This window comes from Acinetobacter silvestris, from assembly GCF_002135235.1.
In the GTDB taxonomy this organism is placed as follows: domain Bacteria; phylum Pseudomonadota; class Gammaproteobacteria; order Pseudomonadales; family Moraxellaceae; genus Acinetobacter; species Acinetobacter silvestris.
In genome coordinates this window covers 115,343-315,568 of record NZ_NEGB01000004.1, presented here as the reverse complement: position 1 = coordinate 315,568, position 200,226 = coordinate 115,343, and the positions used below count along the sequence as shown (strand labels likewise).

The 200,226-nt window shown below is 37.5% G+C and carries 170 protein-coding genes, 12 tRNA genes and 2 pseudogenes (1 of these 184 running past the window's edge); 103 read left to right on the top strand and 81 right to left on the bottom strand.

Features of this window, described 5'->3' with window-relative positions; all coding sequences use genetic code 11:
• Together B9T28_RS14885 and B9T28_RS09215 are read left to right on the top strand one after the other, a co-directional pair.
• Positions 1–482 (top strand): hypothetical protein (locus B9T28_RS14885; protein ID WP_213032972.1); only part of this gene is annotated, 482 nt, incomplete at its 5' end.
• 73 nt (positions 483–555) lie between these two features.
• The gene (locus tag B9T28_RS09215) at positions 556–1,284 is read left to right on the top strand and encodes a cold shock domain-containing protein (protein WP_086203679.1); all 729 of its coding nucleotides are present in this window, start codon (positions 556–558) and stop codon (positions 1,282–1,284) included.
• A gap of 51 nt (positions 1,285–1,335) precedes the next feature.
• Here the strand turns inward: B9T28_RS09215 and gigC are convergent, their stop codons facing one another.
• On the bottom strand, positions 1,336–2,220 hold the full coding sequence (gigC, locus tag B9T28_RS09210) for a LysR family transcriptional regulator GigC (RefSeq protein ID WP_086203678.1): 885 nt from the start codon (positions 2,218–2,220) through the stop codon (positions 1,336–1,338).
• An 85-nt stretch (positions 2,221–2,305) separates the two neighbouring features.
• On the opposite strand from gigC, the gene B9T28_RS09205 reads away from it, so the two are divergent.
• Positions 2,306–3,067: a ferredoxin--NADP reductase gene (locus B9T28_RS09205; RefSeq protein WP_086203677.1), complete on the top strand. Its 762-nt coding sequence runs from the start codon at positions 2,306–2,308 to the stop codon at positions 3,065–3,067.
• Between the two features lie 77 nt (positions 3,068–3,144).
• On the opposite strand, the gene B9T28_RS09200 is transcribed toward B9T28_RS09205, so the two are convergent.
• Entirely contained in the window at positions 3,145–3,567 is a 423-nt protein-coding gene (locus tag B9T28_RS09200) for a hypothetical protein (RefSeq protein ID WP_086203676.1), read from the bottom strand.
• A gap of 161 nt (positions 3,568–3,728) precedes the next feature.
• Between B9T28_RS09200 and B9T28_RS14880 the strand changes: the two genes are divergently transcribed.
• The 4 genes from B9T28_RS14880 to B9T28_RS14870 all read left to right on the top strand — a co-directional run bounded on the left by B9T28_RS14880 (position 3,729) and on the right by B9T28_RS14870 (position 6,336).
• Positions 3,729–3,872 carry a hypothetical protein gene (locus B9T28_RS14880; protein WP_171263489.1) on the top strand — a complete coding sequence of 48 codons (144 nt, stop codon included), beginning with the start codon at positions 3,729–3,731 and terminating at the stop codon, positions 3,870–3,872.
• Positions 3,873–4,175: 303 nt separating this feature from the next.
• The gene (locus B9T28_RS09195; protein ID WP_086203675.1) at positions 4,176–5,723 is read left to right on the top strand and encodes a mechanosensitive ion channel; all 1,548 of its coding nucleotides are present in this window, start codon (positions 4,176–4,178) and stop codon (positions 5,721–5,723) included.
• Between the two features lie 85 nt (positions 5,724–5,808).
• Positions 5,809–5,976: a hypothetical protein gene (locus B9T28_RS14875; RefSeq protein ID WP_171263488.1), complete on the top strand. Its 168-nt coding sequence runs from the start codon at positions 5,809–5,811 to the stop codon at positions 5,974–5,976.
• Between the two features lie 195 nt (positions 5,977–6,171).
• The gene (locus tag B9T28_RS14870) at positions 6,172–6,336 is read left to right on the top strand and encodes a hypothetical protein (protein ID WP_171263487.1); all 165 of its coding nucleotides are present in this window, start codon (positions 6,172–6,174) and stop codon (positions 6,334–6,336) included.
• An 8-nt stretch (positions 6,337–6,344) separates the two neighbouring features.
• On the opposite strand, the gene B9T28_RS09190 is transcribed toward B9T28_RS14870, so the two are convergent.
• From B9T28_RS09190 to B9T28_RS09175, 4 genes are all read right to left on the bottom strand, one after another.
• Positions 6,345–7,544 carry a BaiN/RdsA family NAD(P)/FAD-dependent oxidoreductase gene (locus B9T28_RS09190; protein WP_086203674.1) on the bottom strand — a complete coding sequence of 400 codons (1,200 nt, stop codon included), beginning with the start codon at positions 7,542–7,544 and terminating at the stop codon, positions 6,345–6,347.
• Positions 7,545–7,604: 60 nt separating this feature from the next.
• Positions 7,605–8,480 carry a 1-aminocyclopropane-1-carboxylate deaminase/D-cysteine desulfhydrase gene (locus B9T28_RS09185; RefSeq protein ID WP_086203673.1) on the bottom strand — a complete coding sequence of 292 codons (876 nt, stop codon included), beginning with the start codon at positions 8,478–8,480 and terminating at the stop codon, positions 7,605–7,607.
• A gap of 127 nt (positions 8,481–8,607) precedes the next feature.
• Entirely contained in the window at positions 8,608–9,738 is a 1,131-nt protein-coding gene (locus B9T28_RS09180; RefSeq protein WP_086203672.1) for an HlyD family secretion protein, read from the bottom strand.
• A gap of 63 nt (positions 9,739–9,801) precedes the next feature.
• On the bottom strand, positions 9,802–11,451 hold the full coding sequence (locus tag B9T28_RS09175) for an MFS transporter (protein WP_086203671.1): 1,650 nt from the start codon (positions 11,449–11,451) through the stop codon (positions 9,802–9,804).
• Positions 11,452–11,829: 378 nt separating this feature from the next.
• Here B9T28_RS09175 and B9T28_RS09170 point away from each other — a divergent pair, with 378 nt between their 5' ends.
• The 3 genes from B9T28_RS09170 (at position 11,830) to B9T28_RS09160 (ending at position 14,124) form a co-directional block, all read left to right on the top strand.
• Complete coding sequence (locus tag B9T28_RS09170; RefSeq protein WP_086203670.1) at positions 11,830–12,009, top strand: NF038215 family lipoprotein; 180 nt, start codon at positions 11,830–11,832, stop codon at positions 12,007–12,009.
• A gap of 100 nt (positions 12,010–12,109) precedes the next feature.
• The gene (locus B9T28_RS09165; protein ID WP_086203669.1) at positions 12,110–12,733 is read left to right on the top strand and encodes a LysE family translocator; all 624 of its coding nucleotides are present in this window, start codon (positions 12,110–12,112) and stop codon (positions 12,731–12,733) included.
• 416 nt (positions 12,734–13,149) lie between these two features.
• Positions 13,150–14,124, top strand: a complete 975-nt coding sequence (locus B9T28_RS09160) for a GGDEF domain-containing protein (protein ID WP_086203668.1) — start codon at positions 13,150–13,152, stop codon at positions 14,122–14,124.
• Positions 14,125–14,259: 135 nt separating this feature from the next.
• On the opposite strand, the gene B9T28_RS09155 is transcribed toward B9T28_RS09160, so the two are convergent.
• From B9T28_RS09155 to metG, 3 genes are all read right to left on the bottom strand, one after another.
• Positions 14,260–15,228 (bottom strand): MBL fold metallo-hydrolase, encoded by a 969-nt coding sequence (locus B9T28_RS09155; RefSeq protein ID WP_086203667.1) that lies wholly within the window; start codon positions 15,226–15,228, stop codon positions 14,260–14,262.
• Between the two features lie 328 nt (positions 15,229–15,556).
• A complete protein-coding gene (locus tag B9T28_RS09150; protein WP_171263486.1) occupies positions 15,557–16,438 on the bottom strand; it encodes an HNH endonuclease in 882 nt (293 codons plus the stop codon).
• A 110-nt stretch (positions 16,439–16,548) separates the two neighbouring features.
• Positions 16,549–18,609, bottom strand: coding sequence for a methionine--tRNA ligase (gene metG, locus B9T28_RS09145; RefSeq protein ID WP_086203665.1), 2,061 nt, complete (start codon positions 18,607–18,609; stop codon positions 16,549–16,551).
• Positions 18,610–18,789: 180 nt separating this feature from the next.
• On the opposite strand from metG, the gene B9T28_RS09140 reads away from it, so the two are divergent.
• Positions 18,790–19,590, top strand: coding sequence for a hypothetical protein (locus B9T28_RS09140; protein WP_086203664.1), 801 nt, complete (start codon positions 18,790–18,792; stop codon positions 19,588–19,590).
• Positions 19,591–19,629: 39 nt separating this feature from the next.
• A complete protein-coding gene (locus B9T28_RS09135; protein ID WP_086203663.1) occupies positions 19,630–19,935 on the top strand; it encodes a putative quinol monooxygenase in 306 nt (101 codons plus the stop codon).
• Between the two features lie 2 nt (positions 19,936–19,937).
• On the opposite strand, the gene B9T28_RS09130 is transcribed toward B9T28_RS09135, so the two are convergent.
• Positions 19,938–20,156, bottom strand: a complete 219-nt coding sequence (locus tag B9T28_RS09130; protein WP_086203662.1) for a DUF6500 family protein — start codon at positions 20,154–20,156, stop codon at positions 19,938–19,940.
• 206 nt (positions 20,157–20,362) lie between these two features.
• Here B9T28_RS09130 and B9T28_RS09125 point away from each other — a divergent pair, with 206 nt between their 5' ends.
• The gene (locus B9T28_RS09125) at positions 20,363–20,773 is read left to right on the top strand and encodes a hypothetical protein (protein ID WP_086203661.1); all 411 of its coding nucleotides are present in this window, start codon (positions 20,363–20,365) and stop codon (positions 20,771–20,773) included.
• A gap of 239 nt (positions 20,774–21,012) precedes the next feature.
• Here the strand turns inward: B9T28_RS09125 and B9T28_RS09120 are convergent, their stop codons facing one another.
• The gene (locus tag B9T28_RS09120) at positions 21,013–21,312 is read right to left on the bottom strand and encodes a hypothetical protein (protein ID WP_086203660.1); all 300 of its coding nucleotides are present in this window, start codon (positions 21,310–21,312) and stop codon (positions 21,013–21,015) included.
• Between the two features lie 473 nt (positions 21,313–21,785).
• Here B9T28_RS09120 and apbC point away from each other — a divergent pair, with 473 nt between their 5' ends.
• A complete protein-coding gene (gene apbC, locus B9T28_RS09115) occupies positions 21,786–23,060 on the top strand; it encodes an iron-sulfur cluster carrier protein ApbC (protein WP_086203659.1) in 1,275 nt (424 codons plus the stop codon).
• A gap of 101 nt (positions 23,061–23,161) precedes the next feature.
• Here the strand turns inward: apbC and B9T28_RS09110 are convergent, their stop codons facing one another.
• Positions 23,162–23,704 carry a DUF2062 domain-containing protein gene (locus tag B9T28_RS09110; RefSeq protein ID WP_086203658.1) on the bottom strand — a complete coding sequence of 181 codons (543 nt, stop codon included), beginning with the start codon at positions 23,702–23,704 and terminating at the stop codon, positions 23,162–23,164.
• Between the two features lie 357 nt (positions 23,705–24,061).
• Between B9T28_RS09110 and B9T28_RS09105 the strand changes: the two genes are divergently transcribed.
• The 8 genes from B9T28_RS09105 to B9T28_RS09070 all read left to right on the top strand — a co-directional run bounded on the left by B9T28_RS09105 (position 24,062) and on the right by B9T28_RS09070 (position 35,570).
• Positions 24,062–24,655 (top strand): LysE family translocator, encoded by a 594-nt coding sequence (locus B9T28_RS09105; protein ID WP_086203657.1) that lies wholly within the window; start codon positions 24,062–24,064, stop codon positions 24,653–24,655.
• Positions 24,656–24,798: 143 nt separating this feature from the next.
• Positions 24,799–25,368, top strand: coding sequence for a dCTP deaminase (dcd, locus tag B9T28_RS09100; RefSeq protein ID WP_086203656.1), 570 nt, complete (start codon positions 24,799–24,801; stop codon positions 25,366–25,368).
• 363 nt (positions 25,369–25,731) lie between these two features.
• Positions 25,732–27,141, top strand: coding sequence for a hypothetical protein (locus B9T28_RS09095; protein WP_086203655.1), 1,410 nt, complete (start codon positions 25,732–25,734; stop codon positions 27,139–27,141).
• A gap of 229 nt (positions 27,142–27,370) precedes the next feature.
• Complete coding sequence (locus tag B9T28_RS09090; protein ID WP_086203654.1) at positions 27,371–28,807, top strand: hypothetical protein; 1,437 nt, start codon at positions 27,371–27,373, stop codon at positions 28,805–28,807.
• Positions 28,808–29,101: 294 nt separating this feature from the next.
• Positions 29,102–31,288, top strand: coding sequence for a hypothetical protein (locus B9T28_RS09085; protein WP_086203653.1), 2,187 nt, complete (start codon positions 29,102–29,104; stop codon positions 31,286–31,288).
• A gap of 14 nt (positions 31,289–31,302) precedes the next feature.
• Entirely contained in the window at positions 31,303–32,031 is a 729-nt protein-coding gene (locus B9T28_RS09080; protein ID WP_086203652.1) for a hypothetical protein, read from the top strand.
• A 30-nt stretch (positions 32,032–32,061) separates the two neighbouring features.
• A complete protein-coding gene (locus tag B9T28_RS09075) occupies positions 32,062–34,509 on the top strand; it encodes a DUF6160 family protein (RefSeq protein ID WP_086203651.1) in 2,448 nt (815 codons plus the stop codon).
• Between the two features lie 116 nt (positions 34,510–34,625).
• Complete coding sequence (locus B9T28_RS09070) at positions 34,626–35,570, top strand: DUF6160 family protein (protein ID WP_086203650.1); 945 nt, start codon at positions 34,626–34,628, stop codon at positions 35,568–35,570.
• A 61-nt stretch (positions 35,571–35,631) separates the two neighbouring features.
• On the opposite strand, the gene B9T28_RS09065 is transcribed toward B9T28_RS09070, so the two are convergent.
• Together B9T28_RS09065 and B9T28_RS09060 are read right to left on the bottom strand one after the other, a co-directional pair.
• On the bottom strand, positions 35,632–37,347 hold the full coding sequence (locus tag B9T28_RS09065) for a proline--tRNA ligase (RefSeq protein ID WP_086203649.1): 1,716 nt from the start codon (positions 37,345–37,347) through the stop codon (positions 35,632–35,634).
• A gap of 608 nt (positions 37,348–37,955) precedes the next feature.
• Positions 37,956–38,582 carry a hypothetical protein gene (locus tag B9T28_RS09060; RefSeq protein WP_252053575.1) on the bottom strand — a complete coding sequence of 209 codons (627 nt, stop codon included), beginning with the start codon at positions 38,580–38,582 and terminating at the stop codon, positions 37,956–37,958.
• 270 nt (positions 38,583–38,852) lie between these two features.
• On the opposite strand from B9T28_RS09060, the gene pilG reads away from it, so the two are divergent.
• The 6 genes from pilG to B9T28_RS09030 all read left to right on the top strand — a co-directional run bounded on the left by pilG (position 38,853) and on the right by B9T28_RS09030 (position 47,487).
• Positions 38,853–39,236, top strand: coding sequence for a twitching motility response regulator PilG (gene pilG / locus B9T28_RS09055; protein WP_086203648.1), 384 nt, complete (start codon positions 38,853–38,855; stop codon positions 39,234–39,236).
• A gap of 22 nt (positions 39,237–39,258) precedes the next feature.
• Positions 39,259–39,627 (top strand): response regulator, encoded by a 369-nt coding sequence (locus B9T28_RS09050; RefSeq protein ID WP_086203647.1) that lies wholly within the window; start codon positions 39,259–39,261, stop codon positions 39,625–39,627.
• A gap of 3 nt (positions 39,628–39,630) precedes the next feature.
• The gene (locus B9T28_RS09045; RefSeq protein ID WP_086203646.1) at positions 39,631–40,167 is read left to right on the top strand and encodes a chemotaxis protein CheW; all 537 of its coding nucleotides are present in this window, start codon (positions 39,631–39,633) and stop codon (positions 40,165–40,167) included.
• Positions 40,168–40,211: 44 nt separating this feature from the next.
• Positions 40,212–42,284, top strand: a complete 2,073-nt coding sequence (locus B9T28_RS09040; protein ID WP_086203645.1) for a methyl-accepting chemotaxis protein — start codon at positions 40,212–40,214, stop codon at positions 42,282–42,284.
• Positions 42,285–42,438: 154 nt separating this feature from the next.
• Positions 42,439–47,016 (top strand): Hpt domain-containing protein, encoded by a 4,578-nt coding sequence (locus B9T28_RS09035; protein WP_086203644.1) that lies wholly within the window; start codon positions 42,439–42,441, stop codon positions 47,014–47,016.
• A 9-nt stretch (positions 47,017–47,025) separates the two neighbouring features.
• Positions 47,026–47,487, top strand: a complete 462-nt coding sequence (locus B9T28_RS09030; RefSeq protein ID WP_086203643.1) for a hypothetical protein — start codon at positions 47,026–47,028, stop codon at positions 47,485–47,487.
• A gap of 55 nt (positions 47,488–47,542) precedes the next feature.
• Here B9T28_RS09030 and dapE read toward each other — a convergent pair whose 3' ends face one another.
• The 3 genes from dapE to B9T28_RS09015 form a co-directional block, all read right to left on the bottom strand.
• On the bottom strand, positions 47,543–48,679 hold the full coding sequence (gene dapE / locus B9T28_RS09025; RefSeq protein WP_086203642.1) for a succinyl-diaminopimelate desuccinylase: 1,137 nt from the start codon (positions 48,677–48,679) through the stop codon (positions 47,543–47,545).
• Positions 48,680–48,816: 137 nt separating this feature from the next.
• Positions 48,817–48,960, bottom strand: coding sequence for an entericidin A/B family lipoprotein (locus B9T28_RS09020; protein WP_171263485.1), 144 nt, complete (start codon positions 48,958–48,960; stop codon positions 48,817–48,819).
• Between the two features lie 121 nt (positions 48,961–49,081).
• Positions 49,082–49,924 (bottom strand): DUF1853 family protein, encoded by an 843-nt coding sequence (locus B9T28_RS09015; RefSeq protein ID WP_086203640.1) that lies wholly within the window; start codon positions 49,922–49,924, stop codon positions 49,082–49,084.
• 105 nt (positions 49,925–50,029) lie between these two features.
• On the opposite strand from B9T28_RS09015, the gene B9T28_RS09010 reads away from it, so the two are divergent.
• From B9T28_RS09010 to B9T28_RS08965, 10 genes are all read left to right on the top strand, one after another.
• Positions 50,030–50,422 carry a YbaN family protein gene (locus tag B9T28_RS09010; protein ID WP_086203639.1) on the top strand — a complete coding sequence of 131 codons (393 nt, stop codon included), beginning with the start codon at positions 50,030–50,032 and terminating at the stop codon, positions 50,420–50,422.
• 448 nt (positions 50,423–50,870) lie between these two features.
• Positions 50,871–50,946, top strand: a tRNA-Val gene (locus tag B9T28_RS09005).
• A gap of 23 nt (positions 50,947–50,969) precedes the next feature.
• Positions 50,970–51,046 (top strand) — tRNA-Asp (locus tag B9T28_RS09000).
• Positions 51,047–51,092: 46 nt separating this feature from the next.
• Positions 51,093–51,169, top strand: a tRNA-Asp gene (locus tag B9T28_RS08995).
• Positions 51,170–51,189: 20 nt separating this feature from the next.
• A tRNA-Val gene (locus tag B9T28_RS08990) sits at positions 51,190–51,265 on the top strand.
• Between the two features lie 42 nt (positions 51,266–51,307).
• Positions 51,308–51,384: transfer RNA gene (locus B9T28_RS08985), tRNA-Asp, on the top strand.
• A 94-nt stretch (positions 51,385–51,478) separates the two neighbouring features.
• Positions 51,479–51,554: transfer RNA gene (locus B9T28_RS08980), tRNA-Val, on the top strand.
• Between the two features lie 42 nt (positions 51,555–51,596).
• A tRNA-Asp gene (locus tag B9T28_RS08975) sits at positions 51,597–51,673 on the top strand.
• A gap of 145 nt (positions 51,674–51,818) precedes the next feature.
• A tRNA-Val gene (locus tag B9T28_RS08970) sits at positions 51,819–51,894 on the top strand.
• A gap of 78 nt (positions 51,895–51,972) precedes the next feature.
• The gene (locus B9T28_RS08965; protein ID WP_086203638.1) at positions 51,973–52,449 is read left to right on the top strand and encodes a DUF2750 domain-containing protein; all 477 of its coding nucleotides are present in this window, start codon (positions 51,973–51,975) and stop codon (positions 52,447–52,449) included.
• Here B9T28_RS08965 and B9T28_RS08960 read toward each other — a convergent pair.
• From B9T28_RS08960 to yccS, 4 genes are all read right to left on the bottom strand, one after another.
• The gene (locus tag B9T28_RS08960; RefSeq protein ID WP_086203637.1) at positions 52,446–53,231 is read right to left on the bottom strand and encodes a YdcF family protein; all 786 of its coding nucleotides are present in this window, start codon (positions 53,229–53,231) and stop codon (positions 52,446–52,448) included. The genes B9T28_RS08965 and B9T28_RS08960 overlap by 4 nt on opposite strands.
• A gap of 131 nt (positions 53,232–53,362) precedes the next feature.
• On the bottom strand, positions 53,363–55,963 hold the full coding sequence (locus B9T28_RS08955) for a PepSY domain-containing protein (protein ID WP_086203636.1): 2,601 nt from the start codon (positions 55,961–55,963) through the stop codon (positions 53,363–53,365).
• Positions 55,964–56,116: 153 nt separating this feature from the next.
• Positions 56,117–56,677, bottom strand: a complete 561-nt coding sequence (locus B9T28_RS08950; protein ID WP_086203694.1) for a YcxB family protein — start codon at positions 56,675–56,677, stop codon at positions 56,117–56,119.
• A gap of 94 nt (positions 56,678–56,771) precedes the next feature.
• Positions 56,772–58,946, bottom strand: a complete 2,175-nt coding sequence (gene yccS / locus B9T28_RS08945) for a YccS family putative transporter (RefSeq protein ID WP_086203635.1) — start codon at positions 58,944–58,946, stop codon at positions 56,772–56,774.
• A 140-nt stretch (positions 58,947–59,086) separates the two neighbouring features.
• On the opposite strand from yccS, the gene B9T28_RS08940 reads away from it, so the two are divergent.
• The 15 genes from B9T28_RS08940 (at position 59,087) to B9T28_RS08870 (ending at position 76,864) form a co-directional block, all read left to right on the top strand.
• Positions 59,087–60,301, top strand: a complete 1,215-nt coding sequence (locus B9T28_RS08940) for a multidrug effflux MFS transporter (RefSeq protein ID WP_086203634.1) — start codon at positions 59,087–59,089, stop codon at positions 60,299–60,301.
• A gap of 799 nt (positions 60,302–61,100) precedes the next feature.
• The gene (locus B9T28_RS08935) at positions 61,101–62,342 is read left to right on the top strand and encodes a DcaP family trimeric outer membrane transporter (RefSeq protein ID WP_086203633.1); all 1,242 of its coding nucleotides are present in this window, start codon (positions 61,101–61,103) and stop codon (positions 62,340–62,342) included.
• A gap of 602 nt (positions 62,343–62,944) precedes the next feature.
• On the top strand, positions 62,945–64,183 hold the full coding sequence (gene gltS, locus B9T28_RS08930) for a sodium/glutamate symporter (RefSeq protein ID WP_086203632.1): 1,239 nt from the start codon (positions 62,945–62,947) through the stop codon (positions 64,181–64,183).
• A 556-nt stretch (positions 64,184–64,739) separates the two neighbouring features.
• The gene (locus tag B9T28_RS08925) at positions 64,740–65,711 is read left to right on the top strand and encodes a patatin-like phospholipase family protein (RefSeq protein ID WP_086203693.1); all 972 of its coding nucleotides are present in this window, start codon (positions 64,740–64,742) and stop codon (positions 65,709–65,711) included.
• 341 nt (positions 65,712–66,052) lie between these two features.
• Entirely contained in the window at positions 66,053–66,574 is a 522-nt protein-coding gene (locus B9T28_RS08920; protein WP_086203631.1) for an acyl-CoA thioesterase, read from the top strand.
• Positions 66,575–66,771: 197 nt separating this feature from the next.
• A complete protein-coding gene (locus B9T28_RS08915) occupies positions 66,772–67,773 on the top strand; it encodes a CobW family GTP-binding protein (protein WP_086203630.1) in 1,002 nt (333 codons plus the stop codon).
• 82 nt (positions 67,774–67,855) lie between these two features.
• Positions 67,856–68,386, top strand: a complete 531-nt coding sequence (locus tag B9T28_RS08910; protein ID WP_086203629.1) for a YaeQ family protein — start codon at positions 67,856–67,858, stop codon at positions 68,384–68,386.
• Positions 68,387–68,484: 98 nt separating this feature from the next.
• Positions 68,485–69,108, top strand: a complete 624-nt coding sequence (locus tag B9T28_RS08905) for an MgtC/SapB family protein (protein WP_086203628.1) — start codon at positions 68,485–68,487, stop codon at positions 69,106–69,108.
• A 44-nt stretch (positions 69,109–69,152) separates the two neighbouring features.
• Positions 69,153–70,364: a DUF2252 family protein gene (locus B9T28_RS08900; protein ID WP_086203627.1), complete on the top strand. Its 1,212-nt coding sequence runs from the start codon at positions 69,153–69,155 to the stop codon at positions 70,362–70,364.
• A gap of 44 nt (positions 70,365–70,408) precedes the next feature.
• Positions 70,409–70,747, top strand: coding sequence for an FKBP-type peptidyl-prolyl cis-trans isomerase (locus tag B9T28_RS08895; protein ID WP_086203626.1), 339 nt, complete (start codon positions 70,409–70,411; stop codon positions 70,745–70,747).
• A gap of 378 nt (positions 70,748–71,125) precedes the next feature.
• Positions 71,126–73,123, top strand: a complete 1,998-nt coding sequence (pgaB, locus tag B9T28_RS08890) for a poly-beta-1,6-N-acetyl-D-glucosamine N-deacetylase PgaB (protein WP_086203625.1) — start codon at positions 71,126–71,128, stop codon at positions 73,121–73,123.
• 11 nt (positions 73,124–73,134) lie between these two features.
• Positions 73,135–74,403: a poly-beta-1,6-N-acetyl-D-glucosamine synthase gene (pgaC, locus tag B9T28_RS08885; RefSeq protein ID WP_086203624.1), complete on the top strand. Its 1,269-nt coding sequence runs from the start codon at positions 73,135–73,137 to the stop codon at positions 74,401–74,403.
• A gap of 20 nt (positions 74,404–74,423) precedes the next feature.
• Positions 74,424–74,837, top strand: coding sequence for a poly-beta-1,6-N-acetyl-D-glucosamine biosynthesis protein PgaD (gene pgaD, locus B9T28_RS08880; protein WP_086203623.1), 414 nt, complete (start codon positions 74,424–74,426; stop codon positions 74,835–74,837).
• A 107-nt stretch (positions 74,838–74,944) separates the two neighbouring features.
• Positions 74,945–76,075 carry an acyltransferase family protein gene (locus B9T28_RS08875; RefSeq protein WP_086203622.1) on the top strand — a complete coding sequence of 377 codons (1,131 nt, stop codon included), beginning with the start codon at positions 74,945–74,947 and terminating at the stop codon, positions 76,073–76,075.
• 324 nt (positions 76,076–76,399) lie between these two features.
• Positions 76,400–76,864 (top strand): hypothetical protein, encoded by a 465-nt coding sequence (locus tag B9T28_RS08870; protein WP_252053573.1) that lies wholly within the window; start codon positions 76,400–76,402, stop codon positions 76,862–76,864.
• A gap of 118 nt (positions 76,865–76,982) precedes the next feature.
• On the opposite strand, the gene B9T28_RS08865 is transcribed toward B9T28_RS08870, so the two are convergent.
• Both B9T28_RS08865 and B9T28_RS08860 read right to left on the bottom strand, forming a co-directional pair.
• Positions 76,983–77,825: an alpha/beta hydrolase family protein gene (locus tag B9T28_RS08865; protein ID WP_086203621.1), complete on the bottom strand. Its 843-nt coding sequence runs from the start codon at positions 77,823–77,825 to the stop codon at positions 76,983–76,985.
• Positions 77,826–77,941: 116 nt separating this feature from the next.
• On the bottom strand, positions 77,942–78,754 hold the full coding sequence (locus B9T28_RS08860) for a crotonase/enoyl-CoA hydratase family protein (protein ID WP_086203691.1): 813 nt from the start codon (positions 78,752–78,754) through the stop codon (positions 77,942–77,944).
• Positions 78,755–79,140: 386 nt separating this feature from the next.
• Between B9T28_RS08860 and B9T28_RS08855 the strand changes: the two genes are divergently transcribed.
• From B9T28_RS08855 to B9T28_RS08845, 3 genes are all read left to right on the top strand, one after another.
• A complete protein-coding gene (locus B9T28_RS08855; protein WP_086203620.1) occupies positions 79,141–80,175 on the top strand; it encodes an urea transporter in 1,035 nt (344 codons plus the stop codon).
• Positions 80,176–80,438: 263 nt separating this feature from the next.
• Positions 80,439–81,023 carry a nicotinamide riboside transporter PnuC gene (gene pnuC, locus B9T28_RS08850; RefSeq protein ID WP_086203619.1) on the top strand — a complete coding sequence of 195 codons (585 nt, stop codon included), beginning with the start codon at positions 80,439–80,441 and terminating at the stop codon, positions 81,021–81,023.
• Between the two features lie 23 nt (positions 81,024–81,046).
• Complete coding sequence (locus B9T28_RS08845; protein ID WP_086203618.1) at positions 81,047–81,334, top strand: hypothetical protein; 288 nt, start codon at positions 81,047–81,049, stop codon at positions 81,332–81,334.
• Between the two features lie 20 nt (positions 81,335–81,354).
• On the opposite strand, the gene B9T28_RS15025 is transcribed toward B9T28_RS08845, so the two are convergent.
• Positions 81,355–81,558 (bottom strand): amino acid transport protein, encoded by a 204-nt coding sequence (locus B9T28_RS15025; protein ID WP_086203617.1) that lies wholly within the window; start codon positions 81,556–81,558, stop codon positions 81,355–81,357.
• 90 nt (positions 81,559–81,648) lie between these two features.
• The gene (locus tag B9T28_RS08835) at positions 81,649–82,233 is read right to left on the bottom strand and encodes a DedA family protein (RefSeq protein ID WP_086203616.1); all 585 of its coding nucleotides are present in this window, start codon (positions 82,231–82,233) and stop codon (positions 81,649–81,651) included.
• Positions 82,234–82,396: 163 nt separating this feature from the next.
• Between B9T28_RS08835 and def the strand changes: the two genes are divergently transcribed.
• Together def and B9T28_RS08825 are read left to right on the top strand one after the other, a co-directional pair.
• Entirely contained in the window at positions 82,397–82,876 is a 480-nt protein-coding gene (gene def / locus B9T28_RS08830) for a peptide deformylase (protein ID WP_086203615.1), read from the top strand.
• 33 nt (positions 82,877–82,909) lie between these two features.
• A pseudogene (locus tag B9T28_RS08825) lies at positions 82,910–83,269 on the top strand (endonuclease domain-containing protein); the annotation flags it as partial.
• Between the two features lie 37 nt (positions 83,270–83,306).
• On the opposite strand, the gene B9T28_RS08820 reads toward B9T28_RS08825, so the two are convergent.
• Both B9T28_RS08820 and metH read right to left on the bottom strand, forming a co-directional pair.
• Positions 83,307–84,191 carry an FRG domain-containing protein gene (locus B9T28_RS08820; protein WP_086203613.1) on the bottom strand — a complete coding sequence of 295 codons (885 nt, stop codon included), beginning with the start codon at positions 84,189–84,191 and terminating at the stop codon, positions 83,307–83,309.
• Positions 84,192–84,412: 221 nt separating this feature from the next.
• Entirely contained in the window at positions 84,413–88,102 is a 3,690-nt protein-coding gene (metH, locus tag B9T28_RS08815) for a methionine synthase (RefSeq protein WP_086203612.1), read from the bottom strand.
• Positions 88,103–88,571: 469 nt separating this feature from the next.
• Here metH and B9T28_RS08810 point away from each other — a divergent pair, with 469 nt between their 5' ends.
• The gene (locus B9T28_RS08810) at positions 88,572–90,194 is read left to right on the top strand and encodes an inorganic phosphate transporter (RefSeq protein WP_086203611.1); all 1,623 of its coding nucleotides are present in this window, start codon (positions 88,572–88,574) and stop codon (positions 90,192–90,194) included.
• Positions 90,195–90,547: 353 nt separating this feature from the next.
• Positions 90,548–91,153: an HAD family hydrolase gene (locus B9T28_RS08805; RefSeq protein WP_086203610.1), complete on the top strand. Its 606-nt coding sequence runs from the start codon at positions 90,548–90,550 to the stop codon at positions 91,151–91,153.
• Between the two features lie 355 nt (positions 91,154–91,508).
• On the opposite strand, the gene B9T28_RS08800 is transcribed toward B9T28_RS08805, so the two are convergent.
• The 6 genes from B9T28_RS08800 to B9T28_RS08775 form a co-directional block, all read right to left on the bottom strand.
• On the bottom strand, positions 91,509–94,634 hold the full coding sequence (locus B9T28_RS08800; RefSeq protein ID WP_171263484.1) for a DEAD/DEAH box helicase: 3,126 nt from the start codon (positions 94,632–94,634) through the stop codon (positions 91,509–91,511).
• Complete coding sequence (locus B9T28_RS08795) at positions 94,624–95,442, bottom strand: Hachiman antiphage defense system protein HamA (RefSeq protein ID WP_086203608.1); 819 nt, start codon at positions 95,440–95,442, stop codon at positions 94,624–94,626. The genes B9T28_RS08800 and B9T28_RS08795 overlap by 11 nt, the downstream gene beginning before the upstream one ends.
• A 51-nt stretch (positions 95,443–95,493) precedes the next feature.
• The gene (locus tag B9T28_RS08790) at positions 95,494–98,967 is read right to left on the bottom strand and encodes a DEAD/DEAH box helicase family protein (protein ID WP_086203607.1); all 3,474 of its coding nucleotides are present in this window, start codon (positions 98,965–98,967) and stop codon (positions 95,494–95,496) included.
• A gap of 19 nt (positions 98,968–98,986) precedes the next feature.
• Positions 98,987–100,162, bottom strand: coding sequence for a restriction endonuclease subunit S (locus B9T28_RS08785; RefSeq protein ID WP_086203606.1), 1,176 nt, complete (start codon positions 100,160–100,162; stop codon positions 98,987–98,989).
• Positions 100,159–101,640: a type I restriction-modification system subunit M gene (locus tag B9T28_RS08780; protein ID WP_086203605.1), complete on the bottom strand. Its 1,482-nt coding sequence runs from the start codon at positions 101,638–101,640 to the stop codon at positions 100,159–100,161. Before B9T28_RS08780 ends, B9T28_RS08785 begins: the two co-directional genes overlap by 4 nt.
• Positions 101,641–101,741: 101 nt before the next feature.
• Positions 101,742–101,948 carry a helix-turn-helix domain-containing protein gene (locus tag B9T28_RS08775; protein WP_086203604.1) on the bottom strand — a complete coding sequence of 69 codons (207 nt, stop codon included), beginning with the start codon at positions 101,946–101,948 and terminating at the stop codon, positions 101,742–101,744.
• Positions 101,949–102,041: 93 nt separating this feature from the next.
• On the opposite strand from B9T28_RS08775, the gene B9T28_RS08770 reads away from it, so the two are divergent.
• The 5 genes from B9T28_RS08770 (at position 102,042) to gmtX (ending at position 107,749) form a co-directional block, all read left to right on the top strand.
• Complete coding sequence (locus B9T28_RS08770; RefSeq protein WP_086203603.1) at positions 102,042–102,521, top strand: hypothetical protein; 480 nt, start codon at positions 102,042–102,044, stop codon at positions 102,519–102,521.
• 119 nt (positions 102,522–102,640) lie between these two features.
• Positions 102,641–102,823 carry a DNA-binding protein gene (locus B9T28_RS08765; RefSeq protein WP_086203602.1) on the top strand — a complete coding sequence of 61 codons (183 nt, stop codon included), beginning with the start codon at positions 102,641–102,643 and terminating at the stop codon, positions 102,821–102,823.
• A 180-nt stretch (positions 102,824–103,003) separates the two neighbouring features.
• Positions 103,004–104,476 (top strand): gamma-mobile-trio recombinase GmtY, encoded by a 1,473-nt coding sequence (gmtY, locus tag B9T28_RS08760; RefSeq protein WP_086203601.1) that lies wholly within the window; start codon positions 103,004–103,006, stop codon positions 104,474–104,476.
• Positions 104,473–107,088, top strand: coding sequence for a gamma-mobile-trio integrase GmtZ (gmtZ, locus tag B9T28_RS08755; RefSeq protein WP_086203600.1), 2,616 nt, complete (start codon positions 104,473–104,475; stop codon positions 107,086–107,088). The genes gmtY and gmtZ overlap by 4 nt, the downstream gene beginning before the upstream one ends.
• The gene (gmtX, locus tag B9T28_RS08750; protein ID WP_252053571.1) at positions 107,078–107,749 is read left to right on the top strand and encodes a gamma-mobile-trio protein GmtX; all 672 of its coding nucleotides are present in this window, start codon (positions 107,078–107,080) and stop codon (positions 107,747–107,749) included. The genes gmtZ and gmtX overlap by 11 nt, the downstream gene beginning before the upstream one ends.
• A gap of 189 nt (positions 107,750–107,938) precedes the next feature.
• Here gmtX and B9T28_RS08745 read toward each other — a convergent pair whose 3' ends face one another.
• The 4 genes from B9T28_RS08745 to B9T28_RS08730 form a co-directional block, all read right to left on the bottom strand.
• Entirely contained in the window at positions 107,939–109,489 is a 1,551-nt protein-coding gene (locus B9T28_RS08745) for a hypothetical protein (RefSeq protein ID WP_086203598.1), read from the bottom strand.
• 238 nt (positions 109,490–109,727) lie between these two features.
• Positions 109,728–110,711 carry a formylglycine-generating enzyme family protein gene (locus B9T28_RS08740; protein WP_086203597.1) on the bottom strand — a complete coding sequence of 328 codons (984 nt, stop codon included), beginning with the start codon at positions 110,709–110,711 and terminating at the stop codon, positions 109,728–109,730.
• The gene (locus B9T28_RS08735; protein WP_086203596.1) at positions 110,708–112,384 is read right to left on the bottom strand and encodes an arylsulfatase; all 1,677 of its coding nucleotides are present in this window, start codon (positions 112,382–112,384) and stop codon (positions 110,708–110,710) included. The genes B9T28_RS08740 and B9T28_RS08735 overlap by 4 nt, the downstream gene beginning before the upstream one ends.
• 196 nt (positions 112,385–112,580) lie before the next feature.
• Positions 112,581–113,201: a rhomboid family intramembrane serine protease gene (locus B9T28_RS08730; protein WP_086203595.1), complete on the bottom strand. Its 621-nt coding sequence runs from the start codon at positions 113,199–113,201 to the stop codon at positions 112,581–112,583.
• 156 nt (positions 113,202–113,357) lie between these two features.
• Here B9T28_RS08730 and nfuA point away from each other — a divergent pair, with 156 nt between their 5' ends.
• Positions 113,358–113,996, top strand: coding sequence for a Fe-S biogenesis protein NfuA (gene nfuA / locus B9T28_RS08725; protein ID WP_086203594.1), 639 nt, complete (start codon positions 113,358–113,360; stop codon positions 113,994–113,996).
• Between the two features lie 253 nt (positions 113,997–114,249).
• On the opposite strand, the gene B9T28_RS08720 is transcribed toward nfuA, so the two are convergent.
• Together B9T28_RS08720 and B9T28_RS08715 are read right to left on the bottom strand one after the other, a co-directional pair.
• Positions 114,250–115,251 carry a hypothetical protein gene (locus B9T28_RS08720; RefSeq protein WP_086203593.1) on the bottom strand — a complete coding sequence of 334 codons (1,002 nt, stop codon included), beginning with the start codon at positions 115,249–115,251 and terminating at the stop codon, positions 114,250–114,252.
• Positions 115,252–115,260: 9 nt separating this feature from the next.
• Positions 115,261–116,295, bottom strand: a complete 1,035-nt coding sequence (locus tag B9T28_RS08715) for an alpha/beta fold hydrolase (RefSeq protein ID WP_086203592.1) — start codon at positions 116,293–116,295, stop codon at positions 115,261–115,263.
• Between the two features lie 323 nt (positions 116,296–116,618).
• Here B9T28_RS08715 and B9T28_RS08705 point away from each other — a divergent pair, with 323 nt between their 5' ends.
• Positions 116,619–117,233: a carbonic anhydrase gene (locus B9T28_RS08705; protein WP_086203590.1), complete on the top strand. Its 615-nt coding sequence runs from the start codon at positions 116,619–116,621 to the stop codon at positions 117,231–117,233.
• Between the two features lie 164 nt (positions 117,234–117,397).
• On the opposite strand, the gene B9T28_RS08700 is transcribed toward B9T28_RS08705, so the two are convergent.
• Positions 117,398–117,976: an arylesterase gene (locus tag B9T28_RS08700; protein WP_252053578.1), complete on the bottom strand. Its 579-nt coding sequence runs from the start codon at positions 117,974–117,976 to the stop codon at positions 117,398–117,400.
• 82 nt (positions 117,977–118,058) lie between these two features.
• Between B9T28_RS08700 and B9T28_RS08695 the strand changes: the two genes are divergently transcribed.
• Positions 118,059–118,796, top strand: a complete 738-nt coding sequence (locus B9T28_RS08695) for an ABC transporter ATP-binding protein (protein WP_086203588.1) — start codon at positions 118,059–118,061, stop codon at positions 118,794–118,796.
• Positions 118,797–118,798: 2 nt separating this feature from the next.
• The gene (locus B9T28_RS08690; RefSeq protein WP_086203690.1) at positions 118,799–121,327 is read left to right on the top strand and encodes an ABC transporter permease; all 2,529 of its coding nucleotides are present in this window, start codon (positions 118,799–118,801) and stop codon (positions 121,325–121,327) included.
• A gap of 60 nt (positions 121,328–121,387) precedes the next feature.
• Here the strand turns inward: B9T28_RS08690 and B9T28_RS08685 are convergent, their stop codons facing one another.
• The gene (locus B9T28_RS08685) at positions 121,388–122,200 is read right to left on the bottom strand and encodes a rhomboid family intramembrane serine protease (RefSeq protein WP_086203587.1); all 813 of its coding nucleotides are present in this window, start codon (positions 122,198–122,200) and stop codon (positions 121,388–121,390) included.
• Positions 122,201–122,275: 75 nt separating this feature from the next.
• On the opposite strand from B9T28_RS08685, the gene mtgA reads away from it, so the two are divergent.
• Together mtgA and ppk1 are read left to right on the top strand one after the other, a co-directional pair.
• Positions 122,276–122,950 (top strand): monofunctional biosynthetic peptidoglycan transglycosylase, encoded by a 675-nt coding sequence (gene mtgA / locus B9T28_RS08680; RefSeq protein ID WP_086203586.1) that lies wholly within the window; start codon positions 122,276–122,278, stop codon positions 122,948–122,950.
• Positions 122,951–123,060: 110 nt separating this feature from the next.
• Positions 123,061–125,142, top strand: a complete 2,082-nt coding sequence (gene ppk1, locus B9T28_RS08675) for a polyphosphate kinase 1 (protein ID WP_086203585.1) — start codon at positions 123,061–123,063, stop codon at positions 125,140–125,142.
• 61 nt (positions 125,143–125,203) lie between these two features.
• Here ppk1 and B9T28_RS08670 read toward each other — a convergent pair whose 3' ends face one another.
• The 6 genes from B9T28_RS08670 to rubA form a co-directional block, all read right to left on the bottom strand.
• Positions 125,204–127,153, bottom strand: coding sequence for a sensor histidine kinase (locus B9T28_RS08670; RefSeq protein ID WP_086203584.1), 1,950 nt, complete (start codon positions 127,151–127,153; stop codon positions 125,204–125,206).
• Positions 127,063–127,743: a LuxR C-terminal-related transcriptional regulator gene (locus B9T28_RS08665; RefSeq protein ID WP_086203689.1), complete on the bottom strand. Its 681-nt coding sequence runs from the start codon at positions 127,741–127,743 to the stop codon at positions 127,063–127,065. The genes B9T28_RS08670 and B9T28_RS08665 overlap by 91 nt, the downstream gene beginning before the upstream one ends.
• A 251-nt stretch (positions 127,744–127,994) precedes the next feature.
• Complete coding sequence (oxyR, locus tag B9T28_RS08660) at positions 127,995–128,900, bottom strand: LysR family transcriptional regulator OxyR (protein WP_086203583.1); 906 nt, start codon at positions 128,898–128,900, stop codon at positions 127,995–127,997.
• A gap of 13 nt (positions 128,901–128,913) precedes the next feature.
• The gene (locus tag B9T28_RS08655) at positions 128,914–129,852 is read right to left on the bottom strand and encodes an alpha/beta fold hydrolase (RefSeq protein WP_086203582.1); all 939 of its coding nucleotides are present in this window, start codon (positions 129,850–129,852) and stop codon (positions 128,914–128,916) included.
• Between the two features lie 54 nt (positions 129,853–129,906).
• On the bottom strand, positions 129,907–131,100 hold the full coding sequence (locus B9T28_RS08650; protein WP_086203581.1) for an NAD(P)/FAD-dependent oxidoreductase: 1,194 nt from the start codon (positions 131,098–131,100) through the stop codon (positions 129,907–129,909).
• Positions 131,101–131,166: 66 nt separating this feature from the next.
• Positions 131,167–131,331, bottom strand: coding sequence for a rubredoxin RubA (gene rubA / locus B9T28_RS08645; RefSeq protein WP_086203580.1), 165 nt, complete (start codon positions 131,329–131,331; stop codon positions 131,167–131,169).
• Between the two features lie 541 nt (positions 131,332–131,872).
• Here rubA and B9T28_RS08640 point away from each other — a divergent pair.
• Positions 131,873–132,418 carry an adenine phosphoribosyltransferase gene (locus tag B9T28_RS08640; protein ID WP_086203579.1) on the top strand — a complete coding sequence of 182 codons (546 nt, stop codon included), beginning with the start codon at positions 131,873–131,875 and terminating at the stop codon, positions 132,416–132,418.
• A gap of 48 nt (positions 132,419–132,466) precedes the next feature.
• On the opposite strand, the gene B9T28_RS08635 is transcribed toward B9T28_RS08640, so the two are convergent.
• A complete protein-coding gene (locus tag B9T28_RS08635; RefSeq protein WP_086203578.1) occupies positions 132,467–132,973 on the bottom strand; it encodes a YqiA/YcfP family alpha/beta fold hydrolase in 507 nt (168 codons plus the stop codon).
• A gap of 528 nt (positions 132,974–133,501) precedes the next feature.
• On the opposite strand from B9T28_RS08635, the gene lysS reads away from it, so the two are divergent.
• Together lysS and B9T28_RS08625 are read left to right on the top strand one after the other, a co-directional pair.
• On the top strand, positions 133,502–135,031 hold the full coding sequence (gene lysS, locus B9T28_RS08630; RefSeq protein WP_086203577.1) for a lysine--tRNA ligase: 1,530 nt from the start codon (positions 133,502–133,504) through the stop codon (positions 135,029–135,031).
• Positions 135,032–135,186: 155 nt separating this feature from the next.
• On the top strand, positions 135,187–136,644 hold the full coding sequence (locus tag B9T28_RS08625; protein WP_086203576.1) for a capsule assembly Wzi family protein: 1,458 nt from the start codon (positions 135,187–135,189) through the stop codon (positions 136,642–136,644).
• A gap of 257 nt (positions 136,645–136,901) precedes the next feature.
• Here the strand turns inward: B9T28_RS08625 and B9T28_RS08620 are convergent, their stop codons facing one another.
• Complete coding sequence (locus B9T28_RS08620; RefSeq protein ID WP_086203575.1) at positions 136,902–137,360, bottom strand: GNAT family N-acetyltransferase; 459 nt, start codon at positions 137,358–137,360, stop codon at positions 136,902–136,904.
• 150 nt (positions 137,361–137,510) lie between these two features.
• On the opposite strand from B9T28_RS08620, the gene cysD reads away from it, so the two are divergent.
• Positions 137,511–138,419: a sulfate adenylyltransferase subunit CysD gene (gene cysD, locus B9T28_RS08615; protein ID WP_171263494.1), complete on the top strand. Its 909-nt coding sequence runs from the start codon at positions 137,511–137,513 to the stop codon at positions 138,417–138,419.
• Positions 138,420–138,463: 44 nt separating this feature from the next.
• Positions 138,464–140,080, top strand: a complete 1,617-nt coding sequence (gene cysN, locus B9T28_RS08610; RefSeq protein WP_086203573.1) for a sulfate adenylyltransferase subunit CysN — start codon at positions 138,464–138,466, stop codon at positions 140,078–140,080.
• Between the two features lie 108 nt (positions 140,081–140,188).
• On the opposite strand, the gene B9T28_RS08605 is transcribed toward cysN, so the two are convergent.
• Positions 140,189–140,482 (bottom strand): hypothetical protein, encoded by a 294-nt coding sequence (locus B9T28_RS08605; RefSeq protein WP_086203572.1) that lies wholly within the window; start codon positions 140,480–140,482, stop codon positions 140,189–140,191.
• 210 nt (positions 140,483–140,692) lie between these two features.
• Here B9T28_RS08605 and B9T28_RS08600 point away from each other — a divergent pair, with 210 nt between their 5' ends.
• Complete coding sequence (locus B9T28_RS08600; protein WP_086203571.1) at positions 140,693–141,685, top strand: NAD(P)H-quinone oxidoreductase; 993 nt, start codon at positions 140,693–140,695, stop codon at positions 141,683–141,685.
• A gap of 280 nt (positions 141,686–141,965) precedes the next feature.
• The gene (locus B9T28_RS08595; RefSeq protein ID WP_086203570.1) at positions 141,966–142,484 is read left to right on the top strand and encodes a hypothetical protein; all 519 of its coding nucleotides are present in this window, start codon (positions 141,966–141,968) and stop codon (positions 142,482–142,484) included.
• 124 nt (positions 142,485–142,608) lie between these two features.
• Here B9T28_RS08595 and tnpC read toward each other — a convergent pair whose 3' ends face one another.
• The 4 genes from tnpC to B9T28_RS08570 form a co-directional block, all read right to left on the bottom strand.
• A complete protein-coding gene (gene tnpC, locus B9T28_RS08590; protein WP_086203569.1) occupies positions 142,609–144,192 on the bottom strand; it encodes an IS66 family transposase in 1,584 nt (527 codons plus the stop codon).
• Positions 144,193–144,266: 74 nt separating this feature from the next.
• Entirely contained in the window at positions 144,267–144,602 is a 336-nt protein-coding gene (gene tnpB, locus B9T28_RS08585; RefSeq protein WP_086203568.1) for an IS66 family insertion sequence element accessory protein TnpB, read from the bottom strand.
• A 340-nt stretch (positions 144,603–144,942) separates the two neighbouring features.
• Positions 144,943–146,268: a polyamine export protein PaeA gene (gene paeA / locus B9T28_RS08575; RefSeq protein WP_086203566.1), complete on the bottom strand. Its 1,326-nt coding sequence runs from the start codon at positions 146,266–146,268 to the stop codon at positions 144,943–144,945.
• Positions 146,269–146,406: 138 nt separating this feature from the next.
• A complete protein-coding gene (locus tag B9T28_RS08570) occupies positions 146,407–147,396 on the bottom strand; it encodes a LysR family transcriptional regulator (RefSeq protein ID WP_086203565.1) in 990 nt (329 codons plus the stop codon).
• A gap of 644 nt (positions 147,397–148,040) precedes the next feature.
• Between B9T28_RS08570 and B9T28_RS08565 the strand changes: the two genes are divergently transcribed.
• Together B9T28_RS08565 and B9T28_RS08560 are read left to right on the top strand one after the other, a co-directional pair.
• Complete coding sequence (locus tag B9T28_RS08565; RefSeq protein WP_086203564.1) at positions 148,041–149,642, top strand: isocitrate lyase; 1,602 nt, start codon at positions 148,041–148,043, stop codon at positions 149,640–149,642.
• A 320-nt stretch (positions 149,643–149,962) separates the two neighbouring features.
• The gene (locus B9T28_RS08560; protein ID WP_086203563.1) at positions 149,963–150,874 is read left to right on the top strand and encodes a polyprenyl synthetase family protein; all 912 of its coding nucleotides are present in this window, start codon (positions 149,963–149,965) and stop codon (positions 150,872–150,874) included.
• Positions 150,875–151,194: 320 nt separating this feature from the next.
• Here B9T28_RS08560 and B9T28_RS08555 read toward each other — a convergent pair whose 3' ends face one another.
• The 4 genes from B9T28_RS08555 to B9T28_RS08540 all read right to left on the bottom strand — a co-directional run bounded on the left by B9T28_RS08555 (position 151,195) and on the right by B9T28_RS08540 (position 154,249).
• Positions 151,195–152,049 (bottom strand): SPFH domain-containing protein, encoded by an 855-nt coding sequence (locus B9T28_RS08555; RefSeq protein ID WP_086203562.1) that lies wholly within the window; start codon positions 152,047–152,049, stop codon positions 151,195–151,197.
• A gap of 23 nt (positions 152,050–152,072) precedes the next feature.
• Complete coding sequence (locus tag B9T28_RS08550) at positions 152,073–152,537, bottom strand: NfeD family protein (protein WP_086203561.1); 465 nt, start codon at positions 152,535–152,537, stop codon at positions 152,073–152,075.
• 108 nt (positions 152,538–152,645) lie between these two features.
• A complete protein-coding gene (locus B9T28_RS08545; protein WP_086203560.1) occupies positions 152,646–153,563 on the bottom strand; it encodes a patatin-like phospholipase family protein in 918 nt (305 codons plus the stop codon).
• 59 nt (positions 153,564–153,622) lie between these two features.
• Positions 153,623–154,249: a lysophospholipid acyltransferase family protein gene (locus tag B9T28_RS08540; RefSeq protein WP_086203559.1), complete on the bottom strand. Its 627-nt coding sequence runs from the start codon at positions 154,247–154,249 to the stop codon at positions 153,623–153,625.
• 146 nt (positions 154,250–154,395) lie between these two features.
• Between B9T28_RS08540 and B9T28_RS08535 the strand changes: the two genes are divergently transcribed.
• Positions 154,396–155,673 (top strand): MFS transporter, encoded by a 1,278-nt coding sequence (locus B9T28_RS08535; RefSeq protein WP_434057129.1) that lies wholly within the window; start codon positions 154,396–154,398, stop codon positions 155,671–155,673.
• A gap of 102 nt (positions 155,674–155,775) precedes the next feature.
• On the opposite strand, the gene B9T28_RS08530 is transcribed toward B9T28_RS08535, so the two are convergent.
• The 7 genes from B9T28_RS08530 to B9T28_RS08500 all read right to left on the bottom strand — a co-directional run bounded on the left by B9T28_RS08530 (position 155,776) and on the right by B9T28_RS08500 (position 163,741).
• On the bottom strand, positions 155,776–156,216 hold the full coding sequence (locus B9T28_RS08530; RefSeq protein WP_086203558.1) for a universal stress protein: 441 nt from the start codon (positions 156,214–156,216) through the stop codon (positions 155,776–155,778).
• Positions 156,217–156,733: 517 nt separating this feature from the next.
• Positions 156,734–157,366, bottom strand: coding sequence for a CatB-related O-acetyltransferase (locus tag B9T28_RS08525; RefSeq protein WP_086203557.1), 633 nt, complete (start codon positions 157,364–157,366; stop codon positions 156,734–156,736).
• A gap of 127 nt (positions 157,367–157,493) precedes the next feature.
• Positions 157,494–157,970: a transcription elongation factor GreA gene (gene greA / locus B9T28_RS08520; RefSeq protein ID WP_086203556.1), complete on the bottom strand. Its 477-nt coding sequence runs from the start codon at positions 157,968–157,970 to the stop codon at positions 157,494–157,496.
• A gap of 94 nt (positions 157,971–158,064) precedes the next feature.
• Positions 158,065–161,295 carry a carbamoyl-phosphate synthase large subunit gene (gene carB, locus B9T28_RS08515; RefSeq protein ID WP_086203555.1) on the bottom strand — a complete coding sequence of 1,077 codons (3,231 nt, stop codon included), beginning with the start codon at positions 161,293–161,295 and terminating at the stop codon, positions 158,065–158,067.
• 13 nt (positions 161,296–161,308) lie between these two features.
• On the bottom strand, positions 161,309–162,448 hold the full coding sequence (gene carA, locus B9T28_RS08510; protein ID WP_086203554.1) for a glutamine-hydrolyzing carbamoyl-phosphate synthase small subunit: 1,140 nt from the start codon (positions 162,446–162,448) through the stop codon (positions 161,309–161,311).
• 393 nt (positions 162,449–162,841) lie between these two features.
• Positions 162,842–163,381 carry a DOMON-like domain-containing protein gene (locus tag B9T28_RS08505; protein ID WP_086203553.1) on the bottom strand — a complete coding sequence of 180 codons (540 nt, stop codon included), beginning with the start codon at positions 163,379–163,381 and terminating at the stop codon, positions 162,842–162,844.
• 36 nt (positions 163,382–163,417) lie between these two features.
• Complete coding sequence (locus B9T28_RS08500) at positions 163,418–163,741, bottom strand: YhbY family RNA-binding protein (protein ID WP_086203552.1); 324 nt, start codon at positions 163,739–163,741, stop codon at positions 163,418–163,420.
• A 199-nt stretch (positions 163,742–163,940) separates the two neighbouring features.
• On the opposite strand from B9T28_RS08500, the gene rlmE reads away from it, so the two are divergent.
• The 5 genes from rlmE to B9T28_RS08475 all read left to right on the top strand — a co-directional run bounded on the left by rlmE (position 163,941) and on the right by B9T28_RS08475 (position 169,765).
• Entirely contained in the window at positions 163,941–164,591 is a 651-nt protein-coding gene (gene rlmE, locus B9T28_RS08495) for a 23S rRNA (uridine(2552)-2'-O)-methyltransferase RlmE (RefSeq protein ID WP_086203551.1), read from the top strand.
• 132 nt (positions 164,592–164,723) lie between these two features.
• On the top strand, positions 164,724–166,622 hold the full coding sequence (ftsH, locus tag B9T28_RS08490) for an ATP-dependent zinc metalloprotease FtsH (protein ID WP_086203550.1): 1,899 nt from the start codon (positions 164,724–164,726) through the stop codon (positions 166,620–166,622).
• Positions 166,623–166,747: 125 nt separating this feature from the next.
• The gene (folP, locus tag B9T28_RS08485) at positions 166,748–167,599 is read left to right on the top strand and encodes a dihydropteroate synthase (protein WP_086203549.1); all 852 of its coding nucleotides are present in this window, start codon (positions 166,748–166,750) and stop codon (positions 167,597–167,599) included.
• Between the two features lie 129 nt (positions 167,600–167,728).
• Entirely contained in the window at positions 167,729–169,345 is a 1,617-nt protein-coding gene (locus B9T28_RS08480; RefSeq protein ID WP_086203548.1) for a vWA domain-containing protein, read from the top strand.
• 105 nt (positions 169,346–169,450) lie between these two features.
• Positions 169,451–169,765 carry a DUF5713 family protein gene (locus tag B9T28_RS08475; RefSeq protein ID WP_086203547.1) on the top strand — a complete coding sequence of 105 codons (315 nt, stop codon included), beginning with the start codon at positions 169,451–169,453 and terminating at the stop codon, positions 169,763–169,765.
• Between the two features lie 25 nt (positions 169,766–169,790).
• Here B9T28_RS08475 and B9T28_RS08470 read toward each other — a convergent pair whose 3' ends face one another.
• From B9T28_RS08470 to B9T28_RS08450, 5 genes are all read right to left on the bottom strand, one after another.
• Complete coding sequence (locus B9T28_RS08470; protein ID WP_086203546.1) at positions 169,791–170,174, bottom strand: hypothetical protein; 384 nt, start codon at positions 170,172–170,174, stop codon at positions 169,791–169,793.
• 95 nt (positions 170,175–170,269) lie between these two features.
• Positions 170,270–170,355: transfer RNA gene (locus tag B9T28_RS08465), tRNA-Leu, on the bottom strand.
• 375 nt (positions 170,356–170,730) lie between these two features.
• Complete coding sequence (locus B9T28_RS08460) at positions 170,731–171,462, bottom strand: hypothetical protein (RefSeq protein ID WP_086203545.1); 732 nt, start codon at positions 171,460–171,462, stop codon at positions 170,731–170,733.
• 119 nt (positions 171,463–171,581) lie between these two features.
• A tRNA-Leu gene (locus tag B9T28_RS08455) sits at positions 171,582–171,667 on the bottom strand.
• Between the two features lie 13 nt (positions 171,668–171,680).
• Positions 171,681–171,754: transfer RNA gene (locus B9T28_RS08450), tRNA-Cys, on the bottom strand.
• Between the two features lie 152 nt (positions 171,755–171,906).
• Here B9T28_RS08450 and folD point away from each other — a divergent pair.
• Positions 171,907–172,755: a bifunctional methylenetetrahydrofolate dehydrogenase/methenyltetrahydrofolate cyclohydrolase FolD gene (folD, locus tag B9T28_RS08445; RefSeq protein ID WP_086203544.1), complete on the top strand. Its 849-nt coding sequence runs from the start codon at positions 171,907–171,909 to the stop codon at positions 172,753–172,755.
• 335 nt (positions 172,756–173,090) lie between these two features.
• Entirely contained in the window at positions 173,091–173,759 is a 669-nt protein-coding gene (locus B9T28_RS08435; protein ID WP_086203543.1) for a class I SAM-dependent methyltransferase, read from the top strand.
• 25 nt (positions 173,760–173,784) lie between these two features.
• On the opposite strand, the gene B9T28_RS08430 is transcribed toward B9T28_RS08435, so the two are convergent.
• Positions 173,785–174,213: a hypothetical protein gene (locus tag B9T28_RS08430; protein WP_086203542.1), complete on the bottom strand. Its 429-nt coding sequence runs from the start codon at positions 174,211–174,213 to the stop codon at positions 173,785–173,787.
• Positions 174,214–174,581: 368 nt separating this feature from the next.
• Here B9T28_RS08430 and B9T28_RS08425 point away from each other — a divergent pair, with 368 nt between their 5' ends.
• Both B9T28_RS08425 and glpD read left to right on the top strand, forming a co-directional pair.
• On the top strand, positions 174,582–175,340 hold the full coding sequence (locus B9T28_RS08425) for a DeoR family transcriptional regulator (protein ID WP_086203541.1): 759 nt from the start codon (positions 174,582–174,584) through the stop codon (positions 175,338–175,340).
• Positions 175,341–175,482: 142 nt separating this feature from the next.
• Positions 175,483–177,009: a glycerol-3-phosphate dehydrogenase gene (gene glpD, locus B9T28_RS08420; protein ID WP_086203540.1), complete on the top strand. Its 1,527-nt coding sequence runs from the start codon at positions 175,483–175,485 to the stop codon at positions 177,007–177,009.
• 70 nt (positions 177,010–177,079) lie between these two features.
• Here the strand turns inward: glpD and B9T28_RS08415 are convergent, their stop codons facing one another.
• Positions 177,080–177,463 (bottom strand): hypothetical protein, encoded by a 384-nt coding sequence (locus B9T28_RS08415; RefSeq protein ID WP_086203539.1) that lies wholly within the window; start codon positions 177,461–177,463, stop codon positions 177,080–177,082.
• A gap of 95 nt (positions 177,464–177,558) precedes the next feature.
• Positions 177,559–179,388 carry a phosphoenolpyruvate carboxykinase (GTP) gene (locus B9T28_RS08410; protein WP_086203538.1) on the bottom strand — a complete coding sequence of 610 codons (1,830 nt, stop codon included), beginning with the start codon at positions 179,386–179,388 and terminating at the stop codon, positions 177,559–177,561.
• A gap of 407 nt (positions 179,389–179,795) precedes the next feature.
• On the opposite strand from B9T28_RS08410, the gene B9T28_RS08405 reads away from it, so the two are divergent.
• The 4 genes from B9T28_RS08405 to groL all read left to right on the top strand — a co-directional run bounded on the left by B9T28_RS08405 (position 179,796) and on the right by groL (position 183,657).
• Positions 179,796–180,734, top strand: coding sequence for a diacylglycerol/lipid kinase family protein (locus tag B9T28_RS08405; protein ID WP_086203537.1), 939 nt, complete (start codon positions 179,796–179,798; stop codon positions 180,732–180,734).
• Positions 180,715–181,485 carry a metallophosphoesterase family protein gene (locus B9T28_RS08400; protein WP_086203536.1) on the top strand — a complete coding sequence of 257 codons (771 nt, stop codon included), beginning with the start codon at positions 180,715–180,717 and terminating at the stop codon, positions 181,483–181,485. The genes B9T28_RS08405 and B9T28_RS08400 overlap by 20 nt, the downstream gene beginning before the upstream one ends.
• Positions 181,486–181,672: 187 nt before the next feature.
• Positions 181,673–181,963, top strand: coding sequence for a co-chaperone GroES (locus B9T28_RS08395; protein WP_086203535.1), 291 nt, complete (start codon positions 181,673–181,675; stop codon positions 181,961–181,963).
• A 59-nt stretch (positions 181,964–182,022) separates the two neighbouring features.
• Positions 182,023–183,657, top strand: coding sequence for a chaperonin GroEL (gene groL, locus B9T28_RS08390; RefSeq protein WP_086203534.1), 1,635 nt, complete (start codon positions 182,023–182,025; stop codon positions 183,655–183,657).
• Positions 183,658–183,722: 65 nt separating this feature from the next.
• Here the strand turns inward: groL and B9T28_RS08385 are convergent, their stop codons facing one another.
• Positions 183,723–184,097 (bottom strand): diacylglycerol kinase, encoded by a 375-nt coding sequence (locus B9T28_RS08385; RefSeq protein ID WP_086203533.1) that lies wholly within the window; start codon positions 184,095–184,097, stop codon positions 183,723–183,725.
• Between the two features lie 608 nt (positions 184,098–184,705).
• On the opposite strand from B9T28_RS08385, the gene B9T28_RS08380 reads away from it, so the two are divergent.
• The 3 genes from B9T28_RS08380 to B9T28_RS08370 all read left to right on the top strand — a co-directional run bounded on the left by B9T28_RS08380 (position 184,706) and on the right by B9T28_RS08370 (position 188,883).
• Positions 184,706–187,804, top strand: coding sequence for a multidrug efflux RND transporter permease subunit (locus B9T28_RS08380; RefSeq protein WP_086203532.1), 3,099 nt, complete (start codon positions 184,706–184,708; stop codon positions 187,802–187,804).
• Positions 187,805–187,910: 106 nt separating this feature from the next.
• On the top strand, positions 187,911–188,492 hold the full coding sequence (locus tag B9T28_RS08375; RefSeq protein ID WP_086203531.1) for a DUF4112 domain-containing protein: 582 nt from the start codon (positions 187,911–187,913) through the stop codon (positions 188,490–188,492).
• Between the two features lie 28 nt (positions 188,493–188,520).
• Positions 188,521–188,883 carry a DUF8817 family protein gene (locus B9T28_RS08370; protein WP_086203530.1) on the top strand — a complete coding sequence of 121 codons (363 nt, stop codon included), beginning with the start codon at positions 188,521–188,523 and terminating at the stop codon, positions 188,881–188,883.
• Positions 188,884–188,938: 55 nt separating this feature from the next.
• Here the strand turns inward: B9T28_RS08370 and htpX are convergent, their stop codons facing one another.
• Both htpX and B9T28_RS08360 read right to left on the bottom strand, forming a co-directional pair.
• Positions 188,939–189,844 carry a protease HtpX gene (htpX, locus tag B9T28_RS08365; protein WP_086203529.1) on the bottom strand — a complete coding sequence of 302 codons (906 nt, stop codon included), beginning with the start codon at positions 189,842–189,844 and terminating at the stop codon, positions 188,939–188,941.
• Between the two features lie 125 nt (positions 189,845–189,969).
• Positions 189,970–190,812: a lytic transglycosylase domain-containing protein gene (locus B9T28_RS08360; protein ID WP_434057128.1), complete on the bottom strand. Its 843-nt coding sequence runs from the start codon at positions 190,810–190,812 to the stop codon at positions 189,970–189,972.
• A 561-nt stretch (positions 190,813–191,373) separates the two neighbouring features.
• On the opposite strand from B9T28_RS08360, the gene ttcA reads away from it, so the two are divergent.
• On the top strand, positions 191,374–192,282 hold the full coding sequence (ttcA, locus tag B9T28_RS08355) for a tRNA 2-thiocytidine(32) synthetase TtcA (protein ID WP_086203527.1): 909 nt from the start codon (positions 191,374–191,376) through the stop codon (positions 192,280–192,282).
• A gap of 221 nt (positions 192,283–192,503) precedes the next feature.
• On the top strand, positions 192,504–192,887 hold the full coding sequence (locus B9T28_RS08350; RefSeq protein ID WP_086203526.1) for an SCP2 sterol-binding domain-containing protein: 384 nt from the start codon (positions 192,504–192,506) through the stop codon (positions 192,885–192,887).
• A gap of 74 nt (positions 192,888–192,961) precedes the next feature.
• On the opposite strand, the gene B9T28_RS08345 is transcribed toward B9T28_RS08350, so the two are convergent.
• The gene (locus tag B9T28_RS08345) at positions 192,962–194,074 is read right to left on the bottom strand and encodes an MltF family protein (RefSeq protein ID WP_086203525.1); all 1,113 of its coding nucleotides are present in this window, start codon (positions 194,072–194,074) and stop codon (positions 192,962–192,964) included.
• Positions 194,075–194,424: 350 nt separating this feature from the next.
• Between B9T28_RS08345 and greB the strand changes: the two genes are divergently transcribed.
• Both greB and B9T28_RS08335 read left to right on the top strand, forming a co-directional pair.
• Positions 194,425–194,919: a transcription elongation factor GreB gene (greB, locus tag B9T28_RS08340; RefSeq protein WP_086203524.1), complete on the top strand. Its 495-nt coding sequence runs from the start codon at positions 194,425–194,427 to the stop codon at positions 194,917–194,919.
• Positions 194,920–195,009: 90 nt separating this feature from the next.
• Positions 195,010–195,099, top strand: a tRNA-Ser gene (locus B9T28_RS08335).
• Between the two features lie 268 nt (positions 195,100–195,367).
• Here the strand turns inward: B9T28_RS08335 and B9T28_RS08330 are convergent.
• The 4 genes and pseudogenes from B9T28_RS08330 to B9T28_RS08315 form a co-directional block, all read right to left on the bottom strand.
• Positions 195,368–195,577 carry a hypothetical protein gene (locus B9T28_RS08330; RefSeq protein WP_086203523.1) on the bottom strand — a complete coding sequence of 70 codons (210 nt, stop codon included), beginning with the start codon at positions 195,575–195,577 and terminating at the stop codon, positions 195,368–195,370.
• Positions 195,578–195,972: 395 nt separating this feature from the next.
• Positions 195,973–196,464: pseudogene (locus B9T28_RS08325) on the bottom strand (IS5 family transposase); the annotation flags it as partial.
• Positions 196,465–196,572: 108 nt separating this feature from the next.
• The gene (locus B9T28_RS08320; protein ID WP_086203687.1) at positions 196,573–197,565 is read right to left on the bottom strand and encodes an ABC transporter substrate-binding protein; all 993 of its coding nucleotides are present in this window, start codon (positions 197,563–197,565) and stop codon (positions 196,573–196,575) included.
• Positions 197,566–197,568: 3 nt separating this feature from the next.
• Positions 197,569–198,156: an ANTAR domain-containing response regulator gene (locus tag B9T28_RS08315; RefSeq protein ID WP_086203686.1), complete on the bottom strand. Its 588-nt coding sequence runs from the start codon at positions 198,154–198,156 to the stop codon at positions 197,569–197,571.
• Between the two features lie 519 nt (positions 198,157–198,675).
• Here B9T28_RS08315 and B9T28_RS08310 point away from each other — a divergent pair.
• Entirely contained in the window at positions 198,676–200,055 is a 1,380-nt protein-coding gene (locus B9T28_RS08310) for an MFS transporter (RefSeq protein ID WP_086203522.1), read from the top strand.
• 35 nt (positions 200,056–200,090) lie between these two features.
• Positions 200,091–200,226: the start of a nitrite reductase large subunit NirB gene (gene nirB, locus B9T28_RS08305; protein WP_086203521.1), read on the top strand. The gene runs 2,411 nt beyond the window's last position; only the first 136 of its 2,547 coding nucleotides appear in the window; its start codon is at positions 200,091–200,093; the stop codon falls past the right edge of the window.

Below are 200,226 nucleotides of genomic sequence, written 5' to 3'. Positions count from 1 at the left end.
AATCTGTGGAATCTGTGGAATCTGTGGAATCTGTGGAATCTGTGGAATCTGTGGAATCTGTGGAATCTGTGGAATCTGTGGAATCTGTGGAATCTGTGGAATCTGTGGAATCTGTGGAATCTGTGGAATCTGTGGAATCTGTGGAATCTGTGGAATCTGTAGGATCTCATGCCATCCAAGCGAACCATATGGTGAGGCAGACATCAAGCAAATGGCAATCAGGGTGGCAAAAATTAACAGTAAAATTCTTTTATCAACCGCGTAAAAAACGGATGATTCAGAAAACCTCAAAAAAAATAGAATTTAATTATCGGTATTTACTGGGTGGGGTCGTGGTCTTATTTATTGTGAATTCTGCTATTTATGCCAACAATCAATATAAAAAATATAAACAAGATCAAGAGGTAAAAGCGAAAATGTATTTTGAAGAACAGAAGCAAAAAAATATAGAGCTCCATAGAGCACAAGGCGGTATTTTGTAATCTAAATCATTGGGCTGAATATTCATCCAATTATTGATTGAAACCATTTTTTTACAGATGGGTAGGGGGTTAAATGTATAACTTTGGCAGTGTTAAAAAATATCAATCTGAAAAAGGTTTTGGATTTATTACACATCAAGATTCAGGCGATGATATTTTTTTTCACATTTCTGACTTTCCAAAACATGGTGGTGAGCCAAGAATTAATGAATCATTAAAGTTTTTCATTGTTGAAGACAATGGGAAATTTAAAGCCAGTCAGATCGTTCGTCTAGAAATCTCAACTTCAGAGCCAGTGAAGTCAAATAAAATTAAAAATTCACAGCAACTGAAGAACAAGAATGGCTCTAGTCATTCTAAATTGCGATATACCATTTTATTATTCTGTTTAATCGCATTTATTGTGGGTTTGAGTTTAGCTTGGAATCAGTATCAACACTATAAAATAGAACAACAGATTAAAGTTCAAACCCTGATGCAACAGCAACAGGAGATTATTGCAATGCAAAGAAAGGCGGTAGGAGAGGTTAAATCAATCGACTTTTCTGAGAAATCCAAGCGCGCGCTGGATACGACTAGAGCTGTTCCTATCCATACGGCAACAGCGATGAATGTTCATACGTCGGATGATCATGTGAATAAGAAGACTGTAACTCAAGCTGAGTTTAGCTGCGATGGTCGACAGCATTGCAGCCAAATGCGTTCTTATGAAGAAGCTTTATTTTTTATCCGCAATTGCCCAAATACCAAAATGGATGGGAATCGAGATGGTATTCCATGTGAGAAACAATTTAGACGATAATGTGTATTAATCAATAAAAAATAAAGCGCTTCAATAGCGCTTTATGATTTCTTAAATGGGGCGATCACAAAATTTCATAAAGGCTTTTAGTCCTGGCCCTTGGTATTTTTGTCGATGTGCGAGCATGAACAATGGACGCGTTAATTGCCAAAAAGGTGTATCGAGAATAACCAATTGTCCCTGTTCGACCAAAGGCGCAATCGCCAGTTTAGAAATACATGACATGCCTAATCCGCCTGCCACGATTTTTAAAATGGCTTCGTTATGCCCTAAAGTTAGACGAATATTGGCATCAGGTAAATCTTTTAATATTGCATTATCAAATACTTCACGAGTACCTGAACCTTCTTCACGCAAAACCCATTCGACATGATGAAAATCATGTGCGGTTAAAGCACGATTAAATTGCGCTAAAGGGTGGTTAGGTGAGCAACACACGGCGAGTTCATCATCACGCCAATGAATACATTGTAATTGTGGTAAATGACAAGAGCCTTCAATTAAAGCTAAATCAAGTTGAAATTGATTCACAGCCTCAATCATTTGACGGGTATTCCCCACTTGCAGTTGTAAATAAGCTTGGGGCTGAATTTTTAAAAAATCAGCCATTAAATCAGGCATTAAATAATCGCTAATGGTCAGTGTTGCACCAATGCGTAAATCGATACTTTGTAATTCACCTTTGGCTGCTTGTTCAAAGGCATCGCAACGACCTAAAATTTCTAGTGCTTGCGGTAATAGAAAGCGTCCTAAATCATTGAGCTGTAGACGTTTACCTAAACGGTCAAATAATGGTGCCCCAAGACCGTCTTCTAAATCTGCCAAAGCCATACTTGCAGCACTTTGAGTTAATCGAACTGCGTCACTTGCCTTAGTAACGGTTCCCTCTTGAGCAACTGCTACAAAAACAGCCAGCTGGCGTAAAGTCATGCGCATGAATATAGCCTTAACATTTAAAAAATATTAATAAATTATGTGGTCATGCTACCATGAGGAGTATCTTTCATGCCACGTAGAAATCATGTCAATTGAAAAATTTAGCGTAGAAAAGGTTTTATCTGTACAGCGTTGGACCAATACTTTATTTAGTTTTACCATGACGCGGCCTGCACATTTTAAGTTCACAGCAGGACAGTTTGCGCGTATTGGATTAAAAGTTGGGGATGAGTTAGTGGTACGAGCATATTCGGTCGTGTCGTCACCTTTTGATGAAATACTAGAGTTCTTTTCTATTGTTGTTCCAGAAGGTGCTTTTACGTCGAATTTGCAACATTTAGAAATAGGCGATGAGCTTTATCTTGAAAAAACAGCGTATGGATTTCTAACGTTGACACGTTATCAATTACCCTTACCACAAGATTTATGGTTGTTGGCAACAGGTACCGGTTTAGCACCTTTTATTTCAATGCTCCAAGATTTTGATACATGGTCTAAATATAAAAATATCAATCTCGTTTATAGTGTGCGCACAGCATCAGAATTGGCGTATTTGCAACGTATTCAAGAGATTGCAGAAAGTTTTGGAGAAGGACATACTGGTTTTAAATTTGTCCCGATTATTACCCGGGATCCTTTAGCAGTATTGCATGATCGCTTACCAGTTTTGATTGAAAATGGCGAATTAGAAAAAGCAGTTGATCTGGAATTTAATCCTGCAACCACGCATGTCATGCTGTGTGGTAATCCACAAATGGTTGATGATACCAAAGCGGCATTAAAAGCCCGGGGTTTAACCATGAACCGTCGTGGAGAAGGAAATATTGCGGTTGAGAATTATTGGTAAGTATTAGACTCTAAAATGAAATTTATAAAAAATCCCGCTTGGATTAAAGCGGGATTTTTTATGTATTTGTGTTGTTATTAATGCACAAACATATCCATGAATTCACGTAACTCTTGAATGGCTGTTTCAGTATCTGTGGTTAACCAAGTGGGTTCAAAGATCCCCATATAATGTTCTAAACGATCTGCTGGTACGACCAAACGAATCGGACAGTCTTCCTCAAGTAAACGCCAAGGAGTAATCGGCACTTCATTATCTAAAAATGCAGTGATATTGCGAATATCAATGATCATGGCATTTACACAATCGGGAAATGGCATGACGGAAAGTTCTTCAGTTCGGCGCCGAAAATATTCTAAATCTGGCCATTTCAGTACAAAACTAGGTTTACTAAATTCAATAACTCCAATCAAGTGTTCATCACGAGTGGTATGTAAAAAACATTGATGTGTGACATCAGTCTCCAGTTCTAAAGAAGCACTTTGCCGCAAGTAAGCCATATCTATAATAGCCGAAAAATGGGGTCAATATTATAGCGCATTTATCAGGCATTCTCATCGATTATAAAAAATATACTCTGAATTAAAATAAATTACACAATGTAACTGAATAGCTTGCTAGTATGAAATTTCACCAATAATAAGATAGGGAGGGAGAAATTATGCAACATGATTTCAATAAACCATCTCATGTAACAACGCCAGAAGAAGTGAAACAAAAGAAACGCTTACCTGTCTATATGCTTATTCTCGTCGGTCTTTTTTTCATTGCATTACTGGTTTACATGCTAGCGGATTGGAAGTAAAGCTCAATCCAAAGAACTGAAGATGAAGATGCATTTATGATTCAAGCTTGAATGTGAATCTAAGTTTTCGTTGAATCATTATTCTGAATAGTCGCTCTAAGTTAAATATTTTAAATAAAAACTCTAGTTCTATTTTTTAAATAGCTAGAGTTTTTTTGCAATCATTTACTTTGAATTTGTTGTATTTATGCAGCAGCGTATTGTACAAAAAATACGCAATAGATACGTTGTAATAGTAATTTATCGTTTCATGAACCACGCACATAATTTTAATGATTATTGATATAAAAAGAGGGAATGAAAATGAATGATTTTTTGACAGGAAGCCCACATAGTGGGCTTGGTGTAATGTATTATTGGGATCAGTTTCACCCGATTATTGCAGCGGTTGTTATATTGTTGGTTGGCTGGATCATTGGTTTAGTAATTGCAGCTGGTATAAAAAAACTACTTCAGAAAGCCAATACCAATCATGCGCTCTCAAACGCAGCAGGGCATGCTGCTACAGAGTCATCTCCAAATTATGAGTCGATTATTGCCAAGTTTGTATTTTGGTTTGTCTTCATTCTCGCGGTTATTGCAGCATTAAATGTTTTGAATATTAATAGTGTGAGTGGCCCATTCAGTAATATGGTTGCACAATTCCTCATTTTTATTCCCAATATTATCGCTGCAATTATTGTCGGTTTTATCGGTTGGATTGTGGCGAGATTAGTTCGTGCGGGCTTAACACGTGTTTTGGCAAAAACACAGTTAGATGAAAAGCTGAGTTCAGAGGTTGGCGTTAGTCCCATTAGTCAGAATATTGCCGAGATTGTGTATTGGCTGATTCTATTGCTATTTCTCCCGATTGTTTTATCTATTTTAGGTTTACAAGGTTTACTGCTTCCTGTTCAGAATATGTTGGGTGCAGCCATTGCCTATATACCCAATATCTTCATTGCTGGCGTTATTGTTTTTGTGGGCTATATTCTGGCAAAAATTGTTCGTGGCATTGTGGAAGGTTTGACCAACAGTCTAGATTTGCAGGCTCAAGCTGAAAAAATGGGTCTATTTAAAAAGAGTAGTTTATCGCATTTACTTGGTTCATTTGTTTTTGCATTGGTGATGATTACCGCTTTAATTATTGCATTTGAAGCTTTAGGTATACAGGCGATTTCTCAACCTGCAACGGCAATGCTTGCAGAAATTATGTACGCGATTCCACATATTATTGCAGCCGGTTTAATCTTAATTGTTGCTTATGTGGTTTCTCGATTTGTCGCAAAACTTGTGGCGGAAGTAATAGCTGGAACAGGTGTTGATGAAATTCCTGCAAAATTGGATGTTCAGCGCTTTTTAGGTGAAACCAAAGTCTCATGCATTATTGGTTACTTGATCGTGTTCTTTACCATGTTATTTGCCGTGTCAGAAGCTGCGAATAGACTTGGTTTTGAACAAGTGAGTGGTTTAATTTCCATGTTCATCCAATTTGGTGCCAATATTTTATTAGGTGCAGTAATTCTGGTGATTGGATTCTGGTTAGCCAATATTGTAGCGAATGTGGTGCAGCGTGGTGAATATCATAGTTCTCAGTGGTTAGGGAACTTAGTTCGTGTGTTAATTATGGGCTTAGTCATTGCAATGGGTTTAAAAGCGATGGGTATTGCTGATTCAATTGTGAATCTCGCATTTGGATTAACCTTAGGTGCTGTGGCTGTCGCATTTGCTCTGGCATTCGGTTTAGGTGGTCGTCAACCTGCTGAACGTGTTTTGACTGATTTAATTGATAAAGCGAAATGTGAGGGTAAAAAAACCAATGCATTAACGCAAATAGATCAGCATACATCAGAGAATAATGACCCGAAATAACCTGTATTTTTTTAAAAAGATCGTTCAGGATTAACTGAACGATCTTTTTTATTTCAGCGTTGAATCAATTGTTAAGGAGAAAATAATGTCAGCAAAACAGCCAAATAAGTTTATTGCTCCAATTGTTATTGCAGGAATTACCGTTGGTTTTTTAGCGAGTGCCTATAAATTTGTGTTTAGTAAGCCTCAGCAGCAGGAAAAGCAACAAAGCGCTGAAACTGAAGAATATCCTCTTCAAATTAATGAGAAATAAAATGCTTTCTTCAATGAAATTTTGATTTTTAAATTTATTCAGGAACGATCACTTTTAAGTTTGTTAAGGAAAAGTTAAAATTAAAGGTGTGGTATAAAGAATATGAAGCGGATTAAATTCTAGCCATTAATGTGCTTTAAATATTAATGGCTTATCCTTGGACGGGTAGAAAATACTAAAAAAGAGGGAGCATTGATGCAACTTATTCAGTTGATAAATAATATCACTAAATATTTGAATGCACTTAATGCTAAAGGTGCTCTAGAAACGTCTGACTCATGTGAAAGAATGAATCAGACGATTACTCGAGTACAGCAAAATTCGTATATCTTCCTATTTAAAACAGATGATTTAGAATAATTTTTTGCTTATACATATTGTGATGCGGCGTGTGCAGAAGCCCACGCCCATTGGAAGTTGTATCCACCTAAATGTCCTGAAACATCGAGAATTTCGCCAATAAAATACAAGCCTTTTTGCTTTTTACTTTCCATGGTTTTAGATGAAACTTCAGTGGTATCTACACCACCTAAAGTCACTTCAGCAGTACGATAACCCTCAGTTCCAGAAGGTTTTACTTCAAAAGTATGTAGACGCTGGGCAATGGCTTCAAGTTTATCATCACTCATATTACCAATAACTGTTTCGGCAACATCAGACCAAATGAGGGTTTGTAATTCAAGCACCACACTTTTAGGTAGGTGATCGACCAGTAAGGTTCTTAGTAAAACTTTAGGTTGTGCAGTTTTTTTCGCTTTAAAGAACTCTTGAAGATCCATAGACGGTAGAAAATTAATTTTAAAGCGTTGCCCTACATCCCAATAATTCGAAAGTTGTAGCGAGCTTGGCCCACTTAAACCACGATGAGTAAACAGTAATGCTTCAGTAAAACTATTTAATTCATTGGATAGGGTCGCTTCGACAGCATTACCACTTAAACGTGTAGTGACTTCTTTAAATTGATCCGAAAAGGTAAACGGAACTAAACCCGCACGTGTTGGATACAGATGGTGTCCGAATTTTTTTGCTATCTCATAACCAATGCCTGAGCCACCTAAAGTCGGAATGGATAAACCACCTGATGCCACGACTACCGATTCTGCTTCAAAATATCCTAGACTGGTTGCAACTTGAAAACGATGATCTGTAATTGCGTTGACCGCTTTAACTTCGCAACTGCATTTAATATCGACTAAGCCAGTTTTGTCACATTCATTCAGTAACATGTTTAAAATTTCTTTTGAACCCTTTAAGGTAAACAATTGACCATGTTTACGTTCTTCATATTCGATGCCGTATTCACAGACTAAACCGATAAAATCCCAGTTGGTATAGCGTGTTAAAGCTGAAATCACAAAATGTGGATTATGTGAAATAAAGTTTTCAGGCTCGACGTACAGATTAGTGAAGTTACATTTTCCACCACCTGACATGAGAATTTTTTTACCAATTTTATTGGCTTTTTCCATGACCAAAACTTTACGCCCACGTTTTGCTGCCAATGCTGCTGCCATTAGGCCAGACGCACCTGCACCTAAAATAATGACATCGTATTGATTTGAAGACATGGCAAACTCATGGGAGATAAAAGCAGGGCATTATAGACAGTTTTGAACTATTTTTCAGGACTATTCACTCGATGGAAGACGGCCTTGTAAGCCGCCTGAATGAATCACTAGAATACGAGAATGTGCAGGAAAATAATTTTTTTGAATTAAATCAAAAATACCATATAGCATTTTGGCAGTGTAAATATGTTCTAGTGGAATGTGATAGGTTGCTTCAAAGTTTTGCATAAAGTGTAAAAGTTCAGGTTGGGTTTTTGCATAACCGCCGAAGCAATAATCATCTAAAATTTTCCAATTTTTCTTTATTGTATTTCGTTCAACTTCGGTTTGTAGAAAAGTTCCTTTTAATGCAGAAAATCCGAGTACAGATTGATGTACTGAGCTTGCATGAATCAGTCCTGAAATTGTGCCACCTGTTCCAACTGCACAGCAAATGACATCGTAATTTTGTCGATCAGCAGCGGTTAAAATTTCTGTACAGCCCTGAATGGCTAAAGTATTACTGCCACCTTCAGGAAGAATGTAACTATTTGGAAAATTTTGATTCAGTTTAGCTAAAAACTCAGTTTGATCTTTTAGTCGATATTGTTCACGTGAAATAAAATCTAGCTGCATACCCAATTGTTGTGCTGTTGAGAGGGTGTGGTTCAATGGTTTATGGATTAACTCGTCACCACGAATAATCCCGATGCTCTTAAAACCAAATTGTTGTGCTGCAAAAGCTGTCGCTGCAATATGGTTAGAATAAGCACCACCAAAGGTGATGATTTGTTTTAGCCCTAATTTTTGTGCTTCTAGTAAATTGTATTTAAGCTTAAAAAATTTATTACCTGAAATATTTGGATGGACTAAGTCTAAACGCTTTATGGTCAAATCTATCGATGAGTTTAGGTTGAGTTTTTGGTAGGGAATGGCATGCGCAATAGAGTCAAACATTCTAGTTTAGTCTTAAATATTCAAGCGTATTGTACTGAAATTTGCAGTGAGTATTACATCACTGGTGTTGTAGTGAACATAAAATTGCTCATCAATTTTATTTCGGTATTTAGACTTTCTACATACTTTAGGAAGTGCTGGTATCCACAGAAGTTACCACAGACATCCCTGGGCGTAATTTTTCCATGCCTTTTTGATTGGGATCAATCGCGATACGTACTGAGATACGTTGCACGACTTTGGTAAAGTTCCCTGTCGTATTATCAGGTTTTAAGACACTAAACTCTGAGCCTGCTGCTGGGGAAATTTCTTCAACTTTTCCTGTAAATTTTTGATGATTCATTGCATCTACTTTAAATGTCGCCTTTTGACCAATCTGCATATTGGCAATTTGAGTTTCCTTAAAATTGGCGATCACCCATGTTTGCTGAGGAATAAGATATAAAAGTTGTGTTCCTGCTGCGACATACTGCCCAACACGAGGGCTAACTTCACCCAGTTGACCATCCATAGGTGCAATAATCACACTATATTCTTGGGTCGTGATGGCCTGATCTAATTGTGCTTTGGCATTGGTCACTTGTGCTTTTAAGCCTGTTTCAGCCACTTGAGCCGTTTTTAACGCTTCCTGTGCAACCAAGACATTGGCCTGTGCTTGTTTAAGTAGTGCAAGATTATTCTGGGTATCTGCTACGGCTTTATCTTGTTCAGTTTTAGACGCTGCGCCACTATTGCCTAATTGTTGATAACGATTGAGTTGTGCTACAGCCAGTTCATAGGCAGCACGTGCTTGATCAACTTTAGCTTGAGCCGCAATAATATCTGCTTTACGTTGTTCGATTAGTTGGCTTTGATTAGATAGGTTATTTTGAGCTTGATCGACACCCGCTTCAGCTTGAATGACTTTTTGATTATAAGTTGTTGCATCAATATGCATTAAAGTTTGCCCTTTTTTAACGCGATCAAAGTCAGTCACCAGTACATCTTTGACATAGCCGTTAATTTGGGAGGATAAAATCGTGGTTTTACCTTTTACATAACTATTGTCTGTCGACTCAATCTGATTATGAAACGGACCAATTCCCCACGCCCATAAAATCACAGTAATACCGATTAATAATACGAAAAACATTAACACTAAGGTTCGCGTAGCGGTAGGAATCAACTTACTTGAAGGTGGAGCAAATATAGTTGTGGCATTGTTTGCTACCTGTACTGTTTCAGATGTATTTTCAGTATTATTTTGATCTTTCGACATGATGTTTTCTCAGTAAATCTTTAATGCTTTAGGTTCATTTTCATTGTTACTATACTGATGCGTTTATGTGGTATTCAGTGTTTGTTGTTTTCGTAGTGCATATTTAGTTTTGGTGATAATAAAGCCACCCCAAAGTAGTAATAACAGCGCAAAGGCACCATTGAGTGCGATTACATCGTTATAAGCACGAACTTGAGCTTCTCTCGTCACAATTTGATTTAAATTACGCAGTGCCTGATTTTTTTCAAGTATAGGGTCTAGCGTATATTGCGCTGTACTGTGTTGGTAAGCCTGTAAACGCTGTGCCACGATGGGATCGGTTTGCGGTAGGTGATTCAGCATTTCTACCCGATAGTTTTGGGTGCGAATTTGTTGGTAGCTGGAAAAAAATGAGCTCCCCAATAAACCACCAAAACTTTGGGTTGCAGAGAATAACACCATAAAAGTGACCATATGGGATGGTCCTTTTTGTAGTGCACTCATCATTCCCGTTAATAGTAATGGCCCAATAAACATGCCACTGGCAAAACCTACGATAAATTGACTATGATAAAAATTAGCAGGACGAACATCACTGGTGAGATGATAATCTAAACCACAAGCAATTAAAATTAAGACTTCTGCAAGAATTAAGTGCCAAATCATCCGTTCGCGAGAGAAGGTCAAGGCACTAAATATAGTACCAGCGACAATCCCTAAAAAAATAATTGTATATAGCGGGACAAATTGATCAGGTCCCATGCCCATAGATTTAAGAAAATTCACGGCGGCATAACTTTGCTCTGACATCAGAAAGCGAATTGCCAGTGCTCCAATAATGAAGCGAATTGTTGAAGAAGCCCCTAGCCATCGGGTCATAATCAGGGGATTCACCCGAAAATGTTCATAGGTTAAGCCCACGATAACCAAGCTAAAGCCAGCAATGAGGATGTAAGCCAGCCATTTGGATTCAAACCACCACAGTATAGGACCTTGACTCAGCACAACACACAGTAGCGCAAAACCCGGTGCCAATAAGGCAAAAGTAAAGAAATCTTGTTTTTCAAAAACGGCTATTCTGATACTGCGAGGGAGTTTTAAAGAAACCACCATGGCGAGACTGCACAGTGCTAGACCTAGCTCAAAAATATACAATACGCTCCAATCATTCGCATTTAAAAGTGTTGGAGAGATGATCCAAGCCAAGGGAATACCCAGTTGTTGCAGACCTAAAGCCAAATAAAGACCCCGTCCAAAATTTTCACGCTTAAAGGCTTGTAAAATGTAATACATACCTAAAGAACTGAGGGGGGCGGCGACTAACCCACTAATAAATCGCACAAACACCATCATTTCATAGGTATGCACAAATAAATGTAAAATTAAAACAATAATAAAGAGGACTAAGCCAATTTCAGAGAAGAGCCTTAACCCATATTGTTGACGTGCCTTAAACAGAATTAAGTTAGAACTTACATTTGCCATCACATAAGCCGCCGGAATCCAAGCCGCTTCACTCGGCGTTAATGCATATTCACCTTGAATCAGGGGAAGGTTTGCAATAATGAAGCCATTGCTTAAGCTCCCAACGATTGCAATAAATAAACCAATAAAGAAGTAGATCAAACGCTTTTGGGTTGAATGTGCAATGAACGCAGGTGAGCCGGGCAAAGTTGGACGTTCTTCTGGGGTCCAATCTGGTATGGGTTCTAGTATACGAGGCGTCTTTTCCATGTTTACCCGACTTCAGTGTTTAGGCATGTGTTAATCAATTGGCAATATAATTTATCAATATTTTTTATTCTGAATTATCTATTACGTTATCCCAGAATATACCCATGAATATGGTCACGTGTTTAAAGGTGGAGTGAATATTAGAGATAATCGTCTGATTGATGAGCAGGTCAATGACAATGCACTGCTGCTAGATATTTAGCATAATTGGATGATCTCAATCAATATTATGTATGTATCACGATTGGGTTTAAATGATCGAGATAAATGTGAATTCGTTAAGCACAACGAGAGTCAAACTTTTAGCGATAAAATATGGGTGATTTTTATACAAAAGTGCTATGCTAAACCTATAAAAATAATGGAAGAGGATATCGAATGAAAATGCTATCCGTATGTTCTTATATCATCATTGCAATGACGATGCTTGGTTGTGAAAGAAGTCCAATGAGTCAAACGAAAGCAGAAGTTCGTTCTATACAAATTGCAGGTGCACCTATTTACGAAAAGGATTATCGCTTAACCGCACGTGAGAATGATATACGTGAAATGGAGTAGCGTTTTTAGCTTTAATTGATAAAGGCTTAAATTATTCGAGCAAAATTTGCTTTGATACCGTAAAATTCAGCAAGATTTTTTATGATTTGAGAATTATAAAGTGGATTCGTTATTGATTTTAGGCCCAATTGCTTTAGCTTTAATGTTAGGGGCAATTAGTCCAGGTCCTACATTTATTTATGTAGCCAAAAACTCAATCGCAATTTCACGTAAACATGGTTTATTTACTGCACTTGGAACAGGCACAGGTGCGGCTTTATTTGGCTTTTTAGCAGTGATGGGTTTACAGGCTGTTTTATTGGCTGTGCCATCAGCTTATTTTGCCTTGAAAATCTGTGGTGGTTTATATTTGTTGTGGCTGGCTTATAAAATTATTAAACATGCCAAAGAACCCATGGACACAGCAGATAGTTCAGTCCAACTGATGAGTTATGCACAGGCTTATCGTTTAGGATTTATTACTCAGCTGAGTAATCCCAAAATTGCGATTGTATTGGCGAGTATTTTTACCGCACTTTTACCGAAAGAAATTCCAACGTATTTCTACGTGGTTTTACCAATGTTGTGTTTCTTTATTGATGCGGGTTGGTATTCACTGGTGGCTGTGGTGTTGTCAGCAGAGAAACCACGCCGTGTATATTTAAAATTTAAAAAAGTGTTTGATCGCGTTGCAGGTGGTGTAATGACCTTACTTGGCTTGAAATTGATTTTTGGAATGAAGTAATTTTTACTGATCATATCTTAAGTTCTGAAGGTTAAAATTTAAGATATGCATCAATAGATAATCATGAACATATTTAAATTATAACCTTCATCATCATGGTCTTAAAAATAGACTACAAAATCTCAAATATTTCGCTATTTTCTTTTAATTACAAAAATGAATGTGGTTACAAAAGAATTAATGTTGATTAAAATATTTGAGGTTAATATTTAATCGTATTTTAAATGTGATTTACTCTGTAAAGATCAAGTCATGATGATTTATTTTGAGCAGATCATTTGGCGAATAATCTTGATTTGAGAAAAATAAAATTTCGGTTGAAAGGATTTTCAACTTTTGATTGAGTCATGGCATGGGAATACGCAGGTTCAAGTGCTAAACCCATAACTCGAACTTCCCATCCAAGGATATATTGTATGCAAAATAGTCCATTTAAAAATAATCAATTATATAACGAAGTGGTTTATAAGACTTTGATTGAATCGACGCTTGCGATTCCATGGAGTATTGACTGGGATAGTAAGCAGTTCAGTTATATTGGCCCACAAATTGAAAAATTGTTGGGTTGGCAACAAGAATCATGGAAAACAGTACAAGATTGGGTTGATCGTATGCATGAATTAGATCGTGAACAAACATTTAATATGTGTGTTGCACAATCGCTTGCTGGTATTGACCATGAAGCAGATTATCGTGCTTTAAAAGCAGATGGCTCATATATTTGGATCCGCGATGTGGTGCATGTGATTCGTAAAGAGAATGGTGAGGTGGATTCTTTAGTGGGCTTTATGTTTGATATTTCTGAACGTAAAAAACAAGAAGAACGGTTAGAAATATTACAGCGTCAGTTGGAAGAATTTTCTTATAAAGATGGTCTGACTGGTATTGCAAATCGCCGTTTATTTGATGAGTTTTTTGCACGTGAATGGCAAAGCGCCATGCGGTTGCAAAAGCCGCTGTCAGTCCTCTTAATTGATCTTGATTATTTTAAACAATATAACGATGGACATGGTCATATTAACGGTGATCAGTGTTTACGTGAGATTGCTCAATTATGGTCGACCTGCTGTAGTCGCCCTCGTGATTTAGTTTCACGTTTTGGTGGTGAAGAGTTTGCGGTTGTGTTGCCAGAAACCAATGCCGAGGCGGCTATTCAAGTTGCTGAAAACTTAATGCAGGCTTTAAAAAATGCCAAATTACCGCATTGTACATCCACAATTTCAGAATTTGTCACTTGTAGTATAGGTGTAAAGACCATTGTTCCAACGGAACAGTGCGATCAAATGAAATTTTTAGAGTTGGTCGATCAGAATTTATATCAAGCGAAGCAACAAGGGCGCAATTGTTATCAAGCTGATGTTATGGATACTTTAGAGGATTTAACTGGATAATTTCTACCCCATAACCACAACCGCCGAGGGATGGTTATGGGGTGTTTTAGAGATAAAAATATTGCGATTTAATTTTAAACAACACTGTACTGATCTAAAAAATTTTAAACTCATAAACATTGTATGAGTCTTAGATTAATCTTTGAAATGCACAGGAATCCATTGATAGCTTTTCCCATCTGCTGAATAAATATGTCCAATCCCCGGGAATGGTAGATGCGGCGCTGCAATGGTTTGTCCACCTTTAGCATATTCAGCAAACTGCTTTAAGCGTGTTTTAACTGCTTTTTTCGGGTCTATATCATAATCAATAGCGGTTTCAGGTTTGTCGAATTGCACAGTATGTGAATGTACGATGTCGCCAATAAACACAATCGTTTCATTCTTGGTTTTGAGCTCATAACTAAAATGTCCCGGCGTATGCCCCGCGGTATTAATGACTTTAAAGCTCTGAACTTGATCGCCTAGTTGATACGTTTTGAAGCGGTTTTTGGCTTGATAGGGCGCAATGGCGTGTTTAATTTTTTCTACAGTACCTAAATAGCCTGCTTGTTTTTCTTTCGGAAGCTTGTCTATTTGTTTAGGACTGAGCCAATAGTTTGCTTCATCGTTCGATACATAAACTGTTGCATTTGGAAAGTTAGCCACGCCATTTTGACTAATGCCACAGACATGGTCTGGATGTAGGTGGGTAAGCAAGATGGTATCGACTTGTTCTGGTTTATAGCCTGATGCTTTTAAGTTACTTAAAACTGAACCTAAATGTGCGCCAAAATAGCTGGCAGCTCCGCTATCAACCAAAACCAGTGAATGACCTGTATTCACTAAAAAGGCATTTATGGAGGTTTGTACACCTTTAGTTTGGTCAGCAGCATATTTCTTTAAAATTTCATGCACTTGTTTTTCTGGAATGTTTTGAAATAGTTTTGGTGACATGAAATTGGTGCCATCTAATAGGGCAGTAATTTGCACATCGCTAGCTTGATATTGGTAATAGCCTGAAACCTGTTTTTGTTGTTGGATTGGGGCAGGTGGGGAAATGGCAAAGGCTGACATACTGATTAAACTGGAGCTAATTAAAGCAGAAGCAAGTAATTTATTCATTTATAAAGTTTTACGAAATTTGTTGAATTGTTTATTTTTTAGCATGTGAGCTAATTTTTTTCATCTAGTTTTTGATGGGTTTTAATGAAGGGGTTTACGAGAAGATCATTTTTAGAGGGTTTGTTTTTGATTGAGAAGAGTAAAAAAAGCCACTGTTCGTTATAAAATACTTCCATGTCCTTTCTAACGAAAGTACTACATATATTTTGTAGGTTATGTAATTGAATAATAACTTTTTATTAAAAATTTATTGTTTTTTATATAAATACGCTTAAAAGAGGTTTTTGCTGAAGTGAAAAAATGAACAATAGCATTATGCATATACGAATTATTCTCCATTAAAAATCTGGGTTCTATGATATTCCATATATTTTTCATGATTTGGAGTTAGGCAAATACGCATTTCTTTTGAAATACTCAGTGCATTCATATGTTCAGATATGACTTTGGAAACCATAATTTTTCCATTTTTATCAAAAGAAATATGACCTTTATCAAATAGCTTATCTAAATTTGGTGTTAGTAATAGGCCATTATAAGGATCTAGTCGTTCCATGTTATCGGCAACTTTCCATGGCTTAATATGAGAAGCGATTAGTATATTAATGAGTGGAAGATCAGTAACACAACAATGATTCCAATATTTAATTAATAAGTTTCTAAATTGCCCTTGCCCAATGCGCGATAAGACCAATTGTTGTTTATCTGTTTCGGTAAGTTTAGGGTCTTGGAGTATTTCATTTTCAAGTTGAGCATTAATATCTTGATGTGACAATTTTAAATTTGTATTTAACTCTTTAAAAATTTCAGCAGCTATTGCCTCATCAATTTTTATGCCATTAGTTTGGGGAGTCCAATTGATTTTTGGAAACCTTTTTTGTAATTCTTCTTCTTTAATAAAGGTAGCTGGACTTAGGTTATTGAATTTTAATTTTACAAAAGAAGTCTTTTTCCCTTGTTTTGTAAGATTTTTATCCCAATGATTACGTTCAAAAAGTTCGGATTCTATTGAACCTATAGCAATTATACCCTTTGGTTGTACGCCTACTCTAACAAGAATAAATTGATCATTAATGCCAATATTGTGCTTACGAGAGCCTGTTCCCCAATCGTTGAATACTTCTTCGTTATTTTGGAGTTGTAATATTTGATTGTTAAGGTTTTTCCAATCCCATCTCTTAGGATTCCAAGTAAATAAATAAGTTGCCATTAGTTTAGCCTTATAAAGTAATATATTAGAAAATAACATAAAAATTAAATATTATTGTTTTAAAAGAAAAGCCCCTACAACGTAGAGGCTTTTCTTTTAACATCTAAATCTTAAGACACTTTATCACCCGCTTTCGCACCAGATTCAGGCGAAATCACCCAAACACCTTCGCCATTACCTGCGGCAAGCACCATACCATTTGAAATACCAAAACGCATTTTACGTGGTGCAAGGTTAGCCACCATGACCACCAGTTTACCTTTAAGGTCTTCAGGCGCATAGAACTCACGAATACCACTAAAGACATTGCGTGGTTCAGCTTCACCGACATTTAAAGTCAATTGAAGCAATTTGTCAGAGCCTTCAACGTGAGCCGCATCTAAAACTTCAGCCACACGAAGGTCAACCTTCATAAAGTCTTCAATGCCAATGATCTCAGCTTCGCCAACTTTAGGTTCAACTTTCGCAGGGGCTGCTTTCTTCTCTTTTTTCTTTTCAACTTTTACAGGTTCAGCCGCAGCAGCTAAAGAGTCTTTAGAAGCATCGACCATTGCAGCAACAGCTTTCGGGTCAACACGCTGCATTAAAGCTTGGAACTGTGCAATTTCATGATTTACTAAAACCGTTTTACCTGAAGCAAAATCAAAGTTTTCAAGTTTTAAGAAGTCTTGAACTTGTGTTGCCAAAGTTGGAAGCACAGGGGACAAGTAAACGGCCAATTGACGGAACAAGTTAATGCCGACAGAACACACATCATGAACTTGTTGTTCTTGACCTTCCTGTTTAGCCAATGCCCACGGTTTTTTCTCATCAATATATTGATTGGCTTTGTCTGCAAGCGCCATAATTTCACGAATGGCCGCAGAGAATTCACGTGCTTCATACGCTTGCGCAATAGAATCACCTGCATCAACAAAGCTTTGCACCAATTCTGGTTCTGCACAGGTTGCAGATAATTTATTATCAAAACTGGTATTAATGAACTTCGCACAACGGCTGGCAATGTTGACCACTTTACCAACCAAGTCTGAATTCACTTTTTGCACGAAATCATCTAAGTTTAAGTCTGAATCTTCAACTTTGTCAGATAATTTAGAGGCAAAGTAATAACGTAAATATTCAGGATTTAAATGCTCTAAATAGGTTTCAGCTTTAATAAACGTACCACGTGATTTTGACATTTTTTGACCGTTTACAGTCAAGAAGCCATTGACGAATAAACCTGATGGCGTACGGTAGTTTGCACCTTCAAGCATTGCAGGCCAGAACAGCGCGTGGAAATACACGATGTCTTTACCGATGAAGTGATAAACCTCATTTTGAGAATCTTTTTTCCAATAGTCGTTAAAGTCTAAATCTGGACGTTTATTTTTAATATAATTTTCAAAACTCGACATATAACCAATTGGCGCATCGACCCAAACGTAGAAATATTTGTTTGGTGCATCTGGAATTTCAAAACCAAAATACGGTGCATCACGGGAAATATCCCAATCGTTCAAGCCATTTTCAAACCATTCATCCAGTTTGTTGGCAATTGAAACAGGTAAACGACCTTCGTCACGTGTCCATTTTTGCAGATATTCAGCAAAATTTGGCAGTTTAAAGAAATAATGATCTGATGATTTTTCTACAGGTGTCGCACCACTTAAGGTTGAACGTGGATTTAACAATTCTGTTGCGTTATAGGTGGTACCGCAAACTTCACAGGCATCACCGTATTGATCTTCTGCTTTACATTTCGGGCATGTGCCTTTAATGAAACGATCTGACAGGAACATGCCTTTTTCAGAATCGAACAATTGCGTGACAGGGCGAACAGCAATGTTGCCTGCTTCACGGTTTTTAATATAAATTTCTTCTGAACGGGCTCTGTTTTCATCACTATTGGTTGAATCATAGTGATCGAAATGCACACCAAAACCATCAAAGTCACGGATATGTTCTTTTTGAACATTGGCAATTTGCGCTTCAGGTGTAATGCCATTGGCTTCGGCACGTAGCATAATTGCAGTACCATGAGCATCATCCGCACATACATAAGTCACGTTATGTCCCATTGCACGCATGGCACGAACCCAAATATCTGCTTGGATATAACCGAGTAAGTGACCCATATGGATAGGGCCATTGGCGTATGGAAGGGCATTGGTGACTAAAATATTTCGCACGGATATAACTCTCTCGTTCGTCGTTATGCAAAGTGTTGCAAGGTCAATGATTTTACCTGAGTTGCTGGGAAGATGCACAAGGGATTCAGTGAATTCTTTTCAAAAGTAGATTTTTGTATATTGCTGATTCAATAACAGGGATAATGTTGAGCTAAAGAGATGCTACAGAGTTAGATACAAATGATTGATGACGATTTCGATGATTTTGAACAACAAGAAGTAACCCGAATTCCGCAACATGAACAGGGTAAACAACTCGGGCAAAGCATTTTAAAAGATGCCGATCAATATCTACAATCAATGTCTGCTGCTGAACATAAACACCTCATTCAGATGTTAAAAGTACTTGCAGCCAATGAGCCTTATTTTGATGTTTTGGCGAATCAGTTAGATCAGCCTGTTGACAGTAAAGTTGCCAATGATGCCTTGAATTTAGTGCATATTTGGAATTTGATTAATCAGCATGAAAGTGATGTCGATTTTAATCTTTTAGATGTCATCAAGACTGACTATTTTCAAGCTGAATTACTTGAAGCTTTTGATGCTCTTGAGATTGGTGAGAATAAAGCTCAACGTCGCTTAGTGATTCAAGAAGCCTTTAAGCTGTATGAGATGCAATGTTTTGCAGGTTGTATTCCGCTTTTATATGCACAATTGGAAGGTTTGTTGACTGATGTCCTGATTGCCAAAGGTTATTTAAAACAGAACCATACCAAATTTATTGATGTCTATAAAATCGTTCCTGGTTTAAAAGGCCACGAAATAAAGAGCTTGTGGCATAAGTCTAAAATTGCCTGTGAGTTGAATGTTTATTTTGCTGAATTAGACGCTTATAAAATGGATAGCAGTTCGACTGTGACCATGACTCGTCATAATATTGTACATGGGACAGATGTCGTACATTTTACCCATGAACGTAGCTTTGTACTGTTTGTTTGGTTATTCTCAGTGATTAGTTTTATGAGTACCTTGAAGTCTTAAGATGATTGGGATATGCCCCTGACTTATAATGGAACCAATATGCTCAAACTTCTCGCAGAAGATTTTATTCAAGTCGATAACATTGATTTGGTTTTGCCTTTGTACCAAGAGCTGGTGGAAAAGACTAAATTAGAGCAAGGTTGTATCGCTTACGATCTTTATCATGATCTGCGAGATCAAGGACATTTTGTCTTTGTTGAAGAGTGGGTTGACCGAGCTGCTCTAGATGCACATGTGCAATCTGAACACTTTCAGCGTCTTGTTCCTCAAATTGATCAATATCAACGCAAAGAGGCTGTTTTTACTCATATGCAAAGCTTTGAAGATCTGCTTAAAAAAGCATAAGCTTACTTTTCTGTTTCAATTAGTTGTTTGATCTTGATTGCTTTCTCAAAATGATCCAGTTGATGGGTCTTAATCCACCATTCAGCAACTTGCATTAACGATTCAGGATCATTATTTTTATTGGCGAAAAAAGCATAAAAAGATAATCCAACATTGTTCCCTTTCTGATTAATTTTTTCATCACATACTTTGAGTATTTTCTCTTTAAGTGCGGTATTCATTCTTCAAGGCCTTAACTTATATAGTTTAATTTATACATTTTTTGTCAATGATCAAAAGATACAACGTTACATTATGTATGGTATTTATTGCAAATTGCAGTTTTAAACCGAAACGGAGCTTGAATTATATATAACTATAGACAGTCTTAACTCAATTCAGAGCTTTTAGATTTTTTAAACGATATTTGAAAAACAGGGGTAATACGATGACAAACGATAGTAAGTTAGATGATTTAAAAAATAAAGCAGTAGAACTTGGTGATGATTTAAAACATAAAGTATCAGACGTGAAACTCGAGGGTGAAAAGGCATTAAACGAGCTGAAAAATGATGTAGAAGCTAAACATGCTGAAGAAAAAGCTGCTGTTGAAGAAAAAATTGATGTTGTAAAAGATAAAGCCGCAGATTTTCAAGATAAAGCTCATGAAAAACTGGAACAATTGAAAACGGAGGCAACGCATAAATTAGAAGAAGCTAAGCTCAAGGCAAATGAACTTAAACATGAAGCTTCTGCAAAGCTTGATGAACTTAAAGTTCAGGCAACTGGGAAATTTGATGAATTAAAGAAAAAAGCAACCGACACCCTTAATAGCTTTAAGTCTAATGATAAAGGCTAATACCTAAGTATCGTATAAAGAAAATATGTGCAACTCAGTAATAAAAAGACTACCGATCAATGGTTTAATTGAGCGGTAGTCTTTTTATTGGTAACTCATATGCCATGACTTTAGGTTAAGCGCGATAATGAGGAAAGAGCTTCACTTAAATGGACTTTTTCGATTGAATTTGTTCTTTTGTCCTAAGTTTATAAATCTTCTTTCACAAAAAATAATACTGATTTGAAATCTTCGCTGATCTAAATGTCTTTATTGATCCATTCAATTTTTTTGACCTGATTATTCACCACTGTTACGGTATAAATGGTATTTTCAATCTGATAAATATAATCCATAGCAGTATAACTATTTTTTCCTTCTTTCCATTCATAAGAACTCATAGAAAGAGGGGATTGATCCATACGGTCGATCAATTTGGTATAACTATCACCAATCGTTACCAACTGACCATTTGCTGTACGTAAAGTATCGGTCTCATTGGCTGCAAACAATAGACTAGAGCATGTTAAAGAAAGAAAAAAAATGAGAATAGATTTCATATTCAATGCCTTGAAATTATAAAAATAGCTGATAAATATCAGGGATTAAGTTTTGACTATAACTTAACTTTGCTTCTTGATTTGTATCTGAAATATTAATAACTCGGGGTATTTCATAATTCATCATTAAAAATAGGGATGACGGTATAATTTATTGGATGATGGTTGCTGTTTGAATTGTATTCCTATTTGGATTAAGTTGATCTTGAAAAAAAAATCATCGACTTGTTGAATGATGACTTTACATGTATTGCCCCGCATGGATTTCGTTATTTACTACAGATGATGATTTTTATGACATCACCGTTGGGCAAGGCTCGACAATGGTCAAGTAATGGATACGGCATTAGAATCTGAGTAAATTACTAGAATTTATCGGTGCATTTAACAAGCTTAATCGAAGTTGACTTAACCTGAGCTCAATTTACAGCTAAACTATAGTTTTAGATGTATTCCATATTTGGAGCAAACTTATGTCATGGCTTTCTTCGCTTAAATCTGTTTTTTCACCCGCGCAGGAGGTGAAAGAGGAAGAAATCCAAAATGTGCTCCAAAGCTATATTTTGCCGAATTCGAAAAATGCATTACAAGATCGTATCAGCCAAATCAATGTTGAAGGTCGAACGCTACAAATTACCATCAATACTCTTCCAGCCGAAGCAGATCAATTACAACAAATTCACGATGATTTGGCTGATGCATTGGAAAAATGTGGTATTCAAGAGTTGAATATGCATGTGATTCAACAGAAGCATAACCAAGGTGATGCTTGTTCGAGTCATGATCATGCTAAAGAAGGGCATAGTTGTTCAACGCAACCTAAAGCTGAAACTAAGCAACAAGCAAATTTACCGCCTGTGATTGATGCTTCTGGCGCGTCTAAGCCTGAGGAAAGCCAAGCGGAAATTGATCCGAATAATCCCCCAATTCAAAAAGCAACACCGCAACAACGTGATGTGCCTAAGCATCCCCGTATTCAAAATGTCATATTGGTCTCATCAGGCAAAGGTGGTGTTGGTAAATCAACGACGACGGTCAATCTTGCTTTGGCTTTACAACAATTAGGTTTGAAAGTTGGCGTACTCGATGCTGATATCTATGGACCGAGCATTCCGACGATGTTGGGCAATCAGGGACGGACACCGATGATTGAGGCAGAAAACTTTGTACCTATAGATGCATATGGCTTGGCAGTTTTATCGATCGGGCATTTAACCGGCGATCATAATACGCCTGTGGCTTGGCGCGGGCCAAAGGCAACAGGTGCATTGATGCAGTTATTTAACCAAACCTTGTGGCCAGAACTTGATGTTTTGGTTATTGATATGCCACCTGGTACTGGCGATATTCAACTGACATTGGCACAACGTATTCCTGTGACAGCAGCAATTATTGTGACCACACCGCAGAATGTCGCACTGATGGATGCAACCAAAGGGATTGAACTATTTAATCGAGTACACATTCCAGTTATGGGTGTGATCGAAAATATGTCGACGCATATTTGCTCAAACTGTGGCCATGAAGAGCAAATTTTTGGTACAGGTGGTGGAGATAAGCTTGCGGAACAATATGACATTCCATTGCTGGGTCGTCTGCCATTGAATGTCCGTATTCGTGAAAATGCGGATGCAGGCAAACCTTCTGTAATTGCTGGGGATGATGCTGCAGAAAGCTATCTAGCGATTGCCAAGAAAGTTATTGATGCTTTGCCTAAGGCCGAAAAAGATCAAAGCCGAATTTTTTAATAGTTTTCATAGAATAGTCAAACCAGCAGCTCACTTTGTTCTTCATATGTGGGCTGTTTTTATATCAATACAGGGAAATCACAGTAAAACTTTATTGAAGTTCATTTACAGTTTTGGCGCATTCTCCATTTCTTAATAATAGACCAGCGCCAATAGATACGAGTGATTGCAAAAAAAAGTACTGCAAAAATAAGTGCTTCAATCAACAAGCCTGTGGCTAAAATTTTCGCTAAACTTAGGTCAATATGACCATGCCCAAAGTTTTTTATCCAATGGGTAATTTGATGAAAAACACCCAGTAACATCTCTTTATTAATCATGTGTACATGATAAATTTTAGAACCAATCCAAAACGCAAAAATAAGAATGGGTACAATGGTCAATGGGTTCATCACCCAAGCCAATAATAAGCCAATGGGTAAGTTGGCTTCAAAAATTAAAACAGTCAATATAATCAGGATACTATGAAGTGGAATAGGTAATATTCCCCAAAATGTACCAATGAACATGGCTTTAGAAATAGATTTACGATTGACATACCAAAGCGTTGGATTTAAGGCTTTATCACCAAAAATCTTCATTATTTTCAAATTATTGACTTGTTCCGGAGACGGAAGCCAAGACCGGAAAAAACGCTTTGCCATAGTTAATATAAGTCTGTTTGACGAAGGTGATGCCATTTTGCCTGATTGGATAGAAAAACGACAGCTTGAATGGTGGGGATCGGATTAATGCCGTGGACATGTGACCCAGTATAAACTTAGAAACTGAAACCAAACTTAAATCATGTAATAGATAAATAATTGATTACATACCATGTTTTAAAGCAAGGGTGACTAAATAGTTCAATATTTTAAAGGTGTTAGTTTTATATGTAACATTTTGAAAAACAATATATTCTATAGGTCATATATTTCTGTAATATGTTGTCTTACAATTATTTTTTGCGAAGTTGAATAAACTGATTTATTGTGCGTTCAATTATATAGTGAGGTCATTTAATGATTTCATGGCTTTTTGTAGGGTTGGTGGTGACGATTTTATTGACACCAGGACCAACCAATACGCTTTTGGCATCTTCCGGTATACAAGTGGGAGTACGCCGTTCTTTAGTCTTAATTCCTGCGGAAGCTTTGGGTTATTTTATTTCAATTACAATTTGGGGCGTCATTATTGGGACGGTTTCAAAGCAATTTCCTATTATTCCAACTATTTTAAAATTGTTTAGTGCCGGTTATATCTTATTTTTAGCATTTAAATTATGGCGAACCGCAACACAGGATGTGGATTTTGATCAGCCGACCATTCAGCCTAAAGAATTATTTATTGCAACGTTAGTAAATCCGAAAGCATTGCTATTTGCTTCAGCAATTTTCCCTGTATTTGTATGGCAAAGTATGGCTGCGTATATCGCGCATATGCTGGCTTTTTTATTACTCATTGTGCCCATTGCATTTTTTTGGACTTATATTGGATCTGCACTTTCTAGTAATAAAGTCAGTTGGTTAAACCAACGTAATATGCAAAGAATGGCATCATTGGTGCTCATTAGTTTTTCTGTTCCTTTGAGTTATTCGGCACTTTTACATCTTTAAGCGCATGCGCAAATTGGCATGTTTCCTCAGGCTGTATTCCTTTCAGACCTGAGTTTTGTTATGACTATACATTTCCTTAAATCTGCTTTTAAGTTAAAGTACAGCGCAATAAATGTTTTTACCTATTTTCAGGATATTTCAAAATGGCTATTAAGTCTGATCGTTGGATTCGCGAGATGAGCGAAAATCACGGCATGATCGAACCATATGCAGCGAATCAAGTTCGTGTGAATGAGCAAGGTGAAAAAATTGTATCTTATGGCGTTTCAAGCTATGGGTATGATGTTCGCTGTGCACGTGAATTTAAAGTATTTACGAATGTTCATTCCGTTATTGTTGATCCTAAAAATTTTGATGAAAACAGTTTTATCAGTATTGAATCAGATGTGTGTATTATTCCACCGAACTCGTTTGCCCTAGCACGTACAATGGAGTATTTCCGTATTCCTCGTAGTGTACTGACTATTTGCTTAGGTAAATCAACTTATGCACGTTGTGGAATTATTGTAAATGTAACTCCACTTGAACCAGAGTGGGAAGGTCATGTGACTTTAGAGTTTTCTAATACCACCAATTTGCCTGCACGTATTTATGCGGGTGAAGGTGTGGCACAAATGTTATTCTTTGAATCTGATGAAGTGTGTGAAACCTCTTATAAAGATCGTGGTGGTAAATATCAAGGTCAAACTGGAGTTACCTTACCCAAGGCTTAGTTTGAACTGTGATGTAAAATATGATGTTAAAAAAGCAAGCCATAGGCTTGCTTTTTTTTGTAGTCTTAACAGGACTTTTAGATGAATATAATCATGTTTTTATAGTTTATTTGGTATGAGGGATTATATGTTTTGGTTTAAAAAACATACAGCCTCTTGTCGGAAAGTATCAAATTGATATATTGTGTTTGATTAATAATGTTAATATTGGTTATTAAATATACATACTCAAATAAATATTATGAGTTAAATTATAATACTGAGTAATGTGAATTATTTGATTGTATGGCTGATCAAATAAGTTAAAAAAATATTGGAAATAATAAAAATATGCTCATTAACTACGGATAGGAGAGAGTATTCATGCTCCAATTAAAATATCTTAATATTGCATTATTAGCACTGAGTACTTTAAGTATGAGTGGTGTATATGCTGGAAGTCTACAGTCAATGACAGATGAGCAGTTGTCTGCAACGACTGGGCAGGCGCTCATGAGTTTAACGTATATTGCACCTACGGATGTGACAAATTTAGAATCACAACGTGCAGGTGGTGATAAAAATATGGGTTTTTATAAATTGGGTTTAGAGGCCAATATAGAAATTAATGCGAATATCAAGAAGTTACAGCTAGGTTGTGGCGGTACAAATGGTGTTGGGGGATGTGACATTGATATTGATAATTTTAGTTTAAGTGGCATTGTAGACGAGACTTCTGATACTAAAGCGAATCGTGAATCACGAGTTGCATCTGATGCGACTTTAACCAATCCATTTCTACAATTTGCAATTAAGAACCCTAATCAAGCATCAACCCGTGAAATTAAAGGAATTCGATTAAGTGCCGAAAATGCACTAGCAATGTTAACATTTGGTACCGAAAACACGAATACACCTAATGGTATTAATGCTATGAGCGGTTATATGAAAATTGCTGCCCAAGGATGTAATGCAAGTATGGCTGCAACAAACCCAGCAGGTTGTGCGGGCATTGCAACGGTTAATGGGCGAAATATGAGTAAGGCTGATACGGGGAAAAATATGACGGGTCGAGTTAACGTCGACTTATTAGGTATAGGCATAAGAAACTATGAAGCCAGTAATTATAATGTTACTTTGGATAAAACTACGGCACCCTTTAGTACCAATGAAACTGTAGTCTATGGTAATAGATTAACTTCTGTTCCTGTAACGGGAACAGCTTATATTCAACCTATGAATTTTTCTCAAAAAGGGTTATCCATTGTGATTAAGGAAGCTATTCTTGGGGCGGACTTGAATATGTCAAAGGATATTACGGGGACGATTCAGGGGCTTCAGGCAGATTTGAGTATGAATGAAAGTTTAGGCTATGTTCATAAAGTCAAAGTAAATAGTCCATTTTCGTTGTCACTGCAAAATGATACGGTATATTGGCCAGGTATGGCTGCGCCTGCATTAAAAGGGTGGTGGATGGCATTTGATGATCCAGTTGATGTGGGAAAATTAACACCTTCAAATAGTTTAGATGTTCCAAATTCGGTTTTAGCGGATGCTATGGGGCCTCAAGGCTGTTCTGATGGTAACGCCTCTGGCATTAACTGTGCTTTGTATAAGCATTATAATGAGGGTGGGGCGATGGCGTATTGTTCTGGTTTATCATGTTTGGGCGGTTCTTTAGCAATAGGAACGGTAAATTTACCCAATACCAAGGTGCCTTTTGCATTAGATCCAATTAAGCTAGCGGGTCAAGATTTTGTGCCGAATTGTTATGGAAGCTTGAAATTTTGCTAATATTTATGTATAAACAATAAAAAAAGGTGGCTTGCGTCACCTTTTTTATTGTTTAAAAAAAAGTAATAACAAGTTATATGATCAAAGATTAAGGTTGGTAATTTGTATAAGATAAAGTCAATGATGTTTTTAATGGATTTAAAACACTCATCACATCTCAATAATTTTTTTAATTAAAAATATATATTGTTATTCTTAATAGGAATGGTACTGGGAAAATAGGGATAAAATGCGTAAAGGAATAATAGCAGCGCTAATTTCAGTTGGCATTATAAGTCAACTGCAGGCGCATACACTGGTTCAACTGAGTGATCAGCAATTATCTGACACTGTGGGACAGGCACTCATGAGCTTGGCTTATCTTGCGCCATCAGATACTGCTAATTTGATGACAAAGTATAGTAATGGTTCAAATATGGGGTTTTATAAGCTCGGTCTTGAAGCTGAGATGGACTTAAATGCTAATATTCGTAATTTGCAATTAGGTTGCGGTGGTGTAAATGGTGCGGGTTCTTGTGATGTCGATATTAAAAATTTATCACTCAGTGGATTGCCTGCTGGTTATAATGCCGCCAGTGGTTCAAGTCCAGATTATGGTTTGACCGATCGTGCCTCAACAAGTGCTAAGTTGACCAATCCCTTTATGGAATTTGCAGTCAAAAATCCAGATAAGGCTGCGACTCGTGAAATTGTTGGATTGCGATTTAGTGCAGAAAAAATTACAGGATTACTTTCTGCAGGTATAGCAAATGGGATGCTTCCTTCGAGTACAGATGGTATCCAGTCTTTAAGTGGTTTTATGCGTATCGCGGCTACAACGGGTGAAGTGGATACATTACCAACTCTTTTTGGTAAGCAGGCAGATCATCAAATTAAGGGCTTGCTTAGTGCTTTAGGAAATGATCGGGAGTTTACCAGTGAACCGGGGAGTTCGGATACTAATGGGGTTACCGTTCCATCGATGAAAGCAGGATTTACAATGCCGGGTTTTCAGGTGAATGGTAGGCGTATGACGAATGCTCATGTAGAGCATGTAAAAGCAACTATTGGGCAAATATCTTTATCTGATGGTCCGAGTAATCAATTAAAAGTTAACTTTGATGCAATAGCGTTAGTAGCTACGAGTTCTAAAATTAAGTTAGCAACAGGTTCTATGATTAAAAACTTGAATATGGATATTACTTTCGATCAAGCTCTAAGTATGTTTCATAATATTCCATTGGTTGGCACGGGGGGGTATTTAAGTCTGCAGCAACAAGCCCTTTTATGGCCTGGGAGTTATGTCGATCCAAGTGATATGGGGGCTAAAAATTTATCTGAGATGTTGCAAACTGACGTTGCTCAGCAGGGGTGGTGGATGTCATTTGCTGAGCCGGTACAACTGGGCTATTTAAAGGCTTCGGATAAAGTTGATGTTTCAAATGTTTTGCCACAAGTTGCGACATTAATGACCAATGAGTTGCTCAAAGAAGAGAATCGCGTATACGTACCTGCAGGGTCGGCATTGGGATCGATATTTGGTATGACATTGACTACACCTCAGCCAATTGTTGTTGATTTAGGTGCTGCAACATTAAAAAATCCTGCAACATTAACACTTTCAAATATCAAATTAGCTAATCAGAACCCTACAGCAAATTGCTATGGTAGTTTGAAGTTCTGTTAATTTTGGTTTTATGGGAAGAGGCGGCTTTTAAGTCGCTTTTTTATTCAGAAGGTGAGGAGGGTGTAGAGCTGGTATATTGCTAAATACAGTGTCATATTGTTTAGGAGTTGGCGTTTATCGGATTTTTATTGTTGTTATTGCTTTTACTTTGCCAACAAAAGAAAAATTACCTATTATGGACAGTGATAAGAATATAAAGACTGGTTGAAATTGAGGGCTAAATTTCGACAGATTGTAGGAATAGTAAATAAAAGATATGGTGCGGAGCGCCGTATAAAAAAAAGGAAGGTCAAGATGACGGCATCCCATTATACGGTGGAATTAAAAAAAACCGTTTTGGCGAGTTTAATTGGTTTATGTCTAAGCCAGCCTTGCTTCGCACTCGAAGCATTGTCGGATGAAAACTTAAGTGATACAACTGGTGAGGGTGTTGCTTTACTTCCGCAAGATGCTTATATGGTCTTTCGCGGTTACGGAGCAAATGAAAGTAAAGCAGAATTGTTTAGTAATCGGAGTAAAGATACAGGCTATATTCACTATCTTCCTACAGGTCCCTTGTCTGATACTGCATTGAATCGTCCAGATGGGCATTCTGTGGGTAAGGCTGATCTTTACTTATATGGTTTAGCATTGTCTAAATCGGATGGTGATAGTAATAGTCGTTTGGCGACAACAGAAGCCGCTGCAAAAATTTCAAGTTGGGGCACAGCGGATAACCCATGGTTATTACAAGTGGGAACAGAGAGTAATGTACCCACATTTACTCCAGATAATGGTGCAGTTAAAAATACAGAGACGGGTTCAGTTCCATATTTTGCTTTAGAAGCTCCTTTATATGGCAGTTCAACAGTAACCAGTACACGTCCAAATCCAATTGCAATTATCGGTACTGATGGCAAGCCTAAAAAAGATGTATATGGAAATGTATTATATCAAAATCAAAAAATTGATCCAAATGGACCAGACACTTCAAGCAATTGGTATCAGGTTGCGGATAAAGTCGATTTTTTAAAGGATATAGAGGGAGCCGATGCCTATAACTTAAAATTAGCAACTTGGGCTGATGCTTTGGTTTTGGATCAAAGTAAGGCTGAAAGTGACCCTAATTTATATTTATTGGGACAGATGGCGGGTACGAGTGATGTAAACCGAGCGAATAGATTGCGTTTACAGGCCATTTGGAATGGATTTAGTATTAATGGCAGTCGTATACAATTATTTCAAACGCTGGGTGGTGCAACCAACACAGGTGGAATGAGTGTTTTCTCTAATAATACGTTGGGTGCATCTGGTGTATTGCGATTTAACAGTGGTGATTCTAGTAATTTACGAGCGAAAATTACTACGCAGACTACTAGAAATCAGTCGGCATGGACGATGATTCATGATGGCTCAACAGTAGATTTCGATAAGGTAACGGGCAAGTCTAGTGGTGCATCATGTAATAATGCAGGAGGTGGTACTCCTAATTATTCAGGTGGTTGTCAATATCAAGTGCGAAAAAGCACAACGACAGATACTTCAAACACGACATGGTCTGCGGCTAGCCCAGAAATAACCAATAAGGTGCTCCGTCTAAGTACGCGTGAAACCTCTGATACCAATAATATATATACCCCAGCCATTAATGGAGGGGGAGCACCAAATTTTGACTCGAGTGAAGGTATATATATTTATAACTTAAACTCTAACTTGGTTTTGGGTACGACGTATCAACCCTTAACTTTAGGTTCGGATGGCAAAAACTTTAGTTTAGAAGTCGCCCGTATCCCAAATAAGGAAACGATCTATAAGAAAATTTATACAGATTATACGGGCTTAGATAAAACCTATTTGGGTTCGACTTGTAATGTGTATCAATGTGGTAGCAGCAGTATTGCTGGTTTTCAGGGGAATAGTGCGACGCATAGTAGTATTACGATTGGTTCTACGGTTTATGATAATAAGTTAAATCAAATTACTGCCTATAATGGTGTAGAAGCGATTGGTATTTCATTTGGAAAATTAGTGGATACCTCAACAGGTGATGTAATCACAGGGGTTTATACAGATATACAATCGCGCTTCCGACAAGCGAAAGTGATAGGAACATGGACTTATAGTTGTAATCTTGTCTGGAGTTGCAGTACTGGAACTGTTAGAGCTTGGGAATATAAAGTGGGAGCAGGTAATCCTGGGAGTTATATAACTCCACCTGGCGCGGCAAATGTTCCATCAAGTTGTACTTATAATTGTACAGGAACAAAGCCTTCCACCGCACAAGATCCAGCAAACAGCAATAGAGATTGGAATGCATCCGGTGCTTTATGGGAAACTGCTTCGGCAGGCGCGTTGGGATTGGTTGGTATGACGCCGAATATTTCAAATATGCCGGGAGTAAAACCTGACGTTGCTCCAAATATACCATCAAATAATTTTGGTTCAGCTGCTATTGATGGCTTATTGATTCAGCATATGAAAATTACAACAAAAGGCTTATAAATAGGGAAAAGATGATGAAAAAAAGTTTGCTTCTTATTTTAACGGGTTTTATGAGTTTTCCTTTAGCTGCTTTAGAACCAATGTCAGATCAAGATTTACAGTTAGTAGAAGGTCAGGCTGGTGCAGATTTGTCTTTGAAGCTGACTTTGAATCAAAAAAATGATGGTAATTTTGATTCTACATTATGTGGAAAACTTGAATTTTGTCGAATTGCTTTGTCTGTAAATAAGCGCTTTGTGACTAAAGGTGTCAATGATAAAGATAACATTTTCTCTGTTGCGGATAGTAATTCAGGTCATAAGTTGTGGTTGGTATTTAAGGGTGTGCAAGGCACAATTGATATTCAAAAATTAAGTTTGGATGGCGTGGATTTAAAATATACCAGTGACTCTGGTGAGTATAAGGGTAAAGAAATTATCAAACCTGCTATTCAGTTAGGTTATACAGCCTCATCACCAATAAAAATACATAATTATGGTTTTAGTGCACTTTCAATAGAGCAAGATACTTTTAATAGTACTGCTGATAATGAAGGCGTTGGAGCAAGTTCTAAAGATTATGGATATACCAAAGCTTCAGTCTACTCGACAGTAACGGATATCGCGAATGGAAAAGTAGGAACTACTTCCGTTTACGATCAGGGTAAGGAAACAGGCTTTACCGGTATGATGATGAATGGAAATTTAGCTTTAAACGGAAAAGTCATGATCTTCAGTTGTGATGGAAGTCATCCACGCTGCTAGTCTGTTTATGGATATGAAAAGGAAAATGTGATGATAAATAAAAAACTAAATCACGGTAAAGGATTTATCTTAAATACATTAACGCTCAGCATGATATTTATGAGTGGCTCTACATATGCTTTAGAGGCATTGGGTGATGGGGAGCTCAGAAATGTAAATGGTCAAGATGGTGTGCATATATCTACAACCTTTAAAGAGGCAAATATTGATACCCTGTATTGGACTGATAATGTGGGGCGAGGTACACCAGGAGCAACAGATTCAAGACTGACGACTATTGCAGACACTGTTAAAATTCAGCAGAGTAATGCTTTAAGTGTTCCTCTAGGCATGGATTATAAAATTAATTTAGGCAGCGAAGGCAATAAGACTGGACTGGATTTTAATTTGGCTGTTGCACCATTATTGCTGACTGCAGATTCATTTCGTATATGTGATGTGACTGGGTATTGTAGTGATAAAATTGGAAATATTGCTGTACAAACCACATCAGACTTAAATGTTGGTCTTAAAACGCGAGATGGTTTATTTAGTAAAACGAGCCAAGCAGAATTGCTTTTAGGGTTGAAAAACGCAAATATTTATTTAGGGCAAACTAACGTTAATAATCAACTCAATCAGCTTATTTTTAAAAACTTTAACTTTAACTTTAATGGTAAAGGTTTTGTATTTGTTGATGAAGTAAGTGGGTTGAAGCTTCAAACGAATAGTTCGGCTGACGCAGGTCTTGGACAGGCTCCAAATGACCAATATGGTTATGTGGATTTTACCCGTGTTGCAGATTCTGCTTCCAATAAAATAGGTTTTAAAAATACAGGAACTTATGGTAACGGTTCTGAAACCACGAATGCAGGTTTAAATCTTGAAATTATGTTGAATAAGGGTGTGAATTCAGTCACTCCTTATGCATTAGATCCTACTACAAATAGTCCTACAGGAGCAGTTGGACTAATTCGCGTGGGAGCAAGTGGTAGGATGATCAACGGTTATCTTCAACTAAGAGGATTGGACTCAACTGGAAGCACTGATCTTTTGGGTAAGGCTGACTCTCCATCTGGAACAACGAATAATAATATTATGGGGAGTTCTGGTATCGCATTTCGTATGAAAGCTGACTTCACCAAAGATAAGGATGCGATGCTGGGTACTGATGGAAAAGCAACGACCTTGGAAATAGGTGGAGCTGGATTAAATACCTATGGTTTTGAATTTGGAAATTTGACCGGATTAAGATCTGGGACTCGTGGAACATTTGATAGTGGTAATATTTATACCAATTTAGTGGATACAAAAACTTTACAATTACCAGAAAATTATAATTTCCAGACTAGCCGTTTTGGTAATAATAGTTATTTGACCACTTTGAATGATTATAAGCAAAATATTCATTTATTATCGACAAATCCCTATGCACTGGTCACGAGTATTCGAGGTGGAGAGTTCCAAGCGATTTCTCGTCGAGGACGTTTTACGACAAGTGCAGGAGTGATTGATCCTACCAACTTATTTACTAAGGATGGGTTGGATAATGAGTGGGGGCTGGCATTACCATTTTATAATTTGAACGCTAATATCGCGATGTATGGAGCAAAAGTAGCAGCAAATACTGCGTATTACTATACGGGCAATGGTGTGAAAAATCAGGTTGCGACCACTGGTGAGACAGCACGTCTTGGTTTTTCAATGGCTATGAGTACTGAGGGGATTGATAAAAATACTAATTATATCAATCAAGGAAATAAGACAACCTCTATTTTAGTGATTGATGGTGGGACTTATACAGACAAGTCTGGGGCAGTACAACCTACAGATTACTATATGGGATTACGTAATGTTGATTTATTGATGAAAGGCACAGGTAATATTGGCGTTGAAAATGGCAGTTTAAATTTAAGTTTAAAAAACATGCTGATTGTTATGGCTGCTGAGGTGGCCGCGGGTTATTTACCAGGTACAACCTATAAATCTTGTGCTTTAGGAATTTCATCCTTTGGATCGGCTTGTTCCAGTAGAAGTAAATCACCAGATAATAACTTTGCTCTAAACGATAATGTATTATTTGGTATGAAACTTCGTTTAGGTGGAGATATGGATCTATCACTTATTCCAAATAGTGAAATTCAAAGTGACGGAACGGGTTCTCGATTGGGTGTGGTTGGTGAGTTAACACTTGCAAGCTCAGGAAATACTATACAAATTAGTGATCCCGTGAATGGTTCAACTTTAGGTTTAGATAATTTAACAGGGAAACTTGGTTTTAATAATGCAATTGTGATTGGTAAAGACAAAGAAAGTGGATTGGGTAAAGTTGGTTTTTATACAGGTTTAATCTTTAACCCTGATCAAAATCCAGCAGGTGTTTTCAGGGCAAGAGACTTAAATCTGTATCCGCCACAAACTGGAGCTGGTGCTCGTTTAGGAGAGCTAGCAATTACCGGGGGGCGTTTAACCAGTGAATTTAATATTATACCGCGCTAAAGCACATTTTATGATATTGCCAGTTTGTCGGTTTTTGATTGGATCAGGGTTTGAAACGCTTTAAACTCATTTTGACAGTCAGTAAAACTAAAAGTATTTTCCTAAGGACTAGGACGATGAAGAAAAAAAATATACTCGGATGTGTATCTTTATTGCTATGCAGTCCGTTATCCATGGCAATGCAGCCTCTGGATGATCAAAGTCTTTCTCAGACAACTGGGCAAGATGGTATTAATTTGGGTATAAACATCAGTAAAATTCAAGTAGACCAAGTCTCAGTCATTGATACCGATGGTTTGACTCCAACACAATATAAAAACAAAGCAGCTCTTGTTCTTGCGGGTTCAACAAATACTCCAATTGATGTGACTTTTTTAGGGGCAAATAATACAAATTCAACGTTTAAAATGGTCATGGATGTAGATGGTGGAGGCGGACATCCGTTTGCAAATATTGCATTAAGTTTTGGCAGTAATATTACTGGAATTAAAGTTTCCCCTTTTGCTATATATCTTGCCGGAGCGAATTCAACCTCTATAAGTGGAACCTCAAAGTCTATTTTTACCGCTGGTGGAACGCTGAATGGTGATGTGACTAAATTATTAACCATTGGTAGTGCATCAAATAATTTTGCAATTAATTTTAATAATACGAATAAACCATCATTTAATATTCAATTGGGTAATGTTCCGCAAAGTCATTTGATTGTGCTAAGTGGAGCAATCCAATCGATTTGTGGTACTGATGATGGCGGTGGATGTCCTATAGCTCTGCTTTCAGGAAATACAGGCGCAACTTTTAATTTACAGTTAAAAGCGACTGATGCAACAAATGGCTTTTTATTAAATGGTTTTTATGCTGGAGTGGAACCTGATGGTTTAGTCTTTGGTAATAATGGTGCCTCCAGTAAGTTCGATGCAGCATTAAATGGTATGACGTTGGGAGCTTTAAACTCATCCAGCACAGATGTCTTTAATGGCTTGAAAAATGGCTCTATGGGAAATATGGGAGCTGTTGGTGCATCAATCACGGATTTAAAAGTAAAAGTAAGTGGATTGTAAGATTAAAGAGAGAATAAAAAATCCCACTTCATGTGGGATTTTTTATTCTTAAAGCAATTGATTATTTTGAGAATTTAGCCATTAACTCAGCTTTAGAAATATTCACAGATTCGGCATCAGTACGGCCTTTATATTCAAATGTACCAGCATCCAAACCTTTTTCACCAATGACAATACGATGTGGAATACCTGTGAGCTCTAAGTCAGAGAACTTAACGCCTGGACGTTCGTTACGATCATCGAGAAGAACATCATAGCCGGCTGCCTGTAATTCTACATACAATGCTTCAGCAGCTTCTACAGTACGAGGGGATTTGTGCGCATTCATTGGCACAATTGCAAGGTCAAAAGGTGCGATCGCAGCAGGCCAGATAATGCCTTTATCATCAAAGTTTTGTTCAATCGCAGATGCAACGACGCGGGTTACCCCAATTCCATAACAGCCCATAGTAACAGTTAATGGTTTTCCATCTTCACCTAAAACTTTGCAACCTAAGGCTTCAGAATACTTTTGACCCAATTGGAAGATATGACCCACTTCAATGCCGCGTTTAATTTGCAGTGTGCCTTTACCATCCGGAGATGGATCTCCTTCAACCACGTTTCGTAAGTCATAAACTTCAGTAAACTTGGCATCACGTTCCCAGTTAATTCCAGTTGCATGCTGATCAATGTGATTAGCTCCTGCAACAAAATCAGAAAGGACTGAAGCTGCACGATCAATGATGACAGTGATGCCTTTCTCTACGAGTCCTTGAGGGCCACAGAAGCCAGCAGTTAAACCATTTTCTTGTAATTGTGCTTCTGTTGCGAACTCTAGTGGTGAGGCAATTAAAGGATGTTTTTCAGCTTTAATTTCATTGAGTTCATGATCACCACGTAGGAATAATGCAACGACAGGGACTTGACCTTTTTCATTGGCAATACCTTGAACCAATAATGCTTTTACCGATTGTGCGGGATCTGTATTTAAAAAGACTGAGACATCAGCAATGGTTTTTTGATTTGGTGTATCGATAATTTTCAGTTCTTGCGTTGCTACTGCACGTTCACCCACCAGAACCGCTTCAGCCATTTCGACGTTAGCTGCGTAATTGGATTCAGTTGAGAATGCGATATCATCTTCGCCACTTGAAGCTAATACGTGAAACTCATGTGAACCTGAACCACCAATAGAGCCAGTATCTGCTTGCACAGGGCGGAAATTTAAACCTAGGCGTGTGAAGATACGGCAATAGGTGTCATACATCACATCATAGGTCTCTTGTAGAGATGCCTGACTCACATGGAATGAGTAGGCATCTTTCATGATGAATTCACGTGAACGCATTACACCAAAACGTGGACGAATTTCGTCACGGAATTTGGTTTGAATTTGGTAGAAATTAATTGGAAGTTGCTTGTAGCTTTTTAATTCGTTACGCGCAAGATCGGTAATCACTTCTTCATGAGTAGGACCCAATACAAAGTCATTGTTATGGCGATCTTTGAAACGTAATAATTCAGGACCATATTGTACATAACGGCCTGATTCTTCCCATAAGCTTGCGGGTTGAGTCACTGGCATGAATACTTCAAGTGAGCCAGAACGATTCATTTCTTCGCGGACAATCGCTTCAACTTTATTTAACACACGTACACCCATTGGCAACCAAGTGTATAAACCTGAAGCCAATTTACGAACCATCCCCGCACGTAGCATGAGTTGATGTGAAATAACTTCAGCATCATTTGGGGTTTCTCTTAACGTAGCAAATAAAAAGCGACTCGCGCGCATGGAAACTATCCTGAAATTTTTAGATTTAAAGAGGGATTATACGTTAAAAAAATCCGCCGAACATTTGATAATGTCGCCTTCTGTTAAATTATCTTATGAAGATGTGATTTTTTGAAATGGTCACGATATGAAATTTTTGAAATCATCCAAAGAGGTGAGGGGAGTCGTAGGGCATAGGGGATGACACAGCCAGTCACGACATGTGTTATGGAAATGCTTTATTTACCGTTTTATATAAATTTAAAGCAAGAAACATACAGCTATGACTAGAGCGCTATTGATCATTCAAATTAGGGTCTAAGCGAGTTACAGACTAGTTATGGTTCTTAAGTAATATAGCTATTGATTAGTTATCTTTTGGATCTGAATGGTATTTTGATTTTCAGCTGATTCTTATCAATGTTGTTTTTTTAAGGCATATGGATTTATTGAGCTTTAACTAAATCTAGTTAAAAGAATTGTGCTTCTCAAGTTTATTTTTTGGAATTTTGAATAGTTTTTTTACATTTAAGTACAAAGCTTATTAATAAGTAGCATGAGCGTCATAAATCTACTGAATTTTTTGTATGTATAACCATATTTTAGCGTAAATTGTATGTGTGAAAAAATTATTCAGACACTTTGAGGCGCTGAATAATGTCGTCGTAATAAGCTTGGGTATTACCATAGCTGATGTGTAAAGATTCAATCGTAGATTTGGTATTGTTAATATTGTCAGCATTGTATTTTATATTATTTTTAAGCTGTGTAGGAACAGGGCTGCCTTTGCGGAAGTACTCCATTTCTTGACGTTTAAAATTAATTCGATCGGCTTGTAATTGCTTGAGTTGATCTTGTTGGAGTGCAATTTGTTTTTTAATACTACCAAATTGTTCATTACGTTTACTTTCAGCAACTTTACTACTGCCATAAGCTCTTTTTAATTTTAGGTCTTGTTCTTTTTGGCGAGCAACAGAGGCTCGAGAGTTAGATTGTTTGACATCTTGTTCAGTATTATAGGCGTGATTACGTTGAATCACCTGCATATTTGATCCTAAAACTTCATAGCCATTACGAATATGTGCTGGCGTCACAGATGTACTAATATTGGCTACACCGTTTTTATCATAATAGCGATACCATTTTTTTTGCACTGCTTCAGCAGCATAAGCTGAACTGGTCAGGGTGTATACTGTAATGATGAAGAGTGGATAAATAAAATATTTTGACGAGGATGCATTTTTTTGATTGAACATTGTTCCCCCAAATACTTTTAAGAGTATTTTTACCTAAATAATAAACACATATTAAGCATTAAAATTAGAGTATGAAATATAAAAATACGAAAATAAAGGGTAAATTATCAAAAAAACTGGTTTTTAAAAGTGCAAATGTAAAAAAACGAGGCGCTAACGAAAAATGTTCATTGATAAAGTTGGTGTATATATGTTAAAAAATAGAGATTAATTGTAAAAAATAAATGAGTTCAGCTCTATCAAATCCAAATTAAGGGGACGGGTCATTAAATGGATGATAAATTTCAAAATCTAAAAGTCATGGTAATTGATGATTCAAAAACGATTCGTCGTACAGCAGAAACTTTATTACAGCGTGAAGGCTGTGAAGTTGTGACTGCTGTTGATGGGTTTGAAGCACTCTCTAAAATTGCAGAAGCGAATCCAGATATTGTTTTTGTCGATATTATGATGCCACGTCTTGATGGTTATCAAACTTGTGCCTTGATTAAAAATTCACAAAATTATCAAAATACACCTGTCATTATGTTGTCAAGTAAAGACGGTTTATTTGATCAAGCAAAAGGAAGAGTGGTTGGGTCAGATGAATATTTGACTAAACCTTTTAGTAAGGACGAGTTATTAAATGCAATTCGTAACCATGTTGGTGCTTAAAACGAATTGATTGGGGAAAAAAATGGCACGTATTCTGATTGTTGATGATTCACCAACAGAGATGTTTAGATTTAAAGAAATTTTAAATAAACATGGATTTGATGTTTTGGAAGCAACTAATGGCGCAGATGGGGTGACTTTAGCGCAAGCTGAACTGCCTGATTTGGTTTTGATGGATGTGGTTATGCCTGGTGTGAATGGTTTTCAGGCAACACGTCAAATTGCTCGCGGTACAGAAACAAAACACATACCTATCATCATTGTGAGTACTAAAGATCAAGATACGGATAGGGTATGGGGAAAAAGACAAGGGGCGAGTGATTACTTAACCAAGCCTATTGATGAGAATCAACTAATTAACGTGATTAAACAATATCTCAGTGCGGGATAACTTATGGCAGCGAATGGATTTATCGAATTACTTCGGTTATCAAAACGTGGCAATAAAAACTACAGTGATGATGAAAGTGAAGTAAACCGATGGTCAGGCATTGCATTCGAAATGATGGGGCAATATTTTATTGCCCCATTAGGTGAAGTTTCCGAAGTGATCTATCCTCCTAAATATACGTCCGTTCCAAATGTACAGGATTGGGTGTGGGGGTTGGCGAATATTCGTGGAAGACTTTTATCTGTCTCCGATTTAGCATGTTTTATTTCAGGGCAAAGAAGTCAATTTTTACCTACTCAGAAAGTCTTATGTATTAGCCACAATGATCATTATGTTGGTTTGATTGTAGACCAGGTTTTAGGGATTCAACATTTTAATAAAAAGAGTTTTTTTTCAGAAAATCAAAATTTAGATGAAAAACTTAATCGTTATTGCCAAGGGCATTTTCATCAGCACAACCATGCTTGGAATGTATTCTTGTTTAGTCGCTTATTAAATGATCCTAAGTATCTGAATGCATCAGAAAAATTTATAAACTAGCTTTGACGCTGAACTTAAAGTTAAGTGTCCCGGGGAGAAGCTGAATGGGCTTTAAACTTAAAAAGAAAAATACAGGTGACGCTACTCAAAAAAGTAGTCCAGTTGTTGTGGCAAAAATAAAATCACGTATTGACCAATTTTCTAAATTGTTCGGTGATAGCGATCAAGCGAAACCATTTATTTTAATGGCGCTCATCAGTTTGATTTTCGCAGTATTCATTTTATTGTACCTGTTCTATAGCGTTCCTCGGAATAATGACTTAACTCGAAGTTTAGGTGAGTTACGTTTGTTATCACAAACTATGTCTCGTCAAGCGACAGAAGTTACATCATCGGTATCTGGTAGCGGTGCAATTCAAGCATTGAAAAAATCACAACAAGAGTTTGCAGATAATCTTAAAGTTGTGAAAGATACACATTCTAATGATAAAAATTTGCAGCAAGTGAATTCGATTTGGTCTAAAGTTTCCGATGATATTACAACTGTAACCTCTCAAGAAAAGGTTATTAATAATTTATATGAAACCAACCTGGCTATTGGTGATGCAATTCCAGGTATGCAGGCGGAATATAACTTAATGGTTGACCAAATGGCACGTGAAAATATGCCAAGTAGTCAGGTGGTTATTGCGAAGAACCAAGTATTTATTGCTGAACGTATTTTACGTTCGATCGGTGCGGTACTCGGTGGTTCAGCTGACTCACAAGCCTCTGCGGATGACTTTAATGCCGATACAGAAACATTTGGTGCTTATTTAAATGCACAGTTAAATGGGAATGCAGAGCTCGGTGTAACACGTATTGATCAACCTGCATTGCGTGAATCACTCGAAAGTATTAAAGATGATTACGATAAAATTTTAAAAGCTGCAGCAAGTTCTTTAGCAGATAACTCGAAACAAATTGTTGAAGTTCGTCAAGCATCATCAGATATTTTTTCACAGTCGGATAAGCTTTTAACAGCTTTAAATCAATTAGAAGTCAATACAGGCTTGAAAACTGTTCTGCCTGCGACACTATTGATTCTCGCATTGGTTGTTTTCTTCTTTAGTGTATTTAAACTTTTGGTATTCCGTAGTTCATCCGATAAAGTTCGTGTAACCCGTTTACAAGATGAATATGACCGTAACCAGAATGCAATTTTACGTTTACTGGATGAGATTGCTGACTTGGCAGATGGTGATTTACGTTCTTATGCGACAGTATCTGAAGACTTTACTGGCGCAATTGCCGATTCGATTAACTTTGCCATTGACCAGTTACGTGACTTGGTTTCACGAATTCATGAAACTTCGCAAGAAGTTGCGCGATATACGCAAGATACACAGAACATTACCAACCAGTTAGCAGAAGCATCTGAACATCAGGCACAAGAAATTGCGGGTGCTTCAACCGCGATTAACGAAATTGCACAGTCGATTGATCACGTATCTGCGAATGCTTCTGAATCAGCTGATGTAGCACTACGTTCGGTACAAATTGCATCGAATGGTGCGGATGTTGTAAATCGTTCAATTGATGGTATGGACACGATTCGTGAACAGATTCAAGAAACCTCTAAACGTATTAAGCGTCTGGGTGAATCTTCTCAAGAAATTGGAAATATTGTATCGCTTATTAATGATATTGCCGATCAAACCAATATCTTGGCATTAAATGCAGCTATTCAGGCCTCTATGGCAGGTGAAGCAGGTCGTGGTTTCGCCGTGGTAGCAGATGAGGTTCAGCGTCTTGCAGAGCGTTCTGCATCAGCAACCAAACAGATTGAAGCACTGGTTAAGACCATTCAAACGGATACCAATGAAGCAGTAATTTCAATGGAACAAACCACTTCTGAGGTTGTACGTGGTGCAAACCTAGCAAAAGATGCTGGAGTTGCTTTGGATGAGATTCAATCTGTATCGGGTAGTTTGGCAAAATTGATTGCTAGTATTTCTGATTCTGCAAAATTGCAGTCTGCTTCAGCAGGTCACATTGCAAGTACGATGACGGTTGTACAAGAGATTACCTCACAAACAACCACTGCGACATTTGATACAGCGCGCTCAGTTTCTGAATTGGCGAATATGGCAGAATCTTTACGTCAATCAGTAACAGACTTTAAACTGCCTGAATAATTGGATTCAACATCTTATGGGGTATGCAATATCCACGGTTATGTGGGTATTGCAAACAATAGGACATTTATTGATTAAGTTAAAATGCTTAAGATAAAAAATGTTAGTAGGTTGTAGTTTCTGTAACAGGAAGCTAAACATAGAAGCCTGAGCTATGAAAGAAATATTAAAACACTTAGTTGAATCGACAGTCTTACCAGAAGATAGTTATCTTGAGCAAGATGCTGAAATTTTAGAAATTTTCATAGAAGAACTTGAAGAGATTTTTGAAAGTTTACAACCGTTATTAAGCCAATGGATACAAGATCCAACTCAAGATGAGGTTTTGCTTAATATTCGTCGCCACTATCATACTTTAAAAGGTTCGGGGCGTATGGTTGGGGCTAAAAGCTCTGGTGAATTGGCTTGGACTGTAGAAGAGGCTCTAAATCGAGTCATTGCGAAAAGTTTAGTCATTTCAGCACCATTACAGAGTTATGTAAATTTAGTTTTTAATACCTATAAGTATAAATTATATAATGATTTTAATAATAATCAGGTACATCAAATTGATTTAAGACCTTTGGTGTTGTTGGGGCAGCAGATTCAAAAAAATGTCAGTATTGAACCGGCTTTAGAAGAGCTCTTGGTTTTATCTACGATGTTAAATGCTGAAAATGTCATCACTGGTTTGGAAAAAGTTGATATTGATGCTCAATCTGCTCCAGCAGCGCCTGTAATAAGTGTTGAGGAAAATGTGGCTGTATCTGCAGCAAGCATTTCAGAAGAGACTTTTGCTCGTGTTTCTGGCGTGGATATCGCACATCATGAAGCGATTGAACCGCGTAATGAGGAGCTGATTTCTGCTGAAACCAATACTTCATTGGCCCAATCTCATCAGGGAGAATACCCCAGTCAAAGATCGGATGAAGGAGATCAATTTCTTACAGAAACTTTGGCAATCTTTGTGGAAGAGTCTGAAGAGCATTTGGCAGCGATAGAGGCATTCTTACAACTAGAACATCATACTCCAGAACAATATAATCGTTTAATTCGGGCTTTACATACCTTGCGTGGCAGTTCCTCTATGGCACATGTCGATGACGTATTTGAGGTGAGTGGTAAAGTTGAACAATTATTTAAAGTTTTAGTGCAAGCAGATACTGAATCAAGTACCAATGAAAATGCACTACTCACGCATTATGCTGAATTTGTACGTGATTATTTACATGTCTTGAAGCAAGATGGCGCGAGTGATATTAAATTACAGAGTATTTATCAAGTATTTAATCGTGCTTGGGATCGTTATGATTTCCAAATCGAACAATTACAAGATCAGGCGAGTGAACACGATTTAATCTCTCAGTTAGTGAGCTTAAATATTGATTATCTGTTAGATGCTGAATTCGAATTTGATAAACGTGCCAAAGTAGATTATCCACATTATTTTGAGCAATTAATTGATCAAACCAGCCAGTTAATCAAGCATACTGAAAATCGTGCTTCACAAGGTATTCATGAATTTAGTCTTGAATTAAAAGCGTGCTATATCGCTGTTTTAGGTACACCTGCATTATTAAATACAGACTATGCATTTGAGTTGTTCTCAAAAGTTCATCAAGAGTTTATTCATTTATTTGATACTTTAGCTTCTGGACAACGTGTAAGTTTAAATGATGATTCAAAGCAAGCTTTAGATGAAATAAGTGCTTATTTACAACAGGATATCGATTCTGTTGAATCAGATTTATCAACAACTATTGAGCCGATGAGTGTTGCTGAAGCAGTGCCAATAGCCGCTTCAGTATTTGATTTGAGTTCAATCACGGCACAAATTTTAGAAGATAAAAAGCAACTCGATTCAACTGAAAGTCATCGTGATTTTGATCTTGAAGTCTTGGACATTTTTATTGAAGAAGCGGATGAGCTGCTCATTAATATTGATCATGATTTAAATACATGGTCGAAAAATCTCTCAGATACGACGGCTTTAAAGAACTTGATGCGCCATTTACACACCTTAAAAGGTGGTGCAAATATGGTGCAGGCGGAACATATCGGTTGGATTGCGCATGAGTTGGAAACAATTTATGAGCGAATGATTAAAAAACAAATGCAAGCCACGCCTGAATTGGTCCAAGTGATTCGGATTGTTCAAGATAATATTGCAGATCGTTTACAGATGATTCATGAGCAACATGTCGATTATCCTGCTCAAAACGTATTATCCATTTTACGTGGTTTAGGTAAGCATCAAGTTGAGGTGACGACCCCTGTTGAGACTTATGCTGCAACGACTGCAACTGCAACTTCTGATCTAGAGCTTGTTGATGATTTGGTCGATGTTGCTGATTTAACACCTGCAGCGTTGATTCTAGAAGGTACAGTAGAAGACGATTCAAATTCTGAAAATGAACCTGATCAGGCTGAGTTGATTGCCAGAGAAACATTCTTCGAAGAAGCTGAAGAACTGCTAGATGATTCAAAGCATATTTTAAGTTTATGGTTTGACCAACGTAATAATCGTAGTTTATTGCTTCAATTACAGCGTATTGCCCACAGTATTAAAGGTGGCGCAAAAATGGTGCGATTAGAGCAAGTTGCGGAAATTGCCTATGAACTTGAAAATGTATTTGAACAATTTGCGGTGCATAATTTCAGCTCGAATGTCTATGATTCACTCTTGGATATGGCATTTAATTGGCTCAAAGATGCCATAAAAGAGCAGAACTATCAGCATTATGATAAGTTGAAAAGCAATTTAGCCAATATCACTTATGTCGATGTCGCTGTTCAGCTACCGAATAAACTGACTCGTGCTGATTTACTCTCCGACTTTAAACCCACTGATTTTGTGGCTGGGGATGGTGTTGAACCACCTTCGATGTTTGGTGAGTGGGGGCAGTCTCATCATGCTGATCAAAATGATGAGATGATTCGTATTTCAGCAGATCTGATTGAAAAAATGATTGATTTGTCTGGTGAAAATGCGATTAACCGCTCGCGTATTGAGATGGATTTAGGGCAGTTTGGTAATACTCTCAGTGATATGGAATTGGCAATTCAACGTCTAGTTGACCAATTACGTCGAATGGAAGGTGAATTAGAATCACAAATTATAGCCAAACATGGTGACTTGAATTCGCGTTATACCGATTTTGACCCATTAGAAATGGACCAATATTCATCATTGAATCAATTGTCTAAATCGCTTGCAGAGTCAGCTTCCGATTTGATTGATTTTAAAACCACGTTATCCGAAAAAATACGCGATACGGAAAGTTTATTATTACAACAGTCACGGATTCAAGCTGAGATTCAAGAAAGCTTAATGCGGACACGTTTGGTTCCATTCTCTCGATTGTTGCCACGTTTACAGCGACTGGTTCGCCAAACCTCAACAACATTGAATAAGCCAACCGAATTACTGGTGAATAATACTGAAGGTGAATTAGACCGGACCATTCTAGAAAAGCTCATTTCTCCATTAGAGCATATGCTGCGAAATGCAATCGACCATGGTATTGAAGATGCATCTGGACGTCAGAATAGTCAGAAATCGAAAACGGGTCGTATTGATCTAAATATTAGCCGTCAAGGTACAGATGTAATTGTGACCTTTACCGACGATGGTAAAGGGATTGATGCTGAGAAAATTAAAGCCAAAGCACTTGAGCAAGGTCTGATTACTGCGGAACAACAACTGACTTCTGATGAAATTTTACAGTTGATTTTCCATCCAGGTTTCAGTACGGCACAACAAGTGACACAGATTTCAGGTCGTGGTGTCGGACTGGATGTGGTGCAAAGCGAAATTAAATTGCTGGGTGGTCAAGTCACCGTTCATTCCGAGCTGGGTAAAGGGTCAACTTTTACCATACAAGTTCCAACGACTGTATCGGTGAGTGATGCATTGATGGTGAAAATTGGTGATCAGCAGTTTGCTGTACCATTGTCACAGATTGATCGAATTGTACGAATTTCACCTACAGCATTGGATGAATACTTTAGTAGTAAGTCTGAATTTTTTGAGATAGATCATCAGTCTTACAAGTTACGTTATCTTGCTGAATTTGTTGCACATCAGCCAGTACCTCGCTTACATGGTATCGCACATTCTTTACCGGTATTGTTGATTAAAGGCAGTATGGGACAAACCATTGCGGTGTTGGTTGATCAGTTGATTGGTTCGCGTTCACAAATTGTTGTTAAACCGATTGGACAGCAGTTCTCTAATATTGGTGTCATTACTGGTGCAACCATTCTCGGTGATGGCCATGTCTGCTTAATTTTAGATGGTCAAAATATTGCACGACAAATTCAAGCCAATCATCGTGTAAAAGATGATGGTGAACATCGTGACAATCAGCGTCATCGTGATCAACGTCGTTTAGTGATGATTGTGGATGACTCGGTTACGGTACGTAAGGTAACGACCCGATTGCTAGAGCGTAATGGTTTTGACGTGATTACGGCTAAAGATGGTGTGGATGCAATTGAGCAACTTGAAAATGTAAAACCAGATTTAATGTTGCTGGATATTGAAATGCCACGTATGGATGGATTTGAAGTCACGAACTTGGTTCGTCATCATGAAGTCCATCGTGAATTGCCAATTATTATGATTACATCTCGTACTGGTGAAAAACATCGTGAGCGTGCTTTTAGTCTCGGTGTAACGAACTATATGGGCAAACCATTCCAAGAATCTGAGTTGTTGGAAAATATTACAGCATTGCTGGAAACAAGGTAGAGAACGGTTATGACTCAACAAAAGATGAGTAACGCGCTTGATCGTGTGAATGCACAAGAATTACAGCATTTAATTACCGTTTCGACTGGTTTTATCGATGCTTATATTATTGCTTGTTCTGGAAAAGAGCCGATGTTATTGCCTCAAAATGTAGTGTTATCTGCATTGGACAGCGCAACTCAAGTGAATACGATAGATTGGCATGAATATACCTTACCTGTATTTAGGGTGAGTGATGCGAATCGAGCTTTAGGCGTTGCTTTGGTGATTGAGGGGGATGAAAAGGAACAGAGATTTGCATTGATGTGCAATGAAATGCCTGAGTCTATTCGTCTCCGTATTTCTGAAGTGGTTGATGATGAACGCGAAGCTTTAGATCAGACGATTCTTCAATATGTTCGAATTGGTAAAGCACTTTATCATGTACCGAATTTATCCCAAATTCAGCTGAGTGTTGGTTTAAGCGCCTAAAGTTGACATAAAAAAGGACGTTTTAAAACGTCCTTTTTTTTATTAAAGTGTAAAATTATTCACTTAGAAGTTGCTCTAAAATTTGTTCGTAAATTTCAGCCAATGGATCTAACTCAGCAATATTCACATGTTCATTGATTTGATGAATAGTTGCATTCAGCACACCTAACTCTAAAACTTGTGCGCCAGTCGGTGCAATAAAACGACCATCTGATGTACCACCACTGGTGGATAATTGAGTTTCAGTCCCTGTCACATTTTTAATGGCTTGTTTGGCTGCATTGACCAGTTCACCTACGGGAGTGAGGAAGGGTAAGCCAGAAAGCGTCCATGCAATGTCATATTCAACTTGATGACGATCTAATATTTCTAGAACACGTGCTTTTAATTGATCAGCCGTTAATTCAGTTGAATAGCGGAAATTGAATGTCACTGTCATCGTCCCTGGTACGACATTGGTTGCTCCAGTACCAGCTTGAATATTCGAAATTTGAAATGAAGTCGCTGGAAAATATTCATTCCCATGATCCCAAACCGTATCACACAGTTCTGCTAAGGCTTTAGATGCAGTATGAATTGGATTGATCGCAAGGTGAGGATAAGCAACATGACCTTGTTTGCCTTTTACTGTTAAAACAGCATTCAGTGAGCCACGACGACCATTTTTAATGATATCACCTAAGGTGTTGGTACTTGATGGTTCGCCAACTAAACACCATGTCATTTTTTCATTACGTGCTTCGAGTGTTTCAACGACTTTTACTGTGCCATTAATGGATGGGCCTTCTTCATCAGAGGTAATTAAAAATGCAATTGAACCTTTATGGTTTGGATGCTTTTTGACAAAACGTTCAGAAGCGACCACCATCGCAGCAAGTGCGGTTTTCATATCAGCACTACCACGACCATAGAGTTTGCCATCACGAATTTCAGGTAAAAACGGATCGGATGACCACGCATCTAAATGACCTGTTGGAACAACATCGGTATGACCTGCGAAGCAGAATACTGGTGACTCAGTGCCACGTCTTGCCCATAAATTATCAACATCTTCAAAACGCATATTTTCAATATTGAAACCTGCTGCTGCTAAACGATCCGCCATAATAGGTTGGCAAGTATGATCGATTGGAGTAACAGATGGCTGACGAAGGAGTTGTAAACTAAGTTCTAACGTTTCCGAGTGGTTCATGTACAAGCATCGATTGATCAAATTGTTGAATATAATAGTTCAAGATATAACTGAAACAAAATCTAAATACGGATTTTATGAATCAGATGATAAAAAGCCTTATCAAATGATAAGGCTTTAAGAAAAGTGTTGAAGAATTACATTTTATTCTCAACTTTTTCAGCAGAATTTGTAACAGCATGACCCGCTTTTGAAACGTCTTTACCCACGCCCTTAAATGTATTACAACCCGTTAAAACAAAAGTCATAATTAAACAAGTTGCTAGTATTTTTTTCATCATCATCTCCATTAGAATTATTCTGATGTCTAGTTAGATTAGTGGCTAAGTTACAACATGAATATTATAGTTTGAATGGTTTACGGTGAATAAATGTACGAATTTGATTGGTTAAATACAATTTTTAAACAGTTAAATAAATAAGCGGGGGTTGACGGTACATATAATGTCGCTGATTTTTTGCTTGGAAATATAAACCGTTAGTCCACCACCGTGGTGGAGCTGAACTTTGGTATAGATCTGGACAAATCCATTCTTGGCGTTGTAAACGATAGAAGTCGGCTCTGATCTGATGTCCCCAAGTGCCCAGACTTCTTGATGTGTTTACCCAATTTGGTTGCATTGGCTGGGTACTGTGTTGGTGAAAAGGCAAGTACAGTTGACCTTTTAAAATAGTAAAACGATGATCTATATGATAATTATGTGCAGATTCAAATTGAAATTGTTTATGGCTAAAATGGTGTAATTTACGATATAAAGTATCACTCCGGTTTAAGCCATACCAATGTTTTAAACTTAAGTCAGCCTCGGCAAGATAAAATTTGAGTGCAACTTCCCAATGCTCAATTTTTTGAGTTTGTTTATTGAATAATAAAAAATCAAGCTCACCCAGTGTATTTTTTCCAGCAATGATTTGAATGCTATGTCCTAATAGGGTGTAGTGATGATATTTTTCATCAGACAGCCAAAACCAGATTAAATGTTCAAAACGTAAACCAAGGCGTGTACTTTTTAACCGAGCTAAAAAATCGAGTAGCACCTGTGGGTTTTGATCTAATTCAAGCAGTCTATTTTGATAACGTGCAAAATGCGCTTGCCAAAAATCATCTGTATGGAGTTGGAAGTTATATTTGAGATCGAGCTCATTGGGTATCGACCGAATAATATTCGGACTGGCAATTGCAAAAGCCAGTTGCCGAACGATAGGGTGTTGATACGCAAACCACGGTTCAAAATAAGATGGCATAGTAAGGAGCTCAAGTATAATCAACAGCAGTGAAATATAATTTCGCGGACAGATTGTGATTGAAAAACATATATACTAACCGAATTCATCTGATTGAGTTGCTGTATGAAAATAATGTTTTGGCGTAGCCTAGTGATCCTTTTTATTATCCTAGGTTTTATTGGTGCTTTATTACCAGGTATGCCGACGACAGTATTTTTAATCTTGGCGGCGTGGGCTGCATCAAAAGGTTGGCCTGAAATGGATGCTTGGCTGATGCAACATCCTCAATATGGAGCAACATTAAGAGCATGGCGAGAAAATGGCACTGTGCCTAGAAAAGCCAAATGGATTGCCAGTCTAATGATGCTGATTAGTGGGATTATCATGTTATTCACCAATGCACCGTTTTGGGTGAAGACTTTTACAGACTTGACGATGCTGAGTGTTGCAATCTGGCTGTGGTTACGTCCTGAACCCAAAACTGTAATATCCTCTCAAGATGACTTTAAAATATAAGTCTTAAAATAGATATTTTTGTGTTAAGTCAATTCAGAAAATATTAGGCTGTTTTAGAAAAAAGTAGATTGAATTAAAACTCAATAAAATTAATTCCTGCACATTTTATAGAATGGTGAAGGGGAGAGTGAAAATATATAAGTACTCAGCTTTTGTACACATTAAGGTGCTTAAGCCTATTTATAGTAAAATTAGCGCGCACTTAATTGAATTCAAGATATAAAATCAGTGTGAATATTATGTTTTTCTCAATTTAATTCGATTTAGGGGAAATGTGATAAAAATAAAAACAACTTAAATAGATAAATAATAAACAAAAAACACCATTTTTAAGCAAAATGATCTATTTTTTAATCACTCAAACTGAAAAACCAGGATTCATGAACAAAAGCGTTTGACAGCCTGCGAAGATTCTCTATAATGCACCACACAAACGATAAAGTCGTAAGGGCGCTTAGCTCAGTTGGTAGAGCGTCTGCCTTACAAGCAGAATGTCGGCGGTTCGATCCCGTCAGCGCCCACCAAGTCTTTACGTTAGGAATTTAGTGCAGCGGTAGTTCAGTTGGTTAGAATATCGGCCTGTCACGCCGAGGGTCGCGGGTTCGAGTCCCGTCCGCTGCGCCACTTAATTCTTAATTCGTTTGTGCCACAATAGCAACATTGTGAAAATGCAGCGGTAGTTCAGTTGGTTAGAATATCGGCCTGTCACGCCGAGGGTCGCGGGTTCGAGTCCCGTCCGCTGCGCCATTTTCCAAGAATGCTTTTGAGGGCGCTTAGCTCAGTTGGTAGAGCGTCTGCCTTACAAGCAGAATGTCGGCGGTTCGATCCCGTCAGCGCCCACCATAGTTTGTTTGAACTTTTTTGTAGCAATACAAAAGCCGTAACGCAGCGGTAGTTCAGTTGGTTAGAATATCGGCCTGTCACGCCGAGGGTCGCGGGTTCGAGTCCCGTCCGCTGCGCCATTTCTCTTAACTCCTGAGGTTAAGGTGATGGGAATAGCATAGATAATGTATTTCATTATTTGTGTATGAAAAATTCAATAGAATTTTTTACTCAGGGCGCTTAGCTCAGTTGGTAGAGCGTCTGCCTTACAAGCAGAATGTCGGCGGTTCGATCCCGTCAGCGCCCACCATAGTTTGTTTGAACTTTTTTGTAGCAATACAAAAGCCGTAACGCAGCGGTAGTTCAGTTGGTTAGAATATCGGCCTGTCACGCCGAGGGTCGCGGGTTCGAGTCCCGTCCGCTGCGCCATTTCTCTAGATGTTTAGTCTTGAGAGTGGATGTGTAAAGAAAGCAATTTTCTTACATTTGAAAGATCTGTTTTGAGAGTTAAGTTGTAGAAAGATATTTTTTTTCTTATACTTAAACAAAGCCAAGCTTTGTTACTCATCATTCAGGGCGCTTAGCTCAGTTGGTAGAGCGTCTGCCTTACAAGCAGAATGTCGGCGGTTCGATCCCGTCAGCGCCCACCATATTCTATTCCTCATATTTCATTTTTATAATTTTCATATAAGATACGATCATTCCTGTTTTTAAGTATATTCAATTACATGAGAAATCCATATCAACGCAAGACTGCGTCGAATGCCCAAAATGGCACTACTTCTGCAAAAGATCAATATATTCAGTTTATTCAAACCATTGTTTCTCAAACAAAGCTTTATGCATTATATGATGAAGGCTGGGCCTTGTGTTCAACCCCATCAGGTCAGCAAACTTTAGCAATTTGGCAAAGTAAAGGCCTTGCACAATTATTGATTAAAGATCAATGGGAACATTATCAGGTTCAAGATGTTGCACTTGAGGCTTTTATTGAAGAAATATTGCCATATATTCGTAAACATAAAACACATTTATCGATTAATTTAACCCCTGAAGGGCAAAATATTTTGGTTTCAGGGGAGAAATTTATTTTAGATTTAAAAACGTATTTGTATCAGCTGTATTTGAAGCAACCTTCATTATTTGAAAATAATAGATTGCCTTTACCTAGAAAGATTCGCTTGAATAATAAATGGCTAGATTAATATTCACCAAGTATGGCACCACTGATATAGGCGAAATACTCTCTCAGCCAAGCGTTATAGCGTGTGGCTAATGGTGTTGGGGCATTGACAGTGATAAAGTCGTGATAGCCTTGTTTTCTGGCAATAGCAGCAGCTCGAAGTGTGTGGAAGTCACTGGTGACGATTGCAATCGGGGCATTTTTGTTGATTTGGTGCTGTACTAAAATTTTTGCACTGTTTTCAAGATTGAGTGCTGTGCTGGTACTTTGGTCTTCTTTGAGAATCCGTGTGGTTGGGATGTGATAATTTTCAGTTAAGTACTGTGCCATGATATCTGCTTCAGTTTTTGTTTCAGCATAATCTAAACCACCACTGACGATGATTATTGCTTGTGGCTGCTGTAATGCAATTTGAGCTGCTGAGTCTAGACGGGCGGCTAAAGTCGGGGAAGCTTTACCTTGTATAATGCCACTGCCTAAGACAATAATAACGGCTACTTTTGAATTGGGATTTATGGATTGGTTATATTGTGTCAAATAAATAAAAAATACTGCTAAGCTCAGTAGCCATGTAATAAATAGCATCCAACCGATTTTCCATATTTTTTTTAATTTTGGATGTTGCGCAATAAAGGCGTTTATTTTGTTAAAAAATACGCTATAGATTAAAAAAAATAAACCGATGGTGAAGGGCAGTAGGGTACCTAAATGAATCTTTTTTTGTAAAATTAGTAATAAGCCATCGAGGAAAAGTATTAATCCTAAAATACAGAGAAGGGCGCGCAGTATTGAATATTTAGTCATGAGTTTCTAGGTTGATCTAATTTTCTTTAGCATAATCAAGTTTTGTCTGATTTATCTGAATAGTTGTCTCACATATAAATAAAAAAACCGAGCCCTACTGCTCGGTTTTTTTATTTTACTCATACTTCCAGTTAATAAACATCTCGGCGATAACGGCCACTTTGACGTAGTTCATCAACTTTTTCCTCACCCAATATTTCAATGAGTGCGAGCTCAACATCCGTGGCCATTCCTTGGATACTACCGCAGACATAAATCACTACATCTTGTTCAATCCATGTTTTAAGTTCGTCAGCCTGTTGGCGTAATTTATGATGCACATAGTTTTTTTCAGCTTGATCACGTGAGAAGGCTAAGTCTAAACGTTTAATCATGTTGGTATTTTGCCAAGCTTGAATGACATCTTTGTAAAAATAGTCATGTGCTTGTTGGCGTTCACCAAATATTAGCCAGTTTTTGGTGTAGTCTAAACGAGTGCGGGCATGTAGTAAGCTCATTAATCCTGCGATACCTGTACCATTACCGATACAAATGATCGGGCGGTTGTCTGTAATCAGATGGAATGACTCATTGGTGCGAATACGTAATAAAACCTTGTCACGTAATTGGAGATGTTGTGTTAACCAGCCAGAGCCAAGTCCAAGGTTGCTATCTTCATCACTATGTTGACGTACAACTAAACGTAAGATTTGTTGTGTTGGGATACTGGCAATTGAGTATTCACGTGAAGCAAGAACAGGAAGTTGCTCCAGTAAATGATCCATATTAGCAAAGGGTTCAACCTCAACCGTTAAATCACGATCCCATAATGTCTGTTGAATGGATTGTTGTAGTGAGTCGACAGGAGTATTGGCTTGAATTTTATGCTTAGCTAAAAAAGCTTGAATTCGCTCAGAACTATTTCCTGGTTGAATTTCAGCAATATCACCCGCCTGCCAACTGACTTCATGTTTGGCTTGTAATTCAATATTAAATGCGGGTGCACCTAAACTATTTGGATTGAGTAACTCTCGTTTGAGTAACTGCCATTGATCAAAAGTTTTTTCAATCGACATGGTTTGTAATTCGAGTTTTGTTACTTTTGCTAAAGCATGGTTCCACTGTTGAATATCTGCATTATTGCCATTATCAACCTCAATGGTACTAAATAAGGCTTGTGCACCATTCTGAGTTAACCAATCCGCAATACGATGTCCAAAACTACAATAGCTCTCTGGATATTCACGCGAACCGAGTGCTAGAACTGCAAAATTTAAATGAGATAAATTCAGTTGGCGATTTAGAAATTTTTTCTCAAAGCTTGATGCTAAATCTGGTGCTTCACCAGTGCCATAAGTACTTGCAACAAAAAGAACTTGTTTGGCTTGTATTAAATCTTCAGCACTCAAGAGTTGAATAGCTTTAACGGTTACAGGTTGATGTGCTTCTTGTAAGCTCGTGGCAGTTCGCCAAGCGAGTTGTTCAGAAACGCCAGTCTGAGATGCATAAGCAATGAGCCAAGGAGTTGCATTAGGATCAGCTTGGAGGCTTGAAGATGTATGTCGTGCAGCTAAAGTCAATTTCTTCTGTTTACGGCGTTTCAGATATAGCATCCAACCCGTAACAAAGAACAATGGCATAGCCAGTGCAGCGAGCATAACTAGAAATTGGAAGATAGGGCCAAAGAAACTGCCACGGTGCACGGGAAGCATGCTGCTCATGATTTTTTCATTGAGCTTTTTATCTTCATATAACTCTAATTTCTCAATCTGAGAGGTTTGATAATTATAGGTGGCTTTGTTTCGTGCACGTTCGTGTTGTGGAATGGCATCGACAAAAGAGACATCCATTTTTCCATCAGCTTTTTTAGGAATAGACAGTGTCAGAGAAGAATAATCACGTCCGACTTGCGCATTAAAACCTGTCCAAGCTTGAGTTAAAGCGAGATTGATTTGCTCAGGCTTTAAACCCTGTTTCGAATTTTCATCTTTCGATTCGTGATTAGGTTTGGCACCGTTATTACTTTGTTTAGATTGATTTTCTTTTCCAACTCGCGGCTTTGCTTGCATTTCAGGTTGTGGTGGTTCTACACCCAAAACTTTAAACATACCATTGCGCCACCAATCATATGACCAATACAGTCCTGTGCAGGCTAACAATAGATAGAAAATAATCACCCATGTGCCAACAACGGCATGTAAGTCCCATAAAAAATTACGACCTTTTAATTTGGGCTTAATCACAAACCATTGTTTAAAAGAATGCTTTTTAGGCCAGCGTAAATATAAACCACTGAGTACAAAGAAAATCAGGATTAATGTGCATGCTCCCGTAATTTGCGCTCCAATTTCACCTACAGTTAAGTTGCGGTGTAATTTTTGCACAAATTGAAAAAACTCTTTGCCTTTCACTTCAGGTAAAATTTCGGCAGTATAAGGATTTAGCATCATGCTATAACCTTTACGCGAACCTTCTTTGACGATATTTATACTGGCAGGTTCTTCTGGGGCTTTAGCGACGGTGATGCTATTAATCTTCATTTCTGGTTGAGTAGTTTGGAAATGTTGATAAATTTCAGCAGGGCTGAGTTGAGGTCTATTTTCAACTTTTACCGTATAGCTTGCAGGATTCATCCATTCTTGGATGGGCTGTTCATAAGAATAAATTGCACCCGTAACTCCCATAATCGAGAGTATGAGTCCTGCTGTTATCCCTAGAAACCAATGTATTTGGAAAAATATTTTCTTGAGCATGGCGGTAAGTGGAGTTAAATTTTTTAGATGGCCGAAATTATAACTGAATATGGCGTAGATAAAATGATTTTGTAGATGATATTTATTCTTATTATCATTTTTATTTAGGGTTTAAAAAACCTCCAATATTGGAGGTTTTTTAAATTATTTGAATTATAAAGTTTTTGCTTCACCCACGCTTTCTTTTAAATGTCTGCGCAGTGTTTCAAAAGAAAAGTTTTTGCTATCCATCCGTTTTGGTAGGATATAGGCACCTTGTTGACCTTTGACTTTGAAGTTAACTAACAAAAAATCAGGGGTGTTGTACCATTCATAAATATCTTTCCAACCGACAACCATCGTACCTTGCTGCATGCCCATTTGCTGGAGCATAGAAATACCATGCGGCTGAATGCCTAAACGAATTCCTTTAATTTCTTGAACAGGGACTTCATTCATTTTGCGTTTTACATACCATTCGATACCAAATTTACGCACGAGAAAATAAATAAGTACAGCGGCTAAGGCAACCCAAAAAATAACGGTTGAATAGTTTTTAATAAAGATGAGACCAAGTAGCGAAAGCGCGACAATTACGCCCATAATCGCCCAAGCTTTGGTACCAATTTTATAATTACTACGTGAAAGCACAAGTTGTGCATTACGTTGTTCAGCTTCTGTCACTTCGTACGGAACAGGTTGTAAGGTATAAGCGTAAATATTCTTGGCAGTCATAGTGTCAGTAGTAAGTGAAATGTAGAACTGAACAGAGTTTAGCATTAAATCTGTTCTATCAGTGAGTATATTGTACCAATTTACAGGGTGAATATTAGAGTGAAGCTAATTCTGTAGATTGGTTATCTCGGTCATGACTTAAACTTTGTTTTAAGGTACTGAATTGTTTCAGAATACTAAACATAAGTGAAAGTTGTTGCAGAACAATCAATGATTTAGATGAATTTTGATCGGATTGATTTAAACGAACTCGAATGGTTTGCAACATATTATGCACGGTGAGATCAGGCATTTCATCTCTTAATAATGCACCTTGAATATCATCTGTGGCTTGATCAAGTAGGGCCAAAACTTCCTGATCGTGAATCTGTTCACGATGTGCACCTAATGCGGCAATATAGCTTAAAAAGGTATGATTTAAACATAAAAATTCAAATGCTAAGCTTTTTTGAGTTGGATCAAAATCGGGTTCAGTCGCCAAGGTGGAAATGAGTGAAGCCACATCAGCATCAGTATTGTGGGCTGCTCTACGGACGATCCGATAATTTAAACTATGATTACGTCCATGATGATATTGGCTCACAATATCTGCTAAATATTTGCATTGCGCTTCCAATGAGCGCTGAATCGTGCGCGGTAAGTGTCTGAATTTCCAGTCTGGGAAGATAAAACTTACCCCAAACCATGCCAGTGCACAGCCAATAATCGTATCCATCATGCGTGGTAGAGCCGCTTCAAAACCTAAACCATCGAGATTAAAGTTGATCAAAGCCATGATGGTGATAAAGGCAGTTGCTTGTGCATATTGCTTACTTCTTAATTCAAAAAAGAGTACGGCACTAATCACTAACATGACCAATTGCCCTTCAATCGACGGAATAAAATAAAGAATGGCATAACCTAAAATAATCCCCCCCAAAGTGCCGACGATTCGTAAACGTAGACGACGTTTGGTGGCGTTAAAATTGGGTTGGCTGACAAATAATGCGGTTAATAGAACCCAATAACCATATTCAATTTTGGTCACTTGAACAAAAACATAACCAATGAATAAAACGATTGATACGCGAATAGCATGTCTAAAAAGAACGGATTCTGGGGTTAGATTCTGCTTAATGCGCGCCACAATATCATCCCAACCTTTTAAGTCATCATCTTTAAGTTGGTTTTCAATATGTTTGGCTTTGTCTCGGTTGATATTACGTAGAGTTTCAACATTACGTAATTGAGCATCAATCGATTTTAAGTTTTGATGTAAAGCGAATAGGGCATTGACCCAAATTTGATCATAATTGGAATCATCTCGCAGTTTTTCTAAGGATTTTCTTAGATTACTAAAGGCATATTCAAAACGACCATTATGTAGATAAGTCGTGCGATGCAGAATACTTTCACCTAAATCCTTACATGCTTTACCTTGTAGCGCTAAAATGCGCTGAAAACGAAACAGGATGTCACTGTGCTCGTACATTTTGGCTAATTTTTGATAATCAATATGCGCTGAATCGGCTCGTTCATGTATGTCTTGCGCGACAAAGTAATATTGTAAGCTGCGACGAGTATCACTTTGTCCACGGTCACCTTTTAAGCGAGTGAGCAAGGCTGTACGCATTTCATTAAAAAGACCGACTAATTTTGCATTTTCCATCGATAAGCTAATCATACTTTGCTGATAGCTCGTTGAGGTCATATCGACATCAAATAAATTCGATTTGGAAAATAGAAAGTCCCCCAGTGCCGAATAGCATTGCGAGAGTTTATCTTGTACTTGGCGCACGGGAAAAAGTAAAAAACTAATGGTTGAAATGAGTCCATACCAAATTGCGCCTGTGACCAATAACATTGGTTGGGCATACCATTGTTCAAACAGATGTACGCCTAACATGGAATAGACAGAAACCACTAAACAGCCATAAGAAATGGTGGCATAGCGTCGACCTAAAGATCCTAATAAGATCAAACCAATACATGAGATAATTAAGCCAATCGCAAACAAGATCGGATAAGGGAACAGGAGCTGAACTGAAGCTGCAGTCACAAAAAATCCGATATAGGTGTAAATCAGATTCATGATTCGTACGGAAAAACGATCATCGATATCACTTAAACCTGCAGCAACCACACCTAATGTTAAAGGAATCGTCATCAGCTGATATCCTAAAAAATAAGGAACAAAAGCTGTGCCTGAAAACGCAATAATCATGCGTAAGTTATACATAAAGGTTGTGTTATAGGTTGCTTTACGAAGCCGAATCAGCCAAGCGTTCAAGGTTGAATCCTTATCAACTGGTGGGATGGAAAATATCAAATGTTCGTGTCGTTAATGTGAAATTTCACCTTTAGATTGCAGAAATAATACTATGGAGCATGTAAACTTGTCTGCATTCGTTATGTTGTAAATTAAATACTATGTCAGAAAAAAGAGTAGAGCAGCAGTATTCTACGGGTTGGATCATGTTGTTGGCACTGTTTACGTCACTTGGGCCACTGTCTATTGATATGTATTTACCCGCTTTGCCACAAATGGCACAAGACTTTGAGGTAAGTACCCCCATGGTTGCGAATACATTGCCTGCTTATTTTTTGGGGCTGGCTGTTGGACAGCTCATTTATGGACCGATTAGTGATCGAATTGGGCGGAAAAAGCCACTTTACTTTGGCATGGCTTTATTTGCTGTGGCCAGTTTATTGTGCTTACTCGCATCTGATGTTTGGTCGTTAATCGCCGCACGTATTTTACAAGCCTTGGGTGGCTGTGTTGGCGTGGTGATGGCTCGAGCTGCAATTCGTGATCGACTGGATATACATCATTCAGCACAAGCTTTTGCTAGTATGATGATTGTTATGGGGATTGCACCTATTCTAGCACCAACCATCGGCGCTTGGATTCTCTATTTTTTTGATTGGTATGCTGTATTTGTTACACTTTTTTTGATTGGTGTGATTTGTTTGTTATGTGTCCATTTTTTCTTTAAAGAAACACTGACCCCAGAAAGACGATTAAAACTGACTTTTAAACAGGTCTTTATTTTATATTCTGCAATTCTCAAAGATAAAAGTTTCAGATTACCGATGATGGCGGGTTGTTTTACTGGTGCAGCTTTATTCTGTTATATCAGTTCAGCATCTGCTATTTTAATGGATCAATATCATTTAAGCCAGCAACAATTTGCCTATGCCTTTGGTTTTAATGCCTCGGGCATTATTCTTTTATCTGCAATGAATAAACGCTTAGCACATAAGTTGACGATCATTCAGCGGTTGAAGCTTGGAGGCTGTATTCAAGTTTTTGGGGCATTAATTATTGTGCTTGCTGGTTTGTTGAATGAAGCTCCATTCGTTATGTTGATGTGTGGTTTATTTTGCACAGTATCTGGGATTGGTTTTACAGGGCCTAATGCAATGGCACTGGCCATGTCTCAACAGGGTGCGCGTGCAGGAACAGCTAGTGCTTTAATGGGGAGTGGGCAATTTGCGTGTGGCTTACTGGGTGGTGTGGTTTTGAATATTTTAGTGTGGAGCGCATTATTAAATATGGGAATTTTAATGTTGCTGTTTACATCAACAGGTTTATTCGTGATTGTTAAATTAGCACAGCAACTTAAAACGCAGAAAATCGCATAACAAATCTCTTTGATTTGCATGCTGCGGCATGATTAGTTCATCTCTATCTTTATTTTAAATGGTATGAGTTGGTGCTAAAACTCAAGCATGAATAATATTTTTATTGCTATAAAACATCTATGTTCATACGAAGATCGAATATGTTGATGCTTGGGTAACAGAGTGAGGCGTGGGTGTATTAAAGAGCCAAAACAATAATAGATGCGTCCATGATTTTATTTTTGTTCATTTGGACTTGGAGTATAACGACTTTGATTTTCTATTATCTGAGCATTCGATAATGCTCCGTAGCGAAATATTCAAATAGCTTTGCTACTTTTTGAGGCGTTTAAGGCGGCGATGTGAGAATCGCACTTTCCTAAGTAATTGCTTCGTCAGTTCAGTTAAATCGGATTAAATATATAAAAAATATGAATATGAATTTTTATTTGAGTGATTTGCACTATATACAATAGTCGTAGGTCAGCTTATCTCCGAAAGAGTTAATATATTTCAACCCATGGATATATAGGGTTTTTAGAAAAGTTAATCTAAAAGTATGATTGATTATTAAACCATTGTCGGTAAAACTGATTTCAATAAAGTTGAGAAGTTGCTAGATTACAGCTGTGTACTTGTACACATTATGTTACTTATTAAGTTTGAAGCTTTCATTGTCGGTTCTTACAAGCATAAAAAGTGTGTTTTTTGGAGTGATTAATTTGCTCATAAAACAAAGTGATTGATTCTTTAAAGTGTTTTAAGCCATGGGGAATCAAACATGCACGGATGCTATATTATAAAATTTTAGGAGTGTTAAATGAGTCTATTTCTAAGCCGGAAGTCTTTTATTCAACAAGGTTTAGCTGTCGCTGTAACTGCAGTGATGATGACTTCGGCGAATGCGGCAACAGATAAAGAAGAAATTCAAAAACTTCGCGAAGAAGTACAAACTTTAAAATTATTAATTCAACAACAGCAAAATGTTCAACAGAAACAACAAATATTAATTGAAGAAGTAAAGTTACAACCTGTACAAGTGAATGTCGCAGCGATTAAGCCATCTTTAGTGTCTAAGGCTGGAGCAAGTGTAAACCTGTATGGTTTTGTCCGTGCAGATGCTGAGTATCAGTTTAAAGGTGGCGATGGTATTTTTAACCGTATTAATGCTGTCGATAATAAAGAGTCGAATGAAGACCGTTTTTACAGTACAGCAGCAACTACGCGCATAGGTTTAGATTTTACTGCACCAGTCACTGATGCTAATGTTGGTGGTAAAATTGAGCTTGATTTCCGTGGTACAGGCGATACAGTACGAATTCGTCATGCTTACTTAAATTATAACAATTGGTTAGTTGGTCAAACCACTTCTTCATTCTTATCGACAGAAACTCAACCAGAAATGCTTGATTTTAATGCACCATTAGGTATTGGTACTTTCCGTACGCCAATGGTTCGTTATAGCGATAAAATTAATGCAAGCACTCAATATTTAGTTGGATTAGAAAAAGGCCGTGCTGACAATCGCTTACCTGTAGCAACAGGTAAAATCAGTCATAAATTTGCGGATAGTTCTGGTTTAGTGACAGCCCGTGCTTTAATTCAAGAAGTACGTGCGCGTGAAGCAGATGATGATACCAAATTTGGTTGGGGCGTTGGTCTAGGTACAAATTATAAATTGTCTGAACAATTGGTATTAAATGCCGATTACTCTCATGTTAAAGGCGATAGTACTTATCTTCTTTATACAGATAATGCATATACCACGAATGCTGCTAAGGATAACATTGAGTTAAATGAATTTAATGCGGTTACTGTCGGTGCAACTTATAAAATTACGCCTAAGTTACGCAGTACTTTAGGTTATGGTGCAATTTTCTATGATGATGCGCCTAAAACTCAAAATGATACCTTACAACAAGGTTGGTTAAACGTGATGTATAACCCAACTAAACCAGTCACTTTTGGTGCTGAATATGTTTATGGTGAGCGTGAGTTAGGTAATGGTGATATCGGTGGTCGTGATAGCCGTTTAGGTGTAATGGCAAAATATGATTTCTAATTAAAGATTAGAAAAAATATTTAAAAACTGAGGCATAGTCCTCAGTTTTTTATGGGTTATTGGATTTAAAAATTAAATAAAAATATAAAAATATATAAATAAAGCGTACTTATGTCCTATTTTGTAAAAAAATGGAGATATTTTTTATAAAATCTGCATAATATCTCCTCTTTTTAGTTTAGCCATTGTTTCCTTCGGTGGTTTGTCGGAGTAGAACACAAATTATTCGGACATACTTTACAATGGTATGTCAGTAAAGGTTACCTAAATTAGGAGCTTATGGTGAGATCATCCCTCATGATTAAGTAATCCTTCTGGTTAAAAGATGAAATGATCCTTTTATCTGAGACGGAAGATGCAAATATCTCTCATTTTGAAATTTTCTTTTCGAGAATATTCAAATGGATCATTTATAAGCACTTGTCCTCAATAAATTCATTTCAATACTCTTAGCAGAGTATTTTTAATTTTTTCATTCCTTTTTGTTGTACAGTTTTCATTTGATTTTAGCTAAGCCTTATTATTGAAATTTTTTATTTGTATCGACAAATAAGACTGTAGAACAAAAACGTATTACACCAAATATTTGATGGATATAAATGATGGAATTTACTTTTAATGCATTCTATACGCTTATAGCTGCGGTTATTGTTTTACTGCTTGGTCGTTTTTTAGTGAATCATATTGATTTTCTAAGACGATACAATATTCCTGAACCTGTAGCAGGTGGTTTGGTTGCTGCAATTTTATCTTTAATTGTTCATAACTTCTGGGGATATAGTATTTCCACAAGTAGTGCATTACAAACCAGTTTTATGTTGATATTTTTTGCTTCAATTGGTTTAAGTGCGAACTTTGCTAAGCTTAAAGAAGGCGGTGTAGGCCTTGTTATATTCTTAGTCTGTGTTGCTTCATTTATTGTGGTACAGAACTTTGTCGGTATTAGTCTGGCAACATTATTGGGTATTGACCCTTTAATTGGCTTAATCGCAGGTTCAATCACCTTGACTGGTGGTCATGGTACCGCAGGTGCTTGGGGGGAAATCTTAGAGAAGCAACACGGTATTCACGGTGCTTTAGCACTGGGTATGGCAAGTGCAACGTTTGGTTTGATTATCGGTGGCATCATTGGTGGGCCATTAGCGAAACTTTTGATTAATCGTTATCAACTGGCACAATCTCATACGCTTGCTCAAGCGGAATCACGTGATTCGCAGTTACATGCTGAAAATGATTCAGCTGAATTTGTTCCTTTTGAATATCCGCATCAAGTTCGTTTAATTACCGCAGATAATGCCATTACCACTTTGGGTATGTTTGCTGCGTGTTTAGCATTTGCAGAATTTATGACGGGTTTCAGTAAGGGAACTTGGTTTGAATTACCGACCTTTGTCTGGACATTAGCTGGTGGGGTTATTCTACGTAATGTATTGGAAAGTGTATTTAAAGTCAGTATTTTTGATCGTGCCATTGATGTATTTGGTAATGCTTCATTATCGCTCTATTTAGCTATGGCACTATTGTCATTACAATTGTGGCAATTGACGGACTTAGCAGGTCCACTTGTGGTGATTTTGGGCGCTCAAACCTTAACGATGGCATTGTATGCAGCATTTGTAACATTCCGAGTGATGGGTAAAAACTATGATGCTGCAGTATTAGCAGCAGGTCATTGTGGTTTTGGTATGGGAGCAACACCGACTGCTGTTGCCAACATGCAAGCGATTACCAATATGTATGGTCCTTCACATAAAGCGTTTTTAATTGTTCCTTTATGTGGTGCATTTTTTGTTGATTTAATTAATGCGACAGTGATTCAGTTTATTCTTAAACTTTTTTAATTAAAACAGTGTTGTTTAAGTTGTAAAAAAAGCCTCAATATTGAATTGGGGCTTTTTTATATTGGGAATACAGTTTTTAAATGAAAATGATCATTAAATTGAGTCAGCATAGCTAGATTATTTTAGGACTTTTAAGCCAATGTTTTATGTGTATTGTAATGTGAGTAAATCATATAAATGAGTAGAATATCAAAGGAATAATAAGAGCTTATAGTGTAAGAAGGTTAGTGTGTTAAAAAGTCGGATTAAAACCGAAACTTCAATATTGTAAATTGTATGCAATCAGAATCATGTATCGGGTAGAAGGTAAAGTAAAGCCGAACGACAATTACCCTCAATAGATAATTAAAAGCCATGCCAGTTTGGTCGCTATGAGGTCTAAGTCAAAGTTGAGACTAAAAATGGCATTAAAAAATTGCCAAAGTGTAATGCTTTTTATTGTGATGAAATTTGAGAAAATATACTCGAAAAATGGCAGTTTAAATAAATACAACAGCAATCTAGAAAAATATATGTTTAGATGCAGCTGAGTTTTTTGGCTGAATTAGTGAGATCGATGCAATTTTTAAAAACATTAATTTTGTTGGGTAGTTTTACCTTGGTTGCTTGTCAGCATAACGTTACACAGACAAAAATGACTCATTTAGCAATGGTGCATGAGGCTGAATCAAAATTAGATCAAAGTTTTTATCAATTTCAACAATCCGCTAAAAAACCTGTTATTGCCTTGGTACTCGGGAGTGGTGGTGCCAGAGGTTATGCTCATATTGGGGTAATTGAAGTCCTCGAAAAATATGGTATTCAACCTGATTTTATTGTGGGAACTAGCGCGGGCAGTATTGTCGGTTCAATCTATGCCAGTGGGAAGTCAGCAGCAGAGTTACATAGCATTGCGATGCAAATGAAAGTTGGTGATGTTCGAGAAATTAATATCGGATTTAAGGGGTTCTTCGATGGTAAAAAGGTCGAAGATTATGTCAATGAGCAAGTGGGGCAGACTTCATTGGAAAAAATGAAAATTCCAATGTATGTGGTGGCAACTGAATTAAAACATGGAAAAAAAGTCATTTTTAATTATGGCAATACTGGACAAGCGGTTCGGGCTTCAGTCTCAATTCCAAGTATGTTTGTTCCAACGAAAATTGCAGGGCAAGAGTACGTCGATGGTGGGCTAGTGAGTCCTGTTCCAGTGAATGTTGCACGAGATTTGGGGGCAGATATTATTATTGCAGTCGATATATTGGCTCAACCGGTTTATACCGAAACCAGTAATGTTTGGGGCTTGTTTAACCAAAACATTAATATTATGCAAAATAGGCTGGCGGCTGAAGAATTGAAAAATGCGGATATTGTCATTCAGCCTGATTTACGTGAGAAAGCGCATATTTTTGATGTTAAAGGCCGTCAAGAGACTATTCAGGCGGGTGTGGATGCAACCTTGCAACGCCTGCAAGATATTAATACGGTCTTAAATAAGAAGAAACAATCAGATCCAATCAGTGAAAGTCCACTCAATGCTTATAACTAGACTTGAGATGTTTTAGTGGTTTAAAAGAGTAGTTTTTAGCTGCTTAGTTCTATTCATTGATTGAAAAAATGATGATTATTCTGCATTTAACTGGATGCGTTGTATCAAAAAGATGAAATGATATAAAATGTGTTTAGAGAATACTATTTTAACTTATGTTCTAGATAGAAAATCCATGGAAATAAGTAGGTTATATTCAAATGATTATATATTTTAAAAATGATAGTGGCATGAATCATCATTTGCATTAATGGGGAATTGCCGAATTAAGCATGTTTTTTATCTGAAAAGATATATAATAATAGCGTTATATCTCCTGTCTTAACCCGAGTCTAAAAACAATGTCTCCATTAGATCAAGTGATCCCAGCCACAGACGACCAGTCTGAATTAAGCATGTCAGTTTTAATGACACCAGACATGGCGAACTTTTCAGGTAATGTACATGGGGGAACTATTCTAAAGCTACTGGATCAAGTTGCATATGCATGTGCAAGTCGTTATTCAGGTAGTTATGTGGTGACACTTTCTGTGGATAAGGTGAATTTTAAAGAGCCGATTCATGTGGGTGAATTGGTGACGTTCCTTGCAAGTGTTAATCATGTGGGGCGTACATCAATGGAAATTGGTATTCGTGTTGAAGCTCAAAATATTCAAAAACGGACAGTTCGTCATACCAACAGTTGTTATTTTACGATGGTTGCGGTCGATGACACTGGAAAACCAAAACAAATTCCAGCATTAAATTTGGATAATGATTGGAAACGTTGTCGTTTTGAAGCTGCTGAACAGCGTAAAGTAGCGCGTTTACAGGATCATCATAATCCATCATGCAGTATTTATAAAAAATCTGCTCAAGGTTAAGTATTGGCTTGAATCAAAAGGTTGCTTTTCAAGTAGCCTTTTTAGTTTTATCTTCGTGAAAATCATTTGCTGAATTGCATTTTACTTTGAGTATAAAAAGAAAATTTTAAATTTAGCTGCTGATTGCACAATCATCATGTCGTTAAAATCTTGAGTTGCCATTTATAATATCCCATTCCTGTTGATGAGTAGATCTTGTGAAGTTAGTCCATTCTAAAGCTGTGAAAACCCATATTATTTCAGGGTTTTTAGGCGCAGGAAAAACCACCTTATTACAGAAATTACTGGCACAAAAACCAGAAGGTGAAACGTGGGCAGTATTAATGAACGAGTTTGGGCAAATTGGGATTGACCAACAACTGTTACCTCAAGGGAACGGTTTTGAGGTTAAAGAATTATTGGGTGGGTGCTTATGTTGTACCAGTCAATTACCCATGCAAATTGCATTATCTCGCTTAATTCAAGAATCAAAACCAGACCGTTTATTTATAGAGCCGACAGGTCTTGGGCATCCAGCACAATTGTTAGAGCAATTGACAGAACCGCATTGGCGCAATCAAATTGACATGCGGGCATTAGTGACGGTAGTGGATGGTTCCAGGTTACATGATACTGAATGGAGTAGTCAAAATCTCTATCAAGATCAGCTTAAAGCGGCACAGATTGTAGTAGTTTCACATGTCAATGAGATGAATAATGCGGATGAAAATGCATTCATTCAATTACAAGATGAGTATCTGGTGTATGTTTCAACTTGGTTGAAAGCGGAGCAGGGTAATATTCTATTAGCATGCATTGATGTTCCTTTTGTCGGTGTTGAACGAAAGCTTCAGCCGCTTATTCAAATCCAAAAAAAACTTTCTACACCAGAAGTACTACCTGAAATTAAGCAACTTCCTTATCATTATGTAGAGACTGCTCAAGGTTATAGTGTAGTTGGATGGAAATTTTCGAAGCGTTGGCAATTTAATTTTTACGATTTGTTGGATTTATTGTGTGAACAGCAAAATTGGTTGCGTATTAAAGGCATATTCAATACCGATCAGGGGTGGATGACCTTTAACTTTAATCCAGAACAATTAAACTATAAATCTGGTGCGGAAAATATTGATAATCGGATTGAAATTATTACTCAAACTCAGCAAGACTGGGAAAATTTTGAAGAGCAACTTTTAAAGTGTCGTATAGATCCGTCCTAAAATACAGCTTAAATCTAGAAATGATTTAAGAAATCAGGCATGAAATCTTATAGACTGAGCGCCATATTTGAGGATATTTTTTATGGCGTTAAAAGCAACAATTTATAAGGCAGATTTGAATATTGCCAATATGGATACTCATCAATATGCGGATTATCAATTGACGATGGCATTGCATCCATCTGAAACGATTGAGCGTTTAATGGTGCGTGTATTGGCCTATGCCCGTTTTGCCGATGAGCGTTTGGAATTTACCAAAGATTTATTTGAAACCGATGAACCCGCTTTATGGGAAAAAGATTTAACGGGTCAATTGGTGAAATGGATTGAAGTCGGTTTACCTGATGAAGATAAAGTCAAAAAAGCCAGTGCACGTTGTAAAGAAGTTGCGGTCATCGTTTATGGTTCAGCAGTTGCTGAATGGTATAAACGGAGTGCGAAACTTAAAACTTTAAAAAATGTACAAGTTTGGCAATTGTCTGAAAAAACCACTGAAGCAATTCAACAATTATGCGAACGAACCATGCAACTGCAATTAAATGTCATGGATGGTGAATGGAGCTTAATTGGTGATCATGCTCAAGCAGAAGTTGAGTGGATACAGTTACAATAATGCTTAAATTATCAATGAAGATGTAAGCCAAAAGGCTTGCATCTTTATGCTTGAATTTCGTATACCTAATAGCATAATAATCAAAATGCTGACTGGTTATGCATCCAGATATTTATCATTTACTGATTGCACTTGCAATCGGTGCCATGATTGGAACTGAGCGCGAATATCGAAGTAAATCTGCGGGTTTACGAACTATGATCATGGTCAGTTTGAGTTCATGTCTGTTTACCATTTTATCTATTAAAATCGGCGTGGAAAATCCAGATCGGTTAGCTGCAAATATCCTCACGGGGCTGGGCTTTTTGGGTGCTGGCGTTATTTTTAAAGATGACAATCGGATTTCAGGTATCACCACAGCCACCACAATTTGGATGGTTGCAGCACTAGGCATGGCTGTTGGAGCAGGCTATGAGTTTCTGAGTTTGTTTGCGACTTTGATTGTCCTGATTGTTTTAATTTTTTTGGTCTATGCTCAAGACAAAATTGATGAATTTCATCAAGCACGTAATTATTTGATTTTATGTGAATATCAACAAGAAACCTTAGATAAATATGAAGAGCTATTTAAACAGCACGATATGAAAATTTTGCGTGGTGTACAAAATAAAACTGAAAAACACATCACTGGGCGTTGGATTTTAATCGGATCAGCGCAGAATCATAAGAAACTTACTCAATATTTACTGGGTGATGATGAAATTAAGGAATTGAGTTTTTAAATTAATGACTATTTAAATGTGATTTTAGGATCAGGAGCGGCAATATGCGTGATGCTTATGAACGTGTGATTCAATTTAATCAAGACCGAGATGCACGATTTTTGCCTTTGAAATATAAACTCATGTCGAGTAGTGCCTTTCGATTTTTTCGAGGATCTTGTCATCTTTTTTACGAAGATTTAGTTCAAAACCAAACTTGGGAAGACCAAACCTTGGCATGGGTTTGTGGTGACTTGCATGTCGAAAATTTTGGTTCTTATAAAAGTACACAAGATGTGGTGTATTTTGATTTAAATGATTTTGATGAAGCGGTATTGGCATATCCTAGTTGGGATATCGTGCGTTTTATCTGTAGTATTTTTCTTGCAGGTAATGAGCTTAACTTACAAGATTATGATCTTAAAAATACGGCTCAAACTTTATTAAATGAATACTTAGATGCCTTAATGCAAGGGAAGGCATTTGCCTTAGAAAAAGAGACCCTAGATGGCATTTTAAAAAAATATATTAAAACAGTGAGTGAACGTGATCCTATAGCGTTTCTAAATGCCCATTCACAAATAGATGAACACAATAAAAGGGTGCTTATTGTTGATCAGAAAAAATATTTTTCAATTGATTCAAAAAAAACTAAACAACAGTTAATTACTCAATTTCAAGACTATTTAAATATTCAGAATGAACAAGGCAATCAGGAGCTGCAAGTCTTAGATGTTACGCAACGGGTTGCGGGAACGGGGAGTATTGGTTTAGCACGTTATGTCTTTTTAGTCGAGAAAATCTCACAAAAACAATTTTATTTGTATGATATAAAACAGGCTCAAGCGGCCTCTTTACCACTCAGTCCAGTTTTAAAAAGCCAACAACCTGCATGGAAAAATGAAGCTGAGCGGATTCAGACCATCCAAAATTATATGGAGTATATTCCTCCAGCCTTATTCTCTCGTTTTAGTTTTCAGGGGCAATGGTATTTGGTTAAAGCCTTACAATCTGAACAAGATAAAATGGATTTTAAACAGTGTATTGAAAAACCGAAAAAGTTTACCGATGCCTGCCACTATATGGCACGTTTAATGGCATATGCACAAATTCGTTCGGCGGGTCGCAAAGGTTCTGTCAATATTGATGAGTTAATTGATTTTGCTGAACATGCGCAAGTTTGGAAAACCCAACTATTAGAATATGCGTATAATTACTATCAACAGGTGTTACGCGATTATGAACATTTCTGTAAAGCCTATGCTTCACAGCAATAGATTGATCCGCAAGCTAAAATGTCATTCAACGCTTAGGTATTCATATGTCAAATGAATTAGAAATTATTGATTTAAAAGTTGGTGAAGGTAAAGAAGCCGTTAAAGGTGCTTTAATTACCACACATTACACGGGTTGGTTAGAAGATGGCACTAAATTTGACTCTTCAGTTGACCGTGGTAATTACTTTGAAACGGTGATTGGTACAGGTCGCGTTATTAAAGGCTGGGATCAAGGGATTATGGGCATGAAAGTAGGGGGAAAACGTAAACTGATTGTTCCTTCACATTTAGCTTATGGTGAACGTAAAATGGGTAAGATCATTCCTGCAAATTCTAACCTGATTTTTGAAATTGAACTATTCGATGTAAAAACGCGCGATTAGTCCTTTTCTAATAAAAAAGCTCTCACTTTGAGGGCTTTTTATTTGTAATTTAATTAGCTCCATTCCCAATAACTGTATTAAAAATAATATCTGCGGTGATATAACGATTTTATAAAATGAAACTAGTCAGTAAATATAATATTTAGATACACATTATAATTGTGTGAATAATGTGGAGAAATCATTGTGTTGGTGTAAGTTATTTAAAATTAATAAAATAATAAGCAATTTTAAGATTGTTTTCAGTTTAAGTATCTATAAACTAGCAATGAAAAGAGATTGGTTCTTGAAGTCATTAAAATGGTTTTCTTACACAAAATATTGATGTTTTGTAATGAACTTTGAATCTGAACAAACAAAGATAATGAGCAAAAATTTATGTTAAGTCATTTTTTTAAACCGGCTTTTATTGCATGTCTTTCAATGTTAACTGCATCTATCAGTATGCTTGCTAAAGCAGAAACAGAGAAAGCGGATACGTCGACGTTAACTATTATTGGTTATCATGAAATTACAGACAAAAAAGATGCTTTAATTCCGCAATATGCGATTACCCCTGCTCTGTTTGAACAGCAAATTAATTCATTACGAAAAAATGGATTTAATTTTGTTAGTGTCGATCAGCTATTAAAAGCCAATCAAGGTAAATATAAATTACCGAATAAGCCAGTATTAATTACTGTTGATGATGGTTATCAATCTTTTTACAAATATGCATACCCTGTGGTCAAAGCCAATAAGGTTCCTGTCGTCTTAGCAGTAGTGGGATCGTGGTTGGAACCTAAAGCCAAGCAAAAAGTCAGCTTTGGCGACGAAATGATTAAGCGTGATGAAATCTTATCATGGTCAGAATTAAAAGAAATGCAGGACAGTGGTTGGGTGGAAATTGGCAGTCATAGCTATAATTTACATCGCGGGATTTTAGGCAATCCGCAAGGGAATTCTCAACCTGCAGCGACCACCCGTTTATATGATCCGGCAACTAAAAGCTATGAAAATGATCAAGCGTATGCCGCCCGCATTTATGCAGATTTAAAGAAAAACAATCAAGTTTTAAAGGCACATGGCATTCGTAGTCCACGTGTGATGGTTTGGCCGTATGGTCGTTATAATTTAGAGACGGTGGCTATTGCGAAAAAATTAGGCATGCCGATCACGGTAACGCTAGATGATGGTGCCGATTTCGTCACGAAACCGCTAGATCATTTAAACCGAATTTTGATTGAAAACACCACTTCGCTGAATGATTTATTGGCGGATATTAAAACCCGTGAAATGGGTTTAAATGATAATAATCGTCCACAAAAAATCATGCATATTGATCTCGATTATATTTATGATAAAGACCCAATCCAGCAAGAAAAAAATCTGGGTTTACTCCTAGATCGTATTCTTGCAATGAAAGTGAATACGGTTTATCTACAAGCATTCTCTGATCCAGATGCAGATGGTTCAGCAGATATGGTGTATTTCCCGAACCGTTATATACCGATGCGTTCAGATTTATTTAATCGTGTAGCTTGGCAAATTCAATCGCGTACACAAGTCACACGCTTATATGCTTGGATGCCTTTGTTGGCATGGGATTTACCTAAAACCAATCCAGTTTCTGATGATGTTGTGGTCACCCAGCAAGCAAAAAATAGCAATGGCCACTTAAATATGGGCTATCATCGCCTAAGTCCTTATTCACCTGAAGCACGCGACGTCATTCAAGGCATTTATGCCGATTTAGGTAAATCAGCGACATTTAATGGTATTCTATTCCATGATGATACTACTTTATCTGATTATGAGGATGCGAGTCCCGAAGCTTTAGCTGCCTATAAAAAAGCAGGCCTATCGACTGATTTAGACGCAGTGCGTAAAGATGATGCAGAGATGCAAAAATGGACAGCATTCAAAACTAAAACCATTGATGATTTTGCGCTACAACTTGCAAATCAATTACGTTTTTACCAACCTTATTTAGTGACTGCACGTAACTTATATGCTCAAGTGGCACTTAATCCATATTCTGAAAATTGGTATTCACAGTCTTTAGAGCAATCGTTAAAACGCTATGATTTTACAGCGATTATGGCAATGCCTTATATGGAGCAAGCACCAGATAAAACTAAATTTTATGCGGATATTGTAAATCGTGTGAAAAAATATCCTCATGGTTTAAAGAAAACAGTATTTGAATTACAAGCATTGAACTGGAGAACCAATCAACCGGTTCCTTCTGCTGAGATGGCTGATACTGTAAAATCATTGTATCAACAAGGTGCGATGCATGTGGCGTATTATCCAGATGACCCGTTCCAAAATCATCCCGATCCAGTGATGATGCGTAAAGCTTTTGATTTACAACCTAATCGTCTAGTGCCATAGAAGTATTAAACATGAAGACTTTCCACAGCGTTTGGCATATTGCATTGAGCTTTGTATTTTTCTATCCCTTGTTTATGTCTTATCTCTGGATGATTGGTGCCCTTATTTTCTATAGAAAGGAACGTAAGGAACCACCTTATCAACAACCTGCCGCTTTGGAAAGTTATCCAATGGTTGCAGTATTGGTGCCCTGTTTTAATGAAAGTGATAATGCAGAAGAAACGATTACTTATGCATTGTCACTGGATTATCCGAACTTTGAAGTGATCGCAATTAATGATGGGAGTTCTGACAATACCGCAGAAGTCTTGGATCAATTGGCTGAAAAGTATGACAAGCTGCGCGTGGTTCATTTGGCGCAAAATCAAGGTAAAGCGATGGCCTTGCAAGCTGGTAGCTTGTTAACTGAAGCAGAATATTTGCTCGGTATTGATGGCGATGCTTTATTAGATCCACATGCAGCTACCTGGATGGTGCGTCACTTTTTAGAAGATGAAACAGTCGCCGCTGTGACAGGTAACCCACGGATTCGGACACGTTCGACTTTATTGGGGCGTATTCAAGTTGGTGAGTTTTCATCGATTGTTGGTATGATAAAACGTGCACAACGCAGCTTTGGGCGCTTATTTACGGTCTCTGGGGTAATTACGGCATTTCGTAAAAGTGCTGTACATGAAGTGGGTTATTGGTCGCCAGATATGCTGACTGAAGACATTGACATCACTTGGAAATTACAACGTGCTGGTTGGGATATTCGTTTTGAACCGAATGCATTGGTTTGGATCTTAATGCCTGAAACCTTGAGCGGGTTGTGGAAGCAGCGTCTACGCTGGGCAATGGGTGGGGCACAGGTACTCATTAAGAATATTGATGTGTTATTTAAACCAAGATTGAATTACTTATGGCCTTTAATGATTGAGCTGATTTTAACTTTAGTTTGGTCTTATTTAATGCTGATCATGGCCATTATTTGGTTGTTACATTTCATCTTGCCTTTAGAGGCGGTCAGTCAAGGTATTAGCTCACCATTTTTGCCTTATGGTAGTGGAATATTATTGGGTGCCACTTGTTTATTTCAGTTTGGTTTAAGCAAATGGATGGATAGTAGGTACGAACCGAATTTATTTAAAAATTATTATTGGATGATTTGGTATCCATTTGTTTTTTGGTTAATCACGATCAGTGCAAGTATAATCGCATTTCCAAAAGTACTGTTACGTGGTGGTGGCAAACGAGCCCGTTGGGTAAGTCCGGACCGCGGCGTTCGCTCACAGGATTGATATTTTTGAGTGATAAAAAAATGAAACCAAGTAACTTGATTATTGATATAAGACGTCAACTGCCATGGCATAAGCGTTATATGTCAAATACTTCAACAGCAATGTTATGGGCAGTGTGGATATTACTATGGCGTCCACTGATGTTGATTGTTGGTGTGATTGGGATACAAAAACCACATTTATTAGATAATTTGTTCTACGCCCTCGGTTTAGGTGTACAACATGGATTGACGACCTTGTTAGCTTGTGCTGTTGCATTGTTGCTCTGGAGTCGGTTTGTCCCATCGAAAACTTTTAAAAAGACAGAGACTAAATCTTTGAATGATTATGTTGAGTATTTTGATTTACCAGAACAAGAAATTATTCAGGGACGTCGTCAAAAGGTGAGTACCGTTTATCATGATGAAAATGGTAAAATAACAGTCATCGAATAATATACTTCCTATAAAAAGTCCCACTGTTGTGGGACTTTTTATTGAGTGTGATTGGTCTAAAAGGGATAGGTAAGTAAAATGGTGTGGATTTTTATGGAAACAGCGTTATGCAAAAAATAAACTCTGCGGAAAGTATTCGCGGTTTAGCGTGTTTGGCTGTGGTTTTTTCACATTTAAGTCTCAGTTTTTTTCCATATTTACATTTTTTTGATCCACATGACCAAGCAAATAATGCATTGATCCATGCGATTCATCATTCACCCTTTGCATTTTGGTATTCAGGGACAGCGGCTGTCTTTGTTTTTTTTGTGTTGAGCGGCTATGTACTGTCTTATGCCATCATGAAAAATCCTGAAAAAATAAAGGATAAAATTAAGAATATGATGGTCAAGCGCTATCCACGCTTGATGATACCCGCCCTGATCTCTTGTTTATGTATTTGGCTGGTATTTCAGTTTGTGCATATAGATAGTCAGCATGCGAATGGTTGGCTTCAGGCTTATGTCACACAAAATTTTACTTTAGAAAAAGCCATTTATGAGGGAACGATTGGTTCTTTTTTCTTTTCTGAAAGTGAAGTTAATTGGGTACTTTGGACCATGACACTTGAGCTTTTGGGTTCATTTGTTTTGTTTTTCTTGATTTATTTATATCAATACAAAAAAAGTTTATTTTTTATCGGATCAATTGTCATTCTTTGCCTTATTTATTATTGGAAAGGTGAGGATTTTAGTTTAGCAATTTCCAGTTTTGTCGTTGGTATCTATTTTTATTTATATGGTCGCCGTCTTTCAATTTATTCAGCATCATTGATGTTGATTTTTGGGTTATATTTAGCCGGTGCGCATAATACCAGTTACTCATATGCTTGGATCTATTCAATTTTAGGCGAAAAAACGTATGAGTATTGCAATTTTCTTGCAGGTATCTTGATTGTCTATAGTATTTTGATGAGTCCAAAACTTTCGACACTATTAGATCATAAATTCTTTGTATGGCTAGGAAAAGTCTCATTTTCGGTGTATTTATTACATTTATTGATGATTTATTTAGTTTGTCTCCCATTGTTGAATGTATTTTTAAATTGGGGATATGCTTATGTGCCATCTGTTATTTTCGCTTCAGGACTATGTATAGTGGTTACTTTGGCTGTTGCAGAGCTATATAGTCGTTATGTTGATCAGTTGGCTATCAATGTCAGTAATCGTTTGGCCAAAATTGTATTAGAGAAAAAGTAAAATAAATGTCATATTTTAGAGAGTTAAACCTTTAGGTTTGTGATGCTGCATGACTTGAAAAATGACTCAAGAACTAAATGGTGATTGTATCGCTGAGAAAAAGTATGACTAAAAGCTGTATAGATCTTTTATTTATGCGATAAAAAAGTCTGAGCGATACAATATATTTAAACAACAATAATGCGCTATAAATTGCAGCGATTAATATCGATGTGAAAAGAATGGAACGCAAATTAAAAAAATATTTTTGCAGCATTATAGTCGAGATTCGGTTAGATCAATTTCGATGATGCTTGGGCTTCTCTATTCGAATGAGGGAATGACATGATGATTAAATTGATGCTTCTCATTTTACTAATGATCACTATTTTTTTATTTTGGCGATTGCTCTTTCAGCCACGAATAAATAGACGATTTAATCCACATTCTACTGCGTTCACCAAACCACTAGATGCTTCTGAGCACGTAAAATTCAGCAAGCCTGAACCGATTGTTGAAAGGGTTAATGAAGAGCAACAAGAACGTTTTGATGTAGTTGCCCAGTTGTTTTTTGAGCAAAAAATTCAGCGAAAAAATATTGAAAATGCAGAGCAGATTCAAGCTAATTTTTTAAATCAAATGCCCGCACCCACGCAAAGCCAAATTGGTGAATTTGATTTTGGCGAATGGTGTATATATTGGACTTATAAAGATCAATCTTTAGAATATTATGTTGGGCGTTATGGCGTGTTTTATACCCATGTAGATCGCTACGGAGTGGAGCATAAGTTTGAGTCTAAGAATACTTAAATATTATTTCATGTGTATAACGGTGTTTAATTTAAATAAGCTTAAACTTTTTCAGTACGCATCATCTATCCACATGAAACGTTGCTTCTCTATTTTAATGTCCAATTCAAATCGACCTTTAAATAAGCTGATCAAATTTTTGTGCAATTTTATCCCAAATTTTTGTCGCATCCTTTCTAAAATATCCCATATGCCCAATGTGTTGCATTCCCACATCTTCAGGTGAAATATTAATGAATTGTTTGGCAGAGCTACTGTAATGCTGCATAAAGCTATAGCGTGAATTGGGTAAAGCCCAATCATCATCTAAGGATGAAACACCAATAATGGGTGTTTTGACTTGAGAAAATTTAAATAGCAGTTCACTACGAAGCTGTGTATCTGCAAAAAAATAAGTGGGATGTTTACACCATTTGCGCCATTCGGAATAAACGCCTTTGGGTAAATCAGCACCCATATTAAATTTGCTCCACGGTAAATAGCCTGTCAGTGCAACCAGAGGTGGAAAGACTATATTCCAAATGATTTTGACTTTAATTTTTTCTTTGGTTGGCATATAACCAGACCAACCTGTACCGGTACCAAAGCTAATCATCATCTTCACGTGTTCGTGATTGGATGTGAGTCCCAATGATTGTCCACCGTAGGAGTGACCAATCATGAACAGTGGGATATCATTTTGTTTAAGATATTGAATTGCACCTGAAACATCGTATTTTCCCCAATCCAAATAGGATATTTCAAAACCTTTTAATTTTTGGGGAGCAGAAGCAGCAACGCCACGATAATCAAAAGTAAGAACTTGATAGCCAAATTGCGTCAAATATTCTGCAAAACGACGATAAAATGCTTGTGGTACACCTGTGGCACAAGCCACTAAAACATTGGCTTTGGGGAGTACGTTAGGTGCATACAAAATGCCTGATAATGCATAACCATCGGTTGCTGGGAACTTAATCAGTTTTTTTTTTCAAAATGCATTTGTGGGTTTAATTGGATATGGGAATGGGGCATGAGGTGATGAGTCATCCAAAATTTTTAGGTGCTATTCATTCGGAATAGTTTGAATTTGTGCTTTTATTTTCCTTTAAAATGAGCCGTACGTCTTTCTAACATGGCTTGGACTCCCTCAGCGGCATCTTCGGAATGGAGTAAAGGATTTAATAGATTTTGTAAGTGACTAAAGGCAACTTCAGGACTGTGTAAAAAAGCTTGATGCGCCGATTTTAAGGTGGCTTGTACTGCAAGTGGCGCAGCACTGGCAATACGTTCAGCCAGTTCGAGCGCACGATCCAAGAGTTGATGTGCTTCGACAACTTCAGTGACTAGATTCATTTCATAAGCATTTTGAGCATGGAACATATCGCCAGTAAGGATATATCTCATGGCTTTGACCCACCCAGCCGCTTGTACAAAGCGTACTGTTGCACCACCAAAAGGTAAAATACCGCGTTGTACTTCAATTTGAGTAAACTGGGTATTTGTACTCGCGATCACAATATCTGAGTTGAGCATTAATTCGATCCCTGCAGTATAGCAATAGCCTTGTACGGCTGTTACCAACGGCTTGGTACGTTGGCGACCGACAGTGCCCCAAGGGTTGACCATCGCATTTGAAAATTGGAATACGCCATCTGCCAGTTTAGGTTGTAATTCAAGCAGGTCTAACCCAGCGGTAAAGTGCTCACCGTGGGCAAGTAGGATGGCACAACGCAGTTCAGGGTTATCTTCATATTCGGTCAGAGCCAAGGAGAGATCATGAATCATATGACTATCAAAAGCATTTCTTTTTTCTGCCCGATTTAAGCCAATTAAAAAAATATGTCCACGAATTTCACGGCTGACTTTTCCTTGGTGTGGATTCTTTTGAACTATATTTTCAGGTGTCATCATTATTCTAATTCCTTTATTGTTCTGAATGTTTTATCTGTTTTACTTGAATCGTGTCAACTGAAAGTTGTGCAATATCTATTGAGGTTTAGAAAAGCAATAGATCAATGTAAAGTTGAGCTTTCAGTCATTTATTTGATGAGTTTTTTGGAAATACTTGAATAGAAGATACTTAATGGTATTCAATTAAATTCAGATAGAGTTGGTACAACGATAATATTGATCTAGGAACCGAACTTATTTTACATACATTGGATATTTTTAACTTTAGTGCTGAGGACTCTTCTATAATCTAGAGATAACAATCTGAAATTTCAGCTTTAAACATAAAAACCGATTTGAATACAGGTCGGCATACATTATTTTTAATATCATGGAGTGTCTATATGAAGCTTGCTCATTTCCGTGCATTTGAGAGTTTATCTCAGCATTTCTCATCAACAGGACTCCTCATCAAAGACCCATCACATCAACAATCATCCTTCTTGATTTTTATCGATGCGGTATTACGCGGTGTTGGGCAGGTGATGCTGCAAAATAATAGTTATACCGGTTTACTCTTTTTGGCAGGCATTTTTTATAATTCAATCGTGCTGGGTTGTGCGGCACTCTTGGGTTCGATTGTGAGTACAGGAACTGCACAGTTATTGGGTGTTGAACGTACCAGTATTCAGGCGGGTTTATTTGGTTTTAATGGGGTATTGGTTGCTATTGCATTATTGTATTTCCTAGAACCCACTGGATTGACTTGGGGCTATGTTGTTCTGGCAACGGCAAGTAGTACGGTTATTATGGCTGCCATGTTAAGCGTCTTGAAAACTTGGAATTTACCGACACTGACAGCCCCTTTTGTTTTGACGACTTTATTGTTTATATTGGCCTGTGCACGTTTTGGTCAATTACATTCAACCGGTGTGCTGCCCACTGCTGGTTTGCCTAAAGCGGCAGCCAGTATTGAAGGTGTTGTGACATTATCTACGCTCATAGAAGGACTGTTTACAGGGATTGCGCAGGTATTTTTCCAAGGTAATCTGATTACAGGACTATTTTTTATTATTGGTTTGTTGATCAGTTCACGAGTTGTATGTATAGCGGCATTGCTTGGATCATTGCTTGGTGCATTAGTTGCTTGGGGAATGGGAGCTGCGGAACCCGCGATTCGAGCAGGTGCTTTTGGTTTTAACAGTGTATTAACTGCAATTGTATTTGGTGGAGGAATTTTTATCATGAATAAATCTACCGCCGTATATGGAATATTGGCAGTTATAGTGACTGCTGTGGTATTTGCAGCTTTATCTGCAACTTTAGAACCCCTAGGCATGCCTGCATTAACATCTGCTTTTATTTTAGTGGTTTGGTTATTTGTGTTAGCCGCACCTTATTTTTCGAATATTCATCTAGTGCAACCTTCAGATCAATAAAGTACTGATTCATAGGTTTGAGATAAAATTAACACTTAGAAAGATTAAGCGATACGCAGATCGGTAAGCTTCATAACAATGAGTCAAAAACTAGCAAGAACTGCTGTTTTTGACTCAATTTGATTGAGCAATGTTGAGCTGCATCGCCCTGACCCATCTTTCAACTGAAATGAATAATGAAGCGGTTTAATGTGTAATTTTACTTGCATTCATTAAGCTTTTTTTCATAATAGCCTCATCCCAAAATCTTAAAAGTTATATTTATGTCTTCGTTAGAAATTGTTGCGGTTTTGATTAGTGTTATTGGCGTTACACTAACGATTAGACGGAACATGTGGTGTTGGTGGTTTAACTTTTTAGCATTTGTTTTATATGCGTATTTATTTTTTACTTTTAAACTTTATGGTGAAACAATTTTACAGTTTTTCTTTATTGTCGTGAATTTTTATGGTTTTTATCATTGGCTTAAAGGAAAACAGCAAGATCATGAAATTCGTATCGAACCGATTGCCATTAAAACTGTTATTTTTCAAATGATTTTAGCTGCGCTAGGCGGCTTGTTATTTGGTTTATCGTTGCATTATTTTACCGATGCTGCTTTACCGATGCTCGATTCACAATTGGCCGCTTTTAGTTTATTAGCAACGTATTGGACTAGTCGCAAACACATTGCTACATGGATTCTGTGGGTGTTTGTGGATATTGTTTATGTGGGCATGTTTATCTATAAAGATTTATATCCAACAGCAGGCTTATATGCAGCCTTTGTTGGATTGGCTGCATATGGCTGGTGGCAGTGGGAACAAGTTAAAAAGAAACAACTGACTGCACAGTTTAAAGGCATTTGAGCAAATTAAATAAGGACATCGTGATGCTGATTGATTTTATTGAATATCAACAACAACAGTTTGATGAGATGGCATCACGAATACTTGCTGAACCCGAAAAATACCTGCAGTTTGATTCAGTTTCTGATTTTTATAAAGCGCAATGGTTAGATGACTTTCCCCAAGGAACCGTATGGATTGCGACTGGTTTAGATGATGGTGCAGAGCAATTTGATGCAATTATTCGCTACAAAAATCATTATCTAGAGATTTATCATGCGCAAAATACAACACTAAAATTTGGCATACAGGACTCGGAAAATATCATGTAGGATAATGATTCACTCTTATTCTACCAACGTACAAAGTAAGGCAATATCGATAGTACAGAACCGATGATCAGCAGTACTGCTGTTTGATCAATGAAATATGGAAAGATGATGAGGATTAACCCACAGACGAAGGGCATTGTTTTTTTTTGCTTTTTTCCATATAGGAAATAGCCTAAGCCTATCGAGCTAAATAACACACCGAGTAACAGAGTAGAGGTGTTCATATCATTTATTTTTTATGAAAGAATCATGATTTTATAGCGAATTAAAATTAAAGCATGCTTAAAAGTGATTTTTTACTTTAGAATCAGGTTTTAAACTTTATTCTTTCTTTTTTGTACACGAATAAAGCCACTATATACGATGCGTAGGATTATAATGCTGCTCATGACAGCGCCAATAATAACAATCTTATGTTGATGTGGCATTAAAAACTTCCAGAATACGTGGAGCCAATGACTGATCTGTAAACCAACACTAACAATGATAAAAGCCCAAATAAAACAGGCGAGTATATTGACTGTAATATAGCGGTATCTAGAGTATTTTTTGATCCCAAAGCTCATGGGAATTGCTGTTCTCAGTCCCCAAGCAAAACGCATCAGTAAAATACTTAATGTCGGATAACGCTCAATTAATTGACTTGCTCGTTGGAATTTTTCATCTAGTTTTGGTCGTTGTTGGATAAAGGCATAGCCATATTTTGCACCAATTTGGTAATACAATTGATCGCCAATAAAGCCACCTAACATGGCTGCGGCAATAAGTAACCAAAAATTGAGCATATGTTGATGTACGGCATATGCACCGAGTAACAAAATGGTTTCACCCTCAAAAAAGGTACCGATAATAATGGCAAAATAACCATAGTGTTGTAAGAGTGATGACCAATCAAGCATAAATAAATTCTTATCAGTAAATGAAGTATATTTTAGTTCAGCATCTTTTTATAAGTTTACAGCATACGGTAATATGCAGAAATTGAGTAATTTTGATGTTTAGTTTATTGAATCAATTAGATCTATTTTGAAATTCTACTGTAGCAGTATTAGGAACTCGTTTATGAGTACGATTTTACCTGTCGCACAACGTGGTGAAGCAATTTTAACTTTAATCGCAGCGCATGTTGCTGAAAGTGAATTTAACAGTACATGGTTAAATGGCTTAGCAGATGCTATGCAAGCCACTATGCTTGAACGTAACGGCGTGGGTATTGCTGCACCGCAAGTGTATGTGTCTAAACGCATCATTATTGTGGCTTCGCGCGCAAACCCGCGTTATCCAGATGCACCTGAAATGGATGCAATTGTCATGGTGAATCCTGAAATTTTAGAAAAGTCTGAGCAAACCATTTTGGGTGAAGAAGGTTGTTTAAGTGTTCCGAATGAACGGGGAGAAGTTGCACGTGCTGAAATGGTTAAAGTTCGTTATTTTACTTTAGAGGGTGAAAAGTTTGAAACTGAATTTCATGGCTTTCCTGCACGGATTGTGCAGCATGAAGTAGATCATTTGGATGGGGTGTTGTTTGTGGAGCGATTATGAAAATGTCTGATTTAGTAATATTAAAAGTCTTTCTATAATAAAAACTTAAAACAACCTGCTCGTGATTTACGCAATAACATGACCGATGCTGAAAAGTTGCTGTGGTCAAAACTTCGTAACAAGCAAATTTTAGGTCTACAGTTTTATCGGCAGAAACCGCTTTTAAATTTCATTGTGGATTTTTACTGTTCTTCTGTAAATTTGGTGATTGAGTGTGATGGCAGTCAGCACTATACAAATGAGGGGTTGGAAGCTGATCGGGTGAGAGATGAGGCTTTGGCTCAGTTGGGGCTGAGAGTGCTGAGATTTGATAATGGGCAGGTTTTGAGAGAGATTGATGGGGTGGTTCAGGTTGTTTATCAATTTATTCAGCAGGAATCCCCCCTTTATTAAGGGGGCTAATGGATTTGTATAAGTCGTTAACAATCATTTAACTACTATATTTTGATTTCAAATAAGATGCGACTTTATCAAGTTCAGGAAAAATACTTGCTTGATTGATACCTAGATCATCTAATTCTTTGAGTAAGTATTTTTTACTTTGAGAGGGGATTATTAGTCGTTTTCCGTTAGGTTTTAATTGGTATCCGATTGGGAGCTTTGTAAGTTCAAGCTTATTCTGACCAACTCCAAATAAGAAAAATGCACCGCTTTGACGAATAATTCTAGGATTATCCAGTTTGGGCTTAACACAAATAACTTTACTCAAATGATCTTTCACAACTAATGGAAGGAAATGAGGTTTTTCATTTTTAATTTGATGAAGTAAAAATTGGAGTTCACTTGTTTGGTTAAATATAGTTAGATCATTTTCATGAGGTATATGAAATGATTGGGGTCTTAAAGCTATATTGGAAATAACAGAAACTGTATCGCTGTCAAAATACTTAATGTCTTTCTTAGGGATATTAAAAATAATTAGTTCACCTGCTGCTAATTTGTCTAAATCGTTAGAGCATGCAAAATATAAAGCAATTAAAGGATTTGAAGTAATATCTAATAATCTGGTAGGTAGATCGTAATGTTGCATTTTTACGAGTACCTCAAGAGTATTTTTACAATCGTTGAAATCTTTTGGGCAAAGAGCTAAAGACTCTTTAATTAAAATATCTTCTTGTTCAATATTCTTATTATTCCGGTAAATACTAGGAATTAATTCGTAACCACAAGCTGAATGTCCTCTAAAGTAACGTTCAGATACATCGTCTTTGGGAACCACAGAAAAAATATTTAAAAGCTGACTAATAGAAGTAATCTCTGCGGAGTCATTTGGTACGGAGTCTATTCGTTCTTTGAAATTCAATACTATATCCATTGTTCATCTTTTAAGGTTTTTAGTTATATGAAATTTATATTGTTTTTTTAATAAATGGAATCCCTCCCAACCTCCCTTTAAAAAAGGAAGGATTACACGAATTCAATACCACCATTAAATTCGTGAGAAGTCCTCCTTATTAAAGGGGGATTTAGGGGGATTAAAATGCTCAATAATAAAAAGTCCTTACCAAGAGGACTTTTTATTTAGATTAAATTCAATCAAGAAACCGAATCATCCAAATTCGGTGCTAACCAACGCTTCGCCTCATCCAAAGTCCAATTTTTACGTTGCGCATAATCATCTAACTGATCTTGAGAGATTTTACCCACGTTAAAATATTCAGATTGCGGATTCGAATAATAGAAACCACTCACGCTTGAAGGTGGCCACATTGCAAAGCTGGTTGTTAACTCAGTACCAATCTTCTCGGTAGAACCTAACCAATTAAATAAAGTCGCTTTTTCCGAATGTTCAGGACAAGCAGGGTAACCTGGTGCAGGACGAATCCCGACATACTTTTCTTTAATCAAATCTTCATTCGATAATTGTTCATTGGCTTGATAGCCCCAGAACTCTTTACGAATACGCTCATGCAAATGCTCTGCAAACGCCTCGGCAAAACGGTCACCTAAAGACTGCGCAAGAATGGCAGAGTAGTCATCACCTTTGGCTTTATACTCATGTGCCATTTCTTCTGCACCAAAAATGGATACTGTGAAACCACCTAAATAATCCTGAGCTTGATCTGCCGTTGCTACAAAATCGGCTAAAGACAAGTTTGGTTTGCCTGTCACTTTGTCAGATTGCTGACGAATATGTTCAAAGGTATGTGTTACTGTTGAACGAGATTCATCACTAAATACAGATACAGAATCCGCAGCTACACGGTTGGCAGGGTAAATACCAAACACTGCACGTGCGTCAAAACGTTTATTCTCAACGATGTCTTTCAACATTTCTTGCGCTTGGTTATATAAGTCAGTCGCAGCTTCGCCAACAATTTCATCTTCTAAAATACGTGGGAATTTGCCTGCCAAACTCCAAGAAATGAAGAATGGTGTCCAGTCAAAATATGGCACTAACGTTTCAAGTGGATAATTGGTTAAAACTTCTGTGCCAATCAGTTTGGGTACAGCGGGAACATTATTCCAATCAATCTTTAAACCATTTTCAATCGACTGTGCATAAGACAATTTTGCAGCTTTCGGTTGCTTGTTGGCAATACGCTCACGAACTTTTTCATATTCTGCACGGGTTTCTGCAACAAATTTCGGCTTCATTTCAGGAGAAAGCAGGGTGGTTGCTACACCGACGGCACGTGAAGCATCCGCCACATAAATCACTGCATCATTCGAATATTGCGGATCAATTTTCACTGCAGTATGTGCTTTAGAGGTTGTTGCACCACCAATCATCAATGGAACATGAAAGCCTTTACGTTGCATTTCTTTGGCAACAAAAACCATTTCATCCAGTGACGGTGTAATTAGACCTGATAAACCAATAATATCGACTTTTTCATCAATAGCGGTTTGTAGGATTTTCTCAGCAGAGACCATGACACCAAGGTCAATAATGTCATAACCATTACAACCCAGTACAACACCGACGATATTTTTACCAATATCGTGTACGTCACCCTTAACGGTTGCCATCAATACTTTACCTTTAGATTGGCTACCCGATTTTTCAGCTTCAATGTACGGGTTTAACCAAGCCACAGCTTGTTTCATCACACGGGCAGATTTCACCACCTGTGGTAAGAACATTTTACCTGAACCGAATAAATCACCAACTACGTTCATGCCGTCCATGAGTGGACCTTCAATCACGTCTAATGGACGTTTTGATTTTAAACGAGCTTCTTCGGTATCGACATCAATAAAGGTAGTAATGCCTTTGACTAAGGCATATTCAAGACGTTTTTCTACAGGTTGTTCACGCCATTCAAGATTTTCAACGGCTTTTTGTGCACCTGCTTGACCACGGTACTGTTCTGCAACTTCAAGCAGTTTTTCAGTGGCGTCTTGACCGCTTTCACCTTGGTTTTGATTTAAGACAACATCTTCTACGGCAGCTTTCAGTTCTTTCGGAATATCATCGTAAATGGCCATCTGCCCAGCATTGACAATACCCATGGTCATGCCTTGCTGAATGGCATGGTACAAGAACACGGAGTGAATCGCTTCACGAACTGGTTCATTGCCACGGAAAGAGAAAGAGACGTTAGACACACCTCCTGAAATCATCGCATTCGGCAGATTTTGTTTAATCCAACCGGTTGCTTCAATGAAATCAACTGCATAGTTATTGTGTTCTTCAATACCGGTTGCAACGGCAAACACGTTCGGGTCAAAAATAATATCTTCAGATGGGTAGCCGACATCATTGACTAAAACATCATAAGAGCGCTTACAGATTTCACGTTTACGTGCGGCTGTATCTGCCTGACCTGTTTCATCAAAGGCCATGACGATAATTGCAGCCCCATATTGACGACATAAACGGGCTTTATGGACAAACTCGTCATAACCTTCTTTTAAGGAAATGGAGTTAACCACGGGTTTACCTTGGACACATTTCAAACCTGCTTCAATGATTTCCCATTTTGAGGAGTCAATCATGATTGGAACACGTGAAATGTCAGGCTCAGAAGCAATCAGATGTAGGAAATGTACCATCGCACCTTGCGAATCGAGCATCCCTTCATCCATGTTGATGTCAATAATTTGCGCGCCACTTTCCACTTGTTGACGTGCCACATCAAGTGCTTCTGCAAAATTTTCTTCACGAATGAGGCGTAAGAATTTTTTTGATCCAGTAACGTTGGTCCGTTCACCTACGTTTACAAACAGTGAATTATCATCAATGTTAAACGGTTCTAAACCACTTAAACGACAGGCTGGTTTAATCTCTGGAATTTGACGTGGTGCAATGTCTTTGACTGCATTGTAAATCGCACGAATATGATCTGGGGTCGTACCACAACAGCCACCGGTAATATTAATTAAACCACTTTCAGCAAATTCTTTAATAAATGCAGCGGTTTCTTCTGGGGTTTCATCATAGCCACCAAACGCATTCGGTAAACCTGCATTAGGGTGTGCAGAAACGAAAGTATTGGCAACATCGGCAATAGTTTTGACATGCGGACGCATAGCATCTGCACCTAAGGCACAGTTAAAACCAATGGAGAGTAAATCGCCGTGACGTACTGAATTCCAAAAGGCTTCTGCGGTTTGACCAGTCAAAGTACGACCTGATGCATCGGTGATGGTGCCTGAAATCATTAATGGCAGTTCACGACCAATCTGCAAGAAGACTTCTTTGACTGCAAAAATTGCTGCTTTACAGTTTAAGGTATCAAACACAGTTTCAATCAGTAGAATGTCTGCACCACCTTCTATTAAGGCATGGGTGGCTTCGATATAGTTTTCTTTGAGTTCATCAAAGGTAATGTTACGAAAAGCGGGGTCATTTACATTTGGTGAAATTGAACAGGTTCGAGAGGTTGGCCCAAGTACACCAGCCACAAAGCGTGGTTTATCTGGGGTTGAATATTTTTCACAAGCTGCTTTAGCAATACGGGCTGCTTCAAAGTTAATCTCATGGACTAAATCTTCCATGTGATAGTCTGACATGGAAACACGAGTACCATTGAAGCTGTTGGTCTCAATAATATCCGCGCCAGCATCTAAATAAGCTTCGTGAATATCTTGAATAATTTGGGGTTGTGTTAAAACTAAAAGGTCATTATTGCCTTTAAGATCAGATGCCCAGTCAGCAAAACGCTCACCACGGTAATCAGCTTCTTCTAATTTATGGCGTTGGATCATAGTACCCATCGCACCATCGATAATTAGAATGCGTTGGGTAAGAAGCTCTTTCAGGGTGGCAAGCGTGGACATAAATAACCCCAATATTGGCAAGATAGGTTGAATTAAATGGATGATATTTTAGCAGATTTAAATACAGTTTTAGTAATAATCAGCTGTATTGCGACAACAAAGTAGAATCTTGGTGGAATTTTAATCGCTGCAGTAGTGGGGTATGAATTTTTTATAGGCTTTCAATATTCATCAATTTGTCATACAACTCGAGCAAAATAGGTCATATTGGTGGTTTGAGCAGCAATTGGATTGAAATATTACAAATATTATTTCAGTTTAAAGTGTCATATTTTGTAAGTGTTGTAGTCTGTTGAAAAGAGCTATATTTTTGTTTTTTATGATTTAATTTAATAAATCTTGGGTGTTTTTTCTTTAATAATGAAGATGAATGGTGATAAATTACGCTTCATCTGAGCTTTGTTTGTCATATAATTGTCATAATTTAATTGAACAATAAGGGGATTTTATTATCCTCTTACCCGTCTGCATGAATTCTAATATTCCTCCCGTTTCAGATTCAACACAAACGTCGACGGCCACAAAGTCGACCAATGTGCATGTGCCAACACCGAAATTTTTTATGCCGGTGTTTTTGACGATCATTATTGCAACACTGATTTATATTGGTGTGCAAGTGAATGCAGACTTGGCACACGTCCCACCTTTAAGTTTATATTCAGTGATTCTTTTAGCGACAGCGTTGTTTATCGCTTTAGGCTTTGAATTCGTTAATGGTTTTCATGATACGGCTAATGCAGTCGCTACAGTCATTTATACCAATGCTTTACCAGCACCTGTTGCCGTGATGTGGGCTGGTTTTTGTAATTTCCTTGGGGTCATGGTTGCCAGTGGAGCAGTCGCTTATGGCATCATTGCATTGCTGCCCGTTGAACTGATTATGAACGTCGGTAGTGGTGCTGGTTTTGCCATGGTATTTGCCATGCTCATTGCTGCTATTCTGTGGAATTTAGGTACTTGGTTTTTAGGTATCCCAGCATCTAGCTCACATACATTGATTGGTTCAATCTTGGGTGTTGGTATCATGAACTACATTCTACATGCATCAAGTGGTGCAAGTGGTGTAGATATGGACCAAGTCACTAAAGTCGGTAAAGCACTATTATTTTCTCCCCTGATTGGTTTTGCCTTTGCTGCTATTGTTTTCTTGATTGTAAAAAAATTATTTAAAAAGCAACTTGAACTCTTTCAACCACCTGAAGGTAATAAACCGCCACCACCATTAATTCGTGCCATTCTAATTTTTACCTGTACAGGTGTTAGTTTTGCGCATGGTTCAAATGATGGGCAGAAAGGTATGGGTTTAATCATGCTGATCTTGATTGGTATTGTGCCTTTGGCTTATTCATTGAATAAAGGTTTGGATCATCAGCATTTACAAACATTTTCACAACTTTCTGCACAAACGGCAATCGTGATGGATGCAAATCGTCCTGATATTGCTGATGCACAAGCACGTGATGTTTTGACTAAATATATTCAGACCAAAGAGCTCAATTCGAATGTTGTGCCAGCGTTGGCAAGTTTGACTGAGCAACTTGGTGAGCGTGTTGGTCAATATGGTGATTTAAAAGCTATTCCAGAAGCAGAAGTATCGTCACTACGTAATGATATGTATTTAAGCACTACTGCATTTAAGCGCTTGGATAAAGCTGAAAAATTACCAGCTATGTCTGCTGATCAGACCAAAGTCGTTAAAGAGTACCGCAAAAGTTTAGACTCATTTTTACAATACATTCCAACTTGGGTAAAAGTTGCTGTTGCACTGGCATTGGGTTTAGGGACCATGGTGGGATGGAAGCGTATTGTGGTGACTGTTGGTGAGCGAATTGGTAAGCATCATATGACTTATGGTCAAGGGATGTCTGCTGAATTGGTTGCGATGTCTACCATTGCTGCGGCGGATGGTTTTGGTATGCCCGTTTCAACGACACATGTGTTAAACAGTGCTGTCGCAGGAACCATGGTTGCCAATAAATCAGGTCTCAATTTTGCGACAGTGAGAACTATTCTTTCGGCATGGATCTTTACTTTACCCGCGACTATTTGTTTGTCAGGCGTTTTATATTGGTTGTTTTTAAAAGTATTTTAAGTTGAATTAAAAATTAAAAACGCTGCAATTGTTATTACTAGTACTTGTAAATATATAAAACATATCAAATAGACTCTCAAGGGAGTCTATTTGGACTCAACTGTAATGTTTTAAATTTGGTTATCTCTAGTTGAAATTATATAAGACATATAAAATTTTTTATGTTTCTTAACCTACCTTGAAATTCAAGATTCCCAACTTATTTTAAAGCTTTTACGATTACCAACGGATTAAGTATTATTTATGTCTAAACCATAAGCTAAAATCGCCAGATTAGATTGCAAATGTGATTGTCTCAAAAATAAGATATCGACTAAACTGACTTCAATTATTACATTCGTTATTAGTCTATTATGAATTCCCCTAAAGTAATTGTTTTTGATGCATTTGGAACGCTTGTACAAATTGGTCAAAGCAAATCCCCATATCGTAAATTAATGAAATGGCTTAAAGAGGATGGTAGAAAACCTAGTTTAAAAGATGCCAATATTATTATGTCTAATGATGTTGATATTGAAGAATTGGCTAAAGTTTTTGGGAAAGAGATCCCAATACAATTATTACAAGAAATAGAAGAGGATATTGATTTTGAACTAAATACAATTGAGCTCTATAAAGATACTATTCCAACACTTCGAAAGCTAAAGAGTCTTGGTTTTCAATTGGCGCTATGTTCAAATTTGGCAAAGCCTTATGGTGATAAACTAAAAGCGATACTTCCAAACTCATTTGATGCAGTTTTTCTAAGTTATGAGGTTGGTGCGATAAAGCCTGAAAGGCATATTTATGAGGTAATACTAAAACAATTCTCCTGTCAAATGTGTGATGTACTCTTTGTTGGTGATCATCCGATTTTAGATGTTGAAGTACCAATTTCTTTAGGTATGTCAGCAAGGTTGATAGAACGAAATAAAAAACAAAATCTCAGTAATATGCTGAATGATCTAATATCTGATTAGAACATCTATTTGTATATATCAGTAATTATCATCCACGAATTCTAATTAAGAGTAGTCCACCGGATTCACTTAAAAGTATGCAATATTATGACTGCATATTCTTATCTAGATGAACACTGAATGGTGCGTAGTAATGAACACTGTTTCTTATTTTACTTAGGCAGTTAGATCTCTTGCATTAGTCAAAACTTAATCAGCTATAACCTTTGATTTATAAGGTATTACGTAAATCAAAAATGATTAAAAACCATATTTACGCAAGTGGTCTTTTATGTATATTTTGTTCTAAACAACAATACTGGTCTATCAAATTAAATTACGGGTCCTTGATTTATTACATATTTATGGATAATAGTTATTCACTTAAAATGGTTGAAAAGTAACTAGGGTAAGATAATAAAACTTTTTTAATGGTATCAGAGTAAATTTGAGTAGCCTTATAGAATTCGTCCTCGAAAAAACCTTCAAATAGCAATTTATCACATAACTCCTGAGCTAAAAACCTGTCAGAGAATCCAAATTCGTAACATGAAATAGACTGTAGATCAGGAAGTCCGTACTTCAAAGATTTTTGAAAAAGTAATAACGACAATGCTTGTTCATTATCGGAAGTAAAATTATCTCCAAATAGGAATAATCCTACTGCTGAAATGATTAGTGAGCCATGAAATCCTAGGGTGTTTTCACAAAAATTATAGATATCATCTTCTTTAACTTTTCTATATTTAGATCCATAAGGTTTTTTTGCACTTTTAGCAATTGAAAAATTTATCAGTTCCTCATAAGACTCCCCATCAATCCATTTTTTTGCTAGGTTTATTGGGAAATGATTGGGAATAGCTAAATGAAGAAATGGATCATCTATTTGTTGCAATAAAATATTCCAAATCATTGTAAGCCAATCAAAATTATTCTTAATATTTATTAATTTATCGTAATTTTCATGTACCCAAGTATAGATAGCTTGAGAACTATCTATTCCTAATAAAGTTTTAGAAAAAATCAAATGATTTTCTTTTATAGGCTCTTTTTCTTCGATAAATTTCGCTAAAGAGGTAAATAAATTAATAATTCTACTCTTTAAAAGGTCATCTGCTAAGTGAAAAGCTAGTGTAGATTCTGAGAGAGTAATAACAGATAGTAAAAAAGTGGAGAAATCTCCATTACCACGATTGGCCATAAGATAACTTTCTATGGCTGTTGTTAGGTTTTTCCTTCGTCTTAAATCATCTAAAAAATATTCAGGGGTTATGTTACTAAATTCTTTAGACTTTGTCTCAGCCCAATCAATACATCGCTTACTGTCTACTAAAAGTAATTCATCTGGAAATTCTAACTCAATAGTTTGAAACCCGATGGTAATTACAATAGGCTGAAAAATACTAAGTAATGAACTTGTTATATTTTCAGTATTTTCGGGATTTAATAAGTTAACTGCGCCATTAAATTTGTAAGATTCTTGATTTTTTTTATCGAAAATAGATGGGTCTGAAAAAATGATTAAACCTTCAGTGTGCATTCCTGAACGTCCAGCACGACCTATTAGATTTTGAAAATCCCTAACTTTAATTTTAGTTCCTGCTTGATAAACGCTAGGAACTATTAGGTATCTAATTGGTAGATTAACACCTTGAGCTAGTGTGGATGTACAGGAAACAAAATTAATAAGATTCTTTTGCATTGCAAATTCAATTGCAAGTCTAAGCCCATTTGGTGTCGTTCCATGATGAAGAAAAACTCCTAATAAAGAAGCTTCACTCAAAATAGATTTTTGTCCAAAATTTCCACAAATTAAAGCATGTAATTTATTAATTTCTTCTAAGTTTGAGAAATCAGCTGGAGGTCTTAATACAAAATCTCTCTTATATATATCAACCATTTTCTTAATTACGATATATGCAGAGTCCTTTCTTCCACTGAAGATGGCAACAGAACCGTTCGGTACAAGTCTGCAACCTAAATAAACTCCAATTTCTGTCGGATCTTCTCTTGAAGGAAATACTCTGGGACTTCTTTCTCCTTTAAAAAGAGTTAAATTTTGTTGCTCTAGTATTCTGGGTAAAAAATAATCATAATTATTGTAATCTTGATTTTCATAAAATATTAGTTGACCACGAATCTCTAACCAACTAGCGAAAGATACTGCTCTGGATGTAGCTAATAAATGTTGGCCATCAACAACCGTTGCATCATTACTTATAAGCCAAGATGCAATATCTTTAGCATTGTTGATTACTGCGGAGATTAATATAGTTTGGGCATCAGGCGGTAGAATTTTTTTAATTTCTGTTAACAATAGTTCATAAGTAATGCCACGACTTCCAGAGTCAAATTGGTGCCCTTCATCATAAATAATAGTACCAATATGATTCGCAATATTACTTTTCTGCCTTAATAAATAAAGCAATTTTTCTGGTGTAAGTACTAGTATGGAATTGGAAATAAACGAATCTGGATTATCAATTATTTCAGCAAATTCAATCATAAAATCTAATTGTAAAACATCTGATAATTCATTAATCCGAACACCATCCCCTTTAAATGCTATTTTTAAAGTTTGAGCAATTTCATGGCATAGTGCCCGAAATGGGGCAACGACAATAGCTAATTTAGTTTTGTAGCTTAAAAAAGAGCTACGTAAAATAATTTCAACAGATTTTGTTTTTCCAGCACTAGTTGGCATTTGAATAACACCAGAACTACCAGAAAAAAGTCCTTGTTCACCAATTTTTAGTTGAGATGGCCACAGTTCTTTTGGAAAATGTGGTTTCTTAATAATATCCTGCCAAACTTCTTTTTGAATATTACTGAATTCAGGTAATGTGTTCCATGAAGAGTATGCTAATCGTAATTTCACAATAGCTATGGTTATATCTGTGTAAAGTAACTCAATTGCTGAACCATTACTATAAACTTTATTTCTTAATTTTATTAACTCTTCATTAATCTCACTAACATTTTCACCATTAAAAAAATGAAATGCTAATAGTTTTGAAATTTTATTTGTATTATTACAATAATATTCATTATCGTGATGTACGTAATTTTTCCAATTTGACTGAAGCAGCCATTTCAGAAAATTTTGTAATGATGATACTGTATAATCTGGTGCATATTCATATAGCCTTTTTGCAATTACTAAACTACTACCGGGTCTTCCAGCTAAATAATATGTTGAAGATGCAATTAATAGTAAATCATAATCAATATTTGAGTTTAATTTTGATTCAATAAAGGCATCAAAAAAACTAGCACTAAATAATAAATTGCTAATAAACCTTTCTGGTAGTTTAGTTGTTGCGTTATCACAAATAAAAGCAACAGCATCTCCTAATATTCCTATAGTTAGAACCAATAGTTCTTCAGGATTACTTTGTTCTGGTATAGATATATGCAAATTTTCAGGGATATCTAATTCGTACATTTTACCTTTTGAACGTGTGATACCAAATAGCCTTTTACTATTAAATTCAGGCTTCATTAGCAGCTCTTTCATATAGTGCATGGACAAATTTCATCAAATTATTACCACGTATAACAATTAGTTGCAGATTAGCTATATTAAGATGTTCATTAACCTTCGTTTCAGTATTAAGAGCAATTTCATCATACGCCATATCAGATAATATAGCTGCTGCTCCTGATAAATAAGTGTAAGGATGGTCGGCTGGATTTTGAAATCTTTGAACGATAAGAACTTGTTCATTTTGCTGTGAACGATTTAATCGTCTTTTAATTGCATTCAAAGTAGCTGCTTGTCGTAGAAAATCTTTTGATGAATCATCAACAGCATTCTGTAATCGATTAGCGTATTTTTTATTAGTCAATTGAGCTTTAACTTCAAATGTAATAAGAGTATCGTTAATTGATTGCTTATTAATATCATCGACTTTGATCCCTAAAATATCTACACCCTTCGCTGACTCATTACGACTTTCTTTCTCTGCAAATTTCCCTCTTGGAACCCAATATTGTAGATTGAACTCTAAAAAATCTGCTACTAATAGCTCTGCAAAATCTCCTGCACGAATGCTAGGACCGGGTGCTAAACTTTTATCTGGAAAAACTAATTGTTCAAGGTAGTCCGCTCTTGATAAACCTGTACCATCACGTAAAATATCTATTTCTTCATCTATGCAGTAACACTGTCTAAAATGTTTTGCCCAGCTTGAAAGATCATCGTTTAAAGGTACCATTAACTCCCAGATTTCAATATTATGACCATCTGAAGTACGAAGCTGGTGAGAACATTTTTTTAAAAATGAAAGATGATCTGGTATTTTTATCATAAAATTTTATACTTTATTTAAATAGTATTATGAAATTGAAAACACATAAAATCATGCCACTGCACTCTGATTAAACGCCTCAACAACCCCAATAATGTTATCTGCATCCTTATCATTAAACACCCCATCAAGCCCCTCATAATGCATTTGACTAAAGGGTGGCTCATACAGTTGGGACGACTGCATTACACCTCGTTTGGTAAGGTGCTCCATTATCATTTCAACAAAACGGATTTGGTTTGCATTGTAGGTTGTGCCGACTAAAAATTTAGAGAAAGCTTCTTTTACAGCAATTGCATCTAAGCCAACTAAAGAGCGTATGAATTGTGGCAAACTAATGGCTGATCCAAAGCATTGTTCAAACTTATCTTTGCTTTCGACTTCCTGTGCATCAAATACGAAGCGCTCAAGTTCAGTCAAATCAGTCGGCGTAAGCTGTAAACCTTTTTTTAATTTAGCAATGGTAATGTGATTTTCATTGGCCTTAATAAAGCTTTCTACACGCTTACGATATTGGGCAATATTCACGCCACTGGCAACAATTGGAATATTGACCTCTGTGGTAGCACCCAATTCATCTTCAAGCATGGTATAGACCACTGTAGACGATGTTTTTTCGATAAGTTTGACCAAGCCCCTGATTTGTTTACGCATCGACTCTAAAATTGGAAGCGTAATATCCACCCAATAATCTTGTGACTGAATCTCTTGGATCAGTGCAAGATGAGGGGCAACCACTGGAATATTAGACTTTGATTCTAGTTGTGAAGCAATTTGAACGACTCGGCTGGCATATGCCTCTAAAGCTTTAGAATTTTTTTCTAATACTGCCAATTCAAGGTTGTAGCAGAGCATATCAAAGAGTTTTGCTTCAATGGTTTCTTTAGGAAGTTCATTCGGTAAACGAGAAATATGTTCTCGCAATGTGCCCATTGCAAGGTCATCAAGGTTTTCCCAAGCTTCAGCCGTTTTGAATCTCTCAACATGCTCAATCTCAGTTTTAACAATGAAGTTATCTTTATTCATTGCCGTGACTTCAGCCCGTAACCCTTCACATAAATCGTTTTGAACGGCATTTAATGCTTGGGCTTGCTGGTCATTGAGCTGATTCTTTTGTTTATAGTCTGGTGCATTCAACAGACTCATAATATTTAAACGTGCTTTAAACAGACGTTGTCCAATTGGTTCTACCGTACTGCCCATTGCACCTTTGGGATTGATTTCAAAATATTCAAAGTTAGAGCAGTAGTCGAAAATATAAAACTCAGATTTATTCGATTCAGGTGCAAATAAGTTTTCACATAATCGAGTACCACGACCAATCATTTGCATGAATTTAACTTTAGAGCGTATTGCTTTAAAGAACACCAAATTCACCACTTCAGGCACATCAATCCCTGTATCGAGCATATCGACAGAAATCGCAATTTGTGGTTCTGCGACATCCTTTTTACTAAAATCATCAATTACGCTTTGCGCGTATTTGGTTGCATGGGTAATGATACGTGCAAATTTTCCATCATATTGCGGATAGCTGAGATTGAATCGATCGGCAATAAATTCCGCATGTTTTTGATTCACCGCAAAGATAATCGTTTTACCCAGTACATCACCACCGTCAACCTTAATGCCATTTTCCATTAAGTGTTTCAGCATTTTGTCTACGGTATCAGTATTAAACAATTGCTTATTGATTTGTGCTGCTGAAACCTCTTCAGGTGCTTCTTGATCACCCCAATCGGTGTTTTCCCAATGTTCTTTTTCTTCGTCTGAAAGTTCACTGTACTTAATGCCTTCACGCATGAATTTTAACGGTACAGAGAAAGCTTTAGGAGGTACAAGGAAACCATCAGCAATGGCTTGATCTAAGTCGTAGTAATGCGTTGGTACACCAGTTTCAAGTCCAAACAAGGCATAGGTATCTCGATCTACTTCATCTCGTGGAGTTGCTGTTAAGCCGACCAATAAGCTGTCAAAGTATTTAAAGATTTCACCGTACTTTTGATACACACTACGGTGAGCTTCATCGACAATAATCAAGTCAAATGTGCCTGTACCATACTTACGCGTACCATCTTCATTGAGCTGATCAATCAAGCCAATCATAGTCTGATAAGTACAGGTATTAATTCGCCCAATTTCACCTTTACTGTCTATTAAATTAAAAACAGATGCACCCGATTTAAAAAACTTAGCAAACTCTCGTGTTGCTTGATTGACTAATGAATTACGGTCGGCAAGGAACAGGACTCGTTGCACCACATTGGCCCGCATCAACACATCCACCAAGGCAATTGCAGTACGGGTTTTACCTGTACCCGTTGCCATAATCAGTAAGCCTGCACGTTTCTTCTGTTGGAATTCGGCAAGTATCGATTTAATGGCAGTAGTTTGATAATAGCGTTCGACCATTGTTTCATTAATCGGGAAACTACTTAAATCAGGGTTATTCTTACGTCTTTCAATCAGGCGTTTCAGTTCAGCCTGTGTATAAAAACCTTGGACTAAACGTGGTGGGCCACCTTGCACATCATTCCAAATATGAGTCTGGTAGCCATTACTATAGAAAATTACAGGGCGTTGTCCTGTGGCTTGTTCTAAGCAGTCCGCATAGAGCTTGGCTTGTTGTTCACCCATCTTCGGGCTGGAGGTGGTACGTTTAGCCTCAACGAGTGCCAGTGGCAAGCCATTGGCATCATAGAGCACGTAATCAACAAAACCTTCGCCCGATGTACTTGGCATACCTGTCACAGGAACTTCAAGTTTGACCGTATTGCCAATGTCCCAACCTGCTTCTTCAAGCATTAGGTCAATGAGATAAGTTCGGGTATCGGCTTCGTTGTAGTCATACGTGTCTAGAACTGCATTATTGGCAACTTTGGCTTGTTCAACTTGTTGACGTTTTAGCGCAAGTTCAGCATCAATATTGGCGAGTAATTTTTCACGCTCTTCTAAGCTTGCAGAAAGTTCAAATAGTTTTTGTTCTTGTTCTTTGAGTGCCTGATGTTTATCTGCAAGCTGCTTTTCAAATATTTCGGTTTGCTTTTGCAGTTGCTCTTTGTCTGCTTTTATTGATTGTTCAGCATTGTCATTTGGAATGAGATTTGGATTAAATAAAATCTGCTGTGAGCGGTCTCTGGTGACTGCGCCATAGGTGCGTTCAAACCAAATGTAGACCATAAACAGTTCGCTGATGGTCTTTACAGCATCTTCTGTTTTGAGGCTATTGAATTTTTTACCGTGTACGGCATTGTTGCCTGCCATACGAATCACATCCATTTTACTCAGAATGTAAGGCGGTATAATTTCTTGGAATTTGGGCTGATTAATTAAGTTATGCAGTGATGCATCAAAGGGTTGAGTGAGTTTTTTATCATATTTATATAGCCAAAATACAAGGCTTTCGAGAGATTGCCTTGCACACATCAATGCCGCTTGAGGGTAAATATAAACAAGCTTTTCAGCCCCTATAGCGGTTTCTGCCAAAGCAGGAAATGCCGATTCCAGAAACTGAAAATTACTCATTTATACACCCTCAAATATTTTATAAATTTCCGCTAAATGCTTTGTTCTGTAATGATTTAAATAAATTGTTAAAATTCACATATTGTTTGTAAAATAAATGTTTATTTATTTCAACCTTTTCAAAGAAATTAGCAAATAATAATTGCTTTTCAATCGGCGGAATATTAATCACCAAACTTTTTACATCTTGCTGATTTATACTTGATTGATTGACAGCATCTTTACGTTTGTTTGCAATTTGATTTAATACAAATTGCTGTTTCAAAAAGAAAAGTAAAAAATATGGATTTAACTTTTTTGTATCGACAGAGAATCTCATCATATTAGACTCAAAAACAGTAGGTTCTTCCAAATTTCTTACCAAAGCCGTTTTACCAATATACTCAGGACTATTTACACGATTAATTACTAAATCAAATTTATTGAGTTGATATTTTTCAATGTCAGATTGCTCAAGTGATAATCTTTTAAATCCTTTATTATCAATGATATCACCACTCTTAAACCCATCAATCCTTACAATAGGTATTCCTTCACCATACATAGTCGCGGGTTTATATAATCCATTTTGAGGACCTATCAAAATAAGTGTATCCAACTCATATTGATTGTAATTATTCGGATTGTTAGAGGGATCACCAAACATATCAATGAACGTGGCTTGTAAAAGTTGATCTAACTTTACAATCGCTTGCTTACGTTTTTGGCGTAGCTCATCCGCTTTATCTAAAATAGATGCAATTCGGCGTTGCTCTTCAAGTGGGGGGAAATTAATTGTCAAATCAGAAAAACGTGATTTATTAACAATAGGGAGAGTAGTAGAAGAAGATGCTTTTTCTAATTGTGGTTTTAAAGTTTGAGCACAATAAAACCCATATTTAGGAAATATTTTATTTTTATCAAAAACTAACCCATTGATTTGCTGATTAAAGCAAACTTCTCTATCTACAATAGTTATTTTACCTAGATTACCAATACAGGAAACCAATACTGTATCTTTAGGTACTCTATATACCTGATCAGCACCTAAATCAGTCAAATATGTCTTCGTTTCACCTAGGATACTTTCATTTAAATCAGCAGGTGAAACAAAAGGAATATTTCCATCGTAATATTCTCTATTTGAAGTTTGAGGTGTCTTTCCAGTTATTACCTTAGCAACGTCTTTTAATTTTGATGTTGTCCATCCCTTCATTTAAGCAACTCCTTAAGCTCATTCATTCCATTCAGAATATCTTGCTCAAGCAGCTCTAAATCCGCCAAAATTTTACTTGGTGCCTCATATTCCACTTGCTCATAGACCACTTCTTTATAACGGTTAATCGACAGGTCATAACCATTGGCAGCAATAGCCGCTTTATCTACCAAGAAACTTTGATCTGTTGCTTTACGCTCATTTTCAGCACTTAAGTTTTTAAAACGTGCAAGAATGTCAGGAATGTTATTATTTTCATGCTTGCTGCTATCTAGCTCATTACGCTTATCATCCAACGAAAAACCATCGGCTTGCATATCATAGAACCAGACTTTATCTGTACCGCCAGACATGGTTTTAGTGAAAATCATAATGGCAGTCGAAACCCCTGCATAAGGCTTAAACACACCTGAAGGCATCGAAATAATAGCTTCTAACTGTTGCTCTTCAACAATTTTTTGACGTAAAGCTTTATGTGCAGTCGATGAGCCAAATAACACACCATCAGGCACAATAATCGCAGCACGGCCACCAGTTTTCAGTAAGCGTAAAAACAACGCTAAAAATAACAATTCAGTCTTTTTCGTTTTAACGATCGCTTGAATATTTTTGGCACAAGCTTCTGCATCCAAACTTCCTGCAAAAGGCGGATTGGCTAAAATCAGGCTGTACTTACTTTCAATATGTGAATGCGCTTCGCTTAAAGAATCACGGTTCTCAATCGATGGGTTTTCTACACCGTGCAACATCATGTTCATTGAACCAATACGAAGCATGGTGCTGTCAAAATCATAACCAAAGAATGTTTCTTCACTAAAACGCTTGGTCGTTTCAGGTGAAGCAAAAATCTCTGAACTATGATGCTCATTTAAATATTCACTAGCAGCCACCAAAAATCCTGCCGTACCACATGCAGGGTCACAAATAGTATCTGTTGGTTTCGGTTGCATTAAATCCACAATCATTTTAATGATATGGCGTGGTGTACGGAACTGACCGTTTTGACCTGCTGATGCAATTTTACCGAGCATATACTCGTAAATATCACCTTTAGTATCTTTATCATCCATCGGCACATCTGCCAATAAATCAACCACCTTGGTTAAAAGTGCAGGCGTTGGAATGGTAAAACGAGCATCTTTCATGTGGTGGCTGTAAGTACTGTTTTCTTCGCTACCAATATTTTTAATAAATGGGAATACTTGTGAACTGACAAGCTCATACAACTGAGTAGGATCACCTAAAGTAATGAATTTAGACCAACGTAAAGCGTCTTGCTCCGCTGTAAAAATTGGATGTTCAATGTCTTGTTTTAAACGGTTGGCTTTTCTTTCTTTGGCAATCTGAATTTCATCTAAGCGACGAATAAATAGCAAAAAAGTCATTTGTTCCATGACTTCTAATGGATTAGAGATACCACCACTCCAAAACGCATTCCAAATATGGTCAATTTTGCTTTTAATTTCGCCTGTAATCACACTGATGACTCTCAAATTTGTTTGAGAGTATTGTGTCGGATTTGAAAAGGGAAAGCTATGCGAAAATAATAAGATGCGACAAGGTTTGGCGTTATAAATAATTATGGTAAAAGGTTTTTTGCATCCATTTCTAAAGCAGTAGCAAGTTCATATAGCTTTTCTATGGTGATATTCACTTCGCCTCGTTCAATTCGCCCTAAATAGCTACGGTCTATGTCGCAGATTAAAGCTAATTTTTCCTGACTTATTTTTTTATTGTGTCTAGCATTGCGTATTAACTGACCAACCACTACAGATAAATCTGACATTTGATTTCATTTGTTCAAATATCAGAACTATCACTATTGGATGCTTATATATCCACGGACTATAATCCTCTTTTTATGTTGGGCCGTTAAGTAGTGAAGAAAAATATTAAATTACCTCTATATGATGAATTCTTAGAAATTTTTGATAACCATCAAATCAATAATTGGCGGGCAAGACACTTTTGGGAAAAGATAAAACTTGAGGACTGCTATAAAACTAAATGGTACAAAAACCAGATGTATACTGGTTTAAAAGTACTTTTAGAGTGTAAGTATTTGGAAGTTGACGATGAAAAATCAACCAAAACCTCATTTAGTTATAAGGAAACTCCTCGTTTAAATGAACTCAGAGATCAACATAAGAAACAAAAACTTGAACGATTTTTTAATACTAAAAAGTTAGAGTTATCAGGTCGAATAAAAGACAAAGAAAATAATATTAATTTTATAAAATCACTATTAGAAGATGATAAAACATTAGAAAAATATTTTATTAGCCATAAAGAAAAATTAGAGAATGATATTAAAAACATTAATTCAAATATTAAATTAATGGATAATATTTTAAATTAAAAACTTTATAATAATAAAAATAACCCAATAAAAACATAATATTAAATTAATGTTTTTCTGCTTGACTCAGCAGGAATGTTTATATATTTTTCATCTAATTTCCTTCAAATTGATCCAATATGGTTAAGTCTATTCAACAAATAAAAAATGAATTTCATTCAAAAGGAATTACATTTTCAGACTGGGCTAAAGAGAATAATTTTTCACCTGAACTTGTTTATAGAGTTTTAAAAATGAATCGGGTTCCAGTGCGTGGGGAAAGCCATAAAATTGCAATTAAACTAGGAATTAAGGAAGAATAAGGATGAAATAAGTTTTTTTAATTTTAAGAAAGCACAAAGGCTCATACCGTGTATGAGCCTTTATGAAAATGTCTATTACTTGGTCGTTCAAGACATTTTTATTCTAAAAGACATTGCTGGATTAAGCAATGTCTAGGGTGCTTTCTGCCTTTTATTTTATATAAAGCTAGAGAGTGTCATATGAGAACTGTCAAAGTAACAGCAAAAATAATACAAAATGACACAGGGGTTTTTATACAGACTCCTGTTTTAATGGATGAAAATAATGAAATCATCCAGCCATTTTTAGATTTTGTTTTAAAATTAAAACGTGACGGAAAGAGCCAATCAACTATTAATAATTCTACTAGAGCTACTCAGCGGCTCTTAGAGTATATGGCTGCAAATCCGAATGGGTTTTCTACACCTCAAACCATGTTTGAAAATTTTAGTAGTTGTTTATATTCAGGTACGATCAGTGAAGAGGGATTAGATCCATCAGGCCTATACTGGTTACCTCACAGCAAGCAAGTTGCTCAAATATATATTTATGCTCTCAGTCAACTAACAGATTGGATGGCTGAGAATCATAAATCCACTTCAATGAATCCATTCATTAAAGCAGATAGTCATACTCAGCGGTTAAATTACGCAGCATGGTTTCGTAAAAACCAAAATGACTTTTTAGGACATATTAAAGATAAACATATAAATTCAACTGTTCGCTATGCACGTAGCATACAAGGTAGAAAACCTTTAGGTAAACAAATTCATGACGCAATAGAATTTCCTGAAAATACTTTTGAAAAATTCTATTTTAGTGGTCTAGGCGGGGCATTAGATTGCCGTGTTGCTCTACGTGATCAACTTATCTTGTTGCTAATGCATGGAGGTGGATTACGTGAGTCAGAAGCACTACATCTCTGGATTGAAGATGTATTAATTGATCCTTTTAACAATAATAGTGTAAAAGTCCGTGTTTATCATCCTGAAGAAGGTCGAGCTCCAAATAAGTGGCGTGGACGATCTAATCAAACAACAAGAGCTGCTTACCTATTAGAAAAGTATGCTTTGACTCCACGAAATCAATTAAGTGGAAAAAAGAATGTTGGGTGGAAGAATCGATTAACAGATAATAAAGATTCATATTTGGAAATACATTGGTTTCCAATTCAATTTGGAGAAATCTTTGCTAAAGCTTGGAATAACTATATGCGATACCTTGTATGTATTGAGCGTAATCATCCATATGCTTTTATTAGTTTTCATAGTCAGCATCTAGGTGAAGCATACACGCTTAATGCATTCCATGATAATTATCGACGCGGTCTGAAGCGTATTGGTTTAGACGTTTCCAAATCTGATGGACTATCTCCTCATTCTCACAGACATGCTTATGGTCGGCGTTTAAGTCGAGCAGGTGTAGAACCAATAATTATCAAAAAATGCTTACATCATTCATCAATAGAATCCCAATTAGTCTATACAACTCCTTCGCTTAAAGAAGTCACAAAAGCTCTAACTGCTGCAACAGAACAACTTTTAAATCCATCAGATTCTAATGAGGAAACATGTACTCCAAGCTGGCAAGTTTTATTACAGCATGGGTTTGATGACATTGACCCATATAACTTATTCGCTGGCAAGAATCCCAAATTTGGAAAACACAAATGAGAATTAAAATAGCCAAACCTGATGGTCGAAAAAGTGATCTTACTTTGCAATGGGTAACTAAAAGATATGGCGAAAAAATGAATGGATGGAGAGAGTTAGCTGAAGAATGGATAAAAAGTCAAGATAGTAGTACAGCAGAGAAACTAAATGCACTAGCTATTTTTCTTGAAAAATATATTATTCATACTGTGCCGTGGTGTGCTGATATATTTATCTTTTTAGCTGGAGATCAAAACGGTTGGAAAGCTTCTAGTCATGATTTTAAATCAGCAATAATTAAAAATTCCAAGCGCAGAGATAATAGAAATACTACAGAAATAATTAACTATATATCTAATTTTATTGATTGGATATTAGATAATCATTTCTTTGAAAATACTGATAAAGGTAGCAAAATCTATCTTTATAAAAATCCACTCGAACAACTAAAAAGCAAGCAAACACTATCTGAAACAGTCCATAGTCCTTTACCCTATCGCTATATTCAACGTCTCAGTGAAATCTTGTGTCCTAAACCATCTGGAAGTTTTTCAAATTGGAGTTGGGCACAAAGTCTGAGTGGAATTAGATCGACTGCGGCAACAGGTTGGTTTGAAGTTGATGAGAATCTTATAGATAAGAATGATGAAGATTGTGTTTGGATACGTGAAATAGTAATGCGTAATAAAAAATCTGTCACAATTTATAAAATGTGGTCACCTGTCGCAGCAATGGTGCTATTCGTCAAATTACAACTACCACTCAGAACATATCAGGTGCGTATGTTAGATACTGGTGAAGCAGATGCTATGCGCTATCAAAATGGTAAATGGATAAAAAATACAAAATATAAATTTGTATTAAATAGTCATTCAAAAGGTATATTTCGACGATTCAAAGATAATGTGACAGGTTTGGATTCAACAGGTTTATATATCAATACGAATAAAACAGCAGATCAAAACAAAGATGAATTCCAAAGAGGCTATGAAATTCCTTGGCAAAATGAATTTCTACTATATTGGCTAGAAAAACTTAGAAATTGGCAAGAAAAATACAATCCCATTGTAGCCCCTACAGATTGTACGACCTTAGAAATCAAACACACAAAAGATTTAAAATCAAATGCTTATCTTTCCAAGATGGGGTATTGCTGTTTTTTAATGCGTGATGCTACATCAAATTGTAGTGAAAATAGGAAAAAGCCAATTCCAGATGCAAGTATTCCTTTGATTTGGTATAAATTATTAGAGAAGTTAGAAAATAACCTCTCAAATTGTGGAGACACACTCCCTAATGGAACACCACTTCAATTAGTTCATCATTACGAAAAAAACTACAAATCTCCAAAAGTAAAAACTAATTATCAACTGCATAGTTTACGAGTATCACTCATTACAAGCTACTTAATAGAAGCTAAATTACCACTTCCAGTTGTTTCTAAACTTTTGGCTGGTCATTCAAGAATTTTAATGACTATATATTATACAAAGTTAACACCTGTTGTCATGCAGGAGAAAATGGCAGAAGCAACAAAAGTACTAGAAAATAATTCTAAAGAAAGTATCCGTATATTTTTAAAAGATGCTGAACTACGGCAAATTGAATCCAAAATGGCCTTCCATGATGACATGTCAATTAAATCAATATTAGTTAATCGCAATCCAATAGGTTGGGAGTTGAGACATCATGGACTCTGTTTAGCTGGAGGTAATAATGTAATGACTGACGAAGTGAAATCTATTGCTGGTTGTTGGAATGGTGGAGAATTAATACAAGATTCCAAAAATTTTTCTAAACGGCTTAATAGTTCTGTTGGTCACAGTAGCGAAAATTGCGTGCGATGCAGATGGTTTATTACCGATGCTAGTTACCTCCCAGCACTCAATGCACATCTCAACTTTATGAGTTATAAAGCCTATAATGCAGCCAATCTAGCAGCAAAGATAGAGGCAGATATAGAGAGTTTCGAAGAGCTAAAATATGAAGCTGAGTTAAAAAATATACCTTTTCTAAAACATAATGAATTACAAAATCTTAATAGACGTCATGAAAAACAATTAGTTGAATCTGATGAGTACACAAAAAATTGGATAGCTACATTCAACCTCATTCGACGCTTAGTTGAAATAGAGCAAAAAAGAAATGAGGATGACCATCATACAAAATTGGTAGCTGTTGGTTCTCAAGAAGATATAAAAATTGGATTTATAGAAACAACATCTGAGCTATTACATCTTTCATTACTTTGTGAAGATGCTGAAATTTACCCCGATTTGCTCGATGATATTAAAAAGACATCAGTAATTCAAAACAGGACACAAAGTTTGAGCCGGATAATGATCCGAAAAGGTTATTTACCTCATTTACTATTACTTGATCAAGATCAGCAATTAATTGCAGCTAACGCTATGATTCGCGCAATGACGAAACAAATTGAATGTACCAATAAACTTGAAAGTTTTCAAAAAACTGTATCGTATTTAGAATTTGATGAATTTTTACAAAATCATGAAGTACTTGAGACTGGAATTAAAACTTTAGAGGAGCATTTAAATACACCTATAAATAGTCTTTCATTAAAGTCTTTAATCAGCAGTATTCAACATGGAGAAGATGAAAGTGAATTATAAAATGCAATCATTTTTGGAAAATCTCAAAAAGGATAAAAGCGGTCATACTCAAGCATCATTAGATAAGCTAAACACTCTACTTGAAAAACGTTTTAACGATTGTGAACAAGATTATTCAATAGCAACAATTGGACGTATATCTACAAAGAATGGTGGAGTGGGTACTGTTAGTATTCGTAATAAAACAGGTAAGCACTATAATCTTTTAATAAAAGAATGGGCAACCTTAGCAGATACCACTACAAAAAAACCTTCCAAGTGTCATTCTCGAAAGAATGAAGTCTCATCAGACATGGAGTTATTAAAGAAACTAGATGATCCAGCGATGAGAGCAGTCTTCGGTCAAATCATTGCTGAAAAGAAAAAGCTCAAAGCAGAGAACCACATTCTCAAACAACAAACAGAAGTGATTGTTGATATGAGGCCAAATCAGGTTTTTTCAGCAGGCCAAGTACAGCAACAAGTCGAAATAATACCATCGTTAACTGGCGTATTGGTCAATAGTGAAATCGAAGCGCTTCGCGATGCTATTGACGAAAATAATCTTCTAAACAGAGGTTGGATAGTTTCTAGACTGGGCTCTATTAAAGACGAAAATGGACGATCATTATTTAAGTCAGGCTTTGTATCTGCAATACAAAAAATATTAGCTGAAATATAAAAAGGCTGGCAATCTGCCAGCCTTTTTTTTATATACTGTTTTTATATGCATATAAAAAACAGACACTAACTAAGATATTGTAAAATAATATAAAATAAAGGATTAACCTGTTTTTATATAAATTTAACTAGATAGAAAACGAACAGCGTTTTTTGTTTTTCAATGATGGCTTTAGGCTATGAATATTGATTAGCTTTTTAATTTACCCAATGCTTTATTGATCGGTAATTTATCTGCTGCAAAACCATAGATGGCAGCGAAAGGTAAAGCTGTACGGGCTAAATAAGGTACACGCCATAATCCACCATGATTGGCGCCTTCCATCATTAACTCCAGTGGATGTTGCATTGGTGTTTCTGGATTAGCGACCGATGCTGGATTGTGTAAGTCATGCACCCATAATGCCGCCATAATGGCATTGGTTGTTTCAGGCTGAAATGCTTCTACATTAAAAAGACCAGCGCCATTAAAAGCAGCCTTAAGTAATGGATTTTTAGTTACAGAATGAGTGGTTGTTGACGGCGCAATATTGATGCTGACATGCTGCCCTTGATGTCTGGCTAAGGTCGCACGCCATTGTTGAATACGCTTTGCTAATGCGTAGTTAGGACCTTGTTCCACTACTAAGCAATCAGCAATACCGTAGGCCTTACCATTGTCTGATGTAATCAATTGCTGATTATTATTTTTAAAGAACTGTTTCATCGAAACGATTGAAATGCCTTTACTAACGACCTTTTCTATTGTTGAGCGATTTTCAAATTTTTGTATAGAGCCTGCAATGACTTCTTCAGGAACCGCATAGACATCTGTCGGGGTACACATATACATTAGCGATGAGTCAGGTTTTTGCTCACTGACATAAGTCATGATGCTGTCCATTGCCATAGACACGCGGACATGTTTTTCGCCATCTAAATAGGCGATTGCAGCTAAATCAAGTTTATTCGGATTTTGAGCAAGCCAATGTGCAATTTCAGGAATGTGCGTGAGTAAATTAATGCCTAACTTGGTTTTAAGTTGATTTATCGGTGTATCCGCATCAACGTGTTCTAAACTTGGTGCATATAAGGTTGCATTACCTGATTTGATCGTGGTTAAAATTTTATTCCAGATTTTTTCATTTGGAAGGTCAATTGCAATAATATTGGCTTTCCAGCGAGATAACCATGTCAAAGGGCCCGCTTCAGATGCTGCACCAAATAACACCATCGTACGATTAGATAAATCAAACCATTCAGGATGGGCATTCATTTCCCGCAAAGCTTGTGCATGACTTGCTTCAATAATGCCAGAATTTTGCCACTTTTGAATTTGATCTAATAATGATTGTCCTTGTAGTTTTTGACCTTGATAAGGCACATACCATTCGGGTTGAGCCTGACTTTCACCAGTAATTTTAACCGTTTGTAGTTGTTGAATGGCGGGGATCGTCATGACATCTTTAAATAAATAACGCTGTCCAGTACGATGAAACTCAAAACTATGTTGGGCTTTATGTAGGCCTTGTTTGGCAATGGTAATTGGATTATTCACTGTACGAATACCATGTGAAACCAATGCTTTAAAGTAGATAGGGTAGTTTTTGCGCCAACTTTTTTCAGTGAGTAATTGCTGTGAAATTTTATGATCGACCAGTGCTAATGCTTCCGCAATAATGTGTTTACCGACATTTGAAGTACTGATTTTGTTGGTATGTGGGTCTAATGGAAAGTGTAAACCATCTAAAGAATTGGGCATATGTTATCTCGCATTTTATTGTTGCATTAATATACAGATGTATACATTATCTATGCCAAGTTAAAATTTGAGTTAGCAATAAGTGACAAAATGCTGAAGAAAAATAAATGCTTTTCAATAACGTTATTGCTAACCAGTAAACTAGTATTGTTTTAAATTTTAGTTCTTGTGGTTCTGATCTTTTTAAAATCCTTTTATCCAGAGAGAATATGCCAAAATATTTATGTCAGATGAGGTTTTAATCTTTAGACATTGTTCTAAATCCAACATGCGATGTGGCTAGATCTAATTCTTGAGGATGACGACTACTTGCTCTAAATCGTGCACAATAATTATTGGCACATAAAAACGAACCGCCTTTAATGACAAATGCTTGCGCCTGCATTTGTTGATGGCGTAAATGTTGATAATCACCCATATGTTGATCATGTGCACCCGTGTAGGGTGATGATGTCCATTCCCAAACATTGCCGATCATGTCGTAAAGTTTGAAAGCGTTGGCAGCAAAGCAGCCGACGGGTGCGACATCTGTAAATTGATCTTGATGGGTATTTTGAAAAGGGAATTCACCTTGCCAATAATTCGCAATCGGATGATGTGATGTATTTTGCGGTTCATCATGCATGGCAACATCATGCTGAGCATTTGCCTTTGCGGCATATTCCCACTCTAGTTCTGATGGTAATTGGTGATTTAACCAGAGTGCATAATGTTCTGCATCATTTTTTGTGACATAACGGACAGGTTCGGCAGGCTGTGGTATTTTTCCATCTTTTCCATACGGAGTTTTCCAGATATAGCCTGATTTTAATTGCCACCATTGCTGAGGATTTTGACGATCTGGGCTAAAAACCGCTGCTTGGTTTTGCTTTTCAGCATCAGTGATATAATGTGTAGCTGCTACAAAGGTTTGAAATTGTGCAATGGTCACTTCAGTTTGATCCATCCAAAAGCCTTGCACAGATCTTTGTTTTTCACCAAAATTAATTTCATCTGAATAGGCCAATTTAGAGCCTAATTCAAATGAACCCGTCGGAATCCAAATCATCCCTGCATGCTTTGCTTTTAACCAATGTTTTGGAAGTCCAGAATATGGTTTGCAATCTTGGATATTACCCAATTTTACTTCATTGGCTTTAGTATTTTCTGGCTGAGAATGTGAAAAGTCACAGCTTGCTAACAGCAAGCTACAACTGATCCATAAGATATTTTTTAATATCATTGTTTGTATTCCAAAACGCCATTATTTTGCGTGTACTTGTTATATACCTCGACCAATTTTCTTATTTGTTCTGGATAGATCTCTGCTAAGTTATTTCTTTCACCTCGATCATCTTTAATATTATAAAGTTCCCATTTACCTGTACCTAAATTGGGATTGGCTTGTAAGGCAATTTTCCAATCACCTTGTTTGGCATATTTATTACCGTGTAATTCATCTGCAAAGCTAAAATCGACCGGACGAATGATTTTACTTTTATTTTCAAGAGTCGCTTTCCATGAATAACCTGTGGGGTTATTAATTTGACGTCCCTTGTATTGATCTTTGGGCACGGCAATATTTGCATATTCAAGCACCGTTGGAAGCACATCCAGTACTGATGTAAATCCATGATATTTAGCTTCTGAACCTTTTTGATGCGGAAGTTTTACTATAGCAGGAGCGGTTGTCGCACCTTCGCCAGCCGTACCTTTCCATAGGTGAAAAGGTGTTGAGCTTACTTCTGCCCAACGCGGGCCAATAAATGTGTATGAGTTGGCTGTACCTAAGCCAGTTAGCGAGTTATCGAGCTGAGCCTCTGGATTGGCACTGCCAGCAGAGCCTTCTGCACCATTATCGGAAACAAAAAAGATTAGGGTGTTTTCATATTGACCACGGGCTTTTAAATGCTGAATAATCCGACCAATGTTGTAATCTAGATTTTCAACCATACCCGCATAAATTTCCATTTTACGAGCTTCAATGGCTTTTTGTTCAGTGGTCAGTTCGTTCCATTTTCCTGATTTAGCCGGTGCATTCTGACTCTCAATAGGAATGGCGGCAGAGAAGTTATTCGGTATGATGCCTAGTTGTTTTTGTTTTGCTAAACGTGCCTCACGAATTGTATCGTAGCCGACATCATAAACCCCTTTGTATCGATCACTAAAGGCTTTCGGAGCCTGTATAGGCCAATGTGGTGCTGTATATGCGGCATAGGCAAAGAAGGGTTGTTTAGAGTCTTTGTCACTGTCTAAATATTGTAATAATTTATCGGTGTAATGATTGGTAGAAAAATAATCATCTGGTAATTTTGCAATTGGAACATCTTGGCCATCTTCGGTATACGTTGCATTACGTTTGTAGCCTGTTGGTGCTTGTTTGTAATGTAAGTCAAAGCCTTGTAGTAATGTAAAGGAATGGTCAAAACCTCGGGCTTTGGCATTGGTTTCAGGGGTTAAGCCGAGATGCCATTTACCACTAATATAAGTTCGATAACCGTTGTCATGTAGTACTTCAGCAAGAGAGAGTGAACGGTTATTTAAATAGCCTTCATAGCCCGTTTGCCCTTTGAGATGTGCAGGTGTCAGTTCAGCCATTGCACCAATTCCAGCTTGATGGTGATCAGTTCCTGAAAGTAGTTGAGAGCGAGTGGGCGAGCACGTTGGTGCAGTATGATAGTCAGTTAAAATTCGACCCTCATTGGTTAATGCATCTAAATTGGGGGTGTGGATTTCACTACCAAAAGCCCCTAAGTCTGAGTAACCTAAATCATCTGCCATAATAAACAGCACATTGGGTTTTTGCTGTTCCGAAACCTGAGTTTTATTTTCTTGATGATCACTATCATTACAGCCCGCTAAATAGAAACTGAAGAGTACGATGGAAATAGAGCTAACTAAATTTTTTCTTTTCATGTAGATGATCTAATTCAAAATTTTGTCTTAGGTTAAAAGATCAATTGTGTATAAAAAAATAATGAATTCAGCATTCTTATGCATTATTTTTACTGAGTATTTATTTGTATATCTGTAGCTGAAAAATGAATAAAAAAAGGAAAAGTTAATTTAAACTTTTCCTTTTAAAGAGATGATTAGTTAAATATATTTTATTTTAAAAAGGCAGTTTGCTCAGTTGCTGTAAGAAATGCGGAAAGATACGCGGTTCAATAATGATCGTCATAATCACCCCATAAGCAGCACCCCAAAGATGCGCACTATGATTGATATTTGAATTGCCACGTTTACCTGACCAGATGCTATATGCGACATATAGAACTGCAAAAATAATGGCAGGAACGGGGATAAAAAATACGAAAATTAACTTCCACGGTTGAAATAGAATATAGGCAAAAAGAACAGCAGAAACCGCACCGGAAGCCCCTAAACTGGCCCAATGTGTATCATTTTTATGTTTTAAATAACTGGGTAAAATCGCAACAATTAAGCCGCCCAAATAGAAAAGAATAAAGCCCATATCAAAAAAGTATTGACGATAAAAACTTTCAATCACGCTACCAAAAAAGAATAAAGTAATCATATTGAAGAGTAAGTGGGTACCATCCGCATGAATAAAGCCATGCGTGATAAATCGATCGTATTGACCACGATCAGTGACAGCTGGTGGCCAAAATATGAGACGATTCATCAACTTTTGGTTAGAGAATGCAATTAAAGAGATGATGACGGTAATAATTATAATACTGACAGTATGATTAAAAGGTAAATCCAGCATAAGGCGCCTTAATAAAAAAGCAAAGATGATGAGACATAATGCCATTATTTAGAATCAAGAATGGACTTTTTTATTAATTCCGACAATTTTAGTTGATTTTTACTCAAACTGCCTCATCTTCAGTTAAAATGGCAAGGTCAGCTTGAGGATAATGATATGTCGACTGAGAACATCAACACTGCAGTTGCAGATGAAATTCCAAATTTATTGATTACACCTACTGCGCAAGAGTATTTATTTGATTTGCTTTCAAAGCAAAATACTCCCGGTATTGCTGTACGTATTTTTGTGGAAAATGCAGGAACACCGCGTGCTGAATGTTGTATGGCATATAGTGCTCCTGAAGAAATTATTCCGACAGATTACAAGCAGGATTATGCTGATTTTGCCGCGTATATTGATGCACCATCTATTCCATATTTAAAAGATGCTGTGATTGATTACAACAAAGATCGTTTTGGTGGTCAGCTTACTTTCCGTGCACCAAATTCGAAAGTGCCACGTGTTGGACCAGATGCATCGATGGAAGAGCGTATTACTTACATCCTTCAAGCAGAAATTAATCCAGGTTTAGCTGGGCATGGTGGTAACTGTGCTTTGGTTGAAGTTTTGGAAGATGAAGAACATGGTTTAACTGCTGTACTTAAGTTTGGTGGTGGTTGCCAAGGTTGTTCGGCAATTGATATGACGTTAAAACAAGGTGTTGAAACCACGTTAAAACAACATATTCCTGAATTAGGTCGTGTGGTCGACCAAACTGACCATAGTCAGGCTGAAGGTGCGTATTTTAAATAAAAGTTTAAAATAACCTTTATCTCTGATGAGCAAAACCTCCTTTTTTAGGAGGTTTTTTTTATAGATATAAGAATAGAATCGCTGAAAGTCGAATGATCTGATGAGTAGGCTATAAATTTGCTGTTGATGTCATAGGCAAAAATTATAAGCAATATGTGATCTCTTTTCTCTCAGCAGTACTGATTCATCAAAACAGCATAAGTTGGCTAATTTATCTTAATTTGACTGTATTGAGATGAATTGAGTGCCTATGTTATTTGAGATCTAAAATGGTGAGAGCCTGATCTGAATAGTAGAATTTTTCTAAATAAATTCGAGCTCTACAACGCAAATGTTCTGAAGCCACCATTTTTTGTAAAATGGGTTCGAGTAAAGTCTGTAATTCATTTTGAATCAAGCTTTCATCAATGTTCAAATCACGTAAGAGTAGATCAAAACTACGTGCTTGATTGTGGACATACCATGCATAAACACCATCATGAACCTGTTTTTTCAAATAATCTGTTTGACGAAGATGTTCCCAAATTTCGTGACCTAGGCCTACCGTTTTAGGCAAGTCATTGACTTCAATATAATTACGCAGACTTGAAAGAGGAACTTTCTTAATTTTATGCCAAAGATTGGCTTGAAAGTGATAGAGCTTATTGTCATCAAACTGGTGATTTAAAACTTGCTCACTGAGTTGGCTGATCTTGACGATATTTTTTTGTAAATAGTGCTTAACCGTATCATCAAGATTGCTATCTGTTACAGTTTCTAAAACAGATTTGCCCATTTTCATAAAGCGACCCACGCCTGGTACTTTTTTGTTCATGACTGAATTATCAATATAGTCTTGAATTGAGTGATGAATCAGTTGGGTCAGCAGGCTAGAAAACGATGAATTATTGACAATCTGTTTAATCAAAGCTTGGCGATGTACACTTTTACTTGCAATGTATAGCGCCATTTTATCAATGGTGGTGACCGGAATAATATCTTCAATTTTAGTTTCATCATTGGCAGGATGAATTAGTACAAAGCGGATATGTTCAGCTATTTGTTCAATTAAAAATTCGCTCGCTGGAGTTTGTAGAATTTGTTTTTGAATCAAATGATTAATTTGCTCAAAGCGCCAGATCTCTTGTAATGTCTGCTTTCTAAACCAATGATAAAAATGAGTGAATTCAGCTTGTATCGTTTCTGGTTGGGAAATTTCTTGATCTATAAATGCCAATTGGGCTTCAATCAGTTGTTCAATTATGGCGTGGCGCATAAAAAATCCTTATTTATTCATATAATGTTCAGAAAGAGAATGATTCTGATGCTGAGTTTTTTCAAGAAAGGATAAATAAGACATTGATACACGTTCAGGCGCTTCTAATATTGGCATATGTCCGACATTGTTTAAAATAATGGGTGTTTCTGGACGTTTTAATAAGCCTTTCAAATCTTGTACCACTTCAATATTGACAATTTGATCCTGTTTTTCCCATAAAATTAAGGTAGGAGCTTCAATTTCTTTAACCATTTTAGCAAAGGAACTTGGGGTGTATAATTTATTTAATTCATTAATTTGATTGATAATTTTTACAGTTTCCGAAGCATGAGAAATTAAGATTTTCTCTTGTTCACGTTTTATCACGCTAGACGTAAAGGGTGGGCTATACATGACTTTTTTAAGGACAAAGTCGAGATCACCCGGTTGTGAAACCAATAATTGTTTTAAATAAATGGGATTTTTTAAGTAGTTGGTATTGTTGTTTTGAAATAGACCACCAGAGCTAATCAAAAACAGGCTTTGGGTATCAAAAGGATATTGCGCAGCATAGAACATGGCAATCGATCCACCTAAAGAATGCCCTGCGATATTGAGTTTATCTTGTATATGAGCTGCTTCTACAAAACGACGTAATTGTTCAGTTACATTGGGAACAGATAGATCAAAATTTGTAGGAACGACTGTACTGCCACTTGAGGGTAAGTCTGGAATAATCACATGATAATAAGGGGTAAGTTGATGGGCAACTTCATTCCACGTGTCACGACTACTGGCTAAACCATGAATCAATAAAATAGTGGGTTTAGTTTTTGATCCACCTTCACTATAAGACCAAATGACATCGCCAATGCGTATTTTCTTGGTGCTTAAGCCTGCCCACGCACGTTCTTCTTGTAATATTTTTTGATAATCGATGTATTCAGCTGTTTCTGTTAAAGCAGAACTTGGGGTACTCCATAACAGTGTAGTTGAAGCAGCCAACACTAACATCGAAGTTGTCAAAGTTTGAAGAACTTTTTGAGTAAGCAAATGAAGCATGCATGATTTTCCTTGGAACGAGGCTGCCATTATATAAAAGCAAAAATATTATTGATCATTTGTTTTCATTGAACATTTGCTCATATTCAAAAGTTGCTGGTTTTTTTGCCAAGTTGAAAAAATATTTTAGCTTGAAATTTTTAATTATGAGAAATAGTGCTGTGAGTTCAAGGGATAAATCTGACCTGATGAATATTTTGAAGTAACGGGTTTGATTTTAAATCAATTAACAAAAATTGTAACAGAGTTTATTTTTGGTCAGTGACATTCGAAAAACACAGTATTAGAATAGCCCAACTCTCCAAATACAATGGAAAAGCATCATGCTAACTGCTCAGGAAGCTTTAGAGCGTTTAAAACAAGGTAATCAACGTTTCGTTAAAGGTGAAACGCAGCATATTAAGTTTTTATCGCATCAACAACGAGCGGAAATGGCAGAAAGTCAGGAACCTTTTGCAATTATCTTAGGTTGTTCAGACTCTCGTGTACCCGCTGAAATGGTCTTTGATCAGGGGTTAGGTGATCTTTTTGTTATTCGTGTTGCGGGCAACATTGTTGCGCCATCACAAGTGGGGAGTGTAGAGTTTGCTGCTGATAGTTTTAGCTGTCCTGTAGTTGTGGTACTTGGGCATACTCATTGTGGTGCAATCAGCTCTACCATTGAAGCACTGCGTAATCCCGAATGCCCACCATCTGCAAACTTAATGTCGATTGTGAATCGTGTCCGTCCATCAGTTGAAATTTTAATGCAGACTGAATTGAAAGATGATTTACAAAAACTGTCGGTACATGCCATTCGTTCGAATGTTTTTGCTTCAGTCAATCAATTACGTCATGGTTCGGCTGTATTAGAAAGCTTAATCGCTAAAGGTCAATTAAAAGTGGTTGGGGCTGAATATTCACTTGAAACAGGTGAAGTAACTTTTTTTGATTTTTAACTCATCTATAAAATAAAGAATCATTAAAAAAAGCCAGTTCAACTTAAAAACTGGCTTTTTTTTATAAATAAACGGAATCTGGTTTGTACTCACTTTTTATTCAATTCTAAGTTGTAAATTCCAGCAATTAAATTGATCAGGTTTAAATGATGAAGCTGAATGTTTTATAAAGTACCTTTGATATAAGGGTATGCATTATTTAAGAGAATTTTTTGAGCCGCAGCATTTGGGTGAATTAAATCTTTTTGGATCAGGTTTGGATGTCCTGCAATACTTTCCATAAAGAAGGGGAGTAGTTTGATCTTATATTTTTGGCTGACCACTTTATAAGTGTTTTCAAATGCAGTGCTATATGCAGTGCCATAATTTGGTGGGATTTTCATTCCAAAAACGAGAACAGTAGCATTGGTTTTTTGCGCGATCTGAATCATCTGAGTCAAATTACTTTGGATCATTTGCGGTGGTTGCCCACGTAAACCATCATTGCCCCCTAACTCAATCACCACAATATTCGGTTGATGGATTTGTAATAGTTTCGGCAAGCGAGCTAAAGCCCCACTGGTGGTTTCACCGCTAACACTGGCATTGATGACCTTATGCTGTTTTGGAAACTGTTGATTTAACCGCTGTTGCAACAGATTGACCCAACTTTGCTGTGGTGTAATACCATAACCAGCGCTCAAACTGTCTCCGACAATCATGATACTTTTTGCAAAACTACTAACAGGAATGAGATAGATCATGCTAAAAAATAAAGCCTGAGCTATTTTGTTTACCGTGTTTAGATTTAACAATTTTTTAGTTTGCATATAGGATTTCTTGACAATGTCTTCGGTTCAGTTTGATGCAACAAGCTCCATCATGCCACAAGTAATTATTTCCGCACAGCAGCTTACGCAAAGTATTCAATTACAGAATAAAACATTAACTATTTTAAATGCATTAGACCTCAATATCTATGCAGGAGAACAAGTGGCGATTACTGGGCGATCAGGCTCGGGTAAGTCAACGCTGTTGGGTCTTTTAGCCACATTAGATCAAGCTGTTTCTGGCAAAATATGGATTTGTGGCGAGGCAATACATGAGTTGAATGAAGAACAACGTGCCTTAGTTCGCTTAAAATATATTGGTTTCGTCTTTCAATCCTTCCAACTCTTGCCACATTTATCTGCTCTCGAAAATGTCATGTTGCCTTTACGCTTACAGCCTAATTTTCACTATGCAACTGCAGAAAAAAAAGCACTGAATCTCTTAGCAAAAGTGGGTTTAGCACGTCAAAGCAGCCAAACACCTAAAGTATTATCTGGTGGTGAACAGCAACGTGTAGCAATTGCAAGAGCACTGATTACTGAACCTAAAATTGTCTTTGCAGATGAACCGACTGGAAATTTAGATGGTCAGACTGCAGCAGAAATTGAACAGTTATTATTTCAGCTTAATCGTGAATTAGGCACCACCTTAGTTCTGGTTACACATGATTCTAAGCTGGCAGAGCAGTGTCAACGACATTTTGAGTTAGTGGGTGGAAAGTTAATTGAACATGCCGCTCAAGGAGTTATTTGATGATCATGGCATTGTTCAAACCTTTGTTTAAACAGAGTTTTAACAGTACAGGAATTTATCTGCTCATCATTGCTTTGAGTTTAGCTATTGGGGCAACGACAGCATTAAAATTTAGTAATGAACAAGTTCAGCAAGCAGTGACCTTGCAGGCTGCGCAAATGCAGGCAGCCGATTTGCAGCTCAGTGATAATTATCCGATTGAAGAAAAATGGCTTAAACAGGCGGATGAACTAAAACTGAAACAATCACACGTGATTATGTTTGGTTCTATGGCTTCGACGCATGACCAATTTGTGATGGTCAATGTTAAAGCCATAGATCAGGCTTTTCCATTGCGTGGCGAGTTGCGTACTTTACCTGAGGCAGTACATATTCAAAGTGGTGAGGTGTGGTTAAGTCAACGAGCCATGGATTTGTTAAAAGCCAAGATCGGAGACAATATTCAAATTGCAGACGGTCATTTTAAAGTGACTGCAAAAATTGCCCATGATTCCAATCAGGAATTAGGTTTTTCAGCATTTTCACCCACCGTCATTATTGCTTTGCAAGATGTTGCAAAAACCAAGGCCATTCAGACAGGAAGTCGGATTGAATATCGCTTATTAATGGCAGGGGATGCAAAAAATGTTGAGACATATGAACAATTTTTTCACGCATTCGAAGATGCTACACAGAAAAAACAGCAAACAGGATTAACAACACGGCAGTCTAATCCAACCGAAGCATCTTCCGGTATTCATTCAACTGAATTTGAAGCAGCAAGCAACTTGAAATTGCGCAATGCCAATGATGGCAATACGCGCTTAATGAAACCTATTGAAAACTTAGATACATTCCTACAATTGGCAAATATTCTGACTATTTTACTGTGTGGAATTGCCATTGCACTTACCAGCCAGCGCTATGTACAGCAGAATCAAGATCATATTGCATTAATGCGTTGCATTGGGGCAAAAAAAGGGCAAATTCTTCACGCATATATCGTTTTATTATTGGCGGTTATTGTTATTGCGATGATATTTGGCAGCGCTCTAGGTTTGGGTTTAGGTTATGTCCTTTTGCAATTTATGTTGCAACTGATTCCAAATTTAGACATGCAGTTTTCAATATTTGCCATGTTACTGGGGCCATTACCGATTGCAATTTTTACCAGTGCAATTGTTTTATTTGGCTTTGTTTTCCCGAGCTTGTGGCAATTATTAAATACCCCACCGATTCGTGTGATTCGACAGCAGGAAAAGTCAGCCCGTTCGATACTTTGGATGATGAGCACGGGTCTGATCAGTTTGATAGTTTTTAGCTTGGTTTTGACGGAGAGTTTGATTTTATCAGCTATGGTAATCGGAGCGGTCATTCTGTTAAGTGGCTTATTATATGGCATGGTATGGCTGATCTTAACCGCTTTAAAAGCACTTAAAAATCAACTTTCCAGTTTTGTACGTGTGCCATCACAAACCGCATTTCAAATTACAGCTTTAGCTTTGGGATTGAGTTTAATTACAGTCCTTACAGTATTGCGAACCGATTTATTAGAGCGTTGGCAACAGCAGTTGCCTGAAGGAACTCCGAATCAATTTATTTATGGTTTACCGCCTTTTGAGGTGGAACAATTTAAGCAGCAATTACAGGCACAGCATTGGCAAAGTACACCGCTTTATCCCAATATTAAAGGGCGCTTATTGGCCAAAAATGGACAAGTATTTTCGCCACAACTGATTGAAAAGAGTAACTCCTTACGCCGTGAATTGAATTTAACCCAGACCAATCAATATCCTGTTGATAATGTAATTGTGCAAGGCAATCCGAAGCTGAAGCAAATTGGTGATGTGTCAATAGAAGCTAAGCTTGCGAAAGAGTTGAATATTAATATTGGTGATCAGTTAACCTTTAGCCTACCAGAAGGACAGTTAAACGCCAAAGTCGTTAATTTTCGTACTGTGGAATGGCAAAGCTTTAGTCCTAATTTTTTCTTTATTTTTGCACCACAAACGCTGGATGAAAATGCCGGAAGTTATCTGGGGAGTTTCTATGTGCCTCCTCAAGAAAAGTCGCATTTGGTGAGTGTGATCCAGCAGTTTAGCAATACGGTATTTATTGATGTCTCATTGATTCTGGATGAAATTAAACGGCTAGTGGATGTGGTCGCACAAATCATTACGGTACTTGCGATTTTAGTAAGTCTTTCAGGATTTTTAGTCTTAATTGCATGTATCAATTTATTATTGGATGAGCGTAAAAGAGAGGTTGCTTTGTTACGTTCATTTGGAAGTTCCAAGCGACAACTCAAAAATATGATGACTGTAGAAATCGGATTTATTGGTTTAATTGCCGGTGTCGTATCATGCTTGTTTGCAGAAGTGATTAGCGCGATTGCAAGTTATCGAATGGGGTTAGAGATCCAGCTGCATTGGGAAATTTGGGTGATTTTACCGATTTTGATGAGTGTGTTATGCGCTGTGATTGGTCGTTATCGACTCAGTTATTTATGTGATATTCCACCTTTACAAAGTTTGAGAGAAATTAACCAATAGCGATAATTGCTTTCTAAGCTCCCATCTTTAAGGATGGGAGTTTGATTCAAAATAAGTGATTTAAAATTTTACTTGGCTACGCATTTGAGTAATGGCTTCTTGCCAGAGTGGCGTAATTGCTTGAACCAGACTGTGGCAATATAAATATACGGCGTAAGTGATCAGTGCACCCAAGATCAGCACGATGATCTGCGCAATGATTCCCTGTCTAAGGCGTTGTAGGACATACCAGGTTAAAGCCAAGAATGCACCCATGAGCATACCGCCAATATGCGCTGCATTATTAATTCCCGTTGCAAAGAAACCAAATGCAAGGTTAATTGCCAATACCGTAATGAGTGATTTTTGATCCAAAATAAAACGCTGATTTGGCGTTGGAGGAAATAATGACAACACGGTCAGTGCTCCACCAAGTCCCATTACGGCTCCAGATGCTCCTGCGGATACGCGTGGTATTAAGCTTGGATCGAAATTTTGTAGTAATTCATAACTATGCCGAATATCTAAATAGCCACTGAGTAAACTACCCATTAGGCCGGCAAGTACGTATAAACCAAGATAATAAACACGACCTAAAGTTTCTTCAGCGACATTTCCAAAGACATAGAGTGCCCACATATTGAACATTAAATGTATTAATCCAAAATGGAAAAACATACTACTCAATAAACGAAATGGTTCCTCTAAAAAGGTTAAAGGTGCATAATCAGCCCCCCAACGTAATGCATCAGCCGTGCTTGGGTCTGTAATATTAACCCCAGTTAAAATTTGCCAAGCAAATAATCCAACGTTGATGGCAATCAGTAGTAGGGTAATTTTTCCACTCATATTTTGTGCTTGTACAAAGGTAGGCGTGTGTTGACGATCAGACATGCGCTCGTTTCTATATTTTTATTGATAAGTTCAGCTTAGCATGAAATTCCAAAATATTCGGAGTAACACACTGACATGAAAGCCTTTATTGTTCGTAGTTTGTTAATCATTGTCAGTATTCTGATTATTATTCAATTATGGATTTTTTCAAGTCTGGTGTATTGGCGGACGCACGCTGTCGAAACCACCATGTTTATGCGTTGGACTTATTTGTCAGACTTTGAACCGATCAAACATCAATGGCGTGATTATGCTGATATTAGTGATAACTTTAAGCATGCCATCGTTGCTGCTGAAGATGCTAAATTTGTCGATCACCATGGCTTTGATTGGGATGGAATTGAAGGTGCATTACAGCGCAATCTAAAAAAAGATAAAGTTGTGGCAGGTGGATCGACCATTTCACAACAATTGGCGAAAAATTTATTCTTTTATAATCGTCGTTCATTGATTCGTAAGGGGCAAGAAACGATTGCTACAACCATGATGGAGCGCATGTGGACCAAACGCCGTATTTTAGAGGTCTATATGAACTCTGTGGAGTTTGGTGATCATATTTATGGTGTTGAAGCGGCAGCACAACATTATTTTGGCAGAAGTGCAAATAAGCTCAATCAGGAGCAGGCCGCATTTTTAGCAGCAATTTTACCTAATCCTAAATATTATCAAGACCATCAAGATGATGCAAAAGTCCAAAGTCGGAAACGAATGATTTTGAAATATATGCGTTATACCCGAATTCCTGATTAACAACATGATTTTAAAAGACAAAAAAAGCACATTTTAATGTGCTTTTTTTATGAAATTGTCACAAATTTGAAGCATACTTATGTAAAGTCTTATAGATGCAGGTCTGTTGTATGAATACCGCAGTAACGAACGATACGCTTCCAGAATATTCTTATAACGAGCGCTATATTAATCGTGAACTTTCAATTTTAGATTTTCATTTACGTGTTTTAGAACAAGCGGTAGATCCTTTACATCCATTACTTGAGCGTTTAAATTTCTTATTAATATTCTCTCGGAATATGGATGAGTTCTTTGAAATCCGCGTTGCTGGGGTAATGGAGCAGCTGACCTTAGGCAATGAGAGTCGTAGTCCAGATGGTTTTACGCCGAAGCAAATTTTAGAAACGATTTCTAAAACTACACATGCTGCAATTGAACGTCAGTATCGAATCTTAAATGATGAAATTTTCCCAAAATTACGTGAAGCAGATATTTGTTTTTTACGCCGTGGTGAATTAACGCCAGCACAATCCGTTTGGATTAAAAAGTATTTTCAAGAGCAAGTTGCTCCAGTATTAACACCAATTAGCCTAGATCCAGCGCATCCATTTCCACGTTTAGTGAATAAAAGTTTAAATTTTATAGTGACTTTAGAGGGTAAAGACGCCTTTGGTCGTCAAATTGATTTAGCTGTGGTACCAGCACCGCGATCTTTACCACGTGTGGTTCGTTTACCTGATGAGTTGACCGGTGGAAAAGAGCATTTTGTGATGTTATCTGCCATTATTCATGAGCATGTATCGGACTTGTTTCCGGGAATGACCGCAACAGGCTGTTATCAATTCCGTGTGACTCGAAATGCTGACTTGGCTTTGAACGAAGATGTTGAAGATCTAGCGAAGGCATTGAAAGGTGAGTTGAGCTCTCGTCGTTTTGGCCGTGCAGTACGTTTGGAAGTGACAGAAAACTGTCCAAAGCATATCTATGAATATTTGTTAAATGAATTCGATTTAGAAGATGAACAACTTTATAAAGTGGATGGTCCAGTTAACCTTGCACGCTTAGTTTCTAATTTTAAGTTGCCACATTTACGCTATGATTCGCATGTTCCTGCTATTCCTAAAGTATTGAAAAAAACTGAAAATATTTTTTCAGCAATGCAGAAACAAGACATTTTACTCCATCATCCATTTGAATCATTTGCACCTGTAATTAATTTACTGCGTGAAGCTGCCCGTGATCCACAAGTATTAGCCATTAAGCAAACTTTGTACCGTAGTGGGGCAGATTCCGAGATTGTACAAGTGCTGGCAGAAGCGGCACGCAATGGTAAGGAAGTCACTGCGGTGATCGAGCTGCGGGCTCGTTTTGATGAAGAGTCAAATATTGCAGTGGCCAATGTACTACAAGAAGCGGGTGCCGTGGTCGTGTATGGCATTGTGGGTTATAAGACGCATGCCAAAATGATTTTGGTGGTTCGTCGTGAAAATAATAAATTGATCCGTTATGTGCATTTGGGTACAGGGAATTACCATGCCACTAATGCTCGAATTTATACCGATTATGGTTTGCTCACCACGGATAAAGAGCTATGTGAAGATGTACATCGAATTTTCCAAGAGCTAACAGGCATGGGGAAAATGGCGAAGCTGAAAAAATTATTGCACGCACCTTTTACTTTACATGCTCAACTGATTGCCTTTATTGATGATGAAATTGCATTAGCAAAAGCAGGCAAGCCAGCTAAAATTATTATTAAAGTGAATGCATTAACAGAAGTTCAATTGATTAATAAACTTTATGAAGCTTCACAAGCAGGTGTGCAAATTGATTTAATTATTCGTTCAATTTGTTGTTTACGTCCTGGTCTACCAAATTTATCTGAAAATATCCGTGTCCGTTCTATTGTAGGGCGTTTCTTAGAACATACACGGGTATATTACTTTGGTAATGGTGGTCATTCACGTATTTATTGTTCGAGTGCAGATTGGATGGATCGTAATTTATTTAATCGCGTGGAAGTCTGTTTCCCGATTGAAGATCCAGCATTGAAAAAACGGATTTACCAACAAGGTTTAATCAATTATTTAAAAGACAATACTCAAGCATGGCTACTTCAAGGTGATGGCACTTGGATTCGACCACAACCGAAAGAGGGTGAGGTATTGTATAATGCCCAGCAAAATTTAATTGAAACAGTGACAGGTTAATTAAAACCTAACGAACCATCAAGACATGCTGATGGTTCGTTAAAATGTATTATGATAAAAATTACGAGCTAATGCAGGCTTTCAAGGTGGTTTTACCTGGAGTAGATTGAATTTCTAGTTGTCCACCAATACGTCCCATTCTAATTTTCATACTTTGCATACCGACACTTAAACCCATTAGTTCATTTGCTTGAACATCAAAACCAACACCATTGTCCTGAATTAAAAGTTCGAGTTGATGTCGCTCAAGATAATGAAGTGTTACCGAAATTTCAGTCGCTTTACTATGTTTTACAATATTGGTGAGCGCTTCTTCTAATACTCGAGATAAGGTTAAACATTGAATTGCTGAGGGTTGATTCATCCAGGATTCTGGCGAACTCCATTGAGAATCAATGTCTAGTTCATCAAAAATTTGAATAAAACGATGACGCAAAGGTGCAAGCCAAATTTGAGGTGTTTCAGGCGTTTTATTGCCGATACTGGAACCGCTATCGATGACTTGTCGTAGATCATTACGCAGGAGCTTGAGTATAGATAAAAACTGCTGATTACTTAGTGGCTGTTTACTTTGATCAACAATAATCATAGAGCGAACGATAGAGCCACCTAATCCATCATGCAGGTCATGCGACAGTTGAATACGTTCTTGTAAGCGTGAATTTTGTAATTCAAGTTGGTGTTGGGTGTTGAGCGAGTAACTTAATTCTTCGGACACTTTTAAAATTTTTATGGCTTGAATTTTATTGAAATTATCAATTTTGTTGATGTTTTTTGCCAAACGCATAGCCAAAATTATCGCAATAAATAACGCTGTAATTGGAGCCGCATAGGGGGTTAAAAAGAAAATAACTTTAGGTTTAAAGAGCAATAAATATAAATCATATAAGCCAACCCATAAATAAATCATTAAGCAAAATGCGAGTAAATAGTACTCAATTTTTTTAGATTTGAAGATGATAAAAGGATAACTTAACGAATTTAAAAAGAAGATGGTCGCACCTGAAAAAAATACAAATGCAAGTGCAGAACCGAGCTGATTAGTTGGTACCAAAAGAAGCAGTACGAGTGAGAATATGGTCAATAATCCATAAAGTTTTTCAATGCGTGGAAACCGTTTTTGTGCAAATCGCCAACAAAAGAGACTAATTGAGATTGAGTAAATCAGTACCATTAGCACATTAATTTTTGCAATAGCCCAAACACTCAGTTGAAATGGTGGTTCCGTAATTAATAAATTGCTTAAAAATATTGCCCAAGTAAAAGAAGCGAGAGCAAACCATCCAAAGCTACTATCAGATCTACGAAATAACCAAATGAAAAGTCCAATCAATCCCAGTGTTGCAGTAAAGATTAAGTTAATAAAATGTAAGGTTCGATGTTGCCAAATTCTTTGTTCATAATATTTAGAAGTTGTAGTCGAATCACCCAGATGAATTTCACCTAAGCCCGAGGATTGAGTTGCAAAACCAACAATTCGGATCAATAAGGTGTTGTGACCTTGCCGAATGGCACTTTGCGGAATATTCAATAATTGAGGCTTATTCCAACTTCGTGAAATAGGTTCGACCAAGGAGTAATCTTTCCAAAGCAGTTCATCGTTGAGATAAACAGCACCAGCCATATTGAGATAATCAATAGCGATAGAGAGCGGAGCCGTATTTTTAGGGCAGTTATAATTCCATTCATATTTATACCAAGCTGTACCCGTATAGCCCTTCCAACGTTTACCCCAATTGTCTGGCAAGGTTACAGGAATCCAACCTGTGTTTGGTGGAACTTCGGGGTTCGATGTCGCTTGCACAACTGAAATTTTTGGATTTTGAACATAACAGTTTTTAGGCTGATCAATGTCTAAGAATTGACTCCCATAGCTCGGTGCAATCTTTAAACAACCGTAAGTAATGAGTAGATAAAGAATTAATGTAATATACCCATTGAACGCGCTGTATTGATTGCTTTTATTCTGCTTGAAACGGATAGTTTTCGGTAAATATATTTGATATGACATTCGACTGTATAACGCGATAAGTTTAAAAAATTGGCAATCTCTCTGTTGCTCATACCTTTTGCCACCAATTCTAATATTTCATGTTCTCGTATAGAAAGTAAATCACTTTCTATTTTATTTTCAATAGTTTGAGCTTCAGTTTGAGTAGCAGTTTCCATTTGTTCTAAAATTTGTCGAGCAATAAAAGGATCTATTGGCGCGCCACCCCGCACAACACTGCGGATAGCCAGTGAAATTTCTAAGTCATCTCGCTCTTTGAGTACATAGCCAGTGGCACCCGCCTTGAGTGCTCCTAAAATGGCATCTTGAGTACTCCATGCTGAGATAACCAATATGGAAATATCGAGATCATTGTGTTTAAACTGCTCAATTAATTCTATTCCATTGCCATCGGGTAAGCCCAAATCAACTAAAGCAAAATTAGGCAGATATTGATTACACTTCAATTTTGCTTCTTGAACACCAGAAGCTAAAATAATTTGATCAAGGGGATAACCTAATTCTACTAGAATATTTTGCAAACGAATTTGAATGAGAGGTTCATCTTCAATAATGACGACCGGCACGGGTAATATGAGTTCATTCACTATGTTTTGTTCCCACAATCTTTTTTAATTATCCAGAGCTACTGTGTCGGAATTCAAACAGAAGTGCTATCCCTATAATTGGGTATTTTTAATCAGTTTAATTTAAGTTATTGTGTAACTAATTTTTTAAATATTTTTGATAGATAGCGGAACTATAATTTGATTACTGCTGCTGAATTAATAATTGAGTGATTATAAAGATCTGGGCATAAAAAAGAGAGGCTTTAGCCTCCCTTTAAATATTACATTAACATTCAATGCAGATTTGCAGTCACTTTTTGCAGAATCTGTAATAACACATCAAACTCACTTTGTAATGGTGTGCTCTTACGTGTTACCAACGAGAGGATACGTGAAGGCGCATTCTCAATTGATTTAATGATAATTTTGTCATTACTCTTGAGCATGTTGGCATGTAAAGCAATTTCAGGAAGTAAGGTAAAACCTAAATCTGAACTGACCATTTCAACCAGTGTCGGTAACGAACTTGCTTTTAAACGATGATCATTTTTACGTTCGCCAATAGGGCACACGCTAAGAGTGTGATCACGTAGACAATGACCTTCTTCTAAAAGCATTAAATGGGATAAGTCTAAATCCTCTAAGCTTTTGGCATGTACTGCATTTTGATCTGCTTTATTACAAACTAAAAATAAATTTTCTTTTGCAATTTCAGCAACTTTTAAGCCACGCGTATCAAAAGGTAAAGCTAAAACGATCATGTCTAAATTACCATGTTCGAGTTTTTCTACAATTTTTTCACTTTGGGCTTCATGCAAATGTAATTGAATTTTTGGTAGTTGCTTATGCACTTCCTCTAACAAACGCGACAAAATAAATGGCGCAATCGTTGGAATAATTCCAAGATGTAAGTCACCAGTTAAAGGCTCACTCATTTCACGACTTAAACGCATTAAGTCTTGTGCATCTGCGAGTAGAACACGAGCTCGTGCAACAACCTGTTCGCCTAAAGGGGTTAAACGTACATTTTGGCGATCACGTTCAACGAGTACGCCACCCAATAAACGCTCAAGTTCCATAATCCCACCCGATAAAGTCGATTGAGTTACGAATGAACGACGCGCTGCTTCAGTAAAGTGCAGCGTCTCAGACAGTGTCACAAGATATGACAGTTGTCTTAGGGATGGTAATGCAGCCATAGTGTCCTGATGTTTATGATTTAAAGTGATGCGTAAATAAACCGCTAAGTTGAGGAATAAAGTGCGGAGGCATATCATGCCCCATTCCTTCAATTAATTCAAATTTAGCGTCTGAAATTGCTTTAGCAACAGCCTTCCCATGACTTGGTAGGAGCAAACGGTCTTTAGAACCATGAACCACAAGGGTTGGTTTTTGGATTTGTTTGTCCAGTTGAAGTAATGAGCCTGTACATAATATGGCTAAAAACTGTTGAAGTACACCAGCAGGATGGTAACTGCGCTGATATAATTTTTGTGCGGTTTGCATAGTTTCCATGTGGTTGACATAACCAGGTGAACCAATATGCTTAAATACCTTTAATGAATGATTGATAATACCTTGTTCATCTCGAGATTCAGGTTTACCAATTAAACTGAACAGTTGTTTAGGAAATGGTGGTGGGAGCAAAGGTTGATTATTACTGGTAAATAATAATCCGATCTTTTCAACTTTCTCAGGGTATTTTGCTGCAAGAATCTGTGAAATCATGCCGCCCATAGATGCACCCAAAATATGGGTTTTTTCTAGACCTAAACGGTCAATCAACAGAGCGACGTCATCGGCCATATCATATAAATTATAGGGCGCACCTTTATTGTCTAAACCTAGTGCAAAACGGCTCATGAGCTTGAAAGCATTTAAGCGTGGACCATTGGTTCTAATTTTTGAAGATAAGCCAATATCTCTATTGTCAAATCGAATAACCCGAAAACCTTGATCAATAAGTGATTTACAAAAAAAATCAGGCCAAAATAGCATTTGAGCACCCAACCCCATAATCAGCAGAATGGTTGGATCCGTTTCTTTTCCGCCAATTTCTACATGCAGTTGGATACCATTGCCTAAGTCGACTTTGGTTTCTTGCATAAAGGATGTATAGGGTGAAATCTGGAATTGCAGTGCGCTATTCATTGTTATTGTCCTAAAAGGATATTTTGCTTGAAAAACATCCTATACATTAAAACCTTAAATTGATGCTGGAATCAAGTCGGGAACAAGTTTTGTTAGAACTAAACGTTGCTTTCCTGCCGTTGCACCCAGTAAGACAAAGCCACGTAAAGTACCTTCTGCATCTATTGCTTTAGATAGCATACCATCTTCAAATTCTTCATTTTCCCAATTCACTTCAACATCAATCGGTGGCGGTAATACTGTGAGAGGAGCAGCAGGTGTTTTGACTGCAACAGGCATAGCAGGGTAATGAACAGTAGTTGTTTGACCGCTCAAAGTTTTTGCTAAAGCACGTGCTTGTTGCATAATTGGCATCACATAAGGTAACAGCATACCATTTACTTCTGCACAATCGCCGAGCGCATAAATATCGGTGTAATTGGTTTCCATTAATGTGTTGGTTATAACGCCACGACTGGTTTGAATGGTTGCCGTTTTTGCCAATTCTAAATTAGGTTGTAGGCCAATTGCCGAAAGTACAACATCAGCCTTGAAAGATTGGCCATTCGCCAAGGTTACTGTATAACCGTGTTCAGCGAGCTTTGTTATTTTTTCAACGGTAGTGCCCAGCGCAAACTGAACTCCCGCATGTTCTAAACCTTCTTGGAAAGCCTGAGCCACATGTGTTGGTAGTAAACGGCCGAGTGGTTGTGAGGCTAAATCAATGATAGTAACTTGATGTCCCGTCTTTTGTAAATCATTGGCAAATTCACAGCCAATTAAACCTGCACCTAAAATGACGACACGTTTATCATCACAATTTTCAGTATTACATTGATCTAAACTATTGCGAAAAGTACGATAATCCATGAGTGAATTGACCACATGGATGTCATCACTGCCATCACCCGCAATCGCAAGGCGAATTGGATTAGCACCAACCGCTAGTATGAGTTTTGAATAGGGCTGTATTGTTGTTTTTCCATCTTTTTCAAGAACCAATTCATGCTGCTCAGCATGTATCGCTTTAACCCAAGTATGATTTTCAATACGCATTGTGAGTTGCGTACTCATTTTTTCAGCATCACCCAGGCCAATCTGATCAGGAACCTTATTTCCAACCAAGGCGTTTGAAAGTGTTGGTTTCGCATAATTTACCGCATCATCAGCACAAATCATGACGAGTTCCTGCTCAGGACTCAATTTACGAAATTCTCTCGCAAGGGTGTATCCCGCCATTCCTGAACCAATGATTACGATCGGGTGCATTATGTACTCCAAAATTTATTAAACTGAATGTAAAAAGACCATGCATCCATGGTCTTTTATTTATTTTTAGATTTCTACCATTTCAAAATCTACTTTTGAAACACCACAGTCTGGACATGTCCAGTCATCTGGAATATCGTCCCATTTAGTTCCTGCGGCGATGCCATCTTGTGGCCAACCTTCTGCTTCATCATAAATCCATCCACAAACGATGCATTGATATTTCTTCATTTAATTCTCCAAACTCTGCGCAGTCATCAGCAAGACTGTCAGAAAATTCCTTCTACTGCATAATGATAGTGATATGATTTTATCATGTACATATTCAAGTAAATTTTTACGCAGTTCTATAGCTAAAGTAAAGTAAATATCAGAGTTTAACTCACTAATCTTAAAGCAGAATGGCTGAAAAGGATAAAAGATGTGTTTAATGGGCTAATTCCCACTTTTTTGTTAGACAATCTTTGTTGTTGAATAAGCATAAAATGATTGAGAGGTACAGTTTTTGAATTGAAAATATTGAATGAAACATATTGAAATAAAAAAACTGAAGCATGATCTTTCATGTTTATACCTAGGTCTAAGTGAATTAGTCGCTTAAATAATTTAAAATTAGCTTTGCTATATGTATACCCAATATTTATTATATAAATGGCCTTAATAAATTCAATTGCTTATGAAGCTTAGGTTTTTGTTCAAGGTTAAGACGCTATTCGCCATGATGTTAATGCGTTAAAATTCACTCAATCTTTATTTTTTACAACTCTCCCAAATTATGAATATGTCTACTGCTTTGTGGTCGAACATCCGTGCTGTCCAAGATTTTCCTAAACCAGGTATTTGTTTTTATGACTTAACCCCTTTGTTTCTGACTCAACTTGAAGCTTTAACAGATGCGTTAGTTGCAAGTTTGCCTGAAGATCAATTGGCAGAAGTGGAAAGTTTTGTCGCTGTTGAAGCACGCGGTTTTATTCTGGCGAGCCTTTTGGCACAACGTACTGGAAAGGGCTTGCTTCTAGTTCGTAAGGCAGGAAAATTACCGCCTCCAGTTGTAGGCGTTGGATATAGTTTGGAATATGGTTTGGATCGTTTAGAAGTGTCTGCTGAAATTGAGCCACAAAAAGTCATTATTGTCGATGATGTCTTGGCTACAGGTGGAACATTAAAAGCCGTTAAACAGCTGATGCATAAATGTGAACATACTGTTTTAGGTGCAAGTATTTTCTTAGATTTACCTGAATTACACGGTGATTTGGGAATGACCGTTTGGTCGGTACTGGATGAATCATCTAAGCCACTTGAAGCTGCTGTTGCTTAAATTGATTTATTTTTAAAACGCTTAAAAGCCTTGTAAATACAAGGTTTTTTATGCTCGAAAAAAAGTTTGTTGCATATATTGGATTAAATGATTCAAATTTTCGGGTTGAGCTAAGCGATGGTGTCCACCTTCATGTGCATCAACTTGCATAAATTGCTCTAATAGTGTGCTGGTTGCATGCATATCTAATATTTCATCACCGAGTTCAATATAGGCCATTTGCGGAATATCGTGTTCTAAATCAATCTCGCTAATAGATTGATAATCATCACGAAAATTTGGATTTAAACTGGGGTTAGCAATAATTGCTGGAATACGATGTAAATGTGACATTTTCAGTGCCCAATATGCACCTAAGCTGTGTCCAATTAGCATTTCAGGTTTGATTTTTTCGATAATCTCATTGTAAAAATTTTCAACGGTTTGATAATTTAAATTGCGATAATCGATATCAATACAAAATTTATTTTTTGCATTAATCGCATGAAATTTTGTGGATTCTTTTGAGGAATCCAAACCATGCAAAAATAGAATTTTAAAAGCGTTTGAGTTCATGGCTATTACATTCACACTGTCTTTAATCACAAAGATAGGAAATAATCGAAACGATATTTTTCCACTATTTCTAATATCCCATGATTGTACGTAGCCCAGTGATTTATAGAACTTAGATTTTGGTCTTAGAGACTTAAGTAATAGGCAGTTCATTTAATTAATTACATTGCAGAATGCAGGATTACTTTAGCAAAAAAGGTATGAAAGTATTAATTCACAGGTAGGGAGTGAAACGCTTGATTTACTTGCTTAAGGTGGAAAATAGATACTAGATAAATTGGATGATTTATTTCGTCTAGTAAGTACGCTTCTCGTTAATATGTATCGTTCAAAATGATGATTGATTATATGAAAGAGCGTTTTGAGGAGTCATTTTTAAGCATATAAATATGAGCTGTTTTAGCATTAGGTTAGCGTTTTTAATCATTTTTAATTTTTTGCATTGATCGTTGTGTGAATGCCATACGCATTATGTTGGATTTCTGCTATTCTATGCGACTTCCATTTTTTACTATAATCGAGGCAGAGATGACGCAACATAACGCTCAATCGACTTCTGAACAACCCATTTCCGAAAACGATTTAATTGCACAGCGTCATGCCAAGTTAAAACAAATTGAAGAGAAGGCCAAACAAACGGGTGTTAGCCCTTGGCCAAATACATTCAAACGTGAGCATTATGCGCAAGATTTGCAAGATCAATTTGCAGATCAATCAAAAGAACAAATTGAAGTAGGTGAACAGGTTCGTGTTAGTGTCGCGGGTCGTGTGATGTTGAACCGTGGTTCATTCATCGTGATTCAAGATATGACAGGTCGTATCCAGCTTTATGTCGCACGTAAAGAATTAGCCCCAGATGTTTTAGAAGCGATTAAAGGCTTAGACCTTGGTGATATTATCGCTGTTGAAGGTTATATTGGTCGTTCGGGCAAAGGCGATTTATATGTGCATATTGAACATTTCGAATTGTTGACGAAATCATTACGCCCGCTTCCAGATAAATTCCATGGTTTAAACGATACTGAAGTTAAATATCGTAAACGTTATTTAGATTTAATTGTGAATGAAGAAACACGTAAAACTTTTGAAATTCGTGCAAAAGTGGTGTCAGGTATTCGTAACTATTTAATCAATGAACGTTTCATGGAAGTTGAAACACCAATGATGCATGTGATTCCAGGTGGTGCATCTGCGCGTCCATTTGAAACGCATCACAATGCATTGGATATGCCTTTATATTTACGTATTGCACCAGAACTTTATTTAAAACGTTTAGTTGTAGGTGGTTTTGAACGTGTTTTTGAAATTAACCGTAACTTCCGTAATGAAGGTGTTTCAACGCGTCATAATCCAGAATTCACCATGATCGAATTCTACCAAGCGTATGCAGATTACAAAGACTTAATGGCTTTGACTGAAAGTATGTTGGAAAAATTAGCCATCGATATTTTAGGTTCGACGGATGTTCCTTATCAAGGTGAAGTGTATAGCTTCAAAGGGCCATACAAAAAAATCTCGATGTTTGACTCAATTTTGGAAAATAATCCAAGCTTTACACCAGAAAACGTTGCTGATCGTGAATTTTTGGCAAAATTCATTCAAGACGAATTGAAAGAGCAAGTTAAACCTGGTTTTGGTTTAGGCCGACTACAAACTATCGTATTTGAAGAAACCGTTGAAACGACATTACGTCAACCGACCTTCATTACGGAATATCCTGCGGAAACTTCACCATTAGCGCGTCGTAATGATGATAATCCACATATCACAGACCGTTTTGAATTCTTCATTGGTGGTCGTGAATTGGCGAATGGCTTCTCGGAGTTGAATGACCCGATTGATCAGGCTGAACGTTTCCAAGCACAAGTGGAAGAAAAAGATGCGGGTGATGATGAAGCAATGCATTATGATGCAGAGTTTGTCGAAGCTTTAGAATATGGTTTACCGCCAACAGCGGGTGAGGGAATTGGGATTGATCGTCTAGTGATGCTATTTGCAGATGCAGCCAGTATCCGTGATGTGATTTTATTCCCACATATGCGCCGCAAAGATGTGTAAAGAAAAGTCATAAGATGACAAATAAAACAGCCACCTCAAATAGGTGGCTGTTTTATTTTAAGATGGAAAATTGTAATAATTCCGTTTCACCATTGAAAAATAGGGTTAAAAAATCTATGGTGGGGCAGAGAAATAAATGAGAGAAAATAAAGCGCATGTTCTTAAAAAAATCACTTTATGCTGCCATATTGGTGACAATGTCTTTACCTGTTTTTGCACAGGGTTTGGTGTTAAATGATCAAAATCTTCGTACAGATTTAAATTGGTTAAATCAACAAGGAGTGATTCAACTCAGCACATCAACTTGGCCAATGAGTGGTGATGAGATTCAGCGTGCTTTATCTCAGGCAAAAATTTTAAATACCACACAACAAAAAGTGATTAATTCTGTTCAAAATGCACTGAAAGCAGATGCTCAAACAGCAAAAATAGGATTGTTTGCAGAGTCAGATCAAAAAAATATCCCACAAAATTTTGGTGATAATCATAAAGCACAATATGTAGGTTCACTTGAGTTGAATGCAAGTGGAGAACATTGGGATGCTAAGCTTCGTATCAATGCTGAAAAAGATCCTCTGATTGATAATGGTCAAGATGTTAATGTTGAAGGCTCATATATTGCGGGAAAACTGTGGAATCAATGGTTGGTGGCAGGCCAAATTCCAACCTATTGGGGCCCTGGACATGATGGGAGCTTAATTCGTGGTGATGCAAGTCGTCCTGTATATGGTTTTACCGCTCAACGTGCTGAACAAAAAGCATTTGAATCGAAGTGGTTATCATGGATTGGGCCTTGGCAATATCAAGCTTTTGCGGGGCAATTGGATGATTATAAAGCCATTCTAGATGCAAAATTACTGGGTTTTAGATTAACTGCACAACCACTGCCATATTTAGAAATCGGTGCATCTCGTATTTTGCAATGGGGTGGAGAAGGGCGTTCTGAAAGTTTAAATTCACTTTGGAATGCTATTAAAGGTAATGATAATTTTGAAAATGGTGCTGAAGATAAGTCAAATCAGATTGCGGGTTTTGATGGACGTTTAAATTTACAACCATTATTAGAAGTCCCTGTAAGCTTATATGGACAATATGTCGGTGAAGATGAAGCTGGTTTATTACCATCGAAAAAAATGTATTTAGCTGGTGTGGACTATTCTTCTAGTTTTAAAACCATGCCATATCAGCTTTATGCAGAGTGGGCAGATACACGAACCAATGGGGATGCAAAAGGTATTTCGTATAATCATTATATTTATACAGATGGTTATTACCAGCATGGTTTCCCGTTAGGACACGCGATGGGGGGTGATGGCCAAATGGTCTCTGTCGGTGGTGATATTCGTTTTGATGTGATGAACCGTTTAAATGGTCGTATTATTTATGCCAAAGTAAATGAGTCGGCTGATCATTTTGGAGATCATCAAATTAATTTAGCTTTTCCCGAAAAAGATAAAATTAAAGCACTTGATTTAACATGGACGCATTATGTCAAACCGACGATTCCATTAAAAATTAATGGTTGGGTGAGTGATTCAGACAAACGAGGCAATGATGCAGGTGCATCGATTGGTGTAGAAATACCTTTGGAAAAAGGCCTTTGGGGATATTAAAATACAGTTTTTAGTAAAATTGATTACCCAAAAGGTTTTAAATTCTACCTGAAAAATATTCAAATAAAATACCTGATTTCAGGGATGTAAAATGTAGTTTTAATCACTTAAAATGTGTTGACTTCTTTAATTGACCTTTTTAAAGAAGTTATTCCTACCTTGCAAAACATAGAAGATGAGGTTGTGCTTTTGTGTATTTTAAAGCTTATCCATTTTGGGTAAGCTTTTTTTCTTTTTATCCAATTGCTAGTATTATTTTAGTCAGCAATTGAGTGTAAGGCTTTTTTATATTGGATAAAGCCAGTCTGGGTTGCGATTCGGTCATACAATCGTTGTGCAGTTTGATTATTTTCATGCGTTAGCCAATATACGCGATCAAACTTGTCTACACAGACAGCATAACTGTGTTCAATTAACTGTCTTGCTAAACCTTGATGACGATAGGCTTCATGTACATATAAATCTTGTAAGTAGCAATATGGGAGCTTGGTCCACATACTCATATGTGAAATCAAGTGAACAAAGCCGACGACTTGATCATCCATGATTATGGCATAGCCAAACATCTCCTTTTGAAAGAGATCTGTAATCCGATGCCAAGATAATTGGGTCTGTTCTGTAGTTAATTCTGATTCATAAAAAGTGAGATAAGCTTGCCATAAGGGCAACCATTGATCAAAAGAAACTTCTGATAAAGCAGTAATTTTTGTCGACATTTATTGATCTTCTATGTTCGGTATATGATGTTTTTATATATGAATATAAAAAAACAAGCAAAAGAAAAGCGTTATAAATCACTATAATGAATATAAATTTTAATATGTGTAATAAGTACACTTTTTTGTGAGCTGGTGCTGTCAATGTCAATAAATGAGGAAAGACTTACTCATCTTAAACAGCTTGAAGCTGAGAGTATTCATATTATCCGTGAAGTGGCTGCCGAATTTGAAAATCCGGTGATGCTATATTCCATTGGTAAAGATTCAGCGGTGATGCTGCATCTTGCGATGAAAGCATTTTATCCTGCAAAACTTCCATTCCCATTATTGCATGTCGATACTGGTTGGAAATTTAAAGACATGATCACATTCCGTGATGAGATGGCGAAAAAACACGGTTTCGATTTAATTGTGCATCAAAATAAAGAAGGCAAAGATGCAGGCATCAATCCTTTCGATCACGGTAGTTCAAAATATACCGACATCATGAAAACTCAAGGCTTAAAACAAGCGTTGGACAAATATGGTTTTGATGCAGCTTTTGGTGGTGCGCGTCGTGACGAAGAAAAATCACGTGCGAAAGAGCGAGTGTATTCGTTCCGTGATTCAAAACACCGTTGGGATCCTAAAAATCAACGTCCTGAACTTTGGAATCTTTACAACGGTAAAGTGAACAAAGGCGAAAGTATTCGTGTGTTCCCATTGTCAAACTGGACTGAGTTGGATATTTGGCAATACATTTATTTGGAAAGTATTCCATTAGTGCCTTTATATTTGGCTGCAGAACGTCCTGTGGTTGAACGTAGCGGTACACTGATCATGGTGGATGATGAACGTATGCCTTTAAAAGAAGGTGAAGTTCCACAAATGAAATCAGTACGTTTCCGTACTTTAGGCTGTTACCCGCTGACAGGTGCAGTTGAATCAACGGCCGATACCTTGCCAGAAATTATCCAAGAAATGTTGCTTGCCACAAGTTCTGAACGTCAAGGTCGTATGATTGACCATGATGAAGCGGGCTCGATGGAAAAGAAAAAGCAAGAAGGCTATTTCTAAGCTTTTAGATAATCGATTTCTAACGAATTTGTGGAGTTTGAGCAATGTCTCATCAATCAGAACTCATTAGCCAAGATATCTTGGGCTATTTAAAACAACATGAAAATAAAGACTTATTACGCTTTTTGACCTGCGGTAACGTCGATGATGGTAAATCCACCTTAATTGGTCGTTTACTTTATGACTCAAAATTAATTTATGAAGATCAATTACAAGCAGTGACTCGTGACTCGAAAAAAGTCGGTACAACGGGCGATGCACCAGATTTGGCGCTCCTTGTTGATGGTTTACAAGCGGAACGCGAACAGGGCATTACCATTGATGTCGCGTATCGTTATTTCTCGACTGAAAAACGTAAGTTCATCATTGCCGATACTCCGGGGCATGAACAATATACCCGTAACATGGCAACCGGTGCATCGACCTGTGACCTTGCGATTATTTTGATTGATGCGCGTTATGGTGTGCAAACGCAAACGCGTCGTCACACTTATATTGCAAGCTTGCTAGGTATTAAGAACATTATTGTTGCGATCAACAAAATGGACTTGGTTGAATTTTCTGAAACGCGTTTCAATGAAATTCAAACTGAATATGCAGGCTTTATTGCGCAATTGGGTAACCGTAAGCCAAACAACATCATCTTTACGCCGATTTCTGCATTGAATGGCGATAACGTGGTGAATGTTTCGGAAAATACGCCATGGTACAAAGGTCAAACCTTGATGGGTTCACTTGAATCTGTGCAAATTAATCGTGATACGGTGCAACGTGATTTCCGTTTCCCTGTGCAATATGTGAATCGTCCGAATCTCGACTTCCGTGGTTTTGCGGGAACGATTGCACTGGGTGAAATTAGTGTCGGTGATAAAATTATCGCTTTGCCATCGGGTAAATCATCAACAGTGAAAGAAATCGTGACTTTTGATGGCAACCTTGAACATGCATTTGCAGGTCAAGCGGTGACATTAACGCTAAATGATGAAATTGACGTATCACGCGGTAATATGTTGATACGTGCAGATCAGGGTGTTCCTGCTATTTCACGTGCTGTAAAAGCGACTGTGGTCTGGATGGCGGATCAACCGCTGGTACTAGGTAAGCTGTATAACATTAAAATTGGTACGCAGACTGTTCCTGCCAAAGTGACGGGCATTAACTACCGTACCAATGTGAACACGCTTGAGCAAATGCAAGTGGATCATCTTGACTTAAATGCGATTGCGAATGTGACGGTTGAATTTGATGCGCCAGTAGTGTTTGACCGTTATCAAGATAGCCGTTATACAGGTTCGTTTATCTTCATTGATCGTTTGAATAACGTAACGATTGGTGCGGGTATGGTGGAAGAATCTGTTGAATGGTCTGCGCATAGCAACCCTGTCACAGCTGAAGACCGTGCAGCACGTTTGGGTCAAAAACCTGCGTCTATTACGGTGTCGAACAAAGCTTTGGAAAATGCTCAAGCACTTGAGAGCTTATTGCTTCAACAAGGTATTGTTGTGATTGCTAAAGCAGATTTAGATGTTACGCAAGTCGCATTGCTTCGTGAAACAGGTATTGCGGTGATTACGACTGTGACTGAAGGTACAGATGTGACATTCACAGTTGAAGCGGTTGAAGAACTTGCTGAAAAAATTGTGGAATTGGTTCGACTTTAAGACTGATCTGATTGAAAAGAAAACCCGCTAAAAGGCGGGTTTTCTAATTTCTTAGATTAGCATTTGAAGTGCATCTTTAAGGTATATCTTTGCTACTTTTTCATCATTTCAATGAATTTTGAAATATTGATCAACCCAAATTCCCAATCGAATCAAAATCAACAATACAGCGAAGTAAATCTGGAAAATACCCGCAAATATCATAATCCAACCGCTATTTTCCAGTATTTTTCGTGCACCAAGCTCAATAATAAAAACAATAATCGCAACGATGATTTCAAAAGTAATCACGGCTTTAAATAACCAAGTCCACGGAAAGTGTAAAACCCACGTGAGAAAAACAATCACTAAACAGGGAGGCGTAAAAAAAATACGACTTTTAAATCCATATCTATTTATCATTTTTTATTGTTGCTATTGCTCTCACAGTAAATTGAATAAAAATAGAAATAAAGCTTTAAGTGCTAAAAACTTTTAAATTGCATTCATTTGAGTATTTCCATGCATGCTGAAAACGTTTAAGACATAAGTCCGACTGGACTTCATTCCTACCTCTATCTATGTTCAAATGAAGATATAAAACATGAATAGTCAATAAATAGGAAAAAGTACATGTCACAAAAAACGATGCAACACGTTATTATTACCGAAGCTGGTGGCCCAGAAAAATTAGCCTATGAAACAGTTGCTATTCCTACTGCGCAAGCAGACGAAGTTTTAGTAAAAGTACATGCCTTTGGTATTAACCGCCCAGACATCTTGCAGCGTCAGGGCTTATACCCAATGCCTAAAGGCGTAACACCTGTACCGGGTTTGGAGGTGGCAGGGGAAGTTGTTGCAGTCGGTGCAAATGTTACTCAGTTTAAAGTGGGCGACAACGTTTGTGGGCTCACCAATGGTGGTGGCTATGCAGAATACTGCGTTGTGCCTGAAAGCCAAACTTTGAATATTCCTGACAATGTCAGTTTTACCCAAGCCGCAGCGATTCCTGAAACCTTCTTTACCGTATGGGCGAACGTATTTCAAATGGGCAAAGCTAAAGCAGGGGAAATAGTACTTGTGCATGGAGGAACCAGTGGGATTGGTACGACTGCGCTGATGTTGTGTAAAGTATTGGGTATTAAAACCTTTGCAACAGTGGGTACAGACGAAAAAGTGGCAGCGATTGCAGATTTAACCACTGCTATTAACTACAAAACTCAAGATTTTGAACAGGTGATCAATGAGAAAACCGATAATGGTGGTGTAGACATTATTTTGGATATGGTGGGTGCGCCATACTTAGAACGTAACTTGAACTTGTTGCGCCGTGATGGTCGTTTAGTCTATATCGCGTTTTTGGGTGGGGCAAAAGCCAAAGAAGTAAAACTCGGTCAAATTATGATGAAACGTTTGACCATTACTGGTTCAACGATGCGAGCGCGTACCACGGCTGAAAAAGCTGAAATAGCTCAAGGCTTAAAAGACACTGTTGTGCCACTTTGGGCAAAAGGTCAATGTCTGCCGATGATCTATAAAACCTTTAAGTTCGACCAAATTGTTGATGCACATATCGCCATGGATATTGGTGATCATGTCGGTAAGATTGTGGTGGAAGTGATCTAATTTTAAATTCATCATCATTTGTCGTTGAATATAAAAAATAAATTCCTCTTTTTAAATGAGGGATTTATTTTTGGATAGCTGACGGCTTTTTATACTGAATTTTTCTCAATTGAAATGTCTTCAATGAGTATTCCAATAAAGTATATTTGGTGATTAAAATTGTGGGTGGATAGATAACTTATCTTATGTTAGATAGGTACAATTCAATCTTTATTTTTGTTCTGTTTTGCTGTGACTTTTATGCGACAATAGCACTTTATATTTTTGTATAAGGACTCCCATGACTGAGCAATCTCCTGAATCTTTAAGTGATATCGAAATTTTAGACATTTTACAGTCCATGAAAGACGATGAGCTTGATGTTGAAGCAAAAGAGATTATCCGTAATGGTGGTAAAGCAGGTCGCCAAGAAGCGCATAAGCAAGCTTTAGTGGCATTACACACAAGCTTCGAAAACAAGTTTGTTGAAGCGGTTGTGCTGGCATTGGGCTTAAATGATGGCCAAGCTAAAAAAATCCGTTATAAAAAAGACCGTATTCGTATTTTGAAAGTACGTGGGATTGATTATCTTGCGATTGATGGTGCAGAAACTGCACAAGTTTTGTCTCAGGTTGCTCAGGCGATTAGTCGTGAAGATGCGATAGTCACTGAAGGTCTACACAACATTTTTCCATTTTGGAAAGAAGGCTGGCCAATGGTGCAGTTTGATAATGCCTATAATATCTTAGCAGAAGATATCTCAATTCATTATCAGGCAACTTTAGATCAACTTATTTCACTGTATGGTAGTAGAAGGTAAGTTTTAAAAAAGCACCGAAAGGTGCTTTTTTATATTTTGGCTATATTTTGAAGATAGCGACTTTCCTGAATGTCGCCAAACATAAGATAAATTGTAAGCGTCCGCTGAACCCCATCGCTATTTTTTAATTCGGTTCAGGTTTCCAGCAGTGTGGCAGTAATTCTTCTATTTGAGTCACTTTATGTGTCGGTAACCTTTTCAGCACATCACTTAAATAAGCATACGGATCCAGTCCATTCAGCTTTGCTGACTGGATTAAAGTCATGATATTGGCAGCTCGTTGACCACTACGCAGCGAGCCAGCAAATAACCAGTTCTTACGTCCCAACGCCCAAGGTCGCATTTGGTTCTCGACCCAGTTATTGCAAATAGGTAGATTGCCATCATCCAGATAGCGGCTTAAGGCTGGCCAACGCTTCAGCGTGTAATGAATAGCCTTGGCGATTGGAGAACTCGACGTCACCGTCAGATAATGTTGGTTGAGCCATTCATACAGTTGTTGCATCACTGGTTGACTATGCTGTTGTCGGTATTCCCGGCGTTGTTCTGCCGTACCATCGATCTTTTTCCTGAGTTCTGCTTCTATAGCATACAGTTTCTGAATCATCACTAATGCCTGTTCAGCGATCTGACTTTTCCCGGTCACATGTAGCTCATGGAATTTACGACGTGCATGTGCCATGCAGCCCACTTCAATGACCCGGCCTGATTTAAAGCGTGCTTTATAACCACTGTAATCATCACAGACCAGATGACCCTGCCAGTCTTTCAGAAACTCTTCAGCATGTTGACCTGAACGACTATCCTGAAAGTCATAGATCACCACCTGAACTAGATTGTACTGTGTCGTGGCATAGGCCCAGACATAACCTTTCTTCGGTTTTTTCTCATTCTCACCCATCCGCATGATGGTGACAGGTGTTTCATCTGCATGAATCACCTGTTGTTGCAGCACAAGCTGTTTTAAGGCATTGGCCAGAGGTTCCAGTTCCACACCGCAGCGGCCAATCCAGTCAGATAAGGTTGATCTGGACAGATCAACACCTGCGCGTAGAAAGATTTGACGTTGACGGTACAGCGGTAAATGATCGGCATATTTCGATACCAGTACATGGCTAAGCAATTCAGGACTGGCAATGCCTTTATCAATCACATAGGCGGGCATCGCTTGCTGAGTCAGGGTGTCACACTGATCACAGACCCATTTGCCACGCACATGCTGTTCCTTATAGAACTGTGCCGGTCTGAAATTCAGTTTCTCGCTGACATCTTCACCGATACGACGCAAGGTGCAGCCACAGCTGCATTGGGTTGATGCAGGTTCATGCTCAATACGGATGGTATGTAGATGATCTGGCAGCAGTCGACGTTTAGGTTTGTTGACTGGGGCTTTCTGTGCAGCTGCATCGGTTTTATCTGCATTCAGCCGTTCCAATTCCAGATCAACCGCTGCGATATCTTCTTCAACTGCCTCATCCCAGAGATGGATTTGTTTTGCGGTTAGATGTTCATTTTTATTGCCGAATTTGTATTTTTTAAACAGAGCAAGTTCATGCTCGTATTTTTGATTGAGAATAGAAAGATGTTGAACTTGAGCATCTAATTTTTGATTTGATTGTGCCAGGGACTGATGTTGCATCGCCAACTGCTGGGTAAATTCCAGCAGTTGTTCATGGGTCAGTTGGCTTAAATCAGGCATCGTATTCATGACCACAGTATGCCTGAGGTCATGAATACGATGAAATAGAACGTTTGGAGAATAGCAGAATGGAGGAGCTTGGTTTAGAGCATCGTCACCACCTGCTGTAATCTGATTCTTTGCCAGGGCAAACCCTGGATCAGTGCCTGTAACTGCTCCGGGCTGATTGCTACGGTTTCACCTTGATGAACTTGAGCCCAGTGGAATTTCCCTTGTTCTAGCCGCCGAGCACACAGCCAGATGCCCAGTCCATCATGTACCAGCACTTTCATGCGATGGCCACGTTTGTTACAGAACAAGTAAGCGCAATGCGGTTTGACATAGCCAAAGGCTCTCAGCACCTGAGCCATGACCGTATCCATCCCTGCACGCATATTCATTGGCTGGGTAGCGAGCCAAATTTCATCGATACGGATCATTGAGTCAAACCCTGAATCAGTACCAGTAATTCAGTGACTGACTCCACTGGCCAGTCGATCTCAATCATCTGATCCCTTACGGAAGCTTGTTCTTCATGTAATGGAATCCTGATATGAGCGACAGCTTTCTTCTCTGGTAAAGGTGGCGGAGGTACTTCTTGTTCAAATGGAGTCGGGTGAAGAATGACGGGAAGGAAGTCGGTCTGTGGAATGGAGGGAATTGTTAATGATGGGACCATTAATTATAATAAAATAGATAAATTGAATTATTAGCTAAAAAAGCCTATCACGAGGATAGGCGAGATCAGTATTTTTATAAGAGTATTTCTACCCAATCATTCTATTCTTCAGGCGTGCTTTGTGGCTCTTCCGGTCTTTCGAGTAATCGGGTCACCAGTAATTGGTCAATTTTAAAATGATCGACATCGACCACTTCAAATTTATAACCACCAAAAATAACGCTATCCGCTGGGCGTGGAATTTTTCTAAGTTGAACCATCATAAAGCCAGCCAGTGTTTCATAGTTTTCTTCATCGGGCATTTCATCAATTTCTAAGGCATGTTTCATATCTTCGATTGGTGTACTACCTTCAATCAACCATGAGTTGTTATCCCGTTTAAAAATTTGTTGATCTGCTTCGATTGGAATAACCCAATCACCCATAACAGTAATCATGATATCCGACAGGGTAATCACACCAACGACTAACGCATATTCATTAATAACGACTGCAAATTTTTCTCTAGTCGAACGGAAACGATCTAACAGTTCGGACAGCGTTAAGCTATCTGGAATGGTCAGAACGGTACGAATGGTATTTTCATTTAGTTGTAGTAAAGACTGATTATTTAAAATACGGACTAAAATATCTTTGGCATCAATATAACCAATGACATCATCAATATTTTCACTACATACTAAAAACTTCGAATACGGATATTCTGCTAATTTTTGACGGATACTGGCTTCAGATTCTTTTAACGTAAAGTAGACCACATTTTCACGGGTCGTCATACTGGATGGAACATTGCGTTCTTCTAGCTCAAATACATTTTCAATGAAGTGATGCTCTTGTTTTTGCAGCACGCCAGCTTGTGCACCTGCATCCATCACCGCTGAAATATCGGCAAAGGTGATGTTGTCATCACGAATGGTATTGACCTTAAATAGTCTAAATAGCATATTCGCAATGGCATTAATGATCCAAGCCAAAGGTTTACAAATGATGATGAAAACCTGAATAGGATTAATCACTGCAACTGCAATTTTTTCAGGTGCAATCATCGCCAAACGTTTTGGCATAAGATCTGCAAATAAAATAAATAATGACGTGACTAAGGTGAAAGAAAGGGCGAAACCAATGCTATCCGTCCAAGGGCCGACATAGAAGCGATCAATAAGTGTCACAAAATAAGGGCGAAAAGCGGCTTCCCCTAGAATACCGCCTAAGATGGCAACAGCATTAAGACCAATTTGGGAGGCTGCAAAAAAATCGGCAGACTGCGCTTGTAGATCTAATACTTTTTGAGCACGATCATCACCAGCTTCCGCTAAGATTTTCAGTTTAACTTTACGTGCACCTGCCAGTGCAATTTCGGTTAAAGATAAAAAACCTGCACCAATAATTAATATGACAATGATCAAGATATTCTGAAAGAGACTCACATTTCACCTGTGGTTTGTCATTATTATGAAAATATTTTTAACACAAAAAGTGTCTAGATAGTGAATAAATCCACTACCTAATTGAGAATTATAAGCTTGAAAGAGGAAGAGCTTAAGACAAATTATAAAAAAATAAGCTTAATATTTAGAAAAATGCGAATTGTTGGTTAAAAATTCACGATTTTCTTCTTCAATCATTTGACGTGCGACATACAGAATGAGCTGACGTAACCAGCGATGAGCAGGGTGATGGTGCAATAATGGACACCAAGCCATCTTTAACTCAAATTCTGGAATATAGAATGGTGGATCTTTAATGAGAAGATTTGGATTATTTGACTGTAAGCGCGCAATACGACTCGGTAGTGTCGCAATTAAATCGACATTGGCAGCCAAAAGCGCCGGCATTTGATAATGACGAGTAAAGACTGAAATCTTACGTTTTTGACCAATACGCTCGAGCGCTTGATCAATCCAGCCCAGTCCAGCTTGTTTATCAGGATTTACGCCAAAGCCAACGCCCATACCTGTTTTAGATACCCAAATATGTTGCGCATCTAAATAGCTTTTTAAATTTAAATTCGCTGCTGCTGGATGTTTATTATTGAGTAGGCAAGAGAAACTGTCGCGCCAGACTAAAACTTGATGGAAACTTTGTGGAATTTCATTGAAACGGTTAATGGCTAAATCAACTTTACCTTGCTCCATGTCGCGGTAGGACACATCGCTTGGCGTTAAAAAGTCGAGGACAACATTGGGGGCTTCTGAGCGTAAGGCTTTGACTAGACGAGGTACTAAAGTCGCCTCTGCATAGTCAGACGTCATAATGCGGAAAACACGGTTTGAGGTATAAGGACGAAATTCGGTACGCGGTTCCAAAATCATCGATAAGTCGGAAAGAGCATCACGAATACGAGGTTGTAATTCTAAAGCACGTTCTGTTGGGGTCATGCCTTCGGAAGAGCGAATCAGAAGCGGATCATTAAACAAATTACGTAAACGACGTAAAATATTACTCATTGCGGGTTGGGTTACCCCCAATTGTTCTGCTGCACGGGTTACATTTTTTTCACGTAGAAGTACATCAAGATAAATGAGTAGGTTTAGATCGACCCGTTCCAGATTCATAAAAAAAATACCGAAGATAAAATCAAGAAATTATAATGATTATGCCATAAGCACTAAGGGTTGTGTAGAAACACGATGAAAAAAACAGCGTAACTATACAAATATAAAGCTAATTTTTTATATAAATGAATAAAGCGAAAAATATCAAAATTTAGATTTTATTGGATTCATTTTCATCTACACCAACATGGATTTTATCTGAGGAAAGATCTACAGATCAGCACTTAAAAGTGATGTCTGTACCTTGTAGCGCAGATTGTTTAGAACAGATCATTAAGCACATAAATAAGTTCGGATAGGGCTATAACGAGTAAAAATAAGACATGAAATCGTGAGGTGAGACTTAAGTCTAACATTGATAAATTAAATGAACTGATGATTCACTATACAATTGTAGTGTGGTTTGATTTTTAATAAATTTTTTAAAAACATATGCTTGTTGATTCTTGAAATGATTATCATACGACTTTAATCTACATATTTTTTAAATAAATACTGAAAATTAACGCAGGCTATTGGATTAATTATTTGACTCCCTCTAAGCTGTATTCATAACAACGAAGTGCTCTAAATCTGAACAAATAAATAGTGAGAAGATTTAGTCCTTCAACTGATGAAATCCTAATATTATTACAGGAAATATCATGACTCAATATCAAACAGCAGTAGATGCAATCCGCGAATTAAAAGCAAAATTCGGTAGCACTTGGCGCGATATTAGCCCAGAAGATGCTGCACGTATGCAAATGCAAAACCAATTCAAAACTGGTTTAGATATTGCTAAATATACCGCTGCAATTATGCGTCGTGATATGGCTGAATATGATGCTGACTCTAGCAAATATACTCAATCTTTAGGTTGCTGGCACGGTTTCATCGCACAACAAAAAATGATTGCGAACAAAAAATACTTCGGTACAACTGACAAGCGTTACATCTACCTTTCTGGTTGGATGGTTGCTGCACTTCGTTCAGAATTCGGTCCACTTCCTGACCAATCTATGCACGAAAAAACTTCAGTACCTGCTTTAATCGAAGAAATCTACACTTTCCTTCGTCAAGCTGATGCGAAAGAATTAAACGATTTATTCCGTGCGCTTAAAAAAGCAAACGAAGCGGGCGATACTGCTAAAGCTGCTGAAATTACTGCTCAAATCGATGGTTTCCAAACTCACGTTGTGCCAATTATTGCGGACATCGATGCTGGCTTTGGTAACGAAGAAGCGACTTATTTACTTGCGAAGAAAATGATCGAAGCGGGTGCTTGTGCACTACAAATCGAAAACCAAGTATCTGATGCGAAACAATGTGGTCACCAAGCTGGTAAAGTAACTGTTCCACACGAAGACTTCATCTCTAAAATCCATGCATTACGTTATGCATTCTTAGAAATGGGTCTTGATGACGGTATCATCGTTGCGCGTACTGACTCTGAAGGCGCTGACTTGACTCAAAAAATCCCAGTGGTTAAAGAGCCAGGCGATATCGCTTCTCAGTATATCGGTTTCTTAGACACAGTTGAAATTGACATTGCAGATGCTCAAGAAGATGAAATCTTGATCAAGCGTGATGGTAAATTACACCGTCCTAAGCGTTTAGCTTCTGGCTTGTACCAGTTCCGTCCTGATACACAAATTGACCGTGTTGTACTTGACTGCGTATCTAGCTTACAAAATGGTGCTGACTTACTTTGGATCGAAACTGCGACGCCAAACGTTGACGAAATAGCTCACATGGTGAACCGTGTGAAAGAAACAATTCCAAATGCGAAGCTTGTTTATAACAACAGCCCATCATTCAACTGGACTTTAAACTTCCGTCAACAGTCTTATGACCGTTTTGTTGCTGAAGGTAAAGACGTTTCTGCTTATGACCGTGCTAAATTGATGAGCGCTGAGTATGACGAAACTGAATTAGCTGCTGATGCTGACGAAAAAGTTCGTACATTCCAAGCGGATGCTTCTCGTGAAGCGGGTGTGTTCCATCACTTGATCACACTTCCGACTTACCACACAGCTGCTCTTTCTACTCATGAGCTTGCTAAAGGTTACTTCGGCGATCAAGGTATGCTTGCTTATGTTGCTGGCGTACAACGTAAAGAAATCCGCGGTACGATTGCATGTGTTAAACACCAAGCAATGGCTGGTTCTGACATCGGTGATGATCACAAAGAAATCTTCGCTGGCGACAATGCATTGAAAGCTGGTGATGACTCTAAAAACACAATGAACCAATTCGGTGGTTAATCCTTCCAATTGATTCAAAAAAAACCCTGCGAAAGCAGGGTTTTTTTATGCAAATGTAAAAATGAAAATTCCTGATTGTTTATGATTCAGGTTGAATCAATTTTAACTGGCTGGCAGAGTGAGTTAACGTAATTTTTTTATGTCGCTAGGTCGTCTCATTAAAATGGAGTAAGCGCTAAATCCAACAGAATTTTAGAATAGGCTCATTATTTAAAAACGTTGTATAAATTAAATAGATGAGAGTTACATCTATTCATTGTAGAATACTAATCATTAATATGGGTGATTCCATACCACCAAGCTGAAAATCCGAGGCAAAAGTGACATCAATTCCTAATGTGAATGCAGAAATTCTGCAACAGGCACAGCAACGTATTCAACAAGACTTAGAAACAGCATTAACAGCTTTTTCTATACCTGAACCGTTAAAAGCCGCTGTTTTTCACACGGTCATGTTAGGTGGTAAGCGTATTCGTCCGGCACTCTGTTATGCGACGGCAAATTTAAGTACTGATCAATCCAATTATGCAGCAGTGCGTCGTGCAGCCGTCGCAATTGAATTAATTCATTGCTATTCACTGGCACATGATGATTTACCTTGTATGGATAATGATTTATTGCGTCGTGGACAACCGACCTGTCATGTTGCTTTTGGGGAAGATACGGCATTACTTGCAGGTGATATTTTACAATCGATGGCTTTTGAGGTTTTAGGGAGTCGTTTGTTTGATCAAGCTATCTCCGTTGCTGCACCGATTGTATTAAAGCAAATGCAGATTTTAGCCACAGCAAGTTCAAAAATGGTTTGTGGTCAGGTACTCGATTTACAAGCAGAAGGTCAGCGGGTAGACCAAGAGCATCTTGAAAAAATTCATCGGAATAAAACTGGCGCACTTATTCAAGCTGCGATTATGATGGCTGCAGTGACGATTTTTGAAGGAACAGATCATGCGATCCCGAAACTACGTCAATATGGTCAAGCCATAGGTTTAGCTTTCCAAGTACAAGATGATATTTTAGATGTCATTTCAGATACAGATGTTTTAGGTAAAACTGCAGGTAAAGATGAGCAAGTAGATAAGTCGACTTATCCTGCGTTAATGGGTATAGAGCAAGCTCAAGTCTATGCACAGGAATTACATGACCAAGCTTTCCAAGCACTGGCTTATTTTGGCGAGAATGCGGCTGACTTAAATCAAATTTCACAATTTTTATTATCACGTAAAAGCTAAGTTTTGAGTAATGACTAAGGGGCTATGCTAGCTCCTTTTTTGTATCTATTTTTTAATCTGTGTATTGCTGATATAGAGTTCATTTTTTCAAAATGTTTAATTCGATCTTGCTCAGTGCTTTGTTTATCAAGCTGAATAGAATAATAGAGCGAATATAAAATAATTAACGTGAGGGGGCAGGGCTGGAGTGTCTATTTGTAAGAAAACAGAGATTAAATACGACAATAGAATAAGGCATTAAGCATAAAAAACAGGCAGTGATTACACATTGCCTGTTTTATAATTTTGATCAATTACTGATTGAATCGGTCAAAATTGCTTTAGTGATTACGACCCATAACACCACGAATCGTATTCATAATATCCGCTGGTAATACCACAGTTTTGGCATTATTTGATTTAGCCATATCTTGCATAGCTTTTACATATTGTTCGCCCAGTAAATATGCGACTGGAACTTCTTTGTCACCGACAGCAGCGGTAATCATTGCAATGGATTTTTGCGATGCTTCTGCCAAAATGACTTGAGCCTCAGCATCACGACGAGAGGCTTCTAAACGACCATCTGCTTCTAAAATTGCCGCTTGTTTTTCACCATCTGCACGGCTAACCGTAGCACGACGTTGACGCTCTGCAGCAGCTTGAGCTTCCATGGCAGATTGCATGGTGCTTGATGGTGTAATATCCTGAATTTCAACTGTTTTTAATGTAATTCCCCAGTCTGAGATATCATCTGATATTGCTGCTTTTAATTTAGCTTTAATATGATCACGTGAAGATAAGGCATCATCTAAGTCCATTTCACCGACAATTGAGCGTAGTGAAGTCTGTATCAAATTTTGAATTGCCCACGTGTAATTTTCAATACCGTAAACCGCTTTTTCAGGCGTGGTCAAATTAATATAAGCGACTGCATTCATGAGTAATACCGCGTTATCTCGGGTAATCACTTCTTGTGATGGAATATCTAATACAATGTCTTTGGTAGTGACTTTATATGCTACTTCATCGACATAAGGGATGACAAAACTTAGGCCAGGAGTCAGTGTAGTATGATATTTTCCTAAGCGCTGTACGATCCATTTATAACCTTGCGGTACAATTCGGACGCCTTTAAAAATGGTCACACCTACAAATAATAATAGTGCTAAAACAACAATTGAACCAAAACCCATTTTTTGTACCTCTTTTCTTTGATTTATAGTGCAGTCGAATGTGGTTGTACCACAAGATCATTACCTAAAATATCAGTCACACGGACGCGATCACCCACTTGTACAGGCGCTAGCGTACGGCAATTCCATTCATCTGAGCCTAATAATGGGATAGGAAAGCGGACACGAATTTGATCATGGGCTAAACCCGTCTGAATGACCATGCCTGTTTGTCCGATGGTCGCCTCACGGGGTAAGCCTGCTTGAGTTTTATCGATAGAGAGTGGCTTAATCCACTTAAACCAAGCAACGGTACAGATGATAGAGAGGATGATCCAACAGATAATTTGCACAGTAAAGCTCATACTGGGAATGAGCCACAGCAGAATACTGACAATGATGGCGGCAATACCAAACCATAATGCCGCAAATGCAGGTAGGATTAATTCAGATAACATGAGCAGAATGCCCAATACAAACCAATGCCACGGTTCAAAAATAAAGTTCATACATCTACTCTTGTCATTATCATTGATATAGAAGACAGGTCATCTATATCAATGTAGCAGATCACAACTCATCTGAATATGAAAACGTGAATTTTCTCATTTTTTGAATTAAAACTTAGCACGCGGGGCTGGTTTAAACGCAGCGGGTGATTTTTTGAAATTATTAATTGCAGTTTGAATCGCAATAATTTTGACTTGAGCGGCTTTTTCACCTTCTAAAACAGCTTGGTTACTGGCTGTTAGATCGAGTGTACCTAAATGTCCAACTTTCGGTTGAATCACGATCGTGGCTTGGCTCAATTCATTTTGAATACTTTGTTGGCCCATAATATTAATGGTTTGATCTAATAATCCCCACATACTTATCGGTTGACTACCTGATGGTCGTGCAGAAATATCAACGGCAATCACGATATCAGCCCCCATATCTTTGGCTGTTTGTACTGGAATTGGGCTAACCAATCCACCATCGACATATTTTGCCTGACCAATACTAGTGGGTACAAAGACGTTGGGAATACTACAAGATGCACGAACGGCTTGTCCGGCATTGCCTTTAATAAAGTCTGCTTTTTTACCTGTTTCTAAACGTGTTGCAACTGCAGCAAAACGAATAGGAAATTTTTCAATAGGCTTATTGGCGACATTGAGATTGACGTAATCTTGCAGTTTTTGTCCCAAGACAAAGCCTTGACTATTTAGGGTTAAATCACGAAGGTCGGATTCTTTTAGTTGCTGAGCAATTTGTTGTAATTGATACGGCGTTTTACCACTGGCATAGATACTGCCGACAAAACTTCCAGCGCTAGTACCCGTTACAATCTTCGGTTTAATTCCGTGAGATTCTAAAACTTTTAACACACCAATATGTGCAAAACCTTTTGCTCCACCACCACCCAAGGCAATTGCAATAATTGGCTCTCGTGCTTTGATGGCTGTTGTTTGAGTCGGTGTTTTGACTGTTTTGTCACATCCAACTAAGGCAAGACCGATCAGGCCTATAAATCCAAGTTGTTTAAATCGCATGTTTGTACATCTTTAAAGCAAAAATATGCGCACATGACAACAGATTGTTGCTTAATTTTCTAGCGTTTTTTCAATAGTTTTTGTAACGGTTTGGCTAAGCGCGCTGAAATTTTTGGAGAAAAATGACCTTTATAATGCGACAAAATTTCAGCTAAATCTTTTTCATAATTTCCAGTAGGTTGCATCACACCTAAGCAACGGATAACTTTTTGGTCATAGTCAAATGCAAACATAACAATCGGAATCTGTGCACCATAAGCAATATGATAAAAGCCACTTTTAATTTTTTCTGCCCTTTTTCGGGTTCCCTCAGGGGCAAGCGCGATCCAAATTTTATCTCTAGAATGGATAATATCGATAACTTGTTGCGTTAAACCATGAGGGGAATCCCGCTGTACCGGAATTACGCCCATCCATTTAAAGAAAGATTTAAATGGAGGTTTAAATAAACTATCTTTACCTAAAATAGTGACTTGAATTCCAATGCCCAACATTGCTAAAAAAGCATAAAAACCATCAAAATATGAAGTATGCGGTGATATGATTGCAACCGCTTTAGGTAGATTTGGAAATTCACCATCAAATCCCCAATCTTGTGCAAGATAGAGATTTTTAAAAAAATGACGACTTGTAGGGCTTCCACGTTGTGGAACTTGGTCGGGTAGAGTGGGGAAGTTCTTTGACATTGTTTTTATAGGGCTACTCAAAAGTTTTAAAAGTTAAATTTTTGCTCAGAATTGATCATAGGCAAAACTTAAATATGGTCTCTATTTCTATATATAACTTTAGATGAGATGTTTTGTAAAGTATGGATGAATAAACATAAATTAAAATGATGATATCAACAGCACCCAAATTATATCTCTTACTCTTTTCTTTATATTGGGCGCAAGGCTTACCTGTGGGCTTTATGACGCATGCATTGCCCGTTATTTTACGTTATCAAGGTGTTTCTTTAGCACAAATTGGTGGTTTTGGTTTGTTAATGGCCCCATGGGCGATAAAAGTTTTATGGGCACCATGGGTTGATCGATGTGGATATAAAAGTATTGGTCATTATCGCAGTTGGATTTTACCAGCACAATTATTGAGTGTCATAATCCTTATTATATTGTCCTTTTTACCGATTCAAGCGCTAAATCAGCCACTGTATCTGGGCATGTTTTTTGTTGCCTTACTCTGTATGAATGGCATAGGTGCTACTCAAGACATTGCTACTGATGGGCTTGCGGTGAGTATCTTAAAAGAAGAACAGCAACATTGGGGCAATATGTTTCAAGTGGTTGGTTCTCGCTTAGGTTTTATCATCGGTGGTGGTGCAATTCTTTGGGCGATGGATTGGCTTACTTGGCAAGCAACATTTTTAATTCTAGCGGGCATTGTTTTAATCAACACCATTCCAATTTGGCTGTATAAAGAACCTGAACACAAACATAGAGAAGAAAAACATAGAGAAGAAAAACCTCTTCAGCGTGTAGACCTGCAATCAATCATTCCGCAAATTAGATCTTATTTAAGATACTTTTTGACCTCAAAAACGATGCTGTGGTGGTTTGTTGTTCTGTGCAGTATCAAACTTACCGATGGCTTATCAGGCCCCATTATTAAACCCTTATTGGTTGATTTAGGTTTGTCATTATCGCAAATTGGAATTTATGTCACCATGTTGGGCGCAGTTGCTGCTTTATTGGGAGCTGGTATTGCAAGTTATCTCCTTAAATATATACAACGTAGCAATGCACTTCTATTATTTTCAATTTTGAAAATAATGAGTTTGTTGGGATTTGTATGGTTGGCACATTTATTTGAAAATAAAGGCATGATTCAACCTTGGTGGATCTATTTAATCAATGCCTGTGAGGATCTATTTTCTGCGATGTTATTGGTGGTGATCTTGACCATCGTTATGCAATATAGTCGTAAAATGCATGCAGCTACGGACTTTACCTTTCAGGTCTCTATTATGGCCATGTTGGGAGGGGTACTGTACACAGTAAGTGGGGTTGCTGGTGATCTTTTGGGTTATCAAGACTATTTAAGCTTGATTGTATTCATTGGGATGGTTTGTTTAGTACCAATGTTCATTTGGAAGCGTAGTGTAAATAGATGACTTTAAGATTCTTAAGATTGGCTCAAACTAAAACAAGCTAATAAATTAGTTTTGTCTTGGTTTGAGCTGATTCGATTGGCTCTCAAATCATGTTTGTTACTTTTATTGTTTGATCACAAGTATTGGGGTTTGGATTTCTGTCATTAGACTTTGTGCCACACTGCCCATAATAAATTTCTTAAATCCGCTTCGACCATGAGAACTAATGACCACTAAATCACTCCCTAACTCTTCAATTGCTTTTGCAATGGTACGTGAAATACTTTCGCCTTCTAGAAGTTTGGTTTCAACGTCTAAACCTTCAGCGGCAAACTTTTCTTTTGCGGTATTTAGGTTTGCCTGAATAAAGTTTCTTGCGCGTTCAATCAGTTGATTGCTGGGACCACTAACCATATATTCTGCTGCAATATAAGGATCAAGGGTCATCACTTGTACAATCGTCACTTTACTATTAAAAATTTTTGCTAATTCTATTACAGGTTTAATCACATTGAGTGAGTTTTCTGAACCGTCAATAGGCACTAGAATATTATGATACGCCATGTGTATTTCTCCTTATTGTTTTTACAAAAAATGCAACGGTATTTTGATAAAGACTCGGACTAATAAAGCTTGTTCTTTGATCATAATCTTTATTTTATACAAATAAAACCCAGTAATTTGCTGTGGATAATATATGTATATTTGTACTTATTGGTAAGGAAACTAACATAGAGTTGATGAATAAATAATCTCTATTGCACTAAAGTTGAGTAAGAACTTTTAAGGTGAAGTTGCGATAAATTAATGCTTTTTTAAAAGCACTAATTACTTTTTATTCGTACTTAAAATAATGTAATACATCGCTATATGGGATTTTTAAAGTCATATTTTGTTTGTTTTTAATCACTTGAATTTTTATTGATATACATGGCTAGTAAGAAAAATTCAGTGCGTTGTGAGTGGAAAAGTTCTATCCGTGATGATTCAAAAATTTAGTCTGGGACTTCAATCTGGCTGTTATGGAAATCGTGCTTACGTTTATATAATTAATAATATGAAACTTGTTGTTTTGTAATAATTAAATAGAGGATTTAAAGTTTTCAAAATATTGAACTAACTTTTCGACATCATCCGTCTGTAATTGTTCACGCATTTTTAAAAACTGCTTTTCATCTAAATTATACAGCTTTAGAGAAAGTAGTTTTTTTATACCTTCCTCGGGAAAACGATATTTAATAATTTTGGCAGGAACACCACCTACCACAGCATAAGGCGGCACATCTTTAGTTACCACAGCACCTGTCGCAACCACAGCACCTTCGCCTAGTGTTACTCCTTGCATAATCATGGCTCGGCTACCAATCCAACAACCATCACCAATAATGGTATCACCAGCAGGGACAAAGCTACGGGTATCGAACGGAAAAGCCGAAATCCAATCAGGGCGATGTAACTGATTTCCACCCATCATAATCACGCATTCTGCGCCAAAACAGACAAAGTTGCCAATATGTAGCTGATCTATCGGTTTTTCAACGGTAGCAGGTTTATCATGTAGATAGCGCACCACACAACGTTCAAAACCTTGATCCCAATAAGCTGAATAATATGAATAATTCCCTTTGATCTGGATGTTGGGGTTCTTCACCGTTTTAGAGATGAATTCGAACTCGCACCAGTGTTTAACAGGGGAATTAATCAATTGATCCATAAAAAAGACAGCAGGAAAGGGTGCTTTATTATAACTGAAAAAGTACTGCTCATTTTAAATGGCGATGTGGATATACTTAAAAAGAAAAACCCCTCAAAAGAGGGGTCTGAAATCGAATCTTTAAATTTTAAAGATATTCAACTTTCACAATTTCGTATTCTACTTCACCTTGAGGTGTTGTAATTTTTGCTTCATCGCCTTCGCTTTTGCCCAAAAGACCACGAGCAATCGGTGAGTTCACAGAAATCTTATTGATCTTAAAGTCAGCTTCATCATCACCAACAATCTTATAAGTTTTTTGTTCTTCATTGTCTAAGTTTTCGATAGTCACTGTCACACCGAAAACCACACGACCATTTTTTTCAAGTGCTTTGACGTCAATTTCTTGAACAGCACCCAATTTACCTTCGATATCTTGGATACGACCTTCGCAGAAGCCTTGTTGCTCGCGAGCAGCATGATATTCCGCATTTTCTTTCAAATCCCCATGTTCACGCGCTTCAGCAATGGCTGCAATAATGCGTGGACGGTCAACAGATTTTAACTGTTGTAATTCTTTCTCTAGGGCAATTTTGCCTTCAGGCGTCATAGGATAACGTTTCATTGTTGTCCCTCACAGTTGTTATGTATTAAAAAATACGGATTAAAAATGAAAAAAATCCCGCCACCGATAGGTGACGGGACTTATCGGAATTTAATTAACCTTTAGTAAGGTCTTGCAAGCGGTATACATCCATTGGCAATTGAATTGCTAAAGCTTGGCATACAGCATCGGCACCATTTAAGGTTGTAGTGTAATACACTTTGCCTTGAAGTGCAGAGCGACGAATCGAGAACGAATCTTGCTGCGCTTGTTTACCTTCAGATGTGTTGATAATGAGGTGAACTTCGCCATTTTTCAAGCGGTCCACAATATTAGGACGACCTTCGGTGACTTTATTCACACGCTCACATTCAATACCAGCCTCTTTGATCACGTTATAAGTACCGCCAGTTGCGATAACTTTAAAGCCAAGATCAGTCAACTGTTTAGCAATACCAACCGCACGTGGCTTATCTGATTCACGGACAGACAAGAATGCATGTTTCACTTCACCTTCGGTTGGCAGACCTGGTAAACGGTCGTTCGAGCCTAACACAGCTTTATAGAACGCTTCACCAAAAGATTTACCAACGCCCATGACTTCGCCTGTAGATTTCATCTCTGGGCCAAGAATAGGGTCAACACCTGGGAATTTGTTGAATGGGAACACTGCTTCTTTTACTGCGAAGTGTGTCGGGATAATTTCTTTAGTAAAGCCTTGAGAGACTAAAGATTGTCCAGCCATACAACGTGCAGCAACTTTGGCTAAAGACTCGCCGATACATTTAGAAACGAATGGCACAGTACGTGATGCACGTGGGTTCACTTCTAAAATGTAAACGTCATTACCTTTTACAGCAAACTGTACGTTCATCAAGCCAATCACGCCAAGCTCTTTTGCCATCGCAACAGTTTGACGACGCATTTCGTCCTGAATCTCATTTGAAAGAGAGTAAGGAGGAATTGAACATGCAGAGTCACCTGAGTGAATACCTGCTTGTTCAATGTGCTGCATGATCCCGCCGATCACCACATCTTTACCGTCAGATACGCAGTCCACATCAACTTCAATGGCATCATCTAAGAAACGGTCAAGTAGTACGGGTGCTTCGTTTGATGCTTGAACCGCATCACGTAAGTAGCGTTTCAGTTCATCGTCATTATAGACGATTTCCATCGCACGACCACCCAGCACGTATGAAGGGCGTACTACAAGTGGATAGCCCACTTTAGATGCTTCAGCCATACCTTCTTCAGCAGATTTTACAATGCTGTTGTTTGGTTGACGAAGTTGCAGACGTTGAATCATTTGTTGGAAACGTTCACGGTCTTCTGCACGGTCAATCGCATCAGGTGATGTACCAATAATTGGCGCACCAGCTTCTTCAAGCGCACGAGCCAATTTCAAAGGTGTTTGACCACCGTACTGTACGATAATACCTTTAGGCTTCTCGATACGTACGATTTCTAACACATCTTCTAGTGTAATTGGTTCGAAGTACAAACGATCTGAAGTGTCATAGTCAGTAGAAACCGTTTCAGGGTTACAGTTGACCATAATGGTTTCATAACCATCTTCACGCATTGCAAGCGCAGCGTGAACACAGCAGTAATCGAATTCAATACCTTGACCAATACGGTTAGGACCACCACCAATCACCATGATTTTATCTTTGGTCGATGGGTTTGCTTCACATTCTTCATCATAAGTTGAATACATGTAAGCTGTATCTGATTCAAACTCAGCAGCACACGTATCAACACGTTTGTACACTGGGTAAACACCCAAGTTCCAACGTTGTTTACGGAATTGTTTTTGTGAAATGCCCATCAAGTTTGCAATACGAAGATCAGACAAACCTTTGCGTTTGAACGAACGGATATTATCTGCATTCAAATCACCGAAGCCCAAAGTTTTAACTTGTTCTTCAGTCTTAACAATGTCTTCAATTTGAATTAAGAACCAACGATCAATATTGGTTGCAGCAAAAATTTCATCTAAACTGAAGCCATGACGGAATGCATCAGCGATATACCAAATACGATCTGGGCCTGGAACTTTAAGCTCTTGTAGGATTTTATCCTTCGCGCCTTCAGCACCCACTTCAATTTGCTCATCAAAGCCACATACGCCGACTTCAAGGCCACGAAGTGCTTTCTGCATAGATTCTTGGAAGTTACGACCAATCGCCATGACTTCACCCACAGATTTCATCTGTGTAGTTAAGATTGCTTCAGCTTGTGGGAATTTCTCGAAGTTGAAACGAGGGATTTTAGTAACAACATAGTCAATTGATGGTTCAAATGATGCTGGGGTTACGCCACCAGTAATGTCATTTTTCAATTCATCAAGGGTATAACCGACTGCCAACTTCGCTGCAATACGAGCGATTGGGAATCCAGTGGCTTTTGAAGCAAGCGCAGATGAACGTGAAACACGTGGATTCATCTCGATTACAACCATACGACCGTCTTTCGGGTTAATACCGAATTGAACGTTCGAACCGCCCGTTTCAACACCAATTTCACGAAGAACAGCTAAAGATGCGTTACGTAATAATTGGAATTCTTTATCTGTCAGTGTTTGTGCAGGTGCTACAGTGATTGAGTCGCCTGTGTGTACGCCCATTGGGTCAAAGTTTTCAATGGTACATACGATAATGCAGTTGTCGTTTTTGTCACGAACAACTTCCATTTCATATTCTTTCCAACCAATTAAAGATTCATCAATCAATAATTCATGGGTTGGAGAAAGGTCGAAACCACGTTCACAGATTTCAATGAATTCATCGCGGTTATACGCGATACCACCACCTGAACCACCCATGGTGAATGATGGACGAATAATAGAAGGGAAGCCTAGTTTTGCTTGAATTTCAAATGCTTCTTCCATGTTGCTGGCAACAGCAGCACGTGGGCATTCAAGACCAATACGACGCATCGCATCATCAAACAATTTACGGTCTTCAGCCATTTCAATGGCATCTTTACTCGCACCAATCAATTCAACATTGAATTTTTCTAAGATGCCATGCTTGTCTAACGCAAGGGCACAGTTCAATGCAGTTTGACCACCCATAGTCGGTAAAACCGCATCTGGACGTTCTTTTTCAATGATTTGTGCAACAGTTTGCCAAGTAATCGGTTCGATATATGTGGCATCTGCCATACTTGGATCGGTCATAATAGTGGCTGGATTAGAGTTCACTAAAATAACACGATAACCTTCTTCACGAAGTGCTTTACATGCTTGTGCACCTGAGTAATCGAACTCACATGCTTGGCCGATGACAATCGGGCCTGCACCAATAATTAAGATGCTTTTAATGTCTGTACGCTTAGCCATGATCGCTCCTTAATTACTTCTTAGATGCTTCAATAAGTTCGATGAAATGATCGAACAATGGGGCACAGTCATGTGGACCAGGATTCGCTTCAGGATGACCTTGGAAGCTAAATACTGGTTTGTCTGTACGATGAATACCTTGGTTTGTTCCATCAAATAATGACTTATGTGTCACTTTTAATGTTGCTGGCAATGTATCCGCATCTACAGCGAAGCCATGATTCTGAGAAGTAATCATCACTGTACCATCTTCGATGTTTTGTACAGGATGGTTGGCACCATGATGGCCGTGACTCATCTTCATGGTTTTAGCACCAGAAGCGAGCGCAAGAATTTGGTGACCTAAACAAATACCAAACACAGGTAAATTTGTGGTTTCTACAATGGTTTTTACAGCTTCAATCGCATAATCACATGCAGCAGGATCGCCAGGACCATTTGATAGGAATACGCCATCTGGATTTAAAGCAAGTACTTGTTCTGCAGGTGTTTGAGCAGGAACGACAGTAAGTTTGCAACCACGGTCTGCAAGCATACGTAAGATGTTGGTTTTGACACCGTAATCGTATGCAACCACATGGAATTTAAGTTCTGGTTGAGTAAAGCCTTGCCCAAGTGCCCATGAACCTTCAGTCCATTCATAACTTTCAGGGTCACAACATTCTTTAGCAAGATCTAAACCATCTAAGCCACCAAATGCACGTGCTTTTTCAATTGCTTCTTCTGCAGTGATATTTTCACCTGCAAGAATACAACCGTTTTGTGCGCCTTTATCGCGCAGAATACGTGTAAGTTTACGTGTATCGATATCTGCTATGGCAACAACATTATGTTGTTTTAAATAGTCGCCTAAAGATTGCGTAGCGCGGAAGTTACTATGCAATAAAGGTAAATCACGAATGATTAAACCGTTAGCCCAGACTTTATGAATTCGACCTGACTCGGCATCTTCTTCATTACAACCTGTATTACCAATGTGTGGGTAAGTTAACGTCACAAGTTGTTGTGCATAGCTTGGGTCAGTTAAAATTTCTTGATAACCAGTCATTGCTGTATTAAAAACGACTTCACCAGTCGTAGAACCCGATGCTCCGATAGACGTACCTTTAAAGATCGTTCCATCAGCGAGGGCTAAAATGGCGGGGATGCTCAAACCAAAGCTCCTGAATTTTAGGCTTTAAAAAAGCGAGTAGACATAAAAAAAGGATGGTTATCTTTAATTGAAAAAGATAGTCCCCCCTTGGTCTGCTCGCTTGTAACTTAACAGTGAATTATACGCATGAAAGGGTTAAAAGTCCACGTTAATTACCAAGAATATGTCAGATTATTGTCTTGTTTTTTGTGAAAGATATATTTTTTAAAAAATCAAGGATTTTGGAATTGACTAAAAATTCAAATACATATTTTTATTAGATTTGTGTTTTTAGAGTATCTGTTTGATATGCAGTGGAATAAGTGAGTAAGGGAAAATTATATTTTACCAAACAATAAAAAAGTGAGGTGGTATCCTCACTTTAAAAATATTGAATAAGCATTTAAATAGGCATTAACACTGATGTAACCAATCGCGTTTATTGTGGAAATCGGCCTGTGGGCTACTATGCTGCATGGCATAGTACTGATTTGAGTTTTCCAATTTTAAAACGGCGGTTAAACCGATAAACAAATTTTCCCATTTAAGTTTATGTGCAACCATAAACTCAGTTAAATCTAAACTAACATTTAAACCATAATGGGTGCGTTTTAAATGATTGAGATCGATATCAGAAGCAGGCTGTGGTGGCATGTCTTCAGGATAACGATATTCTTCAAATTGATAGACTTGCCAAGCTTGTGAAGGGGAGAGGTTGACTTCACGATAATAATCTTCATCTTGGACACCAATGAAAATTTCAAAGCAAGTCTGTTCCCATAGATAATCCTGACGAGGATGTGAATTCGCTAGTTCAGGATATTGAATCAATTGATTTGGATCGCTTAGCCAAAAAGCCACATTTAAGCTGCATGGGCTCTGCTGTTCAATTGCTGCAACTAAAGAAATCGATTGAAAACGACGATCAAAAGCATTCAGGTCATAACTTGCCATAAAATAATCTTCAAAGTTGTCTAGTGAATAAACTTGTTATTTTGCAACATTTGCGTGACGAACAAGATTAGACAGTTTTGGATTTTGTTTTGCAGCTTTTTTATAAAGCAAAGCAATTTTACCAATAGTTTGAACAACTTCTGAGCCAGTAACTTCAGCAATTTCTGTAATTGCAGCAACACGTGCGTCACGATCTTCGCCTGCAATCTTAACTTTAATCAGTTCATGATCACTCAAAGCACGATTTGTTTCTTCAACGACGCTTTCAGTTAAACCTTGTCCGCCAAGCATGACTACTGGGCTGAGTGCATGTCCAATTTGACGTAAGCGTTTACGTTCTTGAATAGATAAAGCCGCCATAAAGATAACCTAATTTTAAAAACGACTCAGTATAGCAAAGCTCGACTCTTAGCGCTGTAAATTCTGTAGAAATAATCAATAAAGCTGATTTGAAAAAACATGCAGTGGTGAGTGCATAGTTAGATACAGATGTATACTGCATCATGAAAGAATTTCACGTACAATCAAAGATCAGACGTTAATTAGTAAATTGAGAGTTATGGCTACACGCATCACCAACCCAAAGTTATCTAAAAGTAGTCGTGATTGGATGAGAGAGCACTTAGACGATCCTTATGTGAAAAAAGCACAGAAGGAAGGTTATCGTGCGCGTGCAGCTTATAAGCTACTTGAAATGCAAGAAAAATATAAAATTATAAAACCAGGAATGACCGTGGTTGATTTGGGTGCTGCACCAGGAAGTTGGTCGCAAATTGCGGGTAAACTGGTGGGATCTAAGGGTTTATTGATTGCATCTGATATTTTAGAAATGGATGCATTGACTGATGTAACCTTCTTACAAGGTGACTTCCGTGAAGAAGAAGTTTTCGAAAAACTGTTAAATCTTTTAGATGGACGCCAAGTAGACGTTGTAATTTCAGATATGGCCCCCAATACATCAGGTAACAAGGCAGTAGATCAACCGCGTCAAATTTACTTGTGTGAGCTGGCATTGGATTTTGCCAATAAGGTTTTAGGACCTAAAGGGCAATTTGTGGTAAAAGTTTTCCAAGGAATCGGTTTTGATGAGTTCCGTAAACAGGTTGTTGATAGCTTTGATGTTTTAAAAACGTCAAAACCATTAGCTTCACGTGCCCGTTCAAAAGAAGTGTTCTTAATTGGACAGGGGCGTAAAAAAGCTTTACGTTAAAGTTTACTTGCCAAGCTGTGAAAAATTGTGCATTTTGTACAATTTTAAATTTATGACAAGCTGTTTACTAGCTTTGGTTAGGGTCACCCGCTATTGGGCATGATCAAATTAGATTGATATGGGAATAAAGCTTTGAGCGATATCTTCAAAAATGCCGTATTGTGGCTCGTTATCCTAGGTGTGCTGATTCTTATTTTCAGTAACATCAGTGACCGCGACAAACCCGATGCGATGAACTATTCAGCATTCGTGGCTGCTGTCAATGCTGGTCAAGTGAAGCAAGTTACAATTGATGGTCTACAAATCAGCGGTGAAAAAACCAATGGTACTAAGTTTGAAAGTGTCCGTCCTGCGATAGAAGACCCTCAACTTATGCCAAGTTTGACAAAAAATAATGTCACTGTTGAAGGTACTGCTCCACAGCGTCAAGGTTTATTGATGCAGCTTCTCATTGCGAGCTTCCCTGTATTATTAATTATTCTTCTGTTCATGTTCTTTATGCGTAATATGGGCGGTGGTGCAGGCGGTAAAAATGGACCAATGAGTTTTGGTAAATCCAAAGCTAAAATGTTGTCTGAAGATCAAATTAAGGTCACTTTTGCTGATGTAGCTGGTTGTGATGAAGCAAAACAAGAAGTTGTTGAAATTGTTGATTTCTTAAAAGATCCTGCAAAATTTAAGCGTTTAGGTGCGAGTATTCCTAAAGGCGTATTGATGGTTGGTCCTCCAGGAACGGGTAAAACTTTACTTGCTAAAGCAATTGCGGGTGAAGCGAAGGTTCCATTCTTTAGTATTTCTGGTTCTGACTTTGTTGAAATGTTTGTTGGTGTGGGCGCGTCGCGTGTACGTGACATGTTCGAACAGGCAAAACGCCATGCGCCATGTATTATCTTTATTGATGAGATTGATGCAGTTGGTCGCCATCGTGGTTCAGGTACAGGTGGTGGTAATGATGAGCGTGAACAAACGCTGAATCAAATGCTGGTAGAGATGGATGGTTTTGAAGGCAATGAAGGTATTATCGTTATTGCTGCAACTAACCGTGCAGACGTACTGGATAAAGCCTTACTTCGTCCAGGCCGTTTTGACCGTCAAGTCATGGTTAGCCTGCCAGATATTAAAGGTCGTGAGCAAATTTTAAATGTCCACATGAAAAAATTACCTTCAGTAACCGGTGTTGATGTCAAAGTATTGGCACGTGGTACACCAGGTTTTTCAGGTGCACAATTGGCCAATCTTGTGAATGAGGCTGCATTATTTGCTGCTCGTCGTAATAAGAATACAGTTGATATGCATGACTTTGAAGATGCTAAAGATAAGTTGTACATGGGGCCAGAACGTAAATCGATGGTGATTCGTGAAGAAGAGCGTCGTGCTACGGCTTACCATGAAGCAGGTCATGCGATTGTTGCGGAAACTTTACCAGGCACAGATCCAGTGCATAAAGTTACGATTATGCCGCGTGGATGGGCATTGGGTGTGACTTGGCAGTTGCCTGAATTCGACCAAACCAGCCATTATAAAGACAAGATGTTGAATGAACTTTCAATTTTGTTTGGTGGTCGTATTGCGGAAGAAGTCTTTATTAATCGTATTTCGACGGGTGCTTCAAATGACTTTGAGCGCGCAACTAAAATGGCGCGTGCAATGGTGACTAAATACGGCATGTCAGACAAAATGGGTGTGATGGTCTATGAAGATGACTCTCAACAATCATTTATGGGTAATATTGGCAGCCGTACGATTTCTGAAGCGACACAACAACAAGTTGACCAGGAAGTTCGTCGTATTTTGGATGAGCAGTATAACGTTGCACGTGATATCTTAGAAAATAAAAAAGATATCGCACATGCAATGGTCAAAGCGTTATTGGAATGGGAAACCATTGATCGTGATCAAATCCGTGACATCATGGAAGGTCGTGAGCCGCAACCACCTAAAGTATATGTGGCTGAAAACCCAGTTGTGGATGTTACTCCTACAGAGGGACCATCAACACCGCCACCACTGCCTTCTTTGCCTAAAGCTTAAAATTTAAAACCACCTTCGGGTGGTTTTTTTATAGGTGGAAATACTAAAGCGCAAGATGAAAAATATCGCTCTAAGTATTCAGAACACGCTAAAATAATTGGCATATTATTGGAGATGAACTGAGCATGCATTTAGTATCTTTACCAAATAAAATTTTACAGTGTAGTAACCGACAACTAGATTTATCTACGCCGCATGTTATGGGAATTTTAAATGTGACACCAGATTCATTTAGTGATGGTGGGCAACATAATGGTAAAGAACAAGCTGTTAAGCATGCATTACAAATGATCGCTGATGGCGCTACAGTGATTGATATTGGTGGCGAGTCGACTCGTCCGGGTGCAACACCTGTGTCAATAGCAGAAGAGATACGGCGCGTGGTGCCTGTGGTTGAAGCATTATCGAAATATGATGTGGTTTTATCTATTGATACCTCAGAGCCAGAGGTGATTCGAGCGGCAGTAAATGCGGGGGCGCATATTTGGAATGATGTGCGTGCGTTAACACGTCCGCAGGCACTGGTAACGGCAGCTGAGCTGAATATTCCAATTATTATTATGCATATGCGTGGTGAGCCAACCACGATGAATAATCTAGATCAATATAAAAATGTAACCTCAGATGTGATGCATGAATTACAACAACGTGTAGATGCTGCATTGCAGGCTGGGGTTCAGGCTAAACATATTATGATTGATCCTGGCTTTGGTTTTGCTAAAAATGCACAGCAAAATTTAAAGCTGCTACAAGAGCTTTATCAATTAAAAGCAATGGGATATCCCATTCTTTCAGCACTTTCACGGAAGCGATTTATTGGTGAGGCTTTAGGTGGTGCAGATGCGCAGCATCGTGCGGTGGGGAGTGTCGCTGCACACTTAATGAGTATTCAACAAGGTGCTTGTATGGTACGTGTGCATGATGTTAAAGCGATGAGTGATGCGATTAAAGTATGGAATGCAATGCGCAATGCTTAACGCACAGTGTGTTTATGAATTTACTTAAGTACACTTTAAGTTGTTACAAAACATTAAGATGATGTGGTGAGCATGATGTTAACTTGATTTGACTCAGAATTTTTAAAATAAAAATATAGGATGGATGTCATGCGTGCAAAGCAAAAAAAATTGGTTATAGCTGTATCTGTGGTTTTACTAAGCGCCTGCGCTCAAACGCAACACTCTGTTCATGATGCAGGAATGATGGAGTATGCTGAAAAAGCTTCGGCAAAAACGATGGTTCGAGTGGCACCGCTAGTAATGCCAAGTATGGTCGCTCCAGTTCCAAATTTGATTGAAAACACCGAAAAATATCAAAAAATTGAAACGAATACGGTCAAACGTGTCGCTCAAGAACCAATTTCAACCTTTAGTGTTGATGTTGATACTGGTAGTTATGCCAATGTGCGGCGTTATTTGCAGATTGAAAAGCAGTTACCTCCTGTAGATGCAGTGCGTGTCGAGGAGTTGATTAATTATTTTGATTATCACTATCCTCAACCGAAGGGAGCTCATCCATTTTCAGTGCATACCGAAACCGTAGATTCACCATGGCAACCACAAGCGAAAATAATCAAAATTGGAATCAAAGCTCGAGATATTGATCCAAAGAAATTACCTGCTGCAAATTTGGTATTTTTGGTGGATGTTTCTGGCAGTATGGATGATCCAAATAAGCTGCCTTTAGTAAAGAAAACATTGAGTATTTTAACGGAGCAACTTCGTCCGCAAGATAAAGTCACGATTATTAGTTATGCAAGTGGTGAAAAATTATTGCTTGAGCCTACATCAGGGGCAAATAAAGAACAAATTTTAAGTGCTATTGCTCAATTAAAAGCGGGTGGTGCAACGTCTGGTGAGAAGGCGATTCAATTGGCTTATAGTGAGGCACAAAAAGCTTTTGTCCAAGGTGGGATTAATCGAATTCTGATTGCCACTGATGGTGATTTTAATGTTGGAATTACCAATTTTGAAACCCTAAAAGGGATGATTGCTGAAAAGCGTAAAACGGGGATTTCATTTACGACTTTGGGTTTTGGTGTGGGTAATTATGATGAACAATTGATGGAGCAATTGGCAGATGCTGGGGATGGAAATTACAGTTATATCGATACTGAAAAAGAAGCCAAAAAAGTCCTGCAACGGCAACTTAGTTCAACTCTGGCAACAGTTGCGCAAGATGTAAAAATTCAAATGGAGTTCAATCCTGCAACGGTTAAAGAGTATCGTTTAATTGGTTATGAAAATCGAATGCTTAAGGATGAAGATTTTAACAATGATAAGGTCGATGCGGGTGATATTGGTGCGGGGCATACCGTTACTGCATTGTATGAAATTATTCCAGTAGGTCAAAAGGGTTGGTTGGCAGATCCACGTTATCAACCGAGTAAAAAGGAAAATTTAGGCAAACAGTCTGAATATGGTTATTTAAAATTAAGATATAAGTTGCCAAGTCAAAGCCAAAGTATTTTGCTGAGTCAGCCTGTAGTGGTGTCTAGTCAGAGTTTGAGTCAGGCAAGTGCAGATACTCGTTTTGCGATTGCTGTTGCCGCTTATGGGCAGCAGTTGCGTGGTGGTGTATATAATGGTGCAATGGGCTGGAATGAGATTCTAAATTTAGCGGAAAGTGCAGATCAGCCAGATCCATTTGAATTAAGAGCAGAATTTTTAGATTTACTCAAGCAAGCTAAGAATTTTAGCTCAGATCAAGTGAGGCCTAAATAGATCAATACTGGACGGTAAAACCTAAAAAATAGGCACGGCAGTTTGTTGTTTTGCGGGTATTGTGTTATATAAGCTCGCTGATTGATGTGCTGTTTTTAGGTTGATATGTTTAACGATCTACTTCTCCCAATGTTTGATGATGAATATTATCCTGATATTCTGGTTGCTGAAGTTAAGCAACTTATTGAACGTTTTGCAAAAAAACTTGCAAAAAAAAGCTTATCTGATGGAGAAATCTATCATTTGGCGAGTACAACTGTGGTTGAAATTAATGGAATGAAGCCGCAGTTTGAAGACCTTGATTCATCTCTAGATGGTACCGCTGCAGATTATATTATTGAAGCAATGATGATGGTGGTGCAAGATCAAGGTTATATAGATATAGATATGGAAGAGTTGGTGTCAAATAGAGAGTGGTAAGTCACTCTCTATTTTTTTGTTTAAATTAACTTTCTAATGGTGGTAATGCATCATTAAGATGGCAGCTTTCACCTAAATGTTCATCAGCAATGGCTTCTACTGCTAAACGATAACGACCTTTTTCTTCAAAAGGGTTTGCATTTAAAGTTAACCAAAATTTGGGATACAGTTTGATTAACTCTCTAATACGTTGTTCATCTTTCATGTGATTAAAATGTAGTGGATATTGATAACCGCTAGAAGTACAGCGATATAGAACCAGTTGTTTATTTTTGATGATAATGGTACCAGGAAAAATATCGTAGATAGTTTCAGCTGTATTTTGAGTTGTTATGCTGTCATTGGCAAAAGTAAATGAGCAAAGTAGCAAAATGCATGTACTGCTGAGTATCTGTTTAATTATTTTCATTTTATAAATATTATCTCAAGCATATTTTTTTATAGGTGTAAAAAAACCAGCATAAAGCTGGAATTTTTATTGCACCATTTTAAGAAATATTAAAATGGTGCCCGAGGCCAGACTCGAACTGGCACGCTTTGTGGGCGGGGGATTTTAAATCCCCTGTGTCTACCGATTTCACCACTCGGGCATGTGCGCAATAATAAAGTACAGACTTTATCTTGGCAAGACTATTTATGATGATTTGCTTTCTTTTCAAACAATTAATATGTTTAAAAGCATAAAAATGGTTTAAGTGTATTTTATCTGTTCAATTTGGGTGTGTTGATGCTGTTTGAGTAAATTGGGTTTTTATGTCTTAAAGCGTAAAAACTTAGAATTAAGAGGGTATGGGTTAAAAGCCCGAGGTATTTCTTTTGATTCATGCTGCGGTTTGGTCATGTGTGTGTTTATGTTTGATCACATGGTGGGGGTATTATTATTATCGAGCGACTTTGGCCCTATATTGAATTAATGATAAATATTTTAATGAACTAAGAGTGATTGAAAGCTAAGTTTTGGTTTTTTACATCATGCTGTCTATGTAGCTATCTAGATCGATAAATTTGTAAGTCTTGCATAGTTTATTTTCATATTGAATTAACTGTAAATGTAAATCTAGAAAATAAGCAAATTGTTGTTGGTAAGTTTTGTATTGTTCGGTGTCTTTGTTGGTTATTGTTAATTTAAATTTTGTTTTAATTGCTTGTTTGTACGACCACAGGCAAATACGACGAATCTGTTGCAGATTGTAGTAGTCGGTATTTTTAGTGTGTTCGCGAAACATATTTTCTTTATAGAATTTAACGAAACCAAAGCTAAGTGCTAAAAAGAATAATACTCCTTGAAGAAGTGAGCTTTGAATAAATGCAATATTCGCTGCTTGGAGTAAAATTAAGGTCGCTATTTTGAAGGGGGTGTGACTCAGTTGTTGGTACAGATGTGTAGAGCTGTGTTTAATTTGCTTGATAACTACTGGAACAATCAGCATGAAAAAAAGCATGATGATTAATACTGAAATTCCTTTGGTTTGGAAAGTATCTAACTGTGGGAAGTGTGATCCAATATAAAGACTTAAACTAATGGAGATACTGATAAAAATCATAGCAGCAAGAATCCAAGGAACAGCTTCTTTGAGTTCATCAAAAAGACCCTTGGTTTTAATTTGACTATAAAATAAATAATTTCGCTTAAATGCTTGAGGGTGTAATGTTTGTAATTGTTGTAGATATAGTGAAACTTGTTTTGTATTCAGCATAGGTGATAACAGTCAAGGGGTGGCAAGAGAAGATGATATATAAGGAGTATAATTTTTAGATATAAAAAAACCAGCATAAAGCTGGAATTTTTATTGCACCATTTTAAGAAGTATTAAAATGGTGCCCGAGGCCAGACTCGAACTGGCACGCTTTGTGGGCGGGGGATTTTAAATCCCCTGTGTCTACCGATTTCACCACTCGGGCATTTCAACAAGATTGGAGGCGGAGGTCGGAATCGAACCGGCGTACACGGAGTTGCAGTCCGCTGCATGACCACTCTGCCACCCCGCCATTACTTGTTGATGCACATATTAGCAATCTTTGAAAAAAAAACAATACTATAAATAGTGTAGATGCACATAAAATCAGCATATAGAATAAAATCATTCAAATAATGATGTATTATTTGCGAAATTGATTCATATCTATTCTGGAGATGTGCCGTGGCATTAGTTTTAGATGGTCGTGCATTGGCAAAACAAATTGAAGCTGACTTGTTAACACGTGTAGAAGCGTTAAAAGCAAAAACAAGTCGTACCCCAATTCTTGCGACAATTTTGGTCGGTGATGATGGTGCATCTGCAACGTATGTACGGATGAAAGGTAACGCTTGTCGCCGTGTCGGTATGGATTCATTAAAAGTTGAATTAGGTAAAGAAACCACCACTGAACAACTTTTGGCAGAAATTGAAAAACTCAATGCGAATCCTGATGTTCACGGTATTTTGTTACAACATCCAGTGCCTGCACAAATTGATGAACGTGCATGTTTCGATGCTATTTCACTTGCAAAAGATGTTGATGGTGTAACTTGCCTTGGTTTTGGTCGTATGGCGATGGGTGAAGCAGCGTATGGTTCTGCAACGCCAGCAGGCATTATGACGATTCTAAAAGAACACAACATTGAAATTTCGGGTAAACATGCGGTGGTTGTGGGCCGCTCTGCAATTTTGGGTAAACCAATGGCTGCAATGTTACTTGAGGCTAATGCTACCGTGACCATTTGCCATTCGCGTACTCAGAATCTGGCTAATTTTGTGAAGCAAGCGGATATTATTGTCGGTGCTGTAGGTAAGGCTGAACTGATCCAAAAAGATTGGATTAAACAAGGCGCTGTAGTGGTTGATGCGGGTTTCCATCCACGTGAGGGTGGCGGTGTAGGTGATATTCAATTGGTCGGTATTGAAGACGTTGCTTCTGCATATACACCTGTTCCGGGTGGTGTAGGGCCAATGACCATTACGACTTTGATTCGCCAAACCGTTGAAGCTGCTGAAAAAGCTTTAGGTTAATTTAGAATCTAAGTCATAAAAGCTGCATGGGTACATTACCTATGTGGCTTTTATTTTAAATTTTATTTGAAATATGAATGAAAAGTGGAATGGCGGAGTCTTTTCTTTTGGCTTCGAGTGTTCGGATTAACCTTCGGTTCGACCTACTTTTGTTTTGGCAAAAGTAGGCAAAACCATTGTCATCCATAAAACTCGTCAAATGTTTTCGAGTATTTGATTAATCGCGGAAACTTTACGCTTTATATGAAAGTCTGCCTCGGACAGTTGTGGATGACATTTACGTGTATCTGAATACTGTGAATTAATTGTTAAATAATGAATTAGGTTTTATTTGAATGACCTGTACTTTTCAACTTCCTCAAGCACCTGAACATTTGCTAAAAGCTTTGCATGAAGTGATTCCAAACTGTGAATTACTTGCGCAGCAACTACCTGACACACCCATTTCCCTGTGGTTGATTCCTCCTATATTTCCAACCGATAAATTGGATGATGAAGTCATTCGTCGTATTTGGAATGATACGCCGTATTGGATTTTTTGCTGGGCTTCAGGGTTGGCAATGGCGCAGTGGTTGCTTGCAGAACCACATCATGTCAAAGATAAAGTGGTGTTGGACTTTGGTGCAGGATCGGGTGTGGTGGCGATTGCTGCGAAACTAGCAGGGGCAAAACGTGTTATTTGTTGTGATATCGACCCAATCAGTTTAGCTTCTTGTCGTGCCAATGCGGAATTGAATGGTGTAGAGCTTGAATATTTAGAAGACTTATATCAAGCTGAACAAGTTGATGTGCTCTTGGCAGCAGATGTGTTGTATGACCAATGTAATCGCTTTTTCTTAGATGAATTTTTAAAATTTTCCCCAGAAGTGTGGGTAGCAGACAGTCGAGTAAAAAACTTTAGTCATCCTAAATATGAAAAATTAGATGAAAGAAGTGCAACGACATGGCCTGATTTAGATGAATCGTTAGAATTTAGAAATGTAAGTTTTTACAAGACGCTATAAATAGCGTCTTTCTTAATCTAAGGGATTAAGAACAGGTATATCGAACCACTTGTAATGTGCTTGGGCGCGTTTCTAAAGCTTGGCGCGTTGCATAATCTTCACCATTATTTAAACTTGGTGTATTCGAAAGTCCAAAAGAAGTGCGTGAATGACCTAATTTGACCCCAGTCGGATCTTGATTGGTGGTTTGAGGGTTGATAATTTCATTGGTGCTGAGTACAGAGATTTTATAAGTTTTATTTAGACCAAGAACTTTTTGACAAGCACGTTGTAGTTTATCGATATCTAGTTGGCGATCCGAACGAGCAGCTAAGGTATAGGCTAAAGTGGCACTATTGGCTGTTTGATTTTCAATTTGATAACCTGTTACACCATTGTAGTGACGTGGTGTGGTTTGGCACGCTGTTAAAGCTAAAATAATGCATCCCAAACCTAGTATTTTCATGTTTTTCATATTTGAAAGTTCCAGCGTTATTATTTATTTGAGTATGCCATAGCTGGAGATTTTTAACGATCAAGGTTTGGTTGAATTTTGGTATTGCTTGAAACCTAATGTTTACAAAGCAGTAATGAGAAAATAGATTATCTTAGTTATTTGTAATTGATTACATGGGTTAGCATTTTTTATAAATTTATAGGTAATTAAAAAAAACCATTGGGATCTCATTTTTTGTTTATTTATATTGAGTTGGTTAGGGTTTTTGAGCGATAAAGCTTAAAAGCGAGATCGTTTTTATATTTTCAATATTGACGATATTTGTATCCCATAATACATTGAATGTTCGATTTCGAAAAAACTAGTTTCAATTTTGGAGTTTCAATATGAATTTGCTGATCAGGCAACAACAGATCATTGAACTGGTTAAAGAGCGTGGCTATATCAGTATTGATGAATTAGCTCAGCATTTTTCAGTGACCCCACAAACTGTACGTCGAGATATTAATCAGCTTGCGGATGCGAAATTGTTGCGTCGTTATCATGGGGGGGCTGCAATTGATTCGAGTGTGATGAACACTGAATACAGTATGCGATTAAGTCATAATCTAGAAGCAAAACAAAGTATTGCGAAAGCAGTCGCAGCGACTATTCCAAATCATGCTTCAATTTTTATCAATATTGGTACGACGACAGAAGCTGTTGCACATGCATTATTACAACATCAAGGTTTAAAAATTATTACTAATAATTTAAATGTTGCAAAAATTTTAAGCGTAAAAGAAGATTTTGAAGTCATGATTGCCAGTGGAAAAGTACGTCCAGATGGCGGTGTAATTGGGCAAGCAACATCTGACTTTTTTAGTCAATTTAAAGCAGATTATGCTGTGATTGGCATTAGTGGAATAGATGAGGACGGGGTGTTATTAGATTTTGATTTTCAGGAGGTGAGTGTCTCAAAGGGGATTATTGAGAATTCTAAACATGTTTTATTGGCTGTAGATGGTAGTAAATTTGGACGGCATGCCATGATGCGTTTGGGGCATTTAAATATGGTTGAATGTCTTTTTACAGATCGGCAACCTGATGCTCAGTATGTAAAAATAATGAATGAAAATAATGTTTCACTGATTGTAGCTGCATAAATTTCATGTGCTGATACCAATTGTTATTGATGTGATATTGTATAAAAAAATTGTAATTTTGATCAAAAAATAATAGAAGTTTAATAATTAATCAGCTAGTATTTTCTAAAACGAAATAAAGCGAACATTTTGGTGAGCGTAAATGAAAGATTTTGCAAGTAGTCCGATCAGTTATGACATTGTTGTTATTGGTGGAGGGATTAATGGTGTCGGCATTGCAAATGATGCTGTGGGGCGAGGCTTGTCGGTATTTTTATGTGAAAAAGATGATCTTGCCAGCCATACATCATCAGCCAGTAGCAAGCTGATCCATGGTGGTTTACGTTATTTAGAGCATAAAGAATTTCGCTTAGTTCGAGAAGCGTTAGCAGAGCGGGAGGTGTTATTGAATAAAGCCCCGCATATTATTCGACCGATGCGTTTTATTATGCCGCATCAACCGCATTTGCGCCCAGCTTGGTTGATTCGTACAGGATTATTCCTTTATGATCATTTGGGGAAGCGCGAAAAATTAGAAGGCTCAAAACTTATCAATTTTAATGTTGATAGTAGTCCACTTAAAGTAGAAATTACCCGCGGTTTTGAATATTCAGACTGTGCTGTAGATGATGCACGTTTAGTTGTTTTAAATGCGATGCAAGCCCGTGAAAAGGGTGCAAAAATTGTAACCCATACACGATGTACATCAGCTCAGCATGAAAATGGTGAGTGGTTGGTTGATGTGGAAAATGAGCAAGGTGCTTATCAAATTAAAGCGAAGGTTTTAGTGAATGCAGCTGGGCCTTGGGTGGCGCAATTTATACAGCAAGATCTAAGACTTAAATCACCTTATGGTATTCGTCTTATTCAGGGTAGCCATATTGTGGTGCCTAAAATTTATGAAGGTGACAAAGCTTTTATTATGCAGAATGATGATCAGCGTATCGTTTTTGCTATTCCCTATTTGGATGAATATACTTTAATTGGTACTACAGATCGCGAATATGTGGGTGACCCCAATCATGTTGAAATTACAGATCAAGAAATTGATTATTTGATCAATGTTTCGAATGATCATTTTAAAACTCAATTAAGTCGGGCGGATATTCGTTGGACTTATTCGGGAGTTCGTCCTTTATGTGATGATGAATCTGATAATCCATCAGCTGTAACGCGTGATTACACATTGTCTCTATCTCAGGAGAAACCAGAGGATGCACCATTACTTTCAGTTTTTGGCGGCAAGCTTACGACCTATCGAAAACTTGCTGAATCGGTAATGCTGCAACTCAAAGCATTTTTTCCTGAAATGCAAGTGAGTTGGACTAGAGCAGCATTATTACCAGGCGCAGAACATTTTATTTCTGCAGATGCTTTGGCTCAAGAGGTTGTACAAAAGGTACAAGGTGTTTCTGCGGTGTTGGCAATCCGATGGGTACATGCTTATGGTACTCGAGTTTGGCAGGTGCTCAAAGATAAGACCTCAACCGATGAGCTTGGACAGTATTTTGGGCATGATTTGTTTGCACAAGAAGTGGACTATTTAGTCGATCAAGAGTGGGCTATAAATAGTGCTGATATTTTATGGCGTCGGTCTAAGCTAGGTTTGAAATTTACACCAAGTGAAATTCAGATTTTAGATGAATATTTGATATGGTTGCATCAACAACGGGCACAATCAGCAGCCTAGTTTTATTGTGGAATATTTAAGTGTATGTGTGAAGTAAAAAGGCCACTGATGTGGCCTTTTTTTATTTTAATTAATAGATTTCTTTGCCATCAAGTGTCTTACAGTCAATAGCGGTGTTCCATTTTACAGCAGTGCCCCATACGACAGGTCTTACGATGCGCCATGGCCAAAAACCAAAGCGTTGACTACCATTATAATTAACGACGGCATCGGCACCTAATTTTCGAGCTGATGCAGCAAACTTAGGGTAGAGTTCGACCACGCTGCCATATGTGCCTTTGGCTATTTTAATGCGCTTAATGGTTCTGAATTGATCGGTTGAGGGGATGCCTTCTACTAAGCAAATTGGATTTGCATGTGTATTAGTGACTGCTGTAGTTTCCGCAGTGTTTTCGGCATTTGCTACGTTTGCTAAGGCGAAAAAAAGTGCTGTAACAGCAAGAAGTTTTTTCATTTTATTTTCCTTGGTGTGATGATGCTTTTTAAATTTATTTATAGATTTTAATTTTTAAAAAAGGTCACCGAAGTGACCTTTTGATTCATTATGAATTAAGCCGATTTAACTGCTTCAAGTAATTCATTTTGACGTGTTTTAAGTGCTTGAGGTAAGCGGTCACCTAGTTTGGCAAACAATTCAGTGTGGCTTTCAAGTTCTTTGATCCATTGATCTTTGTCTTGAGCTGTAACTGTGTTGAATTGTTCTTTAGAGAAATCAATACCCGTCCAGTTCAATTGTTCGTAAGTAGGAACAAGACCGATTGGTGTTTTAGTTGCTTCAGCGCGACCTTCACAACGATCAATCATCCACTCAAGAACACGCATATTCTGACCGAAGCCAGGCCATACGAAGTTGCCTTCAGCATCACGACGGAACCAGTTTACATTGAAGATTTTCGGTAATTTGTTGCCAGCAGCTTCAGCTTTAGCACCAACTTCTTCACCCAGTTCTAACCAATGAGAGAAGTAGTCAGCCATGTTGTAGCCAGCAAATGGAAGCATCGCAAACGGATCGCGACGAACAATACCTTGTTGGCCAACAGCAGCAGCAGTAGTTTCAGAACCCATGGTTGCAGCTTTATATACGCCATCAACCCAGTCAAAAGCTTCAGACACTAAAGGAACTGTGTCTGCACGACGACCACCGAAGATGAATGCAGAAATTGGAACACCCGCTGGATTTTCCCAGTCAGCGTCAATTGAAGGGCATTGACCCGCAGCAACAGTAAAGCGAGCATTTGGATGCGCTGCTTTTTCTGCGCCCGTATGCGGTTGACCTTTCCAGTTGGTTAAGTTAGCAGGAGCTTCTTTGGTTAGGCCTTCCCACCAAACTTCACCGTTGTCAGTTACTGCAACGTTGGTATAGATCACGTCTTTATGAAGTGTTGCCATACAGTTCGGGTTGGTCTTGGTATTTGTACCAGGCGCTACACCGAAGAAACCAGCTTCAGGGTTGATTGCGTATAAGCGACCGTCTTCACCTGGTTTGATCCAAGCAATATCGTCACCTACAGTTTCAATTTTCCAACCTTCGTAACCTGCTGGTGGAATCAACATTGCAAAGTTTGTTTTACCGCAAGCAGAAGGGAATGCAGCTGCGATGTAATGTTTTTCACCTTGTGGGTTAGTTACACCAAGGATCAACATGTGTTCAGCTAACCAGCCTTGTTGACGACCCATAGCCGATGCAATACGTAAAGCTAAGCACTTTTTACCGAGTAATGCATTACCGCCGTAACCAGAACCGTAAGACCAAATTTCACGGGTTTCTGGGTAATGCACGATGTATTTTTCAGGATTGCAAGGCCAAGCTACGTCTTTTTGACCCGCTTCAAGCGGAGCGCCAACAGTGTGCACGCAAGGAATAAAGTCGCCATCTGTACCAAGTACGTCATAAACAGCTTTACCCATACGAGCCATTTTAGACATGCTTACAGCAACATAAGGAGAGTCAGTAAGTTCAATACCGATATGTGCAATATGGCTACCTAAAGGACCCATAGAGAAAGGAACAACGTATAAAGTACGACCTTTCATTGAACCGTCAAACAAACCGTTTAAGCGGGCACGCATTTCAGCTGGGGCTTCCCAGTTGTTTGTAGCGCCAGCATCTTCTTGTTTTTCAGAACAAATATAAGTACGACCTTCAACACGAGCAACGTCAGAAGGATCAGAATTAGCTAAATACGAACCAGGATGTGTTTCTTGGTTAAGCGCTTGCATCGTGCCGTTAGCGATCATCAAGTCGATATAACGTTGATATTCTTCTGCGCTTCCGTCACACCATTCAATTTTCGCTGGTTTCGTTAATTTTGCAATTTCTTCAACCCAGGCAATAAGCTTAGGGTGACGAACGAATTCTGGTGCGTTCACTTGGGTCATGGTGAGGCCTATCTCAAATGTGTACAATTTTATGTACAAATAACAATCTGAATGATGTGATATACCATTCAAATTTAAGTATGAAAAAAAGTGGCTGTATTAAATCATAAATTCATGCAAAAAATAAGACTAAGGCTGTAAAAGATATGAAAAGTCACTGTTTATTTAAGTTGTTGTTATTATTGGTTTTACTTTAAATATAGTTGTAAAAATTAGCTTATTATAATTTGTGATATATGTTATTTTTATGTAAAATGTTATTATTTATCAGTGTGATGTGGCATTGTAATCGCTCTATTCTGTGATTGGTTTTATAAATGCTGTTCATTCATTTTTTACATAACAGCAATATTATCTGCCTAATATTTCAACGAAATTAGAGCAGTTACTTTAAAATAAATTTAATTATGATTAAACAATTGAGACCATTATCCATGGTTTATAACGAAAAATCAGGATTTCATACCTATAAATCAGCTGAAATTTATGAGCAGTTGATGAATATATGGACAGCCCAAGGATTTGATATACAGATTTTCGATATTAGATCCGAAGCGAATATTGAAGTGTTAATGCAAAAAATTCTGAAACGACATCAACAATATAATGATCAGGGCGTAATTGTTGCAGCGGGTGGGGATGGAACCTTAAATGCAGTGGCTTCTCAACTGCTGCATCAGACTATTCCGATGGGCATTTTACCTTTGGGAACATTTAATTATGTGGCACGTGCATTAAATATCCCTTTGGATATTCTAGATGCAGCTAAAGTCATGGGTACTGGCGAACCGCGCTCATCACATATTGCAACCATAAATGATCAAATTTATTTAAATAATGCCAGTTTGGGCTTGTATCCTTTATTTATTAAAAAACGAGAAGCTTATAATCGGAAATTTGGTCGGCTACTTCTAAATGCCTATACTTCGGGTCTAGATGTATTGATTCGTGACCGTAAAGAATTGAAGCTTGAGGTTGAGGTGGATGGGAAAAAGTATCCAGTAAAAACGCTATTAATATTTTTTGGAAACAATCAATTACAGCTTTCAGAAATCAAGTTAAGAATTGCTAAATGTGTGGAAAATGGGCAGGTTGCAGGTGTCGTCATCGCCAAAGGAGATAAATTAACTTTATTTAAAACCTTGGTCCAGACCATTCGTGGACAGTTAGAAAAAGCTTCTGATGTGTATAGTTTCAGTGCAGACCAAGTCAATGTTTATTCGGAAAAATCGAAATTGACGGTGGCTATAGATGGTGAAATTGTAGAAATGACACCCCCATTAAATATCCATGTGGAAAAAAATGCGTTAAATATTATGGTGCCTTATGTTAATTCATCTCTCTGATTTACATTTCGGGACAGAGCGCTTTGAATGTATGCAAGCCATTCAGCATTTTTGTGTCAAACATCAGCCTGAAGTTATAGTGGTGAGTGGGGATCTCACGCAAAGAGCTAAATTTAAAGAGTTTTATCGTTGTAAGCAATTTTTAGAATCACTGAATACTCCTTATTTTGTAGTGCCAGGAAATCATGATATTCCACTGTATCATCTTTGGAATCGGACTTTTAGTCCTTTTAATTTGTATCAGCTTTTTTTTGGAAGTTTAGAAAAAACCTTCATGACAGAACATTTTTATTTAATAGGATTGAATAGTATCCGTCGACGTTTTCATACCAAAGGTCATGTTTCTTTTGAACAAATTCAAAAAGTGAATCAACAGTTAATAGAAGCCCCCGTAAACAAGTTGAAGATCATCGTCAGTCATCAGCCTTTTTATACGGAAAAAGAAAATCACCATTTAAATGATTGCCCCGCGTTAGCAAAATTTGCGCTTAAAGAATGGGGGCAACATCACTTATATGCCTTGTTACATGGGCATTTGCATTTAGTCGCTGTGTATGACTTGAATTACGAATTTGAGTTAAATCTGGAACATCCAATTTATGAAGTGCATGCAGGAACAGCAACTTCACATCGTCTGTATAAAAAGATGCCGAATAGTTTTAATGTCATTTGTACGGACGGCTCTTTTCAACATTACTTTTTTGAAGAACAGAGACAAGAATTTGTTTTAAAAGTGGCTGAATCTGATTAAAGTCGCTAAAAGCATGATGATTGAGCGAAAAATATACAAAATAAGGAATATTTTTTGATTTTCCCCTTGAAGCGTTTTTTTCCATCCCCACAAAAGTGTCATCGAAATTAATTTTCTGATGATGACGAATGGAATAAATAAGTCATCATCAATTCACTATAAAAGACTTAGTCTGATGGAGTTTCCTATGAGCAATATTCGTCCTTTACACGATAACGTTGTTATTCGCCGTGTTGAAAAGGAAACAAAAACTGCTGGTGGTCTTATTTTAAGTAATTCAGCAGCTGAACAACCTGCTGAAGGCGAAGTGATCGCTGTAGGTAATGGCAAAGTGACTGATAATGGTGTGCGCGCTTTAGATGTTAAAGTTGGCGACAATGTATTGTTCGGTACATATGCTGGAACAAAAGTAAAAGTTCAAGGTGAAGAGCTTCTTATTATGAAAGAGTCTGACATTTTAGCGATTCTTGAAGCTTAATCTTAAAAATACAGATCCAGACCAATTTGTTTAAAATTTAAAAATATTTGGAGTTCAGCATGTCAGCTAAAGATGTAAAATTTGGTGATTCAGCACGTTCGAAAATGATCGCAGGCGTAAACGTACTTGCAGATGCAGTAAAAGTAACTTTAGGTCCTAAAGGTCGTAACGTTGTTATTGACCGTTCTTTTGGTGCACCACATATCACTAAAGATGGTGTGACTGTTGCTAAAGAAATTGTTTTGAAAGACAAGTTTGAAAATATGGGCGCTCAATTGGTTCGTGAAGTTTCTTCAAAAACCAATGATATCGCTGGTGATGGTACAACTACTGCAACTGTGTTGGCTCAAGCAATCTTAAATGAAGGCATCAAGTCCGTAACTGCGGGTATGAACCCAATGGACTTGAAACGTGGTATTGATCTTGCAGTTCGTGCAGTCGTTGAAAATATTAAAGCAACGGCTAAACCTGCTTCTGATACTAAAGCGATTGAACAAGTCGGTTCTATTTCTGCGAATTCAGATACGACTGTTGGTAAATTGATTGCTGAAGCAATGGAACGTGTGGGTAAAGAAGGCGTAATCACTGTTGAAGAAGGTTCAGGCTTCGAAGATGCACTTGATGTTGTAGAAGGTATGCAGTTTGACCGTGGTTATATCAGCCCATACTTTGCAAATAAACAAGATACTTTAACGGCTGAACTTGAAAATCCGTTCATCTTGCTGGTTGATAAAAAAATCAGCAACATCCGTGAATTGATTGCGGTGTTAGAAGCTGTTGCGAAAACAGGTAAACCACTGCTTATTATTGCTGAAGATGTTGAAGGCGAAGCATTAGCAACGCTTGTTGTTAATAACATGCGCGGCATTATTAAAGTATGTGCGGTTAAAGCCCCTGGTTTTGGTGACCGTCGTAAAGCAATGCTGCAAGATATCGCGATCTTAACTGGCGCAACTGTTATTTCTGAAGAAGTTGGCATGTCTCTAGAGCAAGCTTCTCTTCAAGATTTAGGTACAGCGCATAAAGTGACTGTTTCTAAAGAAAATACAGTACTTGTTGATGGTGCTGGTAATGCAACTCAAATTTCTGAACGTGTTACTCAAATCCGTGCGCAAATTGAAGAATCAACGTCAGAATACGACAAAGAAAAACTTCAAGAACGTGTTGCTAAATTAGCAGGCGGTGTTGCAGTCATCAAAATTGGTGCAGCAACAGAAGTTGAAATGAAAGAGAAGAAAGACCGCGTAGACGACGCACTTCATGCAACTCGCGCTGCGGTTGAAGAAGGTGTGGTTGCTGGTGGTGGTGTTGCACTGGTACGTGCTGCATCTGCACTTGATGGTTTGGTTGGTGCGAATGATGACCAAAATGTTGGTATTAACATTTTACGTCGTGCAATCGAAGCGCCTTTACGTCAAATCGTTGCAAATGCGGGTGATGAACCATCTGTCGTGATCAATGCTGTTAAAAATGGTGAAGGTAACTTTGGTTATAACGCTGCAACGGGTGAATATGGCGATATGCTTGAGATGGGTATTCTTGACCCAGCTAAAGTAACGCGTTCTGCACTTGAGCATGCTGCATCTGTTGCTGCTTTAATGTTAACAACGGAATGCATGATTACTGATATCCCAGAAGACAAAGCTGCAATGCCTGATATGGGCGGCATGGGTGGTATGGGCGGTATGATGTAATTCATCTCCGATCTTCATCCATAAAAATCCCCGCTTAAAGCGGGGATTTTTATATATACATTTGGTCATAAAAATAAAATAATGACCCAAGTAAAGAATATAATAGCGAGAGTAACAAATTGAGCTGCACTACCCATATCTTTGGCATTTTTAGACAATTCATGCTGTTCTAATGAAATGCGGTCAACCACTGCTTCAATGGCTGAATTAAATAATTCTACGATAATCGCCAATAAACATACGGCAACCATTAGCGCTTGTTCAACTTGACTTATATTTAGAAAAAAAGTCATTGGAATTAAAATAATATTTAGCAATAAAATTTGACGGAAAGCCGCTTCATTTTTAAAAGCGGCTTTGAATCCTGCTATAGAATAACCGGTAGCATTCAATACTCGTTTAAAACCAGTTTTTCCTTTATAGGGAGAATATTCACTCATAACTTAAAAGAATTTACAGAAATTTTAGGCAAAATAACACAATAAACTTAAAATGTAATTAATGCTTAAGTCTTTAAAAGACAAATATATAGTGACAATGAATAAAAATTAAAAGAAATAATATAGAAATCATTTTTATGGCCTTGATGATTATTGGGGGGTAAACTGTTTAGGTAGTTGAAATTCTAGTCACTATGAGATCTTTATTCATTGATGTTTTTTCTACATGGATCATGTTTTCTGATTGCTGATCATTCCCATGTTCATTGATAGTAGGGCAGTAATATAAATAAAGTGCTTTTGGTGTATGAGTACCATATATAATCTTGGTTACTCCACGTATTTATTTTTCCTTATCTTTGTGAAACTCAGACCAGAGGTAATAGCTAAGTGAAGTTGATAGCATTGATATCAATATAAAGTGATAAATGCGTGATTTGTACTTCAAACTTTTAAGAATCTACACATTTTCTTCATGATTGCTGAAAAGATTCTTATTTCTGTTATTTTTCTTGTATTTTTAGCTTAAGTCACAGAATATCAATATAAATGTCATTAAATTAACGTAGCTGTTTTTCTCACTTTCATCTGATACAGAATTTGATCTGATGCTTTCAAAATATTTTATTCAACGTCCTATTTTTGCTGGTGTATTGGCAATTATTGTGATGGCTCTCGGTATATTTTCAGTTTTAAATCTTCCCATTGAGCGTTATCCAGATATTGCCCCACCTAAAATTACGGTGTCTGCAACCTATACCGGTGCAGATGCAGAATCGGTAGAAGAAAGTGTTACACAAGTTTTAGAGCAGCAGATTAAAGGGATTGATCATCTACTCTATTTTAGTTCGAGTAGTGATTCTTCTGGTCGTGCCCGCATTAACATCAGTTTTGAAAATGGCACAGATCCTGACACGGCTCAGGTTCAAGTCCAAAATAGTATTAATAGCGTTATTAATAGATTACCTGAAGATGTACAACGGCAAGGTGTGAATGTCTTTAAATCTTTGGGTGACACGTTTATGGTGGTCGGTTTATATGACACCACGGGTAAAAGTAATAATATTGAATTGGGTGATTATCTGTCCAATCATATCGAACAAGAAATCTCTCGGATTGAAGGTATCGGGGAGGTGGATGTCTTTGGTTCGCAATATGCAATGCGGATTTGGCTGAATCCAAATAGTCTAAGACAATACCAACTTATGCCCAGTGATGTTCGAGCTGCAATTGAAGCGCAAAATACACAAGTTGCAGCAGGTGGTATTGGTGATTTACCTACAGTTCAAAATCAATACTTAAATGCCAAAGTCACAGCAGGTTCTCGATTAAGAACTGTTGAAGAATTCAATCAAATTATTCTCAAATCAAATATTAATGGTAGTTTTGTTTATTTAAAAGATGTTGCACGTGTTGAGCTCGGTGCAGAAAACTATCAATCATTTAATACCATCAACGGTTATCCATCATCAGGGATGGGAATTTCGCTTTCATCGGGAGCAAATGCCTTAGCGACTTCCGCACGAATTAAGGCGGAATTAACCAAAATATCTGAAAAACTACCGCAAGGTTATACAATTGTTTATCCACGAGATAATACGCCATTTGTACAAAAATCCATTAAAGAGGTCGTGAAAACGCTGATCGAAGCCATCATTCTGGTCGTGATTGTGATGTTTGTATTTTTACAAAGTTGGCGTGCAACACTGATTCCGACTATTACCGTGCCAATCGTGATTTTGGGAACCTTTGCGGTACTGTTTGCATTAGGGATGAGTATAAATACCTTAACTTTATTTGCCCTTGTTTTAGCGATAGGCTTATTGGTAGATGATGCAATTGTTGTCGTGGAAAATGTTGAGCGCTTAATGCATGAGCAAAATCTTACAGCTAAACAAGCCTCTATTGCATCTATGCAAGAAATGACAGGTGCTTTGATTGGCATTACGGTGGTGTTGACTGCGGTATTTATTCCAATGGCATTTTTTACAGGTTCAACTGGAGTGATTTATCGGCAATTTTCGATCACCTTAGTCGCGGCCATGTCATTATCATTGTTAGTTGCTTTAATCCTGACACCTGCATTGTGTGCCATTATCCTGAAACCCACTCAAAAACCTGCAAGATGGGCGGTTTGGTTTAATCAGAAGATGGAAAATTTAAAGCAGCACTATTTAAAGCTGGTACAAAAAACTTTAAATTTGAAGCTGGTCATTTTGGTGCTCTTTATCGGCCTAATCAGTGTTTTTGTCTTAATTTATCGTACATTGCCCACCAGCTTTATTCCAAGTGAAGATCAAGCCATCTTAAGTGTACAGTTTCGTCTTGCAGATGGTGCACCGATGTCGAGTAGTGCTATTGTCGGTGAAGACATTCGTAAATACTTCTTAGAAAAAGAAAAACAAAATGTCGATATTGTACTCATTCGCTATGGACGCAATTTTTCAGGTACCGGTCAAAACCTCGGAACAGGATTTATTGCATTAAAGCACTGGGATGAACGTTCAGGAGACAAAAATTCGGTACAAGCGATACGTGAACGGGCTACTCAGTATTTTAATAACAATCCGAATGCCAAAATTACGGTGATGATGCCATCATCCGTGAATGGTTTAGGGGATAGTGATAGTTTAGAGTTTTGGTTGCAGGACATTAATGGGCAGGGACGACATTATTTAGATCAGCAATTTAAAGCTGTACAGGCCGAAGCAGAGAATTTTAAGACTTTTGAAAATTTAGATAAAAAATCTAATCCAAATAAAGCTAAACTCAAGGTGAATGTAGATCAAAAACTTGCATTGGCCAATGGTTTAACCCAAACGGCAATTAATAGTACGTTATCTACAGCTTGGGGTGGTTCTTATGTCAATGATTTTATTGATCGTGGGCGCATTAAGCGGGTGATGATGCAAGGCGATGCAGAATTTCGTTCTAGACCAGAAGATTTACAATATTGGACAGTACGCAATGGTCAGAATCAAATGATTCCTTTCACCAATTTTGCAACTGTAGATTGGAGTGGTGGTCCAGATGTTGTGAACCGTTTCCAAGGTTATACCGCTTTGCAAATGGAAGCGAACTCGGCCAAGCATGTCAGTTCTGGTCAAGCCATGCAAGATATTCAAAGCATAGTCAATCAGCATAGTGGTATTGATGTAGCATGGAGTGGCTTATCACTTCAAGAACAGAAATCGAGTAGCCAAGCAATTTGGTTGTATTTAATTTCAGTGGCTTTTATCTTTTTATGTTTAGCAGCACTCTATGAAAGTTGGTCGATTCCAACGGCTGTGATTTCTGCAATTCCGTTGGGTATAGGGGGTAATATTATCTTCAGTTGGCTTACTGGCTTTCCAAATGATATTTATTTCCAAATCGCATTACTGACCACCATTGGTTTGTCATGTAAAAATGCAATTTTAATTGTCGAATTTGCGGTACTCGCTCAGGAAAAAGGCAGCACGGCCATTGTTGCAGCGTTGCAGGGTGCGGGTTTACGCTTACGTCCAATTTTAATGACTTCTTTAGCTTTTGGTGCAGGTGTAATACCGCTGGTTTTGGCTTCAGGTGCTGGTGCAGCAAGTCGTCAAGAGATTGGTGTTAGTGTGCTCGGTGGAGTGTTTTTTGGCACGATATTGGTACTGATTTTTATTCCGTTTATGTATGTTATGGTTCGTTCGCTGTTTAAAGCAAAACCAGTTGCTGATTAGCCTTATATCTAAAGTGATGATATCTAGCCATATAAAATATTACACCAGATGCTGAATCTATTGGTTATGATGAAGTATATATACAGATTAGGTCGTCGAAGCAAAGATGGGTGCAGAAAAAAAATTATCTACGAAAGAAGTGATTAAATTAGAACGTGATTTGGCAAAGTTTGCCAATATGATGGATTCCGTTGTACGTATCCCTTTTACCAAACAGGGGGTCGGTGCTGACGCGGCATTGAGTACTATTCCGATTGCTGGCGATGTTGCTGGGTTTATATTGACTTGTTATGCCATCTATAAAGCCAAACAGATTGGTGTCCCGCAAGCAAAATTGAATGGTGTTATGAAACTGGCAGTCATGGATGGACTGGTGGGCTGTATTCCAATTGCTGGCACACTATTTGATATTTTTATTCGCCCAAGTCGTAAAGCTTTAGATGTGGTACATGAACATATACGGATTGAATATCAAATTAAAACGGACGTCCATGTTATGCATCCTTTTTTGCATGAAAAATTAGAACAAAAACAGTTGAATTCATCATTTTGGCAGAATCCAATTGTGGCATGGTTATGGCTGCATATTCCTGATATTTTGGGGCTAATTGTTTTAGTTTTGCTTGGTTTTGCATTATGGTTTGGAATCACAACCGTATGGCATTGGTATCAAGGAATGCATTTTTAGCATTTAATAAAATATAGAGTTAGCAAGCATGCAAGATTATATTTCAGCAAATTTACCAGCCATTGATTTTGATCAAACACGCCAGTTTTATGCATTTTTAGGTTTTCAATGTAGCGATCAATCTCAAGAGTGGATGATTATGCAAAGAGGGTCTTTGCAACTGGAATTCTTTCATCATCCTCAGCTCGATTCAAAAGACTCATGGTTTAGTGCCTGTATTCGCACACAGGATTTGGCATTGTTATTTAATCAATGGTGTGGTTTGGATTGGGCACAATATCCCAATGCTAAAATCACGAACATTGAACACCTAAATGAAATTGATCTGTTCTGTGTGATTGATCTGAATGGAAGTTTATTGCGTTGTATTCAATTAAAACAATCAGCTTAAAATAATAAAGTCCCCAACCGGAGACTTTATTATTTTGAACATCAATTAACTTTTATTAAGGTAAGTTAAGTTGACGTAATGCAGCAACACGCTGTTCAATACTTGGATGTGTTTGGAATAAAGCAGCCAAACTGAAGCCTTGTTCTTTACCTTCAGCAATCGCAAAGGCTTTCATTTCTTTTGGCATTTGATCAGGCATGTCAGATTCTGCTTGTAAACGTAATAACGCAGAAATCATGGCGTCTTTCCCCGCCAATTGTGCACCAGCTTCATCTGCACGGTATTCGCGATGGCGTGAGAACCACATCACGATGGCAGAAGCCAGAATACCAAAGACAATATCTAATACGATGGTGATACCGAAATAAGCCAATCCAGGTGCTTCGCCATCTTCACGACCAAAAACGTTACGGTCAATAAAATCACCGACAATACGTGCGAAGAACATTACGAATGCATTGACTACCCCTTGAATAAGTGCAAGTGTCACCATATCGCCATTGGCAACGTGACCGATTTCATGGGCAAGTACTGCACGCAATTCATCTTTATTCATGCGTTCTAATAGACCAGTTGAGACAGAAACGAGCGCATCGTTTTTATTCCAACCTGTCGCGAAGGCATTTGATTGATATGATGGGAAAATACCCACTTCAGGCATATTAATGCCAGCACGTTGAGATAATTGAGCAACCTCTTGTAATAACCAAACTTCGGCTTGGCTACGTGGAGCATTCGGGTCAATCAGCTCAGTACCTGTGGTTTTCTTTGCCATCCATTTTGACATGAGTAACGAGATCAGTGATCCCGCCATACCAAAGACCAAACAGATGACCATCAGGTTGCCTAATTTTAGACCGCCAGCGCCGTGGTAACTACCAACACCTAATAAAGATAGGATTATGCCAGCTACAACCAGAACCGCGAGGTTGGTTAGCAAAAACAAACCAATCCGCATCATCGAGTAATTCCTCTTATAAAATATTTAATAATTCGATTTATAGAGCATAAATCATTTATTTAATATGCGGTCTGTCTCTAAAAAATTCAACAACAATCGTAAAAATCGATGCTTGAAAATAGAATTTAATTAGAAATTGTGATGTGAGCTGAAGCGGTAGCATGGCTAGTCGAATATGAGCCTGATGGTGCATCGGTAAAAGTACCATCAGAGGCAACAACAATGTTTCGTTGCGAATATTTTGCTGGAGTTATCGAGCTATTTTTATGTTTGGTTTGTGAGGTTTCTCGTTGAGTGCTCGCCATATCATTATTCGAGTTTGAGTTCTCTTGATTGGATTGGGCAATTATTTGTCCAGTTGAGGAATTATTGCTGACTTGACCTAAGCCACTCGAATATAAATTGGAGTAGCGACTAGAAACACGGCGGACATAATCTTGAGTTTCTCTGAATGGAGGGATGCCACCATATTTATCGACATTACCTTCACCCGCATTATACGCCGCTAAAGCGAATTGAGTATTGCCATTAAACCGTTTTAACAGCCAACTCAGATATTTGGCACCGCCAAAAATGTTCTGTTGTGGATCAAAGGCATTGGATACTTTGAAACGCTGTGCCGTGGCAGGCATCAATTGCATTAAACCTTGTGCACCGACAGGTGAGCGAGCATTGGAGTTAAAGCCTGACTCCGTATGCATGACTGCTTTAATTAAACCTTCAGAAACACCATGCATTTGCGCGGCTTGACGAATAATGTGATCAAATGCATTTTTGCTTCGACTATAACTCGGCAACACAGAGGCTTCAGATGCTCCCCAGTTGCTATAACTATGCATATTACTATCAGGATAATAGGTTTTCTTTTCGACTTTTAAATTACCGTATTTACTTTTTTTATTGGTGAGAAGTGTGGTGCCGTTAGAATCTTGAAGTTGGTAGATTGTTTGACCGGCAAGCGTATGCATTGAGAATGATGTAATACTCAATCCCCCGAAAATACAAAATAGTGAGCTTTTTAAGAATATTTTCATTGTAGTAATTTATAGAGTCATTCACGCATATATTTTGAGTTTAGCAAATTATTGTAGTTAGCAAAACTGTGAATTGTTTTTTAACAATACAAATAAAAAAAATCAAGTCTTAATCGTTGGCATATTAAGCAAAAAAAATATTAATTTATTTTTTATAAGCATTGCTTGACTTGGTTAAGTTGTTGAAAAATATTAATATAAAATGATGGTTAAAAAATGATCAATTTAAATGGAAAGCCCATTGTAACGGGAGTATTCTTTGTCAAGCCCCAAAGAATCCACAATTTTATCCACAGCTTTTGTGGAAAACTGTGGAAAAGTCCAAAAGATAAGCGATTGGTGTGAAAAATGAACAGCTGCGTTCTTTTTTAATCGTTTAACAAGACGGGAAGATGACGAAGTCAATTTAAGTTGTAAAAATAAAAATTCTTTAGATGCGATTAAGGAACGAATCAGCTAAAATTACGCAGTATTTTTTTTATGGTTAATTCGTCTATGTACTCGCCAGTTGAGTCCGAACAAGGATTTAATTTTAAACCAGAATTGCCAACAAGTTCGGTATATCATCGCTTATTGAAAAAACTTCGTCGTCAGGTTGGTCACGCTATTCGTGATTATAAAATGATTGAAGAAGGTGACAAAGTCATGGTCTGCGTGTCTGGTGGTAAAGACAGTTACACCATGTTGGATATTTTGTTGCAATTTAAGCGTATCGCACCGATCAATTTTGAGATCGTGGCTGTCAACTTAGATCAAAAGCAACCGGGTTTCCCTGAAGATGTTTTGCCAAGATATTTGGAAGAGAACAATATTCCCTATTATATTTTGGAAAAAGATACTTATACCATCACCAAACGACTCACGCCTGAAGGTAAAACATTCTGTGCGGTGTGTTCGCGCTTACGTCGTGGTTCACTTTACGGTTTTGCTCAAGAAATTGGGGCAACCAAAGTGGCGTTGGGTCATCACCGTGATGACATCATGGCAACATTCTTCTTGAATTTATTTCATGGTGGTAGCTTAAAAGCGATGCCACCTAAATTACTTTCAACGGATAAAAAGAATATCTTGATTCGTCCACTGGCGTATGTGGAAGAAAAAGATATTATTAAATATGCTGAATTACGTCATTTCCCGATTATTCCATGTAATTTGTGTGGTTCTCAGGAAAACTTACAGCGTGCCATTATTAATGACATGTTACGTGAATGGGATAAACAACATCCGAAGCGACTACACAGTATTTTTGGTGCGATGCAAAATGTATCTCCATCACAATTGGCAGATCGTGATTTATTTGATTTTGAAGCGTTAGATGCACAACGTGAATTTGATATGAAATCTGACAGTGTTGAACTGAAAAATCGTTTAGATGTGGTGAATTTGAGTTTATCTGCGGATTGATCATTTTTGCCAATTTTTTGAGCACATTAGGTACTCATATTGATTGAGTACCTAATTAAAAAAAAGATAACGATAAAATCAATAATGAATGAACAGCGCGTACAAAAAAGTTTAGCCTAAATTAAAATTATCGTGCTATAACAATGGGCAAGCGAAAATGCTTCACCATATAATGTTGTTCGGATAGACAACACACTGAATAAATAATTTGAGGAATGAACATGCCTGCATTTTTAACTGATGATTGGTTTTCAACTGTCGAAAAATTAACGGCTGATGCTGGCGATTTAAATTTGCCACCTGCATTGGCTGGTTTAGCGATTAATTTAGTCGTTGTCGATGCAGACGGTAACAAAGAGCTAGCTTTAGATGGCGGTAAAATCGTTAAAGGTACTTCTGCAAACGCTAAAACTACGTTGAATATGGATGCTGATACTTTACGTAAAGTATTCTTAGAGTTTGACATGGCTGCTGCAATGCAAGCATTTATGACAGGCAAAATTAAAGTTCAAGGTGATATGTCACAATTGATGGCTTTACAAACAGCTAAGCCTAGCCAAGAACAAAAAGATTTATTTAAGAAAGTACTTGAGCATACTGCTTAATTACCCTTAAAACAAAAAAAGCTTAGCGGAAATCGCTAAGCTTTTTTTTTTGCATATTGAGTAACAGCGTCAGTCTAAATTTCTAATAATTTAGGATCGCTTTTAATATGTTCTAAATACGCACGTATACGTGTCACATAGTGAATTGCTTGTTTATAACGACCATTTTGTGCTTGATTACGGGTTAAATACTCATAAAAGTTTATCCAATTATTTGGATCTTTACCTTGAGCTTTAATCCGCTTTTGAACGCCATCCACAGCACCTGGACCCATATTGTAAGCCACTAGAGCAAACCAATGACGGTCAGGATTCGGAATATGAGAATATCGGCTCAGCATCATATCAAAATATTTAGCACCACCCTGAATACTTTGTGCAGGATCAGTACGATTGCTCACACCCATGGCTTTAGCCGTTTGGTTGGTTAACATCATAATGCCACGGACACCTGTGGGAGAAACAGAGTCTGGTTTTAAATATGATTCTTGATAACCCATTGCTGCAAGAAAGTGCCAATCGAGATTATATTGTTGAGCGGTCTTTTTAAAGCTCGCCTGATAGATTGGCATACGATTACTTAAATCGCGTTGGATGATATTCCAATCATCTTTTTTAACCACGTTACGGTTATAAAAAGAAGCCAGTTGCTGAATGGTCCCATTTTGTTTGCTTTGACAAACAAAACCACTCGCCGTTGCTGTAAGAGGGTCATCTGCATGTTTAAATACCCAGTTTAATTCGGTATTTAAGCCATTTTTTTTCAGGCTAGTAAAATCACCACACGTTGCTGAGAATGAAGTTAATTGCTTCGCTTCAACAGTTTGCATTGTTGCCGTGGTGATTGCAAAGTTAGCTTGACCTTGTGCAACCATTTTTAATGCCGTGGCATTATCTGGGACAGTTTTAAAATCTAACTTAACATTCAAGTTTTGTGCATAGTCATTGACTAAATCATATGCAAATCCATGTTTATATTGTCCATCCTTAAATACAATGCTCGGATTGGCAACAGCAACAACGGTCAATTTACTTGAATTAACTACGGCGTTATATTGATTGGTTTTACTTGCATTAATACTATAGAAAGGAATTAATGCGGTGGATAAAATCAAGGTTTTTAGGGGGAGAGAGTTAAAAATAGAGTTAAGGCAACGCCTCGACCCAGAAAGTGAACTACTGCGCATGTTGTCTCCGCTACAAGTAATTTAGTGCCCTACAAAATCGAAGCAAAAGCTGCCTAGACTTTTTCAAGTTGATAAATTCAATAAGGGTGGGCATTCATGAACGTCATTCAAAATGACATATGGATATTGTGTAGTAAAACTACAGAATTGAGAAATAAATAAGCTAAAACATGCGCAGATAATAAAGGCGAAAAATAAAATTGTCAAATTTTGTACAGAATATTGTATTGGTGCTTGATGTAATTTATTGATTTATATTGTTAATTTATTTTGTGTCGCGAGGCGTATACAAATGGTGTATAAAATATATCGAGTTGTAATCCGTCGTCATTTTAATTGTAGTTTTGATCATGAAATCTAACTTAATCACACGTTCTGGGCATGATAAATTAGTCGCAGAATTACAGCATTTATGGCATGAAGAACGTCCTGAAGTAACCAAGAAAGTGAACTGGGCAGCGAGCCTCGGTGATCGAAGTGAAAATGCAGATTATCACTACAATAAACAGCTTTTAAGAAAAATTGATCGCCGAGTGCGTTACTTAGGCAAGCGTTTAGAAGAGCTTAAAATTATCGATTTTTCACCAGAGCAAGATGGGAAGGTTTATTTTGGTGCTTGGGTTGAGATTGAAAATGAGCTGGGTGAACAAAAAAAATTAAGAATCGTGGGGGTAGATGAAATTTATGACCACCATCCACAGCATATTTCAATTGATTCACCTATAGCGAGAGCATTATTGTCAAAACAAGTAAATGATGAGGTTGAAGTGACGACACCTTTGGGTAAAAAGCAGTGGTATATCAATTCAATTTTTTATGACAAGTCTGAAGTTCTAGGAAATTAAGCTTTTTTGTTTTTATTTTGAACATTTAGTATCAAAATAATATAAAAGTATTTGCCAAGTGGGTATTTTATTTATATGATAGCCGCCATTGGAAGCGTGGCAGAGCGGTTTAATGCACCGGTCTTGAAAACCGACGAGGGTGTGAGTCCTCCGTGAGTTCGAATCTCACCGCTTCCGCCAAATATCTAAAATCCCTTGTATTATTACAAGGGATTTTTTTATGTCTATACTTTTGTCTCATATAATAATCTACATAAAATTTTGGATTGAAATAGACTAAAAAAGACTAGATTAGATAATTCATTATGTGAGATTCAATTAATTGGTATAAGAAAGACTACAAACAAACTGACAGATACAATAATGGATAACTGTCAGATCAAGTTTGAACTAGTACAGGTTTACTTAGTACATTTCATTTTAAATAAATTTGTAAATTATTTCTTATTTAAAATTTATACTTTTCAGTAGTTTCATCATCAATTAGAGGGTGGTGGAATTCAACTTTGTGTTCTTGTAGGGTTTCTTTAAATAATTCATTTAAAAAATATGCTCTAGCTAAGAGATTTTCTAATTCCTTGATATGAGTTTGTAAGAGTAGCGCATCATTTTCAATTTTGGCTGATATTTTTTTATAATCGGCTAATTCATTTTTCAAATTTTTAATATGTATAGCTGATTTGTCTAGTTTGTTTAGATGTTCAGAATCTAATTCTTGTTTTTCATTTTTTTGACTAAATACTCAATGATATTTTCTTCAGGGCTATAGTTGTTTTTTTAAAATTGGATAGAAAATTTGCGGTTTCTTTGTCTAAATAATACTGCTTTTAACTTTATTTTTGTGCTTTACTTTTTTCTTGAAAGTACGGAATTTAGCTTTCAATTTTTCATAACAGACTGGCGTAACTTGGATTGGCACGTTATTAATCAGCACACTAATATTAAATTCGGGTATATGTCTGATGCACGTATATACTTACTTGCATTTTTAGCCATTGCAACATATTGCGGCAACTATGGTTTCAACTTTTGGCTACCGACTATGATTAAGGATAGTGGAGTTTGATCAAATAAATCTTCGAGCACCTGTGAATCACTGACATTGTTTGTAGTCAACTGAACAGCGCGTATTTGCAGGGTTTTAGCATTTACGCCATTGGCGACGATATTCAGGCTGATGCTTCTTATGTTTCCATTCTCTCTCACCTTAAAAACTTCAAGCCGGTGGAATCGACGGGTAGATGAAGTCCATCACTGCTTTTTTGATAACTAATCGCAATATCAATATGCTTTTGTCTTCTATAGAGGGTGGAATAATCTGGCGCTGCCCAATTCAAACCACATAGTTTAATAAGGCTTTGAAGAAAGCTTGTGACCATACATAAAGAGAGTCGAAATAGAGATTTAATCATGAGCTAATATTGAATAGCTGCATCAGAATAAGTTTGATTTTGTCCTTTTGTCTGGGCATACCATTGGGTGGTAGGATCAAACCAAATGGAGATGTTTCCTTTATTGATCAGACTTGCACAGTATAGTGCTCATGTAGGAAGACCAATTAGGTGCAGGCTTATTTATTTGAGAATTATATTGGATAAGCCCCTAATGATAGTTTTATGCAAAAAAGTCGTATTTAATACTTAAAGTTTATGTTTAAGATGGCGTCAAATAACAACTTTTAGCAATACGTGTTATTTCAGCAGGTTTTAAAGTAACGTCATCCCATTTGATCATTTGTTCAATGAGCCAATAAAAATCATCTATTTTAGGTGTTGCAGAATCTTTGACTAAATGACGAATGATATTTTGAATGGAATAATATTTCTCTACATAAAGGCTTTCTGAGCATTGGAATTGAATGATATTAAATTCAATTAATAGTTGCCAAACCTCATCAAAATCAACCATATTTTTTAACTCTTGTTGAGCTTTAACAATTGCTTGGGTAATGGCTTTAAGTGTATTTGGATGTTGTGTGGCCCAGTCTTGAGTGAAAGCTAAAACTTTATCTGCGATGTCAGGGATAATTTCCTGACTTGAAATGATGAGTTGGCTGATACCTGCTAATTCCCCTTGAGTATTCCAAGGTTCTCCAACACAGAAACCATCAATTAAGTGTTTAGAAATGGCTTCGACCATATAGGGTGGGGGAAGTGTTATGAGGTTGCATTGTTGAGCAGTCTCATGATTTGCAAGTGCTAGCCATTGTCGTAGACAATAGTGGTGTATAGATTGTTTAAATACATTTGCCAATCGTATCTTCTGTCCAATTTTCATGGCTAGAACAATTTTTTGCGCAGATTGTTCAGCAGAATCTTGGTGAGAAATATTGAGTTGATGACAAAGCTTTTGGCTGAGTGAAATAAAAGCACGATTTTGGCTCAAGACTAAATTGGTTTGTAGTGGAATACCGAGTTGATCCTCACCTAACGCTGCTGCAGGTAACATGGCTGATAAACAATGGGCAACATCTAAAATGCCAAAAGCCAAACGATCTCTTAAGCTTGCCCAAGAAGCTTCTTTGATTAAACTGACTTCTAATCCCAGTTCATCAAAAAAACCTTGCTGTTTTGCCCAAAGTATTGCAATACAATCGAGTAAAGGAATATAGCCGATTTGGATTTTGGTTTTTTCTAAATCTGTCATCATCTAATCCTTCAATTGATTTTGTAAAAGTTGTTGAGCGTCTAGTAAACGACGAGCCATTTCACCAATGGTCATACGGTGGCTCATGGCATTTTTACGCAATAACTGAAAAGCGTGTTCTTCGTTTAAGCTATGTAATTGCATCAGTAAAACTTTGGCTTTTTCGACATCTTTGCGGTCAGCTAGTTTATTTTTAGTATCTTCAAGATCAGTCATTAATTTTTTATGTTTTTTGAATTGTTCAATGGAAATTTCTAAAATACTTTCCAATTTACTTGGATCAATACCATCCACAATATACGCAGTGACTCCTGCATCTATGGCATTTTTAATCGTATCTTTATGGCTATTCTTGGTGAATAAGACAGTAGGTAAATCAAACTGACTGACACAGCTTTCAATGATGTCTCGATGTGGATGATCCATGTCCAGTAAAATCACATCTGCATGTAATTGTTGTAGATCGAACATATTTAAATGATCAATTATTAGGCATGCTACGACTTCGAAGTCATGTTCGATCAGTGATTTTTTGATGTACTGCGCCCGATCCAAATCGTCATCAATTAAAGCTATTTTTAGTTTTGGCATTGGAAAATGGCTGAAACTTAAAAAATTATAGCTATAAACAAGCAAATAAGATGCCAATCATACTGTTTCTTATAAACCTTAAGCGCTTATTTGGATGGATAGAGTATTCGTTATATATTTCAATAATATAAAGCTTAAATAAAAGATTTTATACAAAATATATAAATATATAAAATTATGAAAAATAATGGCTTATGGGGTATGCATCATCATGATGCACTTGATTAGCGCAAGATGAACATTAACAAAGCATTTTAAAAGTCATCATCATTTTAATTTAAGTATCTTAAATAACTATAAAATAGAGTTTAAGAAAATAAAAAATTAATAAATATATAAAAATCAAATAATTAAAATTATATTTAAAGTATTGGCACACTAAGTGCATTATCTATTTCGAGTCAAAGACGACTCTCATAAAATTTGTAAGACGGCCAACGACGTCCGCTCTGATCGATCTGTGAATGCAATATTTGCACCGCAGAAAACCAATACGTTCAGTTCAGGTAGGAGAAGGTTATGTCTTCAAATTTAGATGCTAAAAAAGCCACAAAAATAAACCTTTTTAACTTTAACAGCGCAGCGATGCGAGCCTTCCACATGAGTTGGCTCGCTTTTTTTGTCTGTTTCTTTGCATGGTTTGCCTGTGCACCGCTGATGCCAGTGATTGCAGGTGAATTTCATCTCACTAAAGATCAAATTGCTAATATTAATATTGCAGCAGTTGCGATTACCATTTTAGTTCGTCTGATTGTTGGTCCACTTTGTGATAAATACGGGCCACGTAAAACCTATACTGCACTATTAATCATCGGCAGTATTCCTGTGTTTGGCGTGGCATCTGCCAACAGTTATGAATCCTTCTTATTTTTCCGCTTACTCATTGGTGCAATTGGTGCCAGTTTTGTGATCACGCAATATCACACAAGTATTATGTTTGCATCGAATGTCGTGGGAACAGCAAATGCAACCACAGCAGGTTGGGGAAATGCAGGTGGTGGTGCGACACAGGCTTTAATGCCCTTAATGTTAGCAGCTTTAGTGATGTTTGGTGTTGAACAGGCAATGGGTTGGAGAATTGCGCTGATTGTGCCGGGCGTATTGATGCTGATTGTTGGTGTGATGTATTGGAAATTTACGCAAGATTGTCCACAAGGCGATTTTAAAGAATTACGTGTACAAGGTATTCAAGTCGGCAGTGATAAAAAAGGCGGCATAGCGATTTTAATGCACGCTGCACGTAATTACCGCGTTTGGATTCTTTTTGGGGCGTATGCGGCATGTTTCGGTATCGAAATCTTTATTCATAATATTATTGCTTTGTACTACGTCGATAATTTTCAGTTTGGTTTAAAAGAAGCAGGCTTAGCAGCAGGGATTTTCGGTTTACTTGCCTTATTTGCCCGTGCTTTAGGTGGCATTGTTTCAGATAAAGTGGCAACAAAAAAAGGTTTGGATGGTCGTACTAGAGTGCTTTTCCTGATGATTTTGATGGAAGGTGTATTTTTGGTGGTCTTCTCTCAAATGAATACTGCTGTATTTGCCATCCTCGCAATGACTGTTTTTGCTTTATTCACGCATATGGCATGTGGCGCAACTTATGCCTTAGTACCTTTCATTGACCGTGATGCTTTAGGTGGCGTGGCAGGCATTATTGGTGCAGGCGGAAACGTCGGTGCAGTGGCAGCAGGTTTCTTACTTAAAGGAATGCTTGATATTCAGACCACACTGATGGTGTTGGGTAGTTTGGTGGTGATCGCTGCAAGTTGTGTCCTGATGATTCGCTTCTCGGTTGAGCATAAAGAAAAAGAGCAAAAACTGTTTGAAGCCGCTGTTCTTGAGCGTCGCAATCTTGAGCAGAGCCTTGCACAAAGCACTAAACAAAATCACGTAGCTTAATCGCAAAAGAATAAGAAGATTTGAGGAGAATTGAAATGAAATTAGTCATGATTGGTCATGGTATGGTGGGTCACAAATTTATCGAATCGGTGCTTGAGCATGCAGGCGATGAAGTGGAAATCACCATCCTTGCTGAAGAACCGCGTTTAGCCTATGACCGTGTGCATTTAA

What these genes read in the sequence shown, in the direction of transcription:
- tnpC (WP_086203569.1), bottom strand. Translation starts at nt 144,192, where the DNA reads ATGAATACGATGCCTGATTTAAGCCAACTGACCCATGAACAACTGCTG.
- B9T28_RS08375 (WP_086203531.1), top strand. Translation starts at nt 187,911, where the DNA reads ATGGGTGCAGAAAAAAAATTATCTACGAAAGAAGTGATTAAATTAGAA.
- B9T28_RS08625 (WP_086203576.1), top strand. Translation starts at nt 135,187, where the DNA reads ATGTTCTTAAAAAAATCACTTTATGCTGCCATATTGGTGACAATGTCT.
- B9T28_RS09140 (WP_086203664.1), top strand. Translation starts at nt 18,790, where the DNA reads ATGATTGATGACGATTTCGATGATTTTGAACAACAAGAAGTAACCCGA.
- B9T28_RS08460 (WP_086203545.1), bottom strand. Translation starts at nt 171,462, where the DNA reads ATGCTGAATACAAAACAAGTTTCACTATATCTACAACAATTACAAACA.
- B9T28_RS08705 (WP_086203590.1), top strand. Translation starts at nt 116,619, where the DNA reads ATGCTAACTGCTCAGGAAGCTTTAGAGCGTTTAAAACAAGGTAATCAA.
- tnpB (WP_086203568.1), bottom strand. Translation starts at nt 144,602, where the DNA reads ATGATCCGTATCGATGAAATTTGGCTCGCTACCCAGCCAATGAATATG.
- B9T28_RS09020 (WP_171263485.1), bottom strand. Translation starts at nt 48,960, where the DNA reads ATGATGAAAAAAATACTAGCAACTTGTTTAATTATGACTTTTGTTTTA.
- htpX (WP_086203529.1), bottom strand. Translation starts at nt 189,844, where the DNA reads ATGATGCGGATTGGTTTGTTTTTGCTAACCAACCTCGCGGTTCTGGTT.
- B9T28_RS08785 (WP_086203606.1), bottom strand. Translation starts at nt 100,162, where the DNA reads ATGAAGGGATGGACAACATCAAAATTAAAAGACGTTGCTAAGGTAATA.
- B9T28_RS08565 (WP_086203564.1), top strand. Translation starts at nt 148,041, where the DNA reads ATGACTCAATATCAAACAGCAGTAGATGCAATCCGCGAATTAAAAGCA.
- B9T28_RS09160 (WP_086203668.1), top strand. Translation starts at nt 13,150, where the DNA reads ATGCAAAATAGTCCATTTAAAAATAATCAATTATATAACGAAGTGGTT.
- mtgA (WP_086203586.1), top strand. Translation starts at nt 122,276, where the DNA reads ATGAAAGCCTTTATTGTTCGTAGTTTGTTAATCATTGTCAGTATTCTG.
- B9T28_RS08405 (WP_086203537.1), top strand. Translation starts at nt 179,796, where the DNA reads ATGATTAAACAATTGAGACCATTATCCATGGTTTATAACGAAAAATCA.
- dapE (WP_086203642.1), bottom strand. Translation starts at nt 48,679, where the DNA reads ATGAACCACTCGGAAACGTTAGAACTTAGTTTACAACTCCTTCGTCAG.
- B9T28_RS14870 (WP_171263487.1), top strand. Translation starts at nt 6,172, where the DNA reads ATGCAACTTATTCAGTTGATAAATAATATCACTAAATATTTGAATGCA.
- nfuA (WP_086203594.1), top strand. Translation starts at nt 113,358, where the DNA reads ATGTCGACTGAGAACATCAACACTGCAGTTGCAGATGAAATTCCAAAT.
- B9T28_RS08700 (WP_252053578.1), bottom strand. Translation starts at nt 117,976, where the DNA reads ATGATCTATCTCATTCCTGTTAGTAGTTTTGCAAAAAGTATCATGATT.
- B9T28_RS08935 (WP_086203633.1), top strand. Translation starts at nt 61,101, where the DNA reads ATGAGTCTATTTCTAAGCCGGAAGTCTTTTATTCAACAAGGTTTAGCT.
- B9T28_RS08875 (WP_086203622.1), top strand. Translation starts at nt 74,945, where the DNA reads ATGCAAAAAATAAACTCTGCGGAAAGTATTCGCGGTTTAGCGTGTTTG.
- B9T28_RS08320 (WP_086203687.1), bottom strand. Translation starts at nt 197,565, where the DNA reads ATGACAGATTTAGAAAAAACCAAAATCCAAATCGGCTATATTCCTTTA.
- gmtY (WP_086203601.1), top strand. Translation starts at nt 103,004, where the DNA reads ATGAGAACTGTCAAAGTAACAGCAAAAATAATACAAAATGACACAGGG.
- B9T28_RS08730 (WP_086203595.1), bottom strand. Translation starts at nt 113,201, where the DNA reads ATGCTGGATTTACCTTTTAATCATACTGTCAGTATTATAATTATTACC.
- B9T28_RS08600 (WP_086203571.1), top strand. Translation starts at nt 140,693, where the DNA reads ATGTCACAAAAAACGATGCAACACGTTATTATTACCGAAGCTGGTGGC.
- B9T28_RS08820 (WP_086203613.1), bottom strand. Translation starts at nt 84,191, where the DNA reads ATGGATATAGTATTGAATTTCAAAGAACGAATAGACTCCGTACCAAAT.
- B9T28_RS08715 (WP_086203592.1), bottom strand. Translation starts at nt 116,295, where the DNA reads ATGCTTCATTTGCTTACTCAAAAAGTTCTTCAAACTTTGACAACTTCG.
- B9T28_RS08480 (WP_086203548.1), top strand. Translation starts at nt 167,729, where the DNA reads ATGCGTGCAAAGCAAAAAAAATTGGTTATAGCTGTATCTGTGGTTTTA.
- B9T28_RS08775 (WP_086203604.1), bottom strand. Translation starts at nt 101,948, where the DNA reads ATGTCAGATTTATCTGTAGTGGTTGGTCAGTTAATACGCAATGCTAGA.
- B9T28_RS09030 (WP_086203643.1), top strand. Translation starts at nt 47,026, where the DNA reads ATGACTCAACAAAAGATGAGTAACGCGCTTGATCGTGTGAATGCACAA.
- apbC (WP_086203659.1), top strand. Translation starts at nt 21,786, where the DNA reads ATGTCATGGCTTTCTTCGCTTAAATCTGTTTTTTCACCCGCGCAGGAG.
- B9T28_RS09185 (WP_086203673.1), bottom strand. Translation starts at nt 8,480, where the DNA reads ATGTTTGACTCTATTGCGCATGCCATTCCCTACCAAAAACTCAACCTA.
- B9T28_RS08765 (WP_086203602.1), top strand. Translation starts at nt 102,641, where the DNA reads ATGGTTAAGTCTATTCAACAAATAAAAAATGAATTTCATTCAAAAGGA.
- B9T28_RS09215 (WP_086203679.1), top strand. Translation starts at nt 556, where the DNA reads ATGTATAACTTTGGCAGTGTTAAAAAATATCAATCTGAAAAAGGTTTT.
- folP (WP_086203549.1), top strand. Translation starts at nt 166,748, where the DNA reads ATGCATTTAGTATCTTTACCAAATAAAATTTTACAGTGTAGTAACCGA.
- B9T28_RS08855 (WP_086203620.1), top strand. Translation starts at nt 79,141, where the DNA reads ATGAAGCTTGCTCATTTCCGTGCATTTGAGAGTTTATCTCAGCATTTC.
- gigC (WP_086203678.1), bottom strand. Translation starts at nt 2,220, where the DNA reads ATGCGCATGACTTTACGCCAGCTGGCTGTTTTTGTAGCAGTTGCTCAA.
- B9T28_RS09200 (WP_086203676.1), bottom strand. Translation starts at nt 3,567, where the DNA reads ATGGCTTACTTGCGGCAAAGTGCTTCTTTAGAACTGGAGACTGATGTC.
- B9T28_RS09015 (WP_086203640.1), bottom strand. Translation starts at nt 49,924, where the DNA reads ATGCCATCTTATTTTGAACCGTGGTTTGCGTATCAACACCCTATCGTT.
- B9T28_RS08965 (WP_086203638.1), top strand. Translation starts at nt 51,973, where the DNA reads ATGAGAAATCCATATCAACGCAAGACTGCGTCGAATGCCCAAAATGGC.
- B9T28_RS08435 (WP_086203543.1), top strand. Translation starts at nt 173,091, where the DNA reads ATGACCTGTACTTTTCAACTTCCTCAAGCACCTGAACATTTGCTAAAA.
- B9T28_RS15025 (WP_086203617.1), bottom strand. Translation starts at nt 81,558, where the DNA reads ATGAACACCTCTACTCTGTTACTCGGTGTGTTATTTAGCTCGATAGGC.
- lysS (WP_086203577.1), top strand. Translation starts at nt 133,502, where the DNA reads ATGACGCAACATAACGCTCAATCGACTTCTGAACAACCCATTTCCGAA.
- B9T28_RS08650 (WP_086203581.1), bottom strand. Translation starts at nt 131,100, where the DNA reads ATGCACCCGATCGTAATCATTGGTTCAGGAATGGCGGGATACACCCTT.
- B9T28_RS08900 (WP_086203627.1), top strand. Translation starts at nt 69,153, where the DNA reads ATGCGTGATGCTTATGAACGTGTGATTCAATTTAATCAAGACCGAGAT.
- B9T28_RS08940 (WP_086203634.1), top strand. Translation starts at nt 59,087, where the DNA reads ATGTCAGAAAAAAGAGTAGAGCAGCAGTATTCTACGGGTTGGATCATG.
- B9T28_RS09125 (WP_086203661.1), top strand. Translation starts at nt 20,363, where the DNA reads ATGACAAACGATAGTAAGTTAGATGATTTAAAAAATAAAGCAGTAGAA.
- B9T28_RS08380 (WP_086203532.1), top strand. Translation starts at nt 184,706, where the DNA reads ATGCTTTCAAAATATTTTATTCAACGTCCTATTTTTGCTGGTGTATTG.
- B9T28_RS08500 (WP_086203552.1), bottom strand. Translation starts at nt 163,741, where the DNA reads ATGGCGGCTTTATCTATTCAAGAACGTAAACGCTTACGTCAAATTGGA.
- B9T28_RS08920 (WP_086203631.1), top strand. Translation starts at nt 66,053, where the DNA reads ATGTCTCCATTAGATCAAGTGATCCCAGCCACAGACGACCAGTCTGAA.
- B9T28_RS08360 (WP_434057128.1), bottom strand. Translation starts at nt 190,812, where the DNA reads ATGCATACGCTTGCCGGTCAAACAATCTACCAACTTCAAGATTCTAAC.
- gltS (WP_086203632.1), top strand. Translation starts at nt 62,945, where the DNA reads ATGGAATTTACTTTTAATGCATTCTATACGCTTATAGCTGCGGTTATT.
- gmtZ (WP_086203600.1), top strand. Translation starts at nt 104,473, where the DNA reads ATGAGAATTAAAATAGCCAAACCTGATGGTCGAAAAAGTGATCTTACT.
- pgaD (WP_086203623.1), top strand. Translation starts at nt 74,424, where the DNA reads ATGAAACCAAGTAACTTGATTATTGATATAAGACGTCAACTGCCATGG.
- B9T28_RS08905 (WP_086203628.1), top strand. Translation starts at nt 68,485, where the DNA reads ATGCATCCAGATATTTATCATTTACTGATTGCACTTGCAATCGGTGCC.
- B9T28_RS09035 (WP_086203644.1), top strand. Translation starts at nt 42,439, where the DNA reads ATGAAAGAAATATTAAAACACTTAGTTGAATCGACAGTCTTACCAGAA.
- B9T28_RS08595 (WP_086203570.1), top strand. Translation starts at nt 141,966, where the DNA reads ATGACTGAGCAATCTCCTGAATCTTTAAGTGATATCGAAATTTTAGAC.
- B9T28_RS08310 (WP_086203522.1), top strand. Translation starts at nt 198,676, where the DNA reads ATGTCTTCAAATTTAGATGCTAAAAAAGCCACAAAAATAAACCTTTTT.
- B9T28_RS09075 (WP_086203651.1), top strand. Translation starts at nt 32,062, where the DNA reads ATGATAAATAAAAAACTAAATCACGGTAAAGGATTTATCTTAAATACA.
- B9T28_RS08545 (WP_086203560.1), bottom strand. Translation starts at nt 153,563, where the DNA reads ATGCGATTTAAACAACTTGGATTTATAGGCCTGATCGGTCTTGCCTTA.
- B9T28_RS09135 (WP_086203663.1), top strand. Translation starts at nt 19,630, where the DNA reads ATGCTCAAACTTCTCGCAGAAGATTTTATTCAAGTCGATAACATTGAT.
- B9T28_RS08400 (WP_086203536.1), top strand. Translation starts at nt 180,715, where the DNA reads ATGTTAATTCATCTCTCTGATTTACATTTCGGGACAGAGCGCTTTGAA.
- B9T28_RS08315 (WP_086203686.1), bottom strand. Translation starts at nt 198,156, where the DNA reads ATGCCAAAACTAAAAATAGCTTTAATTGATGACGATTTGGATCGGGCG.
- B9T28_RS08635 (WP_086203578.1), bottom strand. Translation starts at nt 132,973, where the DNA reads ATGAACTCAAACGCTTTTAAAATTCTATTTTTGCATGGTTTGGATTCC.
- B9T28_RS08430 (WP_086203542.1), bottom strand. Translation starts at nt 174,213, where the DNA reads ATGAAAAACATGAAAATACTAGGTTTGGGATGCATTATTTTAGCTTTA.
- B9T28_RS08845 (WP_086203618.1), top strand. Translation starts at nt 81,047, where the DNA reads ATGCTGATTGATTTTATTGAATATCAACAACAACAGTTTGATGAGATG.
- B9T28_RS08570 (WP_086203565.1), bottom strand. Translation starts at nt 147,396, where the DNA reads ATGAATCTGGAACGGGTCGATCTAAACCTACTCATTTATCTTGATGTA.
- B9T28_RS09085 (WP_086203653.1), top strand. Translation starts at nt 29,102, where the DNA reads ATGACGGCATCCCATTATACGGTGGAATTAAAAAAAACCGTTTTGGCG.
- rlmE (WP_086203551.1), top strand. Translation starts at nt 163,941, where the DNA reads ATGGCTACACGCATCACCAACCCAAAGTTATCTAAAAGTAGTCGTGAT.
- B9T28_RS14880 (WP_171263489.1), top strand. Translation starts at nt 3,729, where the DNA reads ATGCAACATGATTTCAATAAACCATCTCATGTAACAACGCCAGAAGAA.
- B9T28_RS09105 (WP_086203657.1), top strand. Translation starts at nt 24,062, where the DNA reads ATGATTTCATGGCTTTTTGTAGGGTTGGTGGTGACGATTTTATTGACA.
- B9T28_RS08605 (WP_086203572.1), bottom strand. Translation starts at nt 140,482, where the DNA reads ATGATAAATAGATATGGATTTAAAAGTCGTATTTTTTTTACGCCTCCC.
- greA (WP_086203556.1), bottom strand. Translation starts at nt 157,970, where the DNA reads ATGAAACGTTATCCTATGACGCCTGAAGGCAAAATTGCCCTAGAGAAA.
- B9T28_RS08950 (WP_086203694.1), bottom strand. Translation starts at nt 56,677, where the DNA reads ATGACTGCCAAGAATATTTACGCTTATACCTTACAACCTGTTCCGTAC.
- def (WP_086203615.1), top strand. Translation starts at nt 82,397, where the DNA reads ATGAGTACGATTTTACCTGTCGCACAACGTGGTGAAGCAATTTTAACT.
- B9T28_RS08505 (WP_086203553.1), bottom strand. Translation starts at nt 163,381, where the DNA reads ATGGCAAGTTATGACCTGAATGCTTTTGATCGTCGTTTTCAATCGATT.
- B9T28_RS08870 (WP_252053573.1), top strand. Translation starts at nt 76,400, where the DNA reads ATGATGATTAAATTGATGCTTCTCATTTTACTAATGATCACTATTTTT.
- B9T28_RS08720 (WP_086203593.1), bottom strand. Translation starts at nt 115,251, where the DNA reads ATGCGCCACGCCATAATTGAACAACTGATTGAAGCCCAATTGGCATTT.
- B9T28_RS09040 (WP_086203645.1), top strand. Translation starts at nt 40,212, where the DNA reads ATGGGCTTTAAACTTAAAAAGAAAAATACAGGTGACGCTACTCAAAAA.
- B9T28_RS08805 (WP_086203610.1), top strand. Translation starts at nt 90,548, where the DNA reads ATGAATTCCCCTAAAGTAATTGTTTTTGATGCATTTGGAACGCTTGTA.
- ttcA (WP_086203527.1), top strand. Translation starts at nt 191,374, where the DNA reads ATGTACTCGCCAGTTGAGTCCGAACAAGGATTTAATTTTAAACCAGAA.
- B9T28_RS09060 (WP_252053575.1), bottom strand. Translation starts at nt 38,582, where the DNA reads ATGTTCAATCAAAAAAATGCATCCTCGTCAAAATATTTTATTTATCCA.
- pgaB (WP_086203625.1), top strand. Translation starts at nt 71,126, where the DNA reads ATGTTAAGTCATTTTTTTAAACCGGCTTTTATTGCATGTCTTTCAATG.
- B9T28_RS09190 (WP_086203674.1), bottom strand. Translation starts at nt 7,544, where the DNA reads ATGTCTTCAAATCAATACGATGTCATTATTTTAGGTGCAGGTGCGTCT.
- ppk1 (WP_086203585.1), top strand. Translation starts at nt 123,061, where the DNA reads ATGAATACCGCAGTAACGAACGATACGCTTCCAGAATATTCTTATAAC.
- B9T28_RS08800 (WP_171263484.1), bottom strand. Translation starts at nt 94,634, where the DNA reads ATGAAGCCTGAATTTAATAGTAAAAGGCTATTTGGTATCACACGTTCA.
- B9T28_RS08345 (WP_086203525.1), bottom strand. Translation starts at nt 194,074, where the DNA reads ATGCGCAGTAGTTCACTTTCTGGGTCGAGGCGTTGCCTTAACTCTATT.
- B9T28_RS08685 (WP_086203587.1), bottom strand. Translation starts at nt 122,200, where the DNA reads ATGTCTGATCGTCAACACACGCCTACCTTTGTACAAGCACAAAATATG.
- B9T28_RS09150 (WP_171263486.1), bottom strand. Translation starts at nt 16,438, where the DNA reads ATGGCAACTTATTTATTTACTTGGAATCCTAAGAGATGGGATTGGAAA.
- B9T28_RS08960 (WP_086203637.1), bottom strand. Translation starts at nt 53,231, where the DNA reads ATGACTAAATATTCAATACTGCGCGCCCTTCTCTGTATTTTAGGATTA.
- B9T28_RS09195 (WP_086203675.1), top strand. Translation starts at nt 4,176, where the DNA reads ATGAATGATTTTTTGACAGGAAGCCCACATAGTGGGCTTGGTGTAATG.
- oxyR (WP_086203583.1), bottom strand. Translation starts at nt 128,900, where the DNA reads ATGGCTGCATTACCATCCCTAAGACAACTGTCATATCTTGTGACACTG.
- B9T28_RS08810 (WP_086203611.1), top strand. Translation starts at nt 88,572, where the DNA reads ATGAATTCTAATATTCCTCCCGTTTCAGATTCAACACAAACGTCGACG.
- B9T28_RS08410 (WP_086203538.1), bottom strand. Translation starts at nt 179,388, where the DNA reads ATGACCCAAGTGAACGCACCAGAATTCGTTCGTCACCCTAAGCTTATT.
- B9T28_RS08795 (WP_086203608.1), bottom strand. Translation starts at nt 95,442, where the DNA reads ATGATAAAAATACCAGATCATCTTTCATTTTTAAAAAAATGTTCTCAC.
- B9T28_RS08835 (WP_086203616.1), bottom strand. Translation starts at nt 82,233, where the DNA reads ATGCTTGATTGGTCATCACTCTTACAACACTATGGTTATTTTGCCATT.
- B9T28_RS08670 (WP_086203584.1), bottom strand. Translation starts at nt 127,153, where the DNA reads ATGTCATATCAAATATATTTACCGAAAACTATCCGTTTCAAGCAGAAT.
- B9T28_RS08895 (WP_086203626.1), top strand. Translation starts at nt 70,409, where the DNA reads ATGTCAAATGAATTAGAAATTATTGATTTAAAAGTTGGTGAAGGTAAA.
- B9T28_RS08740 (WP_086203597.1), bottom strand. Translation starts at nt 110,711, where the DNA reads ATGATATTAAAAAATATCTTATGGATCAGTTGTAGCTTGCTGTTAGCA.
- B9T28_RS14875 (WP_171263488.1), top strand. Translation starts at nt 5,809, where the DNA reads ATGTCAGCAAAACAGCCAAATAAGTTTATTGCTCCAATTGTTATTGCA.
- B9T28_RS08925 (WP_086203693.1), top strand. Translation starts at nt 64,740, where the DNA reads ATGCAATTTTTAAAAACATTAATTTTGTTGGGTAGTTTTACCTTGGTT.
- B9T28_RS09070 (WP_086203650.1), top strand. Translation starts at nt 34,626, where the DNA reads ATGAAGAAAAAAAATATACTCGGATGTGTATCTTTATTGCTATGCAGT.
- pnuC (WP_086203619.1), top strand. Translation starts at nt 80,439, where the DNA reads ATGTCTTCGTTAGAAATTGTTGCGGTTTTGATTAGTGTTATTGGCGTT.
- cysN (WP_086203573.1), top strand. Translation starts at nt 138,464, where the DNA reads ATGTCTCATCAATCAGAACTCATTAGCCAAGATATCTTGGGCTATTTA.
- B9T28_RS08555 (WP_086203562.1), bottom strand. Translation starts at nt 152,049, where the DNA reads ATGGGTTTTGGTTCAATTGTTGTTTTAGCACTATTATTATTTGTAGGT.
- pgaC (WP_086203624.1), top strand. Translation starts at nt 73,135, where the DNA reads ATGAAGACTTTCCACAGCGTTTGGCATATTGCATTGAGCTTTGTATTT.
- B9T28_RS08655 (WP_086203582.1), bottom strand. Translation starts at nt 129,852, where the DNA reads ATGAATAGCGCACTGCAATTCCAGATTTCACCCTATACATCCTTTATG.
- B9T28_RS08790 (WP_086203607.1), bottom strand. Translation starts at nt 98,967, where the DNA reads ATGAGTAATTTTCAGTTTCTGGAATCGGCATTTCCTGCTTTGGCAGAA.
- B9T28_RS08525 (WP_086203557.1), bottom strand. Translation starts at nt 157,366, where the DNA reads ATGGATCAATTGATTAATTCCCCTGTTAAACACTGGTGCGAGTTCGAA.
- glpD (WP_086203540.1), top strand. Translation starts at nt 175,483, where the DNA reads ATGAAAGATTTTGCAAGTAGTCCGATCAGTTATGACATTGTTGTTATT.
- B9T28_RS09095 (WP_086203655.1), top strand. Translation starts at nt 25,732, where the DNA reads ATGCTCCAATTAAAATATCTTAATATTGCATTATTAGCACTGAGTACT.
- B9T28_RS08735 (WP_086203596.1), bottom strand. Translation starts at nt 112,384, where the DNA reads ATGAAAAGAAAAAATTTAGTTAGCTCTATTTCCATCGTACTCTTCAGT.
- B9T28_RS09010 (WP_086203639.1), top strand. Translation starts at nt 50,030, where the DNA reads ATGAAAATAATGTTTTGGCGTAGCCTAGTGATCCTTTTTATTATCCTA.
- B9T28_RS09120 (WP_086203660.1), bottom strand. Translation starts at nt 21,312, where the DNA reads ATGAAATCTATTCTCATTTTTTTTCTTTCTTTAACATGCTCTAGTCTA.
- B9T28_RS08395 (WP_086203535.1), top strand. Translation starts at nt 181,673, where the DNA reads ATGAGCAATATTCGTCCTTTACACGATAACGTTGTTATTCGCCGTGTT.
- B9T28_RS08860 (WP_086203691.1), bottom strand. Translation starts at nt 78,754, where the DNA reads ATGACACCTGAAAATATAGTTCAAAAGAATCCACACCAAGGAAAAGTC.
- B9T28_RS08540 (WP_086203559.1), bottom strand. Translation starts at nt 154,249, where the DNA reads ATGTCAAAGAACTTCCCCACTCTACCCGACCAAGTTCCACAACGTGGA.
- B9T28_RS08350 (WP_086203526.1), top strand. Translation starts at nt 192,504, where the DNA reads ATGCCTGCATTTTTAACTGATGATTGGTTTTCAACTGTCGAAAAATTA.
- B9T28_RS08695 (WP_086203588.1), top strand. Translation starts at nt 118,059, where the DNA reads ATGTCTTCGGTTCAGTTTGATGCAACAAGCTCCATCATGCCACAAGTA.
- B9T28_RS08415 (WP_086203539.1), bottom strand. Translation starts at nt 177,463, where the DNA reads ATGAAAAAACTTCTTGCTGTTACAGCACTTTTTTTCGCCTTAGCAAAC.
- B9T28_RS08620 (WP_086203575.1), bottom strand. Translation starts at nt 137,360, where the DNA reads ATGTCGACAAAAATTACTGCTTTATCAGAAGTTTCTTTTGATCAATGG.
- B9T28_RS09180 (WP_086203672.1), bottom strand. Translation starts at nt 9,738, where the DNA reads ATGTCGAAAGATCAAAATAATACTGAAAATACATCTGAAACAGTACAG.
- B9T28_RS09045 (WP_086203646.1), top strand. Translation starts at nt 39,631, where the DNA reads ATGGCAGCGAATGGATTTATCGAATTACTTCGGTTATCAAAACGTGGC.
- B9T28_RS08475 (WP_086203547.1), top strand. Translation starts at nt 169,451, where the DNA reads ATGTTTAACGATCTACTTCTCCCAATGTTTGATGATGAATATTATCCT.
- B9T28_RS09050 (WP_086203647.1), top strand. Translation starts at nt 39,259, where the DNA reads ATGGCACGTATTCTGATTGTTGATGATTCACCAACAGAGATGTTTAGA.
- greB (WP_086203524.1), top strand. Translation starts at nt 194,425, where the DNA reads ATGAAATCTAACTTAATCACACGTTCTGGGCATGATAAATTAGTCGCA.
- B9T28_RS08530 (WP_086203558.1), bottom strand. Translation starts at nt 156,216, where the DNA reads ATGGCGTATCATAATATTCTAGTGCCTATTGACGGTTCAGAAAACTCA.
- B9T28_RS09110 (WP_086203658.1), bottom strand. Translation starts at nt 23,704, where the DNA reads ATGGCAAAGCGTTTTTTCCGGTCTTGGCTTCCGTCTCCGGAACAAGTC.
- carB (WP_086203555.1), bottom strand. Translation starts at nt 161,295, where the DNA reads ATGGCTAAGCGTACAGACATTAAAAGCATCTTAATTATTGGTGCAGGC.
- metH (WP_086203612.1), bottom strand. Translation starts at nt 88,102, where the DNA reads ATGTCCACGCTTGCCACCCTGAAAGAGCTTCTTACCCAACGCATTCTA.
- B9T28_RS08550 (WP_086203561.1), bottom strand. Translation starts at nt 152,537, where the DNA reads ATGAACTTTATTTTTGAACCGTGGCATTGGTTTGTATTGGGCATTCTG.
- pilG (WP_086203648.1), top strand. Translation starts at nt 38,853, where the DNA reads ATGGATGATAAATTTCAAAATCTAAAAGTCATGGTAATTGATGATTCA.
- B9T28_RS08385 (WP_086203533.1), bottom strand. Translation starts at nt 184,097, where the DNA reads ATGAGTGAATATTCTCCCTATAAAGGAAAAACTGGTTTTAAACGAGTA.
- B9T28_RS08910 (WP_086203629.1), top strand. Translation starts at nt 67,856, where the DNA reads ATGGCGTTAAAAGCAACAATTTATAAGGCAGATTTGAATATTGCCAAT.
- B9T28_RS09170 (WP_086203670.1), top strand. Translation starts at nt 11,830, where the DNA reads ATGAAAATGCTATCCGTATGTTCTTATATCATCATTGCAATGACGATG.
- B9T28_RS08425 (WP_086203541.1), top strand. Translation starts at nt 174,582, where the DNA reads ATGAATTTGCTGATCAGGCAACAACAGATCATTGAACTGGTTAAAGAG.
- B9T28_RS08470 (WP_086203546.1), bottom strand. Translation starts at nt 170,174, where the DNA reads ATGAAAATAATTAAACAGATACTCAGCAGTACATGCATTTTGCTACTT.
- B9T28_RS09205 (WP_086203677.1), top strand. Translation starts at nt 2,306, where the DNA reads ATGTCAATTGAAAAATTTAGCGTAGAAAAGGTTTTATCTGTACAGCGT.
- B9T28_RS08535 (WP_434057129.1), top strand. Translation starts at nt 154,396, where the DNA reads ATGATGATATCAACAGCACCCAAATTATATCTCTTACTCTTTTCTTTA.
- dcd (WP_086203656.1), top strand. Translation starts at nt 24,799, where the DNA reads ATGGCTATTAAGTCTGATCGTTGGATTCGCGAGATGAGCGAAAATCAC.
- rubA (WP_086203580.1), bottom strand. Translation starts at nt 131,331, where the DNA reads ATGAAGAAATATCAATGCATCGTTTGTGGATGGATTTATGATGAAGCA.
- B9T28_RS08955 (WP_086203636.1), bottom strand. Translation starts at nt 55,963, where the DNA reads ATGCTCAAGAAAATATTTTTCCAAATACATTGGTTTCTAGGGATAACA.
- B9T28_RS09175 (WP_086203671.1), bottom strand. Translation starts at nt 11,451, where the DNA reads ATGGAAAAGACGCCTCGTATACTAGAACCCATACCAGATTGGACCCCA.
- B9T28_RS09090 (WP_086203654.1), top strand. Translation starts at nt 27,371, where the DNA reads ATGCGTAAAGGAATAATAGCAGCGCTAATTTCAGTTGGCATTATAAGT.
- B9T28_RS09155 (WP_086203667.1), bottom strand. Translation starts at nt 15,228, where the DNA reads ATGAATAAATTACTTGCTTCTGCTTTAATTAGCTCCAGTTTAATCAGT.
- B9T28_RS09080 (WP_086203652.1), top strand. Translation starts at nt 31,303, where the DNA reads ATGAAAAAAAGTTTGCTTCTTATTTTAACGGGTTTTATGAGTTTTCCT.
- B9T28_RS09065 (WP_086203649.1), bottom strand. Translation starts at nt 37,347, where the DNA reads ATGCGCGCGAGTCGCTTTTTATTTGCTACGTTAAGAGAAACCCCAAAT.
- B9T28_RS09130 (WP_086203662.1), bottom strand. Translation starts at nt 20,156, where the DNA reads ATGAATACCGCACTTAAAGAGAAAATACTCAAAGTATGTGATGAAAAA.
- B9T28_RS08745 (WP_086203598.1), bottom strand. Translation starts at nt 109,489, where the DNA reads ATGCCCAATTCTTTAGATGGTTTACACTTTCCATTAGACCCACATACC.
- groL (WP_086203534.1), top strand. Translation starts at nt 182,023, where the DNA reads ATGTCAGCTAAAGATGTAAAATTTGGTGATTCAGCACGTTCGAAAATG.
- B9T28_RS08370 (WP_086203530.1), top strand. Translation starts at nt 188,521, where the DNA reads ATGCAAGATTATATTTCAGCAAATTTACCAGCCATTGATTTTGATCAA.